This window comes from Mycobacterium malmoense (assembly GCF_019645855.1).
Classification (GTDB): Bacteria; Actinomycetota; Actinomycetes; order Mycobacteriales; family Mycobacteriaceae; genus Mycobacterium; species Mycobacterium malmoense.
Genome location: NZ_CP080999.1, coordinates 171,132 through 401,817 on the forward strand (window position 1 = coordinate 171,132; position 230,686 = coordinate 401,817).

Sequence of the window (230,686 nt, forward strand, 5' to 3'; positions counted from 1 at the left end):
TCCTCGGTGGCGGGATCGACAACGGCAATCACCTCGCCGGTACCGGGTCGCTCGCGGATCTCGTCGAGCACGGCCTGCACCGTCATAGCTACCCTTCCTCGCCTCTTTGCGACTTTCGCGTGCCGGCTCGTTCCCCGAACGGACCGCAAGGCGTAGGTTATGCGCTTAACCATGGGATGTCTAGGACGGCGAGCCCAGCGGTTACGTCGAAGAGCGCACGATGAGCCGGGAGACGTCGGTCGCCTCGCCAGACGGTGGCGTGGGGAGTCCCAACCGTTCGAAGACGGCGGCGACCGCGGCGTCGGCGACCGCGCGCGGGTTGAATTGCACCGTGGTCAAGGGCGGTGTGCTCACGACGCCCATGGGGCTGGCATCGACACCGATCACCGCGAGGTCGCGCGGGCAGCGCAGCCGCGCTTCGTGAATGCCGTACAGGACCAGGCAGGCTATCTCGTCGCTTTGCGCGCACACGGCGGTGACGCCGTCGCGCACCCAGTCGGTCACCACGCCGGCGGCGTTGTCCAGGGTGACCTCGGCGACGCGGACGGGCGGAAGGTCGCGCAACCGCGCCGCGCGCGAGACGCCCTCGAACCAATAGTCGCCCAGGGCACGCCATTTGGCGATCCCGGTGTAGGCAAACGCGATGTGTCGGTGCCCACGCGAGACAAGGTGTTCGACCCGCATCTCACCGACCGACAGGTGTGGATCCCCGAGGGCGGGCAGCGTCCCGATCTCGATGTGCGGCACGCCCGCCGTCCGCACCGCGCTCGCGGCGGGCGGGCTCAGCGGGAACAGGCTGGTGACCGCGATCGGGTCGAGATTCTCGATCGCATCGACGACATGCTGATCGTCCTCGGCCTCGAAGATCTGCACCTGCAGCAGACCCTGGCGCGCCAGTTCCGTGGTCATCCGGCTGCCGGCTTGCATCGGCATTTCGCCCACCGCCACGTGCGGTACCACGTACAGGACCACACCGCTCTTGCCGCGCGCGAGATTACGCGCGGCGAGGTTGGGTCGATAGCCCAGGAGTTCCGCGGCGCGCTGGACCGCCTCCCGGGTTTGCGCGGATATCCTGCGGCCCTCGGCGTTGTTCAGCACGTAACTGACCGTCGCGGTCGACACGCTGGCCAATCGGGCCACGTCGGCGGTGGTGGGCCGCACGGCTTTGTTCGTGCTCACGGCGTCACTTTCCGGGCCCAGCATGCCTCATGGTGGCATGCGACGCCGGTCGGCTGCGCGCGATCCTCCGATCCCGCAGGAGGGCCAGGTGTTTCGTCGCCCCTCCGCACCCAAATTTGCAGACTAATAGTCCCTAATGACAAAGGCATATGTGGTCGGACGCCGGGCCGTCCGCCCCGGGTTGGACCACGCTATCGGTCGAAGACATCGCGGGGTTTTACCGTTGTGCGACAGCATCTCTGTCTCGTCGAGGCGGACCCACCCGCCTAACTTCCTTGGTGCGCATAGCTCCGGAGGGGACACGTTCCCGCCGTTGACACTGTGACTGACACCATTGTCTACTAGTCACCATATCGTCCCGCGAGGAGCGCGCCATGAACAAAGACGACCTGATCCTGATCAGCGTGGACGATCACATCGCCGAGCCGGCCGACATGTTCGACGCCCATGTCCCCGCGAAGTACAGGCACCTCGCGCCGCGGGTGGTCGTCGAACCCGACGGGATCCAGCAGTGGTACTACGGCGACGTTCGCGGACGGAACATGGGACTGAATGCCGTCGCGGGCAAGCCCCGTGAGATGTACAACGTCGACGCCTCACGCTATGACGAGATGCGGCCGGGGTGTTTCAACGTCGACGAGCGGGTCCGCGACATGAACGCGGGCGGGCAGCTGGCGGGCCTGAACTTCCCGAATTTCACCGGATTCTCGGGTCAGGTGCTCAACCAGGGGCCCGACCGCGACGTCAACCTGGTGATGATCAAGGCCTACAACGACTGGCACGTCGACGAGTGGTGTGGGGCGTACCCGGGGAGGTTCATCCCGTGCGGCATCCTGCCCCTGTTCGACGTGGCCGAGGCGGCAAGGGAAGTCAAGCGGTTGGCGGACAAGGGTTGTCACGCGGTGACGTTCTCGGAGAATCCCGAGGCGTTGCAGATGCCCAGCATCCACACCAAATATTGGTACCCGCTGTTCGAGGCCGCCTGCGAGAACAAGACCGTGCTGTGCACGCACGTCGGCTCCGCATCGCGATCGCCCATGGTGTCGACGGATGCCCCGCCCAGCGTGATGATGACGGCGTCGTCGATGATGAGCATGTTCACGTTCACCGAGCTGATCTGGGCCGAGTTCTACGTCGACTTCCCCGAAGTCAAGTTCTCCCTCACCGAGGGCGACGTCGGTTGGATACCGTACTTCCTGTGGCGCGCCGAGCATGTCTACAGGCGTCACTCGGGTTGGACGCTGGCGGCGTTTCCGCCGGGCTACAGTGGGCCAATCGACGTGTTCAAGCGGCATTTCTACACCTGCTTCATCAGCGACAAGGTAGGCGTGCAAAACATGGACTGGTTCAACGAGGACATGTTGTGCTGGGAGTCCGACTTTCCGCATTCCGACAGCAATTGGCCGTTCGCGCCCGAGGACGTCATGGCGACCATGGGCCACCTCGACGATTCGGTCGTCAACAAGATCACCCACGAAAACGCCATGGCCGCATACTCATTCGATCCGTTCCGGTACCTCCCCAAGGAACGCGCCCGGGCCGGCCACCTGCGCGCGCGGGCCACGGACGTGGACGTGGTCACCCACGTCGGTCGCCAAGCCAGCCAGCGTGATCGCGACGCGTGGACGCGGATGACGCAGTTCGCCCTGCAGGCACAGGCCCCGGCGCCGGTCACCGCCGAGGCTTCCGGTATCGCCGGGCGATCCACCACCCTGGGCAACTGAGCGTGCCGGCCCAGGCACCGTTCGCCGGCTGGCGTGTGCTGGAGTTATCCAACGGCGTCGCGGTGTCCTACTGCGCCAAGATGTTCGCCGACGCGGGTGCCGACGTCGTGAAAATCGAATCCCCGCAGGGCGATTCGTTGCGCAACTGGTCAGCCCGCGCCGACGGCCCGGCCGGGGCGTTGTTCGGCTATTTGGCGGCGGGCAAGAGGTCGGTGAACGACCCGGCGGAGGTCGCGGCACTGCTGGCCGGCGCCGACATCGTGCTCACCGACCTGACCGACGGTTGGACCCTCGACGACGTCACGGCTCACACCGGCCCGTCGGCGGTGATCGTGGCGGTGACGCCGTTCGGAACCACGGGTCCCTACGTCGACGACCAGGTGGCCGCCAACGAGTTCATCCTGCAGGCGCTGTGCGGCTCGACCGCCAGCCGAGGATGGCCGGGCGACGAGCCGGTGCAGGCGGGCGGCCGGCTCGGTGAATGGTTGGCCGGCACGTTCGCCGCGGCGGTCGCCGCCGCGACGGCCCGGCACGCCTTGCGGATTGGATGCGGCGAGATTGTCGACGTCTCGACGTACGAGGCGATGGCCATCGCGATGGGCGGTCTGTCGACCATGTCGGCCAGCGTGCTCGGCCCGGATTCCGGCCTGCGCCAGCGCAGTCTGGAACTGCCCTCGATCGTTCCCACGGCCGACGGCATGGTCGGCTTCTGCACCATCACCGCGCAGCAGTTCCAGGACTTTCTGGTGATGATCGACCGTGCCGACCTGGTCGACGACGCCGAGCTGGCCTCGGTTGAAGGTCGAGTCACGCGCCGCGACGAGTTCCTCGGCATGGTGACCCAATGGACCCAGGCCCGCACCACGCAAGAGATCGTCGACCTCGCGGTGGCATTCCGAATTCCCGTGGCCCCCATCGGAACTCCAACCACGCTGCCGACGGTGGATCATTTCGTGGAGCGGGGCGTCTTCGTCGAATCGGAGCTCGGGGTGCTGACGCCGCGGGTGCCGTATCGCAGCGATGCCATGACCACCAAGCTGCCGGGTCGGCCCCCGCTGCTGGGTGCCGACAACGGGCGCATCCACTGGCCGCCACGACCCGAGCGGCACGGTCCCGCCGATGCCGACGCACTTCCGTTGTCCGACATACGAGTTACCGACCTGACCGCCTTTTGGGCGGGGCCGGTCGCCACCCAACTGCTCGGCGCGCTGGGCGCCGACGTGATCAAGATCGAGGGCGTTCGCCGCCCCGACGGACTGAGATTCGCCGGCGGGCGCCCACCCACCTGGGACCAATGGTGGGAGTGGGGTCCGGTGTTCTTGTGCAGCAACAACAACAAGCGGGGCATCAGCGTCGAACTCAGCACCGACGCCGGCCGGGCCATCGCATTGGAGCTCATTGCCGCAAGCGATCTCGTCATCGAGAACTTCTCACCGCGGGTGATGGGAAATTTCGGATTGGAATGGGAAGCCGTGACCGCGGCCAACCCGCGCGCCGTCATGGTCCGGATGCCGGCGTTTGGTCTCGACGGCCCGTGGCGCGACCGCGTCGGCTTCGCGCAGACGATGGAACAGGCGACGGGAATGGCGTGGATGACCGGACATGCCAATGGCCCGCCGGTGATTCCGCGCGGTGTGTGCGACCCGATCGCGGGGTTGCATGCCGCGTTCGCCGCCGTGGCGGCGCTGGTGATCCGCGACCGCGACGGGACCGGAATGCACGTCGAGTCGACCATGGTCGAGTCGGCGCTGAACGTGGCCGCCGAAATGCTGGTGGAATACTCGCGCAACGGAATCGAGCTGCGGCGAGACGGAAATCGGGGACCCGGCGCGTGCCCCCAGGGCGTTTACCGCTGTCGGGGTGACGACGACTGGGTCGCGCTTGCCGCGATGGACGACGCCGCCCGCGTGTCGTTGGCGGGGCTCATTGCGCGACCCGAGCTAGGGCCGGACGAGGCGGCGTGGCGGGAGCGGGCCGACGAAATCGACAAGCTGATCTCGGGCTGGACCGCGCGGCGCTCGGTGGCCGAGGCGGTCGATGCGCTGCGCGCCGGCGGGGTGCCCGCGGCGCGCGTCACGCCGCCCGCGGCACTGCTGAGCGACCCGCAATTGCTCGCGCGCGGCTTCTGGGAAACGGTCGACCACCCCGTTGCCGGTTCCTTCCTGTGCACCGGGATGCCGTTCGCATTCGTCGGGAAGCCGAGGCGCTGGATTCACCGGGTGCCGCCGCTGTATGGCGAGCACACCGGCGAAGTGCTCACGGGCGTCCTGGGGCGCAGCCAGCGGGACCTGGCGGAATTGCGCGAGTTGGGGGTCACCAGCGCGCGGCCGGCGGGCTTGTGACATGGCGGTCACGTTGTGTGTGCCGCCGCGCGCCGGCGAGTTGTGTGCGCCGGTCCGTTTCCTGGTGCGCCGGGACTCGGTGGTGATGGAACTGACCGCCCGGCACCGGATCACCAGCGTCGAGTGGGACGAGGCCGAACGCGCGGTCGCGATGGTCGTCGAGATCACCGACCCGGAAACGGCACGCCCGATCGACGTGCGAATCGACGTGATCGACGCGGGCGGGTCACGGGCCGAGGCGCGGGCCACGACGATCGGCACCATCGAGCGTGACGGGCGGGAATACGACGTCGTGGGCACCTACCTCGGCGTCGTCGCGGACGAAAATTGAAGTGCCCCAACGGATGAGGATGGAGTAAGGTGACGAAGCGCACCGCGGCGATCGTCGGAGTGCACAACACCCGGCAGGGGCGCCGACTCGATGGCGAAACCTCGCGGGGGCTGGCGCTGCAGGCCGTGCGGGGCGCGCTTGCCGACGCCGGCCTGAGTCTCGACGACGTCGACGGGATCAGCGCGGGGGCGCTGTCCACGGCGTTGATCTACGACCTGCGCCTGGGCCCCGCCTGGCAGGGGCTGGGCTTCGGGGTGGGCATGATCACCGAGGCGGCCACCGCAATCGAGCATGGCATGGCCGACGTCGTGGTACTGGTCGCGGCCCAGGCCGGTGAATACCGCGACCACGAGGCCACGGCGCCGTGGACCAGGCCCGAAAACGAATTCGTCGCACCCTGGGGAATGTTCACCACCGCCGAGTTCGCGCTCATCGCCCGCCGCCACATGCACGCCTACGGCACGACGCGCGAACAACTTTCCATCGTGGCGGCGACCATCCGCAACAACGGATCGCAAAACCCCGAAGCCGTTTACTACCAACGCGGTCCGTTCACGCCGGATGACATCACCGCGTCGCGGCCGGTCGCCGACCCCTTTCATCTCCTGGATTGCGCCACCACGTCCGAAGGAGGGTGTGCGCTGGTGGTGGCGAACATTGACAAGGTGGACGTGGTAAGCCAACCGATCTACGTGTTGGGCAGCGGCGCGGACTTCCACGGACCGTCGTATCAACACCCGCCCGCGTGGGATCTCGTTGGCCGCCGCAGTGATCACGTTAACGGGGTGGTGGGCCGGCGCGCGGCCGAGCGTGCGTTCAGCCACGCCGGGCTGCGGCCCGACGACGTGGACGTGTTGGAACTCTACGACCCGTTCTCGTTCGAAATCATCCGGCAGCTCGAGGCTTTCGGGTTTTGCGGCGAGGGCGAGGGCGGACCCTTCGTGGCAGACGGCCACATCGCCATCGACGGCAGCCATCCGATCACCACCGACGGAGGAACGATGTCCTTCAGCCACGCGGGATCCAATCCGCAAATGATGCAGCGGGCGATTCGGGCCGTTCAGCAGTTGCGCGGCCAGGCAGGCGACCTGCAGGTGCCCGGCGCGCATATTGCGTTGTGCAGCAACGGGGGAGCTGGGGCGTTGTTCACCACGGTGCTGATCGTCGGGGACGAACCGCTGTGACTGCCGGCCCGTTGCGACCTCAGGCCGGCCCCGTGCCGCACGCCAGCAGTCAACTCAGCCTTCCGTTCTGGGAGGGATGTCGATCGGGGGAGTTGCGTTACCAGCGCTGCGAGGCTTGCGGCCTGTCCAATTTTCCGCCGACCGAGCACTGCCGCCAATGCCTTTCGGACACGTTGCGGTGGAAGCAGGGTGGCGGCGTCGGCGAGATCTACAGCTGGACGGTGGTGCATCGGCCGGTGACGGCGGAGTTCGAACCGCCCTACGCGCCGGCGATCGTCACGCTGGACGAGGGCTACCAGATGCTGACCAACGTCGTCGGTGTGGCACCGGACGAGCTGGCGATCGGCATGCGCGTGCGGGTGCAATTCCATGCGGTCGGCCCCGACGTGACGCTTCCCTACTTCACTGGCCAGGAATAGCCGATCGTGAGCCCCGCACGCACCAGCAACGGACTGCCGGTAACCGCCTACCTCGTGCTGGGCGTGCTGGCGGCCAACGACGAACAGCTCACCGCCGGTGAGATCAAGATGCGCGCCGAGCTGTCGGTCGGCCACTTCTATTGGTCGCCATCGGTCAGTCACGTGCGCCGCGAACTGAACCGGTTGCTGGCGCGGGGCATGGTCAGCGAGATCGGCGCCCAATCCGGCAAGCGAGCCATCACGCTGTACGAGACAACGGATTCCGGGCTCGACGCACTGCGCCGATGGGTCCAGCACTTTCCGGGTCAGGATCGGGTCGTCATCAAACACCCCGTCATCCTCAAAACCTGGCTTTCCCGCGGCGAGGACCCGGAACGCGTGATCGATACGCTCGACCGGCATCTCGAGGCGACCCGCGCCCGGCTGGACGAGGCGCTGTGGTCGCGGCAGCGTTCCCGTGACCTCGGCATCATCGACGACCCGGACCAGCGTCTCTCGTTCGCGGTGCTCGACTACGCGATCCGCGGTCTGTACGCGGAGATCTCCAACATTTCCCAGCTGCGCGACGAGATCGCCAGCGGCACAGGCCGAGATCCCGTCAAACGGGTGCGACGGGCGAAGGGGCAGATCCGCCGTCGGGTGCATAGGAATCCGGATTAGGCGTGGGCGCCGCGCGCCGGTAGGCGGTGCCGTGCGGTTCGCGCTCCCAAAGAATTTCGCCCTCGCCCACGGCCGTTCCTTCGGCGATCAGACGCCGCTTGAGCACCTTGTGAGTGGCGGTGCTCGGCAGGTCGGCGGCGATGCGCACGTATCGCGGGCGGGCCTTGGGCGACAGATCGGGCTGAGTGTCAAGGAACGCCTCGAAGGAATCGGGATCGAGGGTCGCGCCCGTATTGCGGACGACGGCGGCCATCACCTGGTCGCCGACGCGTCCGTCCGGGACGGCGTAGACGGCGACGCGGTTGATAGCGCTGTGGCGCAACAGAATTCGTTCGATCGGTGCCGCGGCCAGGTTCTCGCCGTCGACCCGCATCCAGTCGGCGGTGCGGCCGGCGAGGTAGATCCAACCCTCGGCATCGCGGTAGGCGAGGTCTCCGGACCAGTACATGCCGTGGCGCATGCGTTCGGCGTTGGCTTCGGGATCGTTGTAGTAGCCGGTGAAAAAGCCCGATCCCGCCGAGTTGACCAACTCACCCACGGCTTCGTCGGCATTGGCCAACGCGCCGTGGGCGTCGAAGCGCGCGACGGCGCACTCGGTCACGGTCTCGCTGTCGTATACCGCGACCCCGTCGACCCCTCTGCCGATCGAGCCCTTCGGCGTGCCGGGTTCGCGTATCACGATGACGGCGTTTTCGGTTGAGCCGAATCCGTCCTCGACCCGAACGCCGAAGCGGCGCGCAAACTCCTCGATATCCTTGTCGTTGGCCTCATTACCGAACGCCACTCGCAGCGGATTGTCCGCGTCGTCGTCGCGTTCGGGGGTGGCGAGGATGTAGGCAAGGGGCTTGCCGACGTAATTCATGTAGGTGGCGCCGTAGCGGCGGACGTCATCGAGGAAGTTGCTCGCCGAGAACCTCGCCGGCACGATCGCGGCGCCGGAGGCCACCGCGGGTGCCCATCCCGCGACGACCGCATTGGAGTGAAACAGCGGCATGGACACGTAGCAGGTGTCCCCTTCGGTGAGGCCGAAGCGCCCGGTCAGGCTGAGACCGGCGATGGTGGCCATCAGGTGGGATACCGGCACCGCCTTGGGATTTCCGCTCGTCCCGGAGGTGAAGATCATCATGAACGCGTCCATCGCGGTCACTTGCCGATGGGGGACCAGCTCGCCGGCGCCGCCGACGAATTCCGCCCACCGCGGCGTCGAGGTGTCGAGAATCTGCGTGCCCTCGAGATCCAAACCATCCAGCAGCGGCCGATGCTCGGCGTCGGTCACGATGAACTGACAGTCGGCCCGCCGGATGTCGGCGGCCAGCGCTTCGCCGCGCCGTGTGGTGTTCAGGCCGCACAGCACGTAGCCGCCGAGCCCGGCCGCCGCCATCTGGGTCAGCATCTCGGGCGTGTTGCCCAGCAGGGCGCCGATGTGCACCGGTCGGCGTGGATCGGCGGCGGCGATCAGGGCCGCGGCCCGAGCCGTTGACTCCGCCAGGTACTGGATCCAAGTCCATTGCAGGCTACCGTGTTTCACGGCGACCGTCGGGTCGGACAGGCGCTTCTGCAGGAGCGCCTGAATCGTGTCGTCAGTCATCGGATCCACCTTCGCTTACGAGACGAGACGGTCCGTCTTATGGTAGCGGCGGCGCCGCGACGCCCTTTTCCCGCCCTTACCCGCCCACCATGGTCAGGCCGCCGTCGACCGCCAGCAGTTGCCCGGTAATGAAGCCCGAACCCGGGCCGGCCAGAAAGACCAGTACCGGCCCGACATCGCGCACCGGATCTCCCAGCGCCCCACCGAGCGGAATCATCATCTTCATCTGCTGGTCGATGAGGGCACCGGCCTGCGGGCCGAGGAAATCCCGTAACCGGTCGGCGCCCGGCGTCTGCACCGCCGGCGCCAAGGCGTTGACGGTGACATTGTCGGCGGCCCAGGCGCGGGCCGCCGATCGCGTCCACGCCTGCACCGCACCCTTCGTCGCGGCATAGACGGCCGAGATCGGGCTGCCCATAACGGCTTCGGACGATCCGAAGTTGATGATCCGGCCGCCGGCACCTTTCATCACGGCGTGCGCGGCCTGATTGGTGAGGATGGTCGCCTTCACGTTGGTGTCCAACAGGAACGAAATTTCGTCAACGCCGATGTATCCGGGGATTCCGGGCTGCCACAGCCCCGCGGCGTTCACCAACACGTCGAGTCCACCGAGCCCCTCGGCCGCCTGCCGCACCGTCGCCGAGACGGCCTCGGCGGAACGCACATCGCACTGCAGCCAGGTGGCCACCAGATCTTCCGGCGGCGGGGTCCGGTGGTAGGTGGCGGCGACCTCGGCCCCCGCCGCGGCGAGCACGCCGATGGCGGCCGCACCGATGCCGGTGGCTCCGCCGGTGACCAGGATCCGCCGGCCGTGCAGCGGTGATGTCGTCGCATCTGGCATGGCGGCAACGCTATACGGCGACAGCGACCGCCCTGACACCGCCCGCAGTTGCGGGCCACGTGCTCTACAGGCCCCACCAACTGGCGAGATGGGCCATCTCGACATAGAGCGGGATCCCTATGGTGACGTTGTACGAGAAGGTCAAACCCAGTGATGCCGCCAGCGGCAAGGTCGGGCTGGCCTCGGGGATTGCCAGCCGCTGGACGGCCGGGACGGCGATGTAGGACGCGGCGCCACATAGCACCGCGAACAGCACGTATGTTCCCGACTTGAACTCGGTGTTCGTCAGGAAGGCGTAGCCGTGGGCGACGAAGATCCCCAGCGCCGCAAAGACATTAGGCGCCAACAGACCGAAGAAGATGAAACCGAAGCCCGCTGACCGCAGGTCCTTCAACTTGCGCGAGGCCGTCATGCCCATCTCAAGCAGGAAAAGGCAAAGAGCACCCTGGAAGGCCGAGACGAAAAAGGTGTCCTGGTCATGAATCACCTCTTGGCCCTGCAGCCCACTAATGAAGCCAACGACGATGGCGCCGAGGAGGAGACAGAGCCCAGGGTTGAGTAAGACATCTTTCAGCGGCGCGACCTTGGGGACGCGCCGGTTCGCGTGAGCCTGATTTGGAAGCTTCCACTCGGGATACGGAGGCCTTTTCACCGGGATCGTCAGCTCGTGCTCCGACTCCAGGCTCTGGCCGTAGACGGGCCGCGTGGCGGTGCCGGGTCCGGTCCGAACCGTCCCCCGTGGGGTGTAGCCGGGTTCATCCGGCATATTCCCCGCCGCATCCATCCCCCGATTGCGCAGTCGCGCGACCAGGTACAGCGCCACCAGGCAACCGGGAATCTCCATGACGGCCAACATGACCGGCATGTAGGGGTTGAACGCGATCCCCATGCTGGCAAGAATTGCCACGCAGGTGGCAAAAGTCCCCGCCGAATCCGACCCGTAATAACCGGCGACCATTGCCCGGTCGATCCGCCGGATGGTACTCAGCCAGCTCAGCATGAAATAGGCGAGAGCACCGATTACGAAGTTCAACAGGAAGCCAACGACCATGAAGCCGGCGATGCCGCCAACGTTCGCCGGCTTGATCGCGGCGAGCTCCTCGCCCCCGCGCCAGCCGATGGCCAGCAGCAGGTACATGGTCAGGCCCTGGTAGATCACGTGCGGAAACTCGAAGCGCACCTTCAGGATCGGCATCAGGAACCCGAAGTAGAAGAACAGCAGGAGGGGCTTGAACAGGTTGTGGGTGAAGTTATGCCAGAATTCATACAGCATGGGTCTCTCCTGTCACTGGTATGGCGACGGAAGTTGTCAGTGCCGGAAGGCATTTCGCATTACGGGTGTCGACGAAGCTGCGATTCAGCCGATCGGCTGCCGCTGTGAATGATGCGCGAGCCCTTGTCGCGCTGGATTTGCGCCGCCACGTCGTCAGATGACCAGATGACCGGGCGACGCTCAGCTTTCGCGATGCGATCGCCTCGGCCGGTGTCGGCATCGCCCAACACAATGGAGCGGCTGCGACCGCAGCCAGATTCACGACGGCACTGTCCATGACCAGCTCCTACCCTGTCGGAAAGGATCGCCCGCATTGGCGACCCACGGGGTAGAAGCCATTAGCGCCATCTGTCCGGCCGGATCGGCCGGACAACGATGCGTTCAGCGAGCTTCATCGCTTATAGCACGTACTCATAGACTTTACACAGTTTTGCTGCGAGGTGAACACCGAACGTGAATTTTAACGATCACGGCCTTATGCGGCCTGATCGGCGACGATGGCGGCCGCACCGATACCGGTGACTTTGCCGGCAACGCGGGGGCCGCTAAGCGGGCACCGCAATCGTCGACACCAGGTCGGCGAGCCGGTCCGGCCGGTCCACCATCGAGAACGTCCGCGCCTTCTCGATTATCTCGAGGCGGGCGTTCGGGATGGTCGCGGCCAGTCGCTCGCCGTCTCCGAGTTCGAAGAACACGTCGTCAGCCGACCAGGCGATGAGCGTGGGTTTGGTGAACTCGGGCAGGCGGGCGGCGGCGCCGGTGGTGACCTCGGTGCGCAGCGACAGGGTGAACTGGCGCAGGTCTTCGGCGACCGCGGGGTCGGAAAGCGCCGGGCGCACCCAGACCGTCGTGAGGTCGTCGATGTTGCGATGGGCCAGTCCGTCGAACGCGCGCTTGCGCGCCGCCGGTGCCCGCATGGCCTGGATCGCCGTCCGGAACAGCGTCTTTGACTTGGCTGCCAGGATCACCGGCTTGAGGATCGGCGGCGGAAAGTGTTCGAAGGCATCGCAACTCGTGAGCACAAGCGCCCCGAGCCGCTCGGGATGGTGCACCGCGACGAGTTGTGTGACGATCCCGCCGGTGTCGTTGCCGACCAGCACCACGTCCTCGAGATGGAGGGCGGCGAGCACCTCGGCGACGATGCCGGCGACGCCGGTGATGGTTCGGTCGGCGCCGGGACGCAACGGCTGCGGATGCGCGCCCAGCGGCCAGGTGGGGGCGATGCACCGCAGCCCCAAGTCGGCGAGTCGTTCGCTGACCTGGCGCCACAGTTGGCCGCCCATCATGTACCCGTGCACGAACACGACGGGCCTGCCGTCCTCGGGTCCGGTTGCTTCGTAATGGATGGTTCCGGCACTAATGTCGATCGTCGACATAGATGGCTCCTACTCCGAGATGCATTTACAAACAGGCTGTCTGTTCGTAAGTTACCAACAGGTTGTATGGAAATCAAGAGACGGACCCAGGAGGAGCGCTCCGCGGCGACCCGCGATGCGCTGATCTCGGCTGCCCGCAAGCTCTGGGGCGCGCGGGGCTACGCGGAGGTGGGGACGCCGGAGATCGCCACCGCCGCGGGCGTGACCCGGGGGGCGATGTATCACCAATTCGCTGACAAGGCAGCGCTTTTCGGCGAAGTCGTCGAGACCGTGGAGCAGGATGTGATGGCCCGGATGGCCACCTTCGTGGCCGAGTCGGGAGCGAGGACGCCCGCGGACGCGATCCGGGCCGCGGTCGATGCCTGGCTCGAGGCCTCCGGCGATCCGGAGGTGCGTCAGCTGATCCTTCTCGACGCGCCCAGCGTGCTCGGCTGGGCCGCCTTCCGCGATGTCGCCCAGCGGTACAGCCTGGGCATGACCGAGCAGCTGCTCACCGACGCCATCCGGGCGGGGCAGCTGGCCGATCAACCGGTGCGACCGCTGGCCCACGTGCTGATCGGCGCGCTCGACGAGGCCGCCATGGCCATCGCCATGGCCGACGATCCCAAACGCGCCCGCCGGGAGACCGGGGAGGTGCTGCACCGGCTCATCGACGCGATGCTGAACGAACGTTAAGGCCAGTGTGCGAAATCCACTGCGGTGCCGGATCGTTCGGCTTGTTAATCGGGTTACCGGGACGGCAGCGTTCGTATGGCCTGGCGAGCAAGCAGGCGCAGCGAGTGCGGCAAGTCCACGCGCGCCGCCGCAATGTCGGTAAGGGCTCGACGCGATCTCCACAGCTCACGAGGAGACGCCGCTATGGGTAGGCGGGCCAGCTCCCAGTGGATGCCATTGATTGGGTCGTCAAAGAAAACGGCGTAATAGCCGGGCGCGTAGTGCGGGTACTCTTTCGGCTGGTCGGTGACGTGGATTCCTCGTGCGGTCAGGAACTCACGATGGAAGCGGTCGACTTCTCGCCGGCTTTTCGCCCAGAGCGCAATGTGGTTGATTCCGACCGCCTGCTCGGCATGATGAAGCTTGCTCCCTGTCCGTGCGGGCTGAATGCCGATGTAGCTGTGCGGAGCCGGAAAACGAGCCATGTAGTAGGTCGATCGATATTCGATGTCGAGTGTCCAGAAACTCCTATAGCCGAGCCAACCGAACATCGCATCGTAGAAAGCTATGGAGTCGTCGTAATTCAAAACGGCAAATTCGACGTGATGAACACCCCGCCAGCGCATGGTGCCTCCCTACACGACGACAACATCCCCAACCGAAGCATTACGGAACGTAACAATGGAGCGCTCGTCAACGGAAGGGAGATGCAGCGTGCCTTAGCGGCGGCTCAGGGCGAAGAATCGCCAGATGGTGTCGGTCGCGTCAAGCGCCGTCGACGGAGCGGGACTCCCCGCGAGCGGGCCGGGCTCGCCGCCGGGCCATTGATGGCCCGCACCGGCCACCGAGATCAACTCCACGGTGCGCCCGTCGGCGCATCCGGCCGTTTGGGTCGTCACGTCGCCTGCGGTGGCCGCGGTCGGTGGACCGCATGCGTCGATGGCACGCCAGGTGGCGTTGACCGACTCCACCGAGGGGCCGTCGACTCGTGGAGACCCGTTGATTGCGAACGCTTTTCCGGGTCCGCCGTTATAGGGGACCCTGTCGTCGGCCGTGCCGTGGATTTGCAAAACCGATGTCGGGTGCGCCTGGGAGCAGTCGGTCAGCAATGTGCCCGCGACGGGAGCGATCGCGGCGAAGGTATCGGTCTGGCATCCCATCGATCGATCGGGATCTCCTGCTCGATGGCCCCGACCATGGCGGTGATGAAGCCGACGTCGTCGACGCCCGCGCCCGAACTATCGAGCTGACACCGCGTGGTCGGCAGGCGCTGCGCGTAATGCGTTCCAATGCACTCGATTTAGAGAAGCGGTGGGAACAGGTCCTAGGGCGGCGGCGATTGGGCGAACTGCGCGACACCCTACAGATGTTGCTTTACAGCGAATCGAACACGTAGCGGCCAGCCACGCCGAATCTCGGCACCGCTACGGGGTTTTGAGGAAAACGTCGTTGAGCGTGACCGTACGTAGGTCTCGGGACCGGATGATGTCGACGAGTTGCGGGTAGACGTGGGTGACGGGCAGGTGATTGAGGTGTCCGATAACGATGGACTGCGGGGTGAAGTATTGGTCGGCCATCTTCACGATGTAGTCCTCGGTGATCAGCGTGGAATCCGACAACGAACCCGACCACAAGGTCGGGACGGTGTAGCCGAGGTCGGCAGCGACAGCATCGACGTCGGCGTTGCGTTTCGCGTACGGCGGCCGCCAGTACGGTTTGGCGCCGATGCCGTAGGTCCTCTTCAGGAATTCGTCGTTGCGGGTGATCTGTTGAGCGACCTCGTCTTTCGGCAGGGTGGTCAAATCCGGGTGCGACCAGGTGTGGTTGCCCAGCTGGATCTGGCCGGAATCCACCAACGGTCGAAGTATCGCCGCGTTTTCGGTCCAGGACTTATAAATCCCGTTGACGAAAAATGTCAGCCGCACGCCGGTGTCCTTGGCGAATTGCGTGTAGGCCCGCACCACTTCGCTGTTGACGCCGTCATCGACGGTCAATGCCAGCAAATCGCCTTGGCCGGGAATCTTGACCAGTGCGCCGCCACCGGGCAGCGGGATGCGAGCGCTCGGCGGTGGTGGCGGTAACAGGGCCGACGGCGCGGTTGGACCGGCGGTTGCCACGCCAGCCCCAGGGGCCTGCGCGAATGTCCGGGGTTGCGGGTCAACGACGAGGCGGGCCGCACCCACGCCGGCAACGGTGGCCGCGGCCAGCGCCCCGAGGAAACGGCGCCGGTTGAACTCCGACGCGGCACGACCCCGACCGGACGTACCCGCAAAGGGGGAGACGGTGAATCCGACGCGACCTTTCGCGGGCCGTTTGCGGCGCGCCGTCGGCGCACGCGACCCGGTTCGCGTGTTGCCAAACTCCGCCGCCACAGCAGCGAACGGTACCACCGGCGCTGGGATTATGTCCGATTCGTTACGGGAGGGTCAGCTGTGAATTCGGCTTCGAAATGGCAACGATCCTGTATACGGCGGCCCACCCGGATGATCGTCGGCTTTGGCGCTCGCCGGGACAAAATCCCATCAGTGAGGCGCCCCGCCGCCGCGCTGTGGTAACTGGACGGGCTGGGCGCCGGGGGTTCCCAGCGCCGCGGCCAGCCACGGCAGCGACGCGGCGAACGCCTGGGCGGCGAAGGGCCAGTCGTGCCTGCCCGGTTGGGTAACCACCGCGCAGGTGATCCCGTGGGCGGTGGCGACGGCGCACAGCGAATTGGCGGCCGCGTCCTGGCCTTCCGGGTTGGCGGCGGGATCGGTGCTGGGAGCGCTGAGGGTGGGGTTGGCTTCCTCGGCGAAGTTGCGCGGACCGGACGACGCGGGGACGTCGAACCAACCCGATACCCCCGTGTAGTGACCATGCCGATTCATGACGGTGACCGGGTCAAAAGCGGCCCAGGCGGTCGTGTTACCGCCGAACAGCCGAGCGATGGATTGCTCCTTGCTGCCCGTGTTGGGGCTGCGATCGCCGGCGATGTCCACGAATGCGCTGAACATGTCCGGATGCATGACGGCCAAGTCGACGGCGCACGTCCCGCCCATCGACCATCCGGCGACGCCCCAGTTGGCCCGGTCGGCGCTGACGCCGAAATTCGAGACGACGAACGGCACCACATCTTTCGTCAGGTGATCGGCGGCGTTGCCGCGGCTCCCGTTGACGCATTCGGTGTCGTTGTCGAACGTGCCGGTGGCATCGACGAACACCAGCGCCGGGGCGAAACCGTGATGACGGGCGGCGAAGTCGTCGATGGTGCTGAAAGCGCCGCCGGGTCGCAGCCAGTCGGCAGGCGTATTAAACGCCGAACTGACCATCATGACCGCCGGCAGCCGGGGCGGCGGATTGCTGCTGAACCACGCCGGAGGCAGATACACCAGCTCCTGGCGGTGGGGAAAGTGCGACGCGTCGGCGCCGATTGTCACGGGCACCACCACGCCCTTGGTCGGCCTGGTCCCCTCGAGCTGCATTGCGGTGACCCGCAGCCGATCGATTTGATCGGGCAACGGCTGCGACGTCAGCTGATTCCATGCGGCCAGCACGGTGGGGAAATAGCCAACCCAGCCGTTCAAGGCCAATGCGGCGCACAACACGCACAGGGGTACCGAAAAAAACGCCAGGCCCCGTCGCCACCAGCGGGCACCCGGCCATCCGAGCAACAGCACCGCGACCGCGAGTCCACTCATCGCGATCCATAGCCACAGCGGCACCGGTGCCGGGTCCCCGGCCACACCTATCGACGTGATGTACCAGTAGGCCAGTGCCGTCACCACCGCCGCGAAGCCCAGGGCCACCGGTAGCGCCCAGCCGCGCCAACGCCGCCTGCGCCATCCGATCGCGCTGACGGCCACGAGCAGCGCGAGCGCTTGCACCGCCGGCGGCAACCAGCCATGCAGCAACGACAGCTGTTCGACGGAGTGGGGCAACGGTCGTGACCTTCGCTATCCGATCGCTCTGCGAGGAACAGCCCACCGATAGTGGCTCTGGAAGCGGCAGGCCAGACCCACTATCCCACACCGTCCTCGCGGGTCGTGCTTGCGAAGGAGCGCAGCCGCAGGCTGTTGCCGACGACGAAGACACTGGAGAGCGCCATCGCGGCGCCCGCCAGCATCGGGTTGAGCAGGCCGAACGCCGCCAACGGGATCGCGGCGACGTTGTAGCCGAAGGCCCACAACAGGTTTGTCTCGATAGTGCGCAATGTCTGCCGGGAGAGCCGGATCGCGTCCACCGCGGCGCGAAGATCCCCGCGTACCAGGGTCAGGTCGGCGGCTTCGATCGCCGCGTCGGTGCCGGTGCCCATGGCGAGCCCCAGATCGGCGGTGGCCAGGGCCGCGGCGTCGTTGATGCCGTCGCCGACCATGGCGACGACCTTGCCCTCGGACTGCAAACGCTTGACCGCGGCGACCTTGTCGGCGGGCATCACCCCGGCGATAACCTGCGCGATGCCGACCTCGTCGGCGATGCGCCTCGCGACGGTCGCGTTGTCGCCGGTCAGCAGCACCGGCGCCAGCCCCAACCGCTTGAACTGCCGGACGGCTTCGGCGCTGGTGGGTTTGACGGTATCGGCGACGACCAGGATCCCGCGGGCGCGGCCGTCCCAGCCGGCGACGACGGCGGTTTTGCCGTCGCCCTCGGCGCGGGCCTTGGCCGCCGACAATTCGGCGTCGAGGTGCTGGGTCCAGTCGGCCAGCAGGCTCTCGCGCCCGACGACGACGGCGTGGCCGTCGACAATGCCTCGCACGCCTTTGCCCTCGACATTGGCAAAGTCCCGGGGCGCGGGCAGGGTGCCGAGTTCCGCCTTTGCTCCCTTGGCGATCGCCCGTGCGACGGGATGCTCGGAGGCGTCCTCCAACGCCCCGGCGTAGCGCAGCAGCGTTTCGCGGTCGGCGTGCGGGCCGGTGATCACGTCGACGACGGCCATGGTGCCGGTGGTCACCGTGCCGGTCTTGTCCAGCACGATCGTGTCGACCTTGCGGGTGGACTCCAGCGTTTCGGGTCCTCTGATGAGCACGCCGAGCTGGGCCGCGCGGCCGGTGCCGACCAGCAGCGCCGTCGGAGTCGCCAGCCCGAGCGCGCACGGGCAGGCGATGATCAGCACCGCGACCGCGGCCGTCAGCGCCGCGGTGATCGGGAACCCGGCGCCGAGCCACACGGCGAGGGTGGCCGCGGCGATGGCGATGACGACGGGGACGAACACGCCGGAGATCCGGTCCGCGAGCCGCTGCACCTCGGCCTTGCCCGATTGGGCCGCTTCGACGAGCTTGGCCATCTGTGCCAACTGGGTGTCGTCGCCGACCCGGCTGGCGCGCACGACCAGGCGCCCGCCGGCGTTCACGGTGGCACCGGTGACGGCGTCGCCCGCGCCGACCTCGATAGGGACGGACTCGCCGGTGAGCATCGAGGCGTCGACGGCCGAGGAGCCCGAGACAACGATCCCGTCGGTGGCGATCTTTTCTCCGGGCCGCACCACGAACTCGTCGCCCACCACCAGTTGGTCTACGGGGATGCGGGTCTCGGTGCCGGGGACGCCGGGGCGCAACACCGCGACGTCCTTGGCGCCCAGCTCCAGCAGGGCGCGCAGCGCGGCGCCCGCACGCCGCTTGGAGCGCTTCTCGAAGTACCGGCCGGCCAGGACGAACAGGGTCACGCCCGCGGCCACTTCGAGGTAGATGTTGCCCGCTCCGTCGCCGCGGGTGACGGTCAGCTCGAAGCCGTGGCGCATCCCCGGTCGCCCGGCCGTCCCAAAGAACAGGGCGTACAGCGACCACACGAACGCCGACAGCGTCCCGACCGAGACCAGGGTGTCCATGGTGGCCACACCATGTTTGAGGTTGGCCCACGCGGCCGCATGGAAGGGATGGGCCGCCCACACGATGACCGGTGCGGCCAGGACCAGCGATGCCCATTGCCAGTAGCGGAACTGCAGGGCAGGGATCATCGCCATCGCGATGACCGGGACGGCGAGCACGGCCGCGGCAACCACGCGGGTGCGCAGCGATGTCAGCTCGGGGTCGTCGGACGCCGGCCTTGCGGCGGGTTCGTCGTCGTGGTGGGAGGGGGCCGCGGTGTAGCCGGCCTTCTCGACTTCTGCGATCAACGCCCGGGTGTCATACCCGATGGGGACGGTGAGGCTGGCCTTTTCGGTTGCGTAGTTGACCGTCGCGTTGACCCCGTCGAGCTTGTTCAGTTTCTTTTCGATGCGCATCGCGCACGACGCGCAGGTCATCCCGGCGATGTCCAGCTCGACGTTGTTCAGCCCGGCCGCCTCGGGCATGGCGCGCTCATTGATCTGGCGTGGACCCGTTTTCACGCGACCACGACCGCCTCATAGCCGGCCTCGTCGACCGCGCCCAGCACGGCGCTCGCGTCGACGGGAACAGAACTTGTAACGACGAGCCTGCCCGTGCGCGCGTTGACGTCAACGCTGACCACACCCGGGATTTGGCCCACCTCGCCCCTGATGGCGGCCTCGCAGTGACCGCAGCTCATCCCGCTCACCCGAAACTCGCTCGTGTTCATGACGCTCCCTTCGGTATACCCTGCCAGGGTATACCGTCTCTTCAACGCCCGCGTCCCCGGGGCGTATTCCCTCGTCAAGGGGCCGCTGCCGCAGACGGGCGTCAGTTCCGGAGGGGGGTGTAGGGGCGCGGCCGGGATCAGACGTAGCCAACGCCGATATCGACCGAAACCTGGGTGGCGGTAACCAATCTGGATTGATCGGAGGCCAGCCAGGCGACCGCGTCGGCGATGTCTTCGGGTTGGGCGATGCCCTCGGGCAGCAGCGGTTTGTGCATGCCCCGCAGGTGCGGGTAGGAGTCGGCGGCCGCTTGCAGCGCGTCGCGCATTCGTCCGGTGCCCATCGGGGTGGCGACGGCTCCGGGGTTCAGGCTGTTGACGCGGATGTTGTGCCGGCCGAGTTCGGCGGCGAACGCGCGCGCCATCCCGACGACGGCGTGTTTGCTTGCCGTGTAGTGGATCATGAACGATTGCATGTTGATGCCGGCGGCGGATCCGATGAGGATGATCGACCCGCCGCGGCCGCCGTCGATGATGTGATGAGCGCCAGCCATCACGGTGTTCCAGGTGCCGGTCACGTTGGTGTCGATGGTGTCGCGGAACGCTTGCGGGGTGATCTGATCCCAGGGTGCCGGACTGCAGATCCCGGCGTTGGCGACGATGATGTCGAGGCGGCCCAGTTCGCCCACCGCGCGGTCGACGGCGGCCTTGAGCGCGTCAAGCTCGCGGATGTCGACGGCCTCCGTGACGACCTTCCTGCCGTTGGCGTTGACGAGTCGTGCCGTCTCGGCCAGGTCGCCGGGTGTCGGGGAGTCGTAGGGCACGCTGGACGGCAGCGGGCCGGCGATGTCGACCGCGATGATGTCGGCGCCTTCGGCGCTGAGCCGCACCGCGTGCGCCCGGCCCTGTCCGCGCGCGGCCCCGGTGATCAACGCGACCTTCCCTGGAATTGATTGGTTCATCGGTTCCTGAAATTCCTTTCTTGCCAACCTCGATCAACGTCTGGGTCCCGGACACCTGCTGTCACTTCGGCGAAGCGTAGCGTCGACCTCGCTGGCAATAGGAGGGAGACGTCGTGACTGTGACCGTTGTTGACGCCGGACCGCGACAGGTGAGCCGGTCGGTCGAAGTGGCCGCACCGGCCGCGGAGCTGTACGCGCAGGCCGCCGACCCTCGACGTCACCCCGAACTCGACGGATCGGGCACCGTCCGCGACAACATCAGAATGCCGGCGAAACTGGTTGTGGGGTCGAAGTTTTCGACGAGCATGAAGATGTTTGGCGTGCCCTACCGCATCACCAGCACGGTGACGGCTTTGAAACCGAACGAAGTGGTCGAATGGCGCCATCCGGCGGGCCACCGCTGGCGGTGGGAATTCGAGTCGCTTTCACCGACCCTGACACGAGTCACCGAGACGTTCGATTACCGCGACGCCGGCGCGATCAAGAACATGCTGAAGTACTACGAACTGATGGGCTTCCGGAAGGCCAATGCGACGGGCATCGAGGCGACCCTGACCAAACTGCGGGATCGTTACGCCCGGTAAGTCAGTCCTTCCCCGGATCGTCCGCGTCCCACGGGACCACGCCTGACACCCAATGGCTTAGTTGCTCGACCTGGTCGTTGCGATGCAGGTGGCGCGGCGGTGTCGCATAACTCGCGTAGGGCCGACAGCGGATGACCACGCGGTTTTCTCGCTCGGACATCGCTTGGATGTGGGGCCGCGCCTCCTCGCCGAGCGGTTGGCCGGACATTCGGCCGGCAACCGCCATCATGACGTCGACCGCGAGGTCGCGGTCTTGATCCAGGACGGCGTCGGCATAGACCTGGAGGTAGGCGAAGGGCCACCGCTCGTCGAGGACGCACAGGCTGACCTTGCCGTCGCGTTCGATGACGCGGGCTTTGCCGCGGCCGGCCATGGTGGACACCAGCAGTTCGTCGGTGTCGGTGGGGATGTAGTAGACGACCGACATCGCCGGGCCGTCGTTGCGCCGACGGTAACCGAACACACAGGTGCGATGCGTGCGGACGAATTCGCGGCGCTCGGAAGGAAGCATGTCGCGGTCGGTCGGAGGGGTATAGGGCTCCGATGCCAGGGGAAGCAGCATGGCGAGACGTCCTTGCTATCAGGGGGATTGACCCCGCCTTTATTAATGGATACAGTGTGTTCATTAATCGGTACGGTGTCAAGGCGTTGTGGAGGCACTCGCATTGAGCGACGTCGGAGAACCCCCCGAGTCGCCGCCGGGCCGCTCCCGCGGCCGCCCGGCCGTGCCGCTGGACCGGATCCTTACGGCAGCCCTCGACCTCGTCGACGAGCATGGAGCCGACGCCCTGTCGATGCGTGCCCTGGCGCAGCGCCTGGGATCGGGCACCGCCACGCTGTACCGCCACTTCGCCAACCGGTCGGAACTGGTGGCCATGGTGGTTGATCGCATGCTCGGTGACGTCGTACTCGACGCGGAAACGGTTGCCGGGCTGCCGTGGCAAGACGCCTGCACGTCGTTCGCGCAGCACATGTTCGCCGCGCTGGGCCGCCACGGCAATGTCGCAACCCTGTTGATCGGGCACGTGCCCATGGGGCCCAATGCGCTGGCCCAGCGCGAGCTGGTTCTGTCGGTCCTACTGAATAACGGCTTCGCGCCGGTGGTCGCCGCGCACGCCTACGCCACGCTCGCCCGTTACGTACTCGGCTTCGGAATCCAACTCTCCAGATCGGCCACACCCGAACGGGATGCCTCGGTGGCGGCCGCGTTCCACCAGCTCGATCCGTCTCGCTATCCTGCGACGGTCGCGGTCGCCGACGAGCTCCCCGTTCCGCTGGAGGAGGAGTTCGCATACGGGTTGCGGCTCATCGTCGCCGGACTCGAGCGGTCGCGGGATGAACGCGATCCCGGCGTCAATCGTGTCCTGTAGGAACAAATTGCCCTCGACATCCATCGCCGGAAGGACCCTTTCATGGCGCCGTGGCTGACCCGATCGGGACAGCTGATCAGCCGTTACGGCCTGGCGGTCGTCTTGGCCTGGATCGGGTTCGGTAAGTACGTGAAGATGGAATCCCGCGTGCTCATCGAGCACAGCCCGCTGATGAGCTGGATCTACAACGTATCCAGTGTCGCGACGGTCGCGCGGGGGCTGGGAACGATGGAAATCGTTGCCGCGCTTCTCATTGCGCTGCGGCCGGTGTGGCCGCGCGTATCCGCGGCCGGCAGTGCTCTGGCGGTGGTGCTATTCCTGGGAACGCTGAGCTTCTTGTTCACCACGCCGGGCGTCGTCGCGTCCCACGCCGGCGGCCTTCCCGTGTTGTCCGCACTGCCGGGCCAATTCCTGCTCAAGGATCTCGTGCTGGTCGGTGTTGCGCTGTGGACCCTGGGCGACTCGCTTGCGGCGCGAAAAGCGTGCCCCTGATCAATTCCTTGGCCGACCCCAACGTGGCCGCGTAGGCCGCCGGTGCCAGGTTGGCCGCCTGCTCCGTCAGGCCGCGCGTCAACGCGTAGATTGCGTTCACGGCGGCGCGCGGGTTGGTGTCGGGTGGCAGCGCTCCCCGCGACCGGGCGTCCTCGACGATGTCAGTTATTATGTCGCGCAACGCTATTAGCCCTGGGTACCGCGGCCGGCCGTCGCGCAGGTGCGCGGCGCTTTCGGCGCGCATCGCGCGATCGAACGCGGCCAGGTAGGGATAATCGCGCATCAATTGGCCCGACTCGTCCAACACCGCCTCAAGGCGATCGGCGACGTCATGGGCTCGCGCCGCGGCGGACCGCAGCCGCGGCGACGCGATCTCGTCGATTTCGCCGACGGTCGCTTTGAGCAACTCCGACTTGTTCGGAAAGTAGTGATACAGGCTGCCACTGGTCATGTCGGCGGCCTTGGCGATCTCGCGGATCGTCGCCCGTGAATACCCCACTTCCGCCACGCAGCGCATGGCCGCGGTGAGGATTCGGGCGCGGGTCTGCTCACCGGTGGCGCCCGCCGGGCGGCCCAATTGAGACGGCGCGGCGTTCACGGCGCGCCATGCCCGCGGCCGGTCGCTGGTCGACGCGCCGCCCACGTCCGCGCCGCAAGCCAGAAGTAATTGATCATCCGATTATATTCGACGGACAGGACGCGCCAGTGAGGACAACGATGGGAAGGTCGCAGCTAGGTCGCCCGGTCGGCGCCAGCGGCGAGGAGACCCGCCAGCGGATCGTCGCCGCCACCATGCGCTGCGTGGCCACGGTGGGGTACTCCCGGGCCACCATCCGCGAGATCGCCCGCACGGCGAAGGTGACCAGCGCCAGCCTGTACAACTATTTTCCGAACAAGTCGGAGCTGATCAAGGCGGCGGTCGCGGCCCGAACCGAGGTGGCGTTGCCGCGGCTGCGCCGGGCCGCCGGCGGCCCCGGCGATGTCATCGACCGAATCGAAGCGGTGCTCGACGAATCGGGCCAATTGATGCGCGAATACCCCGACCTCGCCGCTTTCGAGTGGGCGATCCGGGCCGAAAGCGCGGTCGCCTTTGATGACCCCGCGGGATTCACGGCGTTCCGCGACATCATCGAGGGCATCGTCGGGAGCGCTGACGGGGGCGCTGTTGAGGCCGTCTACTCCCTGATCTACGGCCTGACCGAGCTGGGCGCCTCGCTGCCGCCGGAGGACTACCACGCGGCGCTGGACTCGGCCAAGAAGTTGATCAGGGGGACGCTGTTGGGATCTGGAGCCGCCGAGACTGCGCCCAGCGCGCCGGTCGGGCCAAAATCGGCGCGCTGAGCGCAGTCTCGGCGCACTCACCGCGGGCTCGGCGCCGAGCAACCCCAGCGCGCCCTTGATATGATCAAGCGATTGATTATATAGTCGGGTCACGAACAGGGAGTCGATGCCGTGACCGAGACCGTTGGCGCGACGTTCGACGTCGAGGCGCTGCGACGGAAGTACGCCGAAGAGCGCGCGCTGCGATTGCGGCCCGACGGCATCGCGCAGTACGTGGAGATCGCGGGTGCTTTCGCCCGGTTCGCCGACGACCCCTGGATGGACGGGGCGTTCGCCCGCGAGCCCCTCACCGATCAGGTCGACGTGGCGATCATCGGCGCCGGTTTCGGCGGGTTGTTGACGGGCGCGCGGCTCCGCCAACTCGGGGTCGACAGCATCCGGTTGATCGACCGGGCGGCCGACGTGGGTGGCACCTGGTACTGGAACCGGTATCCGGGGATCGCCTGCGACGTCGAATCCTATGTGTATATGCCGCTGTTGGAGGAGCTCGGTTACGTCCCCACCGAAAAATACGCCCAGGGGGCCGAGATCTTCGCGCACTGCCGGGCCATCGCCGAGCACTACGACCTGTACCGCGACGCGTGCCTGCAGACCGATGTCCACGAGATCCGTTGGGAGGCCGAAAGTTCCCGCTGGATCATCCGGACAAACCGGGGCGACGAGATGCGGGCCAGGTTCGTCTCCATGGCCAACGGGTATCAAGCGAAGCCCAAGCTGCCCGGCATCCCCGGGATCGGCACCTTCCGGGGAAAGACGTTTCACACCAGCCGGTGGGACTATGGCTACACCGGCGAGAAGCTGGAGAACCTGGCCGGTCAGCGCGTCGGCATCATCGGCACGGGCGCGACGGCGGTGCAGTGCGTGCCGCACCTGGCCGCGGCGGCGAGGCACCTCTACGTCTTCCAGCGCACGCCATCGTCGGTGGACGTGCGGGACAACCGGCCCACGGATCCGCAGTGGGTCAACGCATTACGGCCGGGCTGGCAGCGCGAGCGCATAGAGAACTTCCAGATCCTCACCGCCGGTGGGCGGGCCGAGGAGGATCTCGTCGCCGACGCCTGGACGAGCATCACCCGCAAGCTTCCGGTCATGCGTCACGACACCACCGGTTCACCGGCTCGCGACGTCGAGCTCGCCGACTTCGCCAAGATGGAGGAGATCCGGGCCCGGGTCGACGAGATCGTGGCCGACCGCGCCACCGCGGAGGCGCTCAAACCCTGGTACGGCTACTTCTGCAAGCGGCCCTGCTTCCACGACGCGTATCTCCAGACGTTCAACCGCGACAACGTCACGCTGGTCGACACCCGCGGTCGCGGAGTGGAGCGCATCACCGAGACCGGCGCGGTCGTCGACGGGGTGGCCCACGAGCTCGACTGCCTCATCTTCGCGACCGGTTTCGAGGTCGGCACCGACTACTGTCGACGGACCGGGTTCGAGCTGATCGGCCGCGACGGCGTCACGCTGACCGACCGGTGGCGCGACGGTGTGCGCACGTTCCAGGGCTTGTGCACCAACGGTTTTCCGAACTGTTTCATCGAAAGCATCGCCCAGGCGGGGCTCACGGTCAATTTCCCCTACCTGCTGGACGTGCAGGCGAGCCACGCCGCGTGGATCATTGCGCGTGCACTTGAGCGAGGCGTCACCGAAGTCGAGGCGTCACCCGGAGCCGAAGCCGCGTGGGTGGACACGGTGGTGGCGCGGTCGGCCGCCACCGCCGCGCGCGCGAAGACCTGCACCCCCGGCTACTACAACCGGGAGGGGAAGGCGGACGCCAGGACCCGGCAGGGCAGCTTCTTCTTCGGTACCCCAACCGAATACGCCGACATCTTGGCGGCATGGCGGGCACAGGGGGACCTCGAGGGGCTCGAGGTCCGCGGTGCGGGGACCGGGCCGTGACGAGCCGACGGGCCGGTCGGCGCTATGCGGTCGGTCGGCTGCGGGCGGCGACACGACGCCGACGCCCCCCGAGGGTGGCGATCATCGGCGCGGGCTTCGGCGGTCTCGGCGCGGCGGTGGCGCTGCGCCGCGCCGGCATCGACGACCTGGTGATCATCGAGGGCGGTGACGGCGTCGGGGGCACCTGGCGGCGCAACACCTATCCCGGCGCCGCGTGCGATATCCAAAGCCATCTGTATTCATTTTCGTTCGCGCCCAACAAGTCCTGGAGCCGCACCTACGCTCGGCAGCCCGAGATCCTGGCCTACCTCGAATCGGTGACCGACGATTTCGATCTGCGCCGCCACCTCATGCTCAACACCCGCGTGCGCTCGGTCCGCTGGAACGCGGAAACCTGGAGCTGGGACTGCCAGCTGGACCGCGCCGGGACCCCAGCCACCCTGACCGCCGACGTCATCGTCTGCGCCGCCGGACTGTTCGGATCGCCGAGGCTGCCCGACATCGAGGGCCTGGCCGACTTCGGCGGCCCGCTCATGCACACCGCGCAGTGGGATCACGGCATCGGGCTGGCGGGCAAGAAGGTGGCGGTGATCGGCACCGGCGCCAGCGGGGTGCAGGTGGTTCCCGAATTGGCGAGGGTCGCCGAACGCGTGACCGTGTTCCAGCGAACCCCGCCGTGGATGGTACCCAAGGACGACCGACCCTACAGCGCAACCGAATTGGTGCGGTTTCGGCGCGATCCCCTGGCGGCGCGCCGCACCCGTTGGCAGATCTGGAAATTCCAGCACGACAACACGGCGACCTTCGCCGACGACCCGGTGGTGGCCGCGCGCACCCACATCGCGACGTCGTTTCTGGAGCGCACCGTGGCCGACGAGCGGCTGCGCCGCGCGCTGACGCCGAACTACCCGTTCCGCTGCAAGCGCGTGCTGCTGGGCGACGAGTATTACCGGGCGCTGCAGGAAGCCAACGTCGAGCTGGTCACCGACCCCATCGCGCGGATTGCCGAGACGTCGGTGATCACCGCGACCGGCAAGGCGGTCGACGCCGACGCGATCGTGCTGGCCACCGGGTTCGAGACGGCGCGCTACCTGTCGGGCATCGACGTCATCGGGGTTGGGGGCCAGCGGCTGCACGAGCGCTGGGGAGACGACCCCAGCGCCTACCTGGGCGTGGCCGTCGGCGGCTTCCCGAACTTCTTCATGCTCTACGGCCCCAACACCAACCAGGGCGGCAACTCGATCGTCTACATCCTGGAGGCCGGTGCGCGGCTGGTGGCCAGCGCGGCGAGTCGGGTGGCGCGCCGGGGCGGATACGTCGACGTGCGCCCGGAAGCCGAAAAGTGTTACAACGACCGGCTTTCCGCGGACCTCGAGCGCACCGTCTGGACCCAGTGTGACAGCTACTTCCGTTCGCCCACCGGCCGCATCGTCACCCAATGGCCCTACACCGAACTGGAATACGCCCGACGCACCTGGCGGTTGCGCCCCCGGGAGTGGCTGCACCGCACCGGTGCGGCGCCGGCGGACGCGCAATCAACCAAGCAGGGCGCGCTCGCCGGCGCTGACTAGCCTAGACCGAAATCGATGACGCCGCGGATCAGTTGGCCGGCGGCCAGGTCGGCGTAGGCTTCGTTGATTTCGTCGAGCCCGTAGCGCTTGGTGATCATTTCGTCGAGCAGTAGCCGAGCCGACCCATACAGCGTGGCCAGCAGGGGTATGTCGCTTTTCGGATTGCAAGAGCCAAACACGGTGCCGCACAACGTCTTGTTCATCAGGATGAAATCCTGCAGCGTGATTGCGATCGAGTGTGTCGCCGGCGACGGCAGGCCGGTGAGTACACAGGTGCCGCCCTTGCGGGTGAGCGTCAACGCTGTCCCGACGTCCGCCTCGCCGATCATCGTGGGGGACACTATGACCGCATCGGCCATCACGCCGCGGGTCAGCTCGCGCACCACCTCGATCGCCGTCGCGGCCGTGTGGGTGGCGCCGAAGCTGGGTGCGGACTCGCGTTTGAACTCGTTCGGGTCACCCCAGCGCCCACCTCCACCACGACACCAGAGCCTTCGTGCCCGCCGATCGTCGGCGACATGGCGGGCAACCCGAGGGCGCGCAGGGTATCCGGGGGCCGCGCCAGCTTTCCTTGCCGAATGTGCTCGTCGGAGTGGCAGAGCCCGGTGGCGGCCAGCCGGACGAGCACCTCACCGGCGCGCGGCGGATCCAGCTCGAACTCTTCGACGCACCACGGACGGCCGTACTCGTAGAGGATGGCCGCGCGGCAATGGCCGAATCGGGCCGCTGTCAGGCGGGATCGTCGGCAACCTCGATGTCGCCGGCCGCGGCCGCCGCACGCAGTTGGTGAAAGTCGTCGAGCGACTTGTCGGCGTATGCGTACGACCACTCGGCGACCGCGTCGTGCACGGTGTCGTTGGTGCCGACGTATCCCCGCAGTATTGACGCGTTCGCGCTCTGCGAGTGCGCCCGCGCCAGCAGCACCGCACAGGCCGTGACGTATTCGCGGAACGTCGAGGCCGACATGTCTTCGGTGTCGACGGTGCCCTTCATGTCGTGGAACTGACGGACGTAGTAATCGCGGCCGTCCTTGCGGGTCGTCCCGAGGAACACATCCGACATCGCCTGCAGGATGCGCTGGCCGTCGGTGACGCGCACGCCCTGGCCCTTGGCCTCGACGGCCGCGGTCAGCGTGTCCGGCTGGCGCCAGCCGCCGTATTCTTCGAGCACCGATCGAGTGGCCTCTTTGATCTGCAGGATCAGCGGCGTGCCGTTGGGACCGACCAAGATGACCAGGTAACAGCGGGTGCCGACGCTGCCGACGCCGACCACCCGCAGCGCGATGTCGGTGATGCGAAAGTGCGACAGCAGCAGCGCGACGTCGGCCGGGACCGCGGCCAGATACTCCCGGGCCGACTCCACCAACGGCGCCTCGGTGTCCTCGTCGACATGCTGCAGCACCGGGGCCGATTCCCGCAGCCGTGGGGTCCCGTCGGGCCCAATCTCCGTGATCTGCTTGAAGACTCGCGCCGACGTTCGGGTGCGCGCCCGGGATGTCGTCTTCCGGATCACTCCCAGCATGCCCTTGGATACGTTCCCGGTGTAGCTCTCCGGTTCCACCCGTACGTAGTAGCGGTCCAGCACGTCCATTTCGAGCATCGCGTGCAGACCGGTTTGGTAGCCCAGCAATGCCTGTTCGACGCAACGGCGGATAGCCTTGGCCGGGTACCCGGCATGGCGGCCCCCGATGATCGCGCTGGTGATCAGGCGTTTGACGTCCCACTCGGCGGGCGCCACGGCCGCCTCGTCGAAGTCGTTCAGGTCGAAGACTATTGACCGGTGCGGGGCGGCGTACATGCCGAAATTCGAGACGTGAGCGTCACCGCAACACATGACTTCGATCCCACTGGACGGGCTGGCGGCGAGGTCGGCGGCCATGACCGCCGCGGATCCCCGGTAAAACGAGAAGGGGTCGGCGAGCATCCGAGCGAACCGCAACGGGACGAGTTCGCTTAGCCGGTCGGCATTTTGGGCGACGAGAATCTCCGTGGCCGTGTGCGCGGCGGGAACCAGTTGCGCGAGTGCGCGCCGTGGGACGGACTTCCGCAGCGCCCGGCCGCGGGCCACGTCTTCGCGCGGGACTTCGAGGTCGATAAGGCGTTCACGCAACACCCGCTGGGGCATTTGACCAGCATAGATAAGGGCGCCGAGGCCGCGGTGGGTTTTCGATGGCGCGAATTACGGCGCACGTATTTATCGTCAGAGTGATTCTCATGGCTGTCCCCGGGTGGCCCAATGGTTAACATCACCGAAAATGCCGGGTGCCAAACCAAAATGGCCCGGGGATCGCTGCGAGAGGACGCCTGCCGATGGTAGAAACGCCTCCGTCGACTAAGCGACCCCGTGCCCGGTGGCGCATTCCCTGGCTCAACATCCTTGGTGTTGTCGCCATCGTCTTCGCCGCGACGGCGATCGTGACCAAGAACGTGCCCGGCCTTTCCGCCCACGGGGCCAACCGCATCCTCAACGTGTCCTACGACCCGACGCGTGAGTTATATGCGGCCATCGACAAGGCCTTCATCCCGCAATACCGCTCGCACACCGGAATCACGTTGGACATCAAAGAGTCTCACGGTGGCTCGGGACGCCAGCTGCGCAGCGTGCTGGACGGCAGCCAGAAAGCCACCGTGGTGTCGCTGGCGTTGATCAGCGACGTCGACACGCTGGCCAAGCGGGGGTTCGTCGCCGCCGACTGGCAACGGCGTCTGCCGAACGATTCGGTGCCGTACACCTCGACCATCGTCTTCGTCGTCCGCAAGGGCAATCCCAAAGCCATCCACGACTGGCCCGACCTGATCAAAAATGACGTGTCCGTGGTGACACCCAATCCGCGCAGCTCGGGTAACGGCCAATTGAGCATCCTCGCGGCGTGGGGGTCGGTGACCACTCGAGGTGGCGGCCGGGCCCAAGCGGCCGACTACGTGCGGGCGCTATTGCGGCACGTGGCCGTCTCCGACGCCGGGGCCCGCGGCGCGGGCGACAGCTTCGCGCTGGCGAAGATCGGCGATGTGCAGCTGAGTTGGGAGAACGAGGCCCTGCGCGAGGTCGCCGCCAATAAGGACGAACTCGAGCTGGTCTACCCGCCGGTCAGCATCCTCGCCCAGCCCGCCGTGGCCTGGGTCGACGCAAACGTCGCCGATCCCAAGACCGCAACCTACGCCAAGGCATACCTCGACTACCTGTTCACCGACGCGGCGCAAGAGCAGGTCGCGCAATACGGCTACCGGCCGTTCAAAGCGGACATCCTTGCCAGACACGCCGATCGGCTGCCCCCGCTCACGCTGTTCCCGATCAGCGCCATCGCCAAGGACTGGAGCGACGCGCGCGAGCAGTTCTTCGGCACCAACGGAATCCTCGACACGATCTCAGCGCCACCCGCCGCGGCGTCGACAACATAGCGGAAAGGCTGAACACGACGTGGCCCGCGCTCTCAATTACGACCTGGTGAAGGGCCGGCACGATCTCGTCGCCGGCCTCACCGTCGCCGCCATCTCGTTCCCGCAGGCGATGGCGTACGCGCTGATCGCCGGAGTGGACCCCAGGTTTGGTGTGTATTCGGCGATCGTGGTGACGGCGGTCGCCTCGATCTTCGGGTCGTCCTCGCATCTGATCAACGGGCCGACCAGCGCGATATCGCTGCTGGTCTTCACGGCCCTCGCCTTCCTCGATCCGGAGAACAGCACCGAACTCTTCCAGGGGCTGTTCCTGCTGGCCGTCCTGGTTGGCGCGATTCAGATCGTGATCAGCCTGTTCAAGCTGGGCAACCTGACCCGCTACATATCCGAATCGGTCATCATCGGTTTCATGGCGGCCGCGGCGTTTCTGCTCGCCGTGGGACAGGTGGGAAACGCGCTGGGTGTGCGCGACAAGGGCAACGGTCACATGCAGGTCCTGCGCCGGGTGTGGCTCACCTTGACCCACGGGGACCCGGTCAACTACCGGGCCCTGACGCTCAGCGGCGCCGCGGTAATTCTGGCACTTGTCCTGCGCAAGCTGGTGCAACGCTACCGATGGCCGCAGATCGACATGCTTGCCGTGCTGATCATCACCGCCCTGATCGCCTATCTCGCGGGGTGGTCGATTCCGGGAGCGAACGGCCATACCGCGGTGTCGGTGGCCGCCAAGATCCCGCGCAGCTTGCCCACCCCGCATGTCCCCGAGCTACACACCGGCTGGCTGCCTCAGCTGTCGACGGGCGCGCTGGCCATCGCCTTCGTCGGCATCATCGAAGCGCTGTCGATTGCCAAAGCCATTGCCTACCAGACCCAACAGAAGATCGACTACAACCGGCAGATCATGGCGGAAGGCCTAGCCAATCTCGCCGGCGGCTTCTTCCAGAGCCTGCCAGGCTCGGGCTCGCTGTCGCGATCGGCGATCGACTTCCAGTCCGGTGCCCGCACCCGTTTCTCCGGGATCGTCTCGGCCGCAACGGTTGCCACGGCGCTGCTGTTGTTCGCGCCTTTACTGCGGTATGTTCCGCAGCCGGCGCTGGCCGGGCTGCTGCTCGTGACGGCCGCGCGGCTGGTCGATTTCAAGCGTCTGATCTACACGCTCAAGGCATCCCGCTATGACGCGGGCTTGGTGATCGTTACCGCATTCACCGGCGTGGCAATCGATCTCGACAAATCGGTGCTGCTCGGCGTGCTCCTGTCGATCCTGTTGTTCGTGCCGCGGGCGGCGAAGCTGAAAGCCAAGGAACTCATTGTCACGCCCGAACGCGTCGTCCGCGAACGCATTCCGGCCGACCCAACGGATCCCTCGATCATCATCTACGATCTGGAAGGGGAGCTATTCTTCGGAGCCGCACCGGAATTAGACCGCTACCTCTTGGAGATCAGCCAACGGATCGTGGATGACGACATTAAGTTCGTGGTGTTGCGACTCAAGCGGGTGCGCCACCCGGACGTCGTCTGCATCGAGCGCATCGAGCACTTCCTCCGCGAACAGGCCGCGCGCGGCGTCACCGTCCTGCTCGCCGGGGTGCGCCCCGATTCGCTTGCCGTTCTGAAAAACGTCGGATTCCAAAAGTGGTTCCCCACGGAGCAGGTGTTCCCCGAAGAAGACGAGGAATACTCGGCGACGCTCAAAGCGGTGCGTTACGCCCACAACAAACTCGCCGAGCTGAAGCTGAACGAGCCGTTCACGGCGACACCCGAGCTCGCCGCGCACGCGGACCTTTACTACCTCGTTTGATCCCGCACCTAACCGGGGCCACCGGCCTTCATGGCCGCAATGACGCCGCCGTCGACGAGCAGGTCGGTGCCGGTAATGAACGACGCATCGGGGCCGAGTAAAAACGCGGTGGCCGAGGCGATGTCGTCGGGAGTGCCGATGCGACCAGTCGCAGAGGCGGCGATCATCGCGCGCATGCCGTCACCGACGGGGGAGGCAAGCTCCTGCTGCCCCATCGGCGTAGAGATGATGCCGGGACTGATCGAGTTGACGCGGGCACCCCGCCGGCCCCAGTGCGCGCTGGCGGCCCGGACTCGAATGTGGTTGGCCTGTTTAGCGATTCCGTAGGCGACACCGGGTTCGGTGATCTTCTGAGGGCTGGCGAAATCCAGCCCGAGCAGTTCACGAGCCGGCGTGTGCGCCAACGCACGTTCTTGTTCGGCGGTCGGCGGCGGAAACATGTGCCCGGCCATGCTGGCGATCACGACGCCCGCGCCGCCCGCCGCGATGACTTCGCCGAATTCCTCGAGCACCAGCGCGGTGCCCAAAAGATCCACGGCCAGAATCGCTGCCGCCGAGGCCTGCGATGGGGACAGGCCCGCGGTGTGTGCCACCTGCGTGACGGCGCCGAGTGAGGCCGCGTGTTCGGCAAGCGCGCGAACCGATTCCGGTGAGGAGACGTCGACCCCGCGGCTATCGACCCGATGGCCGTCTGCGGCCAGCGCATCGGCTACCGACGCCAGCGCCGCCTCGTTGTTGTCGGCCAACAGCACCGTTTTGCCGGCCCCCAGGCGTCGGGCGATCGCGTTGCCCATACCGCCCACGCCAAGCACGGTCAACACCTCGCGAGCCATGGGCGCTCCAAGTCGGAATCGGTTCGAGTCAACTCGCGATGTTATACGCGCCTTCCGGCGGCTACATCGCCAGTTCGGGACCGTCTTCCGCATGGGGATGACCGCTGTGACGGATGGCCCTGCCCACAAAGGGCGCCTGGACGGTGGCGGCCAGGTGGCGGCGGTTGACGATCAGCGCGGCGACGGCCACCACGGCGTAAGTGCCGCAGAGCAGCAGCCGCCCCTGCGTCGAGACGATCGGGAACTGGACGACGAACAACCCCAGCAGCGCCCAGGCCGCGGCTCTGCGGAAACGCAGCCCCAGGATGAGCGCAACCCCCATCAGGGTTTGCGCAGCCGTGAGCAACACTTCCTCGACCTGGCGGGAGTCGAGCGCCAAGGACAATCCGCCACCGCCGAGCACGTGGGCCACCGGCAACGACCCGATCAGCAGCGTCCACTGGTTGACCTTGGAGGAGATCAGCGTGGCGATCGCGGCCGTGCCCTTGCCGCGGGAGGCGAAGATGATCGCGATGATGAACTCCGGGGCCTCGGAGGCTAGCGGCGCAAGCCACTGAACCAGCAGGAACCGGTCGATGCCCAACTCGGTACCCGCGGCGACCAGATTGTCGGCGAACGGCTTGGCGCACAGCAGGATGACCGCGCCCGAGGCGGCGAAGAGGCCCACGACGGCGATGCGCCGGCTGCGATCGGACAGCTCACCGAGGGCGGCGGCGGTACCGATGAGGTCGGGCTCCTCCACATCGCCGTGACCGATCTTGTAGAGGTAAAAACCGAACCAGGCCAGCAGCGTCAACCCCAGCGCCAGGTGGATCTCGCCGGTCGCCGGAATGACGAACGCGACCACGCCGGCGATCAGCAGAAACCCGAGTTCGACGCGATTGGCGGGCTCCAACGCCAAACCGGCGGCTCGGCCGCGGCCGGCCTTGCGCGCCACGACGATGCTGACCAACACCACGACAGGCCAACCCAGCCCCATCAGCAGCCGGTTGGACCCGGTCATGTTGGCGGCGGCGTACTGGGTGTAGTCCGGATTGTGGCCGGACACGTAGGCGTAGTAGAGGTCAACGGCGTATTCGGGCAGGACCGCGACCAGGGCGAGCACCGCGATCGCCAGTCCGCCGGAGACATCGATCTGCGCGGCCTCGGCGGCCCATGCCAGCAGAAAGCTGGCCGCCACCACCGCGGCCCCGAAGACGAGCAGGGCAGCGACCGGGTCCAGATGCACGCCGACAATCCGCACCACCAACGCCGGGGCGATGAATGTGGCGGTGAGCAGCGCGGAACGGGTCAGGATGCGCCACCGCGGGCGTGACGTTGCCGAGACTGCGGCAACGGGCCTGTCTATGGCCAGCATCGTCATCCTTCAACTCGTCGAGGGGTGCCGATCATTGGTGACTACTGCGGCTCGCGTGCCGTGGCGAACTGCCTCCCCAAGCTACCCGCCAAACCCCTGGCCAGCAACATTGTGGGTGGGCAAAGCGGCAGCGTGCCTGGCCCTGTTTTTACTGGCCGCGTGGGCGATCCCGAAAGTTCGACCATGCTGATCCTAAATTTTGGCAAACCTTGCCGACCTTTTCTCGCGTCGTGGTGGCGTTTTGGAGCGGCCTCGCGGCGATGTGACGGCGGCCGGCCGGACCGCGCACCCCGGCCAATCCGCCCGGACTGGGGTCCATGCGTTAGCTCGATTAATTTTCGGCGGAGTGCCCTCCGCCGGACAACGTGGAACATCAACATCCACTACGACGCACTGCTGGATTCCGAGGTTCCGCTCGGGGCCCGGCGAGTTGTCATGACCGCCGACCTGCCCCACATCGAGGCCACTCGTGCGGCACTGGAACGGCTCGCGGCCTTGATCAAGGCCGGCGGAACATTGGCCGTCGTCACCTTTGTCAAACCCTCCCCCGAAACATCTTGTGGCACTTGGCAAGCTGGGTGTCGTGTGGCGTAGCGAATCGCACCAGCATGCGGTGGATCGCGCCGTTCGAATCGCGCTCTAAGCTCGGCACATGGAACTGCGGCAGCTGCGCTACTTCGTAGCCGTCGCCGAAGAGCTGCACTTTGGCCGCGCGGCCCAGCGAGTACACATCTCCGGGCCGGCCTTGTCGCAGCAGATCATCGCGCTCGAGCGTGAACTGGGCGCCGACCTGTTCGTGCGGGACCGGCGCAGCGTGCGGCTCAGCCAAGCCGGACGGTCGTTGCTACCGGACGCGCGCAGGATCCTGTCTCTTGCCGACGACGCCAAGCACCGGCTGCAGCGGGCGGCCGCACTGGACGCTCCGGTGCGCCTGGGCTACGTCAGCTGGCTGCCCGACGACATCCACGGCATCGTCGGGCCCGGCGTGGCGCTACGGATCGACGAATGGGTACTGCCGTCGCACGTCCAAGCCGACCGGGTCGCCGAGGGCACTCTCGATGTGGCGCTGGCATGGGTCACCGCCGACCACGTCAAACGGCATGGGCTCACGGCACACCTGCTGCGGGCCGAGCCGTTGCAAGCGGTGCTTCCCGGCGCGAGCTCACCAGAACACATTGCCGCACAACGGGTTAGGGTGCTCATCGACGCCGACGAATCGGCATGGTCGTCGTGGAATCGATTCGCCGAGGAGTTCGCCGCACACACCGGTGCGCGCATCGTCAGGATCGAGGACGGCGGCATCATCGGGGATGCGTTCTACGTACACGTGCGCAAGATCGGCACGGCCGTGCTCGCCTCACCGAAGCGTCATACCGCGGTAATCCCACCCAGTCTGGGTCAGCGTCCCGTCGCCGACCCGGTTCCCCTGTGGACCTGGTCGCTGTTGCACCGCCAAGACGACGACCGGGCCGGCGTGCGCGGTGTCGTGGACTCACTGCTGGCGGTTGCGCGCAGCCGAGGTTGGCTCATCCCTCCCACGGACCGGTGGTGGACTCCAGCCGACGACCCGCACCGCGCCGCCCTGGATTCGGGCACCGACCTGCGGTAGGAACCCCGACCGAACAGTGGTAAGGGGCCGATCCTGGACGGCGGGTCGTTGCTGCGCTTCAGTGGGAGGTATCGACGGAAGGACGAAAAGCCATGGCGGACAACTACGTTGTGGACGACCTTGCCGGTTTCGTCGTCGGCGCCGAACCTGCGGACCTGAGCGGGCGGCCCCGGGCATTGATGAAACGCAACGTGCTCGACAGCGTCGCCTGCGCCGTCGGTTCCCTCGACGGCGAACTCGTGGCGACGATTCGCGAACACACCGACCAGTTCAGCGGCGTCTCCACGGCGACGCTCGTCGGCGGCGGGCGGGCATCGGTGGATCAGGCCGCGTTTTTCAACGCGGTGCTGGTGCGCTACCCCGATCTGCTCGACACCTATCTGACGGCGGGAGGGCTGTGCCATCCCGCCGACAACTTAGGTGCGGTCCTGGCCGTCGCCGAGCACGTCGACGCCAGCGGAGCGGATTTCCTGTTGGCCCTCGCAGTGGCCTACGAGATCCAATGCCGGTTCAGCGCCCAGGTTCCGGTCATGGCGCGCGGGCTCAATCACGCGCTGCAACTGGCGATGTCGGTGGCGGCAGGATCGGCGAAGCTGCTTGGGCTAGACGCCGAGCGCACCGCCAACGCCATCGCGGCCGCCGCGGCCGACAACGTGTCCCTTGCCGCCGTGCACGCCGAACCGGTGTCGAACTGGAAGGGCATTTCGCCGGCCGTCACCGGTATGCGAGCGGTATACACGACGATGTTGGCCGGCCGCGGAGTCACCGGCCCCAAGGCATTGTTCGAAGGCCCGCACGGCTTGGTGCAGCTCTTCGATCAGCCGATCGACTTCCACACCGCCGACCGTGGACTCACCTGCGTCGAGCAGACCTACCTGAAGCAATACTGCTCACTTATCCACGGACAGAACGTTATTGACGCGGTCTTGGCCATCCGCGACGAAAACGATCTGCGCGGCGACGACGTCGCACGGGTAACCCTCGAGGTCTTCCAAGGGGCGTATGACTTCGCCGGCGGGGGCGCGTACGGCGACAAGGATCATCCACGAACCAAGGAGCAGGCCGACTACAACCTCAAATTCCTGAGCGCGGTTGCCTTGCTCGACGGCGGGGTGGGCCCCGAACAGCTTGAGACCGAACGGATTCTGCGCGGCGACGTCCAGGACCTGCTGGCGCGGGTCGACGTCAAACCCGCCGCCGACCTGACCGCGGACTATCCGCAACGCACGGCGACCCGTGTGCACGTGGTTACCCGCGACGGGCGGGAATTCATGCGCGAGCAGAGCGATTACGAGGGATCGCCCACACGCCCGATGTCGTGGGAACGTGTCGTCGACAAATTCCACTGGCTTGCCGAACCCTTCTGCGACGAAGCGCTGCGCGCCGACATCATCACCGCGGTCGACCGCCTCGACGAGATACCCGTCGCCGAACTCGCCGGCCTGCTGGGCGCGGTGAGTCCCGTCGCCCGACGTCCACGCGGCAAGGCGCGCTTCTGACCCGGGCCGCGTTGGATTGGCGCCGCGCGCGTCGTCTTGCGCAATTCGCTGCCCGCGCTGAATGATCGGCAGGTCCGGTGTCAAAGGAGCGCAGGTGGCCATGCACAAAGATCGCGGCATCAACCGGTGGGAGTTGGTCACCTGCGCGTTCGGGGGCCACGTCACCTATGCGCCGGACGACGAGGCACTGGCTGACCGCCTCAACGGCAAAACCCGGCTGGGCGAAGTTTGGCGCTGCCTGCGCTGCGGAGAGTTCACCCTCGGCAAACCACACGCCCATGGCCACGCCGAAGACGCGCCGATGATCATGCGCGGCAAGGCGTTACGCCAGGCGTTCATCATCCGCGCCCTCGCGGTCGAACGCTTGCTCCGAGCGGTGGCGATCGCACTCGCGGCGTACGCGGTGTGGAAATTCCGAGGCACGCGGGGTGCCATCCAGGCCACCCTCGATCGCGACCTGCCGATCTTTCGAGCCGCCGGATTCAAGGTCGATCAAATGACGGTGGTGCACGAGCTGGAAAAGGCGCTGGCCACCAAGCCGTCGACGCTGACCCTGCTGACCTTGATGCTGGCGGCCTATGCGCTGCTGGAGGTGGTCGAGGGCGTCGGCTTGTGGTTGCTGAAGCGCTGGGGTGAGTACTTCGCGGTGGTGGCCACCTCGGTCTTCCTGCCGCTAGAGATCTACGACCTGACCAAGGGCATCACGATGACCCGCTTGGTCACCTTCACGATCAATATGGCCGCGGTGGTCTACCTACTGATCTCCAAACGGCTGTTCGGTCTGCGGGGCGGCCGCAAGGCCTACGACGAGGAGCGACGAGGCGAGCAGCTTCTCGATGTCGAGCGGGCCGCCATGACGACCTGACGCCTCGTCCGACCGTCGGCGCACACTTCGGCACGAGGAACGGAGACCTTCAATGGGCACCTACGCGATCAGCGGATCGGCTTCCGGAATGGGCCGCGAGACCGCGTACCGGCTGCGGAGCGACGGACACACCGTGATTGGTGTCGACGTCAAAGACGCCGACATCGTCGCCGACTTGTCGACGTTGCACGGGCGCAAAGAGGCCGCAGACGGCGTCCTGGCGGCCTCGGGCGGCAAGCTCGAGGGCGCCGTGCTGGCCGCCGGCCTGGGTCCAAGCCCGGGCAGGGATCGGCCCCGCCGGATCGCTCAGGTCAACTACCTCGGGGTCGTTGAGCTGCTCGTCGCCTGGCGACCGGCGCTGGCCGCGGCCGAACGCGCCAAGGTCGTCGTCGTTTCCAGCAACTCTTCGACGACGGTGCCCGCGGTGCCCGGGCGAGCCGTGCGGGCGTTGCTCGCGCATGACGCCGACAAGGCGGTGCGGTGCGTGCGGCCGTTCGGCCCGGCGGCGCCGACGATGATGTATGCGGCATCAAAGATCGCCGTCTCGCGGTGGGTGCGGCGGCACGCGGTGCTGCCCGAGTGGGCGGGTTCGGGGGTGCGCCTGAATGCCCTCGCGCCTGGCGCCACCATGACACCGTTGCTGCAAGAACAGCTGTCGACGCCCAGGCAGGCCAAAGCGGTTCGGTCGTTTCCGGTTCCGGTCGGCGGCTTCGGCGATGTTCGGCACATGGCCGACTGGATGTGTTTCATGCTGTCGGATTCCGCCGACTTTCTTTGCGGGAGCATAGTATTCGTCGATGGCGGGACCGACGCGTACTTTCGGGCCGACGACTGGCCGAAGGCGGTCCCGGCACGCCGGCTGATCGGCTATCTCCGCCGATTCAGGAGCGGTTCCGGCGCTGCCCAACAGAAAACCGATGTGTGACCAACCCGCCATGGCGCCCGGCTTGTGTCTGACGCCACAGCACGGCTTTTCGTGGCGTTTACCGCGGCGCGGCACACTCGTAAAACGGCCGGGGTGCAATTCAACAAGTCGGCTCGCCGCCGAACAAACAAGGGATTGAAATCGTGCCAACACTGCAAGGCTGGATCAGCCAGAGCCCTACCAACCTCGACGTGGTCGCCCCGATCAAGGCGCGCGCCTGCGACGCGTTACAGGCGGTGCTGAGGAGCAAGGCACGCCAAGGCGGCCCTAGCTCGCGGATCATGCGTAGGGGTGCTGAGCGCTGCTGACGGCGCCGTGCGCCACGATTACATGGCCGGTTCGCGCGGGTGGTCGCGTTCGCGCCGGCGAGCCCGGGAAGCGCGCAGGTTCGCGGCGTTACCGCACGTCTTCACGCTGTGCCACACCCCGCTGTTGTTCTTCGAACGGTCGTAAAACGTTGACGCGCAACGGTGGTTACGGCAGCGCTTGATCCGCCGACGTGCCCAAGAACGACGCGCGGCAGGTGGCGCGGGAAATCGTCGACGGCCTCGAGCGGGGAGACGCCGAGGTGCTGGCCGACGATGACACCCGCCACATCAAGGCGGCCCTGTCCGGACCGGTCGAGGCGCTCCGAGCGGGGTAAAGGCCCGCAGCCCGATGCTGAGGTGGGCGCCGTGTTTGGATAGCGATATGGCCGACACGGAACTAGAACGCATTGTGAGCGCCACCCGCGTAATCTCAGCCAGCGCCGATCGGATTTTCGAACTGATCGCCGACCCGGCCCGGCAGCCGAGCTGGGACGGCAACAACAACCTCGCGTCATCCGCTCCGGGGCAGCGCGTGCGCCGGGTCGGCGACGTGTTCAAGACGACGCTGACCAACGGTGCCGTGCGGGAGAACCACGTCGTGGAGTTCATCGAGGGCAGCAAGATCGCCTGGCGTCCGGCAGAGCCGAGAAAGCCACCGCCCGGCCACCTCTGGCGCTGGGAGCTCAGCCCGATCAACGCGACGCTCACCAGCGTGACCCACACCTACGACTGGACGGAGCTGGCTGACGCCACGCGCCTTGAGCGCGCCCGCGCGACGACGGCCGACATGTTGCGCCGGTCGATTGACCGGCTCGCCGTGCTCGCGCGGGAACCCGACGGCGGAAGTACCGGTTAACCGAACGGCGTGGCCCTAGGTGGTTCCGCGCCGGGCCTGTTCACCGCGACGCCGAGACTGCACTGGCGGCGAGGGCAAGCCGAAATAGCTAGCCCTTTTTGCCGCGTACCCATTGGAACGTGCCGTGGTTCTTGACCCGCACGCTGACGAATCCGTTGTCTTCCAGGATGTCGCCGATTTCGTCATCGTCGAACACATGCGCCCCGACATTGGGCAGCTTTTGCCAAATCCGGGCGGCACGCCCGACGGTGGGGACCATGATGGCCAGCCTTCCGCCGGGTCGCAGCACCCGTGCCATCTCGGCGAGCGCGGCCGTCGGATTCGGAATCAGCTGCAGCACGGCCGTGGAGATCACCGCGTCAACAGTGTTGTCGCGCAATGGAAGTCGTTGTGCGTCGGCCTTTATGAAACCGACTTGTGGTCCCGCTTCATTGCGGACGGCGCGTTGCAGCATGGGCTCGGAGATGTCGACGCCCAGGGCCAGCCCATCCGGACCGGCCGCGCGTGCCAGCGACGCGGTGACGTTCCCCGGACCCGAACCGACGTCCAGGGCTACTCCTCCCGGCGGGATGTTCAACCACTCGATGGGCAGTTGCCACGCGCTGATCAGCCGGCGCGACAGGGCTTGCGCGTTGTCGTAGAGCATCGACCCGATCGGTGATGCCCACGCCGCCTGTATCGGGCCGGTGTTTTTCGGGACGGCTTCCTCGGTCGATCCGGTGCTCAGCAAGTCGAGATAACCCTTGCTCACGTCCGGATCCGCCGGCGGATCGGCAAGCAGATCCAACGCTCGGCGCAACGCGGGGGGAAGCGAAATGTGCACGTCGGTCACGGGTACTCCTTCGATGAAATACCAAGCTGTGCGCCAAAAATCGAGATCGGGAGCGTCGCGAGCCCCGATGCGGACGATCCCCCTAGCAGCCTACGCCGAGCCGCCGGGCGCCTCGACCGTCACCGGATGTCGGGTTCGTTACCGCCTGACGACGGTGTGCTCGCGGACCAGGGCATACAGGCGCCAGTGGCCCGGTACGCCCTTGAGCGCGCTCTCGCCACGTTCGGCGAACCTGTGCCGCGATCCGGTGACGATTTCACGCACCGTCGAGGACACCAGCACCTCGCTCGGCCCGGCCAGCGCCGTCACGCGCGCACCGATGTGCACCGTCATCCCGGCGACGTCACTTTTCGAGGCGCCGCGCACCTCGACTTCGCCGGCGTGAATGCCCACCCGCACCTCGATGCCGAGCACCCGAACCGCGTCCACGATGGCGTCCGCGCAGGCGATCGCGGCACTCGGGCTGCTGAAGGTGGCCACGAACCCGTCACCGGCGGTGTTGACTTCATGCCCCCCGAATCGCTGCAGCTCGTGACGCACGATGGTGTCGTGGTTGTCCAACAGGTCACGCCACCGATCGTCGCCGAGCTCGGCGGCGCGCTCGGTGGATCCCACGATGTCGGTGAACACGATCGTGGTCAGCAGGCGCTCGGTGTCGGCGACGCCGCGGACGCCGGTGATGAACTCCTCGATCTCGTCGAGCATCGGTGCGGTGTCGCCCACCCAATACAGCACGTCCTCGCCCGGCAGTTCGACCAGGTGTGAGCCCGCGATGCGCTCGGCAAGGTACTGAGCGTGCGCGACGGGGCTGAAGCTCGGATTGTCGCGATGCACGATCAGGGTCGGCACGGTGACGCGTTCGAGCCTGTCGCGGACGTCGGCCTCCCTGATCTTCTTGATGAACGCACGCGCCATGCTGGGAGACGCGGCCCGGTTGCCGGCCATGTCCCACCAGGCGCGGAATGCGCCATTGCCCGCCACGGAGGGAGCGATGATGCTGAGGATGTCGAAGCCCTGCTCGACGGCATCCGGCTCGATGCCGATCGTCGTGTAGGGATCGGCGGCGCCCACGTCCGTGCCGATCGGGTAGTCGGGAGCGCGGAGCGTCCGCGCCGCGCCGTTGACGATCACCAGGCTGTTCACCCGGTCCGGGTAATCGGCCGCGAGGACGACTGCGGCCAACGACGTGAACCCGGGGGCGAAGATCGTTGCCCGCTCGCATCCCACCGCGTCCATGACCCCGATCGCGTCCTTCGCCCAACATTCCGGTCCGATCATGTCCAGCGAGGGAATGCGCGACGACAGGCCGATCCCGCGCTGGTCGAACCGGACTACCCGGCAAAACGACGCCAGGCGCCGATGGAAGCGGTACATCGACGGCTCGCTGTCGACGCAGTCGATCGGGATCAAGGGCCCGGGCAGCACGAGCAGGTCGATCGGGCCATCGCCGAAGACCTGGTAGGCGATGTCGATCTCGCCGCAACTGGCGTACCGGGTCCGCGGAGCCGCAGCCCATCCAGCCACTGCTACAGGCTAGTTCAGGGTGCCGACAAGCTAAAACCGGTGCGAGTGGGTGATGATCGGGACCAGATAGCGGGCGGCGTAGTCGCGGACGGCCGCGGCGTCCGACGTGTCGAGCCGGTCGGTGGGAAACACGATGATGCCCAGGGCGACGCGCAGCAGGATGTCGGCGATGTTGGCCAGGTCCGGCTCGGGGACCTCGGCCCCGCAGCGCCGCAGGGTGTGGGCGATCCCGTCGGCGAATTGGCGGATCGGGAAGACGTGGGATCGCGAAAACATGCCGAACAGCTCGGGTTCGCTTTCGACGATCCGCGAATACAGCGGCGAGTCCTGGACCAGGCGCACCCCGAGCGCGAACGCCTCGATCACGGCCTCTTGCGGAGTACATCCGGTGGTGGCCTGGTCGAGCGTGCTGAAGAAGAGTTCGGCCTCGCGGCGCACCACGTGTTCGAACAGGTCGTCCTTGGTCGGAAAACGTCGGTAGATGGTGCTGCGGCTGACCCCGGCGCGGGCGGCGACGTCTTCGATGTTCGCGCGGCGCACGCCGTAGGTCTCGAAGACGGTTCGCGCGGTATCCAGGATGGTCCGGTCGAGGGCGGTGATCGACTCGGTCCCGTGAGTGCGCGTTTGCGAGCCCATCTCGGACTTCATGATTGCCCGCATCGTATCGAACCCACCTGCTTTGCGGACGTACCTGACCGGCTGCTACTTTGAAACAAAGATACTAGTTTGTGCCATCGTTTCATAGCTTGAACCTGTCGCAAGGAGGTCGGCATGGCCGCCCAGCATGACCAGTTGGCGGGGCCAACCGCGGGAGCCCGTTTCGACAGTGGTGTTCGCGAAGCGGTGCCCATGCCCACCGATGGGCCAGCCGGGCCAGCCGCCGACGCCTCGCGGTTGGGGCCCGACTCGTTGATCTGGAAGTTCTACGGCGATCACCGCACGCAGTTCTTCGGGTTCCAGCGCACGGCGGGCGTGGAGAACTGCATCGAGCAGCTCGCCCAGGGTGTGCTCGATCACTCGGTGATTTTCAGCGATACGTTGGGACGGGCGAGGCGAACGGCGCCGCCGTTGATGAAGACCGTCTATTCCGACGACCCCCACACCTGGGGCCGCAAGGTCCGCGATTTCCACAAGCCGATCAAAGGCACCATCAGCGACGGCTCGCGGTATCACGCGCTCAATCCGGAGTTGTTCTATTGGGCGCACGCCACCTTCGTCGACCAGGTCATCTACACGACCGACACGTTCATCCGCCGGTTGTCCCGCGCGGAAAAGGAGCGGATCTTCGACGAGGGCAAGATCTGGTACACCCTCTACGGGGTCAGCGACCGCGGCCAGCCGCAGACGTATGACGATTTCCTCGCCTACTGGGACGAGATGCTCGAGCGGTTCGTCCCGCACAAGACCGTCCTGTACGGCACCGGCTACATCAGGAAGGGAATACCGGGCCCGCGCCGGATTCCCGAGCCGGTCTGGACGATCCTGTCCGCGCCGCTCAACGCCTATACCCGCCTGGTCCTGGTCGGAACGCTGCCGCCGCAGATGCGCGAGGTGTGCCAGCTGGACTGGGATGCGAAGAAGGAGAAGCGATTCCAGCGGTTCGCCGCCGTCATGCGTGCGCTGAATCCGCTCATCAACCGGCTTCCCCTTCGGTTCCTTTACCTGCCCTGGGCGGCCGAGGCGTGGCGCCGCGCGGGCGTCGACCCGCGCGGGCTGCACAACCACGCGGCTTAGCCGATGTGCAGCAGGCGCTCGGCGTTGCCGTGCGCGATCTTCTCCCGGTCGGCGGCGCTCAGCGTCGTCCGCTCGAATCCGTCGACCGCCTCGTAGGAGGATTCGTAGGGATAGTCGACGGAAAACATGATCGCGTCGGCGCCGACCTCCAGCACCGCTCCGAGCATGACGGCCGGGGAGAACACTCCGCTGTTGGTGAAGACGATGTTGGTGCCGAGGTACGCCGAAGGCGGGCGCTGCAGCGGAGCGGTCGTCGCCTCTATCGCCACGGTGGCGTAGCGGGAGTCCAGTCGGCTGCGCTGGAACGGCAAGAACTCACCCAAGTGCCCCAGGATCAGCGTCGCTCCCGGGTGCCGGTCGAACACGCCGCCGAACAGGATCCGCAGCGCATGCCCGCCGACCTCGGCCGCCCAACTCCAGGTGGCCCCGTACAGCTCCGGACGGCCATCGATGACCCGCCAGTGGTCGGCCGGTGGTGTCCCGGGATGCAAATACAGCGGCACGCCAAGGGATTCGATCGCCGACCACAGCTCGTCGTATTCGGGTGCGTCCAAATAGCGGCCGCCCGGGCCGCCGACGCAGTCGTTGACCAGCGCCCCGCACAATCCGTCCTGGCTGACGGCCCGCTCCAGTTCCGCGACGGCGGCCGCCGGGTCCTGCAGCGGCAAGGCGGCGAACCCGCGGAACCGATCGGGATGTTGGGCAATGACTTTCGCCAGGTAGTCGTTGGAGAACCGCGCGTTGGCGCGGGCCCGCTCGGCGTCGATGTCGACCTGCAGACCCGGGGCTGTTAGGGACAACACCTGGATGTCGATGCCGGCGTCGTCCATCTCCGGCAGCCGGAATTCGGTGAAATCGGGCAGCCGGCGCTCGTACCGCTCGCCGGATGCGGGCTTCATCCGCCGCATCAATTCTCGGTGGGCCGACGTGGGCTGTCGCTCGGCCAACTCGGGAATGAAAAACGCTTCCTCCAGGGCGATATAGCGCATTCGTCTTCCTCGCTCTCGATGGGCTCCCGCCGCTCTCCTCCGACTCTGCGCCACGCTCGCGCATTTGTGAAGTCGTGATGCCCACGCCACGGCGCAATCCTCGATCGCCCGAGCTAGCTTCTCGCTGAAAACCGCTGAAAACCGCTGAAAACCGCGCAGCCACAGAGAGTTTGCCGTCGGGTGGGACACCGTTCAATTGTTGTACGCCCGGCGGAGGGCGGGCATGCCTGGCGGGGTCGTCCGGCATGCGACAGGATCGAAGACATGGGCGATTTTTCGCTGTTGGACGTCCCCAGGTCGGTGCCGGTCGACGACCCCGAGGCCTACTTGAGCGCGGCGATCGCCTGGCACTTCGGTGAGGACACCGGTTGCCCGTTCTGGTTGCGGACCGCTCGGACGCTGAGCTTCAATCCGTTGGCCGACGTCAAAACGTTCGCCGATCTGCGGATGTTTCCCAACCTCGTCAACGAACTGCGCAGCGTACCGGTGGAGGACCTGATTCCACGGGGGTACCGGTCTCAGGGATCCCGGGCGCCGCTGCCCCAGATATTCGAATCCGGCGGTACCACCGGCGCTCCGAAACGGACGGTGCAGCTGCCGGATTGGATCGCCCAGGTTGTCCAATGGCAAACCGAGGACTTCGCCACGGGTGGCTTTGTGCCGGGCCGCGGCTTCCTGTGCCTGATGCCGAGCGGCCCGCACGGCGTTGGCTACTTCTCCCGCCTGGTCTCCGAGCGGTTGGGCGCGGTGTTCCACGCGATCGACATCGACCCTCGCTGGGTGAAGAAGGCCGCCGCCCGCAACGCGGCCGCCGAGGTGGCCGCCTATGTCGACCATGTCGTCGAGCAGGCCGTGTTCGTGCTGGAGACGCAGGACGTCGCGAATCTGCACACCACGCCGCCACTGCTCGCGGCCATTGCCCGCAACGACGACGTGGTGGACTTGGTCAACGACAAGATCCGCTACCTGCTGCTCAGCGGTGCGCATGTGGATGCCGACACGCTGGACCTGCTGCGGGAGACCTTTCCGAACACGACGATCACCATGGCCTTCGGCAGCACCATGGTTCTTTCGCAAGCGGTCACCCGGACCACCGACGGCGACGCGTTTGTCTTCGACCCGCGGATACCCTACGTCGTGTTCTGGGTGGTCGATCCCGACACCGGAGAACAGGTGCCGTACGGGCAGCGGGGCCAGGTGGTGATGAACCACATCAGCAAGGGAATGTTCATACCGAACAACCTGGAGCGCGATCTGGCGATCCGGATGCCCGGGCCGGTGGCGCGGCTCAGCGACTCGGTCAGCGAGGTGCGGCCGGTGACCACCTTCGAGGGCGAGGCCGTCATCGAAGGCGTGTACTGAGCATGGGGCACGAACGAGCAAGCATCACAACGGATTTGGTGGCTATCGACGCGCTCGGTGCGGGCGGCGAGTATCGGACCCGCAGCCGTGAGGTCATCAAGAGCACCGCCGGCGCCGCGGTTGCCGAGTTGAGTATTGTTCCACCGCTATATGTTTCGCGCACCATCGGCGCGCAGCGCAAGGTCGGGCCACTGCCGGTGGCGCAGCGCGAAGCGGCGCTGGCCGGGGCGGCCGAGGTCTTTTCGACCGCCGTCATAGGCGGGCTGGATTTCGAAAGCTACGTTCGCCTGGCCAGCCAAATTTCCGGGCTGCCGATCGCGGTTGCCCGCGCGGGGGCGCGCGGCGTTGCCGGCGCCGTCGCGTCGGCATTCGAGGCGGTGCGGCCGGCTCGGCCCGCGGGCGCCGCGCTCGACTGGCGGGAGGGGCGCACCCGCACCGGTAGCGCGGTGTGGGCGCGGCGCGGAGAGGTCTTCGCGGTGCACGCCGCAGGAAACGGCCCGGGCGTGCACGGCGCGTGGCCGCAGGCGCTCGCGCTGGGCTACCGGGTCGCGGTGCGTCCTTCGCGCCGCGAGCCACTGACCGCGCACCGGTTGGTCAACGCCTTGCGCCAGGCGGGGTTTCGGCCCGAAGATGCGGTTTATTTGCCCACCGACCATGGCGGCGCCGACGAGATTATCCGGTCGGCCGACCTTGCCATGGTGTATGGCGGCCAGGACGTGGTCGACAAGTACGCCAACGATCCGACGGTGGTGGTCAACGGGCCGGGACGCGCCAAGGTTCTGATCACGGCCGACCGGGACTGGCGTGACTACATCGACGTCGTCGTCGACTCGATCGCCAACCTGGGTGGGACGGCGTGCGTCAACGCCACCGCGGTGCTTTACGAGGGCGACCCCGCCGCGTTAGCTCGGGCGATCGCCGAACGGTTGGCGACGATCCCGACGCTGCCCATCGAGGACGAGCGCGCGACCCTGCCCACCCGGCCCATCGACAAGGCGCGGGCGCTGGCGAACCACCTGGCGATCAAGGCCGCGGGTACGACGCCGCTGCTCGGCGCCGACCAGGTGGTCGCCGCTTTGGACGACGGCTGCGCCGCGCTGCGTCCGGCCGTGCACGTGGTGGCCGAACCCGGCTCCGGCAAGCTCACCGACAAGCTCAACATCGAATTGCCGTTTCCGTGCGTGTGGGTGTCGTCGTGGTCGCGCGGCGCGGGCACTCGGCCGTTGCGGCATTCGTTGGTGGTCACCGCGATCACCGGCGACGAGGAGCTGATCGACGACCTGCTCGCCGAACCGACGGTCACCAACGTTTACTGCGGCCGCCATCCAACCTTCCACGCGGCACCCGGAATCCCGCACGACGGGTTCCTGGCGGATCACCTCATGCGCAACAAGGGCGTCATCAGGGACTAGCTCATGCTGAGATCGATCAGCTTAGCTACCAAAGCCTCCGCCAGGAGACGCGACCGTCACCGGCGCGCCAGAACCTCCGCCAAGGCGACCCGCCGCAAAGGCCACGCCCTTGTCGATCATCGCCCCGTCGTCCGCGTACGCATCGTGCGCCGCGAAATTCACTCCGTCAGAGCAGACCGGATCCTCGGGAGCGCATACCTTGATGGTCTTGCCCTGATAGAGCGGGCCGATGACAACCGGCGGCTCGCCGAGGAAGTTCATCGCCCGGAGGTTTGGCGTGCCGAAGAGCACGACCGAGGAGACGTGGTCGGCCACGTCGGGTTCCATCGGTTTCGGCACGGTCGCCGGATCGATCCCATCGGGTACGGCGGCCGAGGTGACGAAGCCCATCACGGCCGCGCCCTGTGAATAACCGCCGAGCACCATCTTGGTGTTGGGGCAGTCCTTCGCCATCGACACGACGTGAGCGCCCGCGTCCCTAATGCCGTCGAGGCCTGTGTCCCAGTCGTTGGTGGCGGGGTAGTTGACCGGATAAACGTCGAAGGACTTTGCGCCAACCCGCGACCGCAGCGAGTCGACGAATGCCTGGCCGGTGGGGCCGACGCCTGGAGGCTCACCGGTGCCGCGGGCGAACACCACCTGGACGTCCGGGCACGGCTGCGCGGAGGCGGAGGGGACGGCTGGGGCGAGGATGGAAGCGCTAAGCCCCGACGCCGCGACTACTGCAGGACCAAGGAGACGGGTGAGGTGACGTGCTTTCATGGCGCAATGGTGCCCTTACATACGGTGACCTAAACAGTGGACTTTTTCTGGCAATTATTGCAGGCCCGTAAACGCTCGCGCACCCTTCTAAGCGGGTTGAGAGTGGATTGCCGTTCGACTCGGGGTGTGACGTGTTAGCTAGACGAGGTCACTTCGGGCTAAACGCCGGGCCGGAGCGCGGATCCGGACTTCGGTGTGGTCTGCTGGCCGTAGCCGGTCGAGGCGCAACCCTCGGCGTGCAATCCGGTGAATGCGGGTGAACGTGAACGTGCTGGCGCGGGCCGTCAAACAGGCCTTTGCAGGGGCCACCGGCCGATTGGCCAATCCGGCGCGGGTGTCGGATCCCGACAGTCTGCGCGGCGCCGTGTCCGGCAAGACCGTCCTGGTGACCGGCGCGTCCTATGGAATCGGCGAGGCGACGGCCCGCAAAATGGCCGCCGCGGGAGCGACCGTGCTCGTCGTTGCCCGGTCGGAGGAACGGCTCGACGACCTTGCGGCCGCGATCAACGCCGGTGGCGGCCGGGCCGTCGCCTACCCGACCGATCTCACCGACGAGACGGCGGTCGGCGTGCTGACGAAGCAGGTCACCGAGAACCACGGCCCGGTCGACATCGTGGTGAGCAACGCCGGCAAGTCGCTGCGCCGTTCGCTGCATCACCAGTACGACCGCCCGCATGACTTTCAGCGCACCATCGACATCAACTACCTGGGACCGATTTGGCTGCTGCTGGGCCTGCTACCGGCCATGCGCGAGCGCGGCGGCGGGCTAATCGTGAACGTTTCGAGCGTCGGTGTGCGTGTGGTGCCCGGGCCGCAATGGGGCGCCTACCAGGCCTCCAAGGGGGCTTTCGATCTCTGGCTGCGCAGCGTGGCACCGGAGTTGCACGCCGACGGTGTGGACGTCACGTCGGTCTACTTCGCGCTGGTCCGCACCCGGATGATCGCACCCACGCCGATCCTGGGCCGGCTTCCCGGCCTGTCTCCCGACCAGGCCGCCGACGCGATCGCCAAGGCGGTCATCGAACGGCCCCGCACCAACCAACCGCCCTGGGTCTTGCCGGCCGAGCTGGCGTCGGTGCTGCTGGCCGGGCCCGCCGACCGCGCGGCCCGGCTGTGGCACCGCCGCTTCTTCGCCGATTCCGGTGCCCACGAGGCCCGACGATGACCGCTTTCGTGTCCGAGGACGGCGTGGTCGCCACCGCGGCCCGGGCCCTGCTGCGCTCCCGACTGCTGAGTCCGCCTTCCCCGGCCGCCGGTTTCCGGCTGATTCGCGAGGCCCGCCGCGGCGGCACGAACCCCTACACCCTGTTGGCGGTCACGGCGACTCGATGGCCAAACTGGGCCGCCATCGTCGACGACGACGGCGCCCTCAGCTACCGCGAGCTGCAGTTGAAGACCGAATTCCTTGCCCGTGAGTTGTCCGGGGATGGCGTCGGACCCGGTCACGCGGTGGGGGTGATGTGTCGCAATGGGCGGGGCTTCGCCGCGGCCTTCTTCGCCGCCGCCCTGGTGGGCGCCGACGTTGTGCTCGTCAATACGGATTTCCGCGTCGATGCGCTGGCGGCCGCGATGAGCGCACACCGGATCACAACGATGGTGGCCGACGACGAATTCGCGGAGCGGGTGCACGCCGCCCATGAAGCCGATGCATCGGTCGTCGTCATCGACCCGGCGAAGATCACTGCGCGCGAGGCGGATCCGCGACCCTCGAGACCCGGGGTGACCGCGCCCGGCCGGATCGTCCTGCTGACGTCGGGCACCACCGGCAAGCCCAAAGGAGTGCCGCGTTCACCGCGGCTGCGTTCGGCGGTGGGCGTCTGGGTGACGATCCTCGATCGCACCCGATTGCGTACCGGATCGCGGATCTCGGTGGCAATGCCGATGTTTCACGGGCTCGGCCTTGGCATGCTGATGCTCACGGTCGCCCTCGGCGGCACGGTCCTCACGCATCGCCGCTTCGACGCCGAAGCGGCGCTCGCGCAGGCATCGCTGCATCGCGCCGACGCGTTCACCGCGGTGCCGGTCGTGCTCGCGCGCATCCTCGATCTGCCGCAGCGCGTGCGGGCGCGAAACCCGGTGCCGTACCTGCGGGTGGTGCTCTCCAGCGGGGACCGGCTCGATCCAACCCTCGGGCAGCGGTTCATGGACGCCTACGGCGACATCCTCTACAACGGCTACGGCTCCACCGAGGCCGGAATCGGTGCCCTGGCAACGCCGGTCGACCTGCGGGACGCTCCCGAAACCGTCGGAAAACCGGTCGCAGGCTGCCCGGTGCGAATCCTCGACGAAAACGACGGACCCGTCGACCCGGGCGTCATCGGACGGATCTTCGTCGGCGGCGCGCTGGCGAGTGAGGGATACACGGCGGGCGGCGCTAAGGCCGTCGCCGACGGCATGACCAGCACGGGCGACATGGGCTATCTCGACGACGCCGGCCGGCTCTTCATCGTCGGTCGCGAAGACGAGATGATCATCTCCGGCGGAGAGAACGTCTATCCGCGCGCGGTCGAAAATGCGCTCGGCGAACACCCCGACGTCGCCGAGAGCACGGCCATCGGTGTCCCCGACGAGCGGTTCGGTTATCGATTGGCCGCCTTCGTGGTCGTGTATCCGGGGAGCGGCATCGATGTGCCGGCGTTGCGGGAGTACTTGAAGGACAAGGTTTCTCGCTTCGAACAACCCAGAGACGTCCACATCGTCGGCAGCATTCCACGCAATCCCGCGGGCAAGGTCGTGCGCAGGGAGTTGCCGAGCTGAGGCCATGACCTCGCGGCCTCAACCAGCCACATGGGTCACATCAGCACCGTGCACCGACCATTACACGATCCGCGAATGTGCTATCGCACGTGATATCGCATTCAAAAGTCGCCTATACCTCTTGCTTTGGCTCCATGGCCGCGACCCTCTTGGCCAACCAATTGGGCGCCAGCACCGAGACGGCGGTGGCTCCCGCCGTCGCACTGATGACGCCCGACCAGGCGACCGGCCCCAGCGGTGTGCAGCCGAAAAATTGGCTGACGCCCGGGGTTTGGACGATGGCGACCAAGACGCCCGCGCTGCCCAGCGCCGTGGCCAAGACGAGCGGGCTGTGGCGGCGCGTCAACAGGGTTTGTGCGAGCTGCGTGGTCACCAGCGCGGTGAGACCCATTGTCGCCGTGCGCCGTTCGGTGCCCGGCGTCCAACGCCCGATGGCCCATGCGGCCGTCGCGCCGGCGGCCGTGACGACGCCACGGGTGACGATCTCGCGCATGAGCGGCGCGTCGAGCGAAGGCGCGGGTTCGGACAGCGCCGCACGCTGGAATGCGCGTTGCAACTCCTCTGCGTCGATCTCGTCCTCGTCCTCTTCGGGCTGGGGGTATTGCGGGGTGACGGCAACCGCAAGCGCGGGAAACATGTCGGTGAGCAGGTTCACCAACAGCAGTTGACGGGTGCCCACCGGCGCCCGGCCCGTGCCCAACGCGGTACCGATGATGGTGAAGAGCACTTCGCCGACGTTGCCGCCGACCAGGATGCTCACCGCGTCTCGCACCCCGCCCCACATGCCGCGGCCTTCGACCAATGCGTCGAGCAGCACACCAAGGTCGTTGTCCGTCAAGACGATGTCGGCTGCCCCGCGCGCGGCCGACGAACCGCGACCGCTCACCCCGATGCCCACGTCGGCCATCCGGATCGCGGCGGCATCGTTGGCCCCGTCGCCGATCATCGCGGTCACCTGCCCGTCGCGTTGCAGCGCCGCGACGATCTGTACCTTTTGTTCCGGGCTCACGCGGGCGAAGACCTGGACGTCGGCGGCGAGTTTGGCTCGACCATCGTCGTCGAGGGCGGCGAGTTCGGCACCGGTTACCTCGCGCGCATCCGACGGCAGGCCCAGTTGACGTGCGATCGCCCGTGCGGTTATCGGGTGATCGCCGGTGATCAGCACCACCCTGCGACCGGCGTCCAGCAGCGCCTCGATCAGCGGCCGCGCCGACGCCCGTGCGGTGTCTGCCAAACCGACGAAGCCGATCAACTCGAGATCACGCGCGGCCGCGTCGACGTTGTCGGCATCGGTGTCTTCCTCGGTGAGCCCGTGGTCCCAGCGGCGCCGCGCCACCGCCAGCACGCGCAGGCCTTGCTCGGCGAGGTGCAGCACCAAAGACTCCGCATGGTCCTGAGGGGCCCGGTCGGCGAACCGGCAGCGCGGCAGGATCTCCTCGGGGGCTCCTTTCACCATCAGCATCGGCCCCGTTGGATCGCCGCTCGTGGTGCCGATGGCGGCGGAGTAGCCGCGACTGGACTCGAACGGCACCTCCGCGAGCACGGTCCACTCCGGACCACCTTGGCTGTCAAGAGAATTGGCTGCGGTGAGAATGGCCTCGTCGGTGGCGTGCGCGTGTCCCTGTCCGTTGTGGGGCTGGGTGCATGCGCGCGCGGCGACGCGCAACACCTCGGCGGCACGCGGATCGCCCGCATCGGGGAATGGGCCCTTTGCGTTGGTGGCGTGAGGCACTCCGCAGACCACGCGCAGATGGTTCTCGGTGAGTGTGCCGGTCTTGTCGAAACAAACCGTCTGGACCCGGCCTAGCGCTTCGACGGCGCGCGGCGTGCGCACCAGCGCCCCTCGCCGCGACAACCGCTGGGCGGCGGCAAGTTGGGCCAGGGTGGCCACCAACGGCAGGCCCTCCGGGACGGCCGCCACGGCGATGGCGACGCCGTCGGCGACCGCTTGCCGCAGGGACCCGCGGTGCGCCAACGCCAAACCCGTCACGGCCGCGCCGCCGGCAAGCGTCAACGGCAGCACCTTGCTGGTCAACTCCCGCAATCGTGCCTGCACCCCGGCCGCCGACTCGACGTCGGCGATCGCCGAAATCGCCCGTTGCGCAGCGGTGCCCGCGCCGGTGGCCACGACGATCGCCCGAGCGTGCCCGGCGACGATGGTGCTGCCCTCGAAGAGCATGCTGGCCCGGTCGGCGTCGGCGACGGCGACGGGCTCGACCTGCTTGTCCACCGGCAGCGACTCACCGGTGAGGAACGACTCGTCGACTTCGAGGTCTTCGGCCACCAGCAGCCGTGCGTCCGCCGGCACCACCTCCGGGGCGGCCAGGTCGATGATGTCGCCCGGGTGCAGCGATTTCGCGCTCACCGTGACCGTTCGCTCGGTGGAACGGGCCGCCTCGAGGCGGCGGTGTGCGGTCGCAACCGTCGGGAGAACGACGCGACGCGCGTGTTGGTCTTGTTCGGCGAACAGCTCGGCGACCGCCGCCTCGGCCCGCAACCGCTGCACCCCGCCGGCTATCGCGTTGGCGGTCATCACGCCGGCGACCAGCAGCGCATCGATGTTGCTGCCGACGATCGCCGAGGCCGCCGCCCCCACCGCGAGGATCGGTGTCAGCGGGTCGGCCAGCTCGGCCCGCGTCGCGGCCAGCAGCCGCCCCACCTGGCTTGCCGGGCCCCGCAGCGGCGCGACGACCGGGTTGTAGGACAGGTCGTCGAGGAGCTGCCGCCAGGGCGCGATACCTGGCTCGACGGCCAGGGGTCGTGTGCGTCCGGCCAGCCGGGAGTAGACGATTTCCGGGTCCAGGGCATGCCAGGCGGTCAGTGGTTGCGGCGTGGGATCGGCCAGCCGGAGCACCTGGGTGGCCGAGAAGGCTCCCGATATCAATGCGGCCACGGCGGCGGCGTTGACCGGATTGAGCCAGCGCTGCAGCGCCAACGGGTTGGCCGTGCCGGGGTTGCCGGTGACCAGCAACAGCCCGGCCAACGTGCTGCCGCCCTTGGCAAGTCGCACCGACGACTCGGTGGCCTCGCGGGCCACCGGCAGCGCCGACAAAATACGCACCGCCGAGGCAAGGTCGGTGCCGGTGATGATGTCCGCGGTCCACGGCGTCGCCGCGTGCGGATCGTCGAGGGCCACCCCGACGTCGGCGATGGCCAGCGCCGCCAAGGTGTCGGTCGAGGCGAAGTCCGGGTGCAGCGCGGTGACCAACAGGACGGGCCCGCGATCCGCGCGCAAGTCGCGCACCAACTGCAGCAGCGGCGTGCCGGGTGGGTGAGTCACGGCGGCGCTGGCGGTCAGATCCTCGGTGCCGGCGACGTGGCGCAGGACCACCCGGGCTCCGGTACGGTTCGCGGTCTGCAGCAGCGGGATCGCGAAGGGGTCGACCTCCCAGCCAACCTCGACGCTGCCGACGCGCTCGCCATCGACCACGAGGTCGGCATGTTCGAGCCCCTGGGCCGGCGCCGCCGACGGTCCCTGCGCCCGAACCCATCGCAGGTGGGCGCCGGTCGCCGGTAACTCGTCGGGGTCCGGCTCGGGCGCCTCCTCACCGTGCAGCAGCGCGTCGACGACCTCATAAACCCGGTCCTCGTCCCAACCGGGCAGGTCTCCCCGCACCTCCAGCACGGCGCGGGCATCACCGCGCAGCGCCGCCCCGTCGATGACGATCACCTTCACCCGATCAAGCCGGCGCAGGGCGCCGGGGTCGAGGATCAGTTGTCCGGTGTTGGCAAGCCCGCGGCCCAGCACCGCGGCGAACGACTGCCGGCCCACGTGCGCGGCCCTCGGCACCCCGGCCAGGAGCGCGCCCGCGGCGTCTTCGGTGCCACCCCCGGCCAGCAACGCACCCGCGGCGGCGATCAACGAGGCGTTCGCGGCCTGGCCCGCGTACTCTTCCACGGGCCCCGCCATCGATCCCTTCGCGGTGTCGATGGCGGCATCGATCGCTCCACCGACCATGACGTGTGAAGCCTCACCCGCGGCTGCGGCCGCCCAATTATGCCGCGGGGCATGCGATTTGGGGCCGGCCGACGAGATGACGGGCACCACCGGAGCTTGCGGTCGCTTGGGCGAAGCCAGTTCTGGCTCGCGCTCTCGCCATCTCTCGCGATGCGCCGCCGCTTCGGAGATCTGCAGCCCGCGTTGCGCCAGGTCCAGCAACGGTGTGCCGACCGCCTGCGTCAGCCCGTTGGCCACCGCCGTCGAAGCGCTGAGTGCAATGTCGGTGCCGACTCGACCCAGCCGCGATTCCAGGACGGCCACCACCCGCGGTTGATGGTTGAGCAGAGCGGCAGCGGCACGCGCGCTGCGCGGCGCGACCGGCAGCCGGCCCAACCAGCCGGTGACCGCGGCACCGATCGCCGCGACGTCCATCGCCGCGGCGGTGAGCGGCACCAGGATCGCCAACGGGTTACCCGGGTCGGCGAACGGCGCGGTCCGAGGCGCGGATTTCGGCCCGGTCGACGCGAGGTCGGCGGCCACGGCGCAAACCGTTTCCCGCACCTCGTCCAGGACAAGGTCGCTGTCGGCGTCGCTCTCGAATTCGACCACGAGCCGGCCGAGTGCGCCCTCGACATGGGCCGTGGCCACCCCCGCAATCCTGCGAACAGGCTCCTCCACCGCCGGCGCATGCTCGTGCCAGCCGGGAAACGGCAGCAAGGGGTCCAGGTCCAGGTGCACTCGCCGCCCGCTTTGCCAGCGCACCGGCGGCGCGACACCGTTGGCGGGGCCGTTGGACGGAATGCTTATCCCTATTGCCCGGCCCGTCGTGTGCGCCATCGACTGAACCACCGGGCCGGCCAGCTCCACCACCGGACTGGCCAGCGTCTGCACGGCGCCTGCAGCGCCAGCCGCAGTGGACACACCGGCTCGCACTGCCTGCACGGCTCCGTCGGTCACACCAGCGATGACGCTGGCTATACCGGGAACCTTCATTTAGCCGCCCTTCATTTTCGTCTACCGCGCCTATACTCCTGGCGTCTCCGGCACCTGTCCACACGTGGCCTGGAAAGGCCGGTGACGTGGTGCGTTTCACCCGACATCGCGCCTTAGGGCTGCCCGACGTTCAAGTCCCTTCGGCTAGCCAAGCGGGCTCCGGCATCGCGGAGGCGAGTACCCAGGCTGCGCGGCGGCGCCGCGAAACCGGTTGCTCAAAATTTCCGCCGAACCGAGGTGTGCCCCGGTGGTCGAAGACGCGGATGGTTTTCGGGACCGGAGCGCCTGGATAAGCCCGGCGCGGGGCCGAGGGAGTCCCGGTATCGGGGGTTTGCTGCTCTGTCCGGCGTGATCGAGCAAATTCATGATTATGGTTGTCCGCTGGTAGTTTCATATTGAACTAAAATTCCGGGGGGGGGGTAACTCCAGGCTAAAAAAATCCCATATAAGCACAGGTTACTTGCCTAAATAAAGTTTGCGAACCTCCGCTTATGCTCGACGAAATTCGGCTATATGGGCCAAAGTCGCCCGAAACTGTGGCTCGCCTCAGCTACGTTTTGGCTGTCCGCATCGACAACTGACAAAGGAGATGGTCGTGGAACTTGCAGCCCGCCCCCACATCAGCGCTGGAGTCGCCCTGGCCGCCGCCAGCGTCATCGCCGCAGGCTCGATCGCCCAGCACCTACCCGGCGTTCATGCGGCCGAACACCTGCCCACGGTGAACGTGGCCGACATCAACCTCACCGACGCCAGCAGTGTCATGGACCTGTTCTCCGGAGTGGAGACCCAGCTCGCGTCGCTGGCCAGCGGGGCATCCGCGGCTGCAGTGCCCGCCGACGTGCTCAACCTGAGCCTGCCTGTCCCCATCCAGACATGGGTGACGACCTTCGAAAACGCCGGCGCGAACTTACAGGAGATGGGCAACCTGTGGGCACAGGTACCCGCTCCGGTTCTGCAGCAGGTCGCCGCCAACTTTACTTCCTACGCCAGCACCTACGTGGGGTCATTCCAGACCTCGGCGGCCAACGCCCTCAGCTATTTCACCGGAACTGGCCCGACCGATTTCATTCCGCTCCTACAAAACGTGTGGGCTGATGTGAACACGGGAAACATCCAGGCCGCGACCAAGCTTTTCTTCAGCGCTATCTGGACACAGCCTTATATCCAACTCGGGCTCCCTCTCGAGCGAATACTCCAAATCCCCGTGAACATCACCCAGAATCTCGCAAACGCGACCAAATACTTTGCTGATACCGCCGTCACGCAGCTCGGCAGTTGGCTATTGCTGTTTCAGCAGTTAGTTCCGAACACGTTGGGGCCCGCCCTGCAAGCCGTTTACGATGCCAACGCCGCCGGCGATCCGCTGACTGCAGTGGCCGATTTGATCAACGTCCCAGGCGTCTTGGCGAACGCGGTCCTCAATGGCAATGCGCTTGGAAACAACGGGATCTTGAGCGTCACCGGTATTAATACGGTCGGAAACGGACTGCTCGCGCATCTGTTGTTGGACATCCCCCATAACCTCGCGGGATCAATCGTCGCTCCCGGCGCGGTCAACATCGCGAACGGGGGTAGCCTTGCCAGCGCAATCCAAACGTTCGCGAATCAACTGATCGGCGGCTGGCCGTCGCTGAGCAACATCACCGCGGGCCTGGGCAACCTTGCCGGCGACCTGACTGGAGTGCTGCAAAACGTTCCGTCCGTCCTAGCGGGTTTGCCGACGGTGTTCGGAAATATCGCCAGCACCGTGGGAACACTGCTCGTCCAACTCCTCCGGCTGCTCTAAATCCGCGGGGGTCGCCGATGCGAGCAGGTGACCACCAACGGCGATTGGCCCCCTTCCCAAGGGGGCCAATCGTTTTGTGAGTCGAAAAGTGTGCACCTACTTTGTTGCCCACCTCACTCGAAAATTCAAGGTGACCAGGAGCTGGTGAGCGGGTTGGTCACTGGTGTTAGGCGGCGTCGGTGTGGGGTTGCAGGGTGACGTCGTATCCGAGGGCTTGGAGTTGTTTGATGGCTTTGGTTTTGGTTTGTGTGGGGTGGTGGCGGGTGTAGAAGTCGGGGCCGGGGTCTTGGTAGAAGGTGCCGTTGGTGAGCATGTGCCAGGCGCAGGTGAGCATCTTGTGTTCGAGGGCAACGATGGCGGTCTGCCCGGCAGCGGTCTGGCGGCGCGACTTTTTGGTTCCGGGCCGGTTTGGTCGGCGGCCGGCGATGCGTCGGAAGCGGGCGCCGAAGTAGGTGTTGGTGCTGCGCGATGCCGACAGGGCGGCCACCCCGAGGGCGGCTTTGAGGTGGTGGTTGCCGGGCAGGGTCTTGGCTGATTTGATCCGGCCGGCTGATTCGTTACTGCCGGGGGTGACCCCTGCCCACGACGCCAGGTGTGCCGCGGTGGGGAACACATTCATGTCGGCGCCGGTTTCGGCGATGAACACATCAGCGACGACTTTGTGACCAGCCCGGGATGCTCACGAGGAGCTCTCGGGCGTATTGAAAGGGTTTGATGGCTTCCTCGATGCGGGCATCGAGGCGGGCGATGTCGGCCTCGTGGGCGTCGATGCGGTCCAGATGCAGCCGCACCATGAACGCGTGGTGGTCGTTGAACCGTCCGGCCAGCGCTTCGGTTAGGGCGGGGATCTTTTTGCGTAGCTGCCGTTTAGCCAGATCGGCCAGCACGGCCGGGTCGCGTTGGCCGGCGATGAGCGCTTCGAGCATCGCGCGCCCCGAAACTCCGGTGATCTCGCAGGCCACCGACGACAGTTTGATCCCGGTGTCTTCCAGCAGTGTCTCCAGCCTGCCAATCTCTTTCGTGCGGGCCCCGGCGATGGTGGTGCGGGCGCGGGTCAGATCGCGGAGCACCCGGATGGGTTCGGGCGGCACGAACGAGGCGCGCACCAGCCCATGCGCACCCAGCTCGGCAAGCCAGGCAGAATCGGAGACATCGGTTTTACGTCCCGGGACGTTGCGGACGTGGCGGGCGTTGACCAGCATGACGTTCAGCGCGTCCTCGAGCAGGAAATAGAACGGCTTCCAGTACGCCGCGGTCGACTCGATCACCACGCAGGTCACCCGTTCGGCGATCAGATGTTCCCGCAACGCCACAATGCTGTTGGTCATCGATGTCCACGTGGTCACCGTCGACGACGTGGCTTTGCGGCCGCGGCCTTGGATCCGCACGCACACCTTGGCATCGCGTTTTGACACGTCGATGCCCGCACACCGCGGATGGATCACTTCCATGACAGTTCATCCCCTTTTGCACTCTAATCCGTTGTTATGGAGCGTGTTTCGGGGAGGGCGGAAAAGAAACAGAAGTCTCACTCGCGTGCTCACAGGCAACAATCCACATCCCTCGTACAGCCACCAAGGGAAGCTCTCCAGCCCCACGCTCTAGAGTCGTGCTCCCCGGCAACAAGGCGGGACGGGGTCGCCGAAACACCCCCTAAGCGTCAACCCGCACGACGGCGAACGCAACCACGCGCCCAACCGCACCGGCACGGGATTTTCATCTCCCCACAACGGGGCGCAGCCCCCTGAACGCTCCAAGCGACAAGCGCGGTTGGTTGTCGCTGTGAGTCGGGCACATCGTCGTATGCCGGCCAGCGAATCGCCGATGGACACATGGGATTAATGCGTGACCGACCACATATCAGCGTCCCCTGATGTTCGAAGGAGCCAATGAACCACTCGCGGGGCGACATTGCCGTCTGGACATGACAGCCCTTGGGCGCCAGGAACTCTGGGAGGACTCGCCGGAGGGTTACCCGCAGACCGCGTGTGGCCGAACGCAATCGGCGTTCTCGACGCAAAGGACACGAACGCCGTGAAACGGCTACTCGCGCAATATTCGACCTGGGAAATTCGGTCTACAAAATTCGGTGGTTCGCCCTACCGACGTGGTAACCGGCCGGGAAGGACTTCTCGATGACCTGCAGCTGATGGTCCACTCGGGATTCGAGTTCGAGGACGACACAGCTATCGCCGACGGCCTTCGACTCGAGAACGATGTACCGCTGACCGCCATCGGTGATGGGGTCGCCTGAGTGCAATGTTTCGACGGGCACCGATTCTGGGGTTCCGTGTGACTCCACCCACCACACGTTAGGTCAATTCCGCGAATGAGGGAATAGCTCGCTAGTCGGCCGTCAAGGCCGCGGGACGTCCGATCGACCCGAAAGCCCGCGCAGACCGCTACGCGGTGTCGGCCCCGCGCTGCTTGAAGAACACGCTGACGTGACGGATCAGGCCGTCGTCACCCTGCTCGAACAGGATGCATTCGGGCCACGAGGCGGGAACGCCGTCGATCTCGAACGACTCGGTCAACTCGACGTATGACACTCGGGAGTCGACGTGCGAGACGCGCCGCACCTCCAAGCGGTGCGCCTTGAGGTTGGTGAGTACCTTGCGCAGGTAGGCGACGTAGCGTTGCTTGCCCTCGATGAGATCGCGAAACGGCCCCTCCCGGTTCAAGCCGTCGTCGGCAAGGGTGGCGGCCAGGCCGTCCCAGTCGTGTGCGGCCAGGCACTCGAGGTAGCGCTCAACCACGCCGGCGCCGGGCTCGGTCACATCGGTGACTCCACGCAAGACACGGTAAGGCAAGGCAGCGGACCTCCGAAATGGGATAGTTCGATAATGCGCCCGCGCCGCGGGCAAGAATGGTGCGATGAGTGCATCCAGCGCACCGGAGTCGCCGGCCGAAGCGCCGACCTGCTACCGGCATCCGGGCCGCCGGACGTACGTCCGCTGCAACCGCTGTGAACGCTACATCTGCACGGACTGCATGCGCGTCGCCGCGGTCGGTCACCAGTGTGTGGACTGCGTCCAGGCGGGTGCCCGGACGATTCGACGGCCGCGGATGCGTTTTGGCGGGCGGCAGCGGTCGGCCACGCCGACGGTCACCTATGCGCTGATCGCGGTCAACGTCATGGTTTTCGTAGCGGAGATGGCGTCGGGAAATTTGGAAAAGCAGCTGACCCTGTGGCCGGTGGCCGTGGCCGACGGCCAGCTGTACCGGCTGGTGACCGCGGCGTTCCTGCACTACGGCGCGACCCACTTGCTGCTGAATATGTGGGCGCTGTATGTCGTGGGTCCACCGCTCGAAATGTGGCTGGGCCGATTGCGATTCGGCGCGTTGTACGCGTTGAGCGGGCTGGGCGGGTCGGTGCTGGTCTACCTGCTCTCGCCGCTCGGCACGGCGACGGCGGGCGCTTCGGGCGCAATCTTCGGCCTCTTCGGTGCCACGTTCGTGGTGGCGAAGCGGCTCATCCTCGACGTCCGCTGGGTTGCCGCAGTGATCGTGGTCAATTTGCTCTTCACTTTTGTCATTCCGCTGGTCACTTCGCAGCTGATCAGCTGGCAGGGGCACGTGGGCGGTTTGGCCACGGGAGGGCTGGTCGCCGCGGCTTACGTTTATCCGCCGAGGGAACACCGAAACCCGGTCCAAGCCGCGGTGACGATCGTCGTCGTGGCGGTATTCGCCGCGTTGATCTGGTGGCGCACAGCGGATCTCCTCGCGCAGTTCGGCGGGTATGTCAACCTGGGCTGACCGGCGTCGCCTCGCTGGTGTCGCCAGGTAGGTTGTCTCCCATGAGCTGGTGGGTCGCCCATGCCGAGCGCACGCTGTCCGAAGAGGTACCCGCGCCACCGGCCGACGTCCGCGGCTTCTACGTGGATCTGGACAACATCAAGCTCGTGCACCCGTTGATCGTGTCCGTGCAAGCGACGTCGCGCACCGAGACACCGGACGGTTATCTGCAGAGCTATCGGGTGATAGATCGGATTCCGTTGGGGCGGTTAACCATACGGATCACTTACCGGGCGCGGCTACATGTGACTAACGATGGGGACGTCATCACCGAGGCCGATCAGTTTCCCGGCGTGCACCTACGCGGGACGGTGAGCTTTGCGCCGATCGATGGCGGTACCCGGATCACCGAGCGGATAGGGATAACCGCGCCCCGACCATTGGCCGCGGTGACGACGCGCGAGGCGGTCACGGCTCACATCGCGATGCTGGCGGGTATCCGGCGCCACTTCGAATCCGCCTAATTAATGGAGCTTTCACTCCTTCCACTCCGAGGTGAGCGCCAACTCCGAGAGGTATTTCGTCGAGCTCCAACCGCCGTCGACGACGATCGTCTGGCCGTTGATGAAGGCACCGCCGGGCGAGCACAAGAACGCCACGGTGCTCGCCACGTCCTCGACCGTCCCCAGCCGCTGATGCGGTGTCATCTCGGCGTTGATCCTGCGAAAGCGCTCGTCTTGCAGGCGGTGTTCGGTCATCGGAGTCTGGATGACGCCGGGAGCCACCGCGTTACAACGTATTCCCTGCGCTCCGTATTGGCAGGCGATGTGGGTGGTTAGCGCCGTGAGCCCGCCCTTGGCCGCCGAATAAGCGCCGCCACGAAGACCGCCGACGACGGCGAAGGTCGACGTGATATTGACGATCGCTGAGCCCGGCCGCATGTGTGGCAGCACCTCACGTATCAGGCGAAAAGGCGCGCGCAGCATCAGATTAAGGAAGTGGTCCAATGATTCGTCGTCGGTCTCGTGCACCGGCTTGGGGCTGCCGGTCCCAGCGACGTTGATCAGGAAGTCGATGCGCCCCCACCGGGCGACGGCGAGGTCCGCGATTCGCTTGGGGGCATCGTCGTCTCTCAGATCGACGGCAAGCGTAGCCACCCGATCGGGATCCGCAATGGTTTCGGCCAGCTGGGTGAGCCTGGCCTCATTGCGTCCCGTCGCCAGCACCGCCATGCCCATCTCGGCGAGCTTTGTCGCGCAACCGAAGCCAATCCCGCCGCTCGCCCCGGTTACGATCGCTACCTGCATCACTGGCCTGCCTTCATGAGCGCCGCCTTGATCTGGTGCTTCAGTATCTTCCCCGCGTCGTTTTTTGGTAAGGCATCCCAAATAACCACTTGCTCGGGCGCTTTGAACCGCGCCACCCCCGAGTCCTCCAGGAAGTCGCGCAAGCTGGTTATGTTCAGTTCGGGCTCCGGGCGATACACGGTTGTGGGCACCACGACGGCGCATGCCCGCTCCCCGGTGCGTTCGTCGGGCAGGCCGACGATGGCGATCTCGGCGATGCCGGGATGGCCGGCCAGGATGTCCTCGACCTCCTTGGGCGAGATGTTTTCGCCGTTGCGGACGATGATGTCTTTGGCCCGCCCGGTGACGACGAGGTACTCGTCGTCGACCCAGCGCGCGAGATCTCCGGTCCGGAAGTACCCCTCGGCGTCGAAAGCTTCGGCCTCGTCTTCGGGATGCTGGTAGCCGACGAGCATCTGCGGGCCGCGTGCGCGGATTTCTCCGGCGACCAGTTTGACGTCGGCCAGGCCGACGTGCCCGTCGGTGTCAGCGGCGTGCCCGGCATGCTGCGGAGACCCGATTGTGGTGACCGGCACTTCGGTCGAGCCGTACACGCGGGTGACGATCGCGGACTCGAAATATGCTGCGGCCCCGCGGATCAGCGACGGCGACACGGACGCACCGCCACAGACGAACAGCTTCAGGTCCGGCAGGCGAGTGCCGGCGCGGCGCGCGGCGGCGAGCGTCTGCTCCAAAAACGGTGTCGCCCCCGCCATATGAGTGCACCGCTGCGCTTGCATGAGTCCGACCGCCTCGCCGCCGTTCCACTTGTCCATCAGCACGGCGGTGGTGCCCAGCAGCAGCGGGCATTCGAACGCGTAGATGGAACCACCGATGTGAGCGATCGGCGACGCAACCAGAAATGCATCCCCCCGCTCGACGAGCCAGTGATCACGAATCTGGCGGATCAGCGCGTGGATCGAATTGTGGGTGTGCAGCACGCCTTTCGGGCGTCCGGTGGTCCCCGAGGTGTAGAGGATCATGCGCACGGCATCGGGATTCAGGGTCGGCAGCGCCCTGGTGGCCGTCGGTTCCGCGAGCAGCGAGGCGAACGGGATCTGGTCGGGACCGGGATCCCCGCGCACCACCACGACGTCCGGCGGCGATTCGAGCTGGGCGGTGACCCGCGCCAACATCGCCGTGTAGTCGTGGCGGCCGAAATGCGATGGGACGAAGACCATCCGGCTGTCGGCGTCTTCGAGGATGAAACGCAGTTCACGGTCGCGCAGGGATGACAGGATGGGGTTGGCCGCCATCCCCGCCAGCGTTGCGGCAAGGTAGATCACCGCGGCTTCGTGCCAGTTGGGCAGCATGAACGACACCACGCTGCCCGGGGGAATGCGCGCGTGCAATGCGTGTGCCAGGGTCGTCGCCTGCCGGCACAGGGTTTGACAGTCCACCCGCCGGTCGCCGTCGACCAGCGCGACCCGCCGCGGGGTGCGCTGCGCGGCCTCACGCAGCGAGTCGGCCAGCGTGCCCGAAACCCACCAGCCGCGCGCGTAGGCGTCAGCGGCGCGTTCGTTGTCCCAGCGAACCCAACGTCCGCCGATCAGCTTGCGGTCCTGGTGTTTTGGCATGGCAGCGGTGCCGGCTAGCCTTTCATGCGCCGCATCGTCATCGAGTGACGGAATCGGGACGCGGGATGGGTGTTGATCGTGACCTGGGCGACCCGTCCGTCGGACGTCGTGTAGGTGCGTTGCACCTGCAGCGCTGGCGTTCCGGACTCGACGTCGAGCCCGTCGGCCAGTGCCGGTGTGATGAGCACCGCCGCGATCTCTTGATGAACCTCGACGATACTCAGGCCGAACAGGTCTTCGATCAGCGGGAAGATCGGGCCTTCGTGGCGCTGCAACAGCCTGCCGACCGCGGCAAACGCTCGGTTGATGTAGTACTCGGTGCGGCACAGCGCGGGCTCCGAGGGCTGCGTACGCTCGCCACGCCGGAAACCCCGGACGCCCAGCCACTGTTCGCCGCTCGCTAGCCCGGTCCGGGCCGCCAGCTCCTCGTCGAGGGCGACCATGGCGATGGATTCGATCGCGAAATGCGTACCGGCCGCAAACGCGAGCAGGTCATTGATGGACATGACGTGCTGGACGTAGGAGTCCGACGACGGCCGCGGCACGACGAGGGTCCCGGTGCGCGGGCGCGACGACACCAGGTTGTCTTCGCGCAACCGCCGCAGCGCCTCCCGAATGGTGTAGCGGCTCACCGCAAACCGCTCACACAGCTCGTGTTCGGTCGGCAACTGCGACCCCACCGGATACACACCGTCCACGATCTCTTTCCGCAGGGTGCGCGCGACCTGGAGGTAGCGATGGTCGACGACTTTGGTTTCCGGCAAGTGTTGTGGCCCTTCAGGTTTCCCGCCGCAGGGCCAGCACGCTGCCCTCGGCATCGGCCGAAACGTATAGCGTGCCGTCGGGCCCCGCGGCGATGCCGGCGAACGGCCCCTGCGGCCCGGAGAACGGCGGCATCCCACGCAGTGGCTTGGGGATCACGCCGGGTGGGGCGCCCACCGGCAGCTCGGAAGCGATGACGCGTCGGGCCCCGGTGTCCAGGTCGAACGCGACGAGCTCCTTGGCGCCGGCGTCGACGACATAGAGCGTTCCGTCGAACACCAGGATGCCCTGGGGTCGCTGCAAGTCGTCCCACACGGAAGTGATTTTCGCGCGGCCGCCGTCCAGCTTGACCACTCGCCCGGCTGCCGCCTCGGCGATCAGGCATGCCCCGTCGGGGGTGAACGCCACGCCAACCGGGTCGCCGAGCCCGGACGCGAGCACCTCGACGATGCCCGGCCGGACGGATAGCACCCGTCCCGCGCCCAGTTCGGCGGCCACGATGGTGCCGTCGGGAGCAACTGCCACGCCGTACAACTGGTCGAAACCCTCTGCCACGACGCCACTTTCGTTGCTGTCCGGCCGGTAGCGGGCGATCTGGCCGTTGGAGGTGGTGACCACGAACTCGCCGGCTCCGCTGGGCGCCAGGCCGCGCACAAAGCCCGGATAGCCCGGGCTGAACAACATTCCGACGGTGCGCAGTGCGCTGGGCTTGACGGGCGCCGACTTGCTTCGCCCGGCTGCGCCGAGGGCGTAGAAGTAGGTTCCGTCGGCGATGTAGAGGTTGCCGTCCGCGCCGACGGCCAGATCCAGCGGCCAGTTCAACCCGCCCGGCAGTACGGCCCGGGTATGCCCGTCGCCGAGGATTTCGGTGATCTCGCCGGTGAAATTCGAGACGAACAGCCGCTCGCCCACGAAGGTGAGGTTGTCCAGGCCGGGATTCAGCTGGGCCAGCACGGTGCGCTCGCCGCTGCGGGGGTCGATGCGTAGCACCTGGCCGCTGTGCACCTGGGTCGAAACGATGCGGCCGCGGGCATCGAACTTCACCGCGTCGGGGACGCCAAGATCGCCGGCAACCCGCTCGGGGACACCGCCGTCGGGGTCGATGCGCCAGATCTCGTTGGCGCCCATCAACGGGAAGTACAGCAAGCCGTCGGGCCCGACCTCCATGGCGTTGGGCGACGGTGCGCCCTCCAGCAGCACCCGCGACGCGCCGCCGTTCGGGTCGAGTTCGAGCAGCCGCCCGCCTTCCCGGCACTCACCGATGAACAACCGGCCCCGGTGGAAGGTGATGCCGTTGGCCGACGGCACGTCGTCGCGAAGCACCCGCGTGCGACCCGCGGCGTCGAGCACGCTCACCCGTCCGTCCATGACCTCGGTGGCGTAGAGGTTGCCGCTCGGGTCGAAGGCCACGTCGTCGGGCGCGATGATTTCCCCACCCTTGGCGCTGACGACGTTCAGCCGGCCGGTCGTTACGTCGAGCGCGCTGATCTGGCTGCCGGTTACCTGCGCGATGTAGACCCGTCCGTCCGGACCGGTGCGCAGCCCGTTGGCCCCGAAGAGCCGGCTGGGCGGCGTGAGGCGCTGGAGGCTCCAGCCTTCGGCGACGCTGGGTGGCCGCGCGGCGAAGTAGCGGCCTTGAGAAAGGTCACCGCGCTGCGACAATCCGGTTGCGGCCATCACCGCTCGCACGATAGCAATCGCTCAATAGTCCAGACAATAGCCAATGCCGGGCCGCTCCCACCCTTGACTCGCACGCCGCCCGAAGAGAATCATGCTCTCTAATGAGTGCATGTCATTATCTTATCCGGACAATTATCTGATGACCGGAGACCTTCTCAGCCTTGACGGGCGCATCGTCGTGGTCTCCGGCGCCGCGGGCGGCGGCATCGGCACAACCGTCACGCGCATGGTCGCTCAGGTGGGCGCGACCGTGGTGGCGGTGAGCCGCGGTCAGGACAATCTGGACCGGCACCTCGGATCCCTGCTGGCCGAGGGGCTCTCGATCGTGCCCGTCGTGGCCGATGCCTCCACCGATGAGGGCGTGAGTGCCACCCTCGACGCAGTGCGGCGCGCCGACGGTGAATTGCACGGCCTGGTCAACGTCGCCGGTGGCGCGGATCCCTCGACGTGGATGCCGTCGACCCGGGTGACGCGCGGCGACTGGCGCGAACTGTTCACCCGCAATCTGGAGACGATGTTCTTCATGAGCCAGGCCGTGGCCGCGGAACTGAAGCGGCGCGGGCGTCCGGGCTCGATCGTTTCCATCTCGTCGATCAGCGGGGTGAACACCGCGCCTTTCCACATCGCCTATGGCACAGCCAAATCCGCTATCACGGCGGCAACCCGCACCATGGCGCTCGAACTGGCGGGGCACGATATCCGGGTCAACGCCGTGGCCCCCGGGGTGACCAAGACACCGGCGTCGGGCACCTACGTCGACGAAGATCCGGAGCGTGACCGTCGCGCCGTCGCGATGGGACGCCGCGGCCGCCCGGAGGAGATCGCCGGCGCCGTTCTCTTTTTGCTGTCGGACCTGTCGAGCTACATCACCGGACAGACCTTGCTGGTGGACGGGGGCCTGAGCCTGAAATGGGGGCATCTGGGCGCCGACAACACCTCGTTGTTCCTCAAGGACGAGACCTTCCGTGCCGCCATCAAGCGTGGGGATGATGTCAGAAAGTGAGGTTGCGATGGACGCGGCTGACGAACTGACCGAGCCGGTCACGTTCCCGGTGGAAGCCTATGTCTCCGAGGACTATCTGCGCGCCGAACGCGACAGGCTATGGCGGAAGGTGTGGCAGCAAGTCGGGCGCGTCGAAGATCTCCCCAAGGCGGGCAGCTACCTCACCTACGACGTTCTCGACGATTCCGTCATCGTGGCGCGGACGGGCCCGGACACCTTCAAGGCGTACCACAACGTGTGCATGCACCGGGGCCGCCGGTTGGTGGACATTCCGGAGGGCGCCAAAAGCGCTTGCGGCCATAGGAAGTCGTTCGTCTGCGGATTTCACGGCTGGACCTACGATCAGGACGGCAACTGCATCCACATACCCGAGCGGGCCGACTGGCGGGGCGCTCTGACGCCGGAGAACACCCACCTGGCGACGGTCAATGTCGACACCTGGGGCGGCTGGATCTGGATCAACATGGACCCGGCCTGCGAGCCGCTGCGTGACTACCTCGAGCCCGCCGCCACCATGCTCGATCCCTTCCGGCTGCAGGACATGCGCTGCAAATGGCGCAAGTGGCTGCATTTCGAGTGCAACTGGAAGGTCGCGATGGAGGCGTTCAACGAGACCTACCACGTCGCCACCACGCACCCGCAGTTCAACAAATTCGGCAACTTTCGCGGCTGGGCCATGGCGCAGGGAAGACACAGCAACATCGGCTACGACGCGCCCAAGGACCTGGAAGAAACAAAATCGAAGATCCGGCTCGGCACCGGGGCCGACCCCCGCATCTCGACGGCCGAGATGCAGACCTACACGTTGGAGGAAACCAACGCCACCACCACGCAGACGCTGGTGAACGCGGCGCGGCGGCTGGTCGACGAATTGCCCGAAGACGCGGCCGCCGGCCAGGTGCTGGAGCACTGGCTGTCCTCGGCGCGGCGAGACGATGCCGCGCGCGGCGTGATCTGGCCGGCGATCGACCCCGAGCATCTGGCCAAGAGCGGCACCGCGTGGCAGATCTTTCCGAACTTCCAAATCGGACAAGGCCTGACCACCGCGCTGTGCTATAGCGCCCGGCCCGACGGCTACGACCCCGACAAGTGCATTTTCGAGGCCTCGTGCTACGAGCTGTATCCCAAAGGTGAAGAGCCGCAGACGGAGTGGGTGTATGCGCCGCCGGACGATCCGAACTGGCGCAGCGTGCTGCCGCAGGACTTTTCCAACATGGCCGCCGTTCAGCAGGGCATGAAATCGTTGGGCTTCCGCGGCCCTAAGCCCAACCCCTACATGGAGCGCAGTACCGCAAACCTGCACCGTAACCTCGCCAAGTACATGGGGACTGGGGCGCCTCGACAATTAGCAACGGAGATGGAGCGATGAAAGTCAATCTTGGGTTCGGATCGCACAACTCCCACGACTGGGAGCGCGTGCTGGCTGGAGATTTCAGCCACCCGCCCGCGACCCCCGACGCCGACTGCGTCCAAGCCACACTCGCGATTGCCGATCTGGCCGAACCGCTCGGATTCGACGGCATCTGGATGCCAGAGCACTGCGGGACACCGTATGGCATGACGCCCAACCCGATTCAGGCGTTGAGCTATTTCGCCGGACGTACCGAACGCATCAGCCTGGGCACCTTCGTCGTTGTCGCGCCGTGGTGGCATCCCGTCCGGCTGGCGCACCAGATCGCCTACCTCGACATCCTTTCCAACGGGCGATACACGACGATCGGGATCGGACGAGGTGTGTCGAAGGGCGAGTTCGATGCCGTCGGCGTTCCCCGCGAGGAGAGCAGGCAGCGCTTCAACGAAACCCTCGACATCCTTCAGTTGGCGCTATCCGGGGAGCGGTTCTCCTATGAAGGGGAGATCTTCACGGTGCCCGAGATGTCGCTGCGCCCCGAACCCCAGAGCCGTGACCTGTTCTCCCGCATCTACAGTTCATCGTCAACCGCCGAATCACTGGAGATCCTCGCCCGCCGTGGAATGGTCCCGCTGTTCGTCGGCAACAAGCCGATCGAGGACGCCGGACGAGAAGTGCAGCAGGTGAACATCTTCCGTAAGGAGGAAGGCCTGCCGCCCTGCCAACCGAAGAACGTGATGTTCATGTACTGCACCACCGGGGACCCCGCCAAGTCCGAGGAATGGATCTGGACCGCCAACCGGGACGTCACCGTGCACTACGGATTCGCTGACGCGTCAAACTTCAAGGGCGTCAAAGGTTACGAGGCCTACGCGGCGCGCGAGGCCAGCGCGACCGCCGTCCTTGCCTCGTCGGTCACCGGCGATGCCAAACGTTCGGCGCCCAAGACCCCGGGCTATCACGCGTCCAATCTGCTGATCGGGACGCCGGAGGAGATCTTCGACAGGCTGACCGCCGCCCAGAAGGCCTGTTCGTTTTCCGAGCTGACGATCGTCCCGCAGTTCGGCACCATGCCCCACCACGAGGCGATGGCGAGCACGGAGCTGTTCGCCAAAGAGGTGCTGCCCGCCGTGCACAAGATGGACGCGCCCCTGCACCCCGCGGCACTCCCGGAAAACGCGCTGACATGACGAACCCGGAGTGCCCGCCGACCGAGACGCCGGACGATGTCGATCTCGAGGCGCTGCGCGCAAAGTACCGCCAGGAGCGCGACAAACGGTTGCGCCCCGAAGGGTCCAAGCAGTACGTCGAACTCGTCGACGACTTCGCCGGCTACTACGAGACCGACCCGCATTCGCCACCGTTGGTCCGCGACCCGATATCGGCGGACATCGACGTCGCCGTGATCGGCGGCGGCTTCGGCGGCCTGCTGTGCGGCGCCTACCTGAAGAAGGCCGGAGTCGAGGACGTCCGAATCATCGAGCTGGGAGGCGACTTCGGCGGCGTGTGGTATTGGAACCGTTACCCGGGCATCCAGTGCGACAACGAATCCTACTGCTACATACCGCTACTCGAAGAGCTCAGCTTCATTCCGTCGAAGAAGTTCGCCGACGGCCCCGAAATCTATGACCATTGCCGGCGCATCGGAAAGCATTACGGCCTCTACGATTCCGCGATCTTCTCCACCCAGGTCCGCGAGCTGCACTGGGACCAGGCGATCAAGCGCTGGCGGGTCTGCACGGACCGTGGCGACGATATCCGGGCGCGGTTCGTGGTGATGGCGTCCGGGCCCTTTCACCGGCCGAAGCTGCCGGGGATCCTGGGCATCAGGGAGTTCAAGGGGCACAGCTTTCACTCGTCACGCTGGGACTACGGATACACCGGCGGGGACGTTTCCGGCGGGCTGGGCAAGCTCGCCGACAAGCGCGTCGCGGTCGTGGGCACCGGGGCGACCGCCATCCAGATCGTTCCGTTCCTGGGCCGGTATGCCAAGCACCTCTACGTCTTTCAGCGAACCCCCTCGTCCGTCGGCGCCCGCAACAACGTACCGACCGATCCCGAGTGGGTGAAATCGTTACGGCCCGGCTGGCAGAAGGAGCGGCAGCGCAATTTCCACGCTTGGACGTTCGAGGGAATGGCGCTGGGCCAACCCGACTACGTCTGCGACTTCTGGACCGAACTCGGTCGCAACACCGCCGCGCGGGTCATGACTTTGGACGATCCGGCGTCGATAACCCCCGAGCAGTTCATGGCCATCCGCGAGGAAGAGGATTACAAGGTCATGGAGCGCCTGCGCCGCCGGGTCGAGAGCATTGTCGAGGACCCCGAGACGGCCGAGGGGCTCAAGCCCTATTACCGGTTCCTGTGTAAGAGACCCTGCACCAACGACGACTACCTGCAGACCTTCAACCGCCCCAACGTGACGTTGGTCGACGTGTCGTCGACGAAGGGCGTTGAGCGGGCGACGGCAAACGGCTTGGTTGCCAACGGCATCGAGTACGAACTCGACTGCATCATCTACGCCAGCGGGTTCGAGATCACCACCGAGATCAGCCGCCGGTACTCCATCGACACGATCGAAGGCCGGGACGGCCAGTCGCTCTTCGACCATTGGCGCGACGGCTACAGAACGCTTCACGGAATGACCAGCCGCGGCTTCCCCAACCAGTTCTTCACCGGCTTCACCCAGGTCGGCATCTCGGCCAACATCGCGGCCAACTACGAACTGCAGGGCGAGCACATCGCCTACATCATCTCCCAAGCGCTGGCGCGCGGCGCGGTCACCGTCGAACCCACCCAAGCGGCCCAAGACGAATGGTGCACGACGATCCGCGAAACCGCGATCGACAACAGTCAGTTCGATTTGGAATGCACGCCAGGCTATTACAACAACGAGGGCGGTGGTGCCGGCGCCAAGGAGGGTGAGGGCATCCGCTCGCACCTGGGTGAACCGTACGGCCCGGGTTTCTACGCCTTCGCCGAACTGCTGGCCGAGTGGCGTGACAAGGGTGATCTCGCCGGCCTCGCGCTGGGATCATGATGGCCGAGCTGAGATTCGACGACCGGGTGGCCGTGGTGACCGGCGCGGGCCGCGGACTGGGACGCGAGTACGCCCTCCTGTTGGCTTCCCGGGGTGCCAAGGTGGTCGTCAACGATACCGGCGGCGCCCTGACCGGCGCCGGCACGGATCCCGGACCGGCGCAACGGGTGGCGGCCGAGATCAGGGCGGCGGGCGGCGACGCGGTCGCCTGCGTCGAGTCGGTCGCGACGCCCGAGGGTGGCCAGGCGATCATCGCGGCGGCGCTGGACCACTACGGGCGGATCGACATCCTCATCCACAACGCCGGGAACGTGCGGCGGGGGTCCTTGAAGGAGATGAGCTACCGGGACTTCGACGCCGTCATCGACGTTCACCTGCGGGGCGCCTTCCACGTGGTGCGTCCGGCGTTCCCGCTCATGTGCGACGCGCACTACGGCCGCATCGTATTGACCTCGTCGATCGGCGGCCTGTACGGCAACCACGGCGTCGCGAGCTATGCCGCCGCCAAGGCGGGCCTGGTGGGCCTGTCCAACGTGGTCGCGCTCGAAGGCGCCGCCGACGGCGTGCTCTGCAACGTCATCGTTCCGTCAGCCGTGACGAGAATGGCCGAAGGCCTGGATATTTCGGCGTATCCGCCGATGGGTCCCGAGCTGGTGGCGCCCGTGGTGGGCCTGTTGGCCCATGAAACCTGCCCGGTGACCGGCGAGATGCTGATCGCCGTCGCCGGCCGGGTGGCCAGGGCCATGGTCGCCGAAACGCCCGGCGTGCACCGCCCGTCGTGGTCCATCGAAGACGTGGCCGAGCAGATCGATGCCATCCGCTATTCCGCTGCGCCACTGGTGTTTCCCGTCGTCCCCGACGGTCATACCGATCACATCCGCTACAGCTTCGAGACCGCCGCACGCAAGGAAGGCGCGCACCATGGTTAGCTCGGGCCCGCTGGCCGGCGTGCGCGTCGTCGACCTCACCGCGATGGTGATGGGACCCTACTGCACCCAGATCATGGCCGACATGGGTGCCGACGTGATCAAGGTCGAGCCCCCGCAAGGCGATGACACCCGCTACATCTCGGTCGGGCCGGTCCGGGGCATGGGCGGTGTCTTCGTCAACGTCAACCGCGGCAAGCGCGGTATCACCGTCGACCTGCAGTCCGAGTCGGGCAAGTCCGTCCTGCGGGCGCTCATCGAACGGGCCGACGTCTTCATTCACTCGATGCGGTCCAAAGCCGTTGCGCGGCTTGGCTTCAGCTACGACGAGGTGGCGGCGATCAACCCCGCCATCGTCTACACCAACTGCTACGGGTACAGCCGGCGCGGACCGAACGGGGACCTGCCCGCCTATGACGACACGATCCAGGCGGCCTGCGGGTTGCCGTTCGTTCAGGAGCAGCTGACCGGTGAGCCCAACTATGTGGGCACCATACTGGCCGACAAGGTCGCCGGTCTCACCGCGCTCTACGCCACCATGATGGCGTTGTTCCACCGCGAGCGCACCGGTGAAGGTCAAGAGGTGGAAGTCGGCATGTTCGAGACGATGGCGTCGTTCATGCTGGTCGAACACGCTAATGGCGCCATGTTCGATCCGCCGCTGGGCCCCGCGGTCTACCCGCGCACCGTGGCTCCCAACCGCCGGCCGTACCGCACCAGCGATGGCCACATCGCTGCGCTGATCTACAACGACAAGCATTGGGCCGCGTTCATGGAGGCCGTGCGGCCCCCGTGGGCCAGCGATCTGTACGCCACGCTCGAGCGGCGGGCGCGTCAGATCGACACCGTGTACGCGCTGCTGGCCGAGACGCTCGCGCAGCGAACGACCCGGGAGTGGCTGGAACTGTTCCGCGAACTGGAAATACCGGCCGCGTCGCTGTCCAGTCCGGCGACGTTGTTCGGCGACGATCACCTGAACGCCGTCGGCTTTTTCGAGACGGTGGACACCCCCCACGGCCCGGTGCGGTTCCCGGGCGTGCCGACCTGGTTTTCCCGGACGCCGGGTCGGGTCGCCGGTCCCGCCCCGGAGCTGGGCGCCGATACCGAGGAGGTGCTCGAAGAGCTCGGGCTGGCTACCGCCGATGTCCAATCGGGCGGCCCGATTTAGGAACGCTCGAGGTAGGAAAACCGTTGCGTGTCTTCGCGTGTCTTTCGGGGGTTCCGGCGTGTTCGCCTCTAAGCTTGCTTCGATCAAGAGGAGGGGCAACGACGTATCGGCAGCAACTACGGCGCCGGGCGACAAGGTGGTCAGGGCGCGCTACCAGCGAGCACTGAGCCGGGCGGCAGGTACGCCGCACCGGCGCGTTCTGCTCGGCGGAGCCGATGGGTTGCTCCGGTGCGCCGCGTCGGCCGGCTGGCGATCTGGGACCAACCCGAGCGGCGCGGTGGCATTCCCGCCCTGGACGGGCTTCGTGCGATAGCGGTTGCGCTGGTGCTCGTCGGGCACGGCGGCATCCCCGGTGTGGACGGCGGCTTCATCGGCGTCGACGTCTTCTTCGTCCTCAGCGGATTCCTGATCACGTCGCTGCTCCTGGACGAGCTGGGGCGCACCGGTCGTATCAGCCTGACCGGCTTCTGGATTCGGCGGGCGCGGCGGCTGCTGCCGGCGTTGGTGTTGATGGTGCTCACCGTGGCCGCGGCCCGCGAACTTCTTCCCTACCAGGCCCTCACCGGGTTGCGGAACGACGCGCTCGCGGCATTCCTGTGGGTGGCGAACTGGCGGTTCGTGGCGCAGAAGACCGACTATTTCACCCAGGGCGCGCCACCGTCGCCGCTGCAGCACACTTGGTCGCTCGGGGTGGAGGAACAGTACTACTTCGTCTGGCCGGTCCTGCTGATCGGGCTGACCCTGTTGCTGGCCGCGCGGGCGCGGCGCTACTTCAGGCGGGCCACGGTGGGTGGGGTGCGGTTCGCCACGTTCGTGATCGCCACCGTCGGCGCGCTGGCGTCCGCCGCGGTCGCCATCGCCCTGGCGTCCGACACCACGCGTGACCGCATATATTTCGGCACCGACACCCGCGCGCAGGCGTTGTTGATCGGCTCCGCGGCGGCGGCTCTGCTCGTGAGGGATTGGCCGTCGCTGAACCGCGGCTGGTGCCTGATCGGGACGCGGTGGGGACGGCGGGTCGCCCGCTTCCTGCCGCTCGTGGGTGTGGCGGGGTTGGCGGCGGCGACTCACTACGCAACGGGCAGTGCCGGAGAGTTTCGCCGTGGCCTGCTGATCGGGGTCGCGGCCGCGGCCGTCGTCGTGGTCGCCCCGGTGGCAATGGAGCAGCGCGGAGCGGTCGCCCGCATCCTGGCCCTGCGTCCGCTGGTGTGGCTCGGCACCATCTCCTACGGCGTCTACTTGTGGCATTGGCCAATCTTCTTGGCCCTCAACGGTGAACGCACCGGATGGTCCGGGCTGCCGCTGTTCGCCGCGCGGTGTGGCGCCACGGTGGCATTGGCCGCCGCTTCATGGTGGCTGATCGAACAACCCATCCGGCGCTGGCGGCCGGCGCGGGTGCCGCTGTTGCCGCTGGCGGCGGCCACCGTGGCCAGCGCCGCGGCGGTGACGTTGTTCGTGGTTCCGGTGGGAACCGGGCCCGGCTTGCGTGAGCCCGGCCTGCCGCCCGGAGTCTCGGCGGTCGCCGCGGTCTCGCCGTCGCCGCCGGGCGGGAGCCGTCCCGCCGGGCCACGAGATCCCAGTCGGCCGTTCACCGTTTCGGTGTTCGGCGATTCGATCGGGTGGACATGGATGCACTACCTTCCGCCGACACCCGGGTTCGCGTTCCTTGACCACACGGTCATCGGCTGCAGCCTGGTGCGCGGTACGCCGTATCGGTATATCGGTCAAACCCTCGAGCAGCGGCCAGAATGCGACACCTGGCCAATCAGGTGGTCGACGCAGATCGCCCGGGACCAGCCGGACGTCGCGTTGCTGATCATCGGCCGCTGGGAGACGGTCGACCGCGTCAACGAGGGTCAATGGACTCATATCGGCGATCCGACCTTCGACGCGTATCTCAACGGCGAGTTGCAGCGAGCGCTGAACATCCTGAGCTCCAACGGCGTTCGCGTGGTGGTGGCCACCGTGCCCTACAGCCGGGGCGGCGAAAAGCCGGCCGGTCGCTTGTATCCGGAGGACCAGCCGGATCGGGTCAACCTGTGGAACACCATGCTGCGCAAGACCGTTGCCCAGCACCCGAATGTCGCGGTCCTCGACCTGAACAAAAAGCTATGTCCCGATGGCGTTTACACCGTCAAGGTCGACGGTATCAAGGTGCGCAGTGACGGCGTCCACCTCACCCCGGAAGGGGTGAAATGGCTGACCCCGTGGCTCGAGGAGTCGCTGAGGTAGCCGTCAGTTGCTTGCGCGGCAGCTGATTTCCATGCTGTCGCGCTCCCGAACCGAAAAATTGAAGCTCACATAGCCGTTGTCGGGATTGCGCACCCGGTTGAGGTAAGGCTGGGAGTCCGGGGCATTGGTGTTGTCGGCGACCACCAACGCGCCCGTCGACAGGCGCGGTTCGAGCAGCTCGATCACCGGCAGGTAGAGATCCTTCCACCCGTCGAGCAGGACGAAATCAACGGGTCCGTCCAGGCCGGCAAGTGTGGACAGCGCGTCTCCTTCGAGAACGGTGATCACGTCGTCCAAACCCGTCTCGGTGAATGTCCGCTTCGCGGCGGCGATCTTGGTGGCGCTGAGCTCGGTCGTCACCACCCGGCCGCTGCCGTTGTCGCGCACGGCTGACGCCAGATGGACGGCGGAGATGCCGAACGACATCCCGAATTCGACCACCGTCGCCGGACGCGTCGCCCGCACCAGCGCATACAGCAAGCGGCCGGCCTCGGGCGTCACCGGGATGTAGAACTCGCTCATCGCGTCGGCGCGCTCCTGCGCGGTCATCGGCCTTTCGAAATCACCGTGCCTTTCGCGCAACAGTGACATCTGGTTCTTCGATTCGGCATACATCCGGTCGAGCGCGGTCGCGACCTTGGGGTCCTGCAAAGTTATGGCCATGCCCTCGAGGGTAGGCCGTCACCGGGCGGTGCCGGGGTGGCGCGGGCATGGTGCGGGCACAGTGCCCTGCGCGGCGGCATGACGCCTCGGCCAGAATTCTTGGCCAATGAGTTTGACGAGCACCGGGTCGCGGTGCGAGCATAGAGCGGCAAGCACCTCGGTAGGTGAGGCGTCTGCATGGATACAGGCCACTGACCCCGAACGTCGAGAGACGCCCCGGGTCAGGACAGCTCTTCCCGGACCCAAGGGTTGAGCCCAAGTGGCTTCTGGACGATGTTCCGGATACGCCGTGCAGTGCCGAAGCTCCGACGAGAGGGGTGCGATCGGCGGCCTGTCCGCCGGCCATTCGTGCCTCTCCCGTTCAGGTGAATGTAGTGACACCCGCGTGTGTCCTGGCCGTGAGGAGGTGAGGGCGAGATGAGCAAGAGCAGTCCAGGCGATAGTCCCTATCCGAAATCCATCTTGTCCCGATCCGGTTCCGGCATTCTTTCTGCCGCCTGAACTTCCTCGGGCGCCCGTCGAATCTGCGCGTTAGACGCTTTGCGTGTGCCGCCGCACCCGCCCGGGCGCACGTGATGTTCTGCGCACCGAACGTCGCGCAGCCGATCGGGCCTGCGACAGGAGACGATCATGGCTTTTATTCGTACACACCGTGTTTCCGTTGCTTCGAGGGCGCGCGGACGGTCGATGCTGCGTGCGGGTCGGCAACTGGCGACCAAGTTGTGCGCGCGGCGCGCGCTGACCCCGCAGGAGCGGGCCAACCTGTACGTCTCGCGGATGCCGGTCGCGATGGTCACGGCCTCGCTGGGCGGACATCCGTCGGACGGCACCAATCGCTGAGCGCGCGTTCCGTGCGGCCACCACAGGTCCCCCCACCAGAGCCCGAACTTGTTGAGATAGCGAGAAATCCGATGACGTCGATCTCCACCCAGCTCCGCGGCGGCCTCCGTGCCTCCCCGCTCGGCCGGACCGCTGCCGCGGCCCCCGATGTGGCCGGGCAGGCCGTGCTGGATTCTGCGCATACCGGTGACATCGTCGGCGCGTTCGGCCGTATCCGGCGTGACGACACCGGCGCTACTGGGGCTTTCAGCGGCCGCTGGCGCCGCCTGCGCACATTGATGGTCATCACCGGTCCCGGACTGATCGTGATGGTGGGCGACAACGATGCCGGCGGCGTCGCGACATACGCACAGGCGGGCCAGAACTACGGGATGGCCCTGTTGTGGACGCTGATGCTGCTGATTCCCGTGCTGTATGTGAACCAGGAAATGGTGCTGCGATTGGGGGCGGTCACCCGAGTTGGGCACGCCCGGCTGATATTTGAGCGCTTCGGCAAATTCTGGGGCGCGTTCAGCGTTGGTGATCTGCTGCTACTTAATGCCTTGACGATCGTCACCGAATTCATCGGCGTGGCATTGGCGCTCGGATTCTTGGGCTGCCCCAAGATCATTGCGATCCCGGCCGCCGCCGTGTTGTTGTTCGCCGCGGTAGCCGGGGGATCGTTTCGCCGCTGGGAGGGGCTGATGTTCCTGCTGATCGCGGTGAACGTGCTGATCATCCCGATGGTGCTGCTGGTGCATCCCACCCTGAAAGGGACCGCCGGCGGGCTCATCCCGGGATTCGCGGGTGGGCTCAACTCGACCGTGCTGCTGTTGATCATCGCGATCGTGGGCACCACGGTGGCGCCATGGCAATTGTTCTTCCAGCAGTCCAACGTGGTGGACAAGCGCATCACCGCCCGCTGGATCGCTTATGCGCGAGTGGATTTGGTCATCGGAATTGTCGTGGTCATGGTTGGGGCGACGGCCCTGATGGCGGTGACCGCGTTCGGGTTGGCCGGCACCGCCGACGTCGGCAACTTTACCGATGCCGGCGCGGTCGCATCCGGCCTGTCCAAGCACCTCGGCAGCACGGTGGGGGCGCTGTTCGCGATCATCCTGCTGGACGCATCGCTGATCGGGGCCAACGCCATCGGGCTGGCCACCACCTATGCCATCGGCGACGCGATGGGCAAGCGGCACTCGCTGCACTGGAAGATCAGCGAGGCCCCGTTGTTCTACGGCGGCTACGCCTTGCTTCTCGCGGCATCAGCCGCGGTCGCGTTCGCCCCCGACCACATCCTGGGCCTGGTGACCCAGGGCGTACAGGCGCTCGCCGGTGTCCTGCTGCCGTCGGCGACCGTGTTCCTGGTCTTGCTTTGCAACGACCGCGCGGTGCTGGGCCCGTGGGTGAACAGCGTGCGGCAAAACATCGTCGCGTGGACCATCGTGTGGTCTCTGGTGCTGTTGTCGCTGGCATTGACGGCGACGACCTTCTTCCCGGTCCTGTCGACGGCCACCATCGGGGCCGGGCTTGCGGCCGGCGCGGCGGTGGGCATCGTCGGCGGCGCCGTCACGATCATCGCCGGTCGCCGGTACAGCGACCTGCGTGACGCGGAAGCCGTCGTGGGGACGCTCGGCGGTGGCCTGGACCCTGAGGAGGTCGACGAACTCGACGACACACCGACGCTCACGCGCGCCGAACGACGTGCCGTCCGCCGACAGGACCGGGCGAACTGGCAGACGCCCAACCTCGCCACGCTCGCCCGGCCGACCATGTCGCCGGTCCGCCGGGCGGGGTTGTTCACCCTGCGCGGCTACCTGGTCGTGGCCGTCGCGTTGGTGGTCGTCAAGGTCGCGCAGGCCGGTATGGCCTGACCCGCCAATGATTACGCCCATAAGCTCGTCGGCGCCTCAGGCCCTCGCCAACGAGACCGCTACGGTGAACCGTTCGGCAGCAGAACGATTTTGCCGTGGGTGTGCCGCTTCTCGAGCTCCTCGAAGGCGTCGGCGACCCGGTCGAGCGGAAAGGTGGCCGCGATGTCGAAATCGATGGCGCCCGTAGCGACCAGGTCGGCCATTTCGGCGAGCACCTCCGGCGTCGACGCGTCCATGCTGCCCTCGGTCTTGGCGCCGACTTCGCCCGCCTTCTGAAACGAGATGATGGTCTCTATCCGTTCGGGTGGCACGCCGAGATCCACGGCGAGCTGGACGTACTCCGGACCGAACAAGTCGATGAACGCGTCGATCCCGTCCGGCGCCGCTTCTCGCAGCCGTTCAGCCAGCCCGGCACCGTAGGCGATCGGGACGACGCCGTGCGCGCGCAGCCAGTCGGCGTTGCCTGGCCCCGCGATGCCAAGCACCCGCGCCTTGCGCAGCACCAAAAGTTGCACCACGAGGCTGCCGACCCCGCCCCCGGCCGCCGAAACGGCGACCGTCTCTCCCGGTTGGGGCGCGACCGCGCGGACGGCGGCATACGCGGTCACACCGACCACGTACAGCGAACCCGCTGCCTCCCAACTCAATTGGGCGGGCTTACGGATCAGTTGCCCCACCGGGACGGCGACGTGGGTCGCGTGGCTGGATCGGCGCAGGCTGAACCCCAAGACCTCGTCGCCGACCGAGAACTCGGCGACGCCCGACCCTACCGCGGTCACCACACCGGCGAGGTCGCTGCCCTCGCCGGACGGAAACGTCGCGGGGAACATGTCATGCATCGCCCCGACTCGAATGCCGGCCTCGCCGGGGTTTATCCCCGCGGCGCGCACCTCGACCACCACCTCGCCCGGCCCTGGCGACGGCATTTCCACGTCCGCCACATACAACACGTCACGGCCCCCGTAACGGTCGAACCGCACGGCACGCGCCACCGCAGCAGTCATCTGGCTCTCCTTACACCGCAAACCTGCCCGACCCCACGCCAGCATAGGCCGCCAACCGGCGCCCCAGCCGCGGGCATTTGCGCGTATGTTCGTATGCGCTGCACTTGTCCCGTCGGCATTTCACGGGAGCCTCGGGCGTCACCGGTAGACCTGCGACGTGGATCGGCGTGGATTTGACGGAAGGAACGCCCATGGAGCTTGCTCGAACCACCGTCGCCGGCTGTGCCGTGGCCACCATTGTGACCGGCGCCGCGGTCACCGGCTGCGGCAACGACCACGAAACCTCGTCACCGTCGTCTTCGGCGACATCCTCGAGCGCCCCCGCGTCGTCGACCGGTTCGAGCACCGTGACGGGCCCGGCGCCGGGCCAACCCATGGATTACAGTTCGTTGCTGATCAAGCCCAGCGACATCGGCGGAGACTTCACCACTCCCCAGTCGCCCGTGGTGAATCCCAACAATGCGGCCGGTGTTGCGCAGCTATTTGCCAACGCCGACAACAGCCGCCGAATCGGGGACACCATCTTGATCGTCGCCGATCCCGCGGCCGCGGTGGCCGGGCTGGAGAACACCAAAACCAATTACGCGGGCAAGGTCAGCGGCGCGTGGCAGCCGGTGAACGTCGGTTCCAACGGGGCGATGATTTCCGGTACTTCGCCGAACAACTCCCAAGCGGTGACGGTGCTCTTGTTCACCGAGGGCAAGGCGCTCGTCAACCTCGAATTCGACAGCGCGCCCAACGATCCGATTGATCCGGGCGTAGCGACGGACATCGGCCGCAAGCAAGATGCCGCAATCAAGAACGGATTGCCCGGCTAGCCTAGACCAGGCCCAGCAACTGCAGATCCGACACGTATTTGTCGATCAGGGCCGCGGACAGGTGCGGAATGTCTTCGTCCGCACCGATTTTGGCTTCCCGCACCGCCGCACGGAAGACGTCCGTCGGGGCCGGCGCGCCGCGCAACGGTGTCTCGGGTTTCCGGTAAGCATCGAGCAGCGGTAGGACGGAGTGCTGACGCTGCCCGTCCGGTAGGGCCCGAAGAGCGGTTTCGAAGCGCCCGAGCCATTCGTCATAGTCGTCGATGCGCCGGATGTCGTGGCCGGCGGCGATCAACCAGTCCACGAACACGTCCAGGGAAATGCCGTCGTCGTGCGGGTTCATCACGTCGAAGGAACGAAAAGCGCCGGATGCGTCCGTCTGTTCACCGAGTGTGGTGACCGATTCGGCCACGAAGTCGGCGGGCAGCCCGTCGTAATGCGCGTCGGCCCTGTTGCCGTGATCGTCGGGTACGTAGAAGGATGACGGCGCGATGCCCGTCAGCAGCAGGCTGAAGATCAACCGGGTAAACGCATCTGGCACGTTCAACTGTCCCGCGTAGCGGCTGTGGGCGAGGATCATGTCGGACCGGAAAACGGAGACCGGCAGGCCGCACAGCTCGTGCGCCTCCCGCAGCAGCACCTCGCCGGCCCACTTGCTGTTCGCGTACCCGTTGGCGTAGCCGGCGTCGACGGGTCGGACCGGGCTGACCACCCGGATATCGCCGTCTTCGGCGAACGCGCCCGGGCCGACGGACATGGCGACCGCGACGGTCGACATGTAGGTGACCGGCTTGATGCGCGTGGTGATCGCCAGGCGGATCAACTCGGCAGTGCCAACGACGTTGGGGCCGAACAGTTGCTCGTAGGGCAAGACGTGGTTGACCAGTGCCGCCGGGTGGACGACGAGATCCACGTCCTGGGCCAGCCGCCGCCAAGTCGCTTGGTCCAGGCCCAGGTTCGGCTCGCCGATGTCGCCCGCGACGACCTCGAGATGGTCGGCGGCCAAGTCGCGGAACCGTTGCACCAAGCGCGGATCCCCGCTGTGGTAGACATCCTCCAGCCGCTTGCTGGCCGCCTCGGCGTTCGTGCCGCGCACGATGCAGACGAGCCGCCCGCCCGTCTCGGCAAGCCGCTCCAGCCATTCCAGACACATGAAGCGTCCCAGGTAGCCGTTGGCCCCGGTCAGCAGAATCGTGTGCGGGGTACCGGTGGCGCGCGGCAGTGCGGGCGCTTGGGCCAAAGTCTTTGTGTCGATGAACTTTTCCAGGGTGAGGTCAGCGGCGCGAACCTCGATTGCGTCACGCCCGTGGACCGTCGCGAATGTGGGCCGCCGGGATCCCGAGTTACGCTCGGAATCAACGTATTCCGCCAGCTGACGCAGATCGGTTGCCGGACCGATGATCTGCCCAACCGGCACTTCCACGTCGAAGATGTCATGCAGCAGGTTGGAGAAGGTCAACGCCGACAGGGAATCGCCGCCAAGCTCGACGAAAAGCGCGTCCGGTTCCGGCGGACCGCCGGCCAGGCCCAGCAGCGCCTCGGCGGCGCGTGTCAACGTGTCGATCACGGGGCGGTTCGCCGCGCCGTCGCGCAGCGCACGCAACTCGGCCGCGCGGTTGGCGGCCAGCTCGGCATATAGCTCCTCGAGCCGCTGACCGTAGTGCTCTTTGAGCTTCGGCCGCAGCAGCTTGCCGACCCCCGACAGCAGGCCGGTGTCCTCGCTGAACGGCTCGGGCTCGACCAGAAAGTCGACCGGCACCTCGTAGGACTGTAACTCGGCGAGTTTCGCTGCCCGACGCAATGATTCACTGAGGGCAACCTTGAGGCCGTCGGCATCGTCGGCGAACCTTTCCAGCGCGTCGGCGGTCGGGACGACGACGGCCAACAGGTAGGGGCGCTCGCTGTTGCCGTAGACGAAGATCTGGCGGACCAGGGCCGCGCTGGCGAACACGGCTTCCAGCCGGGCGACGGCGACGAACTCGCCCTGGGCCAACTTCAACACGTTGTTACGCCGGTCGACGTAGGCCAGCCGATCCGGGTCGAGCTCGGCCATCACGTCACCGGTCCGGTAGTAGCCGTCGGGATCGAAGGCGCCGGCGGTGACGTCGGGCCGTTTGAAGTATCCGGGAGTGGCGGTCAGCGACTTCACCAGCAGCTCGCCGCGCGGAAAAGGCTTGTCGGTAAGGAAGTATCCGAGCTCGGGAACGTCGACGAGCTTGTAGTCCAGAACCGGGGGCCGGGTGATCAGGCCGTCCTTGGTCACCATTCCGACCTCGGTTAAACCGTAGCCGTCGAGCACGTGGACGTCCAGGCAGGCCTCGACGAAACCCTTCATCTCGGCCGCCAGCGGCGCCGTGCCGCAAAAGGCCGTGACGATGCGACCGCCGAGGACCCGCTCGCGCAGCTCGGCTTGCGCGTCCGCCTCGGCGGAGGCGGCATCGGCGCCGTGGGCGACCAGCCGGTCGACGGCACTTTGGTAGCGCTGGTACAGCATCTCCGCGACCCGCGGCACCAGGCCCATCTCGGTGGGCCGCACCAGGTTCCAGTCCTCGAACAGCGTGGACAAATCGCTTTCCGGCACAAAGTAACTGGTGCCGCCCGCCTGGAACGACGACGACAGCGGTATGCGTCCACCCAGGTGATTCAGCGGCATGAAGTTGACGTTGAGGACCGGCGTGTCCGCGAAGTCGGGCATCAGGTCGTTGGTCCACACCTTCGAGACCATGCGCTCGGTGTACATGGCGCCCTTGGGCAATCCGGTGCTGCCGGACGTGTACAGGATCATGGCCAGCCGTTGGTCGGTCTCGCCGGTGTACATCGGCTCGGGCGGCAACGCGCGACCGTGAGCGATCAGCTCGTCGAACGTTTCGATGGCCACCGCCATGCCGGCGTTCGTCAGCTTCGCCCGTGCGCGCTCGAGGTTTTCGCGCTGATCGTCGATCCGTGGCTCGTAGTCGAAAACCACCAAGCGGCGCAACGACGTGGCGCCCAGTGCCGCTTCGACGGCAAGATCAAGGTATTCCGCGCCCACCGCGAGAACCCGCGGTTCGACCTCGGCGATGATCGGTTGCAGCCGTGACGCCGCGGCGTTGTGTTGCAGCGGCACGGCCACCAAACCGAGATAGTCACATGCCAGATCGAGGGTAAGATACTCGGCGCTGGCGAAACCGATAGTGGCGACGAAATCCCCGGGCGTCACGGGATTGGCGGCGTCCTGGCGCCACGCACCGGCGATCGCACGCACGCTGGCCCACAAATCGCGGTAGCTGATGGTGTCGAACCGCGGCAACAGCCGCGCGGTGGTGCGTCCGGTCGCGGGATCGGCTGTCAGGGAGCGCGCCCGCCAGCCCAGCGCGGGGCGATCCGCGTAGCCCTCGACGAACATTTCCAGGATCTGTGGGAGCCGAAGACCCGGCTGGCGCGCCGCCTCCCGCAGCGAGGGGTCTGGCTTGGCGTTCCGGAACTGCGCGTCGTCGGCGTACAACCGGTCGACGCGTGGGGCGACCCGTTCCCGTTCAGTCTCGCCCGCACTCGGACGGGCACTCTTTTCGACCCTCGCGTCACCGGTCATGCGCAGCCCCTCGCTCAAATCACTCGTCTACGGACAACTCACCGTCCCAGGCCAGTCTTCCGTTCAAGCGTTGTGAGCGTTATCACACCCCGGCCGTCCGAGTTGTTGGGCTAGACGGTCCCGCGAAATTGCGTGGCAAGTCGACGCTGGCTGGCGCGCATGGAGCCGTGGGCGGGTTTCAGGCCACGACCTCGATGGGATCGCCGACGTTCACCTGGTTGAAATACCACGCGGCGTTGTCCGGACTCAGGTTGATGCAGCCATGGCTGACGTTGCTGTAGCCCTGCGAGTTCACCGACCACGGGGCCGAGTGCACATAGACACCGCTCCACGTGACCCGGACCGCGTACTGAGCGGTGATCTTGTAGCCCTCGGGCGAACTCAGCGGGATACCGATGGTCCGCGAGTCCATCACCACGGTGCGCTGCTTTTCCAGGGCGGTGAAATTGCCGACCGGCGTCGGGCGGGTGGGCTTGCCCATCGACGCCGGCATCGTGCGGAGCACCTCACCGTTTCTGCTGACGGTAAACGTGTGCCCCGAGATACTGGCAACGCCGAGTAACGCGTCGCCGGTGTCGAAGCCCGTCGTCAGGGCCTGCACTCCCACCGAGACATGGGTGTGTGCGGGCCAGTAGTGGTTTGGAACCCACTGCACGACATTGCTCTCGGGCCACTCGAAGTGGCCCGGCATGTTGCTTGGCGACAGGACACGGATGGACCGTTCCGCGCCAACGCGATCGGTGACCGGCGCGGTGAATGTCACCACGACCGGGTGCGCCACACCCACCACCGCCCCATCGGCCGGCAAAATCGAGGCAACCCCGGGAACCGGTTCGGGCACCGGGACCGCGGCCAGGCCGCGGGCGCCGCTTCCCGCCACGCCCAACGCCGTGATCGCCACCATAACGAATAGATAACGAGCCGCACGACGCATGGCGCCCACCCTCCGAGACGGTGCGATCAACACAACGGTATTCTACTGGCTGTCTACCCATTACGGGCTTTAGCAAACACTGGCGTCCCGCCCGGGTCGTGACGATAACGATCCGATCACCCGTTGAGTTCGATCCCGTCACGGGGCGACGGTCGGCGAGGGAGCGGGCGTGACCGCAAACGATCGCTACACGTGTCCGCTGGCGGGCTCGGCCGCGCTGATGCTGATCGACGTGCAGCGCGACTTCCTGGACATCCCGGGCAGCGACGCTCCGATGCCGGTCGACGGCACCCGCGCGGCGATCCCGGCAATGGCCAAGCTGGCGACGGCCTTCCGCGAACGTGGGCTCCCGATCGTGCATGTCGTGCGGCTGTACCGGCCGGATGGGTCGAACGTCGACGTGGTGCGGCGGGAATCGATAGCGCGGGGTGCGCGAATCGCCGTTCCTGGCAGTGCCGGTTCGCAGATCGCCGCGGAGCTATTGCCCAATGTCGTTGAGCTGGACCACGAATTGCTGTTGGCCGGCGGCTTCCAACGACTCGGGCCCGCCGAGCACGTGATGTACAAACCAAGGTGGGGTGCCTTCTACGGCACCGACCTTGATCGACACCTGCGTGAAAGTGGGAGCAATACAGTGGTTTTCGCGGGATGCAACTTCCCGAACTGCCCTCGGACGTCGATCTACGAGGCATCCGAACGCGACTTCCGGGTTGTCCTGGTGTCCGACGCGATATCTGGCTTGTACGACCGCGGCGTTGAAGAGTGCCGCGCCATCGGAGTGGACGTTCGAGACGTGTCGGCGACACTGGATTGGTTGGCGCGGTAGCGACGCGTTAACCTCAGCGAGACCGCCGAGGAGGTGCGGGTGCTATTCCGTCAACTGGAATACTTCGTCGCGGTCGCTCAGGAGCGCCACTTCGCCAGGGCGGCCGAGAAGTGCTACGTTTCGCAACCCGCACTGTCCGCCGCGATCGCCAAGCTCGAACGCGAGCTGAACGTCACGCTGATCAATCGTGGGCACAGCTTCGAGGGCCTCACGCCCGAAGGGGAGCGATTGGTCGTGTGGGCCAAGCGGATTCTTGCCGAACACGATGCGTTCAAGGCCGAGGTGCACGCGGTGCGATCGGGTATCACCGGGACGCTTCGGCTGGGCACGGTTCCGACCGCCTCGACGACGGCCTCCCTGGTGCTTTCGGCGTTCTGTTCGGCGCACCCCTTGGCGAAGGTGCAGATCCTTTCCCGGCTGGCCGCCACCGAGCTGTACCGACGCCTGCGCGAGTTCGACCTGGATGCCGCCATCGTGCACACCTCGCCCGACGACGCTCACGACGTGAACCTGGTGCCGCTCTACGAGGAGCACTACGTGCTGCTCTCCCCGGCGGACATGTTGCCCGCCGGTGCGTCGACGCTGACGTGGCCGGAGGCCGCGCAGTTGCCGCTGGCGTTGCTCACCGCCGACATGCGGGACCGTCAGATCATCGACGAAGCCCTCGCCCGCCACGCCATCACCGTCACCCCGCAAGTCGAAACCGACTCCGTCGCTTCGTTATTGGCACAGGTCGCCACGGGTAACTGGGCGTGCATCGTCCCGCACACCTGGCTGTGGACGTCGCCGCTCGGTGCGGAAATCCGGGCGGTCGAAATGGTCGATCCGGTGCTCAAGGCCGAGATCGCGCTGGCCACCAACTCGACCGGGCCGGGGTCACCAATCGCGCGTGCCCTCATCGCATCCGCGCAACGGCTGGCGCTGAACGAATTCTTCGACGCGCAGCTGTTGGGCATCACCCGTCGGCGCTGACCGCGGCCGGCGGCGGTGCGGCGGCGCTGGTCGGGTTGAGGCTTGCCAGATGTCCGCTTTCCACCCCGGCCGCCGGGTCGAGTTCGCAGTCGATGAGCGACGGCCCGTTGGAGGCAATCGCTTCGGTCAGCGCGGCGCGCAGCTCGGACGGCGTGGTGACGTGATACCCCTTGCCGCCGAACGCCTCCGCGATCAGCTCGTGGCGCGCCCGCGCGTTGAGCACGGTGGGCGCCGGATCGTCTCCGGTTGTCGCTTCGTCGCCGCGGTAGACGCCGCCGTTGTTGAGGATGACGACGGTCACCGGCAGCCGGTAGCGGCAGATGGTCTCGATCTCCATGCCCGAAAAGCCGAATGCGCTGTCACCCTCGATCGAGACCACGGGATTGCCGGTCTCGACCGCGGCGGCAATCGCGTAGCCCATGCCGATACCCATGACGCCCCAGGTTCCCGTGTCGAGCCGGTGCCGCGGCACCTCCATGTCGATGACATTGCGGGCCAGGTCCAGCGCGTTGGCTCCCTCGTTAACCACGTAGACATCCGGATTGTCCTGCAGCACAGCGCGAATGGCGCCGAGCGCGTTGTAAAACCGCATGGGGTGCGGATCTTCGGCCAGCCGCCGACGCATCTTGGCGTCGTTGCGTGCTTTGCGGTCGGCAAGCTCGTCGGACCACTCCCCGGGCACCGCAATCGGATGCGCGGCCACGGCGTCGCACAGCGCCGACATCACCGAGCCGATGTCGCCGACCAGCGGCGCCACGATGGGCCGGTTGCTGTCGAACTCCGACGCCGCGATATCGACTTGCACGAACTTGGCGTCGGCGGACCATTGCGGCGACTCCCCATGGCCGAGCAGCCAGTTCAGCCGGGCACCCACCAGCAGGACCGCATCGGCGCGGGCGACCGCCAGCGAGCGCGCCGCCGCCGCGGACTGCGGGTGCGAGTCCGGCAGCAGCCCCTTGGCCATCGACGTCGGCAAGAACGGAATTCCGGTGGCCTCCACAAACTTTCGAATCTGGCCGTCGGCCCGCGCATACGCAGCGCCCTTGCCGAGCACGACCAGCGGCCGCCGGGCCCGCCTCAGCACGTCCGCGGCGCGATCGACCGCCTCCGGTGCCGGCAGCTGCCGCGGAGCGGGGTCGGCAACCCGCCAAATGGTGTCGGCGGCGACCGAGGCCTCCAGCGCCTGGCCCAGAATGTCACCGGGGATGTCGAGGTAGACACCGCCCGGCCGGCCGGACGTCGCCGTGCGAATGGCGCGCGCGACACCGCGCCCGATGTCCTCGATCCGGCCGATCCGATAGGCCGCCTTCGCGAACGGCCTTGCGGCACTGAGCTGGTCGAGCTCTCCGTAATCGCCCCGCTGCAAATCGACCATCGCTCGATTGCTCGAACCCGAGATCTGGATCATCGGAAAACAATTCGTCGTGGCGTTCGCCAGCGCGGCGAGGCCGTTGAGAAAACCGGGCGCCGACACCGTCAGGCACACGCCCGGGCGGCCGGTGAGGAACCCGGCCGCGGCGGCCGCATTGCCGGCCGAGGTCTCCTGCCGAAAGCCGATGTAACGAATTCCGGACGACTGCGCGACGCGGGCGAGGTCGGTGATCGGGATGCCGACGACCCCATAGACGGTGTCGACGTCGTTGGCCTTGAGGGCATCCACGACGAGATGGAAGCCGTCGGTCAGGCGCGCCGACTCGGCGGCCTCGCTGGGAGATGCCGAAACTGTGCTCATGGTGGCGACTCCTCGTGTGCATGCGGTCGGCGGACCGGTTCGCCCGCCCGGCGCGGTGATGCCTCATCGACCACTGTGGTCCGGGCGCCCGCGGGTGTCCAAGACTAAGCCACTATGCAGCGATTCACGCCGTCTATCGACAACCGCTCGGCAACGGCGACGCCGGCTCGATAGCAGCCGGTTATCGATAGTGAGCGGATCGGTATTGGACGGACGGGAGGCCGGCGCGGCATGGTGCGAGTAGCAACGTTTCACCGTCAACACGGCTTGACACAGGAGGGAGTGCGGCGATGACGCCTCGGATCACCGGCGACGAGGTCGCGGCCGAACAGTTTGCGGTGCCGCCGACCGATGAATTCGGGGGCCAGCGCATCGCCGACCTGGTCGAGGAGGCGGCCCGTCGGTCGCCGGACGCGCCGGCGCTTGTGGCCGCCGCCGATCGCCTACCGGTCAGCTACCGCGACCTGCTCCGGCTGGTCGACGACCTGGCGGGACAGCTGAAGCAAGGTGGCCTGCTGCCGCGCGATCGGGTGGCGCTGCGCGCCGGCAGCGGCGCCGAATTCGTCGTCGCCCTGCTGGCGGCGTCGCGAGCGGACCTGGTCGCGGTCCCGCTGGACCCGGCCCTGCCCGTCGGCGAACAGCGCGCCCGCAGCGAGGCGGCGGGCGCGCGGGTGGTGCTGGTCGACGAGGACGGGCACGGCGCTCAGCAGGAGACGACCCTGCGGTGGTGGCCGATCGCCGTGACCGTCGGCCGCGACGACCACGCCCCGGCGGTCAACCTGGACGCCGCCTCGACGCCGAAGCGAGGCGTGCCGACGCCCCAGGGGCTGCGCGACGACGACGCCATGATCATGTTCACCGGCGGAACCACGGGGGTGCCGAAAATGGTTCCGTGGACTCACGAAAACATCGCGAAGTCGGTGCGGGCGATCATCGCCGGGTACGAGCTCGGCCCCCGGGATGCGACGGTCGCGGTGATGCCGCTCTACCACGGTCACGGGCTGCTGGCCGCACTGCTGGCGACGCTGGCATCCGGCGGGACGGTGTTGCTGCCGGCGCGGGGACGGTTCTCGGCGCACACGTTCTGGGACGACATCGACGCCGTCGGGGCCACCTGGTACACGGCGGTCCCGACGATTCACCAGATCCTGTTGGAGCGCGCCAAGACTGAGGGGCCCCGGAGCACGCGAGCCACGCTACGCTTCATCCGCAGCTGCAGCGCGCCGCTCACCCCGGAGACGGCTCGGGAACTCCAAGAGACGTTCTCGGCGCCGGTGGTGTGTGCCTTCGGCATGACCGAGGCGACCCACCAGGTGGCCACGACACCGATCGATCAAAGCGAAAATCCCGCTGCCACACCGGGTCTCGTCGGCCGGTCGACCGGACCGGAAATCCGGATCGTCGGCAACGACGGCCGGCCCGTGCCCGCCGAAGCCGTCGGGGAGGTGTGGCTGCGCGGCCCCACCGTGGTGCGCGGCTACCTCGGCGACCCGGCGATTACCGCCGCCAACTTCACCGACGGCTGGCTGCGCACCGGCGACCTGGGATCGCTGTCGGCGGCCGGGGACCTGCGCATCCGCGGCCGCATCAAGGAACTCATCAACCGCGGCGGCGAGAAGATTTCGCCAGAGCATGTCGAGGGCGTGCTGGCCACCCATCCCGACGTTCTCGAGGTGGCCGTGTTCGGCGTCCCGGACAAGATGTACGGGGAGACGGTGGCCGCGGTCGTCGTTCCCCGCGAATCCCCGGGACCTGCTCCGTCCGAGCTGGCGGCGTTTTGCCGCGAGCGGTTGGCGCCCTTCGAGGTGCCCGCCAGCTTCCAGGAAGCCGGCGAGCTGCCGCACACCGCGAAGGGCTCGCTGGACCGCCGCGCGGTGGCCGAGCGGTTCGGCCGCGGGGCGACCACGCGCTGACCGTGAGAACGACCGGGCTGCAAGGCGTTTGCCGACGGGACGCTCAGTGGGCGGACGACGTCACGTTTCCCCACGCGGCCCGCGCGCCCGAATCGCCGATGCGGTAGGTCTGCACCAGGGTGGCCACGGCGGCGACGATCACCAACACCCCGACCATCGAGTGCGCGGCGAATTTGACCGCACGCCCGCGTGCCTGGCGAATGTGGACGGCGGCCAGCAGCGTGACGGCGGCCACCAGCGCCGCCACGAGGTAGACGAGGGTCTTGCCGAGTTGCTCGTGCGTCGTCAGCGCGGGCGACGCATCGACCCGGGCCGCCAACCACGCACCCGAGCTGGTGGTCAACGGGGTTATGACCAGCGTGCCCAGCGCCAGCAGCACAACCAGCCAGATCAGCCGTCGTCGCGCCGCCGGCCACAGCGCGCAGAGGATCGCCAGGATCGCCGTCAGCGGGGCGAGGACGACGACGAAATGGTTGAGCAGGATGTGCGCGGGGAGTCCGTTGAACGTCGACATGCATCAACTAGGCTGTCACGCCGTGGCTTTCACCCGCGCGGCCGCGGATTCCGGCATGGGTTCGTAGCGGACGAACGAACGAGTGAACGACGCGGCCCCGTGCGCCAGCGAGCGCAAGTCGATCGCGTAGCGGGTCAGCTCGACCTGAGGCACCTCGGCCCTTACCACCGTGCGTTCGTGGCCCGCGGTGTCGGTGCCGAGCACACGGCCGCGACGCCCCGACAGGTCGCCCATCACCGCACCGACGAAATCGTCGGGCACCAGCACCGAGATCTCGTCGATCGGCTCGAGCAGGGTCACCTTGGTCGCCGCCGCCGCTTCGCGCAACGCCAGCGCGCCCGCGGCTTGGAACGCGAAGTCCGACGAGTCCACGCTGTGCGCCTTGCCGTCGAGCAGGGTGACCCGGATGTCGACGACGGGGTAGCCGGCGAGCACACCCCTTTCCATTTGGGCGCGCACGCCCTTCTCCACGCTCGGGATGAACTGGCGCGGCACCGCTCCGCCGACCACCTTGTCCACGAACTCGAATCCGGAGCCCTCCGGCAGCGCCTCCACCTCGATGTCGCACACCCCGTACTGGCCATGTCCGCCGGACTGCTTGATGTGGCGGCCATGGCCTTTCGCCTTGCCGCTGAAGGTTTCCCGCAGCGGGACGCGGAGTTCGACCGTGTCCACGGTGACCCCGTACCGGTTGGCCAGCGCGTCGAGGACAACGCCGGCGTGGGCCTCGCCCATGCACCACAACACGATCTGGTGCGTTTCCTGATTCTGCTCGATCCGCAGCGTCGGGTCTTCGGCCGCCAACCGCCCCAGCCCGACCGACAGCTTGTCCTCGTCGGTCTTGGCATGCGCCGCAATCGCGATCGGCAGCAGCGGCTCGGGCATTGTCCAGGGCTTCAGCACCAGCGGCTCGGCCTTGTCCGAGAGCGTGTCGCCGGTTTCGGCCCGGCTCAGCTTGCCGATCGCACAGATGTCGCCCGCCACCACGGCCGGCGCGGGGCGCTGCTGCTTGCCGAGCGGGAACGAAAGGACCCCGATGCGTTCGTCTTCGTCGTGGTCGGGATGCGTGTTGCCGTTCCCGTTGGTCCCGCCGAAGAACGACGCAAAATGGCCCGACACATGAACCGTCGTGTCGGGCCTGATGGTCCCGGAGAACACCCGGACCAGGCTGAGCCTGCCGACGTAGGGGTCCGACGTCGTCTTCACCACCTCCGCGAGCAGCGGCGCGTTGGCGTCACAGGCCAGCTTCGCGTGCGCGGCACCGTTGGGCGTAAAGACCTCCGGCAGCGGGTGTTCCGTCGGGGACGGGAATCCGCGGGTGGCAACCTCCAGCAATTCCAGGGTGCCGACGCCGGTGCCGCTGCACACCGGGATCACCGGGAAGAACGAACCCCGGGCGACCGCTCGCTCCAAGTCGTCGATCAGCACCGACTCGTCGATCTGCTCCCCGGCGAGATAGCGGTCCATCAGGGACTCGTCCTCGGACTCTTCGATGATTCCTTCGATCAGGCTGCCGCGGGCCTCCTCGATGCGATCGGCGTTCGACGGATCCGGCGGATGCGTGGTCCGCTTGCCACCGGAGTACTCGTAATGGGTTTGCGACAGCAATCCGATCAGGCCCTCGCCGGCCGGAAGGTAAAGCGGTAAAACCTTGTCGCCGAACGCCTCTTGCGCGGCGGCCAATGCCTCCTGATAGTTCGCCCGGGCGTGGTCGAGCTTGGTGATCACCACGGCGCGGGGCATGCCGACCTGGCTGCATTCCTGCCAGAGCGACTTGGTCGGCTCGTCGACACCCTCGTTCGCCGCGATCACGAACAGCGCGCAGTCCGCGGCTCGCAACCCGGCCCGCAGCTCGCCGACGAAGTCGGCGTACCCGGGCGTGTCGATCAGGTTGATCTTGATGCCGTCGCGTGACAGGGAGGCGACGGCAACGCCAACCGACCGCTGTTGCCGGATCTCCGCTTCGTCGTAGTCGCAGATCGTGCTGCCGTCGGTGACCGAGCCCGGTCTGGACAGCACTCCGGCGGCGACCAGCAGCGCCTCGACCAAGGTGGTCTTGCCGCCCCCCGACGGACCCACCAGGACCACGTTGCGAACATCGCTCGGACCGTTCGCGGTGGGAGCGGCCGCCCCGCCCTGGGAAGCGTTCGCCTTGTCCGCCATGACCTTCCTCCAGTTCTGCAGGTCGCTCGTATGCACCCGCTGACGCGGTGTGTCCCGGTGTGTTCTAGACCACAGGACCCGGTAAGCAACTTTTCCCCCAACCGCCGCCCAACACAAGGCCACCGGCCGGCCACAATCGGGTTGGCCCGTCCCGGTCGGGCCCGTCGTCTCAGGCGTGCCAGCCGGACCAGCGGCGCACCGTGACCGCGATGACCGGGCCGTCCAACGGAACGGATTGATACTGAGGGTATTTGGCGCGCAGCAACCGGTAACCGGTGTCCATCGCCTGGCCCTCGGAATGAATCGCGGCGATGCCGTCGGCCCGGACCCACCACAACCGCGTCCAATCGTCGGCGTAGTGGTCGACGAGCAGGCTGACTCGTGGGTTGCTCTCGATGTTGGCCAGGCGGCGCAGCCGTCGCGTGGTTTTGGGCTTCGCGTCGACGGCGGTGTACACGACGTCATGGCCGGGGTGGGAGTCGCCGTCGACGGCGAAGACCACCGGCACCAGGTGTGGTGTGCCGTCGGGTGTGCTGGTGGCCAGCCGGGCGATCGGGGACCGTGTGAACCTGGCCTTGGGGTCGAATTCGCCCACCGTGTCAGCCTAAGGCCGGCCCGCGTCGTCGCCGCGCTAGGTTAACGGGGTGCGGGCGGAGACGCAGATCACCAACCTTTTGTATCGCTATGCCGAGTGCATCGACACCGGCGATCTGGCGGGGGCGGCCGCGCTGTTCGAGCACGCTCGCATCAGGATCGGCGGCACCGACCAAGACACCATCGATGCGGCCCGGCTCCTGGGCATCTGGAAGTCGCTGATCGTGCTCCATCCGGACGGGACACCGCGAACCAAGCACGTGACCACCAATCCGATCATCGACGTCGATGAGGACGCCGGCACCGCGAGTTGCCGCAGCTACTACACGGTGCTGCAGCAGACCGACGAGCTTCCGCTGCAGACCATCGTCACCGGCCGCTACCACGACCGATTCGAACGCGTCGACGGCCGGTGGCGGTTTTCCTACCGCGACCTCACGCTCATCGACATGGTCGGCGACGTCAGCCACCACCTGACCTATCCGATCGCGCCGGCCGGAAAGGCCCGAGCAGAGATCCGCAGGGGTGGAGAGCCAAACAGGGCCTGACGACTGTCCCAAATAGCTACCTGCATTACGGTTATACGGATTGAGTCGCGTCGCCCAGACCCGGAGGCTGGGCCAATTCTGGTTCTTACCGCGATGCAGGAGGTAACGGGATGAGCAAATGGCACCACCGCCCAGTTTGGTGGTCATGGCTGGTCAGCGTGCTGGCCGTGGTCGGACTGGGCCTGGGTCTGGCCACGGTGCCGGCGTCCGCCACAACTCCTGGGCGATCCACCCTGGCGGTCGACCGGTTCGGCGACTGGCCCGCGGCGCCGCTTGATCCCTCGGCGATAGTCGGCCAGGTTGGGCCGCAGGTGGTCAACATCAGCACCAAATTCGGCTACAACAACGCGGTAGGGGCCGGAACCGGCATCGTCATCGATCCGGGCGGTGTCGTGCTGACCAACAATCACGTGATCTCGGGCGCCACGGACATCAGCGCGTTCGACGTCGGCAACGGGCAGACTTACGCCGTCGACGTGATCGGCTACAACCGAACCGCGGACGTCGCGGTGCTGCAGCTTCGTGGCGGAGGTGGCCTGCCCACCGCGAACATCGGCGGCGGGGTCGCGATCGGCGAGCCGGTCGTCGCGCTGGGCAACGCCGGTGGCCAGGGCGGCACGCCCAGTGCGGTGGCCGGGAAAGTCGTCGCGCTCAACCAGACCGTCTCGGCGACCGACACCCTGACCGGCGCCGAAGAGACGCTGGGCGGGTTGATCCAGGCCGACGCCGCGATCAGGCCCGGCGACTCGGGCGGGCCGTTGGTCAACAACGCCGGGCAGGTGGTCGGCATGAACACCGCCGCCACCGACAGCTACAAGATGTCCGGCGGGCAGGGTTTCGCCATTCCGATCGGGGCGGCGATGGGGGTCGCCGGCCAGATCCGGGCGGGTATGGGGTCGAACACCACGCACATCGGCCCGACGGCCTTCCTCGGCCTGGGCGTCGTGGACAACGGCGGCAACGGCGCGCGGGTCGAACGTGTGGTCGGCAGCGGGCCGGCCGCGGCGGCCGGGATCTCGGCCGGCGACGTCATCATCGGGGTCGACAACGTTCCCATCAACGGGGCCACCGCGATGACCGATGTGCTCGTCCCGCATCACCCCGGGGACACCGTTTTCGTGCACTGGCGCGCTAACGGGGACGGCGAACGGTCCGCGAACGTGACGTTGGCCGACGGACCTCCGGCCTGACATCCGCGCGGATAATGCCCGCATCCCGCCCAATTCCTTTGCCGCCAGGCGTGATTCCCAGGGTCGCGTCTCGGGTACCCGTGGCATCGTGGATTTGATGAACGACGCACGGAACGCTGTCGAGCACGATCCCGCCGGGGGCAGTCACGTCGAGGGGGGTGTGGTCGAGCACCCGACCGTCGAAGATTTCGGCAACGCCGCCGCACTGCCCGCCGATCCGACCTGGTTCAAGCACGCCGTCTTTTACGAGGTGCTGGTTCGGGCGTTCTACGACGCGAGCGCGGACGGTTCCGGGGACCTGCGTGGACTTCTCGAGCGCCTGGACTACCTGCAGTGGCTCGGCATCGACTGCATCTGGCTGCCACCCTTCTACGACTCGCCGCTGCGCGACGGCGGCTATGACATTCGGGACTTCTATAAGGTGCTGCCCGAATTCGGCACCGTCGATGATTTCGTCGCGCTCGTTGACGCCGCTCACCGCCGCGGAATCCGGGTCATCACCGACCTGGTGATGAACCACACCTCCGAGTCGCACCCGTGGTTCCAGGAGTCCCGCCACGACCCCGACGGGCCCTACGGCGACTACTACGTGTGGAGCGACACCAGCGAGCGCTACACCGACGCCCGGATCATCTTCGTCGACACCGAAGAGTCGAACTGGACGTTCGACCCGGTCCGCCGCCAGTTTTATTGGCACCGGTTCTTTTCTCACCAGCCGGACCTGAACTACGACAACCCGGCCGTGCAAGAGGCGATGATCGACGTCATTCGCTTCTGGCTCGGGCTTGGAATCGACGGGTTCCGCCTGGACGCGGTGCCCTACCTGTTCGAGCGCGAGGGCACCAACTGCGAGAACCTGCCCGAGACGCACGCGTTCCTCAGGCGCGTCCGCAAGGTCGTCGACGACGAGTTCCCGGGCCGGGTGCTGCTGGCCGAGGCCAATCAGTGGCCGGGTGACGTCGTCGAGTACTTCGGCGATGCCAGCACCGGGGGCGACGAATGCCACATGGCTTTTCACTTCCCGCTGATGCCGCGCATCTTCATGGCGGTCCGCCGGGAGTCACGGTTTCCGATCTCGGAGATCCTGGCCCAGACGCCCGACATCCCCGAGATGGCTCAGTGGGGGATCTTTCTGCGCAATCACGACGAGTTGACGCTGGAGATGGTCACCGACGAAGAACGCGACTACATGTATGCCGAGTACGCCAAGGATCCGCGGATGAAGGCCAACGTGGGAATTCGTCGCCGGCTGGCGCCACTGCTGGACAACGACCGCAACCAGATCGAGTTGTTCACCGCCTTGCTGCTCTCGCTGCCCGGCTCGCCGGTCCTGTACTACGGCGACGAGATCGGCATGGGCGACGTGATCTGGCTGGGGGATCGCGACGGGGTGCGCATCCCGATGCAGTGGACACCGGACCGCAACGCCGGGTTTTCCACCGCCAACCCCGGCCGGCTGTACCTGCCGCCCAGCCAGGACCCGGTCTACGGCTACCAGGCCGTCAACGTGGAGGCGCAGCGCGACACCTCGACGTCGCTGCTGAACTTCACCCGGACGATGCTGTCGGTGCGCCGGCGGCACCGCGCGTTTGCGATCGGCACGTTCGAGGAATTGGGGGGGTCCAACCCGTCGGTGCTGGCGTTCGTGCGCCAGGCCGCGGATGACGGCGACACCGTGCTGTGCGTCAACAACCTGTCGCGGTTCCCGCAGCCCATCGAACTGAACCTGCAGCATTGGAACGGCTGGACGCCGGTGGAGCTGACTGGGCACGTGGAGTTTCCGCGCGTCGGCCACCTGCCCTACCTGCTGACACTGCCGGGACACGGGTTCTATTGGTTCCGGTTGTCGGCATCTGAGGAGAACGCATGACCCGCACCGGAGACGATGCAGAACGAAGCGATGGGGTGGGGGAAGGAGCGGCGCCGATGACTCTGCCAGCCAAGCTGCCTTGGTCTGAATGGCTGCCACAGCAACGTTGGTACGCCGGACGCAACCGCGAGCTGTCCGCCGCGCAGGCCGCCGTGGTTGTCCCGCTGCGGGACGATCTCGACCTGGTGCTTGTCGACGTCGACTATGCCGACGGTTCGTCGGAGCGCTACCAGGTGATCGTCGGGTGGGATTCCGCGCCGCTCTCGGAGTACAGCACCGTAGCCACGATCGGCGCCGCGCAGGATCGGGCCGGCTTTGACGCCCTGTACGACACCGAGGCGCCGCGATACCTGCTGTCGTTGATCGATTCCTCAGCCGTCCGCGCTTCGTCGGAAGCCGAAGTGAAATTCGCCAAAGAACCCGACGTCGAACTGCCGCTGGAGGCGATGCCGCACGTCTCCGACGCCGAGCAGAGCAACACCAGCGTGATATTTGATCGACGCGCCATCTTCAAGGTGTTTCGTCGGGTCAGCGGCGGCATCAACCCCGATATCGAACTCAACCGGGTGCTGGGCCGCGCCGGTAACCCGCACGTGGCCCGGTTGCTCGGCACCTACGAGACAGCCGCGCCGGACCCCCACAGTGATCCGGACAGCGACGAGTTGTGCCCCCTGGGCATGGTGACCGAGTTTGCGTCGAACGCCGCTGAGGGATGGGCGATGGCCACCGCCAGCGTTCGCGACCTGTTCGCGGAGGGCGACCTGTACGCCTACGAAGTGGGCGGCGACTTTGCCGGCGAGGCCAACCGCCTCGGCGAGGCCGTCGCCTCCGTCCACGCCACCCTGGCCGAGTGCCTCGGAACGGCACAGGCGCCGTTCCCGGTTGACACCGTGCTGGCGCGGCTGTCGTCGACCGTGGCGCTGGTTCCCGGACTGGAGGAGTACGCGGCAACGATCGAAGAGCGGTTCCAAAAGCTCGCGGGCGAGACGATCACGGTCCAGCGCATCCACGGCGACCTGCACCTGGGACAAGTGCTGCGCACTCCGGAGAGCTGGCTGCTGATCGACTTCGAAGGCGAGCCGGGCCAGCCGCTCGACGAGCGGCGGGCGCCGGATTCACCGTTGCGCGACGTGGCCGGCGTCTTGCGTTCCTTCGAGTACGCGGCCTACGGGCCACTGGTGGACCAGGCCCCCGACAAGCAGCTGGCCGCCCGCGCCCGGGAATGGGTCGAACGCAACTGCGCCGCGTTCTGCGACGGCTACGCGTCCGTGTCCGGGTTCGACCCGCGGGATTCGGCGCAGTTGCTGGCCGCCTACGAACTCGACAAGGCCGTCTACGAGGCCGGCTACGAGTCGCGGCACCGGCCCGGATGGCTGCCGATCCCGCTGCGCGCCATCGCCCGGCTGACCGCTGTTTAGATCCGCTTAGATCGCCGCGCTGCGCGAACTGGCCGGTGTCTGAAAGCATGTCCGCGTGGCGACTGAGATTTTCGACAGCGAGGCAAGGTTGTCGTGGGTGTTGGCGGTGCTGGCCGGCGTGCTGGGAGCGACCGCATTCAGCCATTCCGCCGGATACTTCGTGACGTTCATGACCGGCAACGCTCAACGCGCCGTACTGGGGTTCTTCCGGGGCGACGTGGCGCTCTCGGTCACGGCGGCGCTGCTACTGCTGTGCTTCGTCGCCGGCGTGGTGATCGCGTCGGTGTGCAGGCGGCATTTCTGGGTGGCGCACCCCCACGGCCCGACCGTGCTGACGACCTTGAGCCTGGTCGCCGCCACCGTGCTGGACGTCATCGATGAGGGATGGGAAGAAAGCCTCCTTGATTTCCCGCCAATCATGTTGGTGGTCTTCGGCATTGGCGCTTTGAACACGTCGTTCGTCAAAGATGGCGAGGTGTCGGTGCCCTTGAGCTATGTGACCGGCACGCTGGTCAAGATGGGCCAGGGCATCGAACGCCACATCGCCGGCGGAAACGCGTCGGACTGGCTCGGCTACTTCCTGTTGTTCGCCAGCTTCGCCTTCGGCGCCGCGGTGGGCGGCGGCATCAGCCTGGTCGTCAATGGAACCGCGATGCTGGTGGTCGCCTCGGTCGTGTGCGCGTTGACTACCGGATACACATACTTCCACCAGGACCGCCGGGCCCTCTTGGGTTAGCAGGTCGGCCAAAAAAGCATCGGCAGCGGCGCTGACCGGTGCGCCGCTGCCGATGCTGGCTTGGTGTGCTCAGGCAGCGTTGTTGCCGCCGTTGAGCACCTGGATGATGTCGGGCTTCATGGCAACCAGCTGCTGATTCCAGTAGGGCCACGAGTGCGTCCCATTGGCCGGGAAGTTGAACACCCCGTTGCGTCCACCCGCGGCCACGTAGTTGTTCTGGAAGGCTTCGTTGGTGCGCAGCGTGAGGCCCTCCAGGAACTTCGCCGGCATGTTGTCGCCCCCGAGGTCGCTGGGGGTGCCGTTGCCGCAATAGACCCAGACCCGGGTGTTGTTCTGCACCAGCCGCGGAATCTGAACCATCGGGTCGTTGCGCTTCCACGCCGGGTCGGTGGACGGGCCCCACATGCTGTTGGCGTTGTAACCGCCCGAGTCGTTCATCGCCAGACCGATCAGCGTCGGCCACCAGCCCTCGGACGGGTTGAGGAAGCCGGAAAGTGAAGCGGCGTAGGGGAACTGCTGCGGGTAGTACGAGGCCAGGATCAGCGCGGAGCCACCCGACATCGACAGCCCCACCGCCGCATTGCCGGTCGGCGAAACCTGCTTGTTGGCCTGCAGCCAAGCGGGCATCTCCTGGGTCAGGAACGTCTCCCACTTGTAGGTGTAGTTCTGCCCGTTGCCCTGCGACGGCTGGTACCAGTTGCTGTAGAAGCTGGATTGGCCGCCGACGGGCATGATCACCGACAGCCCCGACTGGTAGTACTCCTCGAAGGCCGGGGTGTTGATGTCCCAACCGTTGTAGTCGTCCTGTGCCCGGAGACCGTCAAGCAGATAGACCGCGTGCGGCCCGCCCCCCTGGAACTGGACTTTGATGTCGCGGCCCATCGACGGCGATGGCACCTGCAGGTATTCCACTGGAAGACCCGGCTTTGAGAATGCCCCCGCGGTAGCCGAACCGCCGACGGCGCCGACCAGGCCGGACAACAGCGCGGCCCCCACAGCCGCGATAGCCAGCCGGCGCGGCATGGTTGCCGTTGCACCACGCAACTTCCGCACCTCTTCGAAGAACGTCATAGTCCCTACCCATCCCAACTTTCATCTGCCGCACAATGCGGTCGAATCCGTTCTCGGGGAGTGAAACACAGGGGGAGGGCCTATTTCGCCTGTCGCGGCCGCAGCGCGACATCGCGGTTGGCTAACGATTGAGCCTCGGCCTGAAATCGTCGCGCTGAGATTACGATTGGCTATCGGAACCGTGCGGGCGTCTTCCATTGCGGCAACGCATGCGCTATCGCAATGGGGATTCGCTGGGGGCGGCGCACGTTTCGGTGCCTAGCTACTTTTCGAGGCGATGCAGGACCACGTCCGTCAGCGCCCCGTCGTCGATGCTCGCGGTCATGTAGCTGCAGAACGGCTGCCGGCGACGATCCGTTGGCGAGCCCGGATTAAGCAGGCGCAGACCGGTTTTCGTCGTCGTGTCCCACGGGACGTGGCTATGGCCGAACACCAGCACGTCACTGTCCGGGTAGAGCCGCGACATCCGTGCTTCCCGGCCCGCCGCGGCGCCGGTCTCGTGGACGACGGTCAAGTGCAGCCCGCCCAGCATCGCGTCGGCACGTTCGGGCAGTCGCGCACGCAACACCGGACCGTCGTTGTTCCCCCAGCACGCCACCAGCCGGGCGGCCCTAGCCTCCACCTCGTCGAGCAACTCGGGCGCTACCCAGTCGCCGGCGTGGACGACGACATCCGCCTTCGCGACCTCGTCCCATATCCGCGCGGGCAGGTCGCGGGCGCGCCGGGGGACGTGGGTATCGGCAATCAGCAGCAGCCTCACGCGATCATTTTGCGCTAATCGCGCCGGCGCTAATCTTGTTGGCTGCGCGCTTCGGCGCCCGTCTCGCCGGCGTCGATGGCGTCGTCCGGACTGGTCGCTCCGACATAAGTGCCGTCGTCTTCCCCTGCGGCGGCGCGGGACCGTGACTCGTGGGTTTCGGGTTCGACGTCGGACTCGGCCTTGTGGCCCTTCGGTTCAGGCATGCTGCGCTCCTTCCGTGCCGCTCGCAATGTTCAAACGAGGGTTCCCCCGACGATCGCGGCGAAACGGGCGCAAAGGCGGTCCGCCGCGTGAAGGCACCGGCCGAAGAGCGAGGCCATACGGCTCCGGCGCTATTGTTGTCACCCGGAACCAATGGAGGGAGACATCGAATGCGCACCTTCGAATCGGTAGCCGACCTCGCCGCCGCCGCGGGCGAGACCCTCGGGCACAGCGACTGGGTGACCATCACCCAGGAAGACGTCAACCTGTTTGCCGACGCGACCGGCGATCACCAGTGGATCCACGTCGACCCGGAACGGGCGGCGGCTGGCCCGTTCGGCAAAACCATCGCCCACGGTTTCTTGACCCTGGCGCTGCTGCCGCGGCTGCAGCACCAGATTTACACGGTCAACGGCATCAAGCTCGCAATCAACTACGGCCTCAACAAGGTTCGCTTTCCCGCCCCGGTGCCGGTCGGCTCGCGAGTGCGGGCGCAGAGCTCGTTGGTCAGCGTCGACGACCTCGGCAACGGCGCCGTGCAGGCGACCGTGTCGACCACCGTCGAGATCGACGGTTCGCCCAAGCCGGCGTGTGTGGCCGAAAGCATCGTCCGCTACGTCACCTAAGCGTGCCGAGCAGACGCGGAATCGCACTTTACCGGCCGGCGCAGTGCGATTCCGCGTCTGCTCGCCCGGGATATCCGGCCCGGGATATCGGGCCCGGGATATCCGGTCAGAATTCGGCGATCGCGTGTTCCAGGCGCTCGGCCAGCCGGGCCTGGGCTTCGGCGCGCCGGGTCGGTATGTGCGCGGACGGGAAAGGCGTTGTCACGGGCTGGTATTCACGCAGCGTGCGCCGGGCCACTGTCATCTTGTGCAGTTCGGTGGCGCCGTCGGCGATACCCAGCGACTCGGCGGCCACCATCATCTTGACGAACGGCATCTCGTCGGAGACGCCGAGCGCGCCGTGCAGGTGCAGGGCCCGCTGCGCGACGTCGTGCAGCACCTGGGGCATGGCGACCTTGACCGCCGCGATGTCGCGCCGCACCTTCTGGTAGTCGTGGTGCTTGTCGATCAACCACGCGGTGCGCAGCACCAGCAGCCGGAACTGCTCGATCTGGATCCAGCTGTCGGCGATCTTCTCCTGGGTCATCTGAAAATCGGCCAGCCGCCCATGTCTGGTCTTTCGCGACACCGCGCGCTCACACATCATGTCAAAGGCGCTGCGCGCCAACGCGATTGTGCGCATCGCGTGATGGATACGGCCACCACCGAGCCGGGTCTGCGCGATCATGAACGCCTGGCCCTCGCCGCCCAGCACGTGATCGGCCGGCACCCGGACGTCGTTGTAGCGGACGTAGCCGTGACTGGCACGCTTCGAGGACTCGGCCCCGACGCCGACGTTGCGCACGATCTCGATGCCCGGCGTCTCGGCCGGCACGATGAACAGCGACATCTTGTCGTAGGTGCGCGACTCGGGATTGGTGACGGCCATGACGATGAAGAACGACGCGTGCTTGGCGTTCGTGGAAAACCACTTCTCCCCGTTGATCACCCAGTCGTCACCGTCCCGGGTTGCCGCCGTAACGAACTGCCCGGGGTCGGAACCACCCTGCGGCTCGGTCATCGAATAGCAGGAGGTGATCTCGCCGTCGAGCAGCGGCTGCAGGTAACGGGCCTTCTGCTCGTCGGTGCCGAACAGCGCCAGGATCTCGGCGTTGCCCGAATCCGGTGCCTGGCAACCGAATACCGACGGCGCCCAGCGTGAACGCCCGAGGATCTCGTTGAGCAGTGCGAGCTTGACCTGCCCGAAGCCCTGGCCGCCGAGCTCGGGGCGCAGATGCGCGGCCCACAGTCCCTGGTCCTGCACCTGCCGTTGCAGCGGCCGCAGGACGGCCATCACCTCGGCGTTCTTTTTGTCATACGGGTCGACGGCGACGAGGTCGAGCGGTTCGAGTTCGTCGACCATGAACTTTTCGACCCAGTCCAGCTTCGCCTGGTATTCGGGGTCCGTTTCGAAGTCCCACACCGTGGCCAACCGTTCCCCGGCGCAACGCCGCACCGGCATCGTTGATGGAGCCACACCATCGTAGAGGCATCTACGGTTTCGGTCACCGCGAGAGGAGACGCCACGATGGTTGCGCGAGGAAATGCCGGCCCTTGACTTACTGAGTACACTCATTAATGAGCATATTCATTAAGGAGATCGTTGGGGTGACGAGGCAGCAGGTTCGCGATCGGGTCAGGAACGGCAGACGCACCCGGAACATGCGCGAGAAGCAAGAGCGGATACTGGTGTCGGCGACCACGCTCTTCGCCAAACATGGCTTTGCGGGTGTCACCGTGCAGGAGATCGCCGACACCGCCGACGTCGCCGCAGGCACGCTGTTTCGGTACGCGTCGTCGAAAGCCGAGCTGTTGCTGATGGTCTACAACGAACAGTTCCGACGCGCGATCGATCTCGGTATCGACGCCGCACGCCAGTGCGACGAGCCCGTATCGGCGGTCTATGCCATGGTCACCCCGATCATCGAGGCCGCGGAGGACCATCCCGGAAACGCGATGGCATATCAGCGCGAACTGCTGTTCGGCGATCCCAGCGAACGGTATCGGGCCGAGGGCTTGGCATTGGTCGGCTACCTGCAGGACAGCATCGCCGAGCGGCTCGTCCAGACCCGGCACTCGGCATCCATCGAAACCGATGCGGTTCTGCTGTGGGCCGCGCGCGCCGCCCGCAGCGTGTTCGCCGTCCTGCACCTGTTGTTGGCCCGGCCGTCGACCGCAGCTGATTGGGGCACAGACACGAATAACGAACTGCGACAACAGATTGCGCAGATAGTCGTTGGGTTCTTCGCTTCGCTGCCATCGGTGGGGCACCCGGCAGTTGAACAGTCACACAACTAGAATCGGTAAGGAGATCGGTCAACGATGGTCGAAACAATCAAGAAAATTACGGTTTTGGGAACCGGCGTGTTGGGTTCGCAGATTGCATTTCAGAGCGCGTTCAAAGGATTCACCGTCATCGCTTATGACATCAATGACGACGTCCTCGCGGGCGCCCGGAAACGCTTCGACGGGCTCGTTGACACCTACGATCGTGAGGTCCCGGCCGCCAAAGACGGCGCCGCCAAGGCCGCTCTACACCGATTGACGCTCACCAGTGACCTGTCGGCCGCGGTGGCCGACGCCGACCTCGTGATCGAAGCGATCCCGGAAGTCCTTGATCTCAAACGGGATACCTTCGCCAAGGTCGGCAAACTCGCTCCGGCGAAGACGATCTTCGCCACCAACTCCTCGACGCTGCTGCCCAGCGACCTCAAGGACTCTACGGGCCGGCCGGATCGTTTTCTGGCGCTGCATTTCGCCAACCGGGTCTGGCAGTTCAACACCGCCGAAATCATGGGCACCCCCGACACCGATCCCAGGGTATACGAGAAAGTCATCGAATTCGCCAAGGCAATTGGCATGGTTCCGATCGAATTACACAGGGAAAAAGCGGGTTACGTACTTAATTCGCTGCTGGTGCCGTTCCTCGAGGCCGCGGTGGAGCTAGCGGCCGGTGGTTACGCCGACCCGGCTGGCGTCGACACCACCTGGCGGATTGCCACGGGCGCACCTTTCGGGCCATTCCAGATGCTGGACATCATCGGCCTCGAGACCCCACACAACATCCTGGCTCACGGCAACCCCGCATCGCAGAAGCTGGCCGCATGGCTGAAAGACAACTACATCGACAAAGGCAAGCTCGGCGTCGCCGCCGGCGAAGGATTCTACAAGTACGCGTGACTCGAGGGAATTGAAATGTATTACAGCAGCGGTAATTACGAAGCGTTCGCACGTCCCCGCAAGCCCGCGGGCGTCGACGACAAGACCGTCTGGTTCGTCGGAGCCGGCCTGGCATCGATATCCTCCGCGGTATTCATGATCCGCGACGGCCAGCTACCCGGCAGCAAAATTACCATTCTGGAACGCCTCAAACTGCCCGGCGGCGCACTCGACGGCATCAAAGAACCCAAGAAGGGCTTCGTCATCCGCGGCGGCCGCGAAATGGAAGATCACATGGAATGCCTATGGGATCTATTCCGTTCCATTCCCTCCATCGAGGTCGACGGTGCAAGCGTCCTCGACGAGTTCTACTGGCTCAACAAGGACGATCCCAATTGCAGCCTTTGTCGTGCCACCGTCAACCGCGGACAGGATGCCCACACCGACAACAAGTTTGAACTGAGCGCTAAAGCGCAACGAGACATCGTCAAGGTCTTCCTGGCCACGCGCGAGGAGATGGAGAACAAGCGCATCGACGAAGTCTTCAGCCAAGACTTCCTGCAAAGCAACTTCTGGATGTACTGGCGCACCATGTTCGCCTTCGAGGAATGGCATAGCGCACTGGAGATGAAGCTCTACCTGCACCGCTTCATCCACCACGTCGGTGGGTTGCCGGACCTATCGGCGTTGAAGTTCACCAAGTACAACCAGTACGAGTCGCTGGTGTTGCCGATGTACAAGTGGTTGCTCGACCGGGGCGTGACGTTCCACTTCGACACCGAGGTCACCGATATCGACTTCGACATCACGCCGGAACGCAAGCAGGCCACCAGGATCCACTGGGTCAGGGAGGGCCGGCAGGGGGCCGTCGACCTCGGTCCCAACGACCTGGTGCTGACCACCATCGGGTCCCTGACCGAGAACTCCGACGACGGCGATCACCACACGCCCGCCAAGCTCAACACCGGTCCCGCGCCGGCGTGGGACCTATGGCGCCGCATCGCCGCGAAGGACCCGTCGTTCGGTCACCCAGACGTTTTCGGCGGCCACATCCCCGAGACCAAATGGGAATCGGCGACGGTCACCACCCTCGACCACCGGATCCCGGAATACATCCAGAAGATCTGTAAACGAGATCCGTTCTCCGGCAAGGTCGTCACCGGCGGGATCGTGACGGCGCGGGATTCGAAGTGGTTGATGAGCTGGACGGTCAACCGCCAGCCGCACTTCAAGCAGCAACCCCAGGATCAGATCGTGGTGTGGGTGTACGCGTTATTCGTCGATACCCCGGGTGATTACGTCAACAAACCGATGCAGGAGTGCACGGGTGAGGAAATCACTCAAGAGTGGCTCTACCATCTTGGCGTTCCTGAGGACGACATCCGCGAGTTGGCCGCCAACGCGGCCAAGACCGTGCCGGTGATGATGCCCTATGTCACCTCGTTCTTCATGCCCCGCAAGGCCGGGGACCGCCCCGATGTGGTGCCCGAAGGCGCGGTCAACTTCGCGTTTATCGGACAGTTCGCCGAAACCACCCGCGATTGCATCTTCACCACCGAGTATTCGGTGCGTACCGGCATGGAGGCCGCCTACCAGCTGCTCGGCATCGAGCGCGGCGTACCGGAGGTGTTCAACTCCACCTACGATGTCCGTAAACTCATTGCTGCCACGGTACATCTACGCGACGGCAAAGAGGTCAATCTGCCGGTTCCGGAAATCATCCGCAAACGACTGGTCAGCAAGGTCACCGACAACGAGATCGGCGAACTGTTAGCCGAATACGGATTGATACCGGGAGAGGTCTGAGCCGGCAGGTCTCCGCCGTTATAACCCGTTGAGGACAAAGGCTTTAGCGCAGCTTGGGTAGGACATTGCCGCTGTAGAAGTTGATCGCGGTGATGGGGTCGTCCTGGGGGAAGTGCAGAAAGGGAACGGCGCCGGCGTCGAGAACCTTTTGCACGGCGTCGATGTGGGGGGTCGAGTCGGTGCCGACCGTCCAGTTGGCGAGCACCTTGTCGATGGGGTTCGACTCGGCGGCGCGTTGGATGTCAACGGGATTGGGCTGGTCGACGGCCCCGGCGGTAAAGCGCCACAAGGTGGCAGCGTGGGCAGCCGCATTGTTATCGCCGACGACGGCGAACAATTCGGCGCGTTTACCCAAGCCGGCCGCGTCGCGCCCGGCGGCTTGCGCGCCCGCGCTGAATGCGGAGAGCAGTTTCGAGTCCGTGACATTGCGGGCTTGGGTGATCCAGCCGTCGCCGTATTGGCCGGCCAGTTTGGCGCTTTTGGGGCCGCCGGCGGCCACGAAGATTGGCGGTGGCGTGGCCGGTACGTCGTAAAGCTTCAATGAGTTCGTTTGAAAATAGCGGCCCGCGAAGGAGATTCGTGATCCGCTCCACAGCTGGCGGATCAGGTCGATGGCCTCCACCAGCCGGTCGTGGCGCTCGGTGTAGCTGCCGAACGCATTGGTGGTGGCCTGTTCGTTGAGCCGCTCGCCGGTGCCCACTCCCAAAAACACCCGGCCCGGGCTGAGGATCGCCAGGGAGGCGAATGCCTGGGCCACGGTGGCGGGGTGATAGCGGTAGATGGGGCAGGTCACTCCCGAGCCGAACGAGATGCGGCTGGTGCCGTTGCCCACCAATGCCAGGGTCAGCCACGGAAACATCGAATGGCCCTCGTTGTCCTGCCACGGCTGAATGTGGTCGCTGGCCCACACATATTGAAAGCCCGCCTGTTCGGCCGCCTGGGCTTGCGCCACCAGCTGATCGGTGCGGAATTGCTCGCTCGAGAGCACGACCCCCACGCCCTTGCCCGCTGCTGGCGGCGGACCGGTGGGCTTGCCGCGGCCGGCTTCCGGTTTCCCGCAGCCTCCAGACACGGTGCTGAGCATGCCCGCGCCGGCGGCCATCCGCCCGAACGTTCGCCGCGAGATCACCAGGTGAAAGTACCCGCCACGCTGGTCATCACACCTCTGGGACGCCGCCAATCCGGGCTCGCCGGTTTGTCGCCGGCGCGGGGGACGTCACCCGATTAGCCTGGTTCGGGTGAGCCCGCAGGCGCGTCCGGCGCGCAAAGCCGATGTCCGCGACCTGTCACGCACCCTGGCCCGGGCGTTTTACGACGACCCGGTGATGATCTGGCTCCTCCCGAACGAGAAGGCGCGGACCGCGCAGCTATACCGGTTGTTCGCGACGATGACCCGTCACCACCATCTGGCCCGCGGCGGCGTGGAGGTGGCCTGCGACGGGCCGGGCATCGGTGCGGCCGCGCTGTGGGACCCGCCGAATCAATGGCAGGAAACGCGCCGCGGGCAGCTCGCGATGACGCCGACGTTCATCCGGGTCTTCGGGCTCCGTTCGATGCGGGGACGTGCCGTACAGGAACTGATGAAGCGCACACACCCCGAAGAACCGCACTGGTATTTGGCCGTGATCGGAAGCGACCCGACGGTCCGCGGTCGGGGCTTCGGGCAGGCTTTGCTGCGGTCGCGGCTGGACCGCTGCGATGCCGAATATTGTCCGGCCTATCTCGAGTCGACAAAACCCGAAAACGTGCCGTATTACGAGCGTTTCGGCTTCACGGTCACCCGCGAGATCGGGTTGCCCGGTGGCGGGCCGCCGCTGTGGGCGATGTGGCGGGCGCCGCGATAACAGGTCGCCGCGTTTAATCCCCGGGGGCCGGGGCAACCGTTGCGTATGGCTGGTGACAATGGCGACTTCGATGCGGGCGACTTGGTCGACCCCGCGGACTTTCCCGAGGAAGGCGGCCCCGGCGCGCTCACCGCGGCTAGATGTTCACTCCGAGGGCGAAGCGAACGTTTTCAGGGGCTGCTTCGCCAGCCGGCTATGCCGACGGCGATCATCCGCAATTGCTTGACGGCGATCCGCCGGATGTCTTCCAGCGCCTCGGCGCTTTGCGCGTCCTCGATTGCCTCGGCGATGACGATCATCGCGTTCACGAAAAGCGTCGCCAAGACATTGAGGTCCTCGGTGGACCACTCGTTGAGTCCCGGGAAACGCGCCAGGTCGGTGGCCAGCTCGGAGGTGATCAACCGGATCTCGGTGCGGATGGCGTAGCGCAGCACGCTCACCCCGCTGTTGCGCTCCCGGGCGATGAAACGCCAGTGCTCCCGTCGTTGGGCGACACTGGCGATCAGGATCTCGACGGATGACTCGATCACCCGGTTCGGGTCGAGCCTGCCGGTGCGGGCCTCGCGCAGGGTGTCGCGCAAGCTGCGAAACGATTCGTCGATCAGCACCAGCCCAAGGGCCTCCATCGACTCGAAATGCCGGTAGAACGCCGCGGGCACGATCCCGACCTCCCGGGTCACCTCGCGCAGGCTCAGGCTGGAAAAGCTGCGGTCGTGCAGCAGCTTGAGTGCCGCGGCGATGATGGCACGGCGCGTGGCCTCCTTGCGCTGCTCACGCGACGGGTTTTTGCGTGAACGCTCGCGGCTCGACCGGTGCGGCCGTGAGCTAGGAGTACGGCTGTTCACTGTGTGAACCGTACCACAGACCTGCGGTAAACCCTTGACTATCCCCGCACGACGGTCGCACGGTGTACATATGTTCACTCAAAATCCTGCTCGAAACCTCGCCCAAACGCTTGGGAAGCGAGTCCTGGGTTCGGACCTGGTAGACCTGCTCACCGGTCCACACGGCGTGGACCGCTACACCGAGCTGGTGGCGCCAACCTGGACGCTGGGCGAAGCCCGCGCCAAGGTCATCGACGCGCGCCGGACCACGCCGCGCAGCGTCACCCTCACGCTGGCTCCCAACGCGGCCTTCACGTCCACCTACACCGTCAAGGCCGGCCAGCACGTCAACCTCACCGTCGACATCGACGGTCGCCGGCACGCCCGCTGCTATTCACCGGCCAACGCCGAATGCAGCGCCACCCTCGAGCTCACGATCGGTCATCACGAGGGCGGACTCGTCTCGACCCACCTATATGAGCGGGCCCGTCGCGGCATGATGGTCGGCCTGGCCGGCGTGGGTGGTGACTTCGTGTTGCCCGCGGCGCGGCCGCGGCGGATCCTGTTTGTCTCCGGCGGAAGCGGCATCACACCGGTCATGGCGATGCTGCGCACGCTGATCGCCGAGGGCCATCGGGGTGAGATCGCGTTCGTGCACTACGCGCGCGCCGCTGCGGAGGCGTGCTATCGCGACGAGCTGGCCGCCCATAAAGATCGGCCCGGCGTTCGCGTGCTGCACGGCTACACGCGATCGGATGCCGGCGACCTGACCGGTCGCTTCGGGCCCGAGCACCTGGCCGCCGCCATGCCCTCACCCGATGCGGTGTTCGTCTGCGGTCCAACGGCTTTGGTCGAGGCCGTGCGAGAACACTGCGACAACGTGTACACCGAGAGCTTCGTCCCGCCCGTGCTCGAGCCGCCGGCCAATCCGTCGGGTGGGCGAATCACGTTCGCCGACAGCGGTGTTGACGTGGTCGACGACGGGCGCTCGATACTGGAACAGGCCGAATCGGCCGGTCTGACGCCAGAATACGGATGCCGGATGGGCATCTGCCACACCTGCACCCGGCGCAAGGCCGTCGGCACCGTGCGCAACCTGATCACCGGCGCGGTCTCGACGGCCCCCGACGAAAACGTCCAGATCTGCGTGTCGGTCCCCGTCGGCGACGTCGATCTGTCGCTGTAAACGCCCCGAGATGATGGGAGAAAACGTCATGTCAGATAACAAGATCACCCTGATCCCCGAGCAGGCCGACGCATTCGGCCGCGAACTCGACGCCATCAAGGAACGCGTGCTGGCAGACCTCGGCGAACAAGACGCCGAATACATCCGCCGCGTCATCAAAGCCCAGCGTGCACTGGAAGTCGGCGGACGCGCCCTGCTCTTCCTGCCGCCGGCCTGGCTGTTGGGCACCGCGATGCTGGGCCTGTCGAAAATCTTGGACAACATGGAGATTGGCCACAACGTCATGCACGGCCAGTACGACTGGATGCGTGACCCGGCGATCTCGGGTCGCGCCTTCGAGTGGGACACGGCGTGCCCGGCCGATCAGTGGCGGCATTCGCACAACTACATGCACCACACCTACACCAACATTGTCGGGATGGACCGCGACATCGGCTACGGCATCCTGCGGATGAGCGAAGACCAGCCTTGGGAGCCCTACTTCCTCGGCAACCCGCTCTACGCGTTCTTGCTGATGGTGTTGTTCCAGTACGGCGTCGCGCTGCACGAACTGGAAACCGAGCGCATTCGCTCGAGGGAGATCAGGCTCGTCGACAAGCGTGAGGTGCTTCGGGAGATCTGGAAAAAGACGCGCCGCCAGACGCTCAAGGACTACGTCGCGTTCCCGCTGCTGGCCGGGCCGTTCGCCCCATTCGTCTTCTCCGGCAATCTCTCGGCCAACCTGATGCGCAACGTGTGGTCGTACATGATCATCTTCTGCGGCCACTTCCCCGACGGCACTCAGGAATTCACCGTCGAGGAGACCAAAGACGAATCCCGCGGTCAGTGGTACTTTCGCCAGGTCCTCGGTTCGGCAAACTTGACCGGGGGCAAGGTCTTTCACCTGCTGTCCGGCAACCTTTCGCACCAGATCGAGCACCACCTGTTCCCGGACATACCGGCGCGCCGGTATTCGGAGATCGCGCCCGAGGTGCAAGAGATCTGCGAACGCTACGGCATCCCCTACAACCGCGGTCCACTGCCGCGACAGTTCGGCACCGTCGTCCGCAAGATCGTCAGGCTGACCTTCCCGGACTCCTGGTCCCCGCGGCGCGCGGCCTCGAGCAGGCCGGCCGATCGAGCGCCCGCCGTCGCGTGAGCCCGCGCTGACGGCGCCGAGCCTGCGCACAGGTGCGTCTCTTGGACGGCGGTCCAGCACTGGACGCAGTCTCGATCCAAGCGGGGCACAATGGGGCCCGTGGAATGGACCGGCGCGCGCTACGCAGACAAGCCAACGGTGGAAGCCTCGACGTGGATCGACGCCGACCCCGCCCGGGTGTGGAGCCTGGTCTCCGACGTCGAGCTGATGCCGAGCCTCAGCAACGAGCTGCAGTCGGTGGAGTGGGTCGGCGGGGCCGACAAGCCCCGAGTCGGCGCCCGTTTCGTCGGACACAACGAACACCAAGCGTTCGGGCAATGGAGCACCACCTCGCAGATCGTCTCCTACGACGAGCCACGCGAATTCGCCTGGGCGGTAGGCGACTCCGACAATCCCGCGGCGACGTGGCGATTCCGGCTGGCACCCCGCGACGGCGGCACCGTGCTCAGCTACTGGATGCAGATGGGCCCGGGACGTTCGGGGTTGTCGGTGGCGATCGACTCGATGCCCGACAAGGAACAAAAGATCGTGTTCGTGCGGCTGCGGGAGTTCGAGACCGCCATCGGCAGGACCCTCGCGGCGATCAAGAGGCTGGCCGAGCACGGGGTGCGGTGATGCGCACCGCGACGACGGTCGAGTTGTCCGGCGTCGGTAGGGATGCGATCGATTTCGTCGTCGAGGCGGAGAAGCTGGGTCTCGACGTCTGCTGGGTCGCCGAGGCGTGGGGTGCGGACGCGCCGTCGGCGCTGGGTTACCTCGCGGCCCGCACCCGGCGGATGCTGCTCGGCTCGGGCGTCCTGCAGGTCGGCACCCGCTCGCCCGTCCTGGTCGCCCAGACCGCGATCACGCTGTCCAACCTGTCGAACGGGCGATTCCTGCTGGGCCTGGGCGCCTCCGGCCCACAGGTGATCGAGGGCCTGCACGGCGTCTCGTTCAGCCGGCCGCTGGCACGCATCGCCGAAACCGTCGACATCGTGCGTCAGGTCTTCGCGGGAGGCAAAATCTCCCACTCCGGCAACGAGTTTCAGATCCCGCATCCCGGCGGCGAGGCGGTGCCGATGCGGTTGTCGACTCGGCCCGAGCACACCATTCCGATCTACCTGGCCGCGCTGTCACCGGCGATGCTGCGGTTGACCGGACGGATCGCCGACGGCTGGCTGGGCACCAGCTTCGTTCCCGAGGGCGCCGGGGACGCCTACTTCTCCCACCTCGACGCCGGGCTGGCGGCCGCCGGTCGCACCCGCGCCGACATCGACATCTGCCAGGGCGCCGAAGTCGCCTTCGCCTCAGACGAAGACGAGCTCCGCGGCATGGTCGCGGCCCGCAGGAAGGAGCTGGCGTTCAGCCTCGGCGGCATGGGGTCCTCGAGCACCAACTTCTACAACCGGGCCTACAGCCGGCAAGGCTGGGCCGACGTCGCCGCCGAGGTGCGCGACCGCTGGCAGCGGGGCGACCGCGACGGCGCGGCGGGGCTGGTGACCGACGACATGGTCTTGGCGACCACGCTCATCGGGACCGAGGACATGGTTCGCGCGCGGCTGGCGGTCTGGCGCGATGCCGGCGTGAACACCGTGCGGCTGTATCCCGCGGGCGACACGCTCGACGTCAAGCTTTCGACGCTCGGCCGGGCCATCGAGCTGGCCCGCGAGGTTTAGCGCGCCCTTAATGCACCGCCGTCGGCGCTTCCGACACCTTCACGAGTTTTACCTCGGGCCGCGCCGGCACCCCGTCGGCGAGAAACCAGCGGAAGGCGAGGTTGCCTCGCGGATAGCCCAGCGCGGTCACCGAATTCGGGTGGGCCGTCATCGCGCGGGACAAGACGATCGTCACGGAGCCGTCGCCGTTGGCGATGGCGCTGTGGCCGTTGATCGAGCAACGGGCGTCGGGGCCCTCCGAGGCGCCATAGGTGGCCATGAACTGGTTCCACACCACCATGTTCCAGAACCTGCACGACGGCGGCCGGTGCGTGATGACCAGTGCTTCGTCGTCGTCGAGCACGAAGCTGCCGTAGGAGTAGCAGGCATCGCGCGCCGACCAGCCGAAGTTGGCGTCGGGCACCTGGTAGGGATCGGCGAATTGGTTTGCGGCGTGGGCGGTCTCGTGCCCCAGCGCGTGCGCGTCGTCCGCTCGCGCCCCGACAACCAGCGGCACGATGGCGAACATGGTGCGCATCCAGGTCGCCGCCGCCCGCAGCCGGGCGGCGGTCTCCGCGTCGCCGTGTCGTATGGGGTCCGGCTCGTCGAGTGCCTCGATGCGCCAGACGACCGGGCGGCCGGTCAGTGGGTCGGCCTGGTAGTCACGGGTCATCAGCACCGCCGCGCCGGGCGTGGGACCGAGCTCGAAGGAGAAGTTGCCGTCGGCGTCGACATCGAGGTCGCTGTCACGGACGATCGCGACGACCCGGTCCGACCACGCGCCGGGCGACGGTTCGTTGTAGGCGGTCACCGAGAAGTACACGCTGTCGCCCCGATTGCCGCTGATGCGGTAGCGCCGCTCCGGATCGACCGGGCACAGGAAGTAATAGGCGTCGGTGTTGTCGCCGCCCCACCGACGATCGCGACGGAACGGCGTGTTCACCGCGACGAACTGCGGCCGGCCGGGTTCGGGGAACAGGTAGGCATCGAACGCCACGCCCAGCGTGGCGGCGAGCATGCGATAGCCGTCGGCGATGTGCCGGTCGTCGGTAACCGCACGATCGCCCTCGAGGAACGAACGGTCAAGGTCGCCGATAGTCGCCAAGAGCTCTTTCCACGCGGTGGCCGATTCGTGCGTCATGCTGTGGTTCCTTTCAGGATTCCTTTCAGGAGCAACGTGGTCGTGCGGTCGACCCAGGCGTCGTCAAGGTCGGCGCCGCGCGTGAGCAGGGCCATCAGGGTGAGGCCGGCGATGGCTTCTGCCAGTTCGGCGGCCAGTTCGGCAGCGGTCACATCGGCCCGGACCTCACCGGAGGCCGCGGCGCGTGCGAGCCGCTCGACGAGGCCGCCGGCGATGATGCCGGCGAAGCGCTCCAACAGCGCCGAATGCAGGGTCGGATCCGCCGCCATCTCGCCGATGAGTCCCGGCAAGGCCGCCTTGGCGGCCGGCGTCGTCAGGAAAGCCATTGTGCGGCGGACCATTTCGCGCAGGTCCCCGGGCAGCGAGCCGGTGTCGGGAATCGCCGTCGCGGCGCCGATCGGGAACACCGCCTCGTGTACCAGGTGCGCCTTGCTCGGCCAGCGCCGGTAGATCGCGGGCTTGCTGGTGCCGGCCCGCTCGGCGATGGCGGAGACCAGCAGCCCGGCGTAACCGGTTTCGGCGAGAAGCTCGACCGTCGCGCGCAGCACAGCGGCGTCAATACGTGGGTCACGGGGCCGGCCAAAATCAACAACCATTACGAAACTCAGAGTAACATAAGTCGCCGTGACCCACGTCCGGCTTGACGACCTAACCCAGCCCCGATTTAGCGCCGAGGCCCAGCAGATCCTCGACATGATGGCCGCGATGGCGCCCCAGTGCCCGTTGGACGCCGACGCGCTGCACGCGCACGCCAGCGCCGACACCGGCCTGCACAATTTCGGCCCCCGGGGAGTCCGCGACTACCGCGACTACCGCGAAAGGCTCGACGTCTACCTCGCCGCGCTGCGTGACATCGGCGGGCTGCACGCGGCTGGCGTGGTCAACTTCTACGGGCAACTGCTGCAGTTGCTCAAGAACCGGCTCCTGTTCACCGACCTGCTAAGCCGGCACCCCGAGATCGACGACATCGAACTGCGCCCGCCGGTCGTGATCGCCGGCCTGCCCCGCACCGGCACCACCCACCTGCACAATCTGCTGGCGGCGCCGCCCACCTTCCGCACCATGCCGTACTGGGAAAGCGTCGAGCCGTTCCCGTTGCCGCGGGAGACGGGGGTTCAGCCGGATCCGCGGCGGACGCGCATGGACGTCGCGGTCGGGGTCATCAACACCGTGATGCCCCATTTCGCGCTGATGCACGAGATGACCACCGATCATGTCCACGAAGAAATCCAGCTGCTCGCCAACGACTTTTCGACGATGTTCTTCGAGACCCTTGGCGACGTGCCCCGCTGGCGCGACTACTACCAGGCCCACGACCAGACGCCCCACTACGAATACCTGGCCGGGCAACTCAAAGCGATGCAGTTCCTGCGCGGCGGGCGGCGCTGGCTGCTCAAGTCACCCCAGCACCTCGAGCAGGTGCCGGTGCTGGATCGGGTTTTCCCCGGCAGCATCGTCGTGTTCACGCACCGTGATCCGGTGCCGGTGGCGCTGTCGATGATCGCGATGATCACCTATTCCGCGCGCATGCACCGCTCGCCGGTGCCGGTGGAGGAGATCGCGCAGTACTGGGTCGACCGTCTGCACCAGATGTTCTCCGCACTCGTCCGCGATCGTGACACCATCGGCCCGGACCGTTCGATCGACATCCGTTTCGACGACTTCATGGTCGACGAACTCGGCGTCGCCGAGCGGGTCTACGCCCTGGCCGGCGAACCGTTCACCGAAGACGCACGAACGCCGATCGCCGACTACCTGGCGGGCCACCAGCGTGGCCGGTTGGGAAACGTCGAAACATCGCCCGAGATGTTCGGGTTGACCGAGGACGGTCTGCGCGCCCGATTCGCGCCGTATGTCGAGCGGTTCCTGTCATAGTTCACGCGCGAGCGCTACGTTCTCAAAGATGGTCACCATGCCCGCCCTGGACGGCGTCGAACACAGATTCGTGGAGCTCGGCGAAGGGGTCACGATCCATGTCGCGGACGCGGGTCCGGCCGACGGACCCGTCGTGATGCTGGTGCATGGCTTTCCGCAGAACTGGTGGGAATGGCACGAATTGGTCGGTCCGCTGGCCGCCGACGGCTACCGGGTGCTGTGCCCGGACCTGCGCGGCGCGGGCTGGAGCTCGGCCCCGCGGTCGAGCTATTACAAGAACGACATGGCCGACGACCTGGCGGCCGTGTTGGATCGATTGGGCGTTGCGACGGTCAAACTCGTCGCCCATGACTGGGGTGGACCGGTCGCGTTCATCATGATGCTGCGCCATCCGGACAAGGTGGCCGGCTTTTTCGGGTTGAATACCGTTGCCCCCTGGGTGCGCCGAGACCTCACGCTGCTCCGCAACATCTGGCGGTTTTGGTATCAGATCCCGATCTCGCTGCCGGTGATCGGCCCGCGGCTGATCGGGGATCCCAAGGCACGGTTCTACCGGGTGCTGGCGTCGTGGGTCGGCGGTGGATTCTTGGTGCCCGAGGACGACGTTCGCTTGTACATCGAGTGCATGCGCCAGCCCGGGCACGCGGTGGCCGGTTCGCGGTGGTATCGCACCTTCCAGGGCAGGGAGTTGCTGCGCTGGCTGCGCGGCGAGTACGACCTCAAGGATGGGGCCCGCGTCGACGTGCCGGTCCGCTGGCTAAGTGGCACCGAAGATCCCGTGCTCACCCCGGAACTGCTGGACGGATACGCCGACCGCATAAGCGATTTCAAGGTCGAGCTGGTCGACGGCGTCGGCCACTGGATCGTCGAGCAGCGACCCGAGCTGGTGCTCGGCCGGCTCCTGGCCTTCCTTGGGGATTCGTAGCCGCCGAAACCCGCGGCTGCGCTCAGTGCCGGGGACCGAGCAGCGCCACGGACGCATCCACGGCGGGTTCGACGATCTCGCGGATCGGCCGCCTGTCTTCGACCGCAAGCGCGGTCAGTTCGCGCAGGCCACCCAGCAAGATCACGGCCAGCGGCGATGTCAGCGGCGGCAGGCCGGCCCGCCGGAACCCGGGGCTGGCACTGAGGTCGATCAGCAAGTCGGACAACAGTTGCAGCCCGCGCCGCTGGACGGGCCGAGCGACGGCACCCAGCGACGGGAGTTCACGAATCCAGCTCAAGGTGATGGCCGGGCGGGACTCGATGCGTTCGACGTAGGCCTCGACGGCCTGGCGGATCTGCTGGTGCCAGTCCGCCTCGGGGTCGACCGCCGCGGCGATGCTCGCACCGAGCGTCTCGACGTCGGCCCGCAGCAGCTCCAGGAAGCACTCTTCCTTGCCGGCGAACCGGTCGTAGAACGTGCGCTTGGAGGTGCGGGCGTGGCGGACGATGTCGGAGACCGTGCTGGCACGATAGCCGCGCTCACCGATCGAGGTGGCCAGGCCGTCGAGCAGCCGCATCCGGAACGGGTCTCCCGCGGCCGGTGGGCCGCCGAGCGTCGCGTCGCCGGCCGCCGCTGTCATCACCGATGTCACCGACGGCGCCCCTTTCGCTGGAAACGGCAACCCTTGTCAGGCTTGGTACCACAGAGTACCGTACCGGGAAAGGCCTGTGGTACACCGTCGTACCATCCCGATCACGGGGCGGATGTTGGGAGCAATCACCGTCATGAGCGAAGTAGCCACCGCCCCACCGGCGCCCCCCGCGGTCAAGTTGCCCCCGGCGGCCCCGATACCGAAGCTGTTGTGCGGCATCATCTTTGCGATTTCACGGCGGGGGATAATCAAACGCCTGGCGCGCCGCTACGGCAACGTCTTCACGCTGGACATCCCGATCTACGGTCGGGTGGTGATCGTCGGCGACCCGCAGCTGGCCAAGCAGGTCTTCACCGCCAGCCCCGAGGAGCTCGGCAACATCCAGCCCAATCTGAGCCGCCTGTTCGGCTCGGGTTCGGTCTTTGCGCTCGACCGCGATGCACACCGCCGCCGCCGACGGCTCCTGGCGCCGCCGTTCCACGGCAAGAGCATGAAGAACTACGAGGCCATCATCGAAGAGGAGACGCTGCGCGAGATCGCCGGCTGGCCGGAAGGCCGGCCTTTCGCAACGCTGCCGTCGATGATGCGCATCACGCTCAATGCCATCCTGCGCGCGGTTTTCGGGGCTGACGGCGCCGAGCTCGACGAGCTGCGCCGGCTCATCCCGCCGTGGGTCACCCTGGGCTCGCGCTTGGCCGCGCTGCCGAAACCCCAACGCACCTATGGTCGATTCAGCCCCTGGGGCCGGCTGGCCAAATGGCGGCGCCAGTACGACGTCGTCCTCGACAAGCTGATCGAAGGCGAGCGGGCGGATCCGAACTTCGAGGAACGGACCGACGTGCTCGCGTTGATGCTGCGCAGCACCTACGACGACGGTTCGGCCATGTCGCGCAAGGACATTGGTGACGAGCTGCTCACGCTGCTGGCCGCCGGGCACGAAACCACCGCGGCCACGCTCGGCTGGGCGTTCGAGCGGATCACCCGACACCCCGACGTGCTGGCGGCCCTGGTCGAGGAGGCCGACAATGCCGGTGAGGATGCCGGCTGTGAGCTGCGCCAGGCGACAATCCTGGAAGTCCAGCGGGCCAGGACGGTCATCGATTTCGCCGCCCGTCACGTCTATCCGCCGGCCTTCCAACTCGGCGAGTGGAGCATTCCGGGCGGGCATTCGATCATCGTGGCCATCACGCGGATACACGAAAGCGCCGACGTCTATCCGGACCCGGAGCGCTTCGACCCGCAACGCTTCGTCGGAAGCAAGCCGTCCACGTTCGCGTGGATTCCGTTCGGCGGCGGGACCCGGCGGTGTGTGGGGGCCGCGTTCGCCAACATGGAGATGGATGTGGTGCTGCGAACGGTGTTGCACCACTTCACCATTGAGACCACTACGGCGCCGGGGGAGCGGTGGCACTGCCGCGGTGTGGCCTACACCCCGAAGGACGGCGGGCGGATTGTGGTTCGCCGGCGCTGAACCCGCTTTGAACCTGCGGCGAACCCGCGGCGCCGAATCAACTGCCGGTGGCCGCGCGGCGCGGCAACTTCCAGCCGGGGCGCACGTAGTGGCAGGTGTAGCCGTCGGGGTAGTGCTGCAGGTAGTCCTGGTGCTCGGGCTCGGCCTCCCAGAAGTCCCCGGCCGGGCTGACCTCGGTCACCACCTTGCCGGGCCATAGGCCCGACGCCTCGACGTCGGCGATGGTGTCCAGCGCGATTCGCTTCTGCTCGTCGTCGAGGTAGAAGATGGCCGACCGGTAGCTGGTCCCCCTGTCGTTGCCCTGGCGGTTCTTCGTTGTCGGATCGTGGATTTGGAAGAAAAACTCCAGCAGTGTGCGGTAATCGGTGACCGCCGGGTCGTAGACGATCTCGACCGCCTCGGCGTGCGAGCCGTGGTTGCGGTAGGTCGCGTTGGGGGTATCGCCGCCGCTGTAGCCGACGCGGGTCGAGATCACACCGGGCTGTTCGCGGATCAGCTCCTGCATTCCCCAGAAGCAGCCGCCGGCGAGGATCGCTTTTTGCGTGTTGGCCATTGCTTATCCTCCTAACCGGCCGTGACGGTGCCCACGCTACACTCCGCCGGTGAGGTGTAACGGGGCGTGAGCACACCAGCGTTTTCTCGCAGCGAGCTGGCCGCAGCCTTCGAGACGTTCGAGCAGACGGTCGCCCGCGCCGCCGAAACCCGAGACTGGGAGGCCTGGGTCGGCCAGTACACGCCGGATGTCGAGTACGTCGAGCACGCGGCGGGCACCATGCGCGGCCGCGACCAGGTGCGCGAGTGGATTCAGCGAACGATGACGGCCTTCCCGGGCAGCCACATGGTGGCGTTCCCGTCGTTGTGGTCTGTCATCGACGAGCCCACCGGGCGGATCATCATGGAACTGGACAACCCGATGCGCGACCCCGGCGACGGCAGCGTCATCAGCGCCACCAACATCTCGATCATCACCTACGCCGGCGACGGTCAGTGGTCTCGTCAGGAAGACATCTACAACCCGCTGCGCTTCCTGCGGGCGGCGATGAAGTGGTGCCGCAAGGCGCAGGCGCTGGGCACGCTCGATGAGGACGCCGCGCAGTGGATGCAGCAGTACGGAGGAGCGGCGTGAACGCGCCCAAGCTGGTCATCGGCGCCAACGGTTTTCTGGGTTCGCATGTGGCCCGCCAGCTCGTCGCCCAGGGAGCTCCAGCGGAGTATGAGGTGCGGGCGATGGTCCGCCCGACCGCCAACACCCGCGCCATCGACGACCTCGCGCTCACCCGAATCCACGGCGACGTATTCGACACCGCCACTTTGCAAAAGGCGATGGATGGCGTGGACGACGTGTACTACTGCGTCGTCGACACCCGCGCGTGGCTGCGCGACCCGTCGCCGCTGTTCCACACCAACGTCGAAGGCCTGCGCAACGTCCTCGACGTCGCCGTCAAACAACCCGATTTGCGCAGGTTCGTGTTCACCAGCACCTACGCGACGGTGGGCCGGCGACACGGGCACGTCGCGACCGAAGAAGACGTCGTCGGCTCCAAGGGCCTGACTCCCTATGTCCAATCCCGGGTTGCGGCCGAAGACCTGGTGATGCGGTACGTGGCCGAAGCCGGGTTGCCCGCGATCGCGATGTGTGTCTCGACGACCTACGGCAGCGGCGACTGGGGCCGCACCCCGCACGGCGCCTTCATCGCCGGCGCGGTCTTCGGCAAGCTGCCCTTCCTGATGAACGGCATCCAACTGGAAGCCGTCGGCGTCGACGATGCCGCCCGGGCCATGATCCTCGCCGCCGAGCGCGGGCGCGTCGGCGAGCGGTACCTGATCTCCGAACGGATGATCGCGCTCAAGGAGGTGGTGCGGATCGCGGCCGACGAGGCCGGTGTGCCGCCGCCGCGACGCTCGATTTCGGTGCCGACGCTCTACGCGCTGGGCGCGCTGGGCAGCCTGAAGGCCCGGCTCACCGGCAAAGACGCCGAACTCAGCCTCAAGTCGGTGCGCATGATGCGGGCCGAAGCCCCCGTCGACCACGGCAAGGCGGTCCGCGAGCTGGGCTGGCAGCCGCGCCCGGTCGAGGAATCCATCCGCGAGGCGGCCCGGTTCTGGGCCGCCATGCGCGCAGCTAATAAAAAGAGCAGCGCCCCCGCCCAAGCCGAATAGGCTCGGCCCCGTGGAACGCATTCAGGTCGACCTCCACGGGCCGCCGCAGACCATGCTGGCGACGTTGTACGCCAAGGCCCTCGACGCCGACTTGCCTAACCCGATACTGGGCGATCGCCACGCCAAGGAGATCGTCGAGCGGATCGACTACGACTGGACGAAAACCGCCATTTCGGCGCGCAATTCGCCGTCGGTGACGACCCGGACGGCGCACTTCGACACCTGGGCTCGCCAATTTCTCGCCGCGCATTCCAGCGCCTCGAAAGCCATTGTCCTGCACGTTGGGTGCGGGCTGGACGGCCGATATTTCCGGCTCCAACCGGGCCCGCACGTCGAGTGGTACGACGTCGATTACCCGGACGTCGCCGAGCTGCGCACCCGGCTCTACCCGGCCGCGGACCACTACCACGTCGTCGCCGCGTCGGTAACCGATCCGGCCTGGCTGGCCGAGATGCCCAACGACCGGCCCACGCTGATGATCGGGGAAGGGCTGACCATGTATCTGAGCGAACGGGACGGCGTTGCGCTCTTGCGACGGGTCGTCGATCGCTTCCCGTGTGGGGAGTTGCAGTTCGACGCGTTCAACCGGCTGGGCATCAAGTCGCAGTGGATGAACACGGTGGTGCGGCGTTCCGGATCGACGTTGCGCTGGGCAATCGACGGGCCCGGCGAGATCCTCGAGGCGGTGCCCGGCACTCGGCTGCTTTCCTGGGTGCGGTGGTTCGAATCGGACACCTTCGGGCGGTTACCGCGCGCCTACCGGGCCATGGGCAGGGTCATGTCGCTGGTTCCGGCCGTTGCCAACATGGCGCAATACCACCGCTACGCATTCGGACCGGCGTGACGCCGGGAAGCGTTGAGCGCGGGCCGCTGTTGCACCCGTTGTCTGCGTCTCTAGGAGGTATCAACCATGGCCCATCGGCAAGTCTTGGAGCCCAGCGCTGGGCACCCGATCACCATCGAGCCGACAAGGGGACGGGTGCAGGTTCGCGTCCATGGCGAACTGGTCGCCGACACAACGGCGGCGTTGGAATTGCGGGAAGCGACTTTGCCTGCGGTGCAATACATTCCGCTTGGCGACGTGGTGTCCGACCGGCTGATCCGCACGGACACCAGCACCTACTGCCCGTTCAAGGGTGACGCGAGCTACTACAGCGTGCGGACCTCCGCCGGCGACACCGTCGAGGATGCGATCTGGACGTACGAACAGCCGTATCCGGCTGTCGCGGCGATCGCCGGGCACGTCGCCTTCTACCCCGACAAAGCCGAAATCAGCGTGCAGGCTCAGTAGATCCGGCTGGGTGGCTCGGGCAGCGCCCGCGCCTGCGCGCGGGTGTCGCTGTATTCGCGCATCGAAACGATCAGCCCGTCGCGGGTCTCGAAGATGCACACGAACGGGCTGTCGTATCGGACGCCGTCGGTGGTAGTGCCGACGGCGTTGGCCTCCACCACCACCGTGTCGCCCTCGTTGAGGCAGCGGAGCAGGTCGATGGTGACCTCGAGGGTCTGTTTGCGCCAATCGATCACCCGCCGCAGGGTCTCCTTGTCGAAGGAAACGCGGGTGAAAAGGCTCCAGTAGGTGAAGTCGTCGCTCAGCAGCGTGAAGCCCTCGTCCAGGTCGCCGCCCTCGCTCATGCTCTGCAAAAACATCCAGGCCAGTTCTGCCTGCGGGGCATCGAACGGCGTCACCACATCGCAATATTGTCTTGGCAGATAGCCAACGGTCAATCAGCGCGGTCCGTAAAACCAGCTGGACCTTTTGGGACTGAAGGGTTACTGGTTGAAGAGCGCGCGCACTGTCACCTTCCCCGGGGCGACCAGCTTCGGGCACACGTTGGCGCCGCTGCGCCGGGGGCCTCGGGATCCCTGCTTCCAAATCCCCGGTGACGGCGCCATCTGGCGAACCAGCCTGGTGCCCACCGGACCCGTGACGGCGCGGATCAGCCGCGCGGCTCCCAACGCGGCCGAATGCCTGGCGTGGGGTAACGGCGCGCCGGAGTTCATCGAGATGCTGCCCGCAATGCTGGGCGCCGATGACGACGCCTCGGATTTCGTGCCGCGGGACCCGACGGTCGCGGCCGCGCACCGCCGGGTTCCGCACCTGCGGCTGGGCCGCACCGGGCTGGTGCTGGAAGCCCTGATCCCGGCGGTCATCGAGCAGCGGGTGCCCGGCGCCGACGCTTTTCGATCGTGGCGCCTGCTGGTGTCCAAGTACGGGACGCCGGCGCCCGGACCGGCACCGGCCGGCATGCGGGTACCGCCGCCGGCCGAGGTCTGGCGAAACATCCCGTCGTGGGAATTTCACCGGGCCAATGTCGACCCGCGACGGGCGCAGACGGTGGTGAATTGTGCGCGGCGAGCCGCTTCGCTGGAACGGTTGGCGTTATGGCCGGCGGGGGCCCGCGAAGCGTTGACGACGCTGCCGGGTGTGGGCGAGTGGACCGCCGCGGAGACCGCGCAACGGGCCTTCGGTGACGCCGACGCCGTATCGGTGGGCGACTACCACATCCCGAAGATGATCGGCTGGACATTGCTGGGCCGCCCGGTCGACGACGCGGTGATGCTCGAGCTGCTCGAACCGATGCGACCGCACCGCCACCGGGTGGTTCGGTTGCTCGAGACCAGTGGGCTGGCATCCGAACCGCGCCGCGGTGCGCGGCTGCCGGTGCAGCAGATCAGCCGGCTTTGACGCGGCCCGCGGTTTTCGGCAACGGCCATCGGGTATCCCACCGGGAAAGTGACAGCGCGGAACCAGGAGGAATCGATGACGCAGTTCACTATTCCGGGACTGACGGACAAGCAGGGGGCGCGGCTTGCCGAGCTGCTGCAAAAGCAACTGAGCACCTACAACGATCTTCATCTGACGCTCAAGCACATTCACTGGAACGTGGTGGGCCCCAACTTTATTGGCGTACACGAGATGATCGACCCGCAGGTCGAGGCGGTGCGTGGCTATGCCGACGAGGTGGCCGAGCGCATCGCCGCTCTCGGGGCGTCGCCACAGGGCACCCCGGGCGCGATCGTCAAGGATCGCACCTGGGACGACTATTCGGTCGGCCGCGACTGCGTCCAATCGCATCTGGCGGCGCTGGACCTGGTCTACACCGGCGTCATCGAAGACATCCGCAAGGCGATCGCCGAGACCGAGGAACTGGACCCGGTCACCCAGGACATCCTGATCGAGCACGCCGCCCACCTGGAGAAGTTCCAGTGGTTCGTTCGGGCGCACCTCGAAAGCGCCGGCGGGACGTTGACCCACGAGGGCTCGGCCACGGAAAGGGAGGCGGCCAGCAGCGCGCGTGGCAAGTCCGCGTAGGCACCGCGATGCTTGCGCTTCGCCGTGGTCTCACGATCGAGTCGCCGTATCCTGGCCGCTCGTGCCGTTTTTGGGAATGAGGACGTTGATCCGGTCGCCCGCGGCGAGTCGCACGGCCGCGTCGGCGTCGACGAGCTGCCGGTTATGGAGAACCGACACGGGGAAGTGACCGGTGGGCCAGTCGAGTTCGCCGACGATCCGGCCGACCGCGGCCGAATCGGGCGTGAGGGTGTGTTCGACGATGCGGTATCCGGCGAGCTGGCTTCGCGGATCGTGTTCGGCGGTCGGGGCTTGCGGGTCGGCCCATTCGGCGGCCTGGTGGCTGGCCGCGATGTCCGGTTGGGCGTCGGCGAGGTAGGCGTCGACCGCGCGCAGCACGTTCTGGTTGGTCAGCCAGCCCTGGACGCGCCGGGCCTCGGTGTCGATGACCGGCAGCCCGTCGCGGCCGTAGAGGACGAGCTGCCGCAGGGCCTGGGCGAGGCTGTCGTTGGCGAAGAGCGCCTGCGGTTCGCGGACCCGGGTGACCGGGCCGAGCAGGGTCGTCCAGTCGGGGTCGGCGTCGCCCGCCAGGCCGGTGAGGTCTAGCGGAACGGTGAACCGGTGCATGGCGTCGGCCGCGGTGAGGTTGGCGAATGCATGGGTGGGAGTGACGCGGTCGATGTCGATGCCGCGGCGCAGCAGTTTGGTGGTGTAGATGGTGCCGTAGGAAAGCGCGCGGGACACGGTCGTGCCGACGGCGACGGCCAGCATGACCGGCAGGGTGAGGGTGAAGTCCCCGGTCATCTCGACCGTGCTGGCCAGCGCCGTGAGCGGGGCGCGCGCGGCGGCGGCAAACACGGCGCCCATGCCGACGATCGCGTAGAGCGCGGGATGCCCGACGGCGGTGCCGATTACGTGCTGAACGATCAGCCCGAAGGCCATGCCGGAAGTGGCTCCGACGAACAACGCGGGCGCGAACACTCCGCCCGAGCCGCCGATGCCGATGGTGAGGCTGCAGGCCAGTATCTTGCCCGCCGCGAGGATCACCAGGAACCACAGCGCGTAGTGGCCGGCGAAGGCGGCGTACACCACCGGGTAGCCCACCCCGTACAGCTGCGGCACCGCCAGTAGCAACAGGCCCAGCGCGATCCCGCCGACCGCCGGCCGCGCCCAGGCCGGACGCTGGCCCCACACCCGGTCGCACAGATCCTCGGTCGCGTACAGGACCTTGGTGAACACAACCCCGATCAGCCCCGCGATCGCCGCGAGAAGGGCCACCAAAAGGTAATTGGCGATGTGGTCCAGTTCGATGCCGGCGGGAAGCTGGGTCAGGAAAGGGGCGGAGCCGAAGAAGACCCGGGCGATCACGTCGGCAACCATCGCCGAGAGCATGATGGTGAAGACCGCCTCGACCGAGAGCTCACGCAGGATCAGTTCGACGGCGAAGAACACCCCCGTGACGGGGGCGTTGAACGTGGCCGAGATGCCGCCGGCGGCGCCGCAGGCCACCAGCACCCGCAGCCGGTTTTCCGGCATCCGCACCCACTGACCGAGGCTGGACGCCAGCGCCGCCCCTATCTGCACGATCGGGCCCTCCCGCCCGACGGAGCCGCCGGCGCCGATGCACAGCGCCGAGGCCAGCGCCTTGACCACCGTCACCTGGGGACGGATGCGGCCACCGTTTTCGGCCACCGCGATCATGACTTCCGGCACGCCGTGGCCGCGAGCCTCGCGGGCGAACCGGGAGATCAACGGCCCGTACAACAACCCGCCGAGCACGGGGACGATCACGAAAAAGCCGACCCCCAACCAAGGCAGGTGGCCGCTAGCCACCCGCCCCTGCTGCCCGAACTCGTCCTGCCCGGTCGCCAGCCAGGTGAAGCCGTAGATCAGGTAGCGGAACGCCACCGCGCCAAACCCGGCGCCAATCCCCACCACGATCGCCACGCAGAACAATCCCAGGCGGTTCGCGCGCAGCCAGCCGGCCACCCTCCCCACCACGTCGGCCACCGATCGCGGCGCCCGCACCGGATCGGCGGCCGCCTTGTCCTGCTCCATCCGCGTCACCTTCCCGCCGTCGACCCTTTCAGGCCCGGGCATGCCGCGACAACCATCTACCACGGCAAATATTGCACTATAAAACGATCGTCTGCCGCCCACGGTAGCGAGGTTCGCAAGGTTGCCATCCAGTCGCCGTCCTCACCCGTGGCGCACCGGGGAATAACCGGACCGAAGTCCGGTTATATGAGGTGACGCTAAATTTGGAGGTAAGCATGCCTGCTATCACCGCAGACACGATCGCGCTGCCGCGGATCAGCCCCGCCGGTCCGACCGACACCGAGCGGCCGGTCCGGTCGATCACCACCGGGCCGCGAGGATACGAAGGCGAGGGTTTCCCGGTGGTTCGCGCGTTCGCCGGGGTCGGCACCGCCGCTCTGGATCCATTCGTGCATATGGACCAGATGGGGGAGGTGGAATATCAGCCGGGCGAACCAAGGGGCACCGACTGGCATCCGCACCGCGGCTTCGAAACCGTCACCTACATGATCGACGGAAAATTCGCGCATCAGGATTCCCACGGCGGTGGCGGCCTGATCACCGACGGCGCGACGCAATGGATGACGGCCGGCTCGGGCATCTTGCACATCGAAACCCCGCCCGCCGAGCTGGTCGAAAGCGGCGGCGTCTTTCACGGCATCCAGCTGTGGGTGAACCTGCCGAGGAAAGACAAGTTCGCACCGCCTCGGTATCAGGCCATCGAGGGCGAGGACGCCAAGTTGCTCGCATCCGACGATGGCGGAGCGCTGGTTCGCATGATCGCCGGCGAGATCGACGGTCAGCGCGGGCCCGGCGTCACGCACACGCCGATCACGTTGGCGCACGCGACGATCGAAAACGGAGCCCGGCTCAGCATTCCGTGGCGGCGTGATTTCAACGCGCTGGTGTACGTGTTGTCCGGCAGCGGATACGTCGGCCCGGTCGCGCACCCGATTCACCAGGGTCAGTTGGCGGTGCTTGGACCCGGCGATCGGATCACCGTGGGAGCCCGGCCGGCCCAGGATTCGCGCCGCGTGACGGCCATCGATGTGCTGATTCTGGGCGGCCGGCCCATTCGCGAACCCGTTTTCCACTACGGACCTTTTGTGATGAACTCGCGGGCCGAATTGATCGAAGCGCTGGAGGACTACCAAGCCGGAAAGTTCGGCAACATTCCGCCAAATGCGCTAATGCCACACCATGGCGGTGGCACACTTTAGCAATGCGGCCAACGGCGAGTCGCCGGCCAGGACGCCCCCCTGCCGCGACGGCAGACGAGACGCGTCAGCGCATCATTCAGGCCGCTCGTCTGGTATTCAGCGAACGCGGCTACGCCGGTGCGACCTTCCAGGCAATTGCCGTCCGCGCCAACCTGACCAGGCCGGCGATCAACCACTACTTTTCCACCAAGCGGGCGTTGTACCGGGAGGTGTTGGAGCAAACCAACGACCTCGTCATCAGGACCGGCATCCGGGAGGCGGAGCGCGCGCCCACGCTGATGGCGCGGCTGACGGCGTTCATCTCCGCCGCGGTGCGCGCTAATTCCGACAATCCCGCCGTGTCAGCGTTTTTGATTACCGCCGTGCTCGAATCGCAACGGCATCCGGAATTGAGCCGAATCGAAAACGATTCGGTGCGAATTAGCCGGGAATTTCTGATGTGGGCGGTCAGCGACGCGATTGAGCGTCGCGAGGTCGCCGCTGACATCGACGCCTGCGCACTGGTCGAGACGCTGCTGGTGGTGCTCTGCGGTGTGGGGTTCTACGCCGGCTACGTCCGCAGCTACGAGGAAATGCTGGCCGTCACCGACATGCTGCGCCAGCTGCTGGAGGGTGCGCTCTGGCGGCCCGAGGCCTGAAACGCGCGGCGTCGACGCGCGCCCAGTGACGTGGCGCACAGACCGCATAGTTTGCCTAACTTACTCGGTAGCATTGTCGCGACATGACTGACCTGGATTCCTCGTTACCGCCGTCCTTGAGGACCGCCGGCGACAGTTGGGCCATCACCGAACTCGTCGGCGCCACCGCGTTGGGGGTCGCCGCGTCGCGTGCGGTGGAAACGGCCGGATCCAGCCCGCTGATCCGTGACGATTTTGCCCGGGTATTGGTGTCGCCCGCCGGTTCGGCGTGGGCGCGGCTGACCGACCCCGAGCTGGCCTGGCTCGACGGCGACGAGCAGGGGCAACGGGTGCATCGGCTGGGTGTCGACTATCAGGCGGTGCGCACCCACTTCTTCGACGAATACTTCGGCAACGCCACTCAAGCCTCTGCCGACCGGATCCGGCAGGTGGTGATCCTGGCCGCCGGGCTGGATTCCCGCGCCTACCGCCTGAACTGGCCCGCGGGCACCGCGGTCTACGAGATCGACCAGCCCCAGGTGCTGGAGTACAAGACCCGAATCCTGGAATCGCACGGCGCCGTTCCCACCGCGCGCCGGCACCCGGTCCCGGTCGACCTGCGTGAGGATTGGCCGGCGGCGCTGACGGCCGCGGGATTCGACCGCACCCAACCGACCGCGTGGCTTGCGGAGGGGCTGCTGCCCTACCTGCCCGGCGACGCCCAAGACCGGCTCTTCGAGATGTTCACCGCCCTCAGCGCGCCGGGCAGCCAGGTTGCCATCGAGGCGTTCGGCATGAATTCGAGGGGCAACACGCAGCGCTGGCGGCGGATGCGGGAGCGGCTCGGCCTGGACGTCAACGTCGAAGCCCTGACCTACCACGAACCCGACCGTTCGGATGCCGCCCAGTGGCTGGCCGACCACGGCTGGCAGGTGCACTCCGTGAACAACCGCGAAGAGATGGCCCGGCTGGGCCGCCCGGTTCCCGACGACCTGACCGATGACGCCGTCCGCAGCACGCTGCTGCGCGCGCGTCTCGGCGCGCCACCCAACCGACCATCGAACAGCGGGAGTACGCGATGAGCTCACTGCGCACCCACGACGACACCTGGGACATCAAGACCAGCGTCGGCAGCACCGCCGTGATGGTGGCCGCGGCCCGGGCCGTCGAAACCGAGCGGCCCGACGCGCTCATCCGCGACCCGTACGCGCGACTCCTGGTCACCAACGCCGGTGCCGGCGTCCTGTGGGAGGCCATGCTCGACCCGGCGATTGCCGCCAAGGTCGAAGCGCTCGACGCCGACTCCGCGGCCCAGCTCGAGCACATGCGTGGTTATCAGGCGGTGCGGACGAACTTCTTCGACACGTACTTCGCCGACGCCGTCGCCGACGGGATCCGGCAGGTGGTGATTCTGGCGTCGGGTCTCGATTCGCGCGCCTACCGGCTGGACTGGCCGGCCGGCACCGTCGTGTACGAGATCGACCAGCCCCAGGTGCTGGCGTACAAATCCACCACGCTGGCGGAAAACGGCGCGACTCCTTCGGCCGATCGCCGCGAGGTGGCCATCGACCTGCGCCAGGACTGGCCGGCCGCGCTGCGCGCCGCCGGCTTTGACCCGACGGCGCGGACGGCCTGGCTAGCCGAGGGCCTGCTGATGTACCTGCCCGCCGAGGCGCAGGACCGGTTGTTCACCCTGGTCGGTGAGCTGAGCCCCGCCGGAAGCCGGGTCTCGGCGGAAACCGCGCCGGCGCATGCCGACGAGCGTCGGCAGCAGATGCGCGAGCGGTTCAGGAAGGTGGCCGACGAGCTGGGATTGGAGGAGACCGTCGACGTCGGGGAGCTGATGTATCGCGACGACCACCGGGCGGACGTCGCGGAATGGCTCAACAACCACGGCTGGCGGGCTCGGGCGCAGCGATCGGCCGACGAGATGCGCCGACTGGGCCGCTGGATTGAGAATGTGCCGCTCGCCGACGACAAGGACGCGTTCTCCGAGTTTGTCATCGCGGAGCGGTTCTAGTGGCGCGCACCGCCGATGACTCCTGGGACATCGCCACCAGCGTCGGGGCCACCGCGGTGATGGTCGCGCTGGCCCGCGCCGCCGAGACGGCCAGCGCCGACCCGCTCATCCGGGACCAGTTCGCCCAGGTGCTGGTGTCCACTCCCGAACTCGAGGGGGTTCGGGAGCAGGTCGCCGCGTGGTGGGCCCCCGAGCCGGACGACGACTCGGATTTCGCCCCCGACTCGCAGAACATGATCGACTACCAGGCGGTGCGCACGCATTTCTTCGACGCGTACTTCGCCGACGCCACTCAAGCCTCTGGGGCCGGCATCCGCCAGGTCGTGATCCTGGCCGCCGGCCTGGATTCGCGCGCCTACCGGCTGGATTGGCCGGCCGACACCGTCGTCTACGAGATCGATCTGCCCAAGGTGCTGGAATACAAGGCCGAGACGCTCGCCGCCCACGGCGCCACGCCGACCGCCGACCGGCGGCCGGTGCCGGTCGACCTGCGCCACGACTGGCCCCAAGCGTTGCGCGACGCCGGTTTCGACGCGACCCGCCCGACGGCCTGGCTGGCCGAAGGGCTGTTGCCGTTCCTGCCGGCGGCGGCGCAGGAAGCCATGTTCGCCTCGATCGACGAGCTGAGCGGGCCGGGCAGCCGGGTCGCGGTTGAAATCTTCGGGGTCGACGAGGAGAAGCGCCGCGAGGCCGAGCAGAAGTGGCAGGAGCTGCGGGCCAAGCGCGAGGCGCGCGGCCAAGACACCTCGTTCAACCCCTTCGACCTCTGGTTTGACGACGGGGACCGCGCGGACTGTGCCGACTGGTTCGGCGGGCACGGCTGGACCGTGCGCACCGTGAATGCGCGCGAGGAGGCGCTGCGACTGGGCCGCGCGCCGCAGCCGGAGGAGCGGCCGTTTACCAACAGCTTCGTGACGGCAACCAAATCCTGACCGGTCCCCGGCCGCGCCTCCCAGGATCTTTTTCACTGCTCTCCCAACCCGATGGTTAGGATCGCGATTACCACGTGTGCGCGCTTTCCCGACGAGCGGCGGGCACGCTCCGGGAGGTCCGAGCAGGGTCCAGGCAGGGAAGGACAACGATGACCACCGAATCGGTCGCACCGAAGACATCCGAGTCCACGGGCGGGTCCCCGGCGGCCGCGCCGGTCGACATCGCCGCGACGGTGGCCCGGCTCCGCAAAACCTTCGCCACCGGTCGCACCCGTGACATCGAGTGGCGCAAGCGGCAGTTGCTGCAGCTGCAAAAGTTGATGGAAGACAACGAGGCCGCGATCGGCGCCGCGCTCGCCGACGATCTGGACCGCAACCCCTTCGAGGCATATATCGCCGACGTCGCGACCACCGCCGGCGAAGCGAAGTACGCGGCCAAGCGTGTGCGCAGGTGGGCGCGCCGCAGGTACCAATTGCTCGAGCTGCCGCAGCTTCCCGGCCGCGGCTGGATCGAGTACGAGCCGTACGGCACCGTGCTGATCATCGGCGCCTGGAATTACCCGTTCTACCTGACGCTGGGTCCGGCGGTCGGGGCGATCGCCGCCGGAAACGCCGTCGTGCTCAAGCCCTCGGAAATCGCGCCCGCGTCGTCGCGGTTGATGGCCGAGCTGGTGCCTCGCTACCTCGACAACGACGCGATCGCGGTGGTCGAGGGCGACGGCGCGGTGAGCCAGCAGCTCATCGCGCAGGGCCTGGACCGCGTCATGTTCACCGGCGGCACCGAGATCGGCCGCAAGGTCTACGAAGGCGCGGCGCCGCACCTGACCCCGGTCACGCTCGAGCTTGGCGGCAAGAGCCCGGTGATCGTCGCGGCCGACGCCGATGTGGACGTCGCGGCCAAACGCATCGGCTGGATCAAACTGCTCAACGGCGGTCAGACCTGCGTTGCCCCCGACTATGTGCTGGCCGACGCGAAGATCCGCGACGAACTCGTGGACAAGATCGGCGCGGCCCTCACCAAGTTCCAGTCCAAGGAGCCGCACGGGATACGCATCGTCAACCGGCGCCAATTCGACCGCATCAGCGGCTACCTGTCGGGTAACGACGGCAAGGTCATCGTCGGCGGCGGCTGCGACCCGTCGACCCTGCGGATCGAACCGACCGTCGTCGTCGACCCCGACCCGGACGGGCCGCTGATGCGCAACGAGATCTTCGGTCCGATCCTGCCGGTGGTGACCGTCCAAAACCTGGACGACGCAATACGTTTCGTCAACTCGCGGCCCAAGCCGCTGTCGGCGTATCTGTTCACCAAGTCGCGCGAGACCCGCGAGCGGGTGATCAAGGAGGTGCCGGCCGGCGGCATGCTGGTCAACCACCTCGCCTTCCAGGTGTCGACGGCCAAGCTGCCGTTCGGCGGGGTCGGCGCGTCGGGCATGGGCGCCTACCACGGGCGCTATGGTTTCGAGGAGTTCAGCCACCGCAAGTCGGTGCTGACCAAGCCAACCCGCCCCGACCTGTCGAGCTTCATCTATCCGCCCTACACCGAACGGGCCTTCAAGATGGCCCGCAGAATGTTCTGACGCCGCCGGCGCCGACCGCCGATCGCCAATAACCCCTATTTCCAATAGGAGAGAGGAACCTAATGCCCGGAGTGCAGGATCGTGTCATCGTCGTCACCGGAGCCGGCGGGGGACTGGGCCGCGAATACGCCCTCACCCTCGCCCGCGAGGGCGCCAGCGTCGTCGTCAACGACCTCGGCGGAGCCCGCGACGGCACCGGCGCCGGACACAACATGGCCGACCATGTCGTCGCCGAAATCAAGGACGCGGGCGGCCGCGCGGCCGCCAGCTACGACAGCGTCGCTAGCGAAGAGGGCGCGGCCAACATCATCAAGACCGCGCTCGACGAGTTCGGCGCCGTGCACGGCGTGGTCAGCAACGCCGGCATCCTGCGCGACGGCACCTTCCACAAGATGACGTATGAGAACTGGGACGCCGTGCTCAAGGTGCACCTCTACGGCGGGTACAACGTGCTGCGCGCGGCCTGGCCGCACTTCCGCGAGCAGAGCTACGGCCGGGTCGTCGTCGCCACGTCGACCAGCGGGCTGTTCGGCAACTTCGGCCAGACCAACTACGGGGCCGCCAAGCTCGGTCTCGTCGGCCTGATCAACACGCTGGCCCTGGAGGGCGCCAAGTACAACATCCACGCCAACGCGGTCGCGCCGATCGCGGCGACCAGGATGACGCAGGACATCTTGCCCCCCGAGGTGCTGGAGAAGCTCACCCCCGAGTTCGTCGCTCCGGTGGTGGCCTACCTATGCACCGAGGAAAACCCCAACAACGGCTCGGTTTTCGTCGTCGGCGGCGGCAAGGTGCAGCGGGTCGCGCTGTTCGAGAACGACGGGGCCAACTTCGACAAGCCGCCGTCAGTGCAGGACATCGCCGCGCACTGGACCGAGATCACCGACCTCTCGGCCGCGCAAAAGGCCGGCTTCAAGCTGTAGGAGCCATGAAAGCCTGTGTGGTACAAGAGCTGTCCGGGCCGGACGGCATGGTGTACACCGATATCGACGACGTCAGCGACGGTAACCACGTCGTCATAGACGTTCGCGCCGCCGGGGTTTGCTTTCCGGACTTGCTGCTGAGCAAGGGCGAGTACCAGCTGAAGTTGCCGCCGCCGTTCGTGCCCGGAATGGAAGCCTCGGGCGTGGTGCGTTCCGCGCCCGCGGGATCGAGTTTCCATGTAGGCGAGCGGGTTTCGGCGTTCGGAATCCTGGGAGCCTACGCCGAGCAGGTGGCCGTTCCGGTGCCTAACGTGATGCGCAGTCCCGCGGAACTCGATGACGCCGAAGCGGTTTCGTTGTTGGTGAACTACAACACCATGTATTTCGCGCTGGCTCGCCGCGCCGCGATGCGGCCGGGCGACACGGTGCTGGTGCTGGGTGCCGCCGGCGGGGTGGGCACCGCGGCGATCCAGGTCGCCAAGGCGATGGGCGCGAAAAAGGTGCTGGGCGTGGTGCACCGGGAGGCCGCGGCCGATTATGTCGCCTCGCTCGGCGCCGACTTCGTGGTGCCGCTGTCCGACGGCTGGGCCGACCGGGTGCGTGAGCACACCCACGGACGCGGGGTGGACATCGTCGTCGACCCCATCGGGGGTTCCGCCTTCGACGACGCGATCCGGGTCCTGGCGGTCGACGGCAAGCTGCTCGTGATCGGCTTCGCCGCGGGCGGTATCCCCACCGTCAAGGTCAACCGGCTGCTGCTGCGCAACGTCAGCGTGATCGGTGTCGCGTGGGGCGAGTACCTCAACAAGGTCCCCGGTTCGGCGGCGTTGTTCTCCTGGGGGCTAAGCCAACTGGTTTTCCTGGGGCTGAGACCGCCTCCGCCCCAACGCTATCCGTTGTCGGAGGGCCAGGCCGCGTTGCAGAGCCTGGCCGACGGCGGTGTGCTCGGCAAGCTCGTGCTCGAACCGTAGCGCCACCGATCAGGGCGTCGGGTGCGGTGCGCCGGTCAAGATGGTTTGAAGTGCGAGCACGAAGATCAAGAACTCGACACCGCCGGAGACCGTGCCCAGCCCGACATTGGCGGCAATCGGATCGCCGATCGCGTTGATGAGCCCCTGAATGGGCTGGCCACCGATCGCTTGCGAAATCCCGTTCAGGAACAGGTTGGCGTCATACGACGGCAGAGTGGTGGTGAGGGCGGTGGCGATGTCCGCCGTCGGAAGCAGGGTCGCGTACGCCGTCGAGGCCGCGGACGCGATGTCGTTGACGAGCGCGGTGTTCGCCGCCTGGATGCCCGAGATGGCGCCGTCGAGCGCGGAGACCACGGACGTTCCGGTGGGCAGGGCCAGCGCGCCGGGCGCCGCGAGGTTCGACGTGAGCGCGTGCGATATGCCCGACAGGTCCGGCAGCGACGGGAGGCCCTGTGCGGACAAGGTATTGGCGGCGGCGACGATTCCCTGCTGGGCCCCGCTGAGCAGGTCGCCGGGCAGCGCGGCGGTCGCGGCGAGCGGCGGGAACAGGCCGAACGGCGTGGTCACATTCGCCGGTCCCGTCGACCAGCCATAGGCCGGGTCGCCGTAGCCCCAGTTGACCAGGTACCGCAAGTCCGGCTGGAGCAGGTTGGCGAGCGGGTTCCCGACGTACGGAATTGCGCGCAACGGGTCCAGCAGCGGCAGGTTCTGGGTCGGAATCATGTGGTAGACGGTGCCGCCGTTGTAGCCCGGGGACGTCGGCAGGGTAATGGCCGATTCGATCTGTGCTTGCGAAATGGTGAGATATGTGGGGTGCACGAACACGATGCCCGCAACGGCATTGAGGTCGGAGAGGAAGTCGATCGGGTACTGCGGAAAATCGGCAAAGCCGTCGTATTCGAGCGTGTTATTGATAACCGTGTACCCGGTATTTGACGCCATCCCGCCGTAGAAGGGCAGGCCCAGACTCGGAATGTTCAGGTCGGGGAAGCGCGCGAGCAGGCCGCCGTTGGGCGTCATCTCGTTGCCGACCAGCACGAAGTTTACGGCCGAAGTCGGTATGTGGGCGGCGGCGAGCTGCGGCAGTTCCAGCGCGGCGAGGATGGCGCCCTGCGAATAGCCGAAAACGTTGACCGGGGTGTTTCCCAGCGTGATCTGTCCACTGGGTCCGATGAGGGCGTTGTTGAGGATCGTCAGGCCCCGGTCCACCGATATGTTCAAGGTCAGGTCCTTGATGCCGGTGATCGGATATAACCCCTCGGGAGTGAATACGGCTTGCAAATTGGCGGTGGTGAAAAACGGGGAAATGTATTTGCCGTAAGCCTCGGCCACGTAGCTTAGCGACGGGATCGGCACGCCGCTGGCACCCAAGATCAAAGAAATGGCAACGGGTTCCGCCGTGGCCGCGTTGGCCGCCGCTACCCCCGCGGCACCGGCGGTCGACGGCGCCAACAGGGCCTCGGCCGGCGCGGCGAGTCCGCCGAGCGCGCCCGAGGCCGCGATCTCGGCCTCCGTGTAGGCGCTCCCGGCGCCGGCCAACGCCGCAGCGAACCCGTCGTGAAACACCGCCGTCTGTTTGACGAGCGCCTGGTACTCCTGGGCGTAAGCGTTGAACAGCGTCGCCGTCATCGCCGAGACCTCGTCGCCGGCCGCGGCCACCACACCGGTTGTCGCGCCCGCCGCGGTCTCGTTGGCCGCGTTGATCGCCGAACCGATGGCCGTCACGTCCGCGGCCGCCGACGCGATTATCGGTGGTTGCGTGAGGACGTATGTCATCGGCTCAAATCCTTTCCGGGCCTTTCCATACCGGCGCGCCGTCGGCGCCGTTTAGGCGAGACTGTTCAAGTCGGCGACAATCGTGTCAGCCGCGTGCTCGAAAACGCGGAATTCGAAACCGCCTCCGAGCGTGGCCAATGCGACGTCGGCGGCCACCGGAGCGCCGAATGCATAGATCAGTCCCCCGGTGGGGTCGCCATTGATCACCTGCTGCACCCCGTCCAGGAAGAGGTTGGCGTCATAGGACGGCACAGAGGTAAACAATGCCGTCACGATGTCGGCCGTCGGAAGCAGGGTCGAATAAGCCGTCGAGCCGGCGTCCGTGAGCGCGTTGGTGATTCGGCTGTTGGCCGACTGCAGGGCGGCGATGAAGCTGTCGGGCGAGGACAGCGCCGACGTCAGTCCTGTGGGCAGGGGATAGGGCCCGCCGGTCCCGATCGATCCCGTGATCGAGGCCAGGCTGGGCGGTGAGAGAGACGGGATCCCGGCGATCCCGGCGCTGATGTCGCCGGTGAAGGCGCCGATTCCCTGCTGGGTTCCGCCGGCCAGGGCGGCAAGGACGGCTCCCGGGCTGACGGGCGGGATCACCCCGAACGGCGTGGGAACATTGGGCGGGTCAGGCGACCAGCCCTGGCTGGTGCTGCCGTAGCCCAGGTCGACCAGGACTTTCAAGTCGGGTTGGACCAGGTCCGCGATGGGGTTACCGATGACCGGTATCGCCCGCACCGGATCCAAAAGCGGCAGATTCTGGGTTGGCAGGATGAAGTACTGGGTCAGCGGATTGCCCACCGTGTTCGTCAGTTGGATAGCCGAATTGATCTGATCGAGTGTGTAATACGGATACGTTCCGTGCAGCTCGACGATCCCCATAAAGGCGTTGAGGTCGGACAGGAAGTTGATGGGGTATTGCGGGAAGTCGGCGAAGCCGTCGTATTCGATCGTGAAAATCTGGGTCGGGAAGGAATTGTCTGGAGTCGCGGTGCCGAACGTCAGGCCCAGGCTCGGCAGGCTCAAGCCCGGGAAGCGTGAGAGCAGGCCGCCGTTGGGGTTCGCCGGGTCACCGATCAGCGAGAAATTCAGGCCGACACCGGGGGGCAGCAGGCTTCCGCCCGGCGTGTTGGTGGGGTTGAGCACCTGCATCTCCAGCGAGGCGATGATCGCGCTCTGCGAGTAGCCGAAGACGTTGATCGTGTTTGTGCCCGAGCTGACCAACGACTGAATCTGGTTGTTCAGGATCGTGAGGCCTCGGGCGAGTGATATGTCGAGGGTCAGGTCCTTGACGCCGGTGAGCGGATACAGGCCCTCGGGCGTGGCGAGGCCCATCGCGGTGCCCACGGTGTAAAAGGGCTTGACGAACAACATGGTGAGCTGGTTGATGTAATCGGTCGCCGGTATCGGGTATCCGCTGGCGCCCATGACGACGGTGACGGTCGTGGCCTGGCCGGACAGCGCCTGGATTATCGGAGCCGCGACCCGGGTCGCGCTCACCGCCGAGGTGGTGCCGCCGAGCAGCGAAAAGGTGTCCGCTTCCAGGGAACCCAGCGCATTCGACGCCGCGGTTTCGGCGCCGGCATAGGCGTTACCGGCCGCGGACAACGCCGCAACGAACTCGTCGTGGAATGCCGTCGCCCGCTGGAGCAGCGCCTGGTATTCCTGGCCGTACGCACCGAACAGGGACGCGGTGAGCGCCGACACCTCGTCTTCGGCCGCCGCCACCAGGCTGGTTGTCGGTGCGGCGGCGGTCGCTCTGGCCGCGCTGATTGCCGAACCGATCTCCGACACATCCGTCGCGGCCCCCGCCAGCAATTGCGGCTGAATAGTCAAGCCCGTCATCGGCCAGTTCCTTTACGACTAGGTGCTGATAACCTGATAACACTGTCAAGCCGATGATCCGGCGAACCCGTCACCGTGAAGCCAGCAGTGGCCAGCGTAGATCGATCCCACCCCGTTTTTCGGCGGTTTGCGCCAAAGCCATTCCGCCCACGGATGCTCGGGGCTGAAATGGTCTCCGCTTCAGCGGCCTTCAGCCGCGAAAGACGGCTGTCAGTTGGGGCCCGGGTTCGGTGTCCCGGTCAAGATCGTGTCGAGCGCATTCTCGACGGTTATGAGTTCGAAACCGCCCGCGAGCGTGCTCAGGCCGACGTTGGCCGCGATCGGATCGCCGAACGCATTGATGAGTCCCTGAATGGGTTGGCCGTTGATCGCCTGCGAGATCCCGTTCAGGAACAGGTTGACGTCATACGACGGAAGCGAAACGGCAAGGGCCGTACCGATGTCCGCCGTCGGAAGCAGCGTCGCGTAGGCGGTCGAGAAGTCGGTCGTCAGGGTGCCGACGATGTTGCTGTTCGCCGACTGGATGCTCGAGATGATGCTGTTGATGGTGGATGGTATGGACGCCGGGGCGGCCAGGGGCAGTGCGGCACCCGACGATCCGGCTCCCGCAAGCAGGCTCGTCAGCGACAGGGCGGGCAGCGACGTCGGTGTCAGGGAGGACAGGTCGCCGACGAAGGCGCCGAATCCCTGCTGGGCGCCGCTGATCAAGTCGGGCCCCAGGGCCGTGGTCGCGCTCAGCGGCGGCAAGAACCCGAACGGCGTCTGCACGTTGGCAGGTCCGGTCGAGAAGCCGTACGCCGGGTTGCCGTAGCCCCAGTTCACGAGATATGTCAGATCCGGTTGCACCAGGTCCGCGAGCGGGTTGCCGATGAGCGGGATGGCACGCAGCGGCTCGAGCAGCGGCAGGTTCGTGGTGGGAATCATGTTGTAGGTGGTCATGGACGGCGCCCCGGACTGCGGCAATTGGAAGGCCGTGTCGAGTATCGCTTGCGTCAGGTGCGGGTAGGTGCCGTGTATGAACACGATGCCCGCAAGGGCGTTGAGGTCGGAGAGGAAGTCGATCGGGTATTGCGGGAAGTCGGCGAAGCCGTCGTATTCGAGCGTCCAGATGGTGGTCGGGAAGTCATTGCTCGGCGTCGAGGCGCCGAATGTGACACCGAGGCTGGGGAGGCTCAGGTCGGGGAAGCGCGAAAGCAGGCCGCCGTTGGGATTGGCGGGATCACCGAGCAGGGTGAAGAACGCCTGGACCGGCGACCCGCCCGTTCCGTTTGTAAAGCCCTCGGCGAGGAGTTTCGGCATTTCCAGCGAGGCGATGATCGAGCTCTGCGAGTACCCGAGAATGGAAACGGCCTGGCTGGTGCCGGGCTGGATCGCCAGGTTGATGGCGTTGTCCAGCTCGGTGACGCCGCGGGCCAGGGATATGTCTAAGGTCAGGTCTTTGACACCGGTGAACGGATACAACCCCTCGGCCGTGGACACGGCCTGGAGAGGTCCCGTGAAATCCTGCAAGTAGAGGCCGGCGACGCTTTGCAGGTAGGCCATCGACGGTGTCGCGGTGCCGCTGCCGGTCATGATTAGGTTGGCGACGACGCTCGGGTCCGCCCCCTGCGTTACCGCCGCGAATACCGGGTTGGCCGTGGCACCGCCGGCGAGCCCGAGCGTGCCGGCGATCTCGGCTTCGGCTTGCGTGTAAGCGTTTCCGGCGGCGGTCAGCGTCGCAACGAACTGCTCGTGGAATACGGCCGCCTGTTGGAGGAGCGCCTGGTACTCCTGGCCGTACGTGCCGAAAAACGTCGCGGTGATCGCCGACACCTCGTCTTCGGCCGCCGCCACCAGGCTGGTTGTCGGGCCGGCGGCGGCGGCCTTGGCCTCGTTGAGCGCCGAACCAATTGCCGAAGCATCCGCGGCGGCCGTGGCCAAGAGCTGTGGCTGGGTGATCAAGCTCGTCATCGGCGTTTCCCTTCCGGACGCACGAGTTCCCGTATTGGTACCGACGACGCTGCCAAACCGATGACCCGGCGCATCGCTGAACCGGCACGCAGCTAGCTTAGAGCGATCACGCGGTCGTGTTGGCGTTTTGCGCCACTGTATTTGGTTCTTCCCCGCCCGCGGGCCGAGCGTGACAATCCGGCCGGCGACGGCTCGCGCCGCCGCGGTCGGCCGGCACCGCGGTCCTCGTGCGAAAACCGTTGCAGCCCTGGCGTTTTCCATGGTGCCCGACTGGAGTCAGGCGAGCAGCGCACCCCGCAGCCGGTCGAGGTCGGCCTCGGTGACATCCGCGTCACGCAAATACCCGTCCAGCGACCCGAATTCCTCGTCGATCGTTTGGCGGGCGGCGCCCAGGTACTCGGGACGGACGCCGAGAACCCCGTCGGAAAGCCGGGCCTCGGTGAAGGTCACCACCTCCGGGGTCAGTTCGGTGTCCGCGCGCTGCCGGATCATCTCCGAGATCCGGGCCCGCAGCTCGGGCACGGCCTCATTGCTGCGCAGGAAGTCGGCGACGATGGTGTCGCGATCGACGCCGATCGTTTCCAGCACCGTCGCGATCACGAAGCCGGTGCGATCCTTGCCCGCGAAGCAGTGGGTGAGCACGGGGCGCCCGGCGGCCAGCAGTGTGATGACGCGGCGCACCGCGCGTTGCGCTCCGTTGCGTGTCGGGAATTGCCGGTACTCGTCGGTCATGTAGCGAGTGGCAGCCTCGCTCACCGACTCGTCGGAGTCGCCGCCTTCGCCGGTCAGGAGCCGCTGGAATGCGTGTTCGTGGGGCGCCTGGCCGTCGGTGTCGGACTCGTCGTCGGCGAGGTCGGGGAAGGGCAGCAGGTGGATGTCGACGCCGTCGGGAACCCGTCCCGGCCCGCGCCGGGCAACCTCACGGTTTGCGCGCAGGTCGGCCACGTCGGTGATTCCCAGCCGCCGCAGCGTTTCCCGGCCGTCGTCCTCCAGCCGGCTCAGCTCGCTGGACCGGAACAGCCGCCCGGGGCGGAGCGCCGCGGTGCTTTCCGCGACGTCACGGAAGTTCCACGCGCCCGGCAGTTCTCGCAAAGTCGCCGCCATGTCAGGTGACCGCCGCGGCGAACGCGGATCGTTCCCGGCCGATCTCGGTGCGCGCGATGGTCCGCATGTGCACCTCGTCGGGCCCGTCGAAGATCCGCATGGCGCGATGCCAGCCGTATAGCCGGGCCAGCACCGTGTCGTCGCTGACACCGGCGGCCCCGTGCACCTGGATGGCCCGGTCGATGACGTCGCAGGCCACCTGCGGCGCCACCGCCTTGATCTGTGAGACCAGCAGGTGGGCGGCCCTGTTGCCGTGCTGGTCGATCGTCCAGGCCGCCTTCTCGCACAGCAATCTTGCTTGGTCGATCTCGTTGCGGGACTTGGCAATTGCTTGCTGCACGACGCCCTGCTCGGCCAGCGGACGGCCGAACGCCACCCGGTTTTTGACCCGGTCCACCATGAGGGCCAGCGCGCGTTCGGCCCCGCCGAGCGCGCGCATGCAGTGGTGGATGCGGCCGGGTCCCAGCCGGGCCTGGGCGATCGCGAAGCCTGCGCCCTCTTCGCCGAGCAGATTGGTGGCCGGCACCCGGACGTTGTCGTAGATCACCTCGCAGTGGCCGTGCTGGTCCTGCCAGCCGAACACCGGCGTCGAGCGGACAATCGTCACGCCGGGAGTGTCCATCGGCACCAGGACCATCGACTGCTGCTGGTGGCTTGCCGCGTCGGGGTTGGTGCGGCCCATCACGACGAGGACCTTGCAGCGCGGGTCCGATGCGCCCGACGTCCACCATTTGCGGCCGTTGATGACGTAGTCGTCGCCGTCGCGCGTGATCGTGGTCTCGATGTTGCGGGCGTCGCTGCTGGCGACCGCGGGCTCGGTCATCGAGAAGGCGCTGCGGATGTCGCCGTTGAGCAACGGTTGCAGCCACCGGACGCGTTGCTCGTCGGTGGCGAACATGTGCAGGATCTCCATGTTGCCGGTGTCCGGGGCCGCGCAATTCAGCGCCTCGGGCGCGATCTCCAGGCTCCAGCCGGTGATCTCGGCCAGCGGAGCGTATTCCAGGTTGGTCAGGCCAGACTCGGCCGGCAGGAACAGGTTCCACAGGCCCCGCTCCTTGGCCCTGGTTTTCAGCTCCTCGACGACCGGCGGGACGGTGTGGTCGTGCGGGCCGGCCTCGTCGCGGTATTTGTCGTATTCGGCCTCGGCCGGAAAGACGTACTCGGTCATGAAGTCGGACAGCCGCTTGTGATAGTCGACGGCCTTGGCCGACATCGCGAAGTCCATGTCCGCCACGATAGGACACGCGCGATATGCCGGCGCGAGCAATGCGGCGCGAGCAGTAGCTCCTATGTCAAGCTGCGCTGGGTTGGGTGCGGGCTTGGTAGTCCTTGAGGAGTCGGCGGTAGACGTTGCGGGATATGCGGCGTTTGATGCAGCGTCGTGCTGCGGCTTTGGTTTTTCCGTTGGCGATAAGCCGTTGGTAGTAGGCGTGGGTTTCGCTACTGGTGATGCGGATCTGGGTGAGGGCGATGCGATGGATGGCGGTGTTGATTTGGCGGTTACCCGAGCGGCTTAATCGCACTTGACCTTCGGTGTTGCCTGACCATACCGGGATGGGGGCTATTCCGGCGTGGCAGGCGAAGGCGGCCTCGCTTTTGAACCTGTCCACTGCGGCGGCTTCGCCGACGATTTTGGCCGCGGTCAGCTCTGCGCAGCCGGGAATGTCGAGCAGTGTGGGAGCCACGTCGCGGACCCGCTCACCGAGGCGCTTTTCTAGGGTGTCGATCTCGGTGGTGAGTCGGATGATGTCGGCGAGCTCGGCGCGCGCCATTTCGGCCACCACGCCTGGCTGGGTGTCCAGCCAGGCCGCTAGGGCTTGCTGGTGTTTGATCGCTCTAAGCGCACGCGGTGCTGGCTCGCGCTCGGGGTCGAGCTCGTGGACATGCCAGCGCAGCCGACTGATCGTCGACGTGCGGTGGGCGACAAGGACATCACGGCGATCGGTGAGCAACTTCAACTCCCGCGAGATTTCATCATGGGAAGCGACGGGCAGGTCGGGTTCGCGCAGCACCGCCCGCGCCACCGCCTGGGCATCGATCGGATCGGACTTACCCCGGGTCCGCGCCGACTTACGCACCGCGTGCATCAACTTCGTCGGCACCCGCACCACCTGCTGCCCGGCGCTCAACAGGTCGCGCTCTAGGCGCGCGGACATATTCCGGCAGTCCTCGATACCCCAGATCAGTGCGGTACCGAACTGCTCACGGGCCCATAGGACAGCCAGGGTGTGACCGGCTGTGGTGGCCTTGACCGTCTTCTCACCAAGCTTGCGGCCGACCTCATCAACGGCGACAAAGGTGTGTTTGCGCTTGTGCACATCAGCTCCAACAACAACCATGAAGGTTGCCTCCTTCACTTCCTGGATGGGGGTGTTGAGGTTGGGCCGGTCGGCGGACACATCTCAGTCGGGGCGAATGCCAGGCTCCTATCAAGTCACGCCGGCCGGTCCATCTCACCGGTGCCGGCACTACTGCTCAACGCCAACCCGCAGGCGGCAACACAAAATCGAGCCAGACACCAGTGATCCGGAACCAACCACCACGCGCGGCACCTGTCACGAAGACACGCCCCAACACGGCACACCCACCCTGACACTAAGACACAGAATCGCCCAAAACCACGTGGTTTTGGGCGATTCTGTGTCTGCTCACGGGGGGAGGATGGGCCTCATGACCGAAAGCCGCCCCCCGTTTCCGCCGTTCACCTTCGAGACCGCCATCCAGAAGGTTCAGGCCGCCGAGGACGCCTGGAACACCCGCGACCCCCAACGCGTCAGCCGGGCCTACACGCCGGACTCACACTGGCGAAACCGCGGCGAGCACATCATCGGCCGGGACCAGATCGTGGCGTTCCTGACCCGCAAGTGGCAGCGCGAACTCGACTATGCGCTGCGCAAGAGCTTGTGGGACTTCCACGGCAACCGCATCGCGGTGCGGTTCCAGTACGAGTGCCACGATCACACCGGCCAGTGGTACCGCAGCTACGGCAACGAGCTGTGGGAGTTCACCCCGTCGGGGTTGATGGCGCGCCGCGAAGCCAGCATCAACGACGTGCCGATCGACGAATCCGAGCGCCGCTACTTCGGGCCCCGCCCGGCGTCGGAGCGCGGCCAGGAGATCCCGCTCTGGTGACGCCGGTAGGGTACGCGCCATGACAGATCCGCAGACGACGGTCGGGGTCGTCGCCGAGTCCGGGACCGGCGAGCGACGCGTCGCGCTGGTCCCGAAGGCGGTCGCGTCGCTGGTCAACAGCGGTGTGGCGGTGGTGGTCGAGTCGGGCGCGGGCGAAGGGGCGCTGCTTCCCGACGAGCTCTACACCGAGGCCGGGGCCAGCATCGGGGACGCGTGGGCCGCCGACGTGGTCGTCAAGGTCGCACCGCCGACGGCGGGCGAGGTCGGCAAGTTGCGCAGCGGGCAGACGCTGATTGGCTTCCTGGCGCCCCGCAACGCCGACAACGCGATCGGCGCGCTCACCGAAGCCGGGGTGCAGGCATTCGCGCTGGAGGCCATCCCGCGAATCTCGCGGGCCCAGGTGATGGATGCGTTGTCGTCGCAGGCCAACGTGGCCGGCTATAAGGCCGTGCTGCTGGCGGCCTCGCAGCTGACCCGCTTCTTTCCCATGCTGACGACGGCGGCCGGGACCGTGAAGCCGGCCACCGTCTTGGTGCTCGGTGTCGGTGTGGCCGGGCTGCAGGCGCTGGCCACGGCCAAGCGGCTGGGCGCGCGGACCTCCGGCTACGACGTGCGTCCCGAGGTGGCCGACCAGGTGCGGTCCGTGGGGGCCCAGTGGCTCGACGTCGGCATCTCAAAAATTTCCGCGTCCGGCGAGGGCGGGTACGCCCGTGAACTCACCGAAGACGAGCGCGCCCAGCAGCAGAAAGCCTTGGAAGAGGCGATCAGTGGATTCGACGTGGTGATCACCACGGCGCTGGTTCCGGGCCGGCCCGCGCCGCGACTGGTGACCGCCGCGGCGGTCGAGGCGATGAAGCCCGGCAGCGTGGTGGTGGACCTGGCCGGGGAAACCGGGGGCAACTGCGAACTCACCGAGCCCGGACGGACGGTCGTCAAGCACGGCGTCACCATCGCCGCGCCGCTGAACCTGCCGGCAACCATGCCCGAGCACGCCAGCGAGCTGTACAGCAAGAACATCACGGCGCTGCTGGACTTGCTGATCAAGGACGGCAAGCTGGCCCCCGACTTTGACGACGAAGTCGTCGCGGCGTCCTGTGTGACCTTGAACGCGGACAGTAAGGACGCATAAATGTCTGGGATGTACGACGAGCTGTTGGCCAACCTGGCGATCCTGGTGTTGTCCGGATTCGTCGGGTTCGCGGTGATCTCCAAGGTGCCCAACACGCTGCACACGCCGCTGATGTCGGGGACCAACGCCATCCACGGCATCGTGGTGCTGGGCGCGCTGGTGGTGTTCGGGGAGGTCGAGCATCCGTCGCTCGCGGTGCAGATCATCCTGTTCGTGGCGGTGGTGTTCGGCACGCTCAACGTGATCGGCGGTTTCATCGTCACCGACCGGATGCTGGGCATGTTCAAGGGCAAAAAGCCTGTGCCGCAGGGCAAGTCGGATGAGGCCGCGAAATGAGCTACCTGGTTACGGTCCTCTACATCATCGCGTTCGCGCTGTTCATCTACGGGTTGATGGGCCTGACCGGGCCCAAGACCGCGGTGCGGGGCAACCTGATCGCCGCGGTGGGCATGGCCATCGCGGTGGCGGCGACGCTGGTGAAGATTCGGCACACCGACCAGTGGGTGCTGATCATCGCCGGCCTGGTCGTGGGTGTGGTGCTCGGCGTCCCTCCGGCACGGCTGACCAAGATGACCGCCATGCCGCAGCTGGTGGCCTTCTTCAACGGCGTCGGCGGCGGCACCGTCGCGCTGATCGCATTATCGGAATTCGTTGAGACAAGCGGTTTTTCGGCCTTCCAGCACGGCGAGTCGCCGACGGTGCACATCGTGGTGGCGTCGTTGTTCGCCGCGATCATCGGGTCGATCTCGTTTTGGGGATCGATCATCGCGTTCGGCAAGCTGCAGGAGCTCATCTCCGGATCGCCGATCGGCTTCGGCAAGGCCCAGCAACCGGTCAACCTGCTGCTGTTGGCCGCGGCGGTGGCCGCCGCGGTGGTCATCGGCGTGCACGCGCATCCCGGCACCGGTGGGGTGTCGCTGTGGTGGATGATCGGCCTGCTGGCCGCCGCCGGTGTGCTGGGCCTGATGGTCGTGCTGCCCATCGGCGGCGCCGACATGCCGGTGGTCATCTCGCTGCTCAACGCGATGACCGGGCTGTCGGCCGCGGCGGCGGGTTTGGCGCTGAACAACACCGCGATGATCGTGGCGGGCATGATCGTCGGCGCGTCGGGTTCGATCCTGACCAACCTGATGGCCAAGGCGATGAACCGGTCCATTCCCGCGATCGTGGCGGGCGGTTTCGGCGGCGGCGGCGTGGCCCCCAGCGGCGGCCCGGATGGTCAAGGCGGCGACAAGCAGGTCAAGTCGACGTCGGCCGCCGACGCGGCGATTCAGATGGCCTACGCCAACCAGGTGATCGTGGTCCCCGGCTACGGCCTGGCCGTCGCGCAGGCCCAGCACGCCGTCAAAGACCTGGCCAATCTGCTCGAAGCCCGTGGCGTGCCGGTGAAATACGCGATCCACCCGGTCGCGGGCCGGATGCCGGGGCACATGAACGTGCTGCTGGCCGAGGCCGAAGTCGACTACGACGCGATGAAGGACATGGACGACATCAACGACGAGTTCGCCCGCACCGACGTCACCGTCGTCATCGGCGCCAACGACGTCACCAACCCGGCGGCCCGCAACGAGACGTCCAGCCCGATCTACGGCATGCCGATCCTCAACGTGGACAAGTCGAAGTCGGTGATCGTGCTCAAACGGTCGATGAACTCCGGCTTCGCGGGCATCGACAACCCGCTGTTCTATGCCGACGGGACCACGATGCTGTTCGGCGACGCGAAGAAATCCGTCACGAAGGTCGCCGAGGAACTCAAGGCTCTCTAGGAGTTTCCTAGACGGGCGGGTAGGCCTGCGGCGGATATCCGTTGCCGTCGGTGACCCCGCGCAGACCCCAGGGGACGTACTTGAAGAAGAACTCGATCTCGTCGCTCATGTCGTAGTCCGGACTCGGGTCCATTGGTCCACCCCTTAAGGTCGCGACTTGGTTCGTCAGCGAGTTTAGTCCCATCCGCATCGGCGCGACACCCAGCGTTTTAAACTGTCCAACCAGTTGATTGATAATTTGCCTTGCCGGGGGTTTACTCGCCCCTGCCGGCAGTGACGATAGTGAGTACCGATGCCATCCGAGAACGGGCTAACGCGCCGCGAGGAGTTGCTGGCCGTTGCCACCAAGCTGTTCGCCGCCCGCGGCTATCACGGTACCCGGATGGACGACGTCGCCGACGTGATCGGCCTGAACAAGGCGACCGTCTACCACTACTACGCCAGCAAGTCGCTGATCCTGTTCGACATCTACCGCCAGGCGGCCGAGGGCACGCTGGCCGCCGTGCACGACGATCCATCCTGGACGGCGCGTGAGGCGCTCTACCAGTACACGGTCCGCCTGCTCACCGGGATCGCGGCCAATCCCGAGCGGGCCGCCGTCTACTTCCAGGAGCAGCCCTACATCACCGAGTGGTTCACCGCCGAACAGGTCGCTGAGGTCCGCGAGAAGGAGGCTCAGGTTTACGAGCACGTGCACGGGCTCATTGACCGCGGGATCGCCAGCGGCGAGTTCTACGAGTGCGACTCGCACGTGGTGGCCTTGGGCTACATCGGGATGACGCTGGGCAGCTATCGCTGGCTGCGGCCGAGCGGACGGCGCACGGCCAAGGAAATCGCCGCCGAGTTCAGCACCGCGCTGCTGCGGGGGCTGATCCGCGACGAGTCGATCCGCCAGCATTCCCCCCTCGGGCCTTGAGGCCGTGCCCACAATCGGGTCTTAGCAGTGTCTTAGCAGCCGCGAGCGTGACGCCACTGCGAAAATCCGGGCGCGTTTTCGCACTGACGTCACGCTCGCGGGCATCCGGGCAGGCCGGCGGTGGCCGCGACAGGTAGGAATCAATTCAACACCGGCGGAATGAGTTTGAGTACGTCCCCGGCGCCGCCGCTGAGCACCGACAGCAGTGTCGTGCTCGGTTGGCCGAGGAAGAAGTTCAGGCCCGGATCGATCGAGGGGACCCACGGGTAGGCGTTGGGGAACAGCGACGGCGACAACAGCCCGGCCTCCACCCCGATTTCCACCGCGGCGCCGTAGGGTCCCTGCACGGCGCCCAGGGCCAGGTCGGGGATGATCGTGAACGGGTTGCCGATCGAGAACAGCCCGGCCGGGGTGGGGATGTTCGCATAGTTGAGGCCGGGTCCGTAGTCGGCGTAGCCCATGTCGACCAGCACCCGCAGATCGGGCTGGAAGATGTCGGCGATCGGGGGACCGGCGTAGGGGATGTCGCGGATCGGCTGCAGCAGCGGCAGGTTCTGGGTCATGAGCATGTAGTAGTTGGTGCCGGTGTAGCCCGGAGACGTCGGCAGCGGCACGGCGTTGGCGATCTGGGTCGCCGTCATGAGCGGATACGTGTTGTGCACGAAGAAGTAGCCCATAAAGGCGTTGAGGTCCGAGATGACATTGAGCGGGTACTGGGGCAGATCGGCGATGCCGTCGTATTGGGCCGTGAAAATCGTGGTCGGGTAGGGCGAATTCGGCGGGGTCGCGCCGTTGAACGCCACATCCAGGAACGGGATATAGAAGCCGGGGAAGCGCTCGAGGATGCCGCCGACGGGGTTGTTCGGATCACCGACCAGCATGAAGGACAGCTGGCCTTGATAGGGCGAGCCCGCCGCCATAAGGGCGTTTATTTCGTTGGTGGCGATCGTGGCGCTCTGCGAGTAGCCGAAAACGAGGGCGCTATTTCCCTGCGCGAGCACCCCGGTGGTGGGATTGAGCAGCGCGTTGTTCAGGAGGGCGACGCCCTGGGCGACGGACTGGCCGAACGTCATGTTGCCAAGCTGCGGGGTCACCGGCCAGAACTGCTCCGGCGTGAACAGGCCTTGCGGGATGGCCGAAGAGAACAGGGGATTGGACCTGATGTACGAGTTGAAAATGGCCGCCACATAGTCGGCGTCGGGTAGCGGGTTATTGGTGCCGCCCATGATCAACGCATAGAGCGGGTCCCCGGAGGTTAACTTCATGATCGACGTCAACGCACCGCCCGAACTGCTGGCGACCGGCGCCTGCCCGAACAGCTCGTTCGATACGTGAGACATCAGCGCCGCGTTGGCGGCCTCGGCCTGCGCGTAGGTGTTCGCCGCGGCCGCCAGGGCCTGGGTGAACTCGTTGTGAAACGCCGCGGCTTGCGAGACGATCGCTTGGTACTCCTGGCCGTATGCGCCAAAGAGATTCGCGATGGCCGCCGAGACCTCGTCCTCGGCCGCGGCCAGCAAGCCGGTTGTCGGGCCGGCCGCATTCGCGCCGGCGGTGCGAATCGCCGTACCGATGCTTTCCACCTCGGCGGCCGTCGATGCCAGCACCTCAGGGGCAGCGGTGAACAAATACGACATCTCCCCGTCCTTCCCATGGGCCGGGACCCCGTCCCGGCCCAAACGGGACTTACCCGCGACCGCGGGTATTAGGTATTGACAGAGGGTAGAACCGTGCCGCCGGGAAATTTGGCGTTTCGCGCAAGTTTGTGCGGGGTCAAACGCTCACGCGCTTTTCAGGTGCCTGTCGAGGAAAGCGAGTTGGTCGGCGACGACCCGCTCGAACGCGTCATCGACATAGATCGCGAAATGCCCGTCGGGATACATCCTGACTTCACCGCGCGGGGCCTTGGCCGCATAGCGCAGCGTCGGCGCCGCGGGGGCCACCGAGTCGGTTTCGCAGACGCAAAACAGGATGGGGCAGCCGATCTTCGCGGCGAGGCGGCCCGGGCGATAGGTGATGGCCTTCAACCCGATTCGGGCGGCGACTTCGTTGGGCACGGTTTGGCCCTCGGGCATCAGCCTCATGTAGCCCGGGTACACGTCGGGCGCATTCATCAGGGCGACCTCGCCTGGCTTGCCCGCCGTGGCGACCATCACCGCCGGTTTGCCCAGCCGGGCCGCGACGACGTCACGCACCGCCCGCGCGGTGACGCGTGCGATGGCCGACGGGTTCAGCATGCGCGCGGAGGCGACGCCGTCGGTAAACGGGCATTGGGCCACGGCGGCGGCGATGCCCGGGAGCCGGGCCGCCGTGGCGATCACGTGCCCGCCGCCAAAAGACGTGCCCCACAAGCCGATCCGGTTTCGGTCGATGCCGTTCAGGGTGCGGGCGTAGGCTACCGCCGCGGCCCAGTCGGCAAGCTGCATGCCGATGTCGAGCAGTTGCCGCGGCCGCCCTTCGCTGTCACCGAAGTTGCGGTAGTCGAACACCAGGCAGGCGTAGCCGGCCGCGCTGAACCGCTCGGCGTAGGCGTCCAGCCGCATGGTGCGCACCGCGCCCAGGCCGTGGGCCATCACCAGCAGCGGCGCGGGATCGTTGCCCGCGGGACGGTAGAGCCACGCGCTGATGCGGTCGTCGCCCGAGGTGAATTGGACATCCGCGCGTTGTGCCATAAGCGATTCCATTCTGTCCGCGCCGACCCGGGTCGGGCCCGGTAGGCGCCTTGAGAGTCATGGACTAGTGTCTAGAAAGTTTTTAGTGCGTTCAAGGGACGGAGACTCTCATGGCGATCCGCGTCGCGCACATCGGCACCGGAAATGTCGGAAGGCTCGCCCTGGCCGAGCTCATCACCAATCCAGCGTTCGAACTGACCGGAGTATGTGTGTCGTCGCCGGAGAAGGTGGGCAAGGACGCCGGAGCGCTGTGCGGCGTCGGCCTGGACGTCCCGACCGTCACCGGCATCGCGGCCGTCAACGACCTGGACGCCGTCCTGGCCACCGGACCCGAATGCGTCGTCTACTGCGCCATGGGCGACACCCGCCTGCCCGACGCGATGGCCGACGTCATGCGCATCCTGGCCGCCGGAATCAACGTCGTCGGGTCGTCGCCGGGGCTGCTGCAATACCCGTGGGGTGTCATGCCCGACAAGTACATCGCCCGCGTGGAAGACGCCGCCCGGCAAGGTAATTCGAGCATCTTCATCAGCGGCGTCGACCCCGGATTCGCCAACGACCTGATCCCGTTCGCGCTCGCGGGGACCTGCCAGCGCATCGAGAGTGTGCGGTGCATGGAGATCCACGATTACGCGAGCTACGACGGCGCGGAGGTCATGCACTACATGGGGTTCGGCCGGCCGCTGGACGAGGTGCCGATGCTGCTGCAGCCCGGCGTGCTCGGCATCGCCTGGGGCACGGCGATCCGCCAGCTGGCGGCCGGCCTAGGCGTCGAGGTCGACGAGATCACCGAGTCCTATCAGCGCGAGCCGGCGCCGGAAGACTTTGACATCGCGGTGGGGCACGTCGCGAAGGGAACGCTGGCCGCGCTGCAATTCGAGATCCGCGGCATGGTGCACGGCCGCCCCGCCGTCGTCATCGAGCACATCACCCGGTTGCGGCCCGACCTGCGACCCGACTGGCAGCAACCCGCTGCCGGCGGCGGCTCGTATCGCGTCGAGATCACCGGCGAGCCGTCCTACGCCGTGGACATCGTGCCGAGCAGCCGCAAGGGCGACCACAACCATGCCGCGATCGCCGGCGCGGCGGGGCGCATCGTCAACGCCATCCCGGCGGTGATCGCCGCACCGCCCGGCATCCGGACCACGCTCGACCTGCCGCTGGTCACCGGAAAAGGGCTTTACGCGCCAAGCGATCTGGTGGCCACCTAAACCAATAGATAAGGAGCTCCTCCGATGGGACATGTAGGACGGGTAGAGGGCAAAGTTGCACTCATCAGTGGTGGCGCCCGCGGGATGGGGGCTTCGCACGCTCGCCTGCTCGTGGAGGAAGGCGCCAAGGTAGTGATCGGCGACATCCTCGACGAGGAGGGCAAGGCGCTCGCCGACGAGATCGGGGACGCCGTGCGCTACGTCCACCTCGACGTCACCCAGCCCGACCAGTGGGACGCCGCGGTCGCGACGGCGACCGGCGAATTCGGCAAGCTCGACGTGCTGGTCAACAACGCCGGCATCGTGGCCCTCGGGCAACTGAAGAATTTCGATCTGACCAAGTGGCAGAAGGTGATTGACGTCAACCTGACTGGCACCTTCCTGGGCATGCGGGTGGCCGTCGAGCCGATGACCGCGGCCGGTGGCGGTTCGATCATCAACGTGTCGTCGATCGAGGGGCTGCGCGGCGCGCCGATGGTGCACCCCTACGTTGCGTCGAAGTGGGCGGTGCGCGGCCTGGCCAAGTCGGCGGCATTGGAGTTGGCGCCGTTGAACATTCGGGTGAACTCGATCCACCCCGGCTTCATCCGTACCCCGATGACCGCCAAGCTGCCCGAGGACATGGTCACCATCCCGCTGGGCCGCCCGGCCGAGCCGAGGGAGGTGTCGACGTTCGTGGTGTTCCTCGCCAGCGACGAGTCGTCGTATGCGACCGGCAGCGAGTTCGTGATGGATGGCGGGCTGGTAACCGACGTGCCGCACAAGGAGTTCTAGCGCCACGTGAGCGTGCTGGCGGGCCTGGCGACCGCGGTCGGATCGAACCATGTCGTTACCGACCCCGACATACTCGCCGGCTGCAGCGTCGACCATACCGGCCGCTATCGCGGCCGGGCCAGCGCCCTGGTGCGGCCGGGCTCGGCCGAGCAGGTCGCCGAGGTGCTGCGGGTGTGCCGCGACGCCGGCGCGCACGTGACGGTGCAGGGCGGCCGCACCTCGCTGGTGGCCGGCACCGTTCCCGAGCACGACGACGTGCTGCTGTCCACCGAGAGGCTTTGCGCGGTAAGCGATGTCGACACCGTCGAACGCCGCATTGGGGCCGGGGCCGGGGTCACGCTGGCCGCGGTCCAAAGGGCCGCGGCCGCAGCGGGTTTGGTGTTCGGCGTGGACCTGGCGGCCCGGGACACCGCGACCGTCGGCGGCATGGCCTCGACGAACGCCGGCGGCCTGCGCACGGTGCGCTACGGCAACATGGGCGACCAAGTCGTCGGCCTGCAGGTAGCGCTGCCCGACGGTTCGCTGATGCGCCGGCACAGCCTGGTGCGCCGCGACAACACCGGCTACGACCTGCCGGCGCTGTTCGTCGGCGCCGAGGGCACCCTCGGCGTCATCACCGCGCTGGACCTGCGGCTGCACCCCACGCCGTCGCATCGGGTGACGGCGGTCTGCGGGTTCGCCGAGCTGGAGGCGCTGGTCGACGCCGCCCGGACCTTTCGGGACGTGGACGGGATCGCGGCGCTGGAGCTGATCGACGGCCGGGCCGCCGCGCTGACCGCCGAGCATCTCGGGGTGGGCGCACCGGTGTCAGGCGACTGGCTGCTGCTGGTGGAGCTGGCCGCCGACCACGACCAGACCGATCGGCTCGCCGACCTGCTTGATGGCGCGCGGCTGCGCGGCGAACCGGCGGTCGGGGTGGATGCCGTTGCGCAGCAACGGTTGTGGCGCGTCCGCGAATCCCTGGCCGAGGTGCTCGGCGTGTACGGGCCGCCGCTGAAGTTCGACGCGTCGTTGCCCCTGTCGGCGATCGGCGGCTTCGCTCGCGACGCGGTCGCCTTGATCCACGCGCACGTCCCCGATGCGCTGCCGCTATTGTTCGGTCACGTCGGCGAGGGCAACCTGCACCTGAACGTGCTGCGCTGCCCGGTCGAGCGGGAAGCGCGGTTGTACGAGCCGATGATGGATCTCATCGCGCGGTGCGGCGGCAACGTCAGCTCCGAACATGGCGTCGGCAGCCGCAAGCGCGCCTACCTGGGCATGTCGCGGGAGGCCGCCGACATCGCCACCATGCGGGCGGTCAAGGCGGCCCTCGACCCCACCGGCTACCTCAACGCGGCGGTGCTGTTCTGATCGCCTCTGCTGCGAAACTGTATTCCGCGACGGGTCTTCTCGGGAAATAGGTAGCGGAATACAGTTTCGCGGCAGAGGTTAGCCGTTGCCCTTGATCCCGACGGCGTGGCGCAGCTGCGCCAGGAATTGGTCGGCGTCGTCGCTACGCACGATGTAGTGCGAGATCGCGATCCTGATCACCGTCGCCGCCTTCACCGCGCCATTCGGTCCGGGCAGGAGCCGCTGCAGTCCCTCCCGCATCTGCGGGATGACACGGGAGACCTGGGCGATCACGTGCTCGGGCTCGACGTCGACCATGCGCACGCCGGAGTACGAATGCTGGTAGTCGACGATGAAGCGCAGCGCGGCGTCGAGCTTGTCGACGCCCTTCAGCCCCGACGTTGCCTTGGCCAGGCCGCTTTCGAACACCTGGCGTTCGTAGCCCGAGAATGCCGACAGCAGCTCCTCTTTCGAGGCAAACCAGCGGTAGAGTGTCGGGCGCGAGACCCCGGCCTGGGCCGCGACGTCCGACAGGCTGAGCTTGGTCTTGCCGTTGCGGCCGAGCACCTCGGCGGTCGCCGCGAGGATCCGCCGACGCGTCGAGGTGTCGGTATCTGTCGCCGGGAACGGCTGGCTCATGTCTCTATTTTCGCCCCACCCGAGGTTCGCCCGGGCCGCGGGCGTACCAGCACGGACTGCTGGATGGCGCCGACCGCGCCGTGCTCGTCGAACAGCGTGCCCACCGTCGTCCCGATGCCGTCGGGACCATAGTTGGTTTCCGCGCGAATGCCGACCCAGTCCCCGTCGGGGATCCGGAACATGTGCACGGCCAGATCGGTGTTGAGGAACGTCCACCTGGTGATGTCCAGTTTGCTGCCGATGCCGTTGGCGCAGTCGGCCACCGCGAACAGTCGTTCCAACTGGGTCATGGTCTCGCCCTTGACGAGGTCGACGGTCGGTGTGATCCAGGACTCTCCCGGACCGTCGTTCAGCGGCGCGGTGAGCCATCGCCAATCCAGGCTGTGCACGTAGTTGCGGTCCCAGTCCTTCGCGAGGTCGCGGCTTCGTGCCTCGGTCAGCGGCCCGGGCAGGGGCGCCGCCGCGTGGGCCAGCGCCGCGGTGTCGAGCTTGTGCAGGCGCCATCCGCTGGCGCGGGCGACGGGCCGGGGCAGACCGTCGGGGCCAAGCCCCAGCATCTCGGCGCCGACCAGCTCGATCTGTTTGCCGCCGCGTTCCAGCCGCGAGCGAACCCACAGTTCGCCCTCGGCCGGCACCGGGCCCAACAGATCGACGACGACCCGGCTCAGCCGGGTGTCGTCGCGCCGGTCGCATCGCTCCAGGGCCCGAACCAGCAGCGCCGACACCGGCGCGGCGTGCTGTATCGCGGCCGACCAGGTGCTGCGCACCAGATCGGTCGCCCTGAACTTCTCGCCCAACGGGTCGGTGTCGTCGATCAGCTCGTAATAGCAGTCGGTCACTCGGGCACCTCTCGATGTCAGGGCAGGCCCGCGCCGGGAGTGGCAACCGTGACGGTGTCCAGCCGGGAGAGCCGGGTACCTATCAGGCGCTGAGGGTATGCGTCGACGCTCGACAGCAGAAACAGCGTACGGCGCTGCGGGCCGCCGAGTGCGCAGGCGATGGCGACCCGCTCGCCCATGTCGATGCGGTCGGTCACGACGCCGCCCTCGATGATCCGCTCGAACTGGTGAGCCAGCGTCATCGCTGCCCACACTCCGCCCTCGGCGTCGAGCGCGAGGCCGTCGGGCGGCCCGTCGAGGCCGTCGGCGAAAACCCGGCGGTCACCCAGCGCGCCTTTGTCGCCGTCGTCGCCGATGGTGAACGCGCTCAGCCGCCGGCCGGTCGATTCGGCGACGATCAGCGTTCGGTCCGGCGTGATCACCATTCCGTTGGGGAAGTCGAGGTCTTCGGCGACGACGGTGGCGCTGTCGTCGGGATCGAGGCGGACGATCGCGCCACCCGAGAATGCCTGGCATCCGATGTAGGCGCGCCCCGCGTCGTCGACGACCATGTCGCCGAGGTTGGCCGGCGCCAGGTCGGTGAGATCGGCGATGGTGACGACGGTTTCGCCGTCGTAGCGCAACACCTGCCGGTCCTCGGTCGACGCGATCAGCAGTGACCCGTCGGGACGAAACCCCAGGCCCGACGGGCGGTGCCCGGGCAGCGGCAGTGTGGTCAACGAGCCGCGCATGTCCACGGTGTGCACGGCCTCACCGAGCATGTCGGAGAACCACAGCAGGCCCTCGAACCAGCGCGGGCCCTCGCCGAAGCAGAATCCGTTGGCGAGCGGCTTGGGGATCATCCGCCGATGCCTTTACAAAACACCGCAAAAGTGTCACGCACCGCGGGTGCCGGTGTCAATCTCGCCCGGCACGCGCGGCAGCCCGCCGGCGAGCTTTACAAGTCCTACGCGAAGTGTCACGCTGAGCCGTGAGCTGCTACTGCGAGAGGCGGGGTGGGTTTGACGAAAATCTCCGAGGATTCTGACCGGGCCCAATGGTCGGTGCAGGGCCTGCTGGACCTGTTCGAGGTGCGGCCCGACGGGCCCGACCGGTTCACCGGCGACACCGCCGGTGACGTCGGGGCCGGCCAGGACGAGCGGCAGGTGGTGGAAGGCACCCAGGTGGTCGCGCAGGCGATTGTCGCTGTGGCGCAACGGTTCCCGGACAAGTCGGTGCGTTCGGCGCACGCGGTGTTCTCCCGCGCCGTGGCCGTCGGCCCTCCGGTGGAGCTCATCCTCGACGTGGTGCATGAGGGCCGGTCGACGGCCACCGCGATCGTCGCCGTGCACCAGAACGGCCGGCGGTGCCTGAGCGTGACGGTGCTGGCCGATGTCCCGACGGGCGACGTCATCCGCCACCACCTGCCGCGGCCCCAGGTGGCCGCCCCCGCCGCCGCCCACACGTCCGAGATGCCGATGACCGGGCGAGAACTGCGGCTCGTCGACGTCGTCGACGTCAACAGCCCCGACGAGGTCGGGCCGCCGGAGTTGTACGCGTGGCTGCGCTACGACCCCATCCCGACGCGTGACGACCTGGCCAAGGCGCTGGTTGCGTACTTCACCGGGCACCTGGGGATTTCCACCACCATGCGTGCGCACCCGGGCATCGGCACCAGCCAGGCGCACCTGACCGTGTCCACCGCGCCGATGAGCATCTCGGTCGCCTTCCACGAACCGGTGCGCTGGACCGGTTGGCTGCTCTACACCCACGAGAGCACCCAGGTCGGCGCGGGGATGTCGTACGTTCGCGGCACCGTGCACACCGAGGAGGGCGAGCTGCTGGCGTCGTTCGCCCAGGAGGCCCTGATCCGTCCCCTGCGCACCAGCGACACGGCGATCGACGCCCGATCACGGTTCTAAGGCCATGCGCTTCACCATCACCCATCCGATGCACACCCATCACTACAACCCAGAGTTGTTGAACGGGAACAGCATTGTGGCGGTGGCGGCGGCCGCCGAGTCGGCCGGGTTTCACGGGTTCGGCTTCACCGATCATCCCGCCCCGTCGCAGCGCTGGCTGGAGGCGGGCGGTCACGATGCGTTAGATCCTTTTGTCGCACTGGGTTTCGCCGCGGCCCGAACGACGACGCTGCGCCTGATTCCCAACATCGTGGTGCTGCCGTATCGAAACCCGTTCGTGGTGGCCAAGTCCGGCGCGACGCTGGACCTGCTTTCGGGTGGCCGATTCACGCTGGCGGTCGGCGTGGGTTATTTGAAGCGGGAGTTCGCGGCGCTGGGTGTGAACTACGACGAGCGCACCGAGCTGTTCGAGGAAGCGCTACAGGTGATTCGTGCCGTGTGGACCGGCGATGACATCTCCTTTGAGGGAAGGCATTTCACCGCGCGGGGGATCACCGCCCACCCCCGCCCGATCAGCCGGCCGCATCCGCCGATCTGGATCGGCGGCAACACGGCGGCGGCCCGCCAGCGCGTGGCCCAGTACGGCGACGGCTGGTGCCCGTTTCCCGCGCCCGCGCGGCTGGCCCAGACGGCGGGCACCGCGACCATCGACTCGCTGGACCGGTTGGCCGCCGGTATCGACGATCTACGGCGTCGATGCGATGCGGCAGGCAGGGACTTCTCCGCGATCGATATCACCTTCACCAACTTCGACGGCGGCAGCCCCGCGAACGACGAGTTCAACGCCGACGCTTACCTTTCGGGCCTGGAAAAGCTGGCGGCGCTCGGGGTGACGTGGGTGCAGGTCGGCCTGCCCGGCGACAGCATGGCGCATGCGCTGGAGAGCATCGACCGTTTCCGGACGCTTGTCATCGACGCGGTCTGAATGGACTTTTCGCGGGTCGCACTTTCGGCCGAGGACAAGGCTTTTCAGGAGCAGACGCGGGCGTTGTTGGGGGTGCTGGTCACCGACGAAGTGCGGCGGCGTGATCGGGAGTCCGGCGAAAACTTCGACGAGCACGTGCATCTGGCGCTGGGTGAAGCGGGATACCTGGCCGGGGATTGGAAGTTGGAGTCCGAAGGTGGGTTCAGCCCGGTGCGTCGGCGGATCTTCGAGCTGGAGATCAGCCGCGCCCACACGCCCTGGTACCACTGGGGCACCACGTCCGTCGTCGCGCGGCTTGTGCAGCAATTCGGCGCGCCGGAGCTCAGTGGACGGGTGTTGCCGGGAGTCCTGTCGGGCAAGATCCGGCTGTGTCTGGGCTACACCGAGCCCGAGGGCGGTTCCGATGTCGCCACCTGCAAGACGCGGGCGGTGCGTGATGCCTCGGGTGCCTGGATCATCAACGGCTCCAAGATGTTTACCTCGAACGCGCAGAACGCCCAGTATGCTTTCCTGCTGACCAACACCGACCCGCAGGGGCCCAAGCACAAGAACCTGACCATGTTTTTGGTGCCGCTCGATTCACCCGGCATCGAGATCCAGGGCATCCACACGGTGGATGGCGACCGCACCAACATCGTCTATTACAGCGATGTCCGCGTCGACGACCTCTACCGGATCGGCGAGGTCAACGGCGGCTGGACGGTGATGCGCTCGGCGCTCGATTCCGAGCATGGCGTCGTCGATACGGAAGACCATGGCTTGCAAAATATTGCGGCGATGTCGGGCCACGGGCTGCTGATGGCCGAGGCGGTGGACACGGTCGCGGCGCTCGCGTCGGGGGCGGAGTCCAATGGACGGCGTCTGGTGGATGACGGGTCGGTCAAGTACCGGTTGGGGCGCAGCGTCGCCCGGATGGAGGCGGCGCTGTCCACGCCCGGGATGTTCGGCCGCGTCGCGATCGCGCAGACGATGCGCGACATCTCACCGGACTTGATGGATGTGTTGGGGGCCGCGTCGGCGTTGCCGACCGATGCCCAGGGTTCCGTTGACGACGGCGCGACCGAGTACCTTTTCCGGCTGGCGCTCCCCACCGGGATTTACGGCGGGACCCTGGAGGTTTTCCGCAACATGATCGCCCAGCATGCGCTGGGGCTGGGACGCCCTCGCCGGTCATAGGTGGTATCGCTCAGAGTATGGCAAACATACGGCTAGCGTCGCCTCAGGGTAGTTGCGCTCTGAACTAAAATTCGGGGGGGGGGGTAACTCCAGGACTTCTAAAATCTCTACAAACATTGGTTTCTTTATCTCGAATAGTTTGCGAGATTCGATGTCTGCGAGGCGAACTTAAGTAACTTCATCAGAACTCGCCCGAAACTCAGCTTGCTCTCAGCTACCTTCTGACCATCCTTATCCGAATGTCCGATCGAAGGAGATGGTCGTGGAACTTACAGCCCGCCCCACTGTCACCGCTGGAGTCGCCCTGGCCAGCGCCGCTGTCCTCGCCGCAGGCCCCATGGCCCAGCGTCTACCCGAGCTTCGCCTGGCCCAGCACTTGCCCCAGGTCAGCGTCTCCGACATCAACCTCACCGACGCCGCCGAAGGCATGGTTGACCTGTTCGCCGGCGTGGAAAACGAACTCGTATCACTCGCCAACAACGGAGTGGCCTCGGCCGAGGTGCCCGCCGCTGGCCTAGCCGATGTCATCAGCGCTGCCGGGCTGCCGCTACCGCTGCAAACCTGGATCGACACGTTCGAGACCGCGGGCGCCAACCTGCAGTACATTTTCGACGAGTGGAGCAAGATTCCGTTCCCGGTCGCGCAACAGCTCGTCGCAAACTGGTTGCAGTACGCGAGTATCTACGTTGGGTCATTCCAAAATGCCGCGAACGGTGCCGTGGGTTTCTTTACCGGGACGCAGTCCTTTGACTTTTGGCCGATCGCCGACGCGGCTTTTGGTCAGCTTATGTCGGGCGATATCTCGGGCGCATTCGACACCATGCATCCGGCGCTGTTTTTTTGGCCACTTATATCCATCTTGGCGCCGCTCGAAAAGACTTTAACCATCCCCATCGACATCACCGACAATCTCTACAAAGCAACCGACTATATGCTCACCACCGGTGTAACCCAGCTTGGTAACTATCTCTTCTCTGACATGCCTGGGCAAGCATGGAACGCGCTGGGTAACAGTCTTCAAGCTGTCTACGATTCGTGGACCGCGGGGGATGCGGTGGCCGCGCTGTCCAACCTGGTCAATACGCCCGGCGCGATGACCAATGGCCTCCTCAACGGATTGACAGGAAGCTATGGCTTGCTCAGCAGCCCGGCCTCTGGGAGCCGCTATGGCTTGCTTTATGTTCTGGCAACCACGCTCGCCCCGACTCTGGCGAAGGAGATCGTCGCTCCTAACGCACAAAACGTTGAGGAGGGCGGGAGTATCAGCGTCGCAATCCAGGACTTCTTGCACCAACTGATCAATGGCTGGCCTTCACTGCAGACCATCGTCGGCAACCTAGCGAATCTTTGGGACACCTATGGTGGCGTAGGGTCGGCGGCCGCCACAATGGCGGCGGCGTTGAGCCCGGCTGATCTCTCGACTGGCGCCGGCGTGATGGCCGGTGCGGCGGTCGAGCTGCCCAGTCTGCTGCAGGGCTTCGACCCGGCCGCGGTGACCGATATCGCCGGTTCGCTTGGACCGTCGTTGGCGACCGACCTCGGGGGAGCGCTGGGAACGACGGCGACAACGCTGGCCACCGACTTCTCCACGATCGCGCTCGACATTCTCTCGGCATTGTGAGCCCTCGGGAGGCCAGCCGGCACGGTAGCTGACCGGGTCTGCAAACAACTGTCCTCTTCAACGGTGAGCGGTGAAAGCGCAGGACGAAGGGCACCGATTGTTTGATTGATGTGTGCGATATGTCCTGGTATACCACTCGGCGATGCCACGTCGCCTGCACCAAATAGCAAGCTGCAGAAGGGTTCTCAACGCAGCAGTGCAAGCGCAGGGCTGCCCCGTGTCGTGATCCGATACGTCCTGCGGTTCTGGCGAGCCCGCAGCGGTGACGCGGCTCAAAATGGTCGACGCTTAAAACATGCGTGAACTGCGCGTAGGAAATCCTCTACACTAGAGCGATTGGTGTTGAGGTTTACCTACGCACACGTGAGGAGATCGCGTCGTGGATGAGCAGTATCCGGACATCCTTGCGGCCCTGCCCGACACCTTCAGATTCTCTGAGGCGTTGCAGCACATCAACGAGCGCCAGCTCCGCCAGTTGATCGCCGATCGCGAGGTCACCCCGCTGGCGCGCGGGCTATACCGCAAAAGCGGTTGGCGCGGCGACGAAGACCTCACCGAAATTGCGGCCAAATCGCCACACGCCACTATCGCGCTGCAATCGGCACTGGCCCGCCATGACCTCATCGACGACATCCCCGCCGTCATCGACCTCGCCATCCCTCGTGGATCGTGGACTCCCGAGATGACCATGCCTATCCGCTGGCATCACTTCAGTCTCGAGACTTTCGAGATTGGCCGCGATTCATTTGATACCGGAGCGGGCCGCCGCATCGGCATCTACTCGGCCGAGCGCAGCATCATCGACGCCTTCCGGCTGCGCCACCTGGTCGGCGGCGAAATCGCCAACCAGGCACTGAAGCGGTGGCTTCGCCAAGGCGGCCAACCCTCGACCCTGCTAGGCATGGCGCGCTCGTTTCCCCGCGCGCAGCGGGCGCTGCACACGGCATTGGAGATCCTGCTGTGAACGCGGTGAGGCGGGGAACCCCCGCTGGAGATGCCTACCTTGACCTGCAGCGTCAGGCACGCGAAACCGGCAGACCCACCAACGAACTCCATCAGCTATATGCGCTGGAGGGATTCCTGGCCAGGCTGGTTGTTAGCCCAGTGCGTGATCAGTTCGTCCTCAAAGGCGGTGTGCTGCTGGCAGCCTTCGGCAATCGCCGTCCGACACGCGATGTCGACCTGTCGGGCCAACGCATCGGCAACGACACCTCGACGATCCTCGAACTGGTCCGTTCCGTTCTTACGGTTACTCTTGCCGACGATGACGGCTTGGCGTTTCGACCAGATTTGGCTAGGGCAGAGATGATCCGGGAAGATGACGACTACTCCGGTGTGCGAGTCAGCACCACAGCAATGCTGGATCGTTCGCGCCTGACATTTCATATTGACGTCAGTGTCGGCGATCCGATCCACCCTGGGCCCACCTATGTATCGGTTCCTCGGTTACGGGGCGGGGAACCAATCGTTGTCGCGGGTTACCCGATGCACATGGTCCTCGCCGAGAAGATCGTCACCGCTGTTCAAAGGGGAACGGCCAACACCCGCTGGCGCGATTTCGGTGATATCTGGATACTGTCGCGTCACCACCCGATCGCCGGGTCAGACCTTCAAAACGCCCTTGTCGCCGTCGCCCAGCACCGCCGCGCCGCCGTCGCACCGCTTCGAGAAGTGCTTGACGGTTATAGCACCATCGGCCAAGGGAAGTGGACAACCTGGCGACAACGAAACAACTGCTCGTGGTTGCCCGAACGTTTTGGTGACGTCCTGGATACGGTCATCACCTTGGCCGACCCTGTGCTTGCCGGCGCCGTCAGCGGACGAACTTGGAAGCCGAACACCATTACGTGGTCGTAAGAAGCCACCGTCACGCGACCGGCCAGCTTTTAGATCGCAGCGCTATGAATGAAAATTGCGTGGACCGTATGGCGGCGTGCTATCAGTCTGATCAGGGCCTCACCGCATCGGTATCAAAGGCCCCGTGGCCGGGCCGGGTCGTTCGCGTTGGACCGCATCAGCCCGAGAGGCCAATTGGACCTTGCCCTGACGCCCCGTCAATATGTGTCGACATGTTGACCCGAAATCCCGTGAGAGCAAGGGTATTCCGGCGCGCCAACTACGCACGGCTCTGTGAGCATACTTACGGCCCCGCTACGAAAGTGGTTGCAGGACTTACGGTCATCGCCTGTGCAGATTCGACCGAAGCCTCCTGCTCGCACCCGAGTCGAAGCAGCAACCGACAGGAAACCCTGAAAATGGCTGCGCCATCCCCGTCTAGCAAGTCGGAATCCCCTAACTGGTAGGCCCGGCGTTGGAGGGGTTTGCCGGTGGTACCGCCTGAGTGTGGCAAATATATGTCAAGCGTCGCCTCAGGGTAGTTGCGCTCAGAACTAAAATTCGGGGGGGGGGTTAACTCCAGGCTATGAAAAGTTCTTCGACCATAGGTTACTTGACTAAATAAAGTTTGCGAAGCATTGTGCTTGCGCCACCAAATTCCACTGTCAGGCCCGAAGCGGCCCGAATCTAGCGTTCCGCTCAGCTACGTTCTGACCATCGTCATCCGAATACCCGATCTAAGGAGATGGTCGTGGAACTTACAGCCCGCCCCCACATCACCGCTGGAGTTGCCCTGGCCGCCGCCAGCGTCATCACCATCGCCCCGGCAACCCACCACGTACCCGACTTTCGGCTGGCACACCAGCTCTCCCACGTGAGCATTTCCGACATCCAGCTCACCGATGCCGCCGGCACCATGATGGACCTGTTCTCTGGCGTGGAGAGCGAACTCGCGTCGCTCGCAAGTGGGTCAGTCGCGGCTGACGTGCCTACGGATATCTTCGCCGGTGTGGTCAATCCGGCCCAGACGTGGATCAACACGTTCGAGACGGCCGGCAGCAACCTGCAGACGTTGTACAACCAGTTCAGCCAATTGCCTTTCCCGACCTTGCAGCAAGTCGGCGCGAACGCAGCGCAATACGGGACAAGCTACGTCTCGGCATTTCAAAAGGCCGCGAACAATGGCGTTAATTATTTCCTCGGTAGCAAAGCGACGGACTTTGTTCCCATTATCGCAAAAGCCTGGACTAGTCTTCTGAAAGGTAACATCAGCACGGCGACGTCCCAGCTCTTGACGGCCTTTTATTCAGATCCGATTATCAATGTGGGGGAACCGCTCGAAGCGATCCTTCGGATCCCGGTCGCCATGTCGCAGAACTTCGCCAACTTCGTCAACTCATTTCTCACCTACGCTCCGCTTTTGGTTGTGAACCCTGCTTTCTCCATCATCGGCGACCCCATAAATGCGGCGGGCGCCAGCCTCCAAGCGGCCTATACGGCGTGGAATGCCGGGGAGACGCTGGGCTCGATCAGCGATCTTGTCGATATGCCCGGCCAGATGGCCAATGCCCTGATCAACACCGCCATATTGAACAGCCGCCAAGGCTTGGCCCCTGAAGCCCTAATTACCCTGCCTAAGCTAATCGCGGGCTCGATGGTCACCTCTGGCGCCCAAAACATCACGGGCGGCGGCAGCCTCTCGGCCGGAATCCAAAGCTTCCTCACCAGTGCGACCAACGGTTGGCCAGCGATGAACACCATTACCACCGGTCTCAACTATGTCGGCGGCCAGTTGACGGTGGCGCTGCAAAACATCCCCTCCGTCCTGGCTGGTCTCCCGGCCCAGCTGGGCGGCGCGCTCGGATCGCTCGCAACCCACCTTGGAAGCCTGGTCTTAGCCATCCTCAAGATGCTCTAGGTCCAGTGGTGGTCCCCGATGCGAGCCGGTGACCGCCAACGGCGATGGCCCCCTTCGCAAGAGGGGGCCATCGTTTATTGGTGTGCTCTCGACTGGGCGCGGAGCCGTCAACGATGACCTGACCCGTGAGCCGGATGACACTCGACCGGGTTTCACCCATGATGCCTTCGTCGTTGCGGGCCAACCGGTGGTGGCGCACAACTCGTCGAGGATCCGGCCCTTGCCGCTCTTATCCGTCCACGCGTACTGGGCCGCAAGCGCCTTCGTCACGGCCTTGCATGGCTCAGCGGTCGTAACTGCGGCGGATGAGCGACAGTTACATGCCGCGAAAGTGTAACTACCGACGGTGGCACTCGGGAAATGCGTTGCCAGTTGCAGTTTCGCGGCCTTAGGAGGGCGGCAGCTCGGCGACGACGTCCACACGAGCGGCATCGAAACTGAAAAACCCTTTGATAGGAAGGCTTTCCGGGGGTGGATCCTCGTAACTCCAGGCGGCGTCGTCGATAACCAGGTCGTCGAGAACAATGGACCAATATGTCGCAAAGCCCTTGTAGTTGCAGTAGCTCGTCGTCTCCGTGCGGCGCAGCGGATCGGTGCGCACGTGTGCGGGATCGACGTAGAGCCGCGGCTCGAGCGCGGTCTCGAAAAGGATCACCGTGTCGTGCGTGTCCACCAGGGTGGTGCCAGAGACCGAGACGCGCAGGTGGCGTCGGGTAGGGCGGCAGTCGACGCGATGGTACGGATTTGGTGGGTAGTGAACGAGTTTTCGGCCTTCCTCCAACCAGGTGTCGACAGCATCCCACGGCACATAGACGAAGCCCGGCGCTTCAGGCTCGGGCTGGGTTGGTAGATCCCCGACCACATCGGCCGGAAAGACGTAGCTCAGTGGCCGACCGCGTCGGTGCACCATCAGCGCCCGCTCGGTGTCGATCACCAAACGCCCGCCCAGGAAGGCTTGCACGCGCCGTGGGTGTGGCTCGATGAAGACAACCTCGGCGGGTACCGGGGGAGAGAACCGCCCGGCCGGATCGGCGCTGAGCGGACCACGTCCCGCCACCAGAGTCATGGTGTCCCTTCCCGCGCACAACACCAGCGAGATCCAACGATACGGCTCAACCAATCCCGTGCAGCCCGGGTCCATAGCCAAACCTCAAAGCGCCCAGTGTCCTTGAGACAACGGTAAGGAAACGCTGCAATCACAAACCTTGACCTATTCGTGTTGTTCCTGTGACCTAAGTCATCCATTGTTACCAAAGTGAAACGATTGCAGTTGCGATCCGTTATAGCGAGGAGCAATGAATGACCGCACCAACGACGTACCGCCCATCGACCCAGCGGACGGTTCATCGCGTCCCAGGGATCCTTCCGCTCGCGGCGCGGGCGAATCTGATCAACGCAGGCTTGGCGGTGCTTCGTCCGCTCGCGGTCATGGGCGGCGTCCTCGTCGCGGGGACAGCCTTGGTGGCCCCCGTGCACGCCGATCCTCCCACCGGATCGATCACCACCGTGTTGAACCATGCGGGTTTTGGTAACGACAGCTCATTGAGCAACGCCCTTGCAGGAGTGGGGCAGTCCATCTGTCCGATGCTGGTGAAGCCGGGCGCGACGTTGGCGTCGATAGCGTCGCAATTGTCGGGGAACACGGGGCTCTCACCGGGAATCGCCGGATTCGTCGCCAGCATGGCGATACAGATGCAATGCCCGGGTTTCATGACATCGCTTGCCAACGGCCAGATGCCATTCCCGTTGCAAGGCTTGGCCGCCAACCCGGGCTTGCCCAGTCCGTTCCGGGCGCCGGGGGCCAGCCCTGTCCCGGCCATGCCCTTCTCGCCGCCGGGCGCCGGCCCCGCAGCGACAAACCCGTTGAAATTGCCGGGCATGTAGCGGCTTGACCGCGGCGGGTGTCCGCCTGCGCGCGGCGACAAAAAGAAGGTGGTGACTCGCCCCAATCCGCTACCGGATGCCTGGGGCCTTGTGAGAATCGCCGGTGACGATTCAACGCAGCCCGCGGGGGACGTCGACCGGCCGACCCGAGAGTAACGGGCAGCAAGAGCGCGGGTAGGAACTGAGCCATGGCAGGACCGGTAGAAGGCATCAAGGTAGTCGAGCTCGGGGTGTGGGTGGCCGGGCCGGCCGTCGGGGGCATCCTGGCTGATTGGGGCGCCGACGTCATCAAGATCGAGCCGCCGGGCGGCGACCCGGGGCGGATGTTCGGCCGGATGCTCGGCTGCGATCTCGGGGTCAACCCGCCGTTCGAAATGGACAACCGGTCCAAGCGCAGCGTCGTCTTGGACCTCACCACCGACGCCGGCCGCGACACCGCGTTCGAATTACTCGCTGACGCAGACGTTTTCGTCACCAACGTGCGCCCGGGCGCGCTGCAACGCCTTGGGCTGGACTACGAGTCGGTGTCGGCCCGCAACGCCCGCCTGGTCTACGGGCTGATCACCGGTTACGGCGACACCGGGCCCGACGCCGACCGCGCCGCCTACGACGTGGCCGCGTTCTGGTCTCGCGCCGGCGTGGCCCACCTGCTTACGCGGCCGGGCGACACGCCGCCGTTCCAGCGCGGCGGCATGGGCGACCACTCGGCCGGCATGACCCTGGTCGCCGCCATCTGCGCGGCGCTGCTCGCCCGCGAACGCACCAGAACGGGCCAGCTGGTGACCACCTCGCTGTACCGGCAGGGCGCCTACACCGTCAGCTTCGACCTCAACACCTATCTGCTCACCGGCCAGCCGATCGCGATCGGGCAACGCGAATCGATGGGCAACCCATGCATGAACAACTACACCGCCGGCGACGGGCGGCGATTCTGGATCGTCGGGCTCGAAGCCGATCGCCACTGGCCCGCGCTGTGTCGCGCCGTGGGTCGCCCCGACTGGCTAACCGATCCCCGCTTCGGCGACGCCCGGGCCCGCGCCGCCAACGCCGTGCCGCTGATCGCCGAGTTGGACGAGATCTTCGCGACCCGCCCGCTCGACGAATGGGCCCAGATCTTCGCGGGCGAACCGGACCTGTTCTGGTCGCCGGTCAACACGCTCGAGGATGTCGTGGCCGACGAGCAGTTCCACGCCGCGGGCGGCTTGGTGGAAGTCCCTCTCGACGTGCCGGACGAAGGAGCCAGCGTCCCGATGGTGGCCACACCGGCGGATTTCCATGGCACTCCGTGGGCGCCGCGTTCTGTCGCACCGGAACTCGGCCAGCACACTCAGGAAGTTCTCGCCGAGCTCGAGGCCCGCCGCAGGTCGTGAACCGCTAGCGGTGCTTTACAAATATCCGTCGAAGTGTCACGCTGTCCGATGAGTCGCATCACCCGATTCGCCGGGCCGGGGCTATCCGGCCGCGGCGCAGCGTGAGGCGGCAGCCCACACGAGAAGCCCACGACGAGCGCTGCAGCTATGCCAACGCACCGAGCCGGTGTGGCGGTGAGGAACGAATCGATGGTCACTCCATACATCAGGCCGAGCAGCCGGATCAACACCGCGCGAGCAACCCGCGCGGACGGCGAGCATCTGCGATACCGACTTGACGTTGTCGCCGGCAGCGCCGCCGACGTCGTGCAATCGGCCGGGGGCTGGCTCTACGACCGGGCGATGGCCGGTTGGGAGGTGACCGTGCTGCTACCCGACAATTGCGACACCCGGTCGCTGAGGATCCTCGGCGCGCGGGCGGCGCGGGCCGGGTTCGACGAAACCAAAACGACAAGCCAGAGCCTGGCGGTCAGCGCCGAGGCGTTCACCGCGGACGCACGCGCACGTGACAGGGTGCTCAAGTCCCTCGACGACCGGTTGACCGAAGTAGCGTTGTGGGGCGACGGGTGGCCGCTGGGAGTCGATCGCGCGATGACCAGGGCCCAACACGTGCTGAGCGCGGCGGCGCGGACATTCAAGGGCCACGCGCTCGCCGCGGCCGGGATCGCTTGCGGCTCAGTCGATCCCACCGAGACACTGCTGTGCGACGCGGCGACCTGTTCGCGGCTCGACTAGCCCATGAAGAAGTACTACGGTCACACACTGCTCTACCTGCACGAGACCATCTCGCTGGGCTCCGGGCGAAGTGACTGCTTCACCGAAATGTTCACCGACACCTACCGACCGATGATGGACGAGCTCGGCGCCCGGCTGTTCGCGATCTGGGAAACCACCCCGTACAACGGTCACTGGCCGCAGGTGACGATCGTCTGGGAGATCGACGGATTCGCCGACTACGCCAAGATCGGGGCAGCCCAGGCGCCCGGCGGCAGCCACCACGCGGCCGCCGGTAAATGGTCGGCGTATCTGGCCGACATCGGCGCCTCGGGGGAGGGCCGCATCATGTACCCCGGGCCCAGAAACAAGACGCTGGCCCAGCTGCGCGAGGCCAATTTCACTGCGCCACTGGTGATTCAGGAGATCATGCAGACCAAGCCGGGACGCCAAGACGACTACATCCGCGAGCTGGAGCGCCTCTACGTCCCGTGGTCGGAGCGCACCGGCAAGCGCTGGCTGGGCTCGTTCACCACCACCTTCCGCTACAACGAAGTCATCCACTACTGGGCGCTGGACGGCGGCTGGGAGTGCTTCGCCAATCACTACCCCTCGTGGAAGGAGAGCCCGCCCGCCGAGATTGTCACCTGGATGAGCGTGGCGCCCGCGCTGCGCGACGGCTGGGAAGACTCGATACTGCAGGCCCTACCGCCCTCGCCGCTGCAGTGAGCTTCTCCTACGACCCGTTCGACCCCCAGGTGATGGCAAACCCCTTGCCGTACTACCGAATCCTGCGCGATCGCCATCCGGTCTACTACATGCCGCAGTGGGACACCTTCGCGCTGTCCCGCTTCGAAGACATCTGGCGGGTCCTGGAAGTCAACGACGGCACATTCGTCGCGTCGGAAGGAACCTTGCCCGCGGCGTCGGTGCTGGCCACGCACAACACCGGGCCGGTAGACGACCCGCCATTGCACCCATTGCCATTTCACGCGGTGTTCGACACCGACCTGTACGGCGAGATCCGGCGCGCGCACTCGGCGCCGCTGCGGCCGAAAGCGGTCGCGGGCCTGGAGAGCCGGATCCGAGCGCTGGCCAACGAACGACTCGATCTGCTGCTGCCGCGCGGCTCGTTCGACCTGACCCAGGACTACGGCGGCATCGTGGTGGCGTCCGTCGTGTGCGAACTCCTCGGCATCCCAACCGATCTCGCTCCGCAGGTACTGGCCGCGGTCAATGCCGGCAGCCTCGCCGAACCCGGCGTCGGCGTGGACACCGCCGAAGCGCGGCCCAACTACATGGAATACCTTGTGCCGGCGGTCGAGCGCCGCCGCGCCGACCCGTCCGGGGAGCCGCTCGGTATCGTCGACGGCCTGCTCGGCTACCGCCTGCCCGACGGTAGCGCGCTGTCCGACGTCGAAGTCGCAACCCAGATGCTGTGCGTCTTCATCGGCGGGACCGAAACGGTGCCCAAGATCGTCGCCCACGGGCTGTGGGAGCTCAGCCAGCGGCCCGGCCAGCTCGCCGCGGTGCGCGCCGACCCGGAGAACACCGTGCCCGTCGCCCGCGAGGAGATGATCCGGTTCTGCGCGCCGGCGCAGTGGTTCGCCCGAACGGCACGCAAGCCCTTCACCATTCACGACGCGACGATCCGGCCCGGCCAGCGCATCATCACGCTGCTGGCGTCGGCCAACCGCGACGAGCGGGAATACCCGGAGCCCGACGAGTTCGTCTGGGACCGGCCCATCCGCCGCTCGCTGGCGTTCGGCCGTGGCCAGCACTTCTGCATCGGCTACCACCTGGCCAGGCTGGAAGTCGCCGTGCTGGTGCGGGAATGGCTTCACCGGGTGCCCCACTACGCGATCCACGGCGAGGCCGCCACCCGGCTGCCGTCCAGCTTCCAGTGGGGATGGAACACGATCCCGGTGGAGGTCTGACGTGTGGTCCTACCGGATCGTCGCCCCGTACCTGTTCGAACGGGCGTCGATCCCCGACAACACACCCGATCGTTTGACCGACGGTCAGGTGCTGCTCCGGTTTTCGGCCGCCGGCGTCTGCGGCAGTGACCTGCCGGCCTTTCGCGGCAACCGCGGCCGGCTTCCCGGCGACGACGGCCGCGGCGCGGCGGAAAAGGACGGCTTCCCGATCCACGAAGTGGCCGGCGAGGTGATCGCCAGCCGGCATCGAAATCACCGACCCGGCGATCGGGTGGTGGGCTGGGCGTCCGGGTTCGACGGCCTGATGGAACGCGTGATCAGCGACGGTGACGGGCTGGCGCCGTACGATCCGGCGCTGACCCCGACACACGCCATCGGCCTGCAGCCGCTGGCGTGTGTGCTCTATGCCTGCGAGCAATTGCCGGACCTGGCCGGCCGGCACGTCGCGATCATCGGCCAGGGCTCGATAGGCCTGCTGTTTTCCTACGTCGCTAAGGCGGCCGGCGCCCGGCGCATCACCGGGGTGGATCCCGTCGACCGCTCAAGTGTCGCAACGGCATTCGGGGTTGACGACGCGGTGCGCGCCACCAGCGACCGGTGGGTGAGCCAACTCGCCCCGGGTGACCGGGCCGATGTCGTCATCGAGGCCGTCGGTCACCAGGTGGCCACCCTGGGCCACGCCATCGAGGCCGCCGCTCCCGGCGGCACCGTCTTCTATTTCGGGGTTGCCGATGACGACGCCTACCCGATTAGTATGCGCCTCATGCTGCGTAACAACCTGACGCTGAAATCCGGTGTGACGCTGGACCGGCGGCGAATGCTGGAACTCGCCGGCAAGTTCGCCGACGAGCATCCCGAGCTGCTCGGCTCCTACCGCACCCACACCTTCGGCGTCCACGATGTTCAAGACGCGTTCGAGCTGGCCTGCCGGCCGGTTCCCGAACGCATCAAGATCGCGATCGCGGAGTGACGGTGACGGTGACGGACAGCAACCTGCGGCGGGCGCTGAACCGGGCGACCCCGGCATGGGGCGGCTGGATCACCGGGCCGACGCTGCTCGGGCCAGAGGAATTCGCGAGGGCCGGTTACGATTACGTGGGCTTCGATGCCCAGCACGGCTACCTCGACGACGCCGAGATCGCCGGCATCCTGCGACGCCTCGAACACGTGCCCATCGGCACCCTGGTGCGGCTGTCCAACGCCGACGCCGCACCGATCGGGCGGGTGGCCGACGCCGGCGCCGACGCCGTCGCCATCGCGATGATCGAGTCGGCGGACCAGGCCGCCGCGGCGGTCGCCGCCACCCGCTACCCGCCGGCGGGTATCCGCAGCTTCGGCCCGCTGCGCGCCAGCCTGGGCCTCGAGCCGGCCGCTCTGGAGTCCCGGGTGAGCGTGTTCGCGATGATCGAGACCGCGGCGGCGCTCTGGGATATCGGGGCAATCTGCGCAGTCGACGGCCTGGCCGGAATCTATATCGGCCCGGCCGATCTGGCCATCTCGATGGGTGTCGACGCCGTCGGCTCGACCAAACACCCGGCGGTCCTGGACGCAATAACGCGAATCCACCGAACAGCCACCGACGCGGGACTGGTCACCGGCATTCACGCCGGAGACGGCAAGACCGGTCAAGCCATGGCGCGGCTGGGATTTCGGATGATCACCCTGGCGGCCGAAGCGCAGGCGCTGTGGCGCGGAGCGGCCGAACACCTACGCGAGGCGACCAGCCGCGGCCCATCCGACGACGAAACCGAGGCTGCGTCATCATGAGTCAACGCGTCGCGCTGGTGACCGGCGCAGCCGGCGGCCAGGGCTGGGCCATCGCCAAACGGCTGCGCGCGGAGGGCTATTCGGTGGCCGCCTGTGACCGGCGAGCCGGCGAACTCGCCGCCGCGACCGGCGAACTGGGTGACGACGACGTGATCGCGGTCGAGCTCGACGTCACCTCACCGGCGCAATGGGACGCCGCCGTCGGGCGGGTCGTCGACCGATTCGGGGCGCTGAGCACGCTGGTCAACAATGCCGGCGTGCTGCACCGGGCGTCGCTGGCCGACGAGACGGCCGAAGCCTTCGAAAAGGCTTGGCGCGTCAACTGTCTGGGAGCCTTCCTCGGCATACGCGCAACGCTGGCCCGGCTGCGGGAGGCCGAACACGCGTCGATCGTCAACATCTGCAGCACGGGAGCGATCCGCCCCTTCCCGCAGCACGGTGCCTACGGGTCGTCGAAGTGGGCGCTTAGGGGCCTGACCCAAACGGCGGCGGCCGAACTCGCCCCGTCCGGCATCCGCGTCAATGCCGTCTTCCCCGGACCGATCGCGACCCCGATGCTCGACGAGGCCACGCAGACACGGCTGGCCGCGGCGTCGATGTTCGGCCGGCTCGGCAGCCCGCGCGAGATCGCCGACGCCGTGGCGTTTCTGGTCTCCGACGAGGCGTCGTTCATCACCGGCTCGGAACTGGTCGTCGACGGTGGGCAATGCCTACAGATCCGATGAAGGCCGGCATCGTCGGCGCCGGCAAGTATGGTCTGCGGCGGCATCTAAGCGGTCTTGCCGACGGCGGCCGCGCGGCGCGCGTAGCTTCTGGGGGATGACCCGTAGATTCAAACCGGCCGATTTCAGTTTCCGAGCGCCATCCGTGTCCGCCGTCGACGAGGACCCGCTGACCGCGCTGGACGGGCAACGCCGATGACGGAATTGGACGGCTTGGATGGTTTTGACCGGCTCGATCCCGCCCTGCGCGCCGTCGCGACGACGCGGACCGATTTTTCGCCGGCCTCGATCCAGCTCATCCGCGAACCGTTCAACCAGCGCCGGCGGGAGGCCGCCGAACAGGTTGACACGCAAGGCATTCGGATCGTCGAGGACAACGCGGCGGACGAATCCGCCGACGTGCCGGTGCGCCTCTATCACGGCGGAGAGTCCCCGGCCCCGGCGGTCGTCTATTGCCACGCCGGCGGGTTCGCGCTGGGAAACCTGGACACCGATCACCGGCAATGCGTAGAACTCGCGCGCCGCGGCCGCTGCACGGTGGTGTCCGTCGACTACCGGCTGGCCCCCGAGCACCCGTATCCGGCCGCCCTCGACGACGCGACCGTCGCGCTGCGCTGGACGGCGGCCCGCGCGGCCGACCTGGGCATCGACCCGGCGCGGCTGGCCGTGGCGGGCAGCAGCGCCGGCGCCACGCTGGCCGCGTGCCTGGCGCACGGTGCCGCCGACGGGTCGCTGCCGGCAATCGCGTTCCAGCTGCTGCACCAGCCGGTGCTCGACGATCGAGAAACCGCGTCGAAGGCGGAATTCTGCACCAGCCCGGCCTTCGACAGCGAGGCGGCGGACCTGATGTGGCGCCACTACCTGGGCCCGGCGACCGGATCGGTGGCTGCCGTCCCGGCGCGGCGAGATCAAGTGGGCGGCCTGCCGCCCGTCCTGATTACCTGCGCGGAGATCGATCCCTTCCGCGACGAGGCGATCGACTACGCGCTACAGCTACTTCGCGCCGGGGTCTCCGCCGAGCTGCACGTGTTTCCACGCACCTGTCACGGATTCGACACGCTGCTGCCCGACTGGTCCGTCTCCCAACGGTTGTTCGCGCTCCAGGGTGAGGCCCTCCGCCGCATCTGGGACGGGGCCTGAGCGGCGCGGGACTTTCGCCTCTACTGCGGACGCCCGACCCGGCGGAACAATCTGCTGTCATGAAGATCACCGGCCTGCAGGTCGTACCGTTCGAGACGTTCGTCGACCGAATCTCGTTCGGCCAGTTGAACACCGACTACCGCGTGGTGCAGACGGTGACCAAGGTGCTCACCGACGAGGGGGTCGAAGGCTACTACTTCGGTGGCCATTTCCACGGAGACCAGGACGGCCTGCTCCCCGGGGACCGGGCGCTGATCACCCAATTTCTGAGCCCGCTTCTCGCCGGCTACGACCCATTCGACCGCGCCGAGATCTGGCGGCAGCTGTGGGCGGCGAAGCTGCCCGAAAACGTGTGCAGCGTCATCGATCTGGCGCTGTGGGATTTGGCGGGTCGCGTTGCCGGGCTGCCCGTGCGCAAGCTGCTGGGTGGCGCTCGGGACCGGGTCAAGGCCTACGCGAGCAGCTTCAACAACCTCGGATCGCCCGAGGCCTATGTCGCCCACGCCGTCGAATGCCAACGACAGGGCTACCGCGCCTACAAGATCCACCCGTACCACTACTGGAATCCCGCGACGGGTCAACCCGCCCTGCCCCGACCGTCCTACGTGGACTGGGACATCCAGGTGTGCCGGGACGTTCGGGCGGCGGTCGGTGACGACATGCTGCTGATGTTCGACCCGTGGGGCACCTACCACACCTACGCGGACGCGCTGCGGGTCGGCCGCGAGCTCGAACGGCTGGGCTTCTACTGGTACGAGCATCCGATGCCGGAGCACCTGGTCGATTCCTACGTGAAACTGGCTGCCGCACTGGACATCCCGATCTGCTCACCCGAGATCGCGGAGGGCGGCATCTACACGAGGGCGGACTGGATCCTGCGCAACGCGTCCGACATCAGCCGCATCGACGTCCTGCGCGGGGGCATCACCGGCGCCATGAAGCTGATCGGAATGTGCGAGGCGGTGGGCATGCGGTGCGAGATCCACATGAGCGGCTTCGGCAACCTGCAAGTCCTGGGCGCCACCAGCGAAGACGTCTGCGAATACTACGAGCGCGGCCTGCTCGGCCCGGGGGTGCGCTACGACGCCGCACCACCCTATCTCGAGGCGCCCTGCGACCCGCTCGGCCCGGACGGGTTCGTCGACCTGCCCGACGCGCCGGGACTGGGTTACCGGATCCGGTGGGACTACATCGAAAGTCACCGCCTCCCCGAGACGGCGGTGGAACCGGTCGCACCGCTGCATCCGCGGTGACTAGGTCGGTGTTTGGCCGCGTGCGGTAGATTGCCGTCGCGACCGGCTCAGGAGGACGGATGGCGTGCTGCGACCTTCCCATTGCCGCCGAGGACTGCGACCGAGCCTTCACCGTCGACGCGTCGCGGGTGACCTTCGGACGCGGTTGCCTGGCCGAGGTGGGTGAGCGGGCCAGCGCCCTCGGGCTGCGGCGGGTGGCGTTGTTCTCCGACGCCGGCGTGGCCGGGCTGCCCATCTTCACGACGACGCGCGACTCGCTCGTCGCGGCCGGACTGGACGTCGCCACCTACACCGACGTTCACGTCGAGCCCACCGACGCCTCGTTTCTGGACGCGGCGCGTTTCGCTCGGGAGTTGAACCCCGACGGTTACGTATCGCTGGGCGGCGGCTCCGTCATCGACACGTGCAAGGCCGCCAACCTGTGCGCTACCTATCCGGCCGAGTTGCTGACCTATGTCAACGCGCCCATCGGCGAGGGCAAACCCGTGCCCGGCCCGCTCAAGCCGCACATCGCGTGCCCCACCACGGCGGGCACCGGCAGCGAGGTGACCGGCATCGCGATCTTCGACCTCGTGTCGCTAAAGGCGAAGACGGGCATCGTCTCTCACGCGCTGCGTCCCACCGAGGCGCTCGTCGACCCCGACTGCACCGCGAGCCTGCCCCCTGAGGTCGTCGCCTCGGCGGGGCTCGACGTGTTGTCCCATGCCTTGGAGTCCTACACCGCGCGACCCTACGTCCGGCGCCGCGCTCCCGAACGGCCCAGCCTGCGACCGATGAGCCAGGGCGCCAATCCGTGGAGCGACCTGGGCTGCCGCGAGGCGCTGCGCCTCCTGGGGCGGTTTTTGGAGCGCGCGGTGCACGACGCCTCCGACGACGAGGCGCGTGAGCAGATGATGTGGGCCGCAACGCTTGCGGGCATCGCGTTCGGCAACGCCGGCGTTCACACACCACACGGCATGGCCTACGCGGTGGCGGGGCTGGTGCGTGACTTCCGCCCCTCGGGCTACCCGGCCGGTGAGCCACTTGTGCCGCACGGCATGGCCGTCATCCTCAACGCGCCGGCGTCGTTCCGCTTCACCGCGGAGGCAAGCCCGCAGCGGCACCTGGAGGGCGCGCGCCTGCTCGGCGCCGACACGCGGGGCGCCGGCGTGCAGGATGCGGGCGAGGTGCTCGCCGGCGAACTCATCCGCATCATGCGGGCGGTGCGCATGCCGAACGGCCTCGGCGGGGTGGGCTACACCGAGGACGACGTGGCGGCCCTGACGGCGGGCGCGTATCCGCAGCAGCGCCTGTTGCAGAACGCCCCGCGAGAGATGAGCAAACCGGTTCTGGCGGACCTGTTTCGGCAAGCCATGCGGTACTGGTAGACCATGAGTCCAAGTCCGCCGAACGAGCTGACCAGCAACGACTTTCCGGTGCTGTGGGCGGTCGGCACCCGATGGGCCGACAACGACATGTTCGGCCACCTCAACAACGCCGTCTACTACCAGCTCTTCGACACCGCGATCAACGCCTGGATCAACACGAGCACCGGCCTCGACCCGCTCACCACGCCGTCGCCGGGCATCGTCGCCGAGTCGGGCTGCCGCTACTTCTCCGAGCTGCGTTTCCCGGAAGCGCTCGTCGTCGGCCTGGCGGTGACCCGGCTGGGGAACAGCAGCGTCACCTACCGGCTCGGCGTCTTCCAGTGCGGGGAAGGCCACGAGGAACAGCCGGCGCGGCCCATCACCGCGCTGGGGCACTGGGTGCACGTCTACGTCGATCGGACCACCCGCAAGCCCGTCCCGATCCCCGCCGCCATCCGTTCCCTCTTGTCGACGGCCCGCGTGGACCACTAGCTGAGGCGCCGAGACTGCGGTGGGAGCGACGCTGAGCGCTCAAACGCGATCTGAGTGCAGTCTGGATGCCACCAACGCAGACTCGGTGCCGGCGACCACTAGGTTTCGGCGGAACCGAAGCCAGCCGCACGCCCGGCTATGCTTCGCCAATGCCAGTTTTGAGCAAGACCGTCGAGATCGGCGCCGACGCCGCGTCAATCATGGCCATCGTTGCCGATTTCGAGCGTTACCCGGAGTGGAACGAGGGGATCAAGGGCCTGTGGGTGCTCGCCCGTTACGATGACGGGCGCCCCAGCCAGCTGCGGCTCGACACCGAGGTCCAAGGCATGCAGAGCACCTTCATCCAGGCGGTCTACTACCCGGGGGTCAACCAGATCCAGACCGCCCTGCAGCAGGGCGACCTGTTCTCCAAGCAGGAACAATTGTTCAGCGTGGTGGAGACCGGGGCGTCCAGTCTGCTGACGGTGGATGTGGACGTCGAGACCGTGATGCCGGTGCCCGCGCCGGTGGTGAAGCAGCTTCTCAACAACGTGCTCGAGCGCCTCGCGGAAAACCTGAAGCAGCGCGCCGAGCAACCGGCCGCCAACGGCTAGGGCCCGGGCGGCTCAGCCGAAAATTCCCGTGCGGTCCAGCATCTCGGTCAGCCGGCTTGCCGCGTCGGTGAATTGCCAGACCGTGTGCTCGATGACGGCGGCGGCGTCGCGCCGGCGCAGAGCGGCGATCAACTGCCGGTGGTTGTCGACCGCGGCCGCGCGCCACTGCGGATCGGCCGCGTACACCAACGCCGGCATGTAGCGCGCGGCGTTCAGCAGGAACCACGCCAGTTTGATCCGCCCGCTGGCCTGGTTGAAGACGCGATGAAACGCGAACTCGATGCCGGCGACGGTCTCGGCGTCGCTGGACTCGACGGCCGCCGCGAGCGCGTCGTTGATGCGCTCCAGCTCGTCGATCTCGGCGTCGGTGATGCGGTCGGCGGCCGCGGCCGCCAGCTCCTTGGCGATCGTGGCCTGCAGCCAGAAGATGTCCTGGATGTCCTGCCGGGTCAGCGGCAGCACGACGTGACCGCGGTGCGGCTCGAGCTGCACCATGCCCTCGCCGCGCAGCTTCAGCAGGGCCTCACGGACCGGCGTGACGCTGACCCCGAGTTCGGCCGCGGTCTCGTCGAGTCGGATGAACGTTCCCGGACGCAACGTCCCGGACATGATCGCCGCCCGCAGGTGGCCCGCGACCCCGTCGGACAACTGCGCCCGGCGCAGTCGCCGCCGGGTCCTCGGCTGCATGGATGTCGGTGCGTTCACGGGGGCTGCCAGGACTTTCAGGGGCTTGGCGGGGCTTGACCGGGTCTTGTCACGGGGGCGTCAAAGCCATAGTGTGATCCACACAACACTATGTTTTATCAAATATCAACCTGGCGCAAGCGGTGTGCGAGTGAAGGGGAGACAGTTAGTTGACCGCGCAATTGGCCAGCCACCTGACGCAAGCTTCTTCGCCTAAAGAGCAGCCGTATCTGGCCCGGCGGCAGAACTGGGTCAACCAACTCGAACGGCACGCGCTCATGCAGCCCCACGCGACGGCGCTGCGGTTCCTGGGCGACACGATCACGTGGGACGTGTTGCGCCGCCGGGTGGTGGCGTTGGCCGACGCGCTGAGCCGCCGGGGGGTCGGCTTCGGCGACCGGGTCATGATCCTGATGCTCAACCGCACGGAATTCGTCGAGTCGGTGCTTGCCGTCAACTCCCTGGGGGCCATCGCCGTCCCGCTGAACTTCCGGCTCACCCCGGCCGAGATCGCCTTCCTGGTCGAGGACTGCGAAGCGCGCGTGATGATCACCGAGGCGGTGCTTGCCCCGGTGGCCGTCGGGGTGCGCGACATCCAGCCGTTGCTCGACACGATCGTCGCGGCCGGCGGCTCGACCGGCGACGGCGTGTTGGGCTACGAGGACCTCGTCAACGAGCCCGGCGATGCGCACGGCCCCAGGGACATCCCAGACATCCCGGACGACTCGCCGGCGCTGATCATGTACACCTCGGGCACCACCGGCCGCCCGAAAGGCGCGGTGTTGACCCACACCAACCTGACCGGTCAGACGATGACCGGGCTCTACACCACCGGCGCCGACATAAACGGTGACGTCGGTTTCGTCGGGGTCCCCTTTTTCCACATCGCCGGAATCGGCAACCTGCTGATCGGCATGCTGCTGGGCACTCCCACGGTGATCTATCCGCTGGGCGCGTTCGATCCCGGGCAACTGCTCGACGTGCTGGCCGCGGAGAAGGTCACCGGGATCTTCCTGGTGCCCGCCCAGTGGCAGGCGGTCTGCGCCGAGCAGCACGCGCGGCCCCGCGACCTGAAGTTGCGGGTGATGTCGTGGGGAGCCGCTCCGGCGCCCGACGCGCTGCTGCGGGAGATGTCGGCGACGTTCCCCGGAACCCAGATACTGGCCGCGTTCGGCCAGACGGAGATGTCTCCGGTCACCTGCATGCTGCTCGGCGACGACGCGATCCGCAAACGCGGATCGGTCGGCAAGGTGATCCCGACCGTCGCCGCCCGCGTGGTCGACGAGAACATGAACGACGTGCCGGTCGGAGAAGTGGGCGAAATCGTTTACCGCGCACCGACGTTGATGAGCGGCTACTGGAACAACCCCGAGGCGACGGCGGAGGCGTTCGCCGGCGGCTGGTTCCACTCGGGAGACCTCGTCCGGATGGACGAGGAGGGCTACGTCTGGGTGGTGGACCGCAAGAAGGACATGATCATCTCCGGCGGCGAGAACATCTACTGCGCCGAGGTGGAGAACGTGCTCGCCGGCCATCCCCGGATAGTCGAAGTCGCCGTCATTGGCCGGGCCCACCAGAAGTGGGGTGAGGTGCCGATCGCGGTCGCGGCCGTCGCCGGCGATGAGCTACGGCTCGACGATCTGGAGGAGTTTCTGGCCGAGCGGCTGGCGCGCTACAAGCACCCCAAGGCGCTCGAGATCGTCGACGCGCTGCCCCGCAACCCCGCCGGCAAGGTCCTCAAGACTGAGCTACGGGTGCGCTACGGAGCCATATATACAGCTGAAAGCCATTCAGCTGCAAGTGATTCAGCAACCAGAGAGGAAGGCTGAGGAAACTGTAACGTTTGCCCGCCATTAACGAAGGGGTAATTGTGCGGATGTGGTTCACACGGAAAGAACCATCGGGTACATTCCTGTGGTCTCCGTTACTACTTGCGAGTAGGGAACCGATGAGCACACACGAGTCGGTGCAAGGAGGAGGCATCCCCAGCCGCGTAGCGGCGAGGGGGCGAGGCGTGCAACACGATTCGCCGCGGCGCCCACGGGCACGCGGCGCCAGGGTGAGGGAGCAGCGGTGACTTCGACGTCGACGGGCCCCTACCTGGTTGGTTATCTGCGTGATCAGCTGCAGACGCCGTTGACCCTCGTCGGTGGGTTTTTCCGGATGTGTGTGCTGACTGGAAAAGCGTTGTTCCGCTGGCCCTTTCAGTGGCGCGAGTTCATCTTGCAGTGCTGGTTCATCATGCGGGTGGCGTTGCTGCCGGCCATCTTGGTCTCGGTGCCGTTCACGGTGCTGCTGATCTTCACGCTCAATGTGCTGCTGGCCCAGTTCGGTGCCGCCGATCTGTCCGGTGCGGGCGCGGCGATCGGCGCGGTGACCCAGCTCGGGCCGCAGGTCACGGTGTTGGTGGTGGCCGGCGCGGGGTCGACGGCGATCTGCGCGGATCTGGGCGCGCGCACCATCCGCGAGGAGATCGACGCGATGGAGGTGTTGGGCATCGACCCGATTCACCGGCTGGTGGTGCCCCGGGTGGTCGCCGCCACGGTCGTTGCCACACTGCTGAATGCCCTGGTGATTACGGTCGGTCTGGTGGGCGGCTACCTGTTCGGGGTGTATCTGCAAAACGTGTCGGGCGGGGCGTATCTGGCCACCCTGACCACCATCACCGGCCTGCCCGAAGTGGTCATCGCGATGGTCAAGGCGGCATGTTTCGGCTTGATAGCCGGGCTGGTCGGCTGTTTTCGCGGGCTGACCGTGCGTGGGGGCTCCAAGGGGCTGGGCACCGCCGTCAACGAGACCGTCGTGTTGTGCGTGGTCGCGCTGTTTGCCGTCAACGTGGTGCTGACCACGATCGGTGTGCGATTCGGAACGGGGCACTGACATGTCGACCACCGCCGTGTTGCGCGCCCGCTTCCCCCGAGCGGCCGAAAACCTCAACCGCTACGGCGGTGCGGCCGCCCGCGCGCTCGACGACATCGGTCAAATGGCCTGGTTCGGGGCGGTCGCCGTCGGACATATGGCACACGCGCTACGTAACTATCGCAAGGAGACGCTGCGGCTGATCGCCCAGATCGGCATGGGCACCGGGGCGATGGCCGTCGTGGGTGGCACCGCCGCGATCGTCGGTTTCGTGACGCTGTCGGGCAGCTCGCTGGTGGCCATCCAGGGTTTTGCCTCGCTGGGCAACATCGGGGTGGAGGCGTTCACCGGGTTTTTCGCCGCGCTGATCAACGTGCGCATCGCCGCCCCGGTGGTCACCGGTATCGCGATGGCCGCCACGGTCGGTGCCGGGGCGACCGCGGAGTTGGGGGCGATGCGGATCAGCGAGGAGATCGACGCCCTGGAAGTGATGGGCATCAAGTCGATCTCGTTTTTGGCGACCACCCGGATCATGGCCGGGCTGGTGGTGATTATTCCGCTGTATGCGCTGGCGATGATCATGGCATTCCTGTCTCCGCAGATCACCACCACGGTGCTCTACGGGCAGTCCAACGGCACTTATGACCACTATTTCCGCACGTTTTTGCGCCCCGACGACGTGTTCTGGTCGTTTCTGGAGGCCATCCTGATCACCGCGGCCGTGATGATCACCCACTGCTATTACGGGTATAACGCGGGCGGCGGGCCGGTCGGTGTGGGTGAGGCCGTGGGCCGGTCGATGCGCTTCTCGCTGGTCACGGTGCCGGTGGTTGTCCTATGTGCCGCGTTGGCGCTTTACGGCGTCAACCCCAACTTCGCGCTCACGGTGTAGCGGCCATGACCTCACCGGTGAAGGGCCCCGCCAAGATCAATGCCCCGCGCAACCCGCCGTATAAGTTGGCCGGGATCATTTTGCTGGTCGTCGGGGCGCTGGTTTTGGTGTTGGTGTATGGGCAGTTCCGGGGTGATTTCACGCCCACGACCCGGTTGACGATGGTGGCCTCGCGGGCGGGGTTGGTGATGGATCCGGGCTCGAAGGTCACCTATAACGGGGTGCAGATCGGCCGGGTGGGTTCTATTTCGGAGACCGTGCGTGATGGGAGGCCGGCGGCCAAGTTCAGCCTGGACGTCTACCCACGGTATTTGTCGTTGATTCCGGCCAATGTGGATGCCGATATCAAGGCGACCACGGTGTTCGGCGGCAAGTATGTGTCGTTGACGACGCCGAAAAACCCGTCCCCGCAACGCATTACCCCGCACACGGTGATTGATGCGAGGTCGGTGACCACCGAGATCAACACGTTGTTTCAGACCATCACCTCGATCGCGGAAAAGGTGGATCCGGTCAAGTTGAACCTGACGCTGTCGGCGGCCGCGCAGTCGTTGGCCGGGCTCGGTGATCGGTTCGGGCAGTCGATCGTTAACGCCAACGCGATCCTCGATGATGTCAATCCGCGGATGCCGCAGGCCCGCCGCGACATTGCGCAGTTGGCGGATCTGGGTGACACCTACGGCGCCGCTTCACCGGATCTGTTCGACTTCCTCAACAACGCGGTGATCACCTCGCGCACCCTTAACGCGCAGCAAAAGGATCTCGATCAGGCGTTGTTGTCGGCGGCCGGGTTCGGCAACACCGGCGCCGACATCTTCGGCCGCGGCGGACCGTATCTGGCGCGCGGCGCCGCCGACCTGGTGCCCTCGGCCCAACTGCTGGACACCTACAGTCCCGCCATTTTCTGCGCTGTCCGCAACTACCACGACATCGAGCCCAAGGCCGCCTCGTTCCTGGGCGGCAACGGCTACTCGCTCAATAGCCACACTCAGGCGCTGTCGGGGTTGGGACTCATTGCGAATCCGCTATCGCTTACGGCTGCCAGCGTGCTCACCATGGGACTCGGGGGTCTTGCCGGATTGGTCGGCGGTGCGCCGAATCCTTATGTTTATCCGGAGAATTTGCCGCGGGTGAACGCTCGTGGTGGACCGGGAGGCGCCCCGGGGTGCTGGCAGCACATCACCCACGACCTTTGGCCCGCACCCGAATTGGTGATGGACTCCGGCAACAGCATTGCGCCGTATAACCATCTGGACACGGGTTCGCCGTATGCGCTCGAGTATGTCTGGGGCCGCCAAGTCGGGGATAACACGATCAACCCATGAAAATCACCGGTACCCTCGTGCGGCTCAGCGCCTTCTCGGTGGTGCTGTTGATCTTTACCGTGATGATCATCGTGGTGTTCGGTCAGATGCGTTTTGACCGCACCTACGGGTATTCGGCGGAGTTCGCCAATGTCAGCGGTCTGCGACAGGGTCAGTTCGTGCGCGCCTCGGGGGTGGAGATCGGCAAGGTCTCCTCGGTGCAGCTGGTCGAGGGCGGTAGGCGGGCGCGGGTGGAGTTCGCCGTGGATCGCGCGGTGCCGCTGTATGAGTCGACGACCGCCCAGATCCGCTACCTGGACCTGATCGGCAACCGCTACCTGGAGCTCAAACGCGGTCAGGGCGAAGGCGCCGAGAAGGTCTTGCCGCCGGGGGGGTTTATCCCGCTGGCGCGGACCGCCCCGGCCCTAGATTTGGACGCGCTGATCGGCGGGTTCAAACCCTTGTTTCGGGCGCTGGACCCGCAGAAGGTCAACACCATCGCCACCACGCTGATCACGGTGTTTCAGGGTCAGGGCGGCACCCTTAACGACATCTTGGATCAGACCGCGCAACTGACCACACGGCTGGGCGAGCGCGACCAAGCGATCGGTGAGGTGATCACGAACCTCAACATCGTGTTAGACACCACGGTGCGGCATCGCCAGCAATTCGATCAGACCGTCAACCACCTCGAGGTGCTCATCACCGGGCTCAAAGACCACGGCGATCAGCTGGCCGGCGGGACCGCCCACATCAGCAACGCCGCGGGCACGGTCGCCGATCTGCTGGCCGAAGACCGCTCGCTGCTGCACAAAACCCTGGGTTATCTGGACGCGGTGCAGCAGCCGCTCATCGATCAGCGCGACCAGCTCAACGACTACCTGCACAAGGTGCCGACCGCGTTGAACATGATCGGGCGCGGCATCGGGTCTTATGGCGACTTCGTGAACTTCTACGCCTGCGACATCACCGTCAAGCTCAACGGTCTGCAGGGCGGCGGCCCGGTCCGCACGGTGCGGCTGTTCCAGCAGCCGACGGGGAGGTGCACGCCGCAATGAGAACGCTGGAACCCCCCAATCGGCTGCGTATTGGGATCATGGGCATTCTGGTGACGGCCTTGGTCATCGGCGTGGGTCAAAGCTTCACCAGTGTGCCGATGCTGTTCGCCAAGCCGAGCTATTACGGGCAGTTCACCGATTCGGGGGGCATCAATACCGGGGACAAGGTGCGTATCGCCGGGGTGGACGTCGGCAAGGTGGAGGGCCTCAAGATCGACGGCGACCACATCGTGCTGAAGTTCTCCATCGGCGCTAACACTATCGGCACCGAGAGCCGGTTGGCGATCAAGACCGACACCATTTTGGGTAAGAAGATTCTCGAGGTCGAGGCGCGGGGCTCCCAGACGTTGCGGCCCGGGGCCGCGTTGCCGCTGGGTCAAAGTACGACGCCTTATCAGATTTATGACGCGTTCTTTGATGTCACCAAGGCCGCTTCGGGTTGGGATATCGACACGGTCAAAGAGTCGCTGCACGTGTTGTCGCAGACCATCGATGCGACCTACCCGCATTTGAGCGCCGCGCTCGATGGGGTGGCCAGGTTCTCCGACACCATCGGCAAACGCGACGAACAGGTCACCCATCTGCTGGCCCAGGCCAACCAGGTGGCCAGCGTGCTGGGTGACCGCAGCGAGCAGATCGACCGGGCGCTGGTCAACGCCAAGACACTGCTGGCCGCCTTCAACGAACGCGGCCAGGCTATCGACGCGTTGCTGGGCAACGTCGCCGCGTTCTCCGAACAGGTGAAGGGCTTGATCAACGACAACCCCAACCTCAACCACGTGCTGGAGCAGCTGCGCACTGTCAGCGACATCCTCGTGCAGCGCAAGGACGACGTCGCCGCCGGACTCACCGAGGTCGGCAAGTTCCTGCCGTCGCTCAACGAGGCCATCGCGTCGGGCCCGTTCTTCAAGGTGGTGCTGCACAACCTGGCGCCGTATCAGATCCTGCAGCCCTGGGTCGACGCGGCCTTCAAAAAGCGTGGCATCGACCCGGAGAACTTCTGGCGCAGCGCCGGACTGCCCGAATTCCGGTGGCCCGACCCCAACGGCACCCGGTTCCCCAACGGCGCGCCGCCGCCGGCGCCGCCGGCGCTCGAAGGCACCCCGGAGCATCCCGGGCCGGCCGTCCCACCCGGATCACCCTGCTCCTACACCCCAGCCAATCCCGGCGGCAACGTCACCGTGGGCGACGAGGGTCTGCCGCGGCCGTGGAATCCGTTGCCGTGTGCGGGTGCTGCCGCTGGCCCGTTCGGCGGGCCGGGGTTCCCCGCGCCGATCGATGTGGCGGGGTCGCCGAATCCCGGTGGTCTGCCGCCCACGCCGGGCATCCCGATCGCCGGGCGCCCGGGACAGCCGGCTCCCAATGTTGTCGGTACCCCGGTGCCGCTACCGACGCAGGCGCCGCCGGGCGCGCGCACTGAGGGGGTGGCGCCGGCCGGGCCCACGCCGCCGCCGTCGACGTTCGCGCCGGGCCTGCCCCCGGGCCCGCCGGCACCAGCCGGGCCCGGTGAGCAGCTGCCGGCCCCGTTTATCAACCCCGGCGGTGCGGGAGGCAGCGGCGCGGCGGGAGGGGGTAGCCAGAATTGAGCACCATCTTTGACATCCGCAACATTCGGCTGCCCAAGCTGTCCCGCACGTCGGTGATCCTCGGGTCGCTGGTGATCGTGCTGGCCCTCGTCGTCGGGTATGTCGGTTGGCGGCTGTATGAGAAGTTGACGAATAACACGGTGGTGGCCTATTTCCCGGCGGCCAACGCCCTGTATGCCGGGGACAAGGTCCAGATCATGGGGTTGCGGGTGGGGGCGATCGATGCGATCGAACCGGCCGGGGACGCGATGAAGGTCACCTTCCACTACCAGAACAAATACAAGGTGCCCGCCAACGCCTCGGCGGTGATCCTGAACCCGACGTTGGTGGCCTCACGGGCGATTCAGTTGGAGCCGGCCTATAAGGGTGGGCCGGTGCTGGCCGATAACGCGGTGATTCCCCAGGAGCGCACCCAGGTGCCCGTGGAGTGGGATCAGCTGCGTAACAGCATCACCAACATCATCGCCAAACTCGGCCCCACCCCCCAGCAGCCCACCGGCCCGTTCGGGGAGGTCATCACCTCGTTCGCTGATGGGCTGGCCGGCAAGGGCAAGCAGATCAACACCACACTGAACAGCCTCTCGCGGGCGTTGACCGCGCTCAACGAGGGCCGCGGCGACTTCTTCGCCGTAGTCAAAAGCCTGGCGCTGTTCGTCAACGCACTGCATCAAGACGACGCGCAGTTCGTCGCCCTGAATCAAAACCTGGCCGATTTCACCACCCGCCTGGCGAGCTCCGACGGCGCCCTGGCCAACGCCATCGGCCAGCTCGACGGGCTGCTGACCACGGTGCGCCCGTTCCTGAACAAAAACCGCGAGGTGCTCACCCACGACGTCAACAACCTGGCCACCGCGACAAACACCCTGCTGCAACCCGATTCGCTCAACGGGCTGGAGACCGCGCTGCATGTTCTTCCGACGGCCGCCGCGAATATTAACCAGATCTATCACCCGTCGCACGGTTCGGTTGTCGCCGTTCCGGCGATCACCAACTTCGCCAATCCGATGCAGTTCATCTGCAGCTCGATTCAGGCCGGCAGCCGGCTCGGGTATCAAGATTCCGCCGAACTGTGCGCGCAATATCTGGCGCCGATCCTTGACGCGATCAAGTTCAATTACTTGCCGTTCGGGTTGAACCTGTTTTCCACCGCCGAAACGCTGCCTAAGGAGGTCGCCTACTCCGAGCCGCGGCTACAGCCACCCAACGGGTATAAGGACACCACCGTGCCCGGGATCTGGAGCCCGGATACGCCGACGTCGCACCGCAACACCCAACCCGGCTGGATCGTGGCCCCGGGCATGCAGGGCCAACAGGTCGGGCCGATCACCGCGGGCCTGATGACCCCGGACTCGCTGGCGGAGTTGATGGGCGGACCCAACATCGCACCGGTGCAATCGACCCTGCAAACCCCGCCGGGACCCCCCAACGCCTACGACGAAAACCCCATCCTGCCGCCCATGGGGCTCAACGCTCCCGTGCCCATCCCGCCGCCACCACCCGGACCAGAGGTAGCCCCGGGTCCCGTCGCTCCCACGCCGGTGCCGGTGGCCGCGCCCGCACCCAACGCGGGTGGACCCGCTGACGTGGGAGGTGGCCAGTGAGCGTGCTGGGTTGGATCCGGCGGCGGGGTTGGCAGGGGCTGGTGGTGTTGGTGGCCGTGCTGGTGGCCAGCTCGTGTGGTTGGCGGGGGATCTCTAATGTGGCGATTCCGGGTGGTCCGGGCAGTGGGGCGGGCTCCTACACCGTCTATGTGCAGGTGCCCGACACGTTGGCGATCAACGGCAACAGCAAGGTGATGGTCGCTGATGTGTTCGTCGGTTCGATCCGCGCCATCGCGCTCAAGAACTGGATCGCCACCTTGACGCTGGGCATCGACAAAAACGTCAAGCTGCCCAAGAACGCGATCGCCAAGATCGGCCAGACCAGCCTGTTGGGATCCCAGCATGTGGAGCTAGCCGCCCCACCCAACCCCTCCCCGCAGCCGCTCAGGGACGGCGACACCATTCCGCTGAAGAACTCCTCGGCCTATCCCACCACCGAGCAAACCCTGGCCAGCCTCGCCCTGATCCTGCGCGGCGGCGGCATCCCAAACCTGGAGGTGCTGCAAAACGAGGTCTACACCATCTTTCACGGCCGAGGCGAGCAGATCCGGTCCTTCCTGGGCAAGCTAGACACCTTCACCACTCAACTCAATCAACAACGCGAGGACATCACCCACGCCATCGACTCCACCAACCGGCTACTGACCTACGTGGGCGGGCGCGCCGACGTGCTCGATCGGGTCCTGACCGACATCCCGCCGCTGATCAAACATTTCGCCGACACCAAACAACTACTCATCAACGCCACCGACGCGGTAGGACGACTCAGCGCAGCCGCCGACCACTACCTGGCGGAGGCGCGTGGGCCCCTGCACACCGACCTGCAAGCCCTGCAATGCCCACTCAAAGAACTCGGCCGCGCCTCGCCATATCTGATCGGCGCACTAAAGCTAATCCTGACCCAGCCGTTCGACATCGACACCGTTCCCAAGCTATTCCGCGGTGACTACGTGAACGTGTCGCTGACCCTCGACCTGACCTATAGCGCGATTGATAATGCGTTTCTTACCGGGACGGGGTTGTCGGGGGCGCTGCGGGCTCTTGAGCAGTCTTTTGGGCGTGATCCCGAGACGATGATCCCCGACGTGCGCTACACCCCTAACCCCAATGACGCCCCGGGCGGGCCGCTGGTGGAAAGGGGGGACCGCAATTGCTGACCCCCTTCATCCGACGCCAGCTAGTCGCCTTCGGCATCTTGACGGTCATTTCCCTGCTCGTGCTCGGGGTGTATTACCTACAGATCCCGAGCCTGGCCGGCATCGGCCGCTACACCCTGAAGGCCGAGTTACCCGCCTCGGGAGGCCTATACCCCACCGCCAACGTGACCTACCGCGGCATCACCATCGGCAAAGTCACCGACGTCGAACCCACCGAACACGGCGCCCAAGCCACGATAAGCATCGACAGCCGCTACAAAATCCCGGCCGACGCGATCGCCCACGTGCACTCGGTATCAGCAGTCGGTGAACAATACCTAGACCTAGTCTCCACGGGAAACCCCGGCAAAAACCTCTCACCCGGGCAAACCATCACCCACGGCACCGTGCCCGCCGAGATCGGCCCAGCACTAGACACCGCCAACCGCGGACTCGCAGTACTACCCAAAGACAAGATCGGCTCCCTGCTCGACGAAACCGCGCAATCCGTCGGCGGCCTAGGCCCCGCCCTGCAACGACTAGTCGACTCCACCCAAGCCATCGTCGGCGACTTCAAAACCAACATCACCGACATCAACGACATCATCGCGAACTCCGGACCGGTGATCGACAGCCAGGTCAAATCCGGTGACGCCATCGAGCGCTGGGCACACAACCTCAATACGTTGGCCGCACAGTCAGCCCAGCAAGACCGGCATCTGAAAAGCGTGCTGTCGCAGGCGGCACCGACCGCCGATCAAGTCAACGAGGTATTCAGCGACGTCCGGGATTCGCTGCCGCAGACGCTGGCGAATCTCGAGGTGGTGATCGACCTGCTCAAGAAGTACCACACCGGCGTGGAGCAGGTGCTGGTGTTCCTGCCGCAGGGTGCGTCGATCGCGCAGACGGTGGCCGCGCCGTTCCCGAACATGGCCGCCCTGGACCTGGCGTTGTCGATCAACCAGCCGCCGCCGTGTCTGACCGGGTTCATTCCGGCGTCACAGTGGCGATCACCGGCCGACACCAGCATGCAGCCGTTGCCCTCGGGCACCTACTGCAAGATCCCGATGGACACCCCGGCCAACAGCGTGCGCGGATCACGCAACATCCCCTGTGTCGATGTCCCGGGCAAGCGCGCGGCCTCGCCGCGGGAATGCCGCGACCCCAAACCCTACGTGCCGGCCGGGACCAACCCCTGGTACGGCGACCCCAACCAACTCCTGACCTGCCCCGCGCCGTCGGCGCGCTGCGATCAGCCGGTCAAACCGGGCCTGGTGATCCCGGCACCATCAGTCGACACTGGCCTGAACCCCGCACCCTCGGACCGGGTGGCGGGGACCCCCCCGCCCACCAGCGATCCGTTGTCGCGGCCGGGAACCGGAACCGTGCAGTGCAATGGCCAACAGCCCAACCCGTGTGTTTACACTCCGAGCGGGCCTCCTGTAGCCGTCTATAGCCCCCAAAGCGGTGAACTGGTAGGGCCCGACGGAGCCAAATACTCCGTCGAAAACTCGACCAAAACAGGAGACGACGGATGGAAGGAGATGCTGGCACCAGCCGGCTGAATCGACGCGAACGATTCGTTGCAGGATCAGGTAACGGCCGAGGATTCGGCGGACTCCGAGGCCGGGAGCGGGAATGTCGAGCGCCGTCCGTCGCGTCTGGGTCGCGGGTGGCTGGCCGGCATCGCCGCCGCGCTGGTGCTGTGCGCCGGTGCCCTCGGGGCCGGCGGCTACTTTGCGCTGCGTTTCCACCACGAAAGCCAAGCCATAGCGCGCAACGATGCCGCGGCGCTCAAGGCGGCGGTGGATTGCGTGTCGGCGACCCAGGCGCCCGACACCAACGCGATGGCCGCCAGCGAGCAGAAGATCATCGACTGTGGCACAGACGCTTTCCGTTCGCAGGCGCTCCTGTACACCAGCATGATGGTGCAGGCTTATCAGGCCGCGAACGTCCACGTTCAGGTGTCCGATGTGCGGGCGGCGGTGGAGCGCAACAACAACGACGGCTCGGTCGACGTGTTGGTCGCCATGCGTGTCAAGGTGTCCACCGATCAGTCCCAAAACGAAGCCGGCTACCGCCTACGGGTCACAATGGCACTCGCCGACGGTCAGTACAAGATCTCCAAGCTCGACCAGGTGACGAAGTGACGGTGGTGGTCGACGAGGCTCAGACCACGGCGGCCGTCCAGCGGTCACCGCGGGATACGTTGGCGCCGTGGAATTTTCGTGCCGGCGCATTCGCCGTCGACGTCCTTCCGGTTATCGCCGTGGCCACGACGATGGCGTTGGTGGCTTTGACCGTGCCCGGACGCGGCGTGTGGTGGTGGTCGTGCGTTTCCGTCATCGGGCTGGCCATCCTGGCGATGTTGGTCAACCGGTTGCTGCTGCCGGCGGCCACCGGGTGGAGCCTGGGACGCGCCCTCTTCGGAATCGCGGTGGCCCGCCGCGACGGGCCGGCCGCCGGGCCGTGGAGGCTGTTGCTGCGCGACGTGGCGCACCTGCTCGACACCGCATCGGTGGTGGGATGGCTGTGGCCGCTGTGGGATTCACGCCACCGCACCTTTGCCGACCTGCTGCTGCGCACCGAAGTGCGACGCGTCGAAGCGGACCGCCCGCCCAACATGCGACGGTGGACCGCGATGGCGGTGCTGGCCGCGGCGGCGCTGTGCCTGGGAGGTGCAGCCGTGAGCTATGCGGTGGTGTACTCCCGGGATCGGGCGAGCGACCACACTCGCGCACAGATCGCGACGCAGGGGCCGAAGATCGTCGCGCAGATGTTGACGTACGACCCAAAGTCGTTGAACGACGATTTCGCGCGCGCCCGATCGCTGGCCACCGACAAATATCGCGGTCAGCTGGCGGCTCAGCAAGGCGTTGTGCAGCACGGGAACCCGGTGATCAACGAGTACTGGGTGACCGACGGCTCGATCGAATCGGCGACGCCGAATCGCGCGACGATGCTGTTGTTCATGCAGGGCCGGCGGGGCGCGGCGCCGGAGGAACGCTACATCAGCGCGACCGTCCGGGTGAATTTCGCCAAGGGCGGCGACGACCGTTGGCGCGTCGACGACCTCACCGTCCTGACCAAGCCGAAACCGCCCGGGAACGGAAAATGAGTCCCCGCCGCAAGTTTCAACCGGGTGAGGAGCCACTCCTCGTCGCGCACCCGGCCCCACCGCGGCGACCATGGGGCCTGCCGCTGGCCGCCACGGCCGCCGCGATGCTGATGGCCGCCGCGATCCTGGTCTGCACGCTGATGCTGATCTCGCACGAATCCCGCGTGCGTGCCGCGTCAAAGGACCGCGAAGTGCTCAACTACGTGACGGGGTTCATGGCCCAGTTCACCTCGGTCGACCCCTATCACGCCAACGACTATGTGGCCCGGATATTGGGCCAGGCGACGGGCGATTTCGCCAAGCAGTACCACGAGGAAGCGAACGAGATCCTGCTCCAGGTCGCCCGGGCCGAACCCGCGACCGGCACCGTCCTGGGCGCCGGCGTGGAACGGTGGAACGACGACGGCAGCGCCACGGTGATGGTGGCCACCGAGGTCACCTCCAAGTCGCCGGACGAAAAGCAGGTATTCGAAAACACCAATCGCTGGACGGCAACCGTTACGCAGGAAGGGAATCAGTGGAAGATCAGCAACCTGCTGCAGGTGATCTGACCGCCGACGCGGACACGGACGCCCCGGAGGGTGACGCCGCGCGGTGCGACGAAAGCGACGGTACTGCAACGGAATCCGCTGAGGCCGCCCCCGACGAGACCGACGGTGACGCGGCGCGACAACCCGACGCCGAGGCCGAAACGGTCGGGGTCACCGAAGGCGGCCGTACCCGGACCAAACTGCTGGCCGGCAAGCGGCTCGCCATCGCCGTCACCGCCGCCGCCGCGCTGTTCGTCGGCTCGGCGGCATTCGCGGGCGCGACAGTCCAGCCATACCTCACCGATCGCGCCACCGCCACGACCAAGCTGAAAGTGGCCCGGACCGCGGCCAATGCCATCACGACGCTGTGGACCTACACGCCGGAGAACATGGACACCCTGGCCGATCGCGCCGCCACCTACCTCAGCGGCGATTTCGAGGCCCAGTACCGCAAATTCGTCGACACGATCGTGGCCCCCAACAAGCAGGCCAAAGTCACCAACAACACGGAAGTCACCGGCGCCGCGGTCGAATCGCTGGACGACCCGAATGCCGTCGTCATCGTCTACACCAACACCACGTCCACCAGTCCGCTGACCAAGAACGTCCCGGCGCTAAAGTACCTGTCCTACCGGTTGTTCATGAAACGCGCCAAAGGCCGCTGGCTGGTGACCAGGATGACAACCATCACTTCGCTGGATTTGACGCCGCACGAGTGAGTGCGCTCCGGCCCGGCGAACTCTGCTGAAAGACATTGCATCCCATGGCCGTTACCTCGCCGGTTGCCGAGCGATTCACCGTCGTGGCGCTGCTGTTGCTGACCTTTGCGACCGGTTTGGCCGACTCGATCAGCATCCTGGTCCTTGGCCACGTCTTCGTGGCCAACATGACCGGCAACGTGATCTTTCTCGGCTTCTGGCTGGCGCCGAGGACCAGCATCGACCTGACCGCCGTCGTCATGGCCCTGCCCACCTTCGTCGGCGCCACCATCCTCGGGGGCCGGCTGACACGGTATTTCGGTGAGCGGACGCGGCGCTGGCTCACCACGGTTTTCGGGATCGAGATCGCGCTGTTAACGGGGCTGTCGATCCTGGCGGGCATGGGCGTGCTGCGCTATGACGACGACACCAAGCTCATCGTGATCGGCATCCTGGCGGTGACATTCGGCCTGCAGCACTCCACCGCCCGTCAATTCGGGATCCAGGAGCTCACCACCACCGTGTTGACGTCGACCATCGTCGGCCTCGGCGTGGACAGCCGGCTGGCCGGCGGCACGGGCACCCGCGAAAAGCTGCGTGCCAGCGTGGTTTTCACCATGTGCGCCGGCGCCCTGGTCGGCGCGACGATGTCACGATTCGTCGTGGCGCCGGTGTTCGCGGTCGCGGCGACGGTGGTGGCGGCCAGCCTGCTGATCTTTCTGTTCGGGCCGGCCAATAGCAAAAGCCCTGCGGGCGTGGCTAGTTGAAGGCCAGCCAGCTGGGCAGCGCCCGCTCGTGCGAGTCGCACAAAACCTGGCGGGTGTCGCACGATCCCCTGGGCGACCCGGCACCGGCCCACATGCCCCCGGTGTCGCGGCGCAGCACAATGGCCGACGACCCACCGCCGTCGAGCAGCACCGCGGTGTCGCTGCCCAGGCCGCGGAACAGGTCCTGAATGTTGTCCGGGGTGTAGCTCCCGCCCTCGAAGACGTACATCTCGTCCTTTTGCTTGGCGTAGGCCAGGGCCGTTCGCGCCGCGCTGGGGCCGCCGTCGTGAAGCTGTCCGGTGTTGCCGGGAGCCAACAACCCGATTCCGGATACCGCGACGAACCTCTCGTTCTTGTTGAGCAAGTCCTGGACCACGGGGGTGGCGGCGTCGTAATCCTTCTTGCCCCGCGGCCAGACCACGTACGGCGCACCGCCCGAGGGCAGGATCATCGTCGTCAGCGCGCTCCAGCTCTCACCTCCACCGGAGAGGCCTTGTTTGCCGGGATACGCGACGGTGCCGGTGACCGCCTGGTTGGCCCGGCCCTGGCCGTGGGTGTTGTCGACGAAGGCGCCCAGCGGCGAACTGCAGCCGGTCTGGCGCCACGAGCCGGCCTTTTGCGGCCGAATGTCAAAGAAGTTGGCGTTGATCGCGATCGTCGGCTGCCCCATCCGCTGCCACGCCTGCAGCGGCGGGTAGATCTCCGACGCCTGCCACAGCCCCTCGCCGGTGCGGGCCCCGGGATTGTGCTCGCAGCGCGCCTGATCACCCCGGTGGCTGTCCACCAGCAGGTGCGGCGCAAGGCGTCCCGCCGCGTTCTTGATGATCATCAGATGGCCGCCGTTGTTCATCTCGTACCAGCCGCCGCCGGCATTGAGCATCGGCGTGGGGTGGCCGGGCCCGAAGTTGTAGACCAGGTACGAACCCCGGGTGGCGTTGATGGCGTTAGCCAGCAGATCCCGTCCGTCGGCGGCGTGGGCGACGGGCTGTCCCGCGGTGCACGCCAGCGTCACGCATGCGACCACGGCGGCGCAGCAGGCCACCAGCCGGCGCAAGCTGGCAGTTGAGGTCGGCACGGTAGCCCTTCCGGCACTGATCTAAACGCAACACTCACAGCATCAGTCACACAAACCACACTGTCAACTTTGATAACAAACGCATGACGCTTGAGCCGCGCCGGAATTACGTTTGCTCGCTTGCACTTTCGCGCTTGCTCTGGCGGGCCTGGTGTTGCGCTTGATGTTCCATGGCGATCGCCATCTCGACCGCCCCCTGGATCCGGTGGAAGCCCTTGCGGTCGTAGAGGTGCGTGACGATGCCCCCCAGCAACAGGCCGATGACCAGGCCGACCGTCGTCATGAGCAGCGCCTGGGACAACCCGGTTCCCGCGTGGCCGTTGAGGTAGAGCAGCGACCGCGTGCCCAGGAACACCTGGTGCATCGGCTCGAACTCGGCCAGCCAGTGAAAGAACGGCGGCGTCGCCTCCAGCGGGACGGTGGCGCCGGCCGACGGCAACCCGAGGATCACGAAGATCAGCATGCTGACCAGCAGCCCGCCCGTGCCCAGCACGGAGAGCAACGAACTGGATGTGATGCCGACCGCGACGATCGCGAAGACCCCGTACGCCCACAATTGCCAGCCGAGGTCGATGGGCATGCCGAGGTCGTCGGCAATCGCCAGGTAAACCAGCGACGTGAGCAGCGCCAGCAGCACCATCATGGCCCATTTGAGCAGCAACGTCTGGAATCGCGAGATCCTGACCTGCTCGGCGAAGCGATACACCGGGCCGAATTCTGCCGGCACGTAGCCGAGCAGCGCATCCACCAGCGTGCTGACCACGATGCTGCCGGTAAATCCCGCCAGCAACAGCAAAAGCGCGTAATAGAACGCCGACAGCCCGTTGCCGGTGCCGTTGGGCAAGGGGTTGTAGACGGTCGACTTGATGTCGATCGGGCTGGCGATCCCCGACTGCGACGCCCCGGCCAGCGGCGCCCCGCCGGTCTGCGCCGCGACTTCCGCCGTAAGCCGTTGTCCCACTTTGCCATTGACCACGGCCATCGCCTGGGTCAGGGTCTGGCCGGCGATGCTGGAGCCCAGCGTGCCCGCCCGCGGGTTGGTCGAGATCGTGATCGCCGGCCGCTCCGCACGGGTGGGCTCGACCGCGCTTGCCCCGAACTCGCGCAGCGTCGACGAGAAGGTCGGCGGTATCAGGGCCGACCCGTAAACCTGGGCCCTGTCCAGCAGCCGGTGGGCCTCGTCATGGGTCACCACCCGGACGTCGAACTTGTTCTTGTCCAGCCCGGCGACCAGGCCGTCGACGATCTGGGCGCCCGTCGGTCCGGCGTCCTCGTTCACCACGGCGATGGGGAAGTGCCGCAGGTTGGTCATCGGGTTCAAGATGCCCCCGAGGTACAGCGCGCACAGCGCCGACATCAGCGCCAGGGTGATGACGAGCGGCGCCACCCAGAATCGTACGGTCCGAATTGCCTTGATGTTCCGCTTGGGGTTCGGCGCCGCGTGCCGCGGCTGCGCTTGGGACATGCGGGCTCCTGTCTGTCGTGCCCACTCTATGCGGCCTCAGTCGCCCAGCTTTGCGTGCATCTCCCAGATCAGCAGTTCCGACGGCTCGATTGCGGTCACCCGCCGGCCGTCGGTGTCGGTGAACCGGACCGCGTCACCCTCGTCCAGGTCGCCGACGCCCTCGCAGGTGAGCCGGCCGCGCGCGACAAATAGGTGCAGGTAGGGCGCGGCTGGCAGGCTCACCGTGTCGCCGGGCCGCAGCCGCGCGCCGTGCAGCGCCGCGCGGCGGTTGTGCAGGGTGACGGCCGCGTCATGGCCGGGCATGCCCGAGGCGATGGTGACCAGGTTGCCGCCCAACAGTTCCTTGTCGACCTCGTGCTGTTGGTAGCTCGGGGAGATGCCGGTCTCGTCGGGGATTACCCACATCTGCACGAAACGGACCGGCTCCGTCGCTGAATCGTTCTTCTCCGAGTGCAGGATTCCGCTGCCGGCCGACATGCGTTGGGCCAGACCGGGATAGACGATTCCGTGATTGCCGGCGGAATCCTGATGTGTCAGTTCGCCATCCAGCACCCAGGTGATGATCTCCATGTCCCGGTGCGGATGGGTATCGAAGCCCGCAGTTTTACTCGGTCGTCGTTGTTGACCAGGAGCAGCCCGTGGTGGGTGTTGTGCGGATCGTAGTGGTCGCCGAACGAGAACGAATGCCGGGATTCCAGCCAGGATGTCGTGGTGACGGCCCGGTCGGTCGCACGCCGGATCTGCACGGTGGCGGGCATGAACCCCAGCCTAATGGCCCGCCCCGGCGGTGAGCAGCCCCTGCGCGTGCAGCAGCGCGGCGTCGAGCGCGGCCAGGGTCAGCCCGGCCGAGCGACCCAGGTGGATCTCGATTTGGTATTCCGGCTGGCCGTCCTGCCCGAAGATCGGCAGGACAACGAATTCCGTTGCAGCCACCTCGGTTTCGAGCGTATCGGTGACGGACTGCAGCGTCACCATCGTCATCAGGGTGGTGAGCTGGCGGGTCACCTGCGCGGTCGGCTCGAGCGATGCCAGCACGTCAGACAACCGGTTGTGCAGCGATTGGTGGGTGTCGTCGAACCGCCATGCGCCGTAGCCGCGGGCGCGGATATCGGCGAGGACCCGCTGATGCTGGGTGATTTCGGTGCGGGTCAGGCGTGGCATCACTCGGTGCAGCCAGGCTTGGACGAAATCCGCGTCGCGCCAAGCCATCGCGACCAGGCCGAATGGCGGGTCGATGGGGAAGCGCTGGCCGACGGCGTGCTCGCCGTCGGTGCCGTGGCCGACCGCGTCGACGGTGGTGAGGTGCCGGCCGCCGATCTTCGACATCGAGCAGCCGGCGTCGAGCGTATCGTGCAGGAAGCGCAGCGCCTCACGCCCGCGGTCCAGCAGGGGGAACTGCGTCCGCAGGCCGTGCACCAGGCCGAACAATCCGCTACCCAGCACGTAGCGGCGGTCCTCGAGCCGCGTCACCCAGGCGCGCCGTTCCAGTTCGGCCAGCACCAGGGCACAGGTCGAGGTGCTGATCCTGCAGGTCTTCGCCAGCTCGGCCGATGTCCGCCCGTTCGGTGAATCCGCCAGGGCAGCAAGCACATCCATCACGCGGCCGGTCGGCGGCGACTTAACGGTTGACGCGGCGGTTGACGTAGCCACGATCACCTCCTTACGATCCGTCCAAAAGCTCAGAATAGATGTCCTAATCTTAGGAGACTTTGGTGTTCAAGGTGGGAGTTTGGGGTCCTGGTTCCATGGGCGTGATCGCCCTGCGCGGGGTGATCGACCATCCGGAGCTACAACTGGTCGATGTCGTCGTGCACAGCGATGCCAAAGCGGGTCGCGACGCGGGTGAGCTGTGTGGCATCGCGCCGGTCGGGGTGGTGGCCACGCAGGACCCGGCGGCGATGCTCGCCGGCGACGCCGACGCGGTGGTGTATGCCGCCGGCGCCAACCTGCGGCCGCTGGAGGCCGTGCAGGACATGGTGTCGATCCTGCGGGCCGGAAAGAACGTGGTGTCGTGTTCGGTGGTGCCGCTGGTCTTTCCCGACGCCGTCGACGCGGCGTTCACCGATCCGCTGCGGCAGGCCGCGCTGGACGGCGGCGTGTCGTTCTTTACCACCGGCATCGACTCCGGATTCGCCAATGACGTTCTGCCACTGGTGCTTTCGGGTGTCTCTCGGGTCATCGAGTCGATTCGGGTGACGGAGATGTTCAACTACGCGACCTACCCGGACCGGTCCGCCGTCTACGAGATCCTTGGATTCGGCAAGCCGCCGGAGTACCAGGCGTTCGCGGCCCAGCCGGGAATATTCACCTTCGGCTGGGGACCCGTCGTGCACCAGCTGGCCGCCGGATTGGGCGTCAAGGTCGACAACATCGAGGAGAGCAACGAGCGGGTGCCGGCCGCCGAGTCCTTCGACACGCCAACGGGTCACATCGAGGCCGGGACGATCGCGGCGATGCGTTCGACGCTGACCGGTCACGTCGGCGGCAAACCGACATTCGTCATCGACCACGTGACGCGGATGCGCGACGACATCGCTCCGGATTGGCCGCAGCCGCACATCTCCATCGAGCCCAAGGACCTGGGCTACGGGTTGGCCTCGGGCCGTGGACTTTACCGTGTGGAGATCGAGGGTTCCCCGAGCATGCGGTGCGAATTCGAGATGGCCGAGGACCACGACCACGACCTGGGCGCGCGTGTGGCGGGCGCGTCGCGGATGGTTAATGCCATCCCGGCGGTGTGCGCGGCACCGCCCGGTCTGCTGTCCGCGTTGGACCTGCCGCTGATCACCGGGGCTGGCCTGGTCCGCCCGGTGCCAGGGCCGTCACCGGATAGCCGCCTGTTCTAACGGGGGATACGTCGCGGCGGCGAGCTGAAGGATCTCCTCACGGTCCGCCGGCAGGATGAACCCGGCGCGGATCGCCGCGTCGAGCGCGGCCGTAAAACGTGACAGGTACTCATCAGCCCCGTTCGGGTAGAGCCGGCTCAACGTGGCGGCGTCAAAGGGCTCACCGGAGCCGAAGATCGCGGACATGATGCTCTCTTCGCCGCCGAGACCAGAGGTCCGGGCGATCGGCACGTCCACCCATGGGGTTCTGACTCCACCCTCGGCAAGTCCGTTGTTATCCAGAATGGGTTGGGGCCCAGCGCCTTCGCGGACCTTGATGGGCTCGGCGGTGTGCGCTGGCTCGCCGGTTCTCACCCATTCGTTCAAGGCGGCGACCGCCGCCTGCACCACATAGTGATGTTGTGGGGCGAAGTTAATGTAGTGCGCCAGTTGCTGTCCCATCAGCATGTTGGTCGGCGCGTAGGCCGCCACGATGGCGTCCAGCGGCGCAGAGCCGCTGTCGATCGGGGCTACTTGAATCGTGTAGTTGTCGGCATGGGCGGCGCCGGGGATCTCCCAGACCCGCAGCCGCGGGTTGTCCGGCTGCCGCGCGGAGTAATAGCCGTGATCCGCGCCGCCGAAGAGGTCGGTTTCGGTGATGATCGTCAGCAGCGGGACGCGCAGGTCCGGGCGGAACTTGACCGCTTGCGACGTACCGAGTCCATCGAAGATGGAAGCGCCGTCCAGCGGTGCGGCAGAAGCGAATCGGGAATGCACGAGAAAGCCGTCATAGGTGCGGGCCAGGGGATCGACGGCGTTGATGTAGGTCGTCAGGAACATGGCCGACTGAGACTCGCCGAGGGCGACGACGTGTCGCGGGCGCAGGCCGCGCAGGACGCCGTTGCGCTCGGCGCCTTCGACGAGCCTCCCGATCTGGGAAAAGATGTCATAGCAGAAGGCGTCACCGGGATGGCCTAGGGACGCATAGCGTTTCGGGTCCTGGCTCTTCAAGGACATGTCCGCGCCGAGCAGACTCGCACCGCCCTCGATCCCGACCCGCTGAGCCGAGACCGCAACGTATGCGTAGCCCGCGCGCACTATTTCGCGGTGTGCCATCATCCACACGGCCGGAGCGTCGATTCCGCCGCTCACATTGAGCCATTCGACGAGTGCCGTTCCGTTGAACCGTGCCGGATCGGCAGGGGTCAACGCCACCATCCGAGTAGTGTAATCGGCGGTGCCGGAAGTCGTTACGTTCCAACGACCGTCGGGACTCGGCCCGTTTTCAGGGGTGTAGGACGATGCCGTCCCGGAAACGAAGAACTCCTCGGCAACATAACCGACGCTGCCGATGTCAAAGGCGCCCAACAGCAGAAGCGGCTTGCCGTGCACGGGTACAACGTTGGTGCCATCCGTCATGTGCTGCGCATCCTTGACCCCGGTCTCATAACGAGCTAGGCAACCCGAATTTGGGGAACAACGTATCGTCGAGGAACGCCACCACACGTGACACCCCGTCGTCGCGCACGTCCAGCACGTGCAACTGAAACGGCACGTGCACGTCGCCGGCACGCATGTACATGGCCGCGCCGGGCTGACCGTTGGCGACCAGCGGCAGCAGGCGCATGTCGCCGGCGGACTCGGCCGGGCACTGCTGGTGAATCAGGGTGATGATGTCTTGCGCGCCCCGATACCAGCCGACGTACGGCGGCATTTCCCAGACCGCCTCGGCGGTGAATAGCTCCACCAAGCGGTCGATGTCGTAGGACTCGAACGCGGCGATGTAGCGGTCCAGCAGGTCCCGCGCCTCCGGCGAATCCGGTGCCGCCAACCGGTCGTCGGAGCTGGGCCCGACGGCATCCAGCTGGGAACGGGCCCGCTGCAGCAGGCTGTTGACGGCGGTCGTGGTGGCGCCGATCGCCGCGGCGACTTCGGCGGCCTTCCACTGCAGCACGTCGCGCAGCAGCAGAACCGCCCGTTGCCGGGGTGAAAGGTGTTGCAGCGCAGCGACAAACGCCAGCCGCACCGACTCACGCGATCCGACGATGACGGAAGGGTCGGGCAGGGGCTCCAGCCAGGGCACCTCGCGGCGTTCCACCAGTTCCGCGGTCGGGTCCGCGCTCGATCCCCCCAACCCGGTCGGCAACGGCCGGCGCTGCCGGCCCTCCAGCGCGCTCAGGCAGGCGTTGGTAGCGATGCGGTGCAGCCAGGTCCGCATCGACGACTTGCCCTCGAAACGGTCGTAGGCCTTCCAGGCCCGCAGCAGCGTCTCTTGCACCAGGTCTTCCGCGTCGTGCACCGATCCGGTCATCCGGTAGCAGTGCGCGAGCAGTTCACGACGGTACGGCTCGGCGTGCGTCGAGAAGTCTCCGCCGGCCGCCGGGTCGCCTTCGGAGTTTTGCGCGAGAAGGCTCACCCGCACGAGCGTACGCAGTGTCTGGCAACGCGACCCGGATCGGCAGCCACTACGCTGCCCGTAATGACCACCACCCGCACTGAACGGAATTTCGACGGTGTCGGCGGCGTGCGCATCGTGTACGACGTCTGGACGCCGGACGTTGCGCCACGAGCGGTGGTCGTGCTGTCGCACGGGCTCGGCGAGCATGCCCGCCGCTACGACCACGTCGCGCAGCGCTTCGGTGAAGCCGGGCTGGTCACCTACGCGCTGGATCATCGTGGGCACGGCCGCTCCGGCGGCAAGCGGGTGCTGGTGCGGGACATCTCCGAGTACACCGCGGATTTCGACACCCTGGTCGGCATCGCGACCCGGGAGCACCCCGGCCTCAAGTGCATCGTGCTCGGGCACAGCATGGGCGGCGCGATCGTGTTCGCCTACGGCGTCGAACGCCCGGACAACTACGACATGATGGTGCTGTCGGGGCCGGCCGTGGCCGCCCAGGATCAGGTGTCGCCGCTGCTGGCGTTGGCCGCCAAAGTGCTCGGCGTTCTGGTGCCCGGTCTGCCGGTGCAGGAACTCGACGTCGACGCCATATCCCGGGATCCCGCGGTGGTGGCGGCCTACAAAACCGACCCGCTGGTGTACCACGGGAGGGTCCCCGCCGGCATCGGCCGCGCGCTGCTGCAGGTCGGCGAGACCATGCCGCGGCGGGCACCGGCGTTGACCGCGCCGCTGCTGGTGGTGCACGGCGCCGACGACCGGCTGATCCCCGTGGCCGGCAGCCGCCGCCTTGTCGAGTGCGTGGGATCGAGCGACGTCACGTTGAAGGTCTATCCCGGGCTGTACCACGAGGTCTTCAACGAGCCGGAGCGCGACCAGGTGCTCGATGACGTGGTCTCCTGGATCGTGAAACGGCTCTGATCTGCTATGAACGACGTGTCGTACCGCTCCCGTAGCTTGGCGCCATGACCCGCGCCGGCGACGATGCGGTGCGAAGCAACGGGGAGGAGCGGCGCAGATGACCGACGCCGGCGACGATGCGGTGCGAAGCAACGGGGAGGAGCGGCGCAGATGACCGACGCCGGCGACGATGCGGTGCGAAGCAACGGGGAGGAGCGGCGCAGATGACCGACGACAAAATGCTGGCCCGCATCGGCGCGCTGCTGCGCCAGGCCGAAGGCACCGACAACCCGCACGAGGCCGACGCCTTCATGGGCGCCGCGCAACGGTTGGCGACGGCGGCCTCTATCGACCTGGCGGTGGCGCGGTCTCATGCGGCCAACCGCTCGCCGACGCAGGCCCCGATGCAGCGGACGATCACCATCGGGCCGGCGGGGACCAAGGGGTTGCGGACGTATGTGCAGCTTTTCGTGCTGATCGCTGCGGCCAACGACGTGCGCTGCGATGTGGCGTCGAATTCGACGTTCCTCTACGCGTACGGGTTCCCCGAGGACATCGACGCCAGCCACGCCCTGTACGCCAGCCTGGTTGTCCAGATGGTGCGGGCCTCGGACGCCTACCTCGCCTCGGGCGCGCACCGGCCCACCCCGACGATCACCGCCCGGCTCAACTTCCAGCTGGCCTTCGGCGCCCGCGTCGGTCAGCGGCTGGCCGAGGCCCGCGACCAGGCCCGGCGCGAGGCCACCGAGGACCGCCGTCGTCCACCGGGCACCGCTATCGCCTTGCGGGACAAGGAAGTCGAGCTGCACGACTACTACCGCGGCGCGTCCAGGGCGCGCGGCACCTGGCGGGCCAGCAGCGCCACGGCCGGATATTCGTCGGCGGCGCGCCGCGCCGGTGACCGGGCCGGCAAGAGGGCGCGGCTGGGCAATAGCCCCGAACTGCCCGGGGCGCGGAGCGCGCTCCGCGGGTGACTCCGGGGGATTCGCTACGGGACTCTCAGCGCGCGAGGGTCTATGCGGCCGAGGAGTTCGTCCGGACGCTGTTCGGCCGGGCCGCCGAACACGGATCACCCGCCGTGGATTTTTTCGGCACGCAGCTGACGCTTCCGCCCGAGGGCCGATTCGGGTCGGTCGCCTCGGTACAGCGCTATGTCGACGACGTGCTTGCGCTGCCGGCGGTGCGGCAACGCTGGCCGGACGTGCCGCCGCTGCGGGTGCGGGCGCGGCGGGCGGCCACCGCGGCGCACTACGAAAACCATGATGGCGCAGGCGTTATCGCGGTTCCCGATCGTGACTCCGCCGACTGGGCGCTGCGCGAGCTGGTGGTGCTCCATGAGGTGGCGCACCACCTGTGTCAGGCGCAGCCGCCGCACGGTCGGGAGTTCGTCGCGACGATCTGTGGGCTGGCGGAGCTGGTGATGGGGCCGGAACTGGGGCACGTGCTGCGTGTCGTGTACGCCAAGGAGGGCGTGCGGTGAGCCAACTAGACGACCCCGACGCCCGGGCGTGCGAGATCGAAGCCCAGATGACCGACGACGAGCGATTCTCGCTGCTGGTCGGGGTGATGGGGGCCAGCGAACTGTGGCCGCTGCGGGATGAGCGCATCCCGCCGGGCGTTCCGATGAGCGCCGGGTATGTGCCCGGGATTCCGCGGCTCGGTGTGCCGGCGCTGCTGATGAGCGACGCCGGCCTCGGCGTCACCAACCCCGGCTACCGCCCGGGCGACACGGCCACCGCGCTGCCCGCCGGGCTGGCGCTGGCCGCCGGTTTCGACCCGTCGCTGGCCCACGCCGCGGGTGAGGTGATCGGTCGAGAGGCGCGCGGCCGCGGGTTCAACGTGCAGCTCGCGGGCGCAATGAACCTCGCCCGCGACCCGCGCAACGGCCGCAACTTCGAATACCTTTCCGAGGACCCGCTTTTGACCGCGGCGATGGCCGCGGAATCGGTCACCGGGATACAGCGGCAGGGCGTCATTTCGACGGTCAAGCACTACTCGCTGAACTGCAACGAGACCAACCGGCACTTCTTGAATGCGGTCATCGATCCCGACGCGCATCGCGAATCCGATCTGCTGGCCTTCGAGATCGCCATCGAGCGCTCGCGGCCCGGCGCCGTGATGACGGCCTACAACAAGGTCAACGGCGCCTACGCCGCCGCGAACGACGCCTTGATCGACGAGGTGCTGAAAGGCGCCTGGGGATATCGCGGTTGGGTGATGTCGGATTGGGGCGCAACGCCGAGCTGGGAATGCGCTCTGGGCGGCCTCGACCAAGAATGCGGTGCGCAGCTCGACGCGCTGCTGTGGGGGTCGGAGGCGTTCGGCGAGAGCCTGCGGGCCGCGCATGCCGACGGCAGGCTGCCCAATGAGCGCCTGTCGGACATGGTTCGGCGGATTCTGCGGTCGATGTTTGCGGTCGGAATCGACCGGCGCGAAGCGGTGCCGGCGCCGGATATGGACGCGCACAACGAGATTGCCTTGCAGATCGCGCGGCAGGGCATCGTCCTGCTGACCAACCGCGGGGTGCTGCCCCTGGGGCGCGAGTCGACCGCGCGCATCGCCGTGATCGGCGGCTACGCACACCTGGGCGTTCCGGCCGGCTACGGCTCGAGCGCCGTCGTTCCCCCGGGCGGCTATGCGGCCGTGATCCCGATCGGCGGCCCGGGCCTGGAGGCGGGCCTGCGGAATCTGTACGTGCTGCCGTCGAGCCCGCTGGAGGAGTTGCGAAAGCAACTTCCCCACGCGCACATCGAATTCGATCCCGGCGTCGGCCCGGCCGAGGCCGCGCTGGCGGCGCGGCGGGCCGACGTCGCGATCGTGTTCGCGCTCCGCGCCGAAGGGGAGGGCTTTGACGGCGCCGGCCTGTCGCTGCCGTGGGGCCAGGACGCGCTGATCACCGCGGTGTCCGCCGCGAACCCGAATACCGTTGTGGTGCTGGAGACCGGGAACCCGGTGGCCATGCCGTGGTTGGGCTCGGTGAACGCCGTCGTGCAGGCGTGGTACCCGGGTCAGGCCGGTGGCCGTGCCATCGCGGAAGTCCTTGCCGGCCAGGTGAACCCGTCGGGCCGGCTGCCGATCACCTTCCCAGTCGATCTCGGCCAGACGCCGCGTCCGGAGCTACCCGACCTCGGCGCGCCGTGGGGGACGCCGACCACGGTCGACTACTTCGAGGGGGCCGACGTCGGCTACCGCTGGTTCGCGGCGACCGGCCAGGCACCGCTGTTCGCGTTCGGGCATGGCTTGTCCTACACCGGGTTTGAGTACCGCGATCTGGTCGTCGGCGGCGGTGACACCGTCACCGCGAGCTTCAGCGTCGTCAACGTCGGCGACCGCGGCGGCGCCGACGTCCCGCAGCTGTATCTGACCGCGGTCCCCGGCGGGCAACGCCTACGGTTGCTGGGATTCGAGCGGGTCGAGCTGGAACCGGGCGCCACGCGCCGGGTGACCATCGAGGCGGATCCACGCCTGCTTGCCCGCTACGACGCGAGCACCTGGCGCATCGCACCGGGCGGTTACACGGTGGCGGTCGGCACCTCGGCGATCACGCCGCGGCTGTCGGCCACGGTCGAGCTGACCGGCCGCGCGTTCGGGCGGTGATCGGCTCGAGCGGTAAGGCCCGAACGCAGTACCGGACCGGGTTGAGCTCTCCTATGTCGTGGCCGTTCCGCTACAGGCCGGGCCGAGGCGGGCGCGCCCGGCTAGCGTTGGCGGCATGACCGACAAACCAACTCCGCAAGACGTCGACGCTTTCTTGGACAGCACAGTGGTTGGCGACGATCCGGCATTGACCGCGGCGCGAGAGGCCAGCGACGCGGCCGGGCTGCCCCCGATCGCCGTATCGGCGCAGCAGGGCAAGTTCCTGTCCCTGTTGGCCGGGGCGATCCAGGCGCGCCGCATCCTCGAGATCGGCACGCTGGGTGGCTTCAGCACCATCTGGCTGGCGCGCGGCGCCGGACCGCAGGGCCGGGTGGTGACGCTGGAATACGAGCCCAAGCACGCCGAGGTCGCGCGAGCCAACCTGGAGCGCGCCGGCGTCGCCGACCGGGTGGAGGTGATCGTCGGCGCCGCGCTGGACACGTTGCCGACGCTGACCGGTGGCCCCTTCGACCTGGTGTTCATCGACGCCGACAAAGAAAACAATGTCGCGTATCTGGAGTGGGCGGTCCGGCTGGCCCGCCCCGGCTCAGTCATCGTGGTGGACAACGTCATTCGCGACGGCCAGATCCTGGAGCCGGAGTCCGCTGACGCCCGGGTGCGGGCGACGCGCCAGACGCTGCAGGTGATGGGCGAGCACCCTCGGCTGGACACGTCGGTGATCCAGACCGTCGGGGCCAAGCACTGGGACGGTTTCGCGTTCGCGGTGCTGCGGTAGCGGGCCCGCCGAGGCCCGATTTTCGTTGCTGGCGCGCGGCATTCGGGCGTAACCTTGACGGCAGATGGATGGTTGCGACGGGCCCGCAGTGCTTGTTGCGCAACGGGCTTGCCGCGTAACAGAAAGGTTGCGAAATGAGTACAGTCCATTCATCAATCGATCACCACCCCGATTTGTTGGCTCTGCGCGCCGGCTACGAGCGCGCCGCCGAGTCGATGAGCGCGCACGTCACCTTCGGCCTGGCCCTGCTGACGGGCCTGTATGTGGCTGCCTCACCGTGGATCGTCGGGTTCAGCGCGACGAGATCCCTTGCCCGCTGCGACTTCATCGCCGGGATCGCGGTCGCGGTCTTGGCGTACGGGTTCGCGGCGGCACTGGACCGCACGCACGGGATGACGTGGACGCTGCCGGTGCTCGGCCTGTGGATCATCGTCTCGCCGTGGATTCTGCCGGGCCTCGCGCTGACCGCCGGCATAATCTGGTCGAACGTCGTCGCCGGCGCGGTGGTGACCCTTTTGGGCATGACCGCCACCTACTTCGGCATGCGCACACGCGCCGCCACCTAACCCCCTTGGCGCGAGCGTGCGCAGAATGCCGCCGCTAGCCGGCGTGTCGTGTGCAGACACGCACGCTCGCGCCGAGAAAAGTCAGCCGCAGACTGCGCCGGTCGCGGCCGAGCCGACCAGCTTGACGTACTTGGCCAACACGCCCGTCTGGTAGCGCGGCGGGGGTGGGGCGAAACCCTTTCTCCGCGCTTCGAATTCGGCCGGGTCGACCAGCACGTCCAGCGCGGCGCCCTTGACGTCGAGCCGGATGCGGTCGCCGTCTCGCAGCAAGGCGATCGGCCCGCCGTCGACCGCTTCCGGGGCGATGTGTCCCACGCAAAAGCCGGTCGTCCCGCCGGAGAACCGGCCGTCGGTCAACAGCAGAACGTCCTTGCCCAGACCCGCGCCCTTGATGGCGCCGGTGATAGCGAGCATTTCGCGCATCCCGGGGCCGCCCTTGGGGCCTTCGTAGCGGATCACCACGGTGTCGCCCTTGGCGATGGTGCCGTCTTCGAGGGCGTCCAGGGCGGCCCGCTCGCCGTCGAAAACCCTTGCCGTGCCTTCGAATATGTCGGAGTCCAGGCCGGCCGTCTTGACCACCGCCCCCTCGGGCGCCAGTGATCCGCGCAGGATGGTGATGCCCCCAGTCGGGTGAATGGGGTTGTCCAGCGCCCGCAGCACCTTGCCGTCCGGGTCGGGCGGGGCAATGGCGGCGAGATTCTCGGCCACGGTCGCACCGGACACGGTCAGGCAGTCACCATGCAGCAGGCCCGCGTCCAGCAGCGCCTTCATGACCACCGGCACGCCGCCGATGTGGTCGACGTGGGACATGACGTGGCGGCCGAACGGCTTGACGTCGGCCAGGTGCGGCACCTTCGACCCGATCCGGCTGAAGTCGTCGAGGGAGAGCGCGACGTCGGCCTCGTGGGCGATGGCCAGCAGGTGCAGCACCGCGTTGGTCGAGCCGCCGAACGCCATCACCACCGCGATCGCGTTCTCGAACGCCTCCTTGGTGAGGATGTCGCGGGCGGTGATGCCGTGCCGCAGCAGCTCGATGACGGCCTGACCGCTGCGGCGCGCGAACCCGTCGCGGCGGCGGTCGGTCGCCGGCGGCGCCGCGCTGCCCGGCAGGGACATGCCGAGCGCCTCGGCGGCACAGGCCATGGTGTTGGCGGTGTACATGCCGCCACAGGCCCCCTCGCCGGGGCAGATCGCCCGCTCGATGGCGTCGACGTCCTCCCGCGGCATCAACCCGCGAGCGCACGCGCCCACCGCCTCGAAGGCGTCGATGATGGTGACCTCGCGCTCGCTGCCGTCGGAGAGTTTGGCGACGCCCGGCAAAATGGAGCCCGCGTAGAGGAACACGGCCGCCAGGTTCAGCCGTGCCGCGGCCATCAGCATCCCGGGCAAGGATTTGTCGCACCCGGCCAGCAGCACCGAGCCGTCGAGGCGCTCGGCCTGCATCACGGTTTCCACGCTGTCGGCGATCAACTCCCGGGACGGTAGCGAGAAATGCATCCCCTCGTGGCCCATCGAGATGCCGTCGGAAACCGAGATCGTGCCGAACTCCAGCGGGTAGCCGCCCGCCGCGAACACCCCCTCCTTGACCGCCATGGCGAGTCGTTCCAGGGAGAGGTTGCAGGGCGTGATCTCGTTCCATGACGACGCCACCCCGATTTGCGGCTTGGCGAAGTCCTCGTCTCCCATGCCGACGGCCCGCAACATGCCGCGGGCGGCGGCCTTCTCCAGGCCGTCGGTGACGTCACGACTACGCGGTTTGATGTCGGTGACTGGAGACGAATCGGTGGTTATGGCCATCCTGCAAGTATGCGCGGGCCGATCGCGCCGCAAATGCGCGGGGTCATACCCCGCCGGGGTATGAGGTAGACTCGGCGCACGCGGGATCGACGACGCGAGGCCTCGAGGCAGACGCGCAGCGGGAAGGTTTGGCACGGAAATGACGACCACACACGGGTATTCGCAGCAGAAGGACAATTACGCCAAGCGGCTGCGGCGCATCGAGGGCCAAGTCCGTGGCATCGCACGGATGATCGAAGAAGACAAATACTGCATCGACGTCCTCACCCAGATCAGCGCCGTCAACAGCGCCTTGCGTTCGGTGGCGCTGAACCTGCTCGACGAGCACCTGAGCCACTGCGTGACCCGCGCCGTGGCCGCGGGCGGCGACGACGCCGACGAGAAGCTTGCCGAAGCCTCCGCCGCCATCGCGCGCCTGGTTCGCTCCTGACCACCGACTTTGTCGATAGGCGTGTTGAAACGAAAATTTGGGTGAACCCGCCGCTGCAGTGCGTACGGTAAGAACAGTGTGATCGGGCGGGGAACTACAACCCGCCGATTCCACAACCGACGCCATGACCGCCGAAACCGCAACCGCCACCACCGCCGCGCGAACGTGGACGCCACGGGTCGCGGCGCAGCTGGCGGTGTTGGCGGCGGCGGCCTTTACTTATGTCACCGCCGAGATCCTGCCGGTGGGGGCGCTGTCGGCGATCGCGCGAAACCTGCACGTCAGCGTGGTCCTGGTGGGAACCCTGTTGACGTGGTACGCGCTGGTGGCGGCCCTGTCGACGTTTCCGCTGGTGCGCTGGACGGCGCACTGGCCGCGCCGGCGCGCGTTGGTGTTCAGCCTGGTCTGCCTGACCGCCTCCCAGCTCATCTCGGCGCTGGCACCCAACTTCGCGGTGCTGGCCGGCGGGCGGGTGCTCTGCGCGGTCACGCACGGCCTGCTGTGGTCGATCATCGCCCCGATCGCCACCCGGCTGGTGCCGCCGAGCCATGCCGGCCGCGCCACCATGTCGATCTACATCGGAACCAGCCTGGCGCTGGTGATCGGCAGCCCGCTCACGGCCGCGATGAGCCTGATGTGGGGCTGGCGGCTGGCCGCGGTCTGCGTCACCGTCGCCGCGGCCGTCGTCACCGTCGCGGCCCGGCTTTTGCTGCCCGAGATGGCGCTCAGCGCCGACCAGCTCAAATGCGTGGGTCCGCGGGCGCGTCACCATCGCAATCCCCGGCTGATCATCGTGAGCCTGATCACCATGGTCGGCGTCACCGGCCATTTCGTGTCATACACCTACATCGTGGTGATCATCCGCGACGTTGTCGGCGTGCGCGGACCGAATCTGGCCTGGGTGCTGGCGGCCTATGGCGCCGCCGGGGTGGTTGCCGTCGGGCTGGTGGCCCGGCCCCTGGATCGCCGCCCCAGGGGAGCCATCATCGTGTGCATGGCGGGGTTGACGGCCGCGTTCGTGGTGCTGACCGCGCTCGCGTTCGGCGGCCGGACCGCCGCGACCCATTACTCGATGGTGCTGATCGGGGCGGGTGCGATCGTGTTGTGGGGCGCGATGGCCACCGCCGTGTCGCCGATGATGCAATCCGCCGCGATGCGCAGTGGGGCCGACGATCCCGACGGCGCTTCGGGCCTGTACGTGACGGCGTTTCAGGTGGGCATCATGGCCGGCTCGCTGCTGGGCGGGCTGCTCTACGAGCGCAATGTTGCGCTGATGCTGACGGCCTCGGCTGCGTTGATGGGTGTCGCGCTGGCCGGCGCCGCGGTCAACCGGCAGGTGCTGGACGTTGCCACGCTGAGCTCACGCAATTCATAGCTGCGCAGGTCAGTGGCGTGAATCGCACCGCCGGCCGGCCCGCCGCCGGCCTGCGACGAGATAGCTGGCACCAGCGCTATGCCACACTGTTTCCAGAAAGTGACGGGAGGGGTGCATATGTCGGGCTGGACGAGGGGAAGCGTCTTCGCCGCTCTGCGGGCAGCCGGATTGGCTTCGGTGTTGGGCGGGGTGCTGGTGCTGGGTGCGGGCCCCGCGCTGGCGGATCCGGACCCGGCGCCCGGCGATCCCGGGGCGGTTGCCGCGCCACCCGGCCCGCCCGCGCCGCCGCCCGACCCGTTGGCGGCGCAGCCTCCCGCCGACCCGCTGGCGCCGCCGCCGTTCGCTTTCCCCGGGGCGCAACCGGTGTTCGCGGGCCCCGCCGCCGGGCAGAACCCGACGCCGTTCACGGGCACGCCGCCCTTCGGGCCGCCGTCGTTCGTCCCGAAGAGCGGCTCGACGGTGGGGGTGGGTCAGCCGATCATCATCAATTTCCCGGGGCGCGTCGATGACGCCGGCGCGGCCATCGACGCCGTGCACGTCTCGTCGGTCCCGCCGGTGCCCGGCAAGTTCTATTGGATGACCCCGACCCAGCTGCGCTGGCGGCCGTTGAGCTTCTGGCCCGCGCATACCGCCGTGACGGTTGACGCCGGCGGCACGGTGTCCAGCTTCCAGACCGGGGACACCCTGATCGCCACGGCGGACGACGCGACCCACCAGCTGACCGTCACGCGCAACGGCACCGTGGAAAAGACCATCCCCATGTCGATGGGCATGTCGGCCGGTAATCACCAAACCCCCAACGGCACCTACTACGTGCAAGAGAAGATGCCCTCGGTGGTGATGGATTCGTCTACCTACGGGGTCCCGGTCAACTCGACATACGGCTACAAGGTGACCGTCGACCTGGCCGTCCGGTTCGACAATGTCGGCGACTTCGTGCACAGCGCCCCGTGGTCGGTGGACGATCAGGGTAAGCGCGACGTCAGCCACGGCTGCATCAACATCAGCCCCAGCAATGCGAAGTGGTTCTTCGACAACTTCGGCGCCGGGGATCCGATCATCGTGAAGAACTCCAGCGGCGGCGACTACAAGAAGAACGACGGTTCCAACGACTGGCAGACCTAGCCTGCCGCTACTGGCGAGCAGACGCAGAATCGCACGCCGCCAAGCGGATTCGTGCGATTCTACGTCTGCTCGCGAGGGGACGCGACCCTAGTTCCAGATGCGGACCCTGCGTTGGGGGTCCAGGAATAGCGCGTCGCCCTCGGCGACGCCGAAGGCGTCGTAGAAGGCGCCGATATTGCGGACGACGCCGTTGCATCGGAACTCCGGCGGCGAGTGCGGGTCCACCGCCAACCGCCGGATCGCTTCTGCCTCACGTGATTTGGTTCGCCACACCTGAGCCCAGCCGTAGAACACGCGCTGCACGCCGGACAGACCGTCGGTCACCGGTGCACGCTGACCGCCAAGCGACAGCTGGTAGGCCAGCAGCGCGATGGACAACCCGCCCAGGTCGCCGATGTTCTCCCCGACGGTGAACGCGCCGTTGACGTGGTGCCCGTCGCCCAGCCCACGCGGCACGAAGCCGTCGTACTGCTCGATGAGAGCCTTTGTGCGGGCGCCGAACTCGGTGCGGTCGTCGTCGGTCCACCAGTCGACCAGGTTGCCGTCGCCGTCGTACTTGGCGCCCTGGTCGTCGAAGCCGTGCCCGATCTCGTGTCCGATCACCGCGCCGATCCCGCCGTAGTTGGCGGCGTCGTCGGCCTCGGCGTCGAAGAACGGTGGCTGCAAAATGGCTGCGGGGAAAACGATTTCGTTCATCCCCGGGTTGTAGTAGGCGTTGACGGTCTGCGGTGTCATGAACCATTCGTCGCGGTCCACCGGGCCGCCGAGCTTGGCCAGCTCGCGGTCGTGGTTGACCGCGTAGCCGCGTTGGTAGTTGCCGTAGAGGTCGTCGCGGTCGATCACCAGCTTCGAGTAGTCGCGCCACTTCGCCGGGTAGCCGACCTTGGCGGTGAACTTGTCCAGCTTGGCCAGCGCGCGCTGCCGGGTCTGCGGCGTCATCCAGTCCAGTTCGCCGATGCTGACCCGGTATGCCTCTTGCAGGTTGTCCACCAGGGCGTCGATGCGCGCCTTGGCGCCCGGCGGGAAATGCCGCTGCACGTAAAGCTTTCCGACGGCATCGCCCATCAGGCCCTCCACCAGCGACACCCCGCGCTTCCAGCGGTCCCGGATCTGCTCGGCTCCGGTCAGCAGGCGGCCGTAGAAGTCGAAGTCCGCGGCGATCAGGTCGTCGGTCAGCCAGGGGGCGCGGGCGCGGATCACGCGCCAACGCGCCCAAGACTTCCAGGCGTCGAGGTCGACGCTCTCCCAGAGCGCGGCGAACGCGGTGAGGTAATCCGGTTGGCGCACAACCAATTCCGCGAGGGCATCCGGAGTACCGCCGAGCGCGGTCACCCAGCCGGTCCAGTCGAAGCCCACCGCATCGGTCTGCAGCTCGGCGAAGGTGCGCAGGTTGTACGTGAGGTCGGCGTCGCGGCGCTTGACCACATCCCAGTGCGCGGCGGCGAGCTTGCTCTCCAGCTCCACGATCCGCGCCGCGGTCTCGGCGTGATCGCGTGTGTCGCCGCCGAAGACGAGGTCGAACATCCGCGCGATGTGTCCCGGGTACGCCGCCAGCACCTGGGCGTGCCGCTCGTCGCGGAAATACGATTCATCGGGCAATCCGATGCCGGACTGGGCGAAGTGCACCAGGTAACGGGCCGAATCCTTGGCGTCGGTGTCCACATACAGCGCCACGCCGCCGCCCACCCCGGTGCGCTGCAGGGCGCCCAACGCCGCGGCCAGCTTGACAGGGTCGGCCGCGTCGTCGATCAAGGCCAGCTCGTCGTGCAGCGGTTGCAGGCCCCTGCGTTCGACGGCCTCCTCGTCCAGGAAGCTGGCGTAGAGGTCGCCGATGCGTCGTTGATCCGTGCCCCCTGGCGCGCCTTCCTGGCTGGCTTCGACGATCAGGTCGCGCACCTGCTCTTCGGCCCGGTCGAACAGGTCGCGGAAGGCGCCGTCGGTCGCCCGGTCCGGGGGTATCTCGTATTCGGCCAGCCAGCGGCCGTTGACATGGCCGAACAGGTCGTCTTGGGGTCGGGCGTTCGCGTCGACGTAGCTCAGGTCGATGCCCGATCGGATGGCCTCAACTGTCACCCCGCCATCCTTCCATCTTCTTTTGGGTGCGACGATCTGGCCATGTCTGACGGCGAGCCCACCGAGCCACCGACCGGCGGGATCTTTTCCCACTACGGCATCGCGTCGACGGTCCTCGGCGCGCTGTCGGTCGCCGCGGTCTCGCTCGGCGCGACCGTCTGGTCCGCGCACCGCGACGAGGCGGGCGAACGCGCCTACCTGACCCGCGTCATGCAGGCCGCGGCCGACTGGACGGGTGTGCTGATCAACATGAACAGCGGCAACATCGACACCAGCCTGCAGCGGCTGCACGACGGGACCGTCGGCGAGCTCAACACCGACTTCGACGCGGCCATGCAGCCCTACCGGCAGGTGGTGCAGAAGCTGCAGTCGCAAAGCGCCGGCCGGATCGACGCGGTGGCCATCGAAACGGTGCGCCACGACCCGGACACCCAGCCGGAGGGCGTAAGGCCTCCAAGAGAAATAGTCACCACCACGCTGCCGCCGTTCGCCAGCCGGATGGACGCGGTGATGTTGGTCGCGACGTCGGTCAGCGAGAACGCCGGCGCCAAGCCGCAGACGGTGCACTGGAGCTTGCGGCTCGACGTCTCCGACGTGGACGGCAAGCTGATGATCTCCGGGCTGGAATCGATCCGATGAGAAACCTGTGGCGGCTTTTGGCCTTCGACATCGTGGCGCCGCTGGCCGCGATCGCCGCGCTGCTGGCGATCGGAGTGGTGCTCGGCTGGCCGCTGTGGTGGGTGTCGGCCTGTTCGGTGCTGGTGCTGCTGATCGTCGAGGGCATGGGCGTCAATTTCTGGCTGCTGCGCCGCGATTCGGTCAGCGTCGGCACCGACGACGACGCGCCGGGGCTGCGCCTGGCTGTGGTCTTCCTGTGCGCGGCCGCCCTGTGCGCGGCGGTGCTGACCGGGTTCACGCACTGGACGAGGCCGGACCGCGACTTCGACAAGGATTCCCGAGAGGTGGTCCGGATCGCCACGGGGACGGCCGAGACGATGGCGTCGTTCACCCCGGGCGCCCCGACAACCGGCATCGACCGGGCCGCCGCGATGATGGTGCCGGAGCGGGCGGCCGCGTTCAAGGAGCAGTACAACAAGTCCAGCGCCGATCTGGCCCAGCACAACGTCACCGCACAGGCCACCACGTTGGCGGCCGGCGTCGAGGCCCTCGGGCCGTCGGCGGCCAGCGTGGCCGTGATCCTGCGGGTAACCCAGACCGCGCCCGGCCAGCCGGCCAGTCAGGCGGCGCCCGCGCTGCGGGTGACGCTGACCAAGCGCGGCGGCGACTGGCTGGTGTCGGATTTGGCGCCGGTCCGCTAGCGGATCAGTTGGATTCGGGCGACCGTGCGGACTTCACCTTGACGAACCGATCCGACAGCCGACGCATCCGGATCATCAGCGACGCCGACGGGCTGGTGCTGCCGTCGAGGTAGGCGGCCAGGTCCTCGGGAGCCACCCCGATGCGGGACGCGAATTCCTGTTGGTCGAGCCCGGACCGGTCGATCAGTAGCCGCACGTGACGGGCCACCTCGGCGCGTTCATTGGCCTCCAGGTGGGTGCGGGCGCGCTCCAGCACCTCCCACAGCGCCTTGGAGATGCCGTAGGGCCGCGTCCCCTCGAGCACCTCTTCGACCTGGCGGGCGGTGCGCCCGTACGGGTCGCGTTTCAGCGCGGCGGCGATGCGCTTCCAGGTGTCGATGTCGCCGCCCTGCAGCGCCGACCGGATGGCGGCCGTCGACCAGAACTCCACCGGCTGGTCGGAATCCTGAAAGGGCCCGGAAGGCCCGCGCTGTTCGCTGGCGGGCCGCCGGGGTGGCGGTGCCTGGCGCCGTTCGGATGCCAACGTCACCTCGCCTCCTCCAGCATCGCCACGGCCACCGACAGGCAGCGCTGCCTGACCGCGTCCCAGTCCGCCTTGGCGTCGGGTTCCGACCATTGGTCGTCACTGAAATCGCAGGGATGTGGGTCCGCGAGCCGCCGGACCAACTGGGTGGCGATCCATTGCTGCCTGGGCGTTTGACAACAGTAATACTTGTCCATCCCGGCCAGCACCACGGCGGCGGTCTCGGGCTCTACCGTTTCGACCATGTCAGCAAAGTCGGCGTAATCGCGGCTGCTGTTACGGCACATGATCAGGTAGCCCTTGAGACGCAGCGTTTCGGCGCCGGTCGGGACGAGCAGCCGGTCGCCGGTGGGCAGTTGCACGTGGGTGGTCTCCACCGGGCTGCGCCGTTCGTACGTCGGCCGGTCGGTGGTGTCGGTCTCCAAGTCGGTCTCGAGCGCGTCGATGGCGACCGAGAGCCGTCCCCGCCACAGGGTGACGGGATGGACCGGCCGGTCGCTCCCGGCGATCGCCCTGGCAATGCCGTTGCGCGACGCCAGGCCGCCGACCAGCTTCTTTGCCCCCGAGTTACCGTTGGTGCCGGTCTTGGCTTCGGCCGGGGCCCCGGCGCCCTCGTCGCTGATGTCGACCTGGTGGGGGATCTGCCCGGGGCCCTGGCCTCGATCCTGCTGTTCAGGGCCGCCCGGGGTCTCCTTGCCGTTGCGTCCACAGCCGGTGAAGGCGAGCGGGTCGGCCACGCAAATGGCGTCGGGCGCCAGGTGCTTGAGCTTCGCGGCCGACTTGAGCACCATCCGCAGGTCGGCACTGGGCGCCGTCAGCGCCGAGATGTCGTCGGGAATGACCACGATGTCGCTGAGGTCGACCTCGGGCAGCGGCCGGTCGAAGTCGACTGACGGCAGCATGCGGGACAGCCACCGGGGCAGCCACCAGTTCCACTGGGCGAACATCGCCATCAGCGCCGGGACCAGGACAAGCCGCACCACGGTGGCGTCCACCGCGATGGCGACGGCGCACGCCACGCCGATCTCGGCGACCAGCGGCATGCCGGCGAACGCGAAGCCGATGAACACCGCGATCATGATCAGGGCCGCGCTGGTGATCGTGCGGGCGCTGGTGCTCACGCCGTACGCCACCGCGTCACGGGTGTTCCCCGAGTGCAGGAAGCGTTCCCGGATGCGGGTGAGCAGGAAGATCTCGTAGTCCATCGACAAGCCGAAGGTCATCGCCAGCACCAGCGGGGGAACGGTGCTGTCGATCGAGCTGATCCGGGTGAAACCGAGATCCTGCAGCCAGCCCCACTGGAAAACCATCACCAGGCTGCCGTAGGCGGCCGCGACCGACAGCAGCGTCATCAGCACGCCCTTGAACGCCAAGAACGCCGAGTGGATCGAGATCAACAGCATCACGAACGCGATCAGCGCGACGAACACCAGCACCAGCGGCTCGGTCGCCGACACCCGGTCGTCGAAATCCTTGATCAGCGCGGTCGGTCCGCCGACATCCACGCGCGCCGTTCCCGCGTCGGGAATCTTGGGCAGCTGCGTGCGCATCCAGCCGACGGTGTCCCGGGCCGCCATGTCCTCGGGATCGACCGACAACACCGCGGACAGCAGGGCGCTGCCGTTGTCCTCGGCGAATTGCGGCGGCGACACCGAGACGAGGTGGGGAGCCTGCGTCATCCGCTGGCGGATCGCGGCGATCGTCTGGCTGTGCTCGGGTGAGGCCGCGCCGCCGTCGGGAAAGGTGATCAGCACCTGGATCGGGCCCAGCGCGCCGGGCCCGAGCGCCTGGGCCGCCGCGGCCACCCCGGCGCGGATCTCGTGGGAGGAGTCGAACTGGCGCAGCAGGCTGTTGCCGAGCACCATCGATGCCGCCGGCACGGCCATGACGAGCAGCACCACCGACGCCGCCACCGCGGATACCCACGGCCGGCGCATCACCCGTCCGATCCACCGGTTCCAGAACCGGGACTGGGTGCTCTCCGGCCGCCGCGACCAGTGCAGCAGGCGTGACCTCTTGGCGGCCGACCGCCCGAACGTCGCCAACACGGCCGGCGTCAGCGTGGCCGACGTCAGCATCGCCACCGCGACGGCCATGATCGCCCCGGTGGCCATCGACTTCAGCGCCGGGGTGTTGATGATGTAGATGCCGGTGAGGGAGGCGACGACGGTCGCCCCGGACAGCACCACCGCGAGCCCGGACGTGGCCATCGCGGCGTCCACGGCCTCGGTCGGCTGGCGGCCGGAGCGCAGTTCCTCGCGGAAGCGCATCAGGATGAACAGCGAATAGTCGACGGCGAGCGCGATCCCGAACATCGACACCGTCGACGTCACGAACACCGACATGGTGGTGTATTCCGAGAGCAGATAGACCAGGCCCATGGTGACCACGACCGTGCAGACGCCGAGGGCCAGCGGGATCGCCGCGGCGGCCAGCGAACCGAACACCGCCAGCAAGACGATCAGGATGATCGGCAGGTTCCAGCGTTCCGCGGCGGCGATGTCGTGCTTGGTGTTGGCCGCCGCGGCGGCGCTGAGCGCGCCCTGCCCGATGACGTAGAGCCGCACCCGGCCGTTCGCGGTCTGGCCCGGCTGGTCGCCCCTGACGCCAACCTTTTCGCGCAGCTTCTTGGCGACGTCACTGGTGCCCGAGTTGCGGGCGTCCAGCCGCAGCGACACCACGTACGGCCGGTCGGGTTGCGGCGGCCGCTGGGCGGGGTTGGGCGCCTCCGTCACGCCGGGGAACTCGCCGGCGATCCGCCTCAGCAGCGCGACCGCGTCGTTGATGTCCTGGTAGCTGGCGTCCGGGCGGGGCGCCGCCACCAGCGCTAACGAGGACGCGCCCTGGTCGTGGTAGAGATCCTCGAGCTGGTCGTGCACCGCCAGCGACTGCGAGCCGGCCACGTCGAAACCACCGCCGGTGAGATTGCCGGCCTGCGTCATCGCCAGATAGATCGCCGGCACCAATGCCAGCAACCAGCCTGTGAAGACCAACCAGCGGTGCTTACGCAGGCTGCGGCTGAGGCGCATCATGAGCTGCTGGATTTCTTCGCTCCCCGGTATCTCGCGCAACGCGTGCAGGCGAGAATACCGCAGCAGCCTGTGGATTATGTCGGCTTATCTGGTTCCTGAGCTGCAAAGACACGGATGTTGCCGAGACGCTGCCAAGTCGTTGTGAACCGGTGACCAACCGGGATTTCGGTCACACGAGGCGGCGGTGGCTTGGCAGTGACCGGGCCGGGGATGGCAGGATGTCGAAGGGCCGCGGGGAATCGGGAATTCCGGGGGACTTCCGCAACGCAGAGCCATCTATCGCAGCCGTTCGCGGGGCGTCAGGACCGGGCGCACCTGCGCAAACTCCTAAGGAGTGATCCATGACGACAGGAACCAGGCTCTTCGCGGGGCTGATCGCCACCGCGGTGCCCGGCGCCGCCATCGCGGTGCTGGCGGGGCCGCCGGCGACCGGTGCCGCCGATCCGTGCGCGGCCAGTGAAGTGGCCAGGACGATCGGTTCGGTCGCCAAGTCGATGGGCGACTACCTGGACTCGCATCCAGAGACCAACCAGACGATGACCTCGATGCTGCAGCAGCAGGCGGGACCGCAATCGTTGACCGGGTTGAAGTCGTACTTCGAGGCCAACCCCAAGGTTGCCGGCGACATGACGTCGATCGCCCAGCCGTTGAGCAACCTTTCGCTGCAGTGCAAGCTACCGATCTCGCCCACCCAGGCAATGGGAATGCTGCAGCAGGCGCAGGGCGCAGCGGGCGCGCTGCCGATGGGCGGCACGGGCGGCACCCCGCCCGCGGGGACCAACCCGCTTCCCGGTCCGCCGCGGGGCAACACCGTCGGCTAACTGCGGCTTCCACCGCCTTCCGGATCGCGATCGGGCGGCGGCAACGGGCCCTGCAGGGCCGTCTCGGAGGGGTCGCTCTGGTGCCGCACCACGGGCAGGGGACCGGTAATCGGCTCGACGTCGTCCGAGTCGGCGATGTTCTCGGTGCGGAAGACGAAAAAGAACACCACCCAACCGACGGCGGCGATGAGTAACCAGCTGATCAGCCGGTAAATCAGCATCGCCGAGATGGCACTGGGCAACGACATGCCGCTGGAGACCAGGCCGGGCACCAGCACCGCCTCGACGACCAGCAGCCCGCCCGGCATCAGCGGTATCGTGCCGACCGCCCGCGCGGCCGCATAGGCCACCGTCAACCCCGCGACCGAAGCGTGGTCGCCGGCGGCGTAGGCGGCGAAGCCGAGGCAGGCCACGTCGGCGATCCAGTTGAACAGCGACCAACCGAACGCCACGCTCAGGTCGCGCCGGCCCAGGCTCACCGATTCGAGCTGCATGAGCGTCTCGCGCCACTTGTCCAGACCGGTGTCCGCCGGCCTGCCGCGAATCGAGTTGACCCACGACAAAACCCGGCAGCCGATTCCGTCGATCAGCTCCGGCCGTGACGCCACCGCCTGGGCAAGGAGCAACAACGCGACGAAACCGCCGAGCGTGAACAGCAAGGAGAACGGATTGTTCTTGGCGCCCAGGAAGAAAGCTCCGCCCAAGCCGAGCAGCGCCAATCCCACCGCCTGCAGCACACCCGACATCACCAGCTGCCACGAGGCCACCACCGTCGAGGCGCCCCAGATCCGCTGTTGACGCAGCAAAAACGTGGCCGACAGCACCGGTCCGCCGGGCAGCGTGGTGCTCAGCGAGTTGGCGGCATAGAACGCGGCTTCCGATCGAAGTTGCTTGACGTGCACGCCGGCCGATTTCAACAGGGTGCGCTGGATCTGGGCGAAGCTGTGCATCGATGCGGCCGCCGCCAGCACCGCCGCGAGCAACCACCACCAGTTGGCCTCGTACATGCTCATCCAGGCCTTGGCTAGCTGATCCCAGCCCAGTGCGACCTCGACGGCAAGCACGACGGCGACGATCGCGAGGATCACCCATCGCACCCACCAGTACTTGCCGCGCGTTGTCTGTTCACGCGGCAAGTGGAGCTTGCGGGCGGGTGCGTCGTGCGACACGTGCTTTAGGGTAACCGCGCAGGTGGCGCGGCCATCGAGGCGTGGCACCGACTGTGTCGTCGTCGTAACCGGATCGTGCCGGCCGCAACGGCCGCCGGAGGCCGCAGCCGCCCCCGAAACGGCCGTTGGGCGGCCATCGGGGCCAGATAGGCTGGCCAGATGTCAGCAAACCCCGATTCCGCCTCGGTCGAACCCCTTGTCCGCAAGGCCGCGGCCTGGGCGTGGCGTTTGCTTGTCATCCTGGCCGCGGCGGTCGCCCTGCTGTGGGTCGTGAAAAAGCTCGAGATCATCGTCGTCCCGGTGTTGCTGGCATTGATGATCAGCGCTTTGCTGGTGCCGGCGGTCGACTGGTTGGACCGGCGGGGCCTGCCGCGCGGTGCCGCGGTGATGCTGGTCTTGCTGGGCGGATTCGCGATCCTGGGCGGCATCCTGGCGTTCGTCATCATCCAGTTCGTCTACGGTTTGCCCGATCTGACCGAGCAGGTGACCCGAAGCATCGACTCCACCCGCAGGTGGCTGATCGAAGGGCCGATGCATTTGCGCGGCGAACAGATCGACAACGCCGGTAACGCCGCCATCCAGGCGCTGCACAACAACCAGGCCAAGCTGACCAGCGGCGCGCTGGCCACCGCGGCCACCATCACCGAGGTGGTCACGGCGGCCGTGTTGGCGCTGTTCACCTTGATTTTCTTCCTCTATGGCGGCCGCAACATCTGGCAGTACGTGACGAAAATCTTCCCCGTCACCGTCCGGGAGCGGGTGCGGGAGGCGGGGCACGCCGGATACGGGTCGCTCATCGGGTACGTGCGGGCGACGTTCCTGGTCGCCCTGACCGACGCCGCGGGCGTCGGCACCGGGCTGGCGATCATGGGCATCCCGCTGGCCCTGCCGCTGGCCTCACTGGTGTTTCTCGGCGCCTTCATCCCGCTGGTGGGTGCCGTGATCGCCGGCTTTCTCGCCGTGGTCGTGGCCCTGCTGGCGAAGGGGTTCGTCTACGCGCTGATCACGCTGGGTTTGCTGATCGCAGTCAACCAACTCGAGGCGCATTTGCTGCAGCCGCTGGTGATGGGTCGCGCGGTGTCGATCCATCCGCTCGGGGTGGTGCTGGCCATTTCCACCGGCGGGGTGCTCGCCGGGATCGTCGGCGCCTTGCTGGCCGTCCCGACGGTCGCGTTCCTCAACAACGCGATACAGGTGCTGCTCGCCGCGGATCCGTCCGCCGAAGCCGAGAAGCAGACCGAAGGCGCCAATGCCGATGAGGCCGGGGTGATCGTCCAGGCGAAGCCGGACGAGCCCGGCGAGGAGCCCGACTGAGGTTCTGAAACGCCTATAACCGTCCCTCGCGGCGCAGCAAATCCTGGGCACTGAGGCCCCCGCCGCCGCGCCGGCGCCTGTCGCCATTATCGCCATGGCCGCTCTGTCCGCGGGCGTTCAGCTGCTCGGTGGCCGCGTCGGAGTCGTTGGCCTCCGACCGCATGACGGGAAGGGCGGCGGTGGGGTCGGCCGGGTCGGTCTTGTTGTCGCCGGAACGGTTGGCCGGGAGGGGCATGGCCAGGGTCTGACCGCTGGACGGTGTCGGGGCCGGCGGGGGCCGTGACACGTCCGGCGTCGCGGAGCCGGCCAGGCCGCGCGGGTCGGCCGGTCGCTGGTGGCCGGCCGCGGTCTGGCTGCCGGGGGTCGCGTTGGCGGTGGCGGGGACCGACAGCCGCGTCGTTTTGGCGTCCGTCGGCTGGCCGGGCCTGGCCTGCATGCGCGTGGTGTTCGAGCCGGACGGCGAGGACGGTTCCTGGGCGGGCCTGGCCTCCGGCGGGGCGCCCAGGCCCGGACGTGCCGGCCGCGACGGCTCCAACGTGCCGGGGTGCGTGGGGTCGTGCGGGGGACGCGGCGCCGCGGCGACGAGGCTGGCCGCCGCGACCGGAGGCCTCGCGGGCCGCCCATTGAGGGTGGGCCGCTTGCGCTCGTCGGGCAGGTCGATCTCGCCCAGCCCGATCCGGTTTTGCAGGCGCCGTGCCCAGCGCGGAGCCCACCAGCAGTCGTCGCCGAGCAACTTCATCACCGACGGCACCAGGAACATCCGCACCACGGTCGCGTCCAGCAACAGCGCCGCCATCAGGCCGAAGGCGAGGTACTTCATCATCACCAGGTCGGAGAACACGAACGAACCGGCGACGACGGCAAGGACCAGCGCGGCCGCCGTGATGAGGCGCCCGGTGGTCGCGGTGCCGATCCGGATGGCCTCCGCGGTGGACATGCCGCGTTCTCGCGCCTCGACCATTCGGGACACCAGGAACACCTCGTAATCGGTGGCCAACCCGTAGCCGACGACCGCGACCAGCGCGATGATCACCACCATCAACGGTGTCGGCGTGAAATTCAGCCACGTCGAGAAGTGCCCGTCGACGAAGATCCACGTCAGGATGCCCATGGTGGAGCCCAGCGTCAGCACGCTCATCACCGCGGCCTTGATCGGCAACACGAACGACCCGAACGCCAGGAACATCAGCAGCATGGTGGCGGTGATCAGCACGACCACCATCAACGGAGCCTTGTCGACCAGGCTGTGAATCGAATCCTCCATCAAAGCCGGCGTACCGCCGACCAATATGTCGATTCCCTTGGGCGGGGTGATCGCCCGCAGCTCACCGATCTTCTTCGCCGCATCGTTCGGGTTGACGAGTCCGTTCTGCAGCACCCGCACCGACGGGTCCTTCGACGCGCCCGGCGCGACGCTGCGCTCCTGCCACATGTTCGCGGGGTTGTTGTCCTGCTCGCTGAATCCGCTGATCGTCATCGCCTTGCTGCGCACGTCCGCGATCTGCGCGTCGGTGACCGGCTGGTGGTTGGTGGATTGGATGACCAGCGTGAGCGGATCGGTGCGGTACCCGGGGAAGAGCTTGTCGAAGTGCTCCTGCGCCTGGCGCACAGGGTTGTCCGGCGGCAGATACTTCTCACTCATGGCGCCAAACGACAGGTTGCCCAACGGGATAACCAGCAGGATCATCCCGACGACGATCGGGATGGCGAACACCAGCGGCCGCTTCATCACCCAGTTGACCAGCCTGCCCCAGAACCCGGCCTCGACCTCTTCCCGGGTCTTGGTCTTCTGCAGGCGATCCGCCAACCAGTTGAGGTAGGCACGCGACACCTTCCAGTTGCGCAGGAAGGGCACCCGGAACAGGGTCCGCACGCCGAGCGCGTCGACGTTCTTGCCCAAAATCCCCAGGCAGGCCGGCAGCAGCGTGATCGACAGCAGCGCCGCAAGTGTCACCGCCGCGATGAGGGCGTAGGTCAGCGACTTGACGAAGCCCTGTGGCAACAGCAGCAGGCTGGCGCCCGACGCGGCAATGAGCACCGCCGAGAATGCCACCGTGCGGCCCGCCGTCATCACCGTGCGGCGCACGGCGGCCTCGGTGTCGTAGCCTTCGGCGATCTCTTCCCGGAACCGGCTCACCACGAAAAGCCCGTAGTCCACCGCGATACCCAGGCCGATCAGCGAGACCACCGGCTGGGCGAAGAAGTTCACCGGCCCGAACACCGCGATCAACCGCATAATGCCCAGCGCGCCCGCGATGCTCAGGCCGCCCACCATCACCGGCAGGCAGGCCGCCACCACGCCGCCGAATACCAGAAACAGGACTATCGCCACCAATGGCAGAGCGAGGACTTCCATTCGTTTCTGGTCGGTGGCTATGGTGCCCGTCAACGCGTTGGCCACCGGCTCGAGGCCGGCGAGTTGGACGGTGCCGCCGTCGAGCTTCTGCAGGTCCGGGGCGACGGTTTTGTAGTTGTTGAGGATGGTGTCGTCGTCGTCGCCTTTGAGCGGGATGGAGACGAACGTGTACTTCTTGTCCTGGGTGGCCATGCCCTGGATGACCTGGCTGGTGGTGTCGGGCGCTCGCAGGTAGCCGGCCCAGCCCAGGACCTGGTTGGGGTGGTCCTGCTGGAACTTGTTGAGCTCGTCGGTGATCTGCTTGGCCCACGCCGGGTCGTCGACGCTCTTGCCGCTCGGCGCCTTGAAGATCGCGACGATGTGCCCGGTCCGGTCCCGGCCGTAGACCTTGTCCCCGATGATCGAGGCCTTGACGGATTGACTGCCGTCGTCGTAAAAACCGCTCTGCGTGACGTGCTTGCCCAGGCTCAGCCCGAATGCGCCGCCGAGGAGGCACAGGGCCACCGTGACCCCGATCACGACGTACCGATAGCGGTACACAGTTCGACCCCACCAGGCGAACACGTAAGCTCCTTACTGGATCTGTAGCGACCCGCGCTGTGTCTTTCGGTTTTTCACGCCAGTGTCACACACGCGTGGTCAACAGCGCGGACAGCGGCCGGAACGGCTGCAGCCACGCGCCCTGGTCAGGCAGCGAATCCAGGCCGATTCGCGGCAACGGTTCCCGGAAGACACCGTCGATGTCTTCCAGGTCGACGAAGTCCAAGGTATCCGACGCTAGCGCCCAACTGACGTGTTCGCGAAATCCGATCACGTGCACCGGGATCCCGTCGCGTGCGATTTCCTCTAGCGGTTGACGGAACGCTTGACCGTCGGCCGAAGCCACGACCAACGCCGCGAGCCCCTCCTGACGCCGCCGCTCGATGTGGGCGAGCATGTCGCGGTCGACGTCGCTGCCCTCGTCGATCTTCGGCTTGGCAAAGACCGCGAAGCCCACGTT

203 protein-coding genes, 8 pseudogenes and 1 riboswitch (2 of these 212 only partly in view) are annotated in these 230,686 nt (G+C 66.9%); of the genes and pseudogenes, 131 read left to right on the top strand and 80 right to left on the bottom strand.

Annotated features, from left to right (window positions below):
• Positions 1-86 carry the beginning of an aldehyde dehydrogenase family protein gene (locus K3U93_RS00820; protein WP_083008903.1) on the bottom strand. 1,369 nt of this gene lie to the left of the window's left edge, so 86 of the gene's 1,455 nt are visible here — the first part of the coding sequence; the start codon lies at positions 84-86; the stop codon falls past the left edge of the window.
• Between the two features lie 115 nt (positions 87-201).
• Positions 202-1,203, bottom strand: a complete 1,002-nt coding sequence (locus K3U93_RS00825; protein ID WP_083008906.1) for a LacI family DNA-binding transcriptional regulator — start codon at positions 1,201-1,203, stop codon at positions 202-204.
• A 350-nt stretch (positions 1,204-1,553) separates the two neighbouring features.
• Here K3U93_RS00825 and K3U93_RS00830 point away from each other — a divergent pair, with 350 nt between their 5' ends.
• Genes K3U93_RS00830 through K3U93_RS00855 form a run of 6 tightly spaced genes read left to right on the top strand, consistent with a single transcriptional unit; the run spans position 1,554 to position 7,839 of the window.
• The gene (locus K3U93_RS00830; RefSeq protein WP_083008909.1) at positions 1,554-2,903 is read left to right on the top strand and encodes an amidohydrolase family protein; all 1,350 of its coding nucleotides are present in this window, start codon (positions 1,554-1,556) and stop codon (positions 2,901-2,903) included.
• A 2-nt stretch (positions 2,904-2,905) separates the two neighbouring features.
• Complete coding sequence (locus tag K3U93_RS00835; protein ID WP_083008912.1) at positions 2,906-5,245, top strand: CaiB/BaiF CoA-transferase family protein; 2,340 nt, start codon at positions 2,906-2,908, stop codon at positions 5,243-5,245.
• A 1-nt stretch (position 5,246) separates the two neighbouring features.
• A complete protein-coding gene (locus tag K3U93_RS00840) occupies positions 5,247-5,576 on the top strand; it encodes a hypothetical protein (protein WP_071512694.1) in 330 nt (109 codons plus the stop codon).
• Positions 5,577-5,605: 29 nt separating this feature from the next.
• Positions 5,606-6,760 (top strand): thiolase family protein, encoded by a 1,155-nt coding sequence (locus tag K3U93_RS00845; protein ID WP_083008914.1) that lies wholly within the window; start codon positions 5,606-5,608, stop codon positions 6,758-6,760.
• Positions 6,757-7,179, top strand: coding sequence for a Zn-ribbon domain-containing OB-fold protein (locus K3U93_RS00850; protein ID WP_083008917.1), 423 nt, complete (start codon positions 6,757-6,759; stop codon positions 7,177-7,179). The genes K3U93_RS00845 and K3U93_RS00850 overlap by 4 nt, the downstream gene beginning before the upstream one ends.
• Positions 7,180-7,185: 6 nt before the next feature.
• A complete protein-coding gene (locus tag K3U93_RS00855; RefSeq protein ID WP_071512691.1) occupies positions 7,186-7,839 on the top strand; it encodes a PadR family transcriptional regulator in 654 nt (217 codons plus the stop codon).
• Here the strand turns inward: K3U93_RS00855 and fadD1 are convergent.
• The 4 genes from fadD1 to K3U93_RS00875 form a co-directional block, all read right to left on the bottom strand.
• Complete coding sequence (gene fadD1 / locus K3U93_RS00860) at positions 7,778-9,427, bottom strand: fatty-acid--CoA ligase FadD1 (protein ID WP_083009136.1); 1,650 nt, start codon at positions 9,425-9,427, stop codon at positions 7,778-7,780. The two genes, K3U93_RS00855 and fadD1, sit on opposite strands and share 62 nt — an antisense overlap.
• 76 nt (positions 9,428-9,503) lie before the next feature.
• The gene (locus tag K3U93_RS00865) at positions 9,504-10,268 is read right to left on the bottom strand and encodes an SDR family NAD(P)-dependent oxidoreductase (RefSeq protein WP_083008920.1); all 765 of its coding nucleotides are present in this window, start codon (positions 10,266-10,268) and stop codon (positions 9,504-9,506) included.
• 64 nt (positions 10,269-10,332) lie between these two features.
• Positions 10,333-11,541 carry a sodium-dependent bicarbonate transport family permease gene (locus tag K3U93_RS00870; protein WP_083008922.1) on the bottom strand — a complete coding sequence of 403 codons (1,209 nt, stop codon included), beginning with the start codon at positions 11,539-11,541 and terminating at the stop codon, positions 10,333-10,335.
• Positions 11,542-12,086: 545 nt separating this feature from the next.
• Complete coding sequence (locus tag K3U93_RS00875; protein WP_083008925.1) at positions 12,087-12,917, bottom strand: alpha/beta fold hydrolase; 831 nt, start codon at positions 12,915-12,917, stop codon at positions 12,087-12,089.
• 66 nt (positions 12,918-12,983) lie between these two features.
• Between K3U93_RS00875 and K3U93_RS00880 the strand changes: the two genes are divergently transcribed.
• On the top strand, positions 12,984-13,592 hold the full coding sequence (locus K3U93_RS00880; protein ID WP_083008928.1) for a TetR/AcrR family transcriptional regulator: 609 nt from the start codon (positions 12,984-12,986) through the stop codon (positions 13,590-13,592).
• Positions 13,593-13,645: 53 nt separating this feature from the next.
• Here the strand turns inward: K3U93_RS00880 and K3U93_RS00885 are convergent, their stop codons facing one another.
• The 7 genes and pseudogenes from K3U93_RS00885 to K3U93_RS00915 form a co-directional block, all read right to left on the bottom strand.
• On the bottom strand, positions 13,646-14,197 hold the full coding sequence (locus tag K3U93_RS00885) for a VOC family protein (protein WP_071512807.1): 552 nt from the start codon (positions 14,195-14,197) through the stop codon (positions 13,646-13,648).
• 93 nt (positions 14,198-14,290) lie between these two features.
• Positions 14,291-14,823, bottom strand: a pseudogene (locus tag K3U93_RS00890) (CE1 family esterase); the annotation flags it as partial.
• Between the two features lie 172 nt (positions 14,824-14,995).
• On the bottom strand, positions 14,996-15,943 hold the full coding sequence (locus K3U93_RS00895) for a polysaccharide deacetylase family protein (RefSeq protein ID WP_083008931.1): 948 nt from the start codon (positions 15,941-15,943) through the stop codon (positions 14,996-14,998).
• A gap of 150 nt (positions 15,944-16,093) precedes the next feature.
• Positions 16,094-17,485, bottom strand: coding sequence for an alpha/beta hydrolase-fold protein (locus K3U93_RS00900; protein WP_176219865.1), 1,392 nt, complete (start codon positions 17,483-17,485; stop codon positions 16,094-16,096).
• Positions 17,486-17,565: 80 nt separating this feature from the next.
• Positions 17,566-19,833 carry a heavy metal translocating P-type ATPase gene (locus K3U93_RS00905; protein ID WP_083009141.1) on the bottom strand — a complete coding sequence of 756 codons (2,268 nt, stop codon included), beginning with the start codon at positions 19,831-19,833 and terminating at the stop codon, positions 17,566-17,568.
• Between the two features lie 32 nt (positions 19,834-19,865).
• On the bottom strand, positions 19,866-20,078 hold the full coding sequence (locus K3U93_RS00910) for a heavy-metal-associated domain-containing protein (RefSeq protein WP_083009144.1): 213 nt from the start codon (positions 20,076-20,078) through the stop codon (positions 19,866-19,868).
• Positions 20,079-20,215: 137 nt separating this feature from the next.
• Positions 20,216-21,037, bottom strand: coding sequence for a mycofactocin-coupled SDR family oxidoreductase (locus tag K3U93_RS00915; RefSeq protein WP_071512684.1), 822 nt, complete (start codon positions 21,035-21,037; stop codon positions 20,216-20,218).
• A 113-nt stretch (positions 21,038-21,150) separates the two neighbouring features.
• On the opposite strand from K3U93_RS00915, the gene K3U93_RS00920 reads away from it, so the two are divergent.
• Complete coding sequence (locus K3U93_RS00920; protein ID WP_071512683.1) at positions 21,151-21,621, top strand: SRPBCC family protein; 471 nt, start codon at positions 21,151-21,153, stop codon at positions 21,619-21,621.
• Position 21,622: 1 nt separating this feature from the next.
• On the opposite strand, the gene K3U93_RS00925 is transcribed toward K3U93_RS00920, so the two are convergent.
• Positions 21,623-22,183 (bottom strand): pyridoxamine 5'-phosphate oxidase family protein, encoded by a 561-nt coding sequence (locus tag K3U93_RS00925; protein ID WP_071512682.1) that lies wholly within the window; start codon positions 22,181-22,183, stop codon positions 21,623-21,625.
• Positions 22,184-22,352: 169 nt separating this feature from the next.
• Between K3U93_RS00925 and K3U93_RS00930 the strand changes: the two genes are divergently transcribed.
• The gene (locus K3U93_RS00930; RefSeq protein ID WP_083009146.1) at positions 22,353-22,991 is read left to right on the top strand and encodes a TetR/AcrR family transcriptional regulator; all 639 of its coding nucleotides are present in this window, start codon (positions 22,353-22,355) and stop codon (positions 22,989-22,991) included.
• 42 nt (positions 22,992-23,033) lie between these two features.
• Entirely contained in the window at positions 23,034-23,483 is a 450-nt protein-coding gene (locus K3U93_RS00935) for a DUF417 family protein (RefSeq protein WP_071512681.1), read from the top strand.
• On the opposite strand, the gene K3U93_RS00940 is transcribed toward K3U93_RS00935, so the two are convergent.
• Positions 23,407-24,126, bottom strand: a complete 720-nt coding sequence (locus K3U93_RS00940; RefSeq protein WP_420915368.1) for a TetR/AcrR family transcriptional regulator — start codon at positions 24,124-24,126, stop codon at positions 23,407-23,409. The two genes, K3U93_RS00935 and K3U93_RS00940, sit on opposite strands and share 77 nt — an antisense overlap.
• 74 nt (positions 24,127-24,200) lie before the next feature.
• Between K3U93_RS00940 and K3U93_RS00945 the strand changes: the two genes are divergently transcribed.
• From K3U93_RS00945 to K3U93_RS00955, 3 genes are all read left to right on the top strand, one after another.
• Complete coding sequence (locus K3U93_RS00945; protein WP_083008933.1) at positions 24,201-24,824, top strand: TetR/AcrR family transcriptional regulator; 624 nt, start codon at positions 24,201-24,203, stop codon at positions 24,822-24,824.
• Between the two features lie 111 nt (positions 24,825-24,935).
• A complete protein-coding gene (locus K3U93_RS00950; protein WP_083008936.1) occupies positions 24,936-26,720 on the top strand; it encodes a flavin-containing monooxygenase in 1,785 nt (594 codons plus the stop codon).
• Positions 26,717-28,291, top strand: coding sequence for a flavin-containing monooxygenase (locus tag K3U93_RS00955; protein ID WP_071512678.1), 1,575 nt, complete (start codon positions 26,717-26,719; stop codon positions 28,289-28,291). Before K3U93_RS00950 ends, K3U93_RS00955 begins: the two co-directional genes overlap by 4 nt.
• On the opposite strand, the pseudogene K3U93_RS00960 reads toward K3U93_RS00955, so the two are convergent.
• Both K3U93_RS00960 and K3U93_RS00965 read right to left on the bottom strand, forming a co-directional pair.
• Positions 28,288-29,024, bottom strand: a pseudogene (locus K3U93_RS00960) (zinc-binding dehydrogenase). The gene K3U93_RS00955 and the pseudogene K3U93_RS00960 sit on opposite strands and share 4 nt — an antisense overlap.
• Positions 29,021-30,415 (bottom strand): DUF2252 domain-containing protein, encoded by a 1,395-nt coding sequence (locus K3U93_RS00965; protein WP_083008939.1) that lies wholly within the window; start codon positions 30,413-30,415, stop codon positions 29,021-29,023. Before K3U93_RS00965 ends, K3U93_RS00960 begins: the two are co-directional and overlap by 4 nt.
• Before the next feature lie 185 nt (positions 30,416-30,600).
• Here K3U93_RS00965 and K3U93_RS00970 point away from each other — a divergent pair, with 185 nt between their 5' ends.
• Together K3U93_RS00970 and K3U93_RS00975 are read left to right on the top strand one after the other, a co-directional pair.
• Positions 30,601-31,689 (top strand): sulfate ABC transporter substrate-binding protein, encoded by a 1,089-nt coding sequence (locus K3U93_RS00970; RefSeq protein ID WP_083008942.1) that lies wholly within the window; start codon positions 30,601-30,603, stop codon positions 31,687-31,689.
• 19 nt (positions 31,690-31,708) lie between these two features.
• Positions 31,709-33,484 carry a SulP family inorganic anion transporter gene (locus tag K3U93_RS00975; protein ID WP_083008945.1) on the top strand — a complete coding sequence of 592 codons (1,776 nt, stop codon included), beginning with the start codon at positions 31,709-31,711 and terminating at the stop codon, positions 33,482-33,484.
• A gap of 8 nt (positions 33,485-33,492) precedes the next feature.
• Here the strand turns inward: K3U93_RS00975 and K3U93_RS00980 are convergent, their stop codons facing one another.
• Both K3U93_RS00980 and K3U93_RS00985 read right to left on the bottom strand, forming a co-directional pair.
• Entirely contained in the window at positions 33,493-34,317 is an 825-nt protein-coding gene (locus K3U93_RS00980; protein ID WP_083008948.1) for an SDR family oxidoreductase, read from the bottom strand.
• 61 nt (positions 34,318-34,378) lie between these two features.
• On the bottom strand, positions 34,379-35,674 hold the full coding sequence (locus tag K3U93_RS00985; protein ID WP_230981554.1) for a calcium:cation antiporter family protein: 1,296 nt from the start codon (positions 35,672-35,674) through the stop codon (positions 34,379-34,381).
• 330 nt (positions 35,675-36,004) lie between these two features.
• Here K3U93_RS00985 and K3U93_RS24655 point away from each other — a divergent pair.
• From K3U93_RS24655 to K3U93_RS01010, 6 genes and pseudogenes are all read left to right on the top strand, one after another.
• A pseudogene (locus tag K3U93_RS24655) lies at positions 36,005-36,291 on the top strand (SAM-dependent methyltransferase); the annotation flags it as partial.
• A 35-nt stretch (positions 36,292-36,326) separates the two neighbouring features.
• Positions 36,327-37,283, top strand: a complete 957-nt coding sequence (locus tag K3U93_RS25330; protein ID WP_071512672.1) for a LysR family transcriptional regulator — start codon at positions 36,327-36,329, stop codon at positions 37,281-37,283.
• 110 nt (positions 37,284-37,393) lie between these two features.
• A complete protein-coding gene (locus K3U93_RS00995) occupies positions 37,394-38,782 on the top strand; it encodes an MmgE/PrpD family protein (protein ID WP_083009152.1) in 1,389 nt (462 codons plus the stop codon).
• A 100-nt stretch (positions 38,783-38,882) separates the two neighbouring features.
• A complete protein-coding gene (locus K3U93_RS01000) occupies positions 38,883-39,647 on the top strand; it encodes a DUF2127 domain-containing protein (RefSeq protein ID WP_083009155.1) in 765 nt (254 codons plus the stop codon).
• 52 nt (positions 39,648-39,699) lie between these two features.
• Positions 39,700-40,572 carry an SDR family oxidoreductase gene (locus tag K3U93_RS01005; RefSeq protein ID WP_083008954.1) on the top strand — a complete coding sequence of 291 codons (873 nt, stop codon included), beginning with the start codon at positions 39,700-39,702 and terminating at the stop codon, positions 40,570-40,572.
• A gap of 143 nt (positions 40,573-40,715) precedes the next feature.
• Entirely contained in the window at positions 40,716-40,880 is a 165-nt protein-coding gene (locus K3U93_RS01010) for a hypothetical protein (protein ID WP_176219866.1), read from the top strand.
• 18 nt (positions 40,881-40,898) lie between these two features.
• Here the strand turns inward: K3U93_RS01010 and K3U93_RS01015 are convergent, their stop codons facing one another.
• Entirely contained in the window at positions 40,899-41,063 is a 165-nt protein-coding gene (locus K3U93_RS01015) for a CGNR zinc finger domain-containing protein (protein WP_230981726.1), read from the bottom strand.
• A 5-nt stretch (positions 41,064-41,068) separates the two neighbouring features.
• Here K3U93_RS01015 and K3U93_RS01020 point away from each other — a divergent pair.
• Positions 41,069-41,215, top strand: a pseudogene (locus K3U93_RS01020) (short-chain dehydrogenase); the annotation flags it as partial.
• Positions 41,216-41,262: 47 nt separating this feature from the next.
• On the top strand, positions 41,263-41,736 hold the full coding sequence (locus K3U93_RS01025) for an SRPBCC family protein (RefSeq protein WP_083008956.1): 474 nt from the start codon (positions 41,263-41,265) through the stop codon (positions 41,734-41,736).
• 88 nt (positions 41,737-41,824) lie between these two features.
• Here the strand turns inward: K3U93_RS01025 and K3U93_RS01030 are convergent, their stop codons facing one another.
• From K3U93_RS01030 to K3U93_RS01040, 3 genes are all read right to left on the bottom strand, one after another.
• Complete coding sequence (locus tag K3U93_RS01030) at positions 41,825-42,568, bottom strand: class I SAM-dependent methyltransferase (protein WP_071512668.1); 744 nt, start codon at positions 42,566-42,568, stop codon at positions 41,825-41,827.
• A gap of 138 nt (positions 42,569-42,706) precedes the next feature.
• Entirely contained in the window at positions 42,707-44,092 is a 1,386-nt protein-coding gene (locus K3U93_RS01035; protein WP_071512667.1) for a bifunctional lipase/adenylate cyclase LipJ, read from the bottom strand.
• Between the two features lie 30 nt (positions 44,093-44,122).
• A complete protein-coding gene (locus tag K3U93_RS01040; RefSeq protein WP_083009158.1) occupies positions 44,123-44,740 on the bottom strand; it encodes a TetR/AcrR family transcriptional regulator in 618 nt (205 codons plus the stop codon).
• Between the two features lie 123 nt (positions 44,741-44,863).
• Between K3U93_RS01040 and K3U93_RS01045 the strand changes: the two genes are divergently transcribed.
• Positions 44,864-45,826 carry an oxygenase MpaB family protein gene (locus K3U93_RS01045; RefSeq protein ID WP_083008958.1) on the top strand — a complete coding sequence of 321 codons (963 nt, stop codon included), beginning with the start codon at positions 44,864-44,866 and terminating at the stop codon, positions 45,824-45,826.
• On the opposite strand, the gene K3U93_RS01050 is transcribed toward K3U93_RS01045, so the two are convergent.
• Positions 45,823-46,815, bottom strand: a complete 993-nt coding sequence (locus K3U93_RS01050; RefSeq protein WP_083008960.1) for an amidohydrolase family protein — start codon at positions 46,813-46,815, stop codon at positions 45,823-45,825. The genes K3U93_RS01045 and K3U93_RS01050 overlap by 4 nt on opposite strands.
• A 264-nt stretch (positions 46,816-47,079) precedes the next feature.
• Between K3U93_RS01050 and K3U93_RS01055 the strand changes: the two genes are divergently transcribed.
• Together K3U93_RS01055 and K3U93_RS01060 are read left to right on the top strand one after the other, a co-directional pair.
• Positions 47,080-48,177 (top strand): AMP-binding protein, encoded by a 1,098-nt coding sequence (locus K3U93_RS01055; RefSeq protein WP_083008963.1) that lies wholly within the window; start codon positions 47,080-47,082, stop codon positions 48,175-48,177.
• 35 nt (positions 48,178-48,212) lie between these two features.
• Positions 48,213-49,589 (top strand): aldehyde dehydrogenase family protein, encoded by a 1,377-nt coding sequence (locus K3U93_RS01060; protein WP_083009161.1) that lies wholly within the window; start codon positions 48,213-48,215, stop codon positions 49,587-49,589.
• A 21-nt stretch (positions 49,590-49,610) separates the two neighbouring features.
• On the opposite strand, the gene K3U93_RS01065 is transcribed toward K3U93_RS01060, so the two are convergent.
• Entirely contained in the window at positions 49,611-50,351 is a 741-nt protein-coding gene (locus K3U93_RS01065) for a cutinase family protein (RefSeq protein ID WP_071512663.1), read from the bottom strand.
• A gap of 250 nt (positions 50,352-50,601) precedes the next feature.
• Between K3U93_RS01065 and K3U93_RS01070 the strand changes: the two genes are divergently transcribed.
• Positions 50,602-51,516, top strand: a complete 915-nt coding sequence (locus K3U93_RS01070) for an SDR family NAD(P)-dependent oxidoreductase (protein WP_083008966.1) — start codon at positions 50,602-50,604, stop codon at positions 51,514-51,516.
• Positions 51,513-53,108, top strand: coding sequence for an AMP-binding protein (locus tag K3U93_RS01075; protein WP_420915369.1), 1,596 nt, complete (start codon positions 51,513-51,515; stop codon positions 53,106-53,108). The genes K3U93_RS01070 and K3U93_RS01075 overlap by 4 nt, the downstream gene beginning before the upstream one ends.
• Before the next feature lie 112 nt (positions 53,109-53,220).
• On the opposite strand, the gene K3U93_RS01080 is transcribed toward K3U93_RS01075, so the two are convergent.
• The gene (locus tag K3U93_RS01080; RefSeq protein WP_083008969.1) at positions 53,221-58,041 is read right to left on the bottom strand and encodes a cation-translocating P-type ATPase; all 4,821 of its coding nucleotides are present in this window, start codon (positions 58,039-58,041) and stop codon (positions 53,221-53,223) included.
• Between the two features lie 595 nt (positions 58,042-58,636).
• Between K3U93_RS01080 and K3U93_RS01085 the strand changes: the two genes are divergently transcribed.
• On the top strand, positions 58,637-59,827 hold the full coding sequence (locus K3U93_RS01085) for a hypothetical protein (protein ID WP_139796732.1): 1,191 nt from the start codon (positions 58,637-58,639) through the stop codon (positions 59,825-59,827).
• A gap of 166 nt (positions 59,828-59,993) precedes the next feature.
• Here K3U93_RS01085 and K3U93_RS01090 read toward each other — a convergent pair.
• The 3 genes and pseudogenes from K3U93_RS01090 to K3U93_RS01100 all read right to left on the bottom strand — a co-directional run bounded on the left by K3U93_RS01090 (position 59,994) and on the right by K3U93_RS01100 (position 62,604).
• Positions 59,994-61,278 (bottom strand): annotated as a pseudogene (locus K3U93_RS01090) (IS110 family RNA-guided transposase).
• Between the two features lie 626 nt (positions 61,279-61,904).
• Complete coding sequence (locus tag K3U93_RS01095) at positions 61,905-62,129, bottom strand: hypothetical protein (protein WP_083008974.1); 225 nt, start codon at positions 62,127-62,129, stop codon at positions 61,905-61,907.
• A gap of 100 nt (positions 62,130-62,229) precedes the next feature.
• Entirely contained in the window at positions 62,230-62,604 is a 375-nt protein-coding gene (locus tag K3U93_RS01100) for a nuclear transport factor 2 family protein (RefSeq protein ID WP_083008977.1), read from the bottom strand.
• Between the two features lie 97 nt (positions 62,605-62,701).
• Between K3U93_RS01100 and K3U93_RS01105 the strand changes: the two genes are divergently transcribed.
• The gene (locus K3U93_RS01105; protein ID WP_083008980.1) at positions 62,702-63,583 is read left to right on the top strand and encodes a rhomboid family intramembrane serine protease; all 882 of its coding nucleotides are present in this window, start codon (positions 62,702-62,704) and stop codon (positions 63,581-63,583) included.
• Between the two features lie 41 nt (positions 63,584-63,624).
• A complete protein-coding gene (locus K3U93_RS01110; protein WP_071512657.1) occupies positions 63,625-64,086 on the top strand; it encodes an SRPBCC family protein in 462 nt (153 codons plus the stop codon).
• A 12-nt stretch (positions 64,087-64,098) separates the two neighbouring features.
• Here the strand turns inward: K3U93_RS01110 and K3U93_RS01115 are convergent, their stop codons facing one another.
• From K3U93_RS01115 to K3U93_RS01130, 4 genes are read right to left on the bottom strand one after another with little or no spacing between them, the layout of a single operon-like run.
• Entirely contained in the window at positions 64,099-64,869 is a 771-nt protein-coding gene (locus tag K3U93_RS01115) for an SDR family NAD(P)-dependent oxidoreductase (protein WP_071512656.1), read from the bottom strand.
• A complete protein-coding gene (locus tag K3U93_RS01120; RefSeq protein ID WP_083008982.1) occupies positions 64,869-66,485 on the bottom strand; it encodes an AMP-binding protein in 1,617 nt (538 codons plus the stop codon). The genes K3U93_RS01115 and K3U93_RS01120 overlap by 1 nt, the downstream gene beginning before the upstream one ends.
• Positions 66,486-66,499: 14 nt before the next feature.
• Positions 66,500-67,249 (bottom strand): GntR family transcriptional regulator, encoded by a 750-nt coding sequence (locus K3U93_RS01125; RefSeq protein WP_083008985.1) that lies wholly within the window; start codon positions 67,247-67,249, stop codon positions 66,500-66,502.
• Between the two features lie 13 nt (positions 67,250-67,262).
• Positions 67,263-68,939 carry a Vgb family protein gene (locus tag K3U93_RS01130; protein ID WP_420915434.1) on the bottom strand — a complete coding sequence of 559 codons (1,677 nt, stop codon included), beginning with the start codon at positions 68,937-68,939 and terminating at the stop codon, positions 67,263-67,265.
• 127 nt (positions 68,940-69,066) lie between these two features.
• Here K3U93_RS01130 and K3U93_RS01135 point away from each other — a divergent pair, with 127 nt between their 5' ends.
• The 7 genes from K3U93_RS01135 (at position 69,067) to K3U93_RS01165 (ending at position 78,647) form a co-directional block, all read left to right on the top strand.
• The gene (locus K3U93_RS01135; RefSeq protein ID WP_071512652.1) at positions 69,067-69,930 is read left to right on the top strand and encodes an SDR family NAD(P)-dependent oxidoreductase; all 864 of its coding nucleotides are present in this window, start codon (positions 69,067-69,069) and stop codon (positions 69,928-69,930) included.
• A 7-nt stretch (positions 69,931-69,937) separates the two neighbouring features.
• Positions 69,938-71,299: an aromatic ring-hydroxylating oxygenase subunit alpha gene (locus tag K3U93_RS01140; RefSeq protein WP_083008991.1), complete on the top strand. Its 1,362-nt coding sequence runs from the start codon at positions 69,938-69,940 to the stop codon at positions 71,297-71,299.
• On the top strand, positions 71,296-72,471 hold the full coding sequence (locus tag K3U93_RS01145) for an LLM class flavin-dependent oxidoreductase (protein ID WP_083008994.1): 1,176 nt from the start codon (positions 71,296-71,298) through the stop codon (positions 72,469-72,471). Before K3U93_RS01140 ends, K3U93_RS01145 begins: the two co-directional genes overlap by 4 nt.
• On the top strand, positions 72,468-74,321 hold the full coding sequence (locus K3U93_RS01150; RefSeq protein WP_083008996.1) for a flavin-containing monooxygenase: 1,854 nt from the start codon (positions 72,468-72,470) through the stop codon (positions 74,319-74,321). The genes K3U93_RS01145 and K3U93_RS01150 overlap by 4 nt, the downstream gene beginning before the upstream one ends.
• Positions 74,321-75,250 (top strand): SDR family NAD(P)-dependent oxidoreductase, encoded by a 930-nt coding sequence (locus K3U93_RS01155; protein ID WP_083008999.1) that lies wholly within the window; start codon positions 74,321-74,323, stop codon positions 75,248-75,250. Before K3U93_RS01150 ends, K3U93_RS01155 begins: the two co-directional genes overlap by 1 nt.
• The gene (locus K3U93_RS01160) at positions 75,243-76,415 is read left to right on the top strand and encodes a CaiB/BaiF CoA transferase family protein (protein ID WP_083009002.1); all 1,173 of its coding nucleotides are present in this window, start codon (positions 75,243-75,245) and stop codon (positions 76,413-76,415) included. The genes K3U93_RS01155 and K3U93_RS01160 overlap by 8 nt, the downstream gene beginning before the upstream one ends.
• 228 nt (positions 76,416-76,643) lie before the next feature.
• On the top strand, positions 76,644-78,647 hold the full coding sequence (locus K3U93_RS01165; RefSeq protein WP_083009005.1) for an acyltransferase family protein: 2,004 nt from the start codon (positions 76,644-76,646) through the stop codon (positions 78,645-78,647).
• Between the two features lie 3 nt (positions 78,648-78,650).
• Here the strand turns inward: K3U93_RS01165 and K3U93_RS01170 are convergent, their stop codons facing one another.
• A complete protein-coding gene (locus tag K3U93_RS01170; RefSeq protein ID WP_083009008.1) occupies positions 78,651-79,310 on the bottom strand; it encodes an O-methyltransferase in 660 nt (219 codons plus the stop codon).
• A 149-nt stretch (positions 79,311-79,459) separates the two neighbouring features.
• Positions 79,460-79,634, top strand: a riboswitch (M-box (ykoK) riboswitch).
• Positions 79,635-79,997: 363 nt separating this feature from the next.
• Here K3U93_RS01170 and K3U93_RS01175 point away from each other — a divergent pair.
• Positions 79,998-80,150: a hypothetical protein gene (locus tag K3U93_RS01175; RefSeq protein WP_176219868.1), complete on the top strand. Its 153-nt coding sequence runs from the start codon at positions 79,998-80,000 to the stop codon at positions 80,148-80,150.
• Positions 80,151-80,221: 71 nt separating this feature from the next.
• The gene (locus K3U93_RS01180; RefSeq protein WP_071512644.1) at positions 80,222-82,006 is read left to right on the top strand and encodes an NRAMP family divalent metal transporter; all 1,785 of its coding nucleotides are present in this window, start codon (positions 80,222-80,224) and stop codon (positions 82,004-82,006) included.
• A gap of 59 nt (positions 82,007-82,065) precedes the next feature.
• Here the strand turns inward: K3U93_RS01180 and K3U93_RS01185 are convergent, their stop codons facing one another.
• Positions 82,066-83,010, bottom strand: coding sequence for an NADP-dependent oxidoreductase (locus K3U93_RS01185; RefSeq protein WP_083009010.1), 945 nt, complete (start codon positions 83,008-83,010; stop codon positions 82,066-82,068).
• Positions 83,011-83,201: 191 nt separating this feature from the next.
• Here K3U93_RS01185 and K3U93_RS01190 point away from each other — a divergent pair, with 191 nt between their 5' ends.
• A complete protein-coding gene (locus K3U93_RS01190) occupies positions 83,202-83,828 on the top strand; it encodes a hypothetical protein (protein WP_071512642.1) in 627 nt (208 codons plus the stop codon).
• 1 nt (position 83,829) lies between these two features.
• Here the strand turns inward: K3U93_RS01190 and car are convergent, their stop codons facing one another.
• Together car and K3U93_RS01200 are read right to left on the bottom strand one after the other, a co-directional pair.
• Positions 83,830-87,399 carry a carboxylic acid reductase gene (car, locus tag K3U93_RS01195; protein ID WP_083009013.1) on the bottom strand — a complete coding sequence of 1,190 codons (3,570 nt, stop codon included), beginning with the start codon at positions 87,397-87,399 and terminating at the stop codon, positions 83,830-83,832.
• Positions 87,400-87,577: 178 nt separating this feature from the next.
• On the bottom strand, positions 87,578-88,333 hold the full coding sequence (locus K3U93_RS01200) for a L,D-transpeptidase (protein WP_071512641.1): 756 nt from the start codon (positions 88,331-88,333) through the stop codon (positions 87,578-87,580).
• 220 nt (positions 88,334-88,553) lie between these two features.
• Here K3U93_RS01200 and K3U93_RS01205 point away from each other — a divergent pair, with 220 nt between their 5' ends.
• Positions 88,554-89,159 (top strand): cysteine hydrolase family protein, encoded by a 606-nt coding sequence (locus K3U93_RS01205; protein ID WP_071512796.1) that lies wholly within the window; start codon positions 88,554-88,556, stop codon positions 89,157-89,159.
• A gap of 39 nt (positions 89,160-89,198) precedes the next feature.
• Complete coding sequence (locus K3U93_RS01210) at positions 89,199-90,131, top strand: LysR family transcriptional regulator (RefSeq protein ID WP_083009166.1); 933 nt, start codon at positions 89,199-89,201, stop codon at positions 90,129-90,131.
• Here K3U93_RS01210 and oxc read toward each other — a convergent pair.
• Complete coding sequence (gene oxc / locus K3U93_RS01215; protein ID WP_083009015.1) at positions 90,115-91,863, bottom strand: oxalyl-CoA decarboxylase; 1,749 nt, start codon at positions 91,861-91,863, stop codon at positions 90,115-90,117. The two genes, K3U93_RS01210 and oxc, sit on opposite strands and share 17 nt — an antisense overlap.
• 290 nt (positions 91,864-92,153) lie before the next feature.
• Here oxc and K3U93_RS01220 point away from each other — a divergent pair, with 290 nt between their 5' ends.
• Positions 92,154-93,776, top strand: a complete 1,623-nt coding sequence (locus K3U93_RS01220) for a FadD7 family fatty acid--CoA ligase (RefSeq protein WP_083009017.1) — start codon at positions 92,154-92,156, stop codon at positions 93,774-93,776.
• A 43-nt stretch (positions 93,777-93,819) separates the two neighbouring features.
• Here K3U93_RS01220 and K3U93_RS01225 read toward each other — a convergent pair whose 3' ends face one another.
• The 3 genes from K3U93_RS01225 to K3U93_RS01235 all read right to left on the bottom strand — a co-directional run bounded on the left by K3U93_RS01225 (position 93,820) and on the right by K3U93_RS01235 (position 97,048).
• The gene (locus K3U93_RS01225; protein ID WP_071512639.1) at positions 93,820-94,290 is read right to left on the bottom strand and encodes a DUF2231 domain-containing protein; all 471 of its coding nucleotides are present in this window, start codon (positions 94,288-94,290) and stop codon (positions 93,820-93,822) included.
• Between the two features lie 15 nt (positions 94,291-94,305).
• The gene (locus K3U93_RS01230) at positions 94,306-96,453 is read right to left on the bottom strand and encodes an elongation factor G-like protein EF-G2 (RefSeq protein WP_071512638.1); all 2,148 of its coding nucleotides are present in this window, start codon (positions 96,451-96,453) and stop codon (positions 94,306-94,308) included.
• Positions 96,454-96,622: 169 nt separating this feature from the next.
• Positions 96,623-97,048: a TIGR03668 family PPOX class F420-dependent oxidoreductase gene (locus K3U93_RS01235; RefSeq protein WP_071512637.1), complete on the bottom strand. Its 426-nt coding sequence runs from the start codon at positions 97,046-97,048 to the stop codon at positions 96,623-96,625.
• Positions 97,049-97,097: 49 nt separating this feature from the next.
• Here K3U93_RS01235 and K3U93_RS01240 point away from each other — a divergent pair, with 49 nt between their 5' ends.
• The 5 genes from K3U93_RS01240 to K3U93_RS01260 all read left to right on the top strand — a co-directional run bounded on the left by K3U93_RS01240 (position 97,098) and on the right by K3U93_RS01260 (position 102,809).
• Entirely contained in the window at positions 97,098-97,595 is a 498-nt protein-coding gene (locus K3U93_RS01240; protein WP_083009020.1) for a nuclear transport factor 2 family protein, read from the top strand.
• Between the two features lie 110 nt (positions 97,596-97,705).
• The gene (locus K3U93_RS01245) at positions 97,706-98,785 is read left to right on the top strand and encodes a S1C family serine protease (RefSeq protein ID WP_071512635.1); all 1,080 of its coding nucleotides are present in this window, start codon (positions 97,706-97,708) and stop codon (positions 98,783-98,785) included.
• 97 nt (positions 98,786-98,882) lie between these two features.
• Complete coding sequence (gene treS, locus K3U93_RS01250; protein WP_071512634.1) at positions 98,883-100,655, top strand: maltose alpha-D-glucosyltransferase; 1,773 nt, start codon at positions 98,883-98,885, stop codon at positions 100,653-100,655.
• A gap of 56 nt (positions 100,656-100,711) precedes the next feature.
• On the top strand, positions 100,712-102,073 hold the full coding sequence (locus tag K3U93_RS01255; RefSeq protein WP_083009022.1) for a maltokinase N-terminal cap-like domain-containing protein: 1,362 nt from the start codon (positions 100,712-100,714) through the stop codon (positions 102,071-102,073).
• A gap of 55 nt (positions 102,074-102,128) precedes the next feature.
• A complete protein-coding gene (locus K3U93_RS01260) occupies positions 102,129-102,809 on the top strand; it encodes a YoaK family protein (RefSeq protein WP_083009025.1) in 681 nt (226 codons plus the stop codon).
• Between the two features lie 69 nt (positions 102,810-102,878).
• On the opposite strand, the gene ag85C is transcribed toward K3U93_RS01260, so the two are convergent.
• The 3 genes from ag85C to K3U93_RS01275 form a co-directional block, all read right to left on the bottom strand.
• The gene (ag85C, locus tag K3U93_RS01265) at positions 102,879-103,880 is read right to left on the bottom strand and encodes a diacylglycerol acyltransferase/mycolyltransferase Ag85C (protein ID WP_071512631.1); all 1,002 of its coding nucleotides are present in this window, start codon (positions 103,878-103,880) and stop codon (positions 102,879-102,881) included.
• Between the two features lie 262 nt (positions 103,881-104,142).
• Positions 104,143-104,640: a metallophosphoesterase family protein gene (locus K3U93_RS01270; RefSeq protein WP_083009027.1), complete on the bottom strand. Its 498-nt coding sequence runs from the start codon at positions 104,638-104,640 to the stop codon at positions 104,143-104,145.
• A 29-nt stretch (positions 104,641-104,669) separates the two neighbouring features.
• Entirely contained in the window at positions 104,670-104,843 is a 174-nt protein-coding gene (locus K3U93_RS01275; protein ID WP_176219869.1) for a hypothetical protein, read from the bottom strand.
• Positions 104,844-105,011: 168 nt separating this feature from the next.
• Here K3U93_RS01275 and K3U93_RS01280 point away from each other — a divergent pair, with 168 nt between their 5' ends.
• Positions 105,012-105,467, top strand: coding sequence for a MaoC family dehydratase (locus K3U93_RS01280; RefSeq protein ID WP_083009030.1), 456 nt, complete (start codon positions 105,012-105,014; stop codon positions 105,465-105,467).
• 106 nt (positions 105,468-105,573) lie between these two features.
• On the opposite strand, the gene K3U93_RS01285 is transcribed toward K3U93_RS01280, so the two are convergent.
• A complete protein-coding gene (locus tag K3U93_RS01285; protein ID WP_217808396.1) occupies positions 105,574-106,869 on the bottom strand; it encodes an acyl-CoA dehydrogenase family protein in 1,296 nt (431 codons plus the stop codon).
• Between the two features lie 185 nt (positions 106,870-107,054).
• Between K3U93_RS01285 and K3U93_RS01290 the strand changes: the two genes are divergently transcribed.
• Genes K3U93_RS01290 through K3U93_RS01300 form a run of 3 tightly spaced genes read left to right on the top strand, consistent with a single transcriptional unit; the run spans position 107,055 to position 110,411 of the window.
• Complete coding sequence (locus K3U93_RS01290; RefSeq protein WP_230981557.1) at positions 107,055-107,744, top strand: TetR/AcrR family transcriptional regulator; 690 nt, start codon at positions 107,055-107,057, stop codon at positions 107,742-107,744.
• Positions 107,745-107,768: 24 nt separating this feature from the next.
• The gene (locus tag K3U93_RS01295; protein WP_083009035.1) at positions 107,769-108,626 is read left to right on the top strand and encodes a 3-hydroxyacyl-CoA dehydrogenase; all 858 of its coding nucleotides are present in this window, start codon (positions 107,769-107,771) and stop codon (positions 108,624-108,626) included.
• A 15-nt stretch (positions 108,627-108,641) separates the two neighbouring features.
• Entirely contained in the window at positions 108,642-110,411 is a 1,770-nt protein-coding gene (locus tag K3U93_RS01300) for an oleate hydratase (protein ID WP_083009038.1), read from the top strand.
• Between the two features lie 43 nt (positions 110,412-110,454).
• Here K3U93_RS01300 and K3U93_RS01305 read toward each other — a convergent pair whose 3' ends face one another.
• A complete protein-coding gene (locus K3U93_RS01305) occupies positions 110,455-111,540 on the bottom strand; it encodes a F420-dependent hydroxymycolic acid dehydrogenase (protein WP_254893540.1) in 1,086 nt (361 codons plus the stop codon).
• 109 nt (positions 111,541-111,649) lie between these two features.
• Here K3U93_RS01305 and K3U93_RS01310 point away from each other — a divergent pair, with 109 nt between their 5' ends.
• Positions 111,650-112,255 carry a GNAT family N-acetyltransferase gene (locus tag K3U93_RS01310; RefSeq protein WP_083009040.1) on the top strand — a complete coding sequence of 202 codons (606 nt, stop codon included), beginning with the start codon at positions 111,650-111,652 and terminating at the stop codon, positions 112,253-112,255.
• Positions 112,256-112,425: 170 nt separating this feature from the next.
• Here K3U93_RS01310 and K3U93_RS01315 read toward each other — a convergent pair whose 3' ends face one another.
• Positions 112,426-113,100, bottom strand: coding sequence for a TetR family transcriptional regulator (locus K3U93_RS01315; protein WP_083009043.1), 675 nt, complete (start codon positions 113,098-113,100; stop codon positions 112,426-112,428).
• Positions 113,101-113,170: 70 nt separating this feature from the next.
• Here K3U93_RS01315 and K3U93_RS01320 point away from each other — a divergent pair, with 70 nt between their 5' ends.
• From K3U93_RS01320 to K3U93_RS01335, 4 genes are all read left to right on the top strand, one after another.
• The gene (locus K3U93_RS01320) at positions 113,171-114,265 is read left to right on the top strand and encodes a ferredoxin reductase (RefSeq protein WP_083009045.1); all 1,095 of its coding nucleotides are present in this window, start codon (positions 113,171-113,173) and stop codon (positions 114,263-114,265) included.
• Positions 114,266-114,293: 28 nt separating this feature from the next.
• Positions 114,294-115,403, top strand: coding sequence for a fatty acid desaturase family protein (locus tag K3U93_RS01325; RefSeq protein WP_083009171.1), 1,110 nt, complete (start codon positions 114,294-114,296; stop codon positions 115,401-115,403).
• Between the two features lie 90 nt (positions 115,404-115,493).
• Positions 115,494-116,018: an SRPBCC family protein gene (locus K3U93_RS01330; RefSeq protein WP_176219870.1), complete on the top strand. Its 525-nt coding sequence runs from the start codon at positions 115,494-115,496 to the stop codon at positions 116,016-116,018.
• Entirely contained in the window at positions 116,018-117,058 is a 1,041-nt protein-coding gene (locus K3U93_RS01335; protein WP_083009050.1) for an LLM class flavin-dependent oxidoreductase, read from the top strand. Before K3U93_RS01330 ends, K3U93_RS01335 begins: the two co-directional genes overlap by 1 nt.
• A gap of 7 nt (positions 117,059-117,065) precedes the next feature.
• On the opposite strand, the gene K3U93_RS01340 is transcribed toward K3U93_RS01335, so the two are convergent.
• On the bottom strand, positions 117,066-118,178 hold the full coding sequence (locus K3U93_RS01340) for a DUF1214 domain-containing protein (RefSeq protein WP_083009052.1): 1,113 nt from the start codon (positions 118,176-118,178) through the stop codon (positions 117,066-117,068).
• The gene (locus K3U93_RS01345) at positions 118,175-118,774 is read right to left on the bottom strand and encodes a TetR/AcrR family transcriptional regulator (protein WP_083009055.1); all 600 of its coding nucleotides are present in this window, start codon (positions 118,772-118,774) and stop codon (positions 118,175-118,177) included. Before K3U93_RS01345 ends, K3U93_RS01340 begins: the two co-directional genes overlap by 4 nt.
• 97 nt (positions 118,775-118,871) lie before the next feature.
• Between K3U93_RS01345 and K3U93_RS01350 the strand changes: the two genes are divergently transcribed.
• Positions 118,872-120,053: a sulfotransferase family protein gene (locus tag K3U93_RS01350; RefSeq protein ID WP_139796740.1), complete on the top strand. Its 1,182-nt coding sequence runs from the start codon at positions 118,872-118,874 to the stop codon at positions 120,051-120,053.
• 28 nt (positions 120,054-120,081) lie between these two features.
• Positions 120,082-120,978 carry an alpha/beta fold hydrolase gene (locus K3U93_RS01355; RefSeq protein ID WP_083009059.1) on the top strand — a complete coding sequence of 299 codons (897 nt, stop codon included), beginning with the start codon at positions 120,082-120,084 and terminating at the stop codon, positions 120,976-120,978.
• A gap of 22 nt (positions 120,979-121,000) precedes the next feature.
• Here the strand turns inward: K3U93_RS01355 and K3U93_RS01360 are convergent, their stop codons facing one another.
• Complete coding sequence (locus tag K3U93_RS01360; RefSeq protein ID WP_071512617.1) at positions 121,001-121,618, bottom strand: TetR/AcrR family transcriptional regulator; 618 nt, start codon at positions 121,616-121,618, stop codon at positions 121,001-121,003.
• A 145-nt stretch (positions 121,619-121,763) separates the two neighbouring features.
• Between K3U93_RS01360 and K3U93_RS01365 the strand changes: the two genes are divergently transcribed.
• Positions 121,764-123,101, top strand: a complete 1,338-nt coding sequence (locus K3U93_RS01365; protein ID WP_083009173.1) for a cytochrome P450 — start codon at positions 121,764-121,766, stop codon at positions 123,099-123,101.
• Positions 123,102-123,138: 37 nt separating this feature from the next.
• Here the strand turns inward: K3U93_RS01365 and msrA are convergent, their stop codons facing one another.
• Positions 123,139-123,654, bottom strand: coding sequence for a peptide-methionine (S)-S-oxide reductase MsrA (gene msrA, locus K3U93_RS01370; protein ID WP_071512616.1), 516 nt, complete (start codon positions 123,652-123,654; stop codon positions 123,139-123,141).
• Positions 123,655-123,720: 66 nt separating this feature from the next.
• On the opposite strand from msrA, the gene K3U93_RS01375 reads away from it, so the two are divergent.
• The 4 genes from K3U93_RS01375 (at position 123,721) to K3U93_RS01390 (ending at position 126,552) form a co-directional block, all read left to right on the top strand.
• Complete coding sequence (locus K3U93_RS01375; protein ID WP_083009061.1) at positions 123,721-124,227, top strand: nuclear transport factor 2 family protein; 507 nt, start codon at positions 123,721-123,723, stop codon at positions 124,225-124,227.
• A complete protein-coding gene (locus K3U93_RS01380; RefSeq protein WP_083009063.1) occupies positions 124,224-125,261 on the top strand; it encodes an NAD-dependent epimerase/dehydratase family protein in 1,038 nt (345 codons plus the stop codon). Before K3U93_RS01375 ends, K3U93_RS01380 begins: the two co-directional genes overlap by 4 nt.
• Before the next feature lie 19 nt (positions 125,262-125,280).
• The gene (locus K3U93_RS01385; RefSeq protein ID WP_083009175.1) at positions 125,281-126,105 is read left to right on the top strand and encodes a class I SAM-dependent methyltransferase; all 825 of its coding nucleotides are present in this window, start codon (positions 125,281-125,283) and stop codon (positions 126,103-126,105) included.
• 66 nt (positions 126,106-126,171) lie between these two features.
• Positions 126,172-126,552 carry a DUF427 domain-containing protein gene (locus K3U93_RS01390; protein ID WP_083009065.1) on the top strand — a complete coding sequence of 127 codons (381 nt, stop codon included), beginning with the start codon at positions 126,172-126,174 and terminating at the stop codon, positions 126,550-126,552.
• On the opposite strand, the gene K3U93_RS01395 is transcribed toward K3U93_RS01390, so the two are convergent.
• The gene (locus K3U93_RS01395; RefSeq protein ID WP_071512612.1) at positions 126,546-126,953 is read right to left on the bottom strand and encodes a nuclear transport factor 2 family protein; all 408 of its coding nucleotides are present in this window, start codon (positions 126,951-126,953) and stop codon (positions 126,546-126,548) included. The two genes, K3U93_RS01390 and K3U93_RS01395, sit on opposite strands and share 7 nt — an antisense overlap.
• A gap of 88 nt (positions 126,954-127,041) precedes the next feature.
• Here K3U93_RS01395 and K3U93_RS01400 point away from each other — a divergent pair, with 88 nt between their 5' ends.
• On the top strand, positions 127,042-127,950 hold the full coding sequence (locus tag K3U93_RS01400; RefSeq protein WP_083009177.1) for a DNA-3-methyladenine glycosylase family protein: 909 nt from the start codon (positions 127,042-127,044) through the stop codon (positions 127,948-127,950).
• 75 nt (positions 127,951-128,025) lie between these two features.
• The gene (dps, locus tag K3U93_RS01405) at positions 128,026-128,577 is read left to right on the top strand and encodes a DNA starvation/stationary phase protection protein Dps (protein WP_071512786.1); all 552 of its coding nucleotides are present in this window, start codon (positions 128,026-128,028) and stop codon (positions 128,575-128,577) included.
• A gap of 30 nt (positions 128,578-128,607) precedes the next feature.
• Here the strand turns inward: dps and K3U93_RS01410 are convergent, their stop codons facing one another.
• Positions 128,608-130,656, bottom strand: coding sequence for a chloride channel protein (locus K3U93_RS01410; protein ID WP_230981558.1), 2,049 nt, complete (start codon positions 130,654-130,656; stop codon positions 128,608-128,610).
• A 173-nt stretch (positions 130,657-130,829) separates the two neighbouring features.
• Here K3U93_RS01410 and K3U93_RS01415 point away from each other — a divergent pair, with 173 nt between their 5' ends.
• The 8 genes from K3U93_RS01415 to K3U93_RS01450 all read left to right on the top strand — a co-directional run bounded on the left by K3U93_RS01415 (position 130,830) and on the right by K3U93_RS01450 (position 138,856).
• Positions 130,830-131,813: a pirin family protein gene (locus K3U93_RS01415; RefSeq protein ID WP_083009070.1), complete on the top strand. Its 984-nt coding sequence runs from the start codon at positions 130,830-130,832 to the stop codon at positions 131,811-131,813.
• A 2-nt stretch (positions 131,814-131,815) separates the two neighbouring features.
• Positions 131,816-132,451 carry a TetR/AcrR family transcriptional regulator gene (locus K3U93_RS01420; protein ID WP_071512609.1) on the top strand — a complete coding sequence of 212 codons (636 nt, stop codon included), beginning with the start codon at positions 131,816-131,818 and terminating at the stop codon, positions 132,449-132,451.
• Between the two features lie 83 nt (positions 132,452-132,534).
• The gene (locus K3U93_RS01425) at positions 132,535-133,512 is read left to right on the top strand and encodes a class I SAM-dependent methyltransferase (RefSeq protein ID WP_083009073.1); all 978 of its coding nucleotides are present in this window, start codon (positions 132,535-132,537) and stop codon (positions 133,510-133,512) included.
• A gap of 5 nt (positions 133,513-133,517) precedes the next feature.
• The gene (locus K3U93_RS01430) at positions 133,518-134,450 is read left to right on the top strand and encodes a class I SAM-dependent methyltransferase (RefSeq protein ID WP_139796741.1); all 933 of its coding nucleotides are present in this window, start codon (positions 133,518-133,520) and stop codon (positions 134,448-134,450) included.
• Between the two features lie 59 nt (positions 134,451-134,509).
• Positions 134,510-135,382: an SAM-dependent methyltransferase gene (locus tag K3U93_RS01435; RefSeq protein ID WP_230981728.1), complete on the top strand. Its 873-nt coding sequence runs from the start codon at positions 134,510-134,512 to the stop codon at positions 135,380-135,382.
• A 149-nt stretch (positions 135,383-135,531) separates the two neighbouring features.
• The gene (locus K3U93_RS01440; protein WP_083009080.1) at positions 135,532-136,962 is read left to right on the top strand and encodes an aldehyde dehydrogenase family protein; all 1,431 of its coding nucleotides are present in this window, start codon (positions 135,532-135,534) and stop codon (positions 136,960-136,962) included.
• 62 nt (positions 136,963-137,024) lie between these two features.
• On the top strand, positions 137,025-137,885 hold the full coding sequence (locus tag K3U93_RS01445) for an SDR family oxidoreductase (protein ID WP_083009082.1): 861 nt from the start codon (positions 137,025-137,027) through the stop codon (positions 137,883-137,885).
• Between the two features lie 5 nt (positions 137,886-137,890).
• Positions 137,891-138,856, top strand: coding sequence for an NADPH:quinone oxidoreductase family protein (locus K3U93_RS01450; protein ID WP_083009083.1), 966 nt, complete (start codon positions 137,891-137,893; stop codon positions 138,854-138,856).
• 9 nt (positions 138,857-138,865) lie between these two features.
• Here the strand turns inward: K3U93_RS01450 and K3U93_RS01455 are convergent, their stop codons facing one another.
• From K3U93_RS01455 to K3U93_RS01480, 6 genes and pseudogenes are all read right to left on the bottom strand, one after another.
• Complete coding sequence (locus K3U93_RS01455) at positions 138,866-140,632, bottom strand: PE family protein (RefSeq protein ID WP_083009085.1); 1,767 nt, start codon at positions 140,630-140,632, stop codon at positions 138,866-138,868.
• A gap of 51 nt (positions 140,633-140,683) precedes the next feature.
• Complete coding sequence (locus K3U93_RS01460) at positions 140,684-142,465, bottom strand: PE family protein (protein ID WP_083009087.1); 1,782 nt, start codon at positions 142,463-142,465, stop codon at positions 140,684-140,686.
• Positions 142,466-142,675: 210 nt separating this feature from the next.
• Positions 142,676-144,415 carry a PE family protein gene (locus K3U93_RS01465; RefSeq protein WP_083009089.1) on the bottom strand — a complete coding sequence of 580 codons (1,740 nt, stop codon included), beginning with the start codon at positions 144,413-144,415 and terminating at the stop codon, positions 142,676-142,678.
• Between the two features lie 276 nt (positions 144,416-144,691).
• On the bottom strand, positions 144,692-145,519 hold the full coding sequence (locus tag K3U93_RS01470) for a tyrosine-protein phosphatase (protein WP_071512599.1): 828 nt from the start codon (positions 145,517-145,519) through the stop codon (positions 144,692-144,694).
• A 1-nt stretch (position 145,520) separates the two neighbouring features.
• Positions 145,521-146,732 (bottom strand): acyl-CoA dehydrogenase family protein, encoded by a 1,212-nt coding sequence (locus K3U93_RS01475; protein WP_083009180.1) that lies wholly within the window; start codon positions 146,730-146,732, stop codon positions 145,521-145,523.
• Positions 146,733-146,814: 82 nt separating this feature from the next.
• A pseudogene (locus K3U93_RS01480) lies at positions 146,815-147,858 on the bottom strand (IS110 family RNA-guided transposase); the annotation flags it as partial.
• A gap of 331 nt (positions 147,859-148,189) precedes the next feature.
• Here K3U93_RS01480 and K3U93_RS01485 point away from each other — a divergent pair.
• From K3U93_RS01485 to K3U93_RS01500, 4 genes are read left to right on the top strand one after another with little or no spacing between them, the layout of a single operon-like run.
• Positions 148,190-148,651, top strand: a complete 462-nt coding sequence (locus tag K3U93_RS01485; RefSeq protein WP_083012494.1) for a nuclear transport factor 2 family protein — start codon at positions 148,190-148,192, stop codon at positions 148,649-148,651.
• Between the two features lie 19 nt (positions 148,652-148,670).
• Entirely contained in the window at positions 148,671-149,780 is a 1,110-nt protein-coding gene (locus K3U93_RS01490; RefSeq protein ID WP_083012446.1) for a Re/Si-specific NAD(P)(+) transhydrogenase subunit alpha, read from the top strand.
• Positions 149,781-149,789: 9 nt separating this feature from the next.
• Positions 149,790-150,116 (top strand): NAD(P) transhydrogenase subunit alpha part 2, encoded by a 327-nt coding sequence (locus tag K3U93_RS01495; protein ID WP_083012448.1) that lies wholly within the window; start codon positions 149,790-149,792, stop codon positions 150,114-150,116.
• Positions 150,113-151,546, top strand: coding sequence for an NAD(P)(+) transhydrogenase (Re/Si-specific) subunit beta (locus K3U93_RS01500; protein ID WP_083012450.1), 1,434 nt, complete (start codon positions 150,113-150,115; stop codon positions 151,544-151,546). Before K3U93_RS01495 ends, K3U93_RS01500 begins: the two co-directional genes overlap by 4 nt.
• Positions 151,547-151,553: 7 nt before the next feature.
• Here the strand turns inward: K3U93_RS01500 and K3U93_RS01505 are convergent, their stop codons facing one another.
• A complete protein-coding gene (locus K3U93_RS01505) occupies positions 151,554-151,679 on the bottom strand; it encodes a hypothetical protein (RefSeq protein WP_139797196.1) in 126 nt (41 codons plus the stop codon).
• Positions 151,680-151,838: 159 nt separating this feature from the next.
• On the opposite strand from K3U93_RS01505, the gene K3U93_RS01510 reads away from it, so the two are divergent.
• The gene (locus K3U93_RS01510; protein WP_071512595.1) at positions 151,839-152,462 is read left to right on the top strand and encodes a TetR/AcrR family transcriptional regulator; all 624 of its coding nucleotides are present in this window, start codon (positions 151,839-151,841) and stop codon (positions 152,460-152,462) included.
• Positions 152,463-152,602: 140 nt separating this feature from the next.
• Here the strand turns inward: K3U93_RS01510 and K3U93_RS01515 are convergent, their stop codons facing one another.
• Together K3U93_RS01515 and K3U93_RS01520 are read right to left on the bottom strand one after the other, a co-directional pair.
• Positions 152,603-154,096 (bottom strand): PE family protein, encoded by a 1,494-nt coding sequence (locus K3U93_RS01515; RefSeq protein WP_083012452.1) that lies wholly within the window; start codon positions 154,094-154,096, stop codon positions 152,603-152,605.
• 144 nt (positions 154,097-154,240) lie between these two features.
• Positions 154,241-155,131 carry an alpha/beta hydrolase gene (locus tag K3U93_RS01520; RefSeq protein ID WP_083012455.1) on the bottom strand — a complete coding sequence of 297 codons (891 nt, stop codon included), beginning with the start codon at positions 155,129-155,131 and terminating at the stop codon, positions 154,241-154,243.
• Between the two features lie 110 nt (positions 155,132-155,241).
• Between K3U93_RS01520 and K3U93_RS01525 the strand changes: the two genes are divergently transcribed.
• Genes K3U93_RS01525 through K3U93_RS01535 form a run of 3 tightly spaced genes read left to right on the top strand, consistent with a single transcriptional unit; the run spans position 155,242 to position 158,466 of the window.
• A complete protein-coding gene (locus tag K3U93_RS01525; protein WP_083012457.1) occupies positions 155,242-156,342 on the top strand; it encodes an NAD(P)H-dependent amine dehydrogenase family protein in 1,101 nt (366 codons plus the stop codon).
• A gap of 24 nt (positions 156,343-156,366) precedes the next feature.
• A complete protein-coding gene (locus K3U93_RS01530; protein ID WP_071512591.1) occupies positions 156,367-157,116 on the top strand; it encodes a glucose 1-dehydrogenase in 750 nt (249 codons plus the stop codon).
• Positions 157,117-157,128: 12 nt separating this feature from the next.
• A complete protein-coding gene (locus tag K3U93_RS01535) occupies positions 157,129-158,466 on the top strand; it encodes an FAD-binding oxidoreductase (RefSeq protein ID WP_083012496.1) in 1,338 nt (445 codons plus the stop codon).
• A gap of 78 nt (positions 158,467-158,544) precedes the next feature.
• Here the strand turns inward: K3U93_RS01535 and K3U93_RS01540 are convergent, their stop codons facing one another.
• From K3U93_RS01540 to K3U93_RS01550, 3 genes are read right to left on the bottom strand one after another with little or no spacing between them, the layout of a single operon-like run.
• Positions 158,545-159,084, bottom strand: coding sequence for a TetR/AcrR family transcriptional regulator (locus K3U93_RS01540; protein WP_071512590.1), 540 nt, complete (start codon positions 159,082-159,084; stop codon positions 158,545-158,547).
• Positions 159,081-159,923, bottom strand: coding sequence for a thioesterase family protein (locus K3U93_RS01545; protein ID WP_071512589.1), 843 nt, complete (start codon positions 159,921-159,923; stop codon positions 159,081-159,083). The genes K3U93_RS01540 and K3U93_RS01545 overlap by 4 nt, the downstream gene beginning before the upstream one ends.
• Positions 159,924-159,940: 17 nt before the next feature.
• Positions 159,941-160,765 (bottom strand): SMP-30/gluconolactonase/LRE family protein, encoded by an 825-nt coding sequence (locus K3U93_RS01550; RefSeq protein ID WP_083012460.1) that lies wholly within the window; start codon positions 160,763-160,765, stop codon positions 159,941-159,943.
• Between the two features lie 159 nt (positions 160,766-160,924).
• Here K3U93_RS01550 and K3U93_RS01555 point away from each other — a divergent pair, with 159 nt between their 5' ends.
• The 7 genes from K3U93_RS01555 to K3U93_RS01585 all read left to right on the top strand — a co-directional run bounded on the left by K3U93_RS01555 (position 160,925) and on the right by K3U93_RS01585 (position 169,300).
• Complete coding sequence (locus K3U93_RS01555) at positions 160,925-161,824, top strand: acyl-CoA thioesterase (protein WP_083012499.1); 900 nt, start codon at positions 160,925-160,927, stop codon at positions 161,822-161,824.
• A gap of 4 nt (positions 161,825-161,828) precedes the next feature.
• On the top strand, positions 161,829-162,749 hold the full coding sequence (locus K3U93_RS01560; RefSeq protein WP_083012462.1) for an LLM class F420-dependent oxidoreductase: 921 nt from the start codon (positions 161,829-161,831) through the stop codon (positions 162,747-162,749).
• Positions 162,750-163,925 (top strand): acyl-CoA dehydrogenase family protein, encoded by a 1,176-nt coding sequence (locus tag K3U93_RS01565; protein ID WP_083012464.1) that lies wholly within the window; start codon positions 162,750-162,752, stop codon positions 163,923-163,925.
• Positions 163,926-164,181: 256 nt separating this feature from the next.
• Positions 164,182-165,546: a hypothetical protein gene (locus tag K3U93_RS01570; protein WP_220688571.1), complete on the top strand. Its 1,365-nt coding sequence runs from the start codon at positions 164,182-164,184 to the stop codon at positions 165,544-165,546.
• 379 nt (positions 165,547-165,925) lie between these two features.
• Complete coding sequence (locus K3U93_RS01575; RefSeq protein WP_071512584.1) at positions 165,926-166,510, top strand: type IV toxin-antitoxin system AbiEi family antitoxin domain-containing protein; 585 nt, start codon at positions 165,926-165,928, stop codon at positions 166,508-166,510.
• A complete protein-coding gene (locus K3U93_RS01580; RefSeq protein WP_230981559.1) occupies positions 166,507-167,403 on the top strand; it encodes a nucleotidyl transferase AbiEii/AbiGii toxin family protein in 897 nt (298 codons plus the stop codon). The genes K3U93_RS01575 and K3U93_RS01580 overlap by 4 nt, the downstream gene beginning before the upstream one ends.
• A 730-nt stretch (positions 167,404-168,133) precedes the next feature.
• Complete coding sequence (locus tag K3U93_RS01585) at positions 168,134-169,300, top strand: hypothetical protein (protein ID WP_139797198.1); 1,167 nt, start codon at positions 168,134-168,136, stop codon at positions 169,298-169,300.
• Positions 169,301-169,688: 388 nt separating this feature from the next.
• Here the strand turns inward: K3U93_RS01585 and K3U93_RS01590 are convergent, their stop codons facing one another.
• On the bottom strand, positions 169,689-170,366 hold the full coding sequence (locus K3U93_RS01590) for a DUF427 domain-containing protein (protein ID WP_083012504.1): 678 nt from the start codon (positions 170,364-170,366) through the stop codon (positions 169,689-169,691).
• A 233-nt stretch (positions 170,367-170,599) separates the two neighbouring features.
• Between K3U93_RS01590 and K3U93_RS01595 the strand changes: the two genes are divergently transcribed.
• The 13 genes from K3U93_RS01595 to K3U93_RS01655 all read left to right on the top strand — a co-directional run bounded on the left by K3U93_RS01595 (position 170,600) and on the right by K3U93_RS01655 (position 182,518).
• Complete coding sequence (locus K3U93_RS01595) at positions 170,600-171,184, top strand: DUF732 domain-containing protein (RefSeq protein WP_083012471.1); 585 nt, start codon at positions 170,600-170,602, stop codon at positions 171,182-171,184.
• Positions 171,185-171,372: 188 nt separating this feature from the next.
• Positions 171,373-172,554 carry a CaiB/BaiF CoA transferase family protein gene (locus tag K3U93_RS01600; RefSeq protein ID WP_083012473.1) on the top strand — a complete coding sequence of 394 codons (1,182 nt, stop codon included), beginning with the start codon at positions 171,373-171,375 and terminating at the stop codon, positions 172,552-172,554.
• A gap of 189 nt (positions 172,555-172,743) precedes the next feature.
• Positions 172,744-173,289, top strand: a complete 546-nt coding sequence (locus tag K3U93_RS01605) for a hypothetical protein (RefSeq protein ID WP_083012508.1) — start codon at positions 172,744-172,746, stop codon at positions 173,287-173,289.
• Between the two features lie 3 nt (positions 173,290-173,292).
• Positions 173,293-173,997, top strand: coding sequence for an NIPSNAP family protein (locus K3U93_RS01610; protein WP_083012475.1), 705 nt, complete (start codon positions 173,293-173,295; stop codon positions 173,995-173,997).
• A complete protein-coding gene (locus K3U93_RS01615) occupies positions 173,994-175,205 on the top strand; it encodes a cytochrome P450 (protein ID WP_083012478.1) in 1,212 nt (403 codons plus the stop codon). Before K3U93_RS01610 ends, K3U93_RS01615 begins: the two co-directional genes overlap by 4 nt.
• A 1-nt stretch (position 175,206) precedes the next feature.
• A complete protein-coding gene (locus K3U93_RS01620; RefSeq protein WP_083012480.1) occupies positions 175,207-176,175 on the top strand; it encodes a zinc-binding dehydrogenase in 969 nt (322 codons plus the stop codon).
• 8 nt (positions 176,176-176,183) lie between these two features.
• Entirely contained in the window at positions 176,184-176,972 is a 789-nt protein-coding gene (locus K3U93_RS01625) for an HpcH/HpaI aldolase family protein (RefSeq protein WP_083012511.1), read from the top strand.
• Complete coding sequence (locus tag K3U93_RS01630) at positions 176,969-177,697, top strand: SDR family NAD(P)-dependent oxidoreductase (RefSeq protein WP_083012483.1); 729 nt, start codon at positions 176,969-176,971, stop codon at positions 177,695-177,697. Before K3U93_RS01625 ends, K3U93_RS01630 begins: the two co-directional genes overlap by 4 nt.
• A 192-nt stretch (positions 177,698-177,889) precedes the next feature.
• Positions 177,890-178,834, top strand: coding sequence for an alpha/beta hydrolase (locus K3U93_RS01635; RefSeq protein WP_083012486.1), 945 nt, complete (start codon positions 177,890-177,892; stop codon positions 178,832-178,834).
• Between the two features lie 59 nt (positions 178,835-178,893).
• A complete protein-coding gene (locus K3U93_RS01640; protein ID WP_083012489.1) occupies positions 178,894-180,087 on the top strand; it encodes an enolase C-terminal domain-like protein in 1,194 nt (397 codons plus the stop codon).
• Positions 180,088-180,146: 59 nt separating this feature from the next.
• The gene (locus tag K3U93_RS01645; RefSeq protein ID WP_083012491.1) at positions 180,147-181,454 is read left to right on the top strand and encodes a hydroxyacid-oxoacid transhydrogenase; all 1,308 of its coding nucleotides are present in this window, start codon (positions 180,147-180,149) and stop codon (positions 181,452-181,454) included.
• A 3-nt stretch (positions 181,455-181,457) separates the two neighbouring features.
• Positions 181,458-181,925, top strand: a complete 468-nt coding sequence (locus K3U93_RS01650; protein WP_071512572.1) for an acyl-CoA thioesterase — start codon at positions 181,458-181,460, stop codon at positions 181,923-181,925.
• A gap of 149 nt (positions 181,926-182,074) precedes the next feature.
• Entirely contained in the window at positions 182,075-182,518 is a 444-nt protein-coding gene (locus K3U93_RS01655) for an SRPBCC family protein (protein ID WP_071512571.1), read from the top strand.
• 12 nt (positions 182,519-182,530) lie between these two features.
• Here the strand turns inward: K3U93_RS01655 and K3U93_RS01660 are convergent, their stop codons facing one another.
• Complete coding sequence (locus tag K3U93_RS01660; protein WP_071512570.1) at positions 182,531-183,223, bottom strand: GntR family transcriptional regulator; 693 nt, start codon at positions 183,221-183,223, stop codon at positions 182,531-182,533.
• Positions 183,224-183,372: 149 nt separating this feature from the next.
• On the opposite strand from K3U93_RS01660, the gene fadD5 reads away from it, so the two are divergent.
• The 14 genes from fadD5 (at position 183,373) to K3U93_RS01730 (ending at position 198,751) form a co-directional block, all read left to right on the top strand.
• On the top strand, positions 183,373-185,031 hold the full coding sequence (fadD5, locus tag K3U93_RS01665) for a fatty-acid--CoA ligase FadD5 (protein ID WP_071512569.1): 1,659 nt from the start codon (positions 183,373-183,375) through the stop codon (positions 185,029-185,031).
• 334 nt (positions 185,032-185,365) lie between these two features.
• Positions 185,366-186,082: an MlaE family ABC transporter permease gene (locus K3U93_RS01670; protein ID WP_420915394.1), complete on the top strand. Its 717-nt coding sequence runs from the start codon at positions 185,366-185,368 to the stop codon at positions 186,080-186,082.
• A 1-nt stretch (position 186,083) separates the two neighbouring features.
• Positions 186,084-186,953, top strand: coding sequence for an MlaE family ABC transporter permease (locus tag K3U93_RS01675; protein ID WP_071512567.1), 870 nt, complete (start codon positions 186,084-186,086; stop codon positions 186,951-186,953).
• A 5-nt stretch (positions 186,954-186,958) separates the two neighbouring features.
• Complete coding sequence (locus K3U93_RS01680) at positions 186,959-188,278, top strand: MCE family protein (RefSeq protein WP_220688573.1); 1,320 nt, start codon at positions 186,959-186,961, stop codon at positions 188,276-188,278.
• On the top strand, positions 188,275-189,315 hold the full coding sequence (locus K3U93_RS01685; RefSeq protein WP_220688574.1) for a virulence factor Mce family protein: 1,041 nt from the start codon (positions 188,275-188,277) through the stop codon (positions 189,313-189,315). The genes K3U93_RS01680 and K3U93_RS01685 overlap by 4 nt, the downstream gene beginning before the upstream one ends.
• Positions 189,312-190,901, top strand: a complete 1,590-nt coding sequence (locus K3U93_RS01690; RefSeq protein WP_083013045.1) for a virulence factor Mce family protein — start codon at positions 189,312-189,314, stop codon at positions 190,899-190,901. The genes K3U93_RS01685 and K3U93_RS01690 overlap by 4 nt, the downstream gene beginning before the upstream one ends.
• The gene (locus K3U93_RS01695) at positions 190,898-192,502 is read left to right on the top strand and encodes a virulence factor Mce family protein (protein ID WP_083013046.1); all 1,605 of its coding nucleotides are present in this window, start codon (positions 190,898-190,900) and stop codon (positions 192,500-192,502) included. The genes K3U93_RS01690 and K3U93_RS01695 overlap by 4 nt, the downstream gene beginning before the upstream one ends.
• 5 nt (positions 192,503-192,507) lie before the next feature.
• Positions 192,508-193,659, top strand: coding sequence for a virulence factor Mce family protein (locus K3U93_RS01700; protein ID WP_220688613.1), 1,152 nt, complete (start codon positions 192,508-192,510; stop codon positions 193,657-193,659).
• Positions 193,653-195,203: a virulence factor Mce family protein gene (locus K3U93_RS01705; protein ID WP_220688575.1), complete on the top strand. Its 1,551-nt coding sequence runs from the start codon at positions 193,653-193,655 to the stop codon at positions 195,201-195,203. The genes K3U93_RS01700 and K3U93_RS01705 overlap by 7 nt, the downstream gene beginning before the upstream one ends.
• A complete protein-coding gene (locus tag K3U93_RS01710) occupies positions 195,204-195,788 on the top strand; it encodes an Rv1363c family protein (RefSeq protein ID WP_434084836.1) in 585 nt (194 codons plus the stop codon).
• Positions 195,785-196,756, top strand: a complete 972-nt coding sequence (locus K3U93_RS01715; RefSeq protein WP_083010698.1) for an RDD family protein — start codon at positions 195,785-195,787, stop codon at positions 196,754-196,756. The genes K3U93_RS01710 and K3U93_RS01715 overlap by 4 nt, the downstream gene beginning before the upstream one ends.
• A complete protein-coding gene (locus K3U93_RS01720) occupies positions 196,753-197,307 on the top strand; it encodes an Rv1363c family protein (RefSeq protein ID WP_071508780.1) in 555 nt (184 codons plus the stop codon). The genes K3U93_RS01715 and K3U93_RS01720 overlap by 4 nt, the downstream gene beginning before the upstream one ends.
• The gene (locus tag K3U93_RS01725) at positions 197,274-198,005 is read left to right on the top strand and encodes a mammalian cell entry protein (RefSeq protein ID WP_083010697.1); all 732 of its coding nucleotides are present in this window, start codon (positions 197,274-197,276) and stop codon (positions 198,003-198,005) included. The genes K3U93_RS01720 and K3U93_RS01725 overlap by 34 nt, the downstream gene beginning before the upstream one ends.
• A gap of 44 nt (positions 198,006-198,049) precedes the next feature.
• Complete coding sequence (locus K3U93_RS01730; RefSeq protein ID WP_083010696.1) at positions 198,050-198,751, top strand: YoaK family protein; 702 nt, start codon at positions 198,050-198,052, stop codon at positions 198,749-198,751.
• Here the strand turns inward: K3U93_RS01730 and K3U93_RS01735 are convergent.
• From K3U93_RS01735 to K3U93_RS01750, 4 genes and pseudogenes are all read right to left on the bottom strand, one after another.
• Positions 198,744-199,847 carry a phosphodiester glycosidase family protein gene (locus K3U93_RS01735; protein ID WP_176219974.1) on the bottom strand — a complete coding sequence of 368 codons (1,104 nt, stop codon included), beginning with the start codon at positions 199,845-199,847 and terminating at the stop codon, positions 198,744-198,746. The two genes, K3U93_RS01730 and K3U93_RS01735, sit on opposite strands and share 8 nt — an antisense overlap.
• An 85-nt stretch (positions 199,848-199,932) precedes the next feature.
• A complete protein-coding gene (locus K3U93_RS01740) occupies positions 199,933-201,291 on the bottom strand; it encodes a YhgE/Pip domain-containing protein (protein WP_083010695.1) in 1,359 nt (452 codons plus the stop codon).
• A 36-nt stretch (positions 201,292-201,327) separates the two neighbouring features.
• Positions 201,328-202,049: pseudogene (locus K3U93_RS01745) on the bottom strand (pirin family protein).
• 10 nt (positions 202,050-202,059) lie between these two features.
• Positions 202,060-202,887 carry a MarR family transcriptional regulator gene (locus K3U93_RS01750; protein ID WP_083010694.1) on the bottom strand — a complete coding sequence of 276 codons (828 nt, stop codon included), beginning with the start codon at positions 202,885-202,887 and terminating at the stop codon, positions 202,060-202,062.
• A gap of 116 nt (positions 202,888-203,003) precedes the next feature.
• Here K3U93_RS01750 and K3U93_RS01755 point away from each other — a divergent pair, with 116 nt between their 5' ends.
• Positions 203,004-204,137 carry an NAD(P)H-dependent amine dehydrogenase family protein gene (locus K3U93_RS01755; protein ID WP_083010693.1) on the top strand — a complete coding sequence of 378 codons (1,134 nt, stop codon included), beginning with the start codon at positions 203,004-203,006 and terminating at the stop codon, positions 204,135-204,137.
• On the opposite strand, the gene K3U93_RS01760 is transcribed toward K3U93_RS01755, so the two are convergent.
• Together K3U93_RS01760 and K3U93_RS01765 are read right to left on the bottom strand one after the other, a co-directional pair.
• Positions 204,114-205,535 carry an alpha/beta hydrolase domain-containing protein gene (locus K3U93_RS01760; RefSeq protein WP_083010692.1) on the bottom strand — a complete coding sequence of 474 codons (1,422 nt, stop codon included), beginning with the start codon at positions 205,533-205,535 and terminating at the stop codon, positions 204,114-204,116. The genes K3U93_RS01755 and K3U93_RS01760 overlap by 24 nt on opposite strands.
• 25 nt (positions 205,536-205,560) lie before the next feature.
• Positions 205,561-206,648, bottom strand: a pseudogene (locus K3U93_RS01765) (sigma-70 family RNA polymerase sigma factor).
• Here K3U93_RS01765 and K3U93_RS01770 point away from each other — a divergent pair.
• The 6 genes from K3U93_RS01770 (at position 206,596) to K3U93_RS01795 (ending at position 212,352) form a co-directional block, all read left to right on the top strand.
• Complete coding sequence (locus K3U93_RS01770; protein WP_071508790.1) at positions 206,596-207,435, top strand: alpha/beta hydrolase; 840 nt, start codon at positions 206,596-206,598, stop codon at positions 207,433-207,435. The pseudogene K3U93_RS01765 and the gene K3U93_RS01770 sit on opposite strands and share 53 nt — an antisense overlap.
• A 203-nt stretch (positions 207,436-207,638) precedes the next feature.
• Positions 207,639-208,388 carry a DUF2786 domain-containing protein gene (locus K3U93_RS01775; RefSeq protein WP_071508791.1) on the top strand — a complete coding sequence of 250 codons (750 nt, stop codon included), beginning with the start codon at positions 207,639-207,641 and terminating at the stop codon, positions 208,386-208,388.
• Positions 208,385-208,894 carry a TIGR04338 family metallohydrolase gene (locus K3U93_RS01780; protein ID WP_083010690.1) on the top strand — a complete coding sequence of 170 codons (510 nt, stop codon included), beginning with the start codon at positions 208,385-208,387 and terminating at the stop codon, positions 208,892-208,894. Before K3U93_RS01775 ends, K3U93_RS01780 begins: the two co-directional genes overlap by 4 nt.
• Positions 208,895-208,941: 47 nt before the next feature.
• Entirely contained in the window at positions 208,942-211,011 is a 2,070-nt protein-coding gene (locus tag K3U93_RS01785) for a glycoside hydrolase family 3 protein (RefSeq protein WP_083010718.1), read from the top strand.
• Between the two features lie 115 nt (positions 211,012-211,126).
• Positions 211,127-211,786 carry an O-methyltransferase gene (locus tag K3U93_RS01790; RefSeq protein WP_083010689.1) on the top strand — a complete coding sequence of 220 codons (660 nt, stop codon included), beginning with the start codon at positions 211,127-211,129 and terminating at the stop codon, positions 211,784-211,786.
• A 134-nt stretch (positions 211,787-211,920) separates the two neighbouring features.
• Complete coding sequence (locus K3U93_RS01795) at positions 211,921-212,352, top strand: SPW repeat protein (protein WP_083010688.1); 432 nt, start codon at positions 211,921-211,923, stop codon at positions 212,350-212,352.
• Positions 212,353-212,433: 81 nt separating this feature from the next.
• Here K3U93_RS01795 and ilvD read toward each other — a convergent pair whose 3' ends face one another.
• On the bottom strand, positions 212,434-214,149 hold the full coding sequence (gene ilvD, locus K3U93_RS01800; RefSeq protein WP_071508795.1) for a dihydroxy-acid dehydratase: 1,716 nt from the start codon (positions 214,147-214,149) through the stop codon (positions 212,434-212,436).
• Between the two features lie 139 nt (positions 214,150-214,288).
• Here ilvD and ricR point away from each other — a divergent pair, with 139 nt between their 5' ends.
• The 3 genes from ricR (at position 214,289) to K3U93_RS01815 (ending at position 217,079) form a co-directional block, all read left to right on the top strand.
• Positions 214,289-214,579 carry a copper-sensing transcriptional repressor RicR gene (gene ricR, locus K3U93_RS01805; protein WP_083010687.1) on the top strand — a complete coding sequence of 97 codons (291 nt, stop codon included), beginning with the start codon at positions 214,289-214,291 and terminating at the stop codon, positions 214,577-214,579.
• A gap of 124 nt (positions 214,580-214,703) precedes the next feature.
• Entirely contained in the window at positions 214,704-215,954 is a 1,251-nt protein-coding gene (locus K3U93_RS01810; RefSeq protein ID WP_083010686.1) for an MFS transporter, read from the top strand.
• Between the two features lie 117 nt (positions 215,955-216,071).
• Complete coding sequence (locus K3U93_RS01815) at positions 216,072-217,079, top strand: L,D-transpeptidase (RefSeq protein WP_083010685.1); 1,008 nt, start codon at positions 216,072-216,074, stop codon at positions 217,077-217,079.
• 87 nt (positions 217,080-217,166) lie between these two features.
• Here the strand turns inward: K3U93_RS01815 and K3U93_RS01820 are convergent, their stop codons facing one another.
• Positions 217,167-219,152 (bottom strand): M13 family metallopeptidase, encoded by a 1,986-nt coding sequence (locus K3U93_RS01820; protein WP_083010684.1) that lies wholly within the window; start codon positions 219,150-219,152, stop codon positions 217,167-217,169.
• Positions 219,153-219,194: 42 nt separating this feature from the next.
• Between K3U93_RS01820 and K3U93_RS01825 the strand changes: the two genes are divergently transcribed.
• Together K3U93_RS01825 and K3U93_RS01830 are read left to right on the top strand one after the other, a co-directional pair.
• On the top strand, positions 219,195-219,791 hold the full coding sequence (locus K3U93_RS01825) for a hypothetical protein (protein WP_083010683.1): 597 nt from the start codon (positions 219,195-219,197) through the stop codon (positions 219,789-219,791).
• Positions 219,788-220,471 carry a hypothetical protein gene (locus tag K3U93_RS01830; protein ID WP_083010682.1) on the top strand — a complete coding sequence of 228 codons (684 nt, stop codon included), beginning with the start codon at positions 219,788-219,790 and terminating at the stop codon, positions 220,469-220,471. The genes K3U93_RS01825 and K3U93_RS01830 overlap by 4 nt, the downstream gene beginning before the upstream one ends.
• 4 nt (positions 220,472-220,475) lie before the next feature.
• Here K3U93_RS01830 and K3U93_RS01835 read toward each other — a convergent pair whose 3' ends face one another.
• Entirely contained in the window at positions 220,476-221,000 is a 525-nt protein-coding gene (locus K3U93_RS01835) for a helix-turn-helix domain-containing protein (RefSeq protein WP_083010681.1), read from the bottom strand.
• A complete protein-coding gene (locus K3U93_RS01840; RefSeq protein ID WP_083010680.1) occupies positions 220,997-224,026 on the bottom strand; it encodes an MMPL family transporter in 3,030 nt (1,009 codons plus the stop codon). The genes K3U93_RS01835 and K3U93_RS01840 overlap by 4 nt, the downstream gene beginning before the upstream one ends.
• Before the next feature lie 341 nt (positions 224,027-224,367).
• Here K3U93_RS01840 and K3U93_RS01845 point away from each other — a divergent pair, with 341 nt between their 5' ends.
• The gene (locus tag K3U93_RS01845; RefSeq protein ID WP_071511380.1) at positions 224,368-224,847 is read left to right on the top strand and encodes a hemophore; all 480 of its coding nucleotides are present in this window, start codon (positions 224,368-224,370) and stop codon (positions 224,845-224,847) included.
• Here K3U93_RS01845 and K3U93_RS01850 read toward each other — a convergent pair.
• A complete protein-coding gene (locus tag K3U93_RS01850; protein ID WP_071511381.1) occupies positions 224,844-226,016 on the bottom strand; it encodes a lysylphosphatidylglycerol synthase transmembrane domain-containing protein in 1,173 nt (390 codons plus the stop codon). The genes K3U93_RS01845 and K3U93_RS01850 overlap by 4 nt on opposite strands.
• Positions 226,017-226,175: 159 nt before the next feature.
• Between K3U93_RS01850 and K3U93_RS01855 the strand changes: the two genes are divergently transcribed.
• On the top strand, positions 226,176-227,330 hold the full coding sequence (locus K3U93_RS01855; protein ID WP_083010679.1) for an AI-2E family transporter: 1,155 nt from the start codon (positions 226,176-226,178) through the stop codon (positions 227,328-227,330).
• A gap of 13 nt (positions 227,331-227,343) precedes the next feature.
• Here K3U93_RS01855 and mmpL3 read toward each other — a convergent pair whose 3' ends face one another.
• Positions 227,344-230,250: a trehalose monomycolate exporter MmpL3 gene (gene mmpL3, locus K3U93_RS01860; RefSeq protein ID WP_083010678.1), complete on the bottom strand. Its 2,907-nt coding sequence runs from the start codon at positions 230,248-230,250 to the stop codon at positions 227,344-227,346.
• A 61-nt stretch (positions 230,251-230,311) separates the two neighbouring features.
• Positions 230,312-230,686: the 3' portion of an NYN domain-containing protein gene (locus K3U93_RS01865; protein WP_083010717.1), read on the bottom strand. The gene runs 339 nt beyond the window's last position; the window shows 375 of its 714 coding nt (coding positions 340-714); the start codon falls outside the window, past its right edge; it ends in the stop codon at positions 230,312-230,314.

Coding starts and splice junctions, on each gene's coding strand:
- K3U93_RS00910 (WP_083009144.1), bottom strand. CDS start 20,078: ATGAACACGAGCGAGTTTCGGGTGAGCGGGATGAGCTGCGGTCACTGC.
- K3U93_RS01505 (WP_139797196.1), bottom strand. CDS start 151,679: ATGGACCCGAGTCCGGACTACGACATGAGCGACGAGATCGAGTTCTTC.
- K3U93_RS01045 (WP_083008958.1), top strand. CDS start 44,864: ATGGCCGCCCAGCATGACCAGTTGGCGGGGCCAACCGCGGGAGCCCGT.
- K3U93_RS01105 (WP_083008980.1), top strand. CDS start 62,702: ATGAGTGCATCCAGCGCACCGGAGTCGCCGGCCGAAGCGCCGACCTGC.
- K3U93_RS01115 (WP_071512656.1), bottom strand. CDS start 64,869: ATGCAGGTAGCGATCGTAACCGGGGCGAGCGGCGGGATTGGCTTCGGT.
- K3U93_RS01350 (WP_139796740.1), top strand. CDS start 118,872: ATGATGGCCGCGATGGCGCCCCAGTGCCCGTTGGACGCCGACGCGCTG.
- K3U93_RS01345 (WP_083009055.1), bottom strand. CDS start 118,774: ATGGTTGTTGATTTTGGCCGGCCCCGTGACCCACGTATTGACGCCGCT.
- K3U93_RS01320 (WP_083009045.1), top strand. CDS start 113,171: ATGTTCACTCAAAATCCTGCTCGAAACCTCGCCCAAACGCTTGGGAAG.
- K3U93_RS01815 (WP_083010685.1), top strand. CDS start 216,072: ATGTCGGGCTGGACGAGGGGAAGCGTCTTCGCCGCTCTGCGGGCAGCC.
- K3U93_RS01330 (WP_176219870.1), top strand. CDS start 115,494: ATGGGGCCCGTGGAATGGACCGGCGCGCGCTACGCAGACAAGCCAACG.
- K3U93_RS01655 (WP_071512571.1), top strand. CDS start 182,075: ATGCCAGTTTTGAGCAAGACCGTCGAGATCGGCGCCGACGCCGCGTCA.
- K3U93_RS01275 (WP_176219869.1), bottom strand. CDS start 104,843: ATGCCTGAACCGAAGGGCCACAAGGCCGAGTCCGACGTCGAACCCGAA.
- K3U93_RS01475 (WP_083009180.1), bottom strand. CDS start 146,732: ATGTCGGCCAAGGCCGTCGACTATCACAAGCGGCTGTCCGACTTCATG.
- K3U93_RS01680 (WP_220688573.1), top strand. CDS start 186,959: ATGACCTCACCGGTGAAGGGCCCCGCCAAGATCAATGCCCCGCGCAAC.
- K3U93_RS01450 (WP_083009083.1), top strand. CDS start 137,891: ATGAAAGCCTGTGTGGTACAAGAGCTGTCCGGGCCGGACGGCATGGTG.
- K3U93_RS01495 (WP_083012448.1), top strand. CDS start 149,790: ATGTACGACGAGCTGTTGGCCAACCTGGCGATCCTGGTGTTGTCCGGA.
- K3U93_RS01520 (WP_083012455.1), bottom strand. CDS start 155,131: ATGGCACAACGCGCGGATGTCCAATTCACCTCGGGCGACGACCGCATC.
- ilvD (WP_071508795.1), bottom strand. CDS start 214,149: ATGGCCATAACCACCGATTCGTCTCCAGTCACCGACATCAAACCGCGT.
- K3U93_RS01670 (WP_420915394.1), top strand. CDS start 185,366: ATGTGTGTGCTGACTGGAAAAGCGTTGTTCCGCTGGCCCTTTCAGTGG.
- K3U93_RS01360 (WP_071512617.1), bottom strand. CDS start 121,618: ATGACAGCGGCGGCCGGCGACGCGACGCTCGGCGGCCCACCGGCCGCG.
- K3U93_RS01160 (WP_083009002.1), top strand. CDS start 75,243: ATGGTTAGCTCGGGCCCGCTGGCCGGCGTGCGCGTCGTCGACCTCACC.
- K3U93_RS00875 (WP_083008925.1), bottom strand. CDS start 12,917: ATGTCGACGATCGACATTAGTGCCGGAACCATCCATTACGAAGCAACC.
- K3U93_RS01005 (WP_083008954.1), top strand. CDS start 39,700: ATGGGCACCTACGCGATCAGCGGATCGGCTTCCGGAATGGGCCGCGAG.
- K3U93_RS01150 (WP_083008996.1), top strand. CDS start 72,468: ATGACGAACCCGGAGTGCCCGCCGACCGAGACGCCGGACGATGTCGAT.
- K3U93_RS01630 (WP_083012483.1), top strand. CDS start 176,969: ATGAGTCAACGCGTCGCGCTGGTGACCGGCGCAGCCGGCGGCCAGGGC.
- K3U93_RS01485 (WP_083012494.1), top strand. CDS start 148,190: ATGACCGAAAGCCGCCCCCCGTTTCCGCCGTTCACCTTCGAGACCGCC.
- K3U93_RS01185 (WP_083009010.1), bottom strand. CDS start 83,010: ATGACTGCTGCGGTGGCGCGTGCCGTGCGGTTCGACCGTTACGGGGGC.
- K3U93_RS01840 (WP_083010680.1), bottom strand. CDS start 224,026: ATGATGCGCCTCAGCCGCAGCCTGCGTAAGCACCGCTGGTTGGTCTTC.
- dps (WP_071512786.1), top strand. CDS start 128,026: ATGACGCAGTTCACTATTCCGGGACTGACGGACAAGCAGGGGGCGCGG.
- K3U93_RS01560 (WP_083012462.1), top strand. CDS start 161,829: ATGCGCTTCACCATCACCCATCCGATGCACACCCATCACTACAACCCA.
- K3U93_RS01325 (WP_083009171.1), top strand. CDS start 114,294: ATGTCAGATAACAAGATCACCCTGATCCCCGAGCAGGCCGACGCATTC.
- K3U93_RS01640 (WP_083012489.1), top strand. CDS start 178,894: ATGAAGATCACCGGCCTGCAGGTCGTACCGTTCGAGACGTTCGTCGAC.
- K3U93_RS01510 (WP_071512595.1), top strand. CDS start 151,839: ATGCCATCCGAGAACGGGCTAACGCGCCGCGAGGAGTTGCTGGCCGTT.
- K3U93_RS01000 (WP_083009155.1), top strand. CDS start 38,883: ATGCACAAAGATCGCGGCATCAACCGGTGGGAGTTGGTCACCTGCGCG.
- K3U93_RS01730 (WP_083010696.1), top strand. CDS start 198,050: ATGGCCGTTACCTCGCCGGTTGCCGAGCGATTCACCGTCGTGGCGCTG.
- K3U93_RS01635 (WP_083012486.1), top strand. CDS start 177,890: ATGACGGAATTGGACGGCTTGGATGGTTTTGACCGGCTCGATCCCGCC.
- K3U93_RS00905 (WP_083009141.1), bottom strand. CDS start 19,833: ATGCCCGAGGCGGCCGGGCTGAACAACGTCGAGCTGGACATCGCCGGG.
- K3U93_RS01155 (WP_083008999.1), top strand. CDS start 74,321: ATGGCCGAGCTGAGATTCGACGACCGGGTGGCCGTGGTGACCGGCGCG.
- K3U93_RS01410 (WP_230981558.1), bottom strand. CDS start 130,656: ATGCCCGGGCCTGAAAGGGTCGACGGCGGGAAGGTGACGCGGATGGAG.
- K3U93_RS01335 (WP_083009050.1), top strand. CDS start 116,018: ATGCGCACCGCGACGACGGTCGAGTTGTCCGGCGTCGGTAGGGATGCG.
- K3U93_RS01025 (WP_083008956.1), top strand. CDS start 41,263: ATGGCCGACACGGAACTAGAACGCATTGTGAGCGCCACCCGCGTAATC.
- K3U93_RS01205 (WP_071512796.1), top strand. CDS start 88,554: ATGCTGATCGACGTGCAGCGCGACTTCCTGGACATCCCGGGCAGCGAC.
- K3U93_RS01175 (WP_176219868.1), top strand. CDS start 79,998: ATGCTGCGTGCGGGTCGGCAACTGGCGACCAAGTTGTGCGCGCGGCGC.
- K3U93_RS01490 (WP_083012446.1), top strand. CDS start 148,671: ATGACAGATCCGCAGACGACGGTCGGGGTCGTCGCCGAGTCCGGGACC.
- K3U93_RS00980 (WP_083008948.1), bottom strand. CDS start 34,317: ATGGCTCGCGAGGTGTTGACCGTGCTTGGCGTGGGCGGTATGGGCAAC.
- K3U93_RS00830 (WP_083008909.1), top strand. CDS start 1,554: ATGAACAAAGACGACCTGATCCTGATCAGCGTGGACGATCACATCGCC.
- K3U93_RS01830 (WP_083010682.1), top strand. CDS start 219,788: ATGAGAAACCTGTGGCGGCTTTTGGCCTTCGACATCGTGGCGCCGCTG.
- K3U93_RS01245 (WP_071512635.1), top strand. CDS start 97,706: ATGAGCAAATGGCACCACCGCCCAGTTTGGTGGTCATGGCTGGTCAGC.
- K3U93_RS01565 (WP_083012464.1), top strand. CDS start 162,750: ATGGACTTTTCGCGGGTCGCACTTTCGGCCGAGGACAAGGCTTTTCAG.
- K3U93_RS01785 (WP_083010718.1), top strand. CDS start 208,942: ATGACCGACGACGAGCGATTCTCGCTGCTGGTCGGGGTGATGGGGGCC.
- K3U93_RS01075 (WP_420915369.1), top strand. CDS start 51,513: ATGACCGCTTTCGTGTCCGAGGACGGCGTGGTCGCCACCGCGGCCCGG.
- K3U93_RS01770 (WP_071508790.1), top strand. CDS start 206,596: ATGACCACCACCCGCACTGAACGGAATTTCGACGGTGTCGGCGGCGTG.
- K3U93_RS01610 (WP_083012475.1), top strand. CDS start 173,293: ATGAAGAAGTACTACGGTCACACACTGCTCTACCTGCACGAGACCATC.
- K3U93_RS00970 (WP_083008942.1), top strand. CDS start 30,601: ATGGTAGAAACGCCTCCGTCGACTAAGCGACCCCGTGCCCGGTGGCGC.
- K3U93_RS01515 (WP_083012452.1), bottom strand. CDS start 154,096: ATGTCGTATTTGTTCACCGCTGCCCCTGAGGTGCTGGCATCGACGGCC.
- K3U93_RS01295 (WP_083009035.1), top strand. CDS start 107,769: ATGGTCGAAACAATCAAGAAAATTACGGTTTTGGGAACCGGCGTGTTG.
- msrA (WP_071512616.1), bottom strand. CDS start 123,654: ATGGCCAACACGCAAAAAGCGATCCTCGCCGGCGGCTGCTTCTGGGGA.
- K3U93_RS01170 (WP_083009008.1), bottom strand. CDS start 79,310: ATGGCCATAACTTTGCAGGACCCCAAGGTCGCGACCGCGCTCGACCGG.
- ricR (WP_083010687.1), top strand. CDS start 214,289: ATGACGACCACACACGGGTATTCGCAGCAGAAGGACAATTACGCCAAG.
- K3U93_RS01470 (WP_071512599.1), bottom strand. CDS start 145,519: ATGGCGGCGACTTTGCGAGAACTGCCGGGCGCGTGGAACTTCCGTGAC.
- K3U93_RS01230 (WP_071512638.1), bottom strand. CDS start 96,453: ATGGCGGACAAGGCGAACGCTTCCCAGGGCGGGGCGGCCGCTCCCACC.
- K3U93_RS01590 (WP_083012504.1), bottom strand. CDS start 170,366: ATGACTCTGGTGGCGGGACGTGGTCCGCTCAGCGCCGATCCGGCCGGG.
- K3U93_RS01225 (WP_071512639.1), bottom strand. CDS start 94,290: ATGTCGACGTTCAACGGACTCCCCGCGCACATCCTGCTCAACCATTTC.
- K3U93_RS01420 (WP_071512609.1), top strand. CDS start 131,816: ATGCGGCCAACGGCGAGTCGCCGGCCAGGACGCCCCCCTGCCGCGACG.
- K3U93_RS01455 (WP_083009085.1), bottom strand. CDS start 140,632: ATGACATACGTCCTCACGCAACCACCGATAATCGCGTCGGCGGCCGCG.
- K3U93_RS00935 (WP_071512681.1), top strand. CDS start 23,034: ATGGCGCCGTGGCTGACCCGATCGGGACAGCTGATCAGCCGTTACGGC.
- K3U93_RS01760 (WP_083010692.1), bottom strand. CDS start 205,535: ATGACGGATGGCACCAACGTTGTACCCGTGCACGGCAAGCCGCTTCTG.
- ag85C (WP_071512631.1), bottom strand. CDS start 103,880: ATGACGTTCTTCGAAGAGGTGCGGAAGTTGCGTGGTGCAACGGCAACC.
- oxc (WP_083009015.1), bottom strand. CDS start 91,863: ATGAGCACAGTTTCGGCATCTCCCAGCGAGGCCGCCGAGTCGGCGCGC.
- K3U93_RS00840 (WP_071512694.1), top strand. CDS start 5,247: ATGGCGGTCACGTTGTGTGTGCCGCCGCGCGCCGGCGAGTTGTGTGCG.
- K3U93_RS01390 (WP_083009065.1), top strand. CDS start 126,172: ATGGCCCATCGGCAAGTCTTGGAGCCCAGCGCTGGGCACCCGATCACC.
- K3U93_RS00945 (WP_083008933.1), top strand. CDS start 24,201: ATGGGAAGGTCGCAGCTAGGTCGCCCGGTCGGCGCCAGCGGCGAGGAG.
- K3U93_RS01120 (WP_083008982.1), bottom strand. CDS start 66,485: ATGCCAAAACACCAGGACCGCAAGCTGATCGGCGGACGTTGGGTTCGC.
- K3U93_RS01605 (WP_083012508.1), top strand. CDS start 172,744: ATGGTCACTCCATACATCAGGCCGAGCAGCCGGATCAACACCGCGCGA.
- K3U93_RS00865 (WP_083008920.1), bottom strand. CDS start 10,268: ATGCCAGATGCGACGACATCACCGCTGCACGGCCGGCGGATCCTGGTC.
- K3U93_RS00825 (WP_083008906.1), bottom strand. CDS start 1,203: ATGCTGGGCCCGGAAAGTGACGCCGTGAGCACGAACAAAGCCGTGCGG.
- K3U93_RS01070 (WP_083008966.1), top strand. CDS start 50,602: ATGCGGGTGAACGTGAACGTGCTGGCGCGGGCCGTCAAACAGGCCTTT.
- K3U93_RS01685 (WP_220688574.1), top strand. CDS start 188,275: ATGAAAATCACCGGTACCCTCGTGCGGCTCAGCGCCTTCTCGGTGGTG.
- K3U93_RS01180 (WP_071512644.1), top strand. CDS start 80,222: ATGACGTCGATCTCCACCCAGCTCCGCGGCGGCCTCCGTGCCTCCCCG.
- K3U93_RS00965 (WP_083008939.1), bottom strand. CDS start 30,415: ATGCCCCAGCGGGTGTTGCGTGAACGCCTTATCGACCTCGAAGTCCCG.
- K3U93_RS00925 (WP_071512682.1), bottom strand. CDS start 22,183: ATGCTGCTTCCCCTGGCATCGGAGCCCTATACCCCTCCGACCGACCGC.
- K3U93_RS01825 (WP_083010683.1), top strand. CDS start 219,195: ATGTCTGACGGCGAGCCCACCGAGCCACCGACCGGCGGGATCTTTTCC.
- K3U93_RS25330 (WP_071512672.1), top strand. CDS start 36,327: ATGGAACTGCGGCAGCTGCGCTACTTCGTAGCCGTCGCCGAAGAGCTG.
- K3U93_RS01340 (WP_083009052.1), bottom strand. CDS start 118,178: ATGACGCACGAATCGGCCACCGCGTGGAAAGAGCTCTTGGCGACTATC.
- car (WP_083009013.1), bottom strand. CDS start 87,399: ATGACCGGTGACGCGAGGGTCGAAAAGAGTGCCCGTCCGAGTGCGGGC.
- K3U93_RS01530 (WP_071512591.1), top strand. CDS start 156,367: ATGGGACATGTAGGACGGGTAGAGGGCAAAGTTGCACTCATCAGTGGT.
- K3U93_RS01525 (WP_083012457.1), top strand. CDS start 155,242: ATGGCGATCCGCGTCGCGCACATCGGCACCGGAAATGTCGGAAGGCTC.
- K3U93_RS01550 (WP_083012460.1), bottom strand. CDS start 160,765: ATGATCCCCAAGCCGCTCGCCAACGGATTCTGCTTCGGCGAGGGCCCG.
- K3U93_RS01570 (WP_220688571.1), top strand. CDS start 164,182: ATGGTCGTGGAACTTACAGCCCGCCCCACTGTCACCGCTGGAGTCGCC.
- K3U93_RS00985 (WP_230981554.1), bottom strand. CDS start 35,674: ATGCTGGCCATAGACAGGCCCGTTGCCGCAGTCTCGGCAACGTCACGC.
- K3U93_RS00915 (WP_071512684.1), bottom strand. CDS start 21,037: ATGAACCAATCAATTCCAGGGAAGGTCGCGTTGATCACCGGGGCCGCG.
- K3U93_RS01355 (WP_083009059.1), top strand. CDS start 120,082: ATGGTCACCATGCCCGCCCTGGACGGCGTCGAACACAGATTCGTGGAG.
- K3U93_RS00885 (WP_071512807.1), bottom strand. CDS start 14,197: ATGCGCTGGCGGGGTGTTCATCACGTCGAATTTGCCGTTTTGAATTAC.
- K3U93_RS01255 (WP_083009022.1), top strand. CDS start 100,712: ATGACTCTGCCAGCCAAGCTGCCTTGGTCTGAATGGCTGCCACAGCAA.
- K3U93_RS01650 (WP_071512572.1), top strand. CDS start 181,458: ATGAGTCCAAGTCCGCCGAACGAGCTGACCAGCAACGACTTTCCGGTG.
- K3U93_RS01280 (WP_083009030.1), top strand. CDS start 105,012: ATGCGCACCTTCGAATCGGTAGCCGACCTCGCCGCCGCCGCGGGCGAG.
- K3U93_RS01425 (WP_083009073.1), top strand. CDS start 132,535: ATGACTGACCTGGATTCCTCGTTACCGCCGTCCTTGAGGACCGCCGGC.
- K3U93_RS01220 (WP_083009017.1), top strand. CDS start 92,154: ATGACGCCTCGGATCACCGGCGACGAGGTCGCGGCCGAACAGTTTGCG.
- fadD1 (WP_083009136.1), bottom strand. CDS start 9,427: ATGACTGACGACACGATTCAGGCGCTCCTGCAGAAGCGCCTGTCCGAC.
- K3U93_RS01465 (WP_083009089.1), bottom strand. CDS start 144,415: ATGACGAGCTTGATCACCCAGCCACAGCTCTTGGCCACGGCCGCCGCG.
- K3U93_RS01460 (WP_083009087.1), bottom strand. CDS start 142,465: ATGACGGGCTTGACTATTCAGCCGCAATTGCTGGCGGGGGCCGCGACG.
- K3U93_RS01065 (WP_071512663.1), bottom strand. CDS start 50,351: ATGAAAGCACGTCACCTCACCCGTCTCCTTGGTCCTGCAGTAGTCGCG.
- K3U93_RS01795 (WP_083010688.1), top strand. CDS start 211,921: ATGAGTACAGTCCATTCATCAATCGATCACCACCCCGATTTGTTGGCT.
- K3U93_RS01775 (WP_071508791.1), top strand. CDS start 207,639: ATGACCGACGACAAAATGCTGGCCCGCATCGGCGCGCTGCTGCGCCAG.
- K3U93_RS00870 (WP_083008922.1), bottom strand. CDS start 11,541: ATGCTGTATGAATTCTGGCATAACTTCACCCACAACCTGTTCAAGCCC.
- K3U93_RS01445 (WP_083009082.1), top strand. CDS start 137,025: ATGCCCGGAGTGCAGGATCGTGTCATCGTCGTCACCGGAGCCGGCGGG.
- K3U93_RS01720 (WP_071508780.1), top strand. CDS start 196,753: ATGAGTCCCCGCCGCAAGTTTCAACCGGGTGAGGAGCCACTCCTCGTC.
- K3U93_RS01440 (WP_083009080.1), top strand. CDS start 135,532: ATGACCACCGAATCGGTCGCACCGAAGACATCCGAGTCCACGGGCGGG.
- K3U93_RS01500 (WP_083012450.1), top strand. CDS start 150,113: ATGAGCTACCTGGTTACGGTCCTCTACATCATCGCGTTCGCGCTGTTC.
- K3U93_RS01135 (WP_071512652.1), top strand. CDS start 69,067: ATGACCGGAGACCTTCTCAGCCTTGACGGGCGCATCGTCGTGGTCTCC.
- K3U93_RS01595 (WP_083012471.1), top strand. CDS start 170,600: ATGACCGCACCAACGACGTACCGCCCATCGACCCAGCGGACGGTTCAT.
- K3U93_RS01855 (WP_083010679.1), top strand. CDS start 226,176: ATGTCAGCAAACCCCGATTCCGCCTCGGTCGAACCCCTTGTCCGCAAG.
- K3U93_RS01675 (WP_071512567.1), top strand. CDS start 186,084: ATGTCGACCACCGCCGTGTTGCGCGCCCGCTTCCCCCGAGCGGCCGAA.
- K3U93_RS01140 (WP_083008991.1), top strand. CDS start 69,938: ATGGACGCGGCTGACGAACTGACCGAGCCGGTCACGTTCCCGGTGGAA.
- K3U93_RS01600 (WP_083012473.1), top strand. CDS start 171,373: ATGGCAGGACCGGTAGAAGGCATCAAGGTAGTCGAGCTCGGGGTGTGG.
- K3U93_RS01690 (WP_083013045.1), top strand. CDS start 189,312: ATGAGAACGCTGGAACCCCCCAATCGGCTGCGTATTGGGATCATGGGC.
- K3U93_RS01740 (WP_083010695.1), bottom strand. CDS start 201,291: ATGTCCCAAGCGCAGCCGCGGCACGCGGCGCCGAACCCCAAGCGGAAC.
- treS (WP_071512634.1), top strand. CDS start 98,883: ATGAACGACGCACGGAACGCTGTCGAGCACGATCCCGCCGGGGGCAGT.
- K3U93_RS01300 (WP_083009038.1), top strand. CDS start 108,642: ATGTATTACAGCAGCGGTAATTACGAAGCGTTCGCACGTCCCCGCAAG.
- K3U93_RS01110 (WP_071512657.1), top strand. CDS start 63,625: ATGAGCTGGTGGGTCGCCCATGCCGAGCGCACGCTGTCCGAAGAGGTA.
- K3U93_RS01200 (WP_071512641.1), bottom strand. CDS start 88,333: ATGCGTCGTGCGGCTCGTTATCTATTCGTTATGGTGGCGATCACGGCG.
- K3U93_RS01040 (WP_083009158.1), bottom strand. CDS start 44,740: ATGAAGTCCGAGATGGGCTCGCAAACGCGCACTCACGGGACCGAGTCG.
- K3U93_RS01080 (WP_083008969.1), bottom strand. CDS start 58,041: ATGAAGGTTCCCGGTATAGCCAGCGTCATCGCTGGTGTGACCGACGGA.
- K3U93_RS01435 (WP_230981728.1), top strand. CDS start 134,510: ATGGTCGCGCTGGCCCGCGCCGCCGAGACGGCCAGCGCCGACCCGCTC.
- K3U93_RS01845 (WP_071511380.1), top strand. CDS start 224,368: ATGACGACAGGAACCAGGCTCTTCGCGGGGCTGATCGCCACCGCGGTG.
- K3U93_RS01540 (WP_071512590.1), bottom strand. CDS start 159,084: ATGAGCCAGCCGTTCCCGGCGACAGATACCGACACCTCGACGCGTCGG.
- K3U93_RS01145 (WP_083008994.1), top strand. CDS start 71,296: ATGAAAGTCAATCTTGGGTTCGGATCGCACAACTCCCACGACTGGGAG.
- K3U93_RS01810 (WP_083010686.1), top strand. CDS start 214,704: ATGACCGCCGAAACCGCAACCGCCACCACCGCCGCGCGAACGTGGACG.
- K3U93_RS01190 (WP_071512642.1), top strand. CDS start 83,202: ATGGAGCTTGCTCGAACCACCGTCGCCGGCTGTGCCGTGGCCACCATT.
- K3U93_RS01750 (WP_083010694.1), bottom strand. CDS start 202,887: ATGGATGTGCTTGCTGCCCTGGCGGATTCACCGAACGGGCGGACATCG.
- K3U93_RS01415 (WP_083009070.1), top strand. CDS start 130,830: ATGCCTGCTATCACCGCAGACACGATCGCGCTGCCGCGGATCAGCCCC.
- K3U93_RS01050 (WP_083008960.1), bottom strand. CDS start 46,815: ATGCGCTATATCGCCCTGGAGGAAGCGTTTTTCATTCCCGAGTTGGCC.
- K3U93_RS01645 (WP_083012491.1), top strand. CDS start 180,147: ATGGCGTGCTGCGACCTTCCCATTGCCGCCGAGGACTGCGACCGAGCC.
- K3U93_RS01790 (WP_083010689.1), top strand. CDS start 211,127: ATGACCGACAAACCAACTCCGCAAGACGTCGACGCTTTCTTGGACAGC.
- K3U93_RS01365 (WP_083009173.1), top strand. CDS start 121,764: ATGAGCGAAGTAGCCACCGCCCCACCGGCGCCCCCCGCGGTCAAGTTG.
- K3U93_RS01055 (WP_083008963.1), top strand. CDS start 47,080: ATGGGCGATTTTTCGCTGTTGGACGTCCCCAGGTCGGTGCCGGTCGAC.
- K3U93_RS00880 (WP_083008928.1), top strand. CDS start 12,984: ATGGAAATCAAGAGACGGACCCAGGAGGAGCGCTCCGCGGCGACCCGC.